The 224,237-nt window shown below is 63.5% G+C and carries 215 protein-coding genes, 3 tRNA genes, 3 rRNA genes, 2 pseudogenes and 1 riboswitch (2 of these 224 cut by a window edge); of the genes and pseudogenes, 121 read left to right on the forward strand and 102 right to left on the reverse strand.

What is annotated here, in order from left to right; translation table 11 throughout:
- A protein-coding gene (locus F0Q04_RS10880) for an IPTL-CTERM sorting domain-containing protein (protein ID WP_182345415.1) crosses the window boundary here: on the forward strand, positions 1-1,881 show its final stretch. The gene continues 2,064 nt to the left of window position 1, outside the view; only the last 1,881 of its 3,945 coding nucleotides appear in the window; its start codon lies beyond the left edge, outside the window; the stop codon is at positions 1,879-1,881.
- Between the two features lie 349 nt (positions 1,882-2,230).
- Entirely contained in the window at positions 2,231-3,937 is a 1,707-nt protein-coding gene (locus F0Q04_RS10885; RefSeq protein ID WP_182345416.1) for a hypothetical protein, read from the forward strand.
- 266 nt (positions 3,938-4,203) lie between these two features.
- On the opposite strand, the gene F0Q04_RS10890 is transcribed toward F0Q04_RS10885, so the two are convergent.
- Both F0Q04_RS10890 and F0Q04_RS10895 read right to left on the reverse strand, forming a co-directional pair.
- Complete coding sequence (locus F0Q04_RS10890; RefSeq protein WP_182345417.1) at positions 4,204-4,524, reverse strand: hypothetical protein; 321 nt, start codon at positions 4,522-4,524, stop codon at positions 4,204-4,206.
- A gap of 213 nt (positions 4,525-4,737) precedes the next feature.
- Positions 4,738-5,655 carry a LysR family transcriptional regulator gene (locus F0Q04_RS10895; RefSeq protein WP_182345418.1) on the reverse strand — a complete coding sequence of 306 codons (918 nt, stop codon included), beginning with the start codon at positions 5,653-5,655 and terminating at the stop codon, positions 4,738-4,740.
- Positions 5,656-5,747: 92 nt separating this feature from the next.
- Here F0Q04_RS10895 and F0Q04_RS10900 point away from each other — a divergent pair, with 92 nt between their 5' ends.
- From F0Q04_RS10900 to F0Q04_RS10920, 5 genes are all read left to right on the forward strand, one after another.
- Positions 5,748-6,719 (forward strand): Bug family tripartite tricarboxylate transporter substrate binding protein, encoded by a 972-nt coding sequence (locus tag F0Q04_RS10900; protein ID WP_165841141.1) that lies wholly within the window; start codon positions 5,748-5,750, stop codon positions 6,717-6,719.
- Positions 6,712-7,608 carry an amidohydrolase family protein gene (locus F0Q04_RS10905; protein WP_182345419.1) on the forward strand — a complete coding sequence of 299 codons (897 nt, stop codon included), beginning with the start codon at positions 6,712-6,714 and terminating at the stop codon, positions 7,606-7,608. The genes F0Q04_RS10900 and F0Q04_RS10905 overlap by 8 nt, the downstream gene beginning before the upstream one ends.
- A 17-nt stretch (positions 7,609-7,625) precedes the next feature.
- Positions 7,626-8,594 (forward strand): hydroxyacid dehydrogenase, encoded by a 969-nt coding sequence (locus tag F0Q04_RS10910; protein ID WP_182345420.1) that lies wholly within the window; start codon positions 7,626-7,628, stop codon positions 8,592-8,594.
- 54 nt (positions 8,595-8,648) lie between these two features.
- Positions 8,649-9,359: an RraA family protein gene (locus F0Q04_RS10915; RefSeq protein ID WP_182345421.1), complete on the forward strand. Its 711-nt coding sequence runs from the start codon at positions 8,649-8,651 to the stop codon at positions 9,357-9,359.
- A 114-nt stretch (positions 9,360-9,473) separates the two neighbouring features.
- On the forward strand, positions 9,474-10,751 hold the full coding sequence (locus F0Q04_RS10920) for a CitMHS family transporter (protein WP_182345422.1): 1,278 nt from the start codon (positions 9,474-9,476) through the stop codon (positions 10,749-10,751).
- A gap of 199 nt (positions 10,752-10,950) precedes the next feature.
- Here F0Q04_RS10920 and F0Q04_RS10925 read toward each other — a convergent pair whose 3' ends face one another.
- The gene (locus F0Q04_RS10925) at positions 10,951-11,418 is read right to left on the reverse strand and encodes a DUF1348 family protein (RefSeq protein WP_182345423.1); all 468 of its coding nucleotides are present in this window, start codon (positions 11,416-11,418) and stop codon (positions 10,951-10,953) included.
- An 87-nt stretch (positions 11,419-11,505) separates the two neighbouring features.
- On the opposite strand from F0Q04_RS10925, the gene F0Q04_RS10930 reads away from it, so the two are divergent.
- Positions 11,506-12,075: a TetR/AcrR family transcriptional regulator gene (locus F0Q04_RS10930; RefSeq protein WP_116925278.1), complete on the forward strand. Its 570-nt coding sequence runs from the start codon at positions 11,506-11,508 to the stop codon at positions 12,073-12,075.
- 105 nt (positions 12,076-12,180) lie between these two features.
- Here F0Q04_RS10930 and F0Q04_RS10935 read toward each other — a convergent pair whose 3' ends face one another.
- From F0Q04_RS10935 to F0Q04_RS10960, 6 genes are all read right to left on the reverse strand, one after another.
- Positions 12,181-14,001 carry a sensor histidine kinase gene (locus F0Q04_RS10935; RefSeq protein WP_232539602.1) on the reverse strand — a complete coding sequence of 607 codons (1,821 nt, stop codon included), beginning with the start codon at positions 13,999-14,001 and terminating at the stop codon, positions 12,181-12,183.
- A gap of 23 nt (positions 14,002-14,024) precedes the next feature.
- Entirely contained in the window at positions 14,025-14,717 is a 693-nt protein-coding gene (locus tag F0Q04_RS10940; protein ID WP_182345425.1) for a response regulator transcription factor, read from the reverse strand.
- A gap of 453 nt (positions 14,718-15,170) precedes the next feature.
- On the reverse strand, positions 15,171-15,917 hold the full coding sequence (locus F0Q04_RS10945) for a sulfite exporter TauE/SafE family protein (protein WP_182345426.1): 747 nt from the start codon (positions 15,915-15,917) through the stop codon (positions 15,171-15,173).
- 323 nt (positions 15,918-16,240) lie between these two features.
- Complete coding sequence (locus F0Q04_RS10950; RefSeq protein ID WP_182345427.1) at positions 16,241-18,688, reverse strand: TonB-dependent siderophore receptor; 2,448 nt, start codon at positions 18,686-18,688, stop codon at positions 16,241-16,243.
- Between the two features lie 185 nt (positions 18,689-18,873).
- The gene (locus F0Q04_RS10955) at positions 18,874-19,878 is read right to left on the reverse strand and encodes a FecR family protein (protein ID WP_182345428.1); all 1,005 of its coding nucleotides are present in this window, start codon (positions 19,876-19,878) and stop codon (positions 18,874-18,876) included.
- Entirely contained in the window at positions 19,875-20,441 is a 567-nt protein-coding gene (locus F0Q04_RS10960) for a sigma-70 family RNA polymerase sigma factor (protein WP_198424355.1), read from the reverse strand. Before F0Q04_RS10960 ends, F0Q04_RS10955 begins: the two co-directional genes overlap by 4 nt.
- Before the next feature lie 453 nt (positions 20,442-20,894).
- On the opposite strand from F0Q04_RS10960, the gene F0Q04_RS10965 reads away from it, so the two are divergent.
- Positions 20,895-21,404, forward strand: a complete 510-nt coding sequence (locus tag F0Q04_RS10965; protein ID WP_182345430.1) for a hypothetical protein — start codon at positions 20,895-20,897, stop codon at positions 21,402-21,404.
- A 204-nt stretch (positions 21,405-21,608) separates the two neighbouring features.
- On the opposite strand, the gene infA is transcribed toward F0Q04_RS10965, so the two are convergent.
- The 12 genes from infA to F0Q04_RS11025 all read right to left on the reverse strand — a co-directional run bounded on the left by infA (position 21,609) and on the right by F0Q04_RS11025 (position 29,423).
- Entirely contained in the window at positions 21,609-21,875 is a 267-nt protein-coding gene (gene infA, locus F0Q04_RS10970) for a translation initiation factor IF-1 (protein WP_116925178.1), read from the reverse strand.
- Positions 21,876-21,903: 28 nt separating this feature from the next.
- A complete protein-coding gene (locus F0Q04_RS10975; protein WP_116925179.1) occupies positions 21,904-22,128 on the reverse strand; it encodes a hypothetical protein in 225 nt (74 codons plus the stop codon).
- Between the two features lie 316 nt (positions 22,129-22,444).
- A complete protein-coding gene (locus F0Q04_RS10980; RefSeq protein ID WP_232539603.1) occupies positions 22,445-22,867 on the reverse strand; it encodes a hypothetical protein in 423 nt (140 codons plus the stop codon).
- Positions 22,848-23,021 carry a hypothetical protein gene (locus tag F0Q04_RS10985; RefSeq protein ID WP_182345431.1) on the reverse strand — a complete coding sequence of 58 codons (174 nt, stop codon included), beginning with the start codon at positions 23,019-23,021 and terminating at the stop codon, positions 22,848-22,850. Before F0Q04_RS10985 ends, F0Q04_RS10980 begins: the two co-directional genes overlap by 20 nt.
- Before the next feature lie 407 nt (positions 23,022-23,428).
- Positions 23,429-23,602 (reverse strand): hypothetical protein, encoded by a 174-nt coding sequence (locus F0Q04_RS10990; protein ID WP_158400602.1) that lies wholly within the window; start codon positions 23,600-23,602, stop codon positions 23,429-23,431.
- A gap of 229 nt (positions 23,603-23,831) precedes the next feature.
- Positions 23,832-24,488: a glycosyltransferase gene (locus F0Q04_RS10995; RefSeq protein ID WP_182345432.1), complete on the reverse strand. Its 657-nt coding sequence runs from the start codon at positions 24,486-24,488 to the stop codon at positions 23,832-23,834.
- 7 nt (positions 24,489-24,495) lie between these two features.
- Positions 24,496-25,074 (reverse strand): class I SAM-dependent methyltransferase, encoded by a 579-nt coding sequence (locus tag F0Q04_RS11000; RefSeq protein WP_182345433.1) that lies wholly within the window; start codon positions 25,072-25,074, stop codon positions 24,496-24,498.
- A complete protein-coding gene (locus F0Q04_RS11005; protein ID WP_232539606.1) occupies positions 25,071-25,817 on the reverse strand; it encodes a PIG-L deacetylase family protein in 747 nt (248 codons plus the stop codon). Before F0Q04_RS11005 ends, F0Q04_RS11000 begins: the two co-directional genes overlap by 4 nt.
- Positions 25,817-26,842 carry an acyl-CoA dehydrogenase gene (locus F0Q04_RS11010; protein ID WP_182345435.1) on the reverse strand — a complete coding sequence of 342 codons (1,026 nt, stop codon included), beginning with the start codon at positions 26,840-26,842 and terminating at the stop codon, positions 25,817-25,819. The genes F0Q04_RS11005 and F0Q04_RS11010 overlap by 1 nt, the downstream gene beginning before the upstream one ends.
- A 3-nt stretch (positions 26,843-26,845) precedes the next feature.
- Positions 26,846-28,390: an alpha,alpha-trehalose-phosphate synthase (UDP-forming) gene (locus tag F0Q04_RS11015; RefSeq protein ID WP_182345436.1), complete on the reverse strand. Its 1,545-nt coding sequence runs from the start codon at positions 28,388-28,390 to the stop codon at positions 26,846-26,848.
- The gene (gene otsB / locus F0Q04_RS11020; protein WP_182345437.1) at positions 28,387-29,166 is read right to left on the reverse strand and encodes a trehalose-phosphatase; all 780 of its coding nucleotides are present in this window, start codon (positions 29,164-29,166) and stop codon (positions 28,387-28,389) included. Before otsB ends, F0Q04_RS11015 begins: the two co-directional genes overlap by 4 nt.
- The gene (locus tag F0Q04_RS11025) at positions 29,166-29,423 is read right to left on the reverse strand and encodes a hypothetical protein (protein WP_116925186.1); all 258 of its coding nucleotides are present in this window, start codon (positions 29,421-29,423) and stop codon (positions 29,166-29,168) included. The genes otsB and F0Q04_RS11025 overlap by 1 nt, the downstream gene beginning before the upstream one ends.
- 252 nt (positions 29,424-29,675) lie before the next feature.
- Between F0Q04_RS11025 and F0Q04_RS11030 the strand changes: the two genes are divergently transcribed.
- From F0Q04_RS11030 to F0Q04_RS11045, 5 genes and pseudogenes are all read left to right on the forward strand, one after another.
- Entirely contained in the window at positions 29,676-30,680 is a 1,005-nt protein-coding gene (locus F0Q04_RS11030) for a Ku protein (protein WP_182345438.1), read from the forward strand.
- A 25-nt stretch (positions 30,681-30,705) separates the two neighbouring features.
- Positions 30,706-32,424: pseudogene (ligD, locus tag F0Q04_RS11035) on the forward strand (non-homologous end-joining DNA ligase); the annotation flags it as partial.
- 88 nt (positions 32,425-32,512) lie between these two features.
- Entirely contained in the window at positions 32,513-33,211 is a 699-nt protein-coding gene (locus tag F0Q04_RS24240) for a DNA primase small subunit domain-containing protein (protein ID WP_332839224.1), read from the forward strand.
- A gap of 191 nt (positions 33,212-33,402) precedes the next feature.
- Entirely contained in the window at positions 33,403-33,597 is a 195-nt protein-coding gene (locus F0Q04_RS11040) for a hypothetical protein (RefSeq protein ID WP_021028206.1), read from the forward strand.
- A gap of 132 nt (positions 33,598-33,729) precedes the next feature.
- On the forward strand, positions 33,730-33,900 hold the full coding sequence (locus tag F0Q04_RS11045) for a hypothetical protein (protein ID WP_182345439.1): 171 nt from the start codon (positions 33,730-33,732) through the stop codon (positions 33,898-33,900).
- 73 nt (positions 33,901-33,973) lie between these two features.
- Here the strand turns inward: F0Q04_RS11045 and F0Q04_RS11050 are convergent, their stop codons facing one another.
- Positions 33,974-34,126 (reverse strand): hypothetical protein, encoded by a 153-nt coding sequence (locus F0Q04_RS11050; RefSeq protein WP_165841144.1) that lies wholly within the window; start codon positions 34,124-34,126, stop codon positions 33,974-33,976.
- 150 nt (positions 34,127-34,276) lie between these two features.
- Positions 34,277-34,891: a TetR/AcrR family transcriptional regulator gene (locus tag F0Q04_RS11055; RefSeq protein WP_116925189.1), complete on the reverse strand. Its 615-nt coding sequence runs from the start codon at positions 34,889-34,891 to the stop codon at positions 34,277-34,279.
- Positions 34,892-35,024: 133 nt separating this feature from the next.
- Between F0Q04_RS11055 and F0Q04_RS11060 the strand changes: the two genes are divergently transcribed.
- Positions 35,025-36,266, forward strand: a complete 1,242-nt coding sequence (locus tag F0Q04_RS11060) for an MFS transporter (RefSeq protein WP_182345440.1) — start codon at positions 35,025-35,027, stop codon at positions 36,264-36,266.
- Between the two features lie 37 nt (positions 36,267-36,303).
- Positions 36,304-37,500: an MFS transporter gene (locus F0Q04_RS11065; protein WP_182345441.1), complete on the forward strand. Its 1,197-nt coding sequence runs from the start codon at positions 36,304-36,306 to the stop codon at positions 37,498-37,500.
- A gap of 37 nt (positions 37,501-37,537) precedes the next feature.
- Here F0Q04_RS11065 and F0Q04_RS11070 read toward each other — a convergent pair whose 3' ends face one another.
- Together F0Q04_RS11070 and F0Q04_RS11075 are read right to left on the reverse strand one after the other, a co-directional pair.
- Positions 37,538-39,088 carry an MFS transporter gene (locus F0Q04_RS11070; protein WP_269780266.1) on the reverse strand — a complete coding sequence of 517 codons (1,551 nt, stop codon included), beginning with the start codon at positions 39,086-39,088 and terminating at the stop codon, positions 37,538-37,540.
- 2 nt (positions 39,089-39,090) lie between these two features.
- Positions 39,091-39,627, reverse strand: a complete 537-nt coding sequence (locus tag F0Q04_RS11075; protein WP_182345442.1) for a GNAT family N-acetyltransferase — start codon at positions 39,625-39,627, stop codon at positions 39,091-39,093.
- An 83-nt stretch (positions 39,628-39,710) separates the two neighbouring features.
- Between F0Q04_RS11075 and F0Q04_RS11080 the strand changes: the two genes are divergently transcribed.
- Positions 39,711-40,598, forward strand: a complete 888-nt coding sequence (locus F0Q04_RS11080) for a LysR family transcriptional regulator (RefSeq protein ID WP_116925192.1) — start codon at positions 39,711-39,713, stop codon at positions 40,596-40,598.
- Here the strand turns inward: F0Q04_RS11080 and F0Q04_RS11085 are convergent.
- Positions 40,580-41,998 carry a short-chain fatty acyl-CoA regulator family protein gene (locus F0Q04_RS11085; RefSeq protein WP_182345443.1) on the reverse strand — a complete coding sequence of 473 codons (1,419 nt, stop codon included), beginning with the start codon at positions 41,996-41,998 and terminating at the stop codon, positions 40,580-40,582. The genes F0Q04_RS11080 and F0Q04_RS11085 overlap by 19 nt on opposite strands.
- A gap of 159 nt (positions 41,999-42,157) precedes the next feature.
- Between F0Q04_RS11085 and F0Q04_RS11090 the strand changes: the two genes are divergently transcribed.
- From F0Q04_RS11090 to F0Q04_RS11145, 12 genes are all read left to right on the forward strand, one after another.
- The gene (locus tag F0Q04_RS11090) at positions 42,158-42,556 is read left to right on the forward strand and encodes an acyl-CoA thioesterase (RefSeq protein WP_116925194.1); all 399 of its coding nucleotides are present in this window, start codon (positions 42,158-42,160) and stop codon (positions 42,554-42,556) included.
- A complete protein-coding gene (gene prpC, locus F0Q04_RS11095) occupies positions 42,553-43,731 on the forward strand; it encodes a bifunctional 2-methylcitrate synthase/citrate synthase (protein WP_182345444.1) in 1,179 nt (392 codons plus the stop codon). Before F0Q04_RS11090 ends, prpC begins: the two co-directional genes overlap by 4 nt.
- Before the next feature lie 85 nt (positions 43,732-43,816).
- Complete coding sequence (acnD, locus tag F0Q04_RS11100; RefSeq protein WP_116925196.1) at positions 43,817-46,456, forward strand: Fe/S-dependent 2-methylisocitrate dehydratase AcnD; 2,640 nt, start codon at positions 43,817-43,819, stop codon at positions 46,454-46,456.
- A 25-nt stretch (positions 46,457-46,481) separates the two neighbouring features.
- The gene (gene prpF / locus F0Q04_RS11105) at positions 46,482-47,681 is read left to right on the forward strand and encodes a 2-methylaconitate cis-trans isomerase PrpF (protein WP_116925197.1); all 1,200 of its coding nucleotides are present in this window, start codon (positions 46,482-46,484) and stop codon (positions 47,679-47,681) included.
- Between the two features lie 15 nt (positions 47,682-47,696).
- Entirely contained in the window at positions 47,697-48,557 is an 861-nt protein-coding gene (locus tag F0Q04_RS11110) for an isocitrate lyase/PEP mutase family protein (protein ID WP_182345445.1), read from the forward strand.
- 253 nt (positions 48,558-48,810) lie between these two features.
- Entirely contained in the window at positions 48,811-49,500 is a 690-nt protein-coding gene (locus tag F0Q04_RS11115) for a response regulator (RefSeq protein ID WP_116925199.1), read from the forward strand.
- 76 nt (positions 49,501-49,576) lie between these two features.
- On the forward strand, positions 49,577-50,428 hold the full coding sequence (locus F0Q04_RS11120) for a hypothetical protein (RefSeq protein ID WP_182345446.1): 852 nt from the start codon (positions 49,577-49,579) through the stop codon (positions 50,426-50,428).
- Positions 50,429-50,435: 7 nt separating this feature from the next.
- Positions 50,436-51,500, forward strand: coding sequence for a PAS domain-containing protein (locus F0Q04_RS11125; RefSeq protein ID WP_182345447.1), 1,065 nt, complete (start codon positions 50,436-50,438; stop codon positions 51,498-51,500).
- Positions 51,501-51,635: 135 nt separating this feature from the next.
- Positions 51,636-52,292 carry a GbsR/MarR family transcriptional regulator gene (locus F0Q04_RS11130; RefSeq protein WP_182345448.1) on the forward strand — a complete coding sequence of 219 codons (657 nt, stop codon included), beginning with the start codon at positions 51,636-51,638 and terminating at the stop codon, positions 52,290-52,292.
- Positions 52,293-52,303: 11 nt separating this feature from the next.
- Positions 52,304-53,746, forward strand: coding sequence for an efflux transporter outer membrane subunit (locus tag F0Q04_RS11135; RefSeq protein WP_182345449.1), 1,443 nt, complete (start codon positions 52,304-52,306; stop codon positions 53,744-53,746).
- Positions 53,747-53,768: 22 nt separating this feature from the next.
- A complete protein-coding gene (locus tag F0Q04_RS11140; protein ID WP_116925203.1) occupies positions 53,769-54,941 on the forward strand; it encodes an efflux RND transporter periplasmic adaptor subunit in 1,173 nt (390 codons plus the stop codon).
- The gene (locus F0Q04_RS11145) at positions 54,938-58,021 is read left to right on the forward strand and encodes an efflux RND transporter permease subunit (RefSeq protein WP_182345450.1); all 3,084 of its coding nucleotides are present in this window, start codon (positions 54,938-54,940) and stop codon (positions 58,019-58,021) included. The genes F0Q04_RS11140 and F0Q04_RS11145 overlap by 4 nt, the downstream gene beginning before the upstream one ends.
- 213 nt (positions 58,022-58,234) lie before the next feature.
- Here F0Q04_RS11145 and F0Q04_RS11150 read toward each other — a convergent pair whose 3' ends face one another.
- Both F0Q04_RS11150 and F0Q04_RS11155 read right to left on the reverse strand, forming a co-directional pair.
- Entirely contained in the window at positions 58,235-58,429 is a 195-nt protein-coding gene (locus F0Q04_RS11150; protein ID WP_133248088.1) for a hypothetical protein, read from the reverse strand.
- A gap of 176 nt (positions 58,430-58,605) precedes the next feature.
- Positions 58,606-58,866, reverse strand: coding sequence for a hypothetical protein (locus tag F0Q04_RS11155; protein WP_232539609.1), 261 nt, complete (start codon positions 58,864-58,866; stop codon positions 58,606-58,608).
- Between the two features lie 233 nt (positions 58,867-59,099).
- Between F0Q04_RS11155 and F0Q04_RS11160 the strand changes: the two genes are divergently transcribed.
- Positions 59,100-59,402 (forward strand): DUF883 family protein, encoded by a 303-nt coding sequence (locus F0Q04_RS11160; protein ID WP_116925207.1) that lies wholly within the window; start codon positions 59,100-59,102, stop codon positions 59,400-59,402.
- 120 nt (positions 59,403-59,522) lie between these two features.
- On the opposite strand, the gene F0Q04_RS11165 is transcribed toward F0Q04_RS11160, so the two are convergent.
- On the reverse strand, positions 59,523-60,032 hold the full coding sequence (locus tag F0Q04_RS11165; protein ID WP_133248089.1) for a hypothetical protein: 510 nt from the start codon (positions 60,030-60,032) through the stop codon (positions 59,523-59,525).
- Between the two features lie 193 nt (positions 60,033-60,225).
- Here F0Q04_RS11165 and F0Q04_RS11170 point away from each other — a divergent pair, with 193 nt between their 5' ends.
- From F0Q04_RS11170 to F0Q04_RS11205, 8 genes are all read left to right on the forward strand, one after another.
- Complete coding sequence (locus tag F0Q04_RS11170; protein WP_116925209.1) at positions 60,226-61,344, forward strand: 4-oxalomesaconate tautomerase; 1,119 nt, start codon at positions 60,226-60,228, stop codon at positions 61,342-61,344.
- Positions 61,345-61,413: 69 nt separating this feature from the next.
- Positions 61,414-62,442: an amidohydrolase family protein gene (locus tag F0Q04_RS11175; protein WP_182345451.1), complete on the forward strand. Its 1,029-nt coding sequence runs from the start codon at positions 61,414-61,416 to the stop codon at positions 62,440-62,442.
- 32 nt (positions 62,443-62,474) lie between these two features.
- Positions 62,475-63,158 carry a 4-carboxy-4-hydroxy-2-oxoadipate aldolase/oxaloacetate decarboxylase gene (gene ligK, locus F0Q04_RS11180; protein WP_182345452.1) on the forward strand — a complete coding sequence of 228 codons (684 nt, stop codon included), beginning with the start codon at positions 62,475-62,477 and terminating at the stop codon, positions 63,156-63,158.
- 12 nt (positions 63,159-63,170) lie between these two features.
- Positions 63,171-64,088, forward strand: coding sequence for an amidohydrolase family protein (locus F0Q04_RS11185; RefSeq protein WP_116925211.1), 918 nt, complete (start codon positions 63,171-63,173; stop codon positions 64,086-64,088).
- Positions 64,089-64,165: 77 nt separating this feature from the next.
- Positions 64,166-64,603, forward strand: coding sequence for a protocatechuate 4,5-dioxygenase subunit alpha (ligA, locus tag F0Q04_RS11190; RefSeq protein ID WP_182345635.1), 438 nt, complete (start codon positions 64,166-64,168; stop codon positions 64,601-64,603).
- A gap of 1 nt (position 64,604) precedes the next feature.
- On the forward strand, positions 64,605-65,474 hold the full coding sequence (locus F0Q04_RS11195) for a class III extradiol dioxygenase subunit beta (protein ID WP_116925213.1): 870 nt from the start codon (positions 64,605-64,607) through the stop codon (positions 65,472-65,474).
- A 77-nt stretch (positions 65,475-65,551) separates the two neighbouring features.
- Positions 65,552-66,508, forward strand: a complete 957-nt coding sequence (locus F0Q04_RS11200) for a Gfo/Idh/MocA family oxidoreductase (RefSeq protein ID WP_182345453.1) — start codon at positions 65,552-65,554, stop codon at positions 66,506-66,508.
- 70 nt (positions 66,509-66,578) lie between these two features.
- Positions 66,579-67,595, forward strand: coding sequence for an aldo/keto reductase (locus F0Q04_RS11205; protein WP_182345454.1), 1,017 nt, complete (start codon positions 66,579-66,581; stop codon positions 67,593-67,595).
- 104 nt (positions 67,596-67,699) lie between these two features.
- Here the strand turns inward: F0Q04_RS11205 and F0Q04_RS11210 are convergent, their stop codons facing one another.
- From F0Q04_RS11210 to F0Q04_RS11225, 4 genes are read right to left on the reverse strand one after another with little or no spacing between them, the layout of a single operon-like run.
- Positions 67,700-68,413 carry an SDR family NAD(P)-dependent oxidoreductase gene (locus F0Q04_RS11210; RefSeq protein WP_116925215.1) on the reverse strand — a complete coding sequence of 238 codons (714 nt, stop codon included), beginning with the start codon at positions 68,411-68,413 and terminating at the stop codon, positions 67,700-67,702.
- 12 nt (positions 68,414-68,425) lie between these two features.
- Positions 68,426-69,505, reverse strand: a complete 1,080-nt coding sequence (locus F0Q04_RS11215) for a 2,3-butanediol dehydrogenase (protein ID WP_182345637.1) — start codon at positions 69,503-69,505, stop codon at positions 68,426-68,428.
- A complete protein-coding gene (locus tag F0Q04_RS11220) occupies positions 69,505-70,755 on the reverse strand; it encodes an MFS transporter (protein WP_182345455.1) in 1,251 nt (416 codons plus the stop codon). Before F0Q04_RS11220 ends, F0Q04_RS11215 begins: the two co-directional genes overlap by 1 nt.
- A gap of 24 nt (positions 70,756-70,779) precedes the next feature.
- Positions 70,780-71,313, reverse strand: a complete 534-nt coding sequence (locus F0Q04_RS11225; RefSeq protein ID WP_116925217.1) for a 2,4'-dihydroxyacetophenone dioxygenase family protein — start codon at positions 71,311-71,313, stop codon at positions 70,780-70,782.
- Between the two features lie 431 nt (positions 71,314-71,744).
- Between F0Q04_RS11225 and F0Q04_RS11230 the strand changes: the two genes are divergently transcribed.
- From F0Q04_RS11230 to F0Q04_RS11420, 39 genes are all read left to right on the forward strand, one after another.
- Positions 71,745-72,695 (forward strand): LysR family transcriptional regulator, encoded by a 951-nt coding sequence (locus F0Q04_RS11230; protein WP_116925218.1) that lies wholly within the window; start codon positions 71,745-71,747, stop codon positions 72,693-72,695.
- 180 nt (positions 72,696-72,875) lie between these two features.
- Complete coding sequence (gene surE, locus F0Q04_RS11235; RefSeq protein WP_116925287.1) at positions 72,876-73,655, forward strand: 5'/3'-nucleotidase SurE; 780 nt, start codon at positions 72,876-72,878, stop codon at positions 73,653-73,655.
- 35 nt (positions 73,656-73,690) lie between these two features.
- Positions 73,691-74,452: a protein-L-isoaspartate(D-aspartate) O-methyltransferase gene (locus F0Q04_RS11240; protein ID WP_116925288.1), complete on the forward strand. Its 762-nt coding sequence runs from the start codon at positions 73,691-73,693 to the stop codon at positions 74,450-74,452.
- A gap of 11 nt (positions 74,453-74,463) precedes the next feature.
- On the forward strand, positions 74,464-75,309 hold the full coding sequence (locus tag F0Q04_RS11245; protein ID WP_182345456.1) for a peptidoglycan DD-metalloendopeptidase family protein: 846 nt from the start codon (positions 74,464-74,466) through the stop codon (positions 75,307-75,309).
- A complete protein-coding gene (locus tag F0Q04_RS11250; RefSeq protein ID WP_182345457.1) occupies positions 75,309-76,376 on the forward strand; it encodes an RluA family pseudouridine synthase in 1,068 nt (355 codons plus the stop codon). The genes F0Q04_RS11245 and F0Q04_RS11250 overlap by 1 nt, the downstream gene beginning before the upstream one ends.
- Positions 76,377-76,574: 198 nt before the next feature.
- Complete coding sequence (gene scpB / locus F0Q04_RS11255) at positions 76,575-77,480, forward strand: SMC-Scp complex subunit ScpB (RefSeq protein WP_116925221.1); 906 nt, start codon at positions 76,575-76,577, stop codon at positions 77,478-77,480.
- A complete protein-coding gene (locus tag F0Q04_RS11260; protein WP_420093980.1) occupies positions 77,473-78,918 on the forward strand; it encodes a pseudouridine synthase in 1,446 nt (481 codons plus the stop codon). Before scpB ends, F0Q04_RS11260 begins: the two co-directional genes overlap by 8 nt.
- 79 nt (positions 78,919-78,997) lie before the next feature.
- Positions 78,998-79,423, forward strand: a complete 426-nt coding sequence (ndk, locus tag F0Q04_RS11265) for a nucleoside-diphosphate kinase (protein ID WP_021027513.1) — start codon at positions 78,998-79,000, stop codon at positions 79,421-79,423.
- Between the two features lie 59 nt (positions 79,424-79,482).
- Complete coding sequence (rlmN, locus tag F0Q04_RS11270) at positions 79,483-80,604, forward strand: 23S rRNA (adenine(2503)-C(2))-methyltransferase RlmN (protein ID WP_182345459.1); 1,122 nt, start codon at positions 79,483-79,485, stop codon at positions 80,602-80,604.
- 88 nt (positions 80,605-80,692) lie between these two features.
- Positions 80,693-81,463, forward strand: coding sequence for a type IV pilus biogenesis/stability protein PilW (gene pilW / locus F0Q04_RS11275; protein ID WP_232539612.1), 771 nt, complete (start codon positions 80,693-80,695; stop codon positions 81,461-81,463).
- The gene (locus tag F0Q04_RS11280) at positions 81,460-82,377 is read left to right on the forward strand and encodes a RodZ domain-containing protein (protein ID WP_182345460.1); all 918 of its coding nucleotides are present in this window, start codon (positions 81,460-81,462) and stop codon (positions 82,375-82,377) included. Before pilW ends, F0Q04_RS11280 begins: the two co-directional genes overlap by 4 nt.
- Before the next feature lie 33 nt (positions 82,378-82,410).
- Positions 82,411-83,655, forward strand: a complete 1,245-nt coding sequence (ispG, locus tag F0Q04_RS11285) for a flavodoxin-dependent (E)-4-hydroxy-3-methylbut-2-enyl-diphosphate synthase (protein ID WP_116925289.1) — start codon at positions 82,411-82,413, stop codon at positions 83,653-83,655.
- A 61-nt stretch (positions 83,656-83,716) separates the two neighbouring features.
- Positions 83,717-85,021, forward strand: a complete 1,305-nt coding sequence (gene hisS / locus F0Q04_RS11290) for a histidine--tRNA ligase (protein WP_182345461.1) — start codon at positions 83,717-83,719, stop codon at positions 85,019-85,021.
- A 50-nt stretch (positions 85,022-85,071) separates the two neighbouring features.
- Positions 85,072-85,716, forward strand: a complete 645-nt coding sequence (locus F0Q04_RS11295; protein ID WP_182345462.1) for a YfgM family protein — start codon at positions 85,072-85,074, stop codon at positions 85,714-85,716.
- 22 nt (positions 85,717-85,738) lie between these two features.
- Positions 85,739-86,890, forward strand: a complete 1,152-nt coding sequence (gene bamB / locus F0Q04_RS11300) for an outer membrane protein assembly factor BamB (protein ID WP_182345463.1) — start codon at positions 85,739-85,741, stop codon at positions 86,888-86,890.
- A 21-nt stretch (positions 86,891-86,911) separates the two neighbouring features.
- Positions 86,912-88,252 (forward strand): ribosome biogenesis GTPase Der, encoded by a 1,341-nt coding sequence (gene der / locus F0Q04_RS11305; RefSeq protein WP_182345464.1) that lies wholly within the window; start codon positions 86,912-86,914, stop codon positions 88,250-88,252.
- A 129-nt stretch (positions 88,253-88,381) separates the two neighbouring features.
- Positions 88,382-88,633, forward strand: coding sequence for an RNA chaperone Hfq (gene hfq, locus F0Q04_RS11310; protein WP_116925229.1), 252 nt, complete (start codon positions 88,382-88,384; stop codon positions 88,631-88,633).
- A gap of 98 nt (positions 88,634-88,731) precedes the next feature.
- Positions 88,732-89,889: a GTPase HflX gene (hflX, locus tag F0Q04_RS11315; protein WP_021027522.1), complete on the forward strand. Its 1,158-nt coding sequence runs from the start codon at positions 88,732-88,734 to the stop codon at positions 89,887-89,889.
- Between the two features lie 58 nt (positions 89,890-89,947).
- Entirely contained in the window at positions 89,948-91,312 is a 1,365-nt protein-coding gene (hflK, locus tag F0Q04_RS11320; RefSeq protein ID WP_116925230.1) for an FtsH protease activity modulator HflK, read from the forward strand.
- A 9-nt stretch (positions 91,313-91,321) separates the two neighbouring features.
- Positions 91,322-92,206, forward strand: a complete 885-nt coding sequence (gene hflC, locus F0Q04_RS11325; RefSeq protein WP_021027524.1) for a protease modulator HflC — start codon at positions 91,322-91,324, stop codon at positions 92,204-92,206.
- A gap of 189 nt (positions 92,207-92,395) precedes the next feature.
- Positions 92,396-93,544, forward strand: a complete 1,149-nt coding sequence (locus F0Q04_RS11330; RefSeq protein WP_182345465.1) for an ATP phosphoribosyltransferase regulatory subunit — start codon at positions 92,396-92,398, stop codon at positions 93,542-93,544.
- Between the two features lie 29 nt (positions 93,545-93,573).
- On the forward strand, positions 93,574-94,947 hold the full coding sequence (locus F0Q04_RS11335; protein WP_021027526.1) for an adenylosuccinate synthase: 1,374 nt from the start codon (positions 93,574-93,576) through the stop codon (positions 94,945-94,947).
- 32 nt (positions 94,948-94,979) lie between these two features.
- The gene (locus F0Q04_RS11340) at positions 94,980-95,504 is read left to right on the forward strand and encodes a phosphoribosyltransferase (protein ID WP_021027527.1); all 525 of its coding nucleotides are present in this window, start codon (positions 94,980-94,982) and stop codon (positions 95,502-95,504) included.
- A gap of 430 nt (positions 95,505-95,934) precedes the next feature.
- Positions 95,935-97,463 (forward strand): 16S ribosomal RNA (locus F0Q04_RS11345).
- Between the two features lie 167 nt (positions 97,464-97,630).
- Positions 97,631-97,707 (forward strand) — tRNA-Ile (locus F0Q04_RS11350).
- Between the two features lie 159 nt (positions 97,708-97,866).
- Positions 97,867-97,942, forward strand: a tRNA-Ala gene (locus F0Q04_RS11355).
- A 388-nt stretch (positions 97,943-98,330) separates the two neighbouring features.
- Positions 98,331-101,209: ribosomal RNA gene (locus tag F0Q04_RS11360) — 23S ribosomal RNA — on the forward strand.
- A gap of 257 nt (positions 101,210-101,466) precedes the next feature.
- Positions 101,467-101,579, forward strand: a 5S ribosomal RNA gene (rrf, locus tag F0Q04_RS11365).
- Together the 16S, 23S and 5S rRNA genes with 2 tRNA genes alongside form the textbook arrangement of a ribosomal RNA operon.
- A gap of 97 nt (positions 101,580-101,676) precedes the next feature.
- Entirely contained in the window at positions 101,677-102,417 is a 741-nt protein-coding gene (locus F0Q04_RS11370; protein ID WP_182345466.1) for a 16S rRNA pseudouridine(516) synthase, read from the forward strand.
- 164 nt (positions 102,418-102,581) lie between these two features.
- Positions 102,582-103,517, forward strand: coding sequence for a beta-propeller fold lactonase family protein (locus F0Q04_RS11375; protein ID WP_182345639.1), 936 nt, complete (start codon positions 102,582-102,584; stop codon positions 103,515-103,517).
- Between the two features lie 49 nt (positions 103,518-103,566).
- On the forward strand, positions 103,567-104,403 hold the full coding sequence (locus F0Q04_RS11380) for a polysaccharide deacetylase family protein (RefSeq protein WP_182345467.1): 837 nt from the start codon (positions 103,567-103,569) through the stop codon (positions 104,401-104,403).
- A gap of 67 nt (positions 104,404-104,470) precedes the next feature.
- Positions 104,471-105,490: a sterol desaturase family protein gene (locus tag F0Q04_RS11385; RefSeq protein WP_116927830.1), complete on the forward strand. Its 1,020-nt coding sequence runs from the start codon at positions 104,471-104,473 to the stop codon at positions 105,488-105,490.
- A gap of 83 nt (positions 105,491-105,573) precedes the next feature.
- Complete coding sequence (locus tag F0Q04_RS11390; protein ID WP_182345468.1) at positions 105,574-106,482, forward strand: EI24 domain-containing protein; 909 nt, start codon at positions 105,574-105,576, stop codon at positions 106,480-106,482.
- A 388-nt stretch (positions 106,483-106,870) separates the two neighbouring features.
- Positions 106,871-108,286: a type I glutamate--ammonia ligase gene (gene glnA, locus F0Q04_RS11395; protein WP_116927832.1), complete on the forward strand. Its 1,416-nt coding sequence runs from the start codon at positions 106,871-106,873 to the stop codon at positions 108,284-108,286.
- Between the two features lie 267 nt (positions 108,287-108,553).
- Positions 108,554-109,081: a hypothetical protein gene (locus F0Q04_RS11400; protein ID WP_182345469.1), complete on the forward strand. Its 528-nt coding sequence runs from the start codon at positions 108,554-108,556 to the stop codon at positions 109,079-109,081.
- A 30-nt stretch (positions 109,082-109,111) separates the two neighbouring features.
- A complete protein-coding gene (glnL, locus tag F0Q04_RS11405) occupies positions 109,112-110,185 on the forward strand; it encodes a nitrogen regulation protein NR(II) (protein WP_116927834.1) in 1,074 nt (357 codons plus the stop codon).
- A 68-nt stretch (positions 110,186-110,253) separates the two neighbouring features.
- Positions 110,254-111,810 carry a nitrogen regulation protein NR(I) gene (gene ntrC, locus F0Q04_RS11410; RefSeq protein ID WP_182345470.1) on the forward strand — a complete coding sequence of 519 codons (1,557 nt, stop codon included), beginning with the start codon at positions 110,254-110,256 and terminating at the stop codon, positions 111,808-111,810.
- Positions 111,811-111,941: 131 nt separating this feature from the next.
- A complete protein-coding gene (locus F0Q04_RS11415; protein ID WP_133248236.1) occupies positions 111,942-112,868 on the forward strand; it encodes a hypothetical protein in 927 nt (308 codons plus the stop codon).
- 403 nt (positions 112,869-113,271) lie between these two features.
- The gene (locus tag F0Q04_RS11420) at positions 113,272-114,603 is read left to right on the forward strand and encodes a dicarboxylate/amino acid:cation symporter (protein ID WP_182345471.1); all 1,332 of its coding nucleotides are present in this window, start codon (positions 113,272-113,274) and stop codon (positions 114,601-114,603) included.
- Between the two features lie 86 nt (positions 114,604-114,689).
- Here the strand turns inward: F0Q04_RS11420 and xth are convergent, their stop codons facing one another.
- Together xth and F0Q04_RS11430 are read right to left on the reverse strand one after the other, a co-directional pair.
- Positions 114,690-115,466 carry an exodeoxyribonuclease III gene (gene xth, locus F0Q04_RS11425; protein ID WP_116927839.1) on the reverse strand — a complete coding sequence of 259 codons (777 nt, stop codon included), beginning with the start codon at positions 115,464-115,466 and terminating at the stop codon, positions 114,690-114,692.
- A gap of 58 nt (positions 115,467-115,524) precedes the next feature.
- A complete protein-coding gene (locus F0Q04_RS11430) occupies positions 115,525-116,649 on the reverse strand; it encodes an SLC13 family permease (RefSeq protein ID WP_182345472.1) in 1,125 nt (374 codons plus the stop codon).
- A gap of 139 nt (positions 116,650-116,788) precedes the next feature.
- On the opposite strand from F0Q04_RS11430, the gene F0Q04_RS11435 reads away from it, so the two are divergent.
- Complete coding sequence (locus F0Q04_RS11435) at positions 116,789-117,493, forward strand: nitroreductase (protein WP_182345473.1); 705 nt, start codon at positions 116,789-116,791, stop codon at positions 117,491-117,493.
- A gap of 14 nt (positions 117,494-117,507) precedes the next feature.
- Here F0Q04_RS11435 and F0Q04_RS11440 read toward each other — a convergent pair whose 3' ends face one another.
- From F0Q04_RS11440 to F0Q04_RS11465, 6 genes are read right to left on the reverse strand one after another with little or no spacing between them, the layout of a single operon-like run.
- Positions 117,508-118,701 carry an AAA family ATPase gene (locus F0Q04_RS11440; RefSeq protein ID WP_182345474.1) on the reverse strand — a complete coding sequence of 398 codons (1,194 nt, stop codon included), beginning with the start codon at positions 118,699-118,701 and terminating at the stop codon, positions 117,508-117,510.
- A 4-nt stretch (positions 118,702-118,705) separates the two neighbouring features.
- Positions 118,706-119,902 carry a beta-ketoacyl synthase N-terminal-like domain-containing protein gene (locus F0Q04_RS11445; protein WP_182345475.1) on the reverse strand — a complete coding sequence of 399 codons (1,197 nt, stop codon included), beginning with the start codon at positions 119,900-119,902 and terminating at the stop codon, positions 118,706-118,708.
- A gap of 15 nt (positions 119,903-119,917) precedes the next feature.
- Entirely contained in the window at positions 119,918-121,393 is a 1,476-nt protein-coding gene (locus F0Q04_RS11450) for an AMP-binding protein (protein ID WP_232539614.1), read from the reverse strand.
- A gap of 5 nt (positions 121,394-121,398) precedes the next feature.
- On the reverse strand, positions 121,399-121,995 hold the full coding sequence (locus F0Q04_RS11455) for a biotin transporter BioY (RefSeq protein WP_182345641.1): 597 nt from the start codon (positions 121,993-121,995) through the stop codon (positions 121,399-121,401).
- Positions 121,996-122,040: 45 nt separating this feature from the next.
- Complete coding sequence (locus F0Q04_RS11460) at positions 122,041-122,634, reverse strand: energy-coupling factor transporter transmembrane component T (protein ID WP_182345477.1); 594 nt, start codon at positions 122,632-122,634, stop codon at positions 122,041-122,043.
- The gene (locus F0Q04_RS11465; RefSeq protein WP_182345478.1) at positions 122,634-123,404 is read right to left on the reverse strand and encodes an energy-coupling factor ABC transporter ATP-binding protein; all 771 of its coding nucleotides are present in this window, start codon (positions 123,402-123,404) and stop codon (positions 122,634-122,636) included. The genes F0Q04_RS11460 and F0Q04_RS11465 overlap by 1 nt, the downstream gene beginning before the upstream one ends.
- Before the next feature lie 684 nt (positions 123,405-124,088).
- Here F0Q04_RS11465 and F0Q04_RS11470 point away from each other — a divergent pair.
- Together F0Q04_RS11470 and F0Q04_RS11475 are read left to right on the forward strand one after the other, a co-directional pair.
- Positions 124,089-124,256, forward strand: coding sequence for a hypothetical protein (locus tag F0Q04_RS11470; RefSeq protein ID WP_165841219.1), 168 nt, complete (start codon positions 124,089-124,091; stop codon positions 124,254-124,256).
- Between the two features lie 258 nt (positions 124,257-124,514).
- A complete protein-coding gene (locus F0Q04_RS11475) occupies positions 124,515-125,351 on the forward strand; it encodes a MetQ/NlpA family ABC transporter substrate-binding protein (RefSeq protein ID WP_182345479.1) in 837 nt (278 codons plus the stop codon).
- A gap of 28 nt (positions 125,352-125,379) precedes the next feature.
- Here the strand turns inward: F0Q04_RS11475 and F0Q04_RS11480 are convergent, their stop codons facing one another.
- From F0Q04_RS11480 to F0Q04_RS11530, 11 genes are all read right to left on the reverse strand, one after another.
- Complete coding sequence (locus tag F0Q04_RS11480) at positions 125,380-126,603, reverse strand: leucine-rich repeat-containing protein kinase family protein (protein WP_182345480.1); 1,224 nt, start codon at positions 126,601-126,603, stop codon at positions 125,380-125,382.
- Between the two features lie 109 nt (positions 126,604-126,712).
- The gene (locus F0Q04_RS11485) at positions 126,713-127,081 is read right to left on the reverse strand and encodes a copper-binding protein (RefSeq protein WP_116926977.1); all 369 of its coding nucleotides are present in this window, start codon (positions 127,079-127,081) and stop codon (positions 126,713-126,715) included.
- A 37-nt stretch (positions 127,082-127,118) separates the two neighbouring features.
- Complete coding sequence (locus F0Q04_RS11490; RefSeq protein WP_182345481.1) at positions 127,119-127,610, reverse strand: DUF411 domain-containing protein; 492 nt, start codon at positions 127,608-127,610, stop codon at positions 127,119-127,121.
- A 26-nt stretch (positions 127,611-127,636) separates the two neighbouring features.
- Positions 127,637-128,143, reverse strand: coding sequence for a cupredoxin domain-containing protein (locus F0Q04_RS11495; protein ID WP_116926975.1), 507 nt, complete (start codon positions 128,141-128,143; stop codon positions 127,637-127,639).
- Positions 128,144-128,159: 16 nt separating this feature from the next.
- A complete protein-coding gene (locus tag F0Q04_RS11500) occupies positions 128,160-129,545 on the reverse strand; it encodes a multicopper oxidase family protein (RefSeq protein WP_116926974.1) in 1,386 nt (461 codons plus the stop codon).
- 1 nt (position 129,546) lies between these two features.
- Positions 129,547-131,001 carry a TolC family protein gene (locus F0Q04_RS11505; RefSeq protein ID WP_182345482.1) on the reverse strand — a complete coding sequence of 485 codons (1,455 nt, stop codon included), beginning with the start codon at positions 130,999-131,001 and terminating at the stop codon, positions 129,547-129,549.
- Complete coding sequence (locus F0Q04_RS11510) at positions 130,998-131,363, reverse strand: hypothetical protein (RefSeq protein WP_182345483.1); 366 nt, start codon at positions 131,361-131,363, stop codon at positions 130,998-131,000. Before F0Q04_RS11510 ends, F0Q04_RS11505 begins: the two co-directional genes overlap by 4 nt.
- A gap of 75 nt (positions 131,364-131,438) precedes the next feature.
- Entirely contained in the window at positions 131,439-131,864 is a 426-nt protein-coding gene (locus F0Q04_RS11515; RefSeq protein ID WP_116926971.1) for a hypothetical protein, read from the reverse strand.
- Positions 131,865-131,943: 79 nt separating this feature from the next.
- The gene (locus F0Q04_RS11520; protein ID WP_182345484.1) at positions 131,944-132,666 is read right to left on the reverse strand and encodes an SDR family NAD(P)-dependent oxidoreductase; all 723 of its coding nucleotides are present in this window, start codon (positions 132,664-132,666) and stop codon (positions 131,944-131,946) included.
- A gap of 11 nt (positions 132,667-132,677) precedes the next feature.
- The gene (locus F0Q04_RS11525; protein ID WP_182345485.1) at positions 132,678-133,928 is read right to left on the reverse strand and encodes an aspartate aminotransferase family protein; all 1,251 of its coding nucleotides are present in this window, start codon (positions 133,926-133,928) and stop codon (positions 132,678-132,680) included.
- Between the two features lie 21 nt (positions 133,929-133,949).
- Positions 133,950-135,116, reverse strand: coding sequence for a phosphotransferase (locus F0Q04_RS11530; protein WP_182345486.1), 1,167 nt, complete (start codon positions 135,114-135,116; stop codon positions 133,950-133,952).
- A gap of 275 nt (positions 135,117-135,391) precedes the next feature.
- Here F0Q04_RS11530 and F0Q04_RS11535 point away from each other — a divergent pair, with 275 nt between their 5' ends.
- From F0Q04_RS11535 to F0Q04_RS11570, 8 genes are all read left to right on the forward strand, one after another.
- Positions 135,392-136,072, forward strand: coding sequence for a GntR family transcriptional regulator (locus tag F0Q04_RS11535; protein ID WP_182345487.1), 681 nt, complete (start codon positions 135,392-135,394; stop codon positions 136,070-136,072).
- Between the two features lie 431 nt (positions 136,073-136,503).
- On the forward strand, positions 136,504-138,792 hold the full coding sequence (locus F0Q04_RS11540; RefSeq protein ID WP_182345488.1) for an autotransporter outer membrane beta-barrel domain-containing protein: 2,289 nt from the start codon (positions 136,504-136,506) through the stop codon (positions 138,790-138,792).
- 46 nt (positions 138,793-138,838) lie between these two features.
- On the forward strand, positions 138,839-139,600 hold the full coding sequence (locus F0Q04_RS11545; protein WP_182345489.1) for a SapC family protein: 762 nt from the start codon (positions 138,839-138,841) through the stop codon (positions 139,598-139,600).
- A gap of 44 nt (positions 139,601-139,644) precedes the next feature.
- A complete protein-coding gene (locus F0Q04_RS11550) occupies positions 139,645-140,289 on the forward strand; it encodes a GNAT family protein (RefSeq protein WP_182345490.1) in 645 nt (214 codons plus the stop codon).
- The gene (locus F0Q04_RS11555; protein WP_182345491.1) at positions 140,282-142,015 is read left to right on the forward strand and encodes an AMP-binding protein; all 1,734 of its coding nucleotides are present in this window, start codon (positions 140,282-140,284) and stop codon (positions 142,013-142,015) included. Before F0Q04_RS11550 ends, F0Q04_RS11555 begins: the two co-directional genes overlap by 8 nt.
- Positions 142,016-142,054: 39 nt before the next feature.
- Complete coding sequence (locus tag F0Q04_RS11560; protein WP_182345492.1) at positions 142,055-142,312, forward strand: acyl carrier protein; 258 nt, start codon at positions 142,055-142,057, stop codon at positions 142,310-142,312.
- A 2-nt stretch (positions 142,313-142,314) separates the two neighbouring features.
- Positions 142,315-143,088, forward strand: coding sequence for an SDR family NAD(P)-dependent oxidoreductase (locus F0Q04_RS11565; RefSeq protein ID WP_232539615.1), 774 nt, complete (start codon positions 142,315-142,317; stop codon positions 143,086-143,088).
- Positions 143,089-143,105: 17 nt separating this feature from the next.
- Positions 143,106-144,389, forward strand: coding sequence for a cytochrome P450 (locus F0Q04_RS11570; RefSeq protein ID WP_182345493.1), 1,284 nt, complete (start codon positions 143,106-143,108; stop codon positions 144,387-144,389).
- Between the two features lie 25 nt (positions 144,390-144,414).
- Here the strand turns inward: F0Q04_RS11570 and F0Q04_RS11575 are convergent, their stop codons facing one another.
- Together F0Q04_RS11575 and F0Q04_RS11580 are read right to left on the reverse strand one after the other, a co-directional pair.
- Complete coding sequence (locus F0Q04_RS11575) at positions 144,415-145,779, reverse strand: HipA domain-containing protein (protein WP_182345494.1); 1,365 nt, start codon at positions 145,777-145,779, stop codon at positions 144,415-144,417.
- Between the two features lie 74 nt (positions 145,780-145,853).
- On the reverse strand, positions 145,854-146,705 hold the full coding sequence (locus F0Q04_RS11580) for a LysR family transcriptional regulator (protein WP_232539616.1): 852 nt from the start codon (positions 146,703-146,705) through the stop codon (positions 145,854-145,856).
- A 257-nt stretch (positions 146,706-146,962) separates the two neighbouring features.
- Between F0Q04_RS11580 and F0Q04_RS24245 the strand changes: the two are divergent.
- Both F0Q04_RS24245 and F0Q04_RS24250 read left to right on the forward strand, forming a co-directional pair.
- Positions 146,963-147,010, forward strand: a pseudogene (locus tag F0Q04_RS24245) (hypothetical protein); the annotation flags it as partial.
- Positions 147,011-147,461: 451 nt separating this feature from the next.
- Positions 147,462-147,770 (forward strand): DMT family transporter, encoded by a 309-nt coding sequence (locus F0Q04_RS24250; protein WP_332839225.1) that lies wholly within the window; start codon positions 147,462-147,464, stop codon positions 147,768-147,770.
- Between the two features lie 11 nt (positions 147,771-147,781).
- On the opposite strand, the gene F0Q04_RS11590 is transcribed toward F0Q04_RS24250, so the two are convergent.
- A complete protein-coding gene (locus F0Q04_RS11590) occupies positions 147,782-148,234 on the reverse strand; it encodes a hypothetical protein (RefSeq protein WP_133248192.1) in 453 nt (150 codons plus the stop codon).
- A 313-nt stretch (positions 148,235-148,547) separates the two neighbouring features.
- Here F0Q04_RS11590 and F0Q04_RS11595 point away from each other — a divergent pair, with 313 nt between their 5' ends.
- From F0Q04_RS11595 to F0Q04_RS11605, 3 genes are all read left to right on the forward strand, one after another.
- Positions 148,548-148,775 carry a hypothetical protein gene (locus F0Q04_RS11595; RefSeq protein WP_116926964.1) on the forward strand — a complete coding sequence of 76 codons (228 nt, stop codon included), beginning with the start codon at positions 148,548-148,550 and terminating at the stop codon, positions 148,773-148,775.
- 1,238 nt (positions 148,776-150,013) lie between these two features.
- The gene (locus F0Q04_RS11600) at positions 150,014-150,187 is read left to right on the forward strand and encodes a hypothetical protein (protein ID WP_165841217.1); all 174 of its coding nucleotides are present in this window, start codon (positions 150,014-150,016) and stop codon (positions 150,185-150,187) included.
- A gap of 67 nt (positions 150,188-150,254) precedes the next feature.
- Positions 150,255-150,455, forward strand: coding sequence for a hypothetical protein (locus F0Q04_RS11605; protein ID WP_133248190.1), 201 nt, complete (start codon positions 150,255-150,257; stop codon positions 150,453-150,455).
- A gap of 209 nt (positions 150,456-150,664) precedes the next feature.
- Here F0Q04_RS11605 and F0Q04_RS11610 read toward each other — a convergent pair whose 3' ends face one another.
- Positions 150,665-151,627, reverse strand: coding sequence for a DMT family transporter (locus F0Q04_RS11610; protein ID WP_232539617.1), 963 nt, complete (start codon positions 151,625-151,627; stop codon positions 150,665-150,667).
- 109 nt (positions 151,628-151,736) lie between these two features.
- Here F0Q04_RS11610 and F0Q04_RS11615 point away from each other — a divergent pair, with 109 nt between their 5' ends.
- Complete coding sequence (locus F0Q04_RS11615; RefSeq protein WP_182345495.1) at positions 151,737-152,684, forward strand: LysR family transcriptional regulator; 948 nt, start codon at positions 151,737-151,739, stop codon at positions 152,682-152,684.
- An 87-nt stretch (positions 152,685-152,771) separates the two neighbouring features.
- On the opposite strand, the gene F0Q04_RS11620 is transcribed toward F0Q04_RS11615, so the two are convergent.
- Entirely contained in the window at positions 152,772-153,704 is a 933-nt protein-coding gene (locus tag F0Q04_RS11620; RefSeq protein WP_116926961.1) for a LysR family transcriptional regulator, read from the reverse strand.
- Positions 153,705-153,848: 144 nt separating this feature from the next.
- Here F0Q04_RS11620 and F0Q04_RS11625 point away from each other — a divergent pair, with 144 nt between their 5' ends.
- On the forward strand, positions 153,849-155,054 hold the full coding sequence (locus tag F0Q04_RS11625; protein WP_182345496.1) for a serine hydrolase domain-containing protein: 1,206 nt from the start codon (positions 153,849-153,851) through the stop codon (positions 155,052-155,054).
- Between the two features lie 98 nt (positions 155,055-155,152).
- On the opposite strand, the gene F0Q04_RS24325 is transcribed toward F0Q04_RS11625, so the two are convergent.
- The 7 genes from F0Q04_RS24325 to F0Q04_RS11660 all read right to left on the reverse strand — a co-directional run bounded on the left by F0Q04_RS24325 (position 155,153) and on the right by F0Q04_RS11660 (position 160,725).
- Complete coding sequence (locus F0Q04_RS24325; protein WP_182345497.1) at positions 155,153-155,521, reverse strand: GNAT family N-acetyltransferase; 369 nt, start codon at positions 155,519-155,521, stop codon at positions 155,153-155,155.
- Between the two features lie 143 nt (positions 155,522-155,664).
- Positions 155,665-156,072 carry a GFA family protein gene (locus F0Q04_RS11635; RefSeq protein WP_182345498.1) on the reverse strand — a complete coding sequence of 136 codons (408 nt, stop codon included), beginning with the start codon at positions 156,070-156,072 and terminating at the stop codon, positions 155,665-155,667.
- Between the two features lie 106 nt (positions 156,073-156,178).
- Complete coding sequence (locus F0Q04_RS11640; protein WP_116926957.1) at positions 156,179-156,475, reverse strand: cupin domain-containing protein; 297 nt, start codon at positions 156,473-156,475, stop codon at positions 156,179-156,181.
- Positions 156,476-156,698: 223 nt separating this feature from the next.
- The gene (locus F0Q04_RS11645) at positions 156,699-158,111 is read right to left on the reverse strand and encodes an Nramp family divalent metal transporter (RefSeq protein ID WP_116926956.1); all 1,413 of its coding nucleotides are present in this window, start codon (positions 158,109-158,111) and stop codon (positions 156,699-156,701) included.
- 8 nt (positions 158,112-158,119) lie between these two features.
- Complete coding sequence (locus F0Q04_RS11650; RefSeq protein WP_116926955.1) at positions 158,120-158,335, reverse strand: hypothetical protein; 216 nt, start codon at positions 158,333-158,335, stop codon at positions 158,120-158,122.
- Between the two features lie 84 nt (positions 158,336-158,419).
- Positions 158,420-159,391 (reverse strand): ferritin-like domain-containing protein, encoded by a 972-nt coding sequence (locus F0Q04_RS11655; protein WP_116926954.1) that lies wholly within the window; start codon positions 159,389-159,391, stop codon positions 158,420-158,422.
- Between the two features lie 422 nt (positions 159,392-159,813).
- Positions 159,814-160,725 carry a LysR substrate-binding domain-containing protein gene (locus F0Q04_RS11660; protein ID WP_182345499.1) on the reverse strand — a complete coding sequence of 304 codons (912 nt, stop codon included), beginning with the start codon at positions 160,723-160,725 and terminating at the stop codon, positions 159,814-159,816.
- A gap of 111 nt (positions 160,726-160,836) precedes the next feature.
- Between F0Q04_RS11660 and F0Q04_RS11665 the strand changes: the two genes are divergently transcribed.
- Positions 160,837-162,180: an SGNH/GDSL hydrolase family protein gene (locus F0Q04_RS11665; protein WP_182345500.1), complete on the forward strand. Its 1,344-nt coding sequence runs from the start codon at positions 160,837-160,839 to the stop codon at positions 162,178-162,180.
- Between the two features lie 91 nt (positions 162,181-162,271).
- Here the strand turns inward: F0Q04_RS11665 and chrA are convergent, their stop codons facing one another.
- From chrA to F0Q04_RS11725, 12 genes are all read right to left on the reverse strand, one after another.
- Positions 162,272-163,630, reverse strand: a complete 1,359-nt coding sequence (gene chrA, locus F0Q04_RS11670) for a chromate efflux transporter (protein ID WP_182345501.1) — start codon at positions 163,628-163,630, stop codon at positions 162,272-162,274.
- A 91-nt stretch (positions 163,631-163,721) separates the two neighbouring features.
- The gene (locus F0Q04_RS11675) at positions 163,722-164,759 is read right to left on the reverse strand and encodes a histone deacetylase family protein (RefSeq protein WP_182345502.1); all 1,038 of its coding nucleotides are present in this window, start codon (positions 164,757-164,759) and stop codon (positions 163,722-163,724) included.
- Positions 164,756-165,589 carry a GntR family transcriptional regulator gene (locus F0Q04_RS11680; RefSeq protein ID WP_182345503.1) on the reverse strand — a complete coding sequence of 278 codons (834 nt, stop codon included), beginning with the start codon at positions 165,587-165,589 and terminating at the stop codon, positions 164,756-164,758. The genes F0Q04_RS11675 and F0Q04_RS11680 overlap by 4 nt, the downstream gene beginning before the upstream one ends.
- Positions 165,579-166,541 (reverse strand): DMT family transporter, encoded by a 963-nt coding sequence (locus tag F0Q04_RS11685; protein WP_182345504.1) that lies wholly within the window; start codon positions 166,539-166,541, stop codon positions 165,579-165,581. Before F0Q04_RS11685 ends, F0Q04_RS11680 begins: the two co-directional genes overlap by 11 nt.
- Complete coding sequence (locus F0Q04_RS11690) at positions 166,534-167,586, reverse strand: histone deacetylase family protein (protein ID WP_182345505.1); 1,053 nt, start codon at positions 167,584-167,586, stop codon at positions 166,534-166,536. Before F0Q04_RS11690 ends, F0Q04_RS11685 begins: the two co-directional genes overlap by 8 nt.
- A gap of 8 nt (positions 167,587-167,594) precedes the next feature.
- On the reverse strand, positions 167,595-168,977 hold the full coding sequence (locus tag F0Q04_RS11695) for an aspartate aminotransferase family protein (protein ID WP_182340644.1): 1,383 nt from the start codon (positions 168,975-168,977) through the stop codon (positions 167,595-167,597).
- Positions 168,978-169,031: 54 nt separating this feature from the next.
- Complete coding sequence (locus tag F0Q04_RS11700; RefSeq protein ID WP_332839207.1) at positions 169,032-170,081, reverse strand: glyoxylate/hydroxypyruvate reductase A; 1,050 nt, start codon at positions 170,079-170,081, stop codon at positions 169,032-169,034.
- Complete coding sequence (locus F0Q04_RS11705; RefSeq protein WP_182345649.1) at positions 170,078-171,742, reverse strand: ABC transporter ATP-binding protein; 1,665 nt, start codon at positions 171,740-171,742, stop codon at positions 170,078-170,080. The genes F0Q04_RS11700 and F0Q04_RS11705 overlap by 4 nt, the downstream gene beginning before the upstream one ends.
- Before the next feature lie 38 nt (positions 171,743-171,780).
- Positions 171,781-172,680: an ABC transporter permease gene (locus F0Q04_RS11710; RefSeq protein WP_116926946.1), complete on the reverse strand. Its 900-nt coding sequence runs from the start codon at positions 172,678-172,680 to the stop codon at positions 171,781-171,783.
- A 14-nt stretch (positions 172,681-172,694) separates the two neighbouring features.
- Entirely contained in the window at positions 172,695-173,669 is a 975-nt protein-coding gene (locus F0Q04_RS11715; protein ID WP_021025248.1) for an ABC transporter permease, read from the reverse strand.
- A gap of 122 nt (positions 173,670-173,791) precedes the next feature.
- Positions 173,792-175,354: an ABC transporter substrate-binding protein gene (locus F0Q04_RS11720; protein WP_409935192.1), complete on the reverse strand. Its 1,563-nt coding sequence runs from the start codon at positions 175,352-175,354 to the stop codon at positions 173,792-173,794.
- Between the two features lie 99 nt (positions 175,355-175,453).
- Positions 175,454-176,266, reverse strand: coding sequence for a class II aldolase/adducin family protein (locus F0Q04_RS11725; RefSeq protein WP_232539312.1), 813 nt, complete (start codon positions 176,264-176,266; stop codon positions 175,454-175,456).
- A gap of 375 nt (positions 176,267-176,641) precedes the next feature.
- A riboswitch (TPP riboswitch) is annotated at positions 176,642-176,733 on the forward strand.
- A gap of 64 nt (positions 176,734-176,797) precedes the next feature.
- On the opposite strand from F0Q04_RS11725, the gene F0Q04_RS11730 reads away from it, so the two are divergent.
- The 6 genes from F0Q04_RS11730 to F0Q04_RS11755 are packed head-to-tail and all read left to right on the forward strand — an operon-like array spanning position 176,798 to position 182,787.
- Positions 176,798-177,880 (forward strand): long-chain fatty acid--CoA ligase, encoded by a 1,083-nt coding sequence (locus F0Q04_RS11730; RefSeq protein ID WP_182340650.1) that lies wholly within the window; start codon positions 176,798-176,800, stop codon positions 177,878-177,880.
- Positions 177,880-179,382: an acyl-CoA reductase gene (locus tag F0Q04_RS11735; protein WP_420093984.1), complete on the forward strand. Its 1,503-nt coding sequence runs from the start codon at positions 177,880-177,882 to the stop codon at positions 179,380-179,382. Before F0Q04_RS11730 ends, F0Q04_RS11735 begins: the two co-directional genes overlap by 1 nt.
- An 11-nt stretch (positions 179,383-179,393) precedes the next feature.
- The gene (locus tag F0Q04_RS11740) at positions 179,394-180,140 is read left to right on the forward strand and encodes an ABC transporter ATP-binding protein (protein ID WP_182340653.1); all 747 of its coding nucleotides are present in this window, start codon (positions 179,394-179,396) and stop codon (positions 180,138-180,140) included.
- Positions 180,137-180,922 carry an ABC transporter permease gene (locus F0Q04_RS11745; RefSeq protein ID WP_182340656.1) on the forward strand — a complete coding sequence of 262 codons (786 nt, stop codon included), beginning with the start codon at positions 180,137-180,139 and terminating at the stop codon, positions 180,920-180,922. Before F0Q04_RS11740 ends, F0Q04_RS11745 begins: the two co-directional genes overlap by 4 nt.
- Before the next feature lie 40 nt (positions 180,923-180,962).
- Positions 180,963-182,000 (forward strand): ABC transporter substrate-binding protein, encoded by a 1,038-nt coding sequence (locus F0Q04_RS11750; protein ID WP_182340659.1) that lies wholly within the window; start codon positions 180,963-180,965, stop codon positions 181,998-182,000.
- A 1-nt stretch (position 182,001) separates the two neighbouring features.
- Complete coding sequence (locus tag F0Q04_RS11755; RefSeq protein WP_232539314.1) at positions 182,002-182,787, forward strand: SDR family oxidoreductase; 786 nt, start codon at positions 182,002-182,004, stop codon at positions 182,785-182,787.
- Positions 182,788-182,811: 24 nt separating this feature from the next.
- Here F0Q04_RS11755 and F0Q04_RS11760 read toward each other — a convergent pair whose 3' ends face one another.
- A complete protein-coding gene (locus tag F0Q04_RS11760) occupies positions 182,812-183,120 on the reverse strand; it encodes a hypothetical protein (RefSeq protein ID WP_182340665.1) in 309 nt (102 codons plus the stop codon).
- A gap of 95 nt (positions 183,121-183,215) precedes the next feature.
- Between F0Q04_RS11760 and F0Q04_RS11765 the strand changes: the two genes are divergently transcribed.
- The 3 genes from F0Q04_RS11765 to F0Q04_RS11775 all read left to right on the forward strand — a co-directional run bounded on the left by F0Q04_RS11765 (position 183,216) and on the right by F0Q04_RS11775 (position 185,477).
- Positions 183,216-183,476 (forward strand): hypothetical protein, encoded by a 261-nt coding sequence (locus F0Q04_RS11765; RefSeq protein WP_182340668.1) that lies wholly within the window; start codon positions 183,216-183,218, stop codon positions 183,474-183,476.
- A 52-nt stretch (positions 183,477-183,528) separates the two neighbouring features.
- On the forward strand, positions 183,529-183,840 hold the full coding sequence (locus tag F0Q04_RS11770; protein ID WP_182340671.1) for a hypothetical protein: 312 nt from the start codon (positions 183,529-183,531) through the stop codon (positions 183,838-183,840).
- A 179-nt stretch (positions 183,841-184,019) separates the two neighbouring features.
- Complete coding sequence (locus tag F0Q04_RS11775) at positions 184,020-185,477, forward strand: cryptochrome/photolyase family protein (RefSeq protein ID WP_182340674.1); 1,458 nt, start codon at positions 184,020-184,022, stop codon at positions 185,475-185,477.
- A 59-nt stretch (positions 185,478-185,536) separates the two neighbouring features.
- On the opposite strand, the gene F0Q04_RS11780 is transcribed toward F0Q04_RS11775, so the two are convergent.
- Positions 185,537-186,061, reverse strand: a complete 525-nt coding sequence (locus tag F0Q04_RS11780) for a GNAT family N-acetyltransferase (RefSeq protein ID WP_182340677.1) — start codon at positions 186,059-186,061, stop codon at positions 185,537-185,539.
- Positions 186,062-186,240: 179 nt separating this feature from the next.
- Positions 186,241-187,245, reverse strand: coding sequence for a Bug family tripartite tricarboxylate transporter substrate binding protein (locus F0Q04_RS11785; RefSeq protein WP_182340680.1), 1,005 nt, complete (start codon positions 187,243-187,245; stop codon positions 186,241-186,243).
- Here F0Q04_RS11785 and F0Q04_RS11790 point away from each other — a divergent pair.
- The 6 genes from F0Q04_RS11790 to F0Q04_RS11815 all read left to right on the forward strand — a co-directional run bounded on the left by F0Q04_RS11790 (position 187,244) and on the right by F0Q04_RS11815 (position 192,863).
- A complete protein-coding gene (locus F0Q04_RS11790) occupies positions 187,244-187,528 on the forward strand; it encodes a hypothetical protein (protein WP_182340683.1) in 285 nt (94 codons plus the stop codon). The genes F0Q04_RS11785 and F0Q04_RS11790 overlap by 2 nt on opposite strands.
- Positions 187,529-187,630: 102 nt before the next feature.
- A complete protein-coding gene (locus tag F0Q04_RS11795; RefSeq protein ID WP_182340686.1) occupies positions 187,631-188,974 on the forward strand; it encodes a four-carbon acid sugar kinase family protein in 1,344 nt (447 codons plus the stop codon).
- Complete coding sequence (gene pdxA, locus F0Q04_RS11800) at positions 188,971-189,969, forward strand: 4-hydroxythreonine-4-phosphate dehydrogenase PdxA (RefSeq protein WP_182340688.1); 999 nt, start codon at positions 188,971-188,973, stop codon at positions 189,967-189,969. Before F0Q04_RS11795 ends, pdxA begins: the two co-directional genes overlap by 4 nt.
- A gap of 20 nt (positions 189,970-189,989) precedes the next feature.
- The gene (locus tag F0Q04_RS11805; RefSeq protein WP_182340691.1) at positions 189,990-191,126 is read left to right on the forward strand and encodes an iron-containing alcohol dehydrogenase; all 1,137 of its coding nucleotides are present in this window, start codon (positions 189,990-189,992) and stop codon (positions 191,124-191,126) included.
- Between the two features lie 9 nt (positions 191,127-191,135).
- Positions 191,136-192,032, forward strand: a complete 897-nt coding sequence (locus F0Q04_RS11810) for a dihydrodipicolinate synthase family protein (protein WP_182340694.1) — start codon at positions 191,136-191,138, stop codon at positions 192,030-192,032.
- A 66-nt stretch (positions 192,033-192,098) separates the two neighbouring features.
- Positions 192,099-192,863 carry a DeoR/GlpR family DNA-binding transcription regulator gene (locus F0Q04_RS11815; protein ID WP_182340697.1) on the forward strand — a complete coding sequence of 255 codons (765 nt, stop codon included), beginning with the start codon at positions 192,099-192,101 and terminating at the stop codon, positions 192,861-192,863.
- 30 nt (positions 192,864-192,893) lie between these two features.
- On the opposite strand, the gene F0Q04_RS11820 is transcribed toward F0Q04_RS11815, so the two are convergent.
- From F0Q04_RS11820 to F0Q04_RS11830, 3 genes are read right to left on the reverse strand one after another with little or no spacing between them, the layout of a single operon-like run.
- Positions 192,894-193,871 (reverse strand): zinc-binding dehydrogenase, encoded by a 978-nt coding sequence (locus F0Q04_RS11820; RefSeq protein WP_182340700.1) that lies wholly within the window; start codon positions 193,869-193,871, stop codon positions 192,894-192,896.
- 11 nt (positions 193,872-193,882) lie between these two features.
- Positions 193,883-194,563, reverse strand: coding sequence for a type 1 glutamine amidotransferase domain-containing protein (locus F0Q04_RS11825; RefSeq protein ID WP_182340703.1), 681 nt, complete (start codon positions 194,561-194,563; stop codon positions 193,883-193,885).
- Positions 194,560-195,213, reverse strand: a complete 654-nt coding sequence (locus tag F0Q04_RS11830) for a TetR/AcrR family transcriptional regulator (RefSeq protein ID WP_182340706.1) — start codon at positions 195,211-195,213, stop codon at positions 194,560-194,562. The genes F0Q04_RS11825 and F0Q04_RS11830 overlap by 4 nt, the downstream gene beginning before the upstream one ends.
- Positions 195,214-195,579: 366 nt before the next feature.
- On the opposite strand from F0Q04_RS11830, the gene F0Q04_RS11835 reads away from it, so the two are divergent.
- From F0Q04_RS11835 to F0Q04_RS11860, 6 genes are all read left to right on the forward strand, one after another.
- The gene (locus F0Q04_RS11835; protein WP_182340709.1) at positions 195,580-195,834 is read left to right on the forward strand and encodes a hypothetical protein; all 255 of its coding nucleotides are present in this window, start codon (positions 195,580-195,582) and stop codon (positions 195,832-195,834) included.
- 162 nt (positions 195,835-195,996) lie between these two features.
- Positions 195,997-196,539 carry a Chromate resistance protein ChrB gene (locus tag F0Q04_RS11840; protein WP_116926924.1) on the forward strand — a complete coding sequence of 181 codons (543 nt, stop codon included), beginning with the start codon at positions 195,997-195,999 and terminating at the stop codon, positions 196,537-196,539.
- Complete coding sequence (locus F0Q04_RS11845; protein WP_182340711.1) at positions 196,523-197,746, forward strand: MFS transporter; 1,224 nt, start codon at positions 196,523-196,525, stop codon at positions 197,744-197,746. Before F0Q04_RS11840 ends, F0Q04_RS11845 begins: the two co-directional genes overlap by 17 nt.
- Positions 197,747-197,976: 230 nt before the next feature.
- Positions 197,977-198,303 carry a DUF3649 domain-containing protein gene (locus F0Q04_RS11850; RefSeq protein WP_232539315.1) on the forward strand — a complete coding sequence of 109 codons (327 nt, stop codon included), beginning with the start codon at positions 197,977-197,979 and terminating at the stop codon, positions 198,301-198,303.
- Positions 198,300-200,033 (forward strand): PepSY-associated TM helix domain-containing protein, encoded by a 1,734-nt coding sequence (locus F0Q04_RS11855; protein WP_182340714.1) that lies wholly within the window; start codon positions 198,300-198,302, stop codon positions 200,031-200,033. The genes F0Q04_RS11850 and F0Q04_RS11855 overlap by 4 nt, the downstream gene beginning before the upstream one ends.
- Positions 200,030-200,362 carry a DUF3325 family protein gene (locus F0Q04_RS11860; RefSeq protein ID WP_182340717.1) on the forward strand — a complete coding sequence of 111 codons (333 nt, stop codon included), beginning with the start codon at positions 200,030-200,032 and terminating at the stop codon, positions 200,360-200,362. Before F0Q04_RS11855 ends, F0Q04_RS11860 begins: the two co-directional genes overlap by 4 nt.
- A gap of 62 nt (positions 200,363-200,424) precedes the next feature.
- Here F0Q04_RS11860 and F0Q04_RS11865 read toward each other — a convergent pair whose 3' ends face one another.
- On the reverse strand, positions 200,425-200,913 hold the full coding sequence (locus F0Q04_RS11865; RefSeq protein ID WP_116926920.1) for a hypothetical protein: 489 nt from the start codon (positions 200,911-200,913) through the stop codon (positions 200,425-200,427).
- Between the two features lie 298 nt (positions 200,914-201,211).
- Here F0Q04_RS11865 and F0Q04_RS11870 point away from each other — a divergent pair, with 298 nt between their 5' ends.
- Positions 201,212-202,075, forward strand: a complete 864-nt coding sequence (locus F0Q04_RS11870) for a transglutaminase-like domain-containing protein (RefSeq protein ID WP_116926990.1) — start codon at positions 201,212-201,214, stop codon at positions 202,073-202,075.
- Between the two features lie 786 nt (positions 202,076-202,861).
- On the opposite strand, the gene F0Q04_RS11875 is transcribed toward F0Q04_RS11870, so the two are convergent.
- Positions 202,862-203,869 carry a Bug family tripartite tricarboxylate transporter substrate binding protein gene (locus F0Q04_RS11875; protein ID WP_182340720.1) on the reverse strand — a complete coding sequence of 336 codons (1,008 nt, stop codon included), beginning with the start codon at positions 203,867-203,869 and terminating at the stop codon, positions 202,862-202,864.
- A gap of 20 nt (positions 203,870-203,889) precedes the next feature.
- Positions 203,890-205,071 (reverse strand): M20 aminoacylase family protein, encoded by a 1,182-nt coding sequence (locus F0Q04_RS11880; RefSeq protein ID WP_116926918.1) that lies wholly within the window; start codon positions 205,069-205,071, stop codon positions 203,890-203,892.
- Positions 205,072-205,199: 128 nt separating this feature from the next.
- Between F0Q04_RS11880 and F0Q04_RS11885 the strand changes: the two genes are divergently transcribed.
- On the forward strand, positions 205,200-206,108 hold the full coding sequence (locus F0Q04_RS11885) for a LysR family transcriptional regulator (RefSeq protein ID WP_182345655.1): 909 nt from the start codon (positions 205,200-205,202) through the stop codon (positions 206,106-206,108).
- A 48-nt stretch (positions 206,109-206,156) separates the two neighbouring features.
- Here F0Q04_RS11885 and F0Q04_RS11890 read toward each other — a convergent pair whose 3' ends face one another.
- The 7 genes from F0Q04_RS11890 to F0Q04_RS11920 all read right to left on the reverse strand — a co-directional run bounded on the left by F0Q04_RS11890 (position 206,157) and on the right by F0Q04_RS11920 (position 213,212).
- Entirely contained in the window at positions 206,157-206,783 is a 627-nt protein-coding gene (locus F0Q04_RS11890) for a LysE family translocator (RefSeq protein WP_182340723.1), read from the reverse strand.
- 163 nt (positions 206,784-206,946) lie between these two features.
- A complete protein-coding gene (locus F0Q04_RS11895) occupies positions 206,947-207,324 on the reverse strand; it encodes a DUF4440 domain-containing protein (RefSeq protein WP_182340727.1) in 378 nt (125 codons plus the stop codon).
- 119 nt (positions 207,325-207,443) lie between these two features.
- Positions 207,444-209,225 (reverse strand): cytochrome c biogenesis protein DipZ, encoded by a 1,782-nt coding sequence (locus F0Q04_RS11900; protein ID WP_182340730.1) that lies wholly within the window; start codon positions 209,223-209,225, stop codon positions 207,444-207,446.
- Positions 209,226-209,254: 29 nt separating this feature from the next.
- Positions 209,255-210,277 (reverse strand): alpha/beta fold hydrolase, encoded by a 1,023-nt coding sequence (locus F0Q04_RS11905; protein ID WP_182340733.1) that lies wholly within the window; start codon positions 210,275-210,277, stop codon positions 209,255-209,257.
- 379 nt (positions 210,278-210,656) lie between these two features.
- A complete protein-coding gene (locus F0Q04_RS11910; protein WP_182340736.1) occupies positions 210,657-211,406 on the reverse strand; it encodes a response regulator in 750 nt (249 codons plus the stop codon).
- 39 nt (positions 211,407-211,445) lie between these two features.
- Positions 211,446-212,759, reverse strand: a complete 1,314-nt coding sequence (locus F0Q04_RS11915; protein WP_182340739.1) for an ATP-binding protein — start codon at positions 212,757-212,759, stop codon at positions 211,446-211,448.
- 33 nt (positions 212,760-212,792) lie between these two features.
- On the reverse strand, positions 212,793-213,212 hold the full coding sequence (locus F0Q04_RS11920) for an Ohr family peroxiredoxin (RefSeq protein WP_182340743.1): 420 nt from the start codon (positions 213,210-213,212) through the stop codon (positions 212,793-212,795).
- A 978-nt stretch (positions 213,213-214,190) separates the two neighbouring features.
- Here F0Q04_RS11920 and F0Q04_RS11925 point away from each other — a divergent pair.
- On the forward strand, positions 214,191-214,607 hold the full coding sequence (locus F0Q04_RS11925) for a hypothetical protein (RefSeq protein ID WP_182340746.1): 417 nt from the start codon (positions 214,191-214,193) through the stop codon (positions 214,605-214,607).
- A gap of 218 nt (positions 214,608-214,825) precedes the next feature.
- On the opposite strand, the gene F0Q04_RS11930 is transcribed toward F0Q04_RS11925, so the two are convergent.
- Both F0Q04_RS11930 and F0Q04_RS11935 read right to left on the reverse strand, forming a co-directional pair.
- A complete protein-coding gene (locus F0Q04_RS11930) occupies positions 214,826-216,697 on the reverse strand; it encodes a DUF2075 domain-containing protein (protein ID WP_182340749.1) in 1,872 nt (623 codons plus the stop codon).
- A complete protein-coding gene (locus F0Q04_RS11935) occupies positions 216,694-217,068 on the reverse strand; it encodes a nucleotide pyrophosphohydrolase (RefSeq protein ID WP_182340752.1) in 375 nt (124 codons plus the stop codon). The genes F0Q04_RS11930 and F0Q04_RS11935 overlap by 4 nt, the downstream gene beginning before the upstream one ends.
- A gap of 664 nt (positions 217,069-217,732) precedes the next feature.
- Here F0Q04_RS11935 and F0Q04_RS24180 point away from each other — a divergent pair.
- On the forward strand, positions 217,733-217,855 hold the full coding sequence (locus F0Q04_RS24180; RefSeq protein WP_269780242.1) for a hypothetical protein: 123 nt from the start codon (positions 217,733-217,735) through the stop codon (positions 217,853-217,855).
- A 255-nt stretch (positions 217,856-218,110) separates the two neighbouring features.
- On the opposite strand, the gene F0Q04_RS11940 is transcribed toward F0Q04_RS24180, so the two are convergent.
- The 8 genes from F0Q04_RS11940 to pepN form a co-directional block, all read right to left on the reverse strand.
- Positions 218,111-218,551 carry a hypothetical protein gene (locus tag F0Q04_RS11940; protein ID WP_182340755.1) on the reverse strand — a complete coding sequence of 147 codons (441 nt, stop codon included), beginning with the start codon at positions 218,549-218,551 and terminating at the stop codon, positions 218,111-218,113.
- A 332-nt stretch (positions 218,552-218,883) separates the two neighbouring features.
- Positions 218,884-219,558 (reverse strand): reverse transcriptase domain-containing protein, encoded by a 675-nt coding sequence (locus F0Q04_RS24185; protein ID WP_332839208.1) that lies wholly within the window; start codon positions 219,556-219,558, stop codon positions 218,884-218,886.
- 23 nt (positions 219,559-219,581) lie between these two features.
- Complete coding sequence (locus F0Q04_RS24190) at positions 219,582-220,088, reverse strand: reverse transcriptase domain-containing protein (protein WP_182340762.1); 507 nt, start codon at positions 220,086-220,088, stop codon at positions 219,582-219,584.
- 46 nt (positions 220,089-220,134) lie between these two features.
- Positions 220,135-220,551, reverse strand: a complete 417-nt coding sequence (locus F0Q04_RS11955) for a hypothetical protein (protein WP_182340765.1) — start codon at positions 220,549-220,551, stop codon at positions 220,135-220,137.
- A 979-nt stretch (positions 220,552-221,530) separates the two neighbouring features.
- Positions 221,531-221,606, reverse strand: a tRNA-Thr gene (locus tag F0Q04_RS11960).
- Between the two features lie 53 nt (positions 221,607-221,659).
- Positions 221,660-222,667, reverse strand: a complete 1,008-nt coding sequence (locus F0Q04_RS11965) for a class 1 fructose-bisphosphatase (RefSeq protein WP_021026772.1) — start codon at positions 222,665-222,667, stop codon at positions 221,660-221,662.
- Positions 222,668-222,705: 38 nt separating this feature from the next.
- Positions 222,706-223,791: a tetratricopeptide repeat protein gene (locus tag F0Q04_RS11970; RefSeq protein WP_182340768.1), complete on the reverse strand. Its 1,086-nt coding sequence runs from the start codon at positions 223,789-223,791 to the stop codon at positions 222,706-222,708.
- Positions 223,791-224,237: the end of an aminopeptidase N gene (pepN, locus tag F0Q04_RS11975; protein WP_182340771.1), read on the reverse strand. It continues 2,292 nt past the right edge of the window; the window shows 447 of its 2,739 coding nt (coding positions 2,293-2,739); its start codon lies beyond the right edge, outside the window; it ends in the stop codon at positions 223,791-223,793. The genes F0Q04_RS11970 and pepN overlap by 1 nt, the downstream gene beginning before the upstream one ends.

Genomic DNA, 224,237 nt, shown 5'->3' on the forward strand with positions numbered 1-224,237 from the left:
GCCAATATGCTGGGCGGCGCGCCCGTCATCGAGTTTGATGCCAGCGTGTTCAACCCCGCTGCGCCGCAGACCATCAGCTTGGCCCATGGCCAGATCAGCCTGGCTAAAAGCGTGGCCATCGAGGGCCCGGGCGCCGATGTGCTGACGGTCAGCGGCAATGGTGCCAGCCGTGTGCTGCAGATCGAGGCTGCCGCGCAGCCGGTGCGCCTGGCGGGCCTGCGCTTGGCGCAAGGCCGCTCCAACGGCGGCAGCGCGGTGCTCAACCATTCCACCGGCATGGTGCAGCTGCAAAACCTGGTGCTGGCGCAGAATGTGGCCGCAGCCGGGGGCTATAGCGGCGGCAATGACACGCTGGCCCAGGCGGGATCGGGTGGGGCGGTGTACTCGCATGGAACGGGTGCGTTGGAGATTGAAGGTTCCAGCTTCGACAGCAACAGTGCTGCGCAGCTGGGTGGCGGCCTGTTGGTGGCATCGGGCCACACCGCAAGCTTGCGCGGCAGCACCTGGGTGTCCAACCAAGGCGACTTGGGTGGCAGTGCGCTTGCCAACCTGGGCAGTGTGGCGCAAATCGAGAACAGCACCTTCAGCGCCAATGCCAGCCCGGATGCGGCCGGCCAAGGCGGCACCCTGTTCAGCCAGGGCCAGAGCCGTTTGGTGCTGGTGAACAGCACGCTGGCAGGCAATAGCAGCGGCGTTGCCGGTGGTATCAGTGGCGCAGCCGACGGTGGCAACACCCCCAGCCTGACGCTGGTGAACAGCATTGTGGCCGGCAACAGCGGCGGCGCTGGGCCAGCGGCTGATATCCGCAGCACAGGGCTGACCTTCGTTGATGGCGGTGGCAATGTCTTTACCCGGGACACATCTACGACCATCGACCCTGGGCTGGCACCGCTGGGCCACTACGGCGGCAACACGCAAACCCTGCTGGCGCTGCCCGGTTCGCGCAGCATTTGTGCGGGCGTGGCCAGCGCGGCTGGGGTGACCGTGCCGCCGCTGGACCAGCGCGGCGCCGCACGCCCCTATGCAGCCGACGGCCTGGTGTCCGCATCCTGCGTGGACGCCGGTGCCGTGCAAAGCCATTACGCGATGCAGTTCAGCGTGCAGCCATCAGCGGTGGCGCTGAACACGCCCATGCTGCCAGCGCCACAAGTCACATTGGAAGAAAACGGCCAGGCCTTTAACAGTACCAGCTACCCAGCCCTTGGCGCACTCGCCTCGCTGGGCAGCGTGCAGCTGGCCCAAGGCCCAGGCACGGGCCGCCTGGCCAAGCGGGTGTTGGCCACCACGCCGGTATCGGTAGACCTGGCAACTGCCACCGGCATTGCCGTGTTTGACGATCTGGAGTTTGCCCAAGCCGGTAGCCAGAGCCTCGTCGCCAGCCTGGCGCTCAACCCCAGCCTGGCCGAGCTGGCCCTGCTGCAAACCAGCAGCGCCAGCTTCGCCGTCGGCCAGTCCGCCGCGCAGGTCAGCCTGGAGGCCAGCCCGCAGCAAGTGCAGCAGGGCCAGGCGGTGACCTTGACCGCGACGGTGATCGGCAGCGCCCCTGGCGGCACCGTCACCTTCAGCGATGGCCCCACCGTGCTCTGCGGCGGCCCCGTGGCCCTTGCCACCGTGGGCGATACCGCCACTGCCCGCTGCACCACCACCGCGTTGGCGCAGGGTGAGCGCGCTATCACCGTGACCTACAGCGGCGATGCGAACAATGCGGGGGCCGTCGTGTTGACCCCGTCGCAGGTGGTGGTGACCGCGCCCCCAGGCAACGGCGGCGCCAATCCCATTGCGGTTCCTGCGCTGTCGGGTTGGGCGCTGGCCTTGCTGGCGGCGCTAGTGGGCGGGATGGGCCTGGTGGGGCGCCGTGTGGTGGCGCGCAAGCAGGACTGAAGGCCTTGGCTGTGATCAGCTTGCATGGCAGAGCATTGGAGTCATATTTTTTGATCAAACAGAGGCGAGAGGGCTGAGGGGCAGGCTAACGGTCCCTCGTTGCGCGGCTGGTCTGGCAGTTTTTTGCCAGATCCGCCGCAGCTGGTTTGGGAACTAATATTTTTTGCACCCACGACATGGGCTCGTTTGTTGACGCCTGAGAGTGACACCGCTCTTCACAGCGTGCTTGTGTACAGAGGTATTCCGCAGCGAGCATTGGCTGCGGGTTGCGGATAAATAAAGGATGGCGGTAGATAGCCAGCGATTAACGACGCATCCCCTATACTTGCTGCGCACCATAGGAGATAAAGTGAAAAGCACCCAATGCATAAAAGTGATTCGTTCGGCTATGTTGGTTTCTTTGGCTGCTTTATCAGGAGCCGCGAGTTGGGCAGCGCGCGATTTCACGCCACAAGCTGGCACCTGGGTCATCAATCAAGAAGTGGACGGCAAGCCTGGACGTGGCCTGGCGATTGATGTACAGGGAAATACGTTTTTTATGCAGGTATTTGGCTATGAGAAGAATGGGGATGCCACCTTCTACACTGCCACCGGTCATATGGATGGCACGGCTGTCACCGCCCCGCTGATGCGCTATCAAGGTGGCCGTAGCTTTGGCAGCGAGGCACGGGATGCGAAAGAGGACGCCAATCTGGGTAATGTGACGGTGAGCTTTACCAGCGGCTTGAAAGGAACGGTGCAGTTTCCTGGCGAGCCTGCAGTCGAGATAAGGCGATTCCTGGTCGACAGCGCGATGGAAGGCGTGACGAATCCCGTCATGCAAAACGGCACGCGTCTCATGACCATGCTGGTGTTGAATGCACAGCGAGAAGTGGCCTTTCAATGGATGGCGGAACTTTCGCGGTCTCGCGACAACAGAACCGAGCTCACCATGCATAAGCACGGGTACAACCCCAGAGGGTATGGCGGAACTATTTTTCAAAAGCTGGTCTGTGAACCAGATGGATTGAGAAGCCGCTTTACATGCCTTCCCTCAGGCTCTGAACCTGTTCTGGGATTTGATGGGAAACCCGCAGAAGGCCCCAACATCGCCAGATTGAACTTTGAATTGGCTGGCTATGATTTGTCAGGCTTCGTGGATTTGGCAGGTGCTGGCGAAAGCCAGCCGGTCACTACGCTGCAGCTGACGGGCTTCGACCAGTTCTCCAGCATCAAGGGCTCCACTCGGGTAGTCGATGGCAAATTGATAACACCCTATACACAGCAAAACTATTATCCAGACGGAAATGAATTTGGGCCAGGCGCTTGTTCCTTGCAGTGCTCGGCTCGTGAAAATTTCAATACCTTGATGCCTATCAATGGAACCTGGGTGGTAGAGGACGAATTAACTGGAAAGCCAGGCAGGGGTTTAGCCCTGGATATTCAAGGCAGCACTGCGATCTTGCAGATTTTCAACTACCGTCCCGACGGACAGCCCAGCTTTCATATGGGCAGTGCCGATTATGTGAGCAAAGGGGTCGATACCTTGGCTACGGTAGCGACCATCCCGATGGATGAGTATGCAAATGGTCGCAGCATCGGGGGCGTACAGCAGCCTGCACAATGGCGTAGCCATGCAGGCGATGCGCTTTTGGAATTTGCATACCAAAAGTTCAACGCCCAGCCTCAAGAAGAATGGCAGTACTGGACTTCGGGCCTTGTACAACTGCCCGGCGAGCAGCCTGTTCGCATCAGGCGCCTGCAGTTGGAACGGGCAGAAACCTGGCCCGAAGAATTCTTGGGGCAATGGTTCCTGCCAGCGCTCCAGACAAGCTTCACCCTCAGCAAGATAGAAGGCAATGCAGCCGTTTCGGAAGACGGGCTAGCCAGTTGCCGCCCACCCGTGACGGGAAGCGCCGATAACCAAGTCAGTTGCATAGTTCGGCTTGGTGATGGTGCTTCCTGGAACCGGGACTCTCCCAAGCCATTGATGAACCGAGGTGGCGCCATGATCCGCTTACGTGACCGCCACGGCAACGGCGTGGGCTTGGGGCAGTTGGACTGGGCGAAAGATTAACGCTGCAGTCTGTGCAGAGCCATCCAGGCCATAGCTCTGCCGAACCTCGCGATGGTCCCGCGTCGGTGTCTGTCTACGAGGTTTGGTTGTGAAGAAGTCCCTGGTAGTCAAGCCGGCTGTAGTCGACCATTGCCAGAAAAAATCTTCAAATGTGGGGAAGGTATCGATCAGTCCGCCAGCGAACCAGAAAACCTGGCCTGGTTCGCCTGCATGGGGCCGTGTCATGAGTATGATATCGATGTCGTCGGAGGAAACCGCCACTGCCATCAATTCTGACCGGTCGCATCCGCACAAGTCGGGCAGCCGCTCCAGCAAATCGCTAAGTTCCTTCGCACGATCAGCGCGTGGCCCCGCCAAGAGATCGTCGATACCGAATAGGTCAATCTGGTAATGAAACGCTCGGCATGCAGCAAAAAGCTTCTGTACCCCGAGTCCAGGCTTTCGCCAAGGCACATTTCAAGTGCATCCAATGCTTGCTCGCTGGCGGCGACTTCGGGAAGGATGTGCTGCCATAAGCCGAGGGCATCCACCTCTGCGACCTTTTGCTTCACCAGTGCGGCGATGACAAGCGCTCTTTTCCAGTCCATTTTCTATCTTTTCTGGGGAAATGATGGGGGGCTATAGGGGGGAAAATTCTGCCTGTAAGGGATGAATAGGCGTTGTTGGCTGATAGATTGCATGCGCCAGCCCTCAGCGTCAATGCCGCATTCGAGTTTTTGGACTACGGATGCATGTTGGTGTCTGCGCCCGAGGCCGGGTGGCGTTCTTGCACAAGTGCGGGGTGCGCTCTGCTGTGGCTTTCAATCCCCAGCTCCCACAAACAAACTCCTTCCCCGCTCCCGCAGCAGATTCAGCAAGCGGCGGGCCGCAGGCGATAGGTAGCCGGAGCGGCGGTAGGTCACGCCAAGCTTGCGGAGCAGCTGCAATTCCTTGAGCGGTACTTCGCGCAGCGCCTGGTGGCCACGCGCTTCTGCCAGGGTGTGGCGAGACAGAAAGCTCAGCAGCTCGTTGTGGGCAATCAGGCGGGGCAGCAGGGGGATGGAGTTGGCGTTGATCTGCACCTGCGGGGTAGAGAGGCCCCGGGCGCGGAAGGCGGCATCCAGCCATTGCCGGCTGGGGATACTCTCGAGCGGAAGCACCCATTTCCAGCGTAGCAGCGACTCGACAGTGATCTGCGGCAGCGAAAACACGGGGTGCCGGCGGCTGGTGGCGACCACGACGACGTCGTCGACGATGGCATGCGATACCAGCTCCTCATCGTCGTCCGGCATCAGGCCGATCAGCAGATCGAGCGAGCCTTCCTTCAAGCGCTCTCGGAGCATTAGGCTGGGCCCGGTGGTGATGTCGATCGTGGTCTCGGGCGCCTCGGCCAGCAGCAGGTTGCAGATTTCGGGCAGGACATAGTCGGCGGCGATGGGGCCGCTGCCAATGCGCACATGGCCGGCTTGCCCCCGCGAGAAGTCGTTGACCTCGCGCAGCACTTCCTCGGTCGTGCCCCGCAGCAGCCGGGCCCGGGCCAGCAGCACCTCGCCCACGGCGGTGAGCTGGATGCCCCGGCCCTTGCGCTCAAACAGCTCGCACGCAAAAGCTTCCTCCAGCCGCTGGATGGCCTTGCTCAGGGCCGGCTGCGTGCGGCCCAGCTTGTCGGCAGCCAGGCCGACATGGCCGGCATCTGCCACCGCTTCGAAGTATTTGAGGTCCCGGAAATTGATGTCCATCGATAACATTTAGGAATTATTTTATGAAAATTATCCAATGGACGGAATGATTTGTCGACTGGAGAATGCCATCCCATAACAGGAGACAAGACATGCGCAATATGACGAAAAAGGCTGCAGTGGCAGCGCTGGCCTTCGCCTGCTCGGCGGCCTTTGCAAGCGCCTGGCCAACCCGCGCCATCACCCTGGTGGTGCCCTTTGCCCCGGGCGGCAACATCGATTTCACGGCACGGGCCATTTCGGACCTGATTGGCAAGTCGCTGGGCCAGCCGGTCATCGTCGAGAACCGGCCCGGCGCTGGCGGCGTGATCGGCGCGGCCTATGTGGCCCGCGCCAAGCCCGATGGCTATACCTTGCTGCTGGGCAACTCCGGCCCCAACGCGGTGGCCAATGCGGTCAGCAAAAAGGTGCCTTACGACGGCGTCAAGAGCTTCACGGTCATTGGTGGCATCACCACCAATCCGGCGGTGCTGACGATCTCCACCCATATCCCCGCCAGCAACTTTGCGCAGTTCAATGCCTATGCCAGGGGCCGCGCGGGCGGCGCCAGCGTGGGTACCGCTGGCAACGGCTCCTTCACCCATCTGGCGATCGAGCTGGTGCGGGCCGCCACGGCCACGCCCATTACCGTCATTCCCTACAAAGGCACAGGCCCTGCGGCGGCCGACCTGATGGGCCATACCCTGGATGCGATGGTGGACCAGATCACCACGGCCGCGCCGCTGATCCGGGATGGCCGAGTCAAGGCCATCGCCCAGCTGGGCCCTGTGCGCTCGCCGTTGATGCCCGATGTGCCCACCTTGGCGGAGCAGGGGTTCCCGGCGGTGGATGCCACGCTCTACACCGGCTTGTTTGCGCCTGCCGGTCTGCCTCCTGCCATCCTCGACAAACTCTCCAGCGCGCTGACCGCTGCCCTGAAGGACCCCAAGGTTCAGCAGCGCTACCGGGAGATGGGTGCCGAGCCCACGGCGCTGACGCGTGTGGAGTTTGAAGCCTATGTGGCAGCGGAAGCCAAGCGTTGGGCCAATGCGGCCCAGACCAGCAAGGTGTCGATCGATGACTGATGCGGTAGCCACCGGCAAGCATGCGTCGCCTGCGCTGCCTTCGCCGCTGCCGGTTCTGTCAGGCCAGCAATGGGCGGGCGCCTGCGACTGCCATATTCATATCAACGATCCCCGCTACCCCTATGCGGCTGGGGCCGACCTCCATCCGCCCGCAGCCACTGTGGCCGATTACCGGCAGCTGCAGGCGCGGCTGGGCACCCGCAGGGTGGTGGTAGTGCAGCCCTCCAGCTACGGAACGGACAACCGCTGCACCTTGGATGCGGTGGCCGAGCTGGGCTTGGACGTTGCCCGCGCCGTCGTCGTGGTGGATGCCAGCACGAGCGCGGACGATGTGGCCGCGATGCACCAGCGCGGCGCCCGTGGCGTGCGCTTCAACCTGCTGCGGCCGTCGCCTGTGGCTGCTGGCCAGATGCATGCGGTGGCCCGGCTGATTGCACCCTGGGGCTGGCATCTGCAGCTACATGCCAGTGCTGATCAGATTGCTGCGCTGGCGCCCGCGATACGTGATTTGCCAGTGCCGGTGGTGTTTGACCACCTCGCCCGTTTGCCGGGCCATGGCGGCAGCACGCATCCCGCATTTGACGTGGTGGCCCAGCTGCTGCAGCAGCAGCGCGCCTGGCTCAAGCTGTCCGGCGCAGAGCTGGATGGCGCGGCCGAGGCGCCGGGCTACGCCTCCGCTGCCCGTGTCGCCCAGCGCTTTATTGCGCTGTCTCCTGACCGCCTGGTCTGGGGCAGCAACTGGCCGCACCCCGCTATCCACAAGACCGGAGATGCGGCCCCCGATGACGCAGCGCTGCTGCGTTGGCTGTCTGCCTGTGTACCCGATAGCGCTGTGCAACGGCAGATCCTGCTGGACAACGCCTGCAACTTGTACGGCTTCAGCGTTTGATTTTTTGACTCTCACCTATGACTTTCTGCATCTTTGTTACCGCACCCCGTCTGGCCCCAAGCGGGGTTGACCTGCTGGCCCAGGCCAATGCCCGTGTCATCTATCTGCAGGATGGCAACAGCGCCGAGGAGGTGGAGCACATCATGGCGACCGAACCGGTCGATGCCGTCATCTCGCGCACCGTCGCGCTGTCGGCCAAGGCCATTGCCTCCTGCCCCACGCTCAAGGTCATCTCCAAGCATGGCGTGGGCGTCAGCAATATCGATGTCGAGGCGGCCACGGCGCGCGGCATTCCTGTGTATGTGACGCCAGGCGCCAATGCCCAGTCCGTGGCCGAGATGACCTTGGGCCTGATGTTTGCCGCAGCCCGCCGTATTGCCTGGATGGACAGCGAACTGCATGCCGGCCGCTGGTCGCGCGTGCAGGATGGCATCGAGCTGCAGGGCCGCACCTTGGCGTTGGTCGGGTTCGGGCAGATCGGGCAGCGGGTGGCAGCGGCTGCGCTGGCCATCGGCATGCAGGTGGTTGCGTTTGACCCGGCTCTGGCGCAGAGCTCCAACCCCGCCGTTCGTCTGCTGGGCTCTTTCGAGGAGCTGCTGGGCCATGCCGATGTGCTGAGCCTGCATGTACCCCTGAACAAGCACACCCGCGGCATGCTGGGTGCCGAACAGATCGCCAAACTGCCACGCGGCGCGATCGTGGTGAACACCGCGCGCGGCGAGGTGATCGACGAGGCTGCGCTGATCGATGCCTTGAAGACCGGGCAGCTCTATGCCGCCGGCCTGGACACCATGCACGAGGAGCCACTGCCTGCCGGCCACCCGCTGACCCGCCTGCCCAATGTGGTGCTGACCCCGCATGTGGGCGGCTCCACGCCCGCCGCCTTGGCCGGCATGGCCTCGGGCGCCGCGCGCAATGTGCTGGGCTGGCTGCAGGGGCAGCCGGCCGATGCGGCCGCCTGCGTGAACGGGCAAGTACTGGCTTGATGCCCGCCCAACGACCTTCGATACCTTTTCCCTCTTTATCCGAGAAAGCGCCGCATGAGTTCTGACACCACTACTACCGCATCGCTCCAATGGCCTGCGGGCTACCGCATCAACCCCCGTGTGGACGGGCCAGCCGCTGACGTTGTAGCCGCGTTTCGCGAGATTCCGGTGGCCGCGATTGGCGATGCGATGAGCCGCAATATCGGCACCATCGGCCTGCGCCAGTACCATGCGCGGCTGGACACCGTCCTGTGCGGCCCTGCGGTGACGGTGCGCGTGCGCCCGGGCGACAACCTGATGATCCACAAGGCGCTGATGATGGTGCAGCCCGGCGATGTGCTGGTGATCGATGGCGGCGGCGATGTGGCCCAAGCCCTGGTCGGCGGCCTGATCCGTACCACCTGCGTAGCTAAAAAACTGGGCGGCCTGGTCATCGACGGCGCTGTGCGGGACCTCTGCGAATGGGCCGAGGAGGGCATGCCGCTGTTTGCCAAGGGCCATACGCACCGGGGCCCGAGCAAGGACGGCCCGGGCGAGATCAACATCCCCATATCCTGCGCCGGCATGGCCGTGCTGCCGGGTGACCTGATCGTTGGGGATGCCGATGGCGTGATCGCGATCCCGGCCGCCGAGGCAGCGCGGGTGCTGGAGCTGGGCCGTGCGCACCTGGTCAAGGAAGCCAAGATCCGCGCCGACAATGAGGCCGGTCGTTCGGACCCCGAGCGCTTTGACGCCACCTTGCGCGCCAAGGGTCTGCCGGTCTGATCGCCAGCCGCCTCAGCGGCCATACCAAGAAGGTCAGCAGGACCCCTCGCTGACCCCTTTACCAAGACACATCTCCCTTCGGGCCAGCGCCCGTGGGGGTGGAGGAACACGTCCATGCTCGTCGCATTGAGCTTTGCCATGTTTGCCTGTTTCATCTACCTGCTGATCAGCGGGCGGATGTCGGCCGTGGCCACCCTGATTCTGGTCCCGACCATTTTTGCGCTGATTGGAGGCTTTGGACCAGAGATGGGCGCCATGGTCATCAAGGGCGTTCGCACCATTGCACCGACCGGCGTTTTGCTGATCTTCGCGATGGCCTATTTCATGCTGATGACCGACACCGGTCTGTTCGATCCGATCATCCGCCGCATCGTCGGCGCGGTCGGCGGTGATCCCGTCAAGATCCTTATCGGCACCGTGGCGCTGGGCTACCTGGTCGCGCTCGATGGCGATGGCGCCACGGTCTACATGATTGTGCTGTCGGCCTTCTTGCCGATCTACAAACGCCTGGGCCTGTCCTTGCCGCTGGTGGCGGTGCTGCTGCTGCAGTGCACTGGCATTGGCAACCTGCTGCCCTGGGGCGGCCCAACGGCTCGGGCCGCCGCTTCGATGAAGGTCGAGATGTCGGAGGTGTTCACGCCGCTGTTCGCGCCACTGCTGGCCTGCGTGGTCTGGGCCTTCTTTATGGCCTGGCTGTTTGGCAAGCGTGAGCGCAGCCGCCTGGGCATCGTCCAGCTCGACACGGCGCAGATGCTCGAGCAGCACCCGCCTGCTGGCTGGAAGCTGTACTTCAACTGGGCGCTGACCATTGGCCTGATGGTTGGCCTGGTGATGGAAGTGCTGCCTCTGGCCTATTTATTCATGCTGGCCACCGCTATTGCCTTTGTCGTGAACTTCCCCAAGCACCAGGACCAGCAAAAGCGCATGGCCGAACATGCGCCCGCCATCCTGTCCGTAGCGATGATGCTGTTTGCTGCCAGCGTCTTTATCGGCATCCTGAACGAAACCGGCATGGCCTCGGCACTGGCCAAGACCATCGTCGCGATGGTTCCCGAGGCGCTGGGCCCTTATATGGCCGTGGTCACCGCCTTGGTCAGCATCCCGATGACCTGGGTCGTCTCCAACGATGTGTTCTATTTCGGCATGCTGCCCATCCTGGCGGAGGCCGCCGCCCATTACGGCGTGACGGGCGCCGAGATGGCCCGCGCTTCGCTCATCGGCCAGCCCGTGCACATTCTGAGCCCGCTGGTCGCCTCCACCTATTTGCTGGTCAGCATGCTGGATCTCAACTACGGCGCCGTGCAAAAGCAAGCGATCAAGTGGGCCGTGGGGTCAAGCATGGTGATGCTGCTGGCATCGCTGGCGCTGGGTGTGGTGCCTTTAGTGAAGTAAGCGCCTGATGCCCATCACCGCAGCGGCGGTGATGGGCGCCCCAGCGGTGGATCACGGTCGCTGCTTTCAACCCAGTCGCACCAGATTTTTGAGCAGGACCAAGCGGGAGATGCCCAGGTGCCGAGCTGCCTCAGACTGGTCCGCGGGGGAGCGGGAAAATTTGCCATTGAGATGGTAGAACCGCTCGCTAGCCTGTTTATTAAAGCCCCAACTCTGACAGTCCAGGATGGTCATCCGGCCGGCGGCCAAGGGGCCAGTGGAACTTGCGCTCGGACTCTTTGATCGGCATGTCGTTGATGCAGGCGTAGCGGCGTCGCATCAGGCCGTCGGCTTCGAACTCCCAGTTCTCGTTACCGTACGAGCGGAACCAATGGCCTGCGTCGTCATGCCACTCATACGCATACCGAACCGCGATCCGGTTGCCTTCATGCAACCACAGCTCTTTGATGAGCCGGTAGTCCAGCTCCTTGTTCCACTTTCTCTCCAGGAAGGCCTGGGCCTCCGCTCTGCTGTGCGCGAATTCGGCGCGGTTGCGCCACTGTGTATCCAGCGTATAAGCCATAGCCACTGTAGCGGCATCTCGGGTGTTCCAGCCGTCTTCAGCCATACGCACCTTTTGGATGGCGGCTTCGCGGGTTAAGGGGGGCAGGGGTGGGCGCATTTCCATGGGTTACCTCTTTCAAAACGTATGTAGGACGATCTGTCTACATGTGTCATGCTAGCGCATGTGGAACGATCTGTCTACAATGCCCACATGCCTTCTGCAAAATCCTCCTCAGACACCCTCGCTCCTAGGGAGCGCATTCTTGTGGCCGCGCACGCGCTTTTCTACCAGGATGGCATCCGAGCCACCGGCGTAGACAAAATCATTGACCAGGCCAGCGTCAGCAAAGTCACGTTCTACCGCCAATACCCGAGCAAAGACGAGTTGATCCGGGCCTATCTTGACTATCGACATGGCATCTGGATGTCCTGGTTCGAGATGAGTTTGACGCAAGCCCTCCATGCAGGAGCGGCTGCCACGCTAGCACTCAGCACCACGTTGCGGACTTGGTTCAGCCGTGCTGATTTTCGGGGCTGTGCATTTCTCAACGCAGCGGCTGAGTTAGGCTCTTCTAACCCGGAAATTTTGAAAGTGGTGCGCCAACACAAGCAGGAAATGGCAGCGGTGCTCGACAGCCTGTTGGCCAGCGATGGCAGGCCTGTGGGCCATGCGCTGTCGTTGGTGATTGATGGCGCGATCGTCCATGCCCAAATGGGCCAAGTTTTGGATGACGTAATGGACGCCTTCAACGTAACGGCTGCGGCGATGCTTCAGCGCTAAGCTGCGAGCACGCAGCTCGCGCATGCAGCTCGTGCAATCTTGCAGGAGGAATGGGGATGGTTGCCTCGAATGAAGCGTACTCTCAACAAAGGTGCTTGGCGGACATCAGGCCTCAGGTGTTTCAGCACCCTCTGCGTCCGTGGGCAGCGGTACCCGCAGCAGCACCGTTGTGAGCCCGCCTTGCGACCCTACCGACAACTGCGCCCCCAGCCGCTGGGCCCGGGCTTGCATGCTGCGCAGGCCGGTGCCGTGCGTGGGGGTGTTGGCTGCTTTGGGCGCAGGCAGGCCCACGCCGTTGTCTTGCACCTGCAGCAGCAGTTGCTCGGCCTCGCGGGCCAGCACCACATCCACGCGCTTGGCGTGGCTGTGCTTGAAGGCATTGGTCAAGGCTTCTTGCAAAATGCGCAGGACATCCAGGCTGGCGCTGGTGGGCAGGTGCAGCTGGTCGATATGGCTCAGCTGCCAGTGCACCTCCATGTCATGCACTTCGAACAGCTGGCTCATGCGGTAGCGCATGGGGGCGAGCAGCTCTGCGAGCGACAGCTCGCCATAGTGCTGGGCGGAGGCCAGGTCGATGATCAGCCGCAGGTCATCGCGCATGCCGCGCAGCATGCCCAGCACCTGGTCGGGTGGCAGCGAGCCGCGTGTGCGCTCCAAGGTGGTGATACTGCCGATCAGCATGCCGCCCAGGCCGTCGTGCAGGTCATGCGCAATGTTGACCCGCTCGCCCAGGCGGGCCTGCAGCAGCTCCAGCTCATGGCGGCCAGCCAGCGATTCGGTCAGCTCGGCGCGGGCTTCGGCCACATGGTGCTGCATCTCGTCGTTGAAGCTCTCGATGCGCCGCGTGTTCTGCACAAAGGTCCAGGCCAGGGTCAGCGCAATGCCTACGGTGGCCAGTGGCTCGGTGTAGGTGGCCAGGTAGAAGTTGTCGTCCACGATGCGGGTGAAGACCAGCAGGTCATGCGCCATCGCCAGGGCGCTGGCCAGTGCCGTGAGCGACAGCAGGCGCTGCGCCTGGTTGCCGTTGCGCCAGGCCAGGCCGACAAACACGCCAGCGGTGGTGAACAGCAGGGCCGACGAGGCCCAGGCCATCACATTGCGCATGTCTCTGAGCTGCGCATCAGGCACCAGCAAGGTAATGGCCGCCAGCGCGGCAATGATAAGCCACATGGCGGCCTCGCGCCTGGGCCAGCGGCGGCCCATGAAGCGCAGCACAAACATGGCATTGCAGCCGTGGTAGAGCACATAGGCAACCGACACCACGGCTGCATAGGTATTGATATGGTTGAACGGCCAGGGCGTGGTGCTGACAAAGTTGACGGTAAAGCCCACCCAGGCGGCCTGGCGTGCGGCGTACCAGCCGTAGGCGGCCTCTTGGCGGCGCATCAGCCACAGCACCAGGAAGAAGCAGCCCAGGGTCGCCCCCACGCCCAGGTGCAGCCAGTTGAGGTTGTGCCGCACCAGGTAGCTGTGCTGCTGTGCCATGCGCAGCGGCTCGGGTGCACCAATCTCAACCGGGCCTAGCGCAGGCTGGTAGGCGTAGTAGCCGCTCACGCGGATCAGCAGCTCGTTGCTGCCGCTGTGCAGCAGCGGCGCGGGCAGCACCAGGTAGCGCGGCGTGTTCCAGGCGCGTGTCATCGGCTCGGTCAGATACGGGTCGCGCTGCAGCTCCACGCCGTTGACCGAGATGACACCGGCTTGCATCAGGTAGTGGATGTAGAGGCCCTGGGTCTGCGGCTCGCCGCTGATGTCCCAGCGCAGCCGGTACCAGACAACGCCGCTATAGCCGGGCCACTGCTGGTTCCAGTCGTTGGGCACCTTCACCGGCACCCAGCCGTTGTCGGGTGGCTGCTGGGCATCCCAGTCCGAGCGCGCCGCCTCGGCCGTGCCAGGCCAGGGCTGGCCTTGCGCCTGCGCGGGCGGCACCTGGCACAGGGCCGCCAGGCAGATCAGCGCAACAAGCCATGCTCGCGTGCACGCCGCAAGGCCTGCGTGCGCGAGCTCACGGCCAATTTGTCGTAGATATGCCGGATATGGGTGTCGATGGTCCATCGGGATAGGTGCAGGCATTCGGCGATTTCGCGGTTGCTCATGCCGGCGGCGACATGGTCGAGGATCTCGCGCTCGCGCTCGGTGAGCGCTTCGCGCAGCGCCGGGTCCGGCGGCTGCGACGGGGTGGGAGGGCGCCTGGCCGGGCGCCCCACCAGGTCCAGAATACGCCGGGCGATGAAGGGGTCGATGGGCGCGCCGCCCTTGAGCACATTGCGCACCGACAGCGCAATCTCCAGGTCGTCGCGCTCCTTGAGCACATAGCCATTGGCGCCGGCGCGCAGCGCGCCCAGAATCATCTCCTCGGTGCTCCAGGCCGACACCACCAGAATCGGCAGCACCGGGTTGCGCGCGCGCAGCCAGTCAATCAGGTCAATGCCATTGCCATCGGGCAGGCCCAGATCGATCAGCGCCATCACTATGGGCTGCAGGCCGCCCTCGGGCGCGGTCACCAATTGCTGGCACTCGGCCAGCGAGCCGGCCTCGCACAGCTGATCGGCTGCGACGCCTACCGAGCCCAGCACGGCGCCCAGCCGGGCGAGCATGTCGGGGTCGTCATCAACCAGCAGTACGGGAAGTTGCGCAATAGCCATCGCTACATTTTGACGCAAAGACGGAGATCTTCCATCACGCATTTACGGTAAATGCGGCTGTTATGGCCCCTGGAGCGCTAATGGCCGGACAAGGCGTTGAGCGTGGATGGCACCTGCTGGGCACTGCGCTAGGTGAGCCGCCACAGTACGGCAGAGGCCAGCAGCATAAAGCCAGCCACGGAGCGGTGCCCAGGCACCACCACCTTGCCGCACAGCGGCGTGGCGGCCAAGAGATGCTGCGCTGGAACGCGCCCGCTGCGCGCCCAGCAGCGGACTGATGAGCGCCAGCTGCGCGACGCCTGCGCACAGCACCAGCGTGTCGCTGGTGACCGCGCCGATCCGCGCCATGGCCACAGGTTGCGGACGGTAGCAAGGCATTTTTGCCATCCAGGTGATCGGCTGCTGTGGTGGGGCGGGCGTGGGGGATCGGTGTTTTGCGTGGTCTGCGCGTCTTTAAATAAAGGGCCGAGAGGCAAGCTCGAGTCCCAAGACAAGCAGCAACAGCAGAAAGCACAGCCGAAAGCGCTGGGGGCTGATGCGCGCCCGGAGCGAAGCGCCAAGCCCCATGCCCAGCAATGCAGGGATGACGCTGAGCGACGACAGACCCAGCTGGTTCAGGCGTAACGCGTCGTTGGCCAGCAAACCTGCGGCAAGGGCCAGGGTCGAGATGCTGAAGGACAGCCCCAGCGCCTGCACCAGCTCATCCTTGTGCAAGCCAAGAGCGCCAAGGTAGGGAACGGCCGGCATGACAAAGACGCCGGTGGCGCCCGTGACCATGCCGGTAACCAGCCCCACCAATGGTGAAAGCCATGTCTCCAGCGCACGCTGGATGGTGAGCGCGGGCGCCAACAAGGCATAGACCGCATACGCGATCAAGGCCGATCCCAGGGCGAAGCCGGACCAGCGAGGGTCAACTTGCACCAGGAGCGCGGACCCGCCCACCGTCCCAATCACCATGGCCGCCAGCATGGGCCACAGGCGCTGCACCAGCGCTGCCACCGCGCTGCCAGAGAACAGTTGCCAAATATTGGTGACTAAGGACGGCACCACCAACAGGGATGCCGCCATGGCCGGCGGCATCACCATGCCCAGCAGCCCCATCGCCACCGTCGGCAGCCCCATCCCGGTCACCCCCTTCACCAAGCCGGCAAAAAGAAAGGTGGCTGTCAGCAAGCCATAAAAGAACATTGAATCATGCATGGGAAACCTCCAGATGGCCCCCATTGAACGGGTTTGGCGGTCCAAGCACAATTCGGAATTTATGGCTGATGCTTCGGTTACTCCTAAGGATCTATGGAGAGGGACTTGAAAATGGCCGGAACAGTTGGAAATGCCGTATATGCCTATGGCTGCTGTCTGGCAGGCGGTAGCCGGGCTGGCGTTGGCCGTTGGGCCCCCGCGGCCCGCTGGACGTGGCAGCGTCCAGTTTGTTTTACTGTGCAGACCATGCCGACCCGGCCGCTCCAGGTGTGCAGCCAGGCCATGCGTTGGCGAAACTCGCCTGCCATCTGCGCAGGCGGGTTTTAGAACGAGCCGCGCAAGGTCAACATCGCGTTGCGCGGCTCGCCATAGTGGCTGCTGTTGACCAGGCTGCCGATGGACGAGTAGTAGCGCTTGTTGAAGATGTTGTTGAGGTTCAGGCTCAGTTGCCAATGTGGGTCGATCTGGTAGCGCACATAGCTGCTCCAGACGGCGCGGCCCGGGGCATGGAGGTTGATCGCACCGATCTTGCGGTAAGAGGCCGTTTGGGTGTTGACGCCGCCACCGATGGTGAGGGCGTTCCAGTCGCCGGGCAGGCGGTAGGTGGTCCACAGGCGCAGCAGGTGCTTGGGCGTGTAGCTGTTGAAGTCCAGGCCTTCGTTGTTGATATCGCGCTTGTAGGTGTTGCGGTTGAAGGTATAGCCGGCAAACAGGTTCCAGCCCCGGCTCAGCTCGCCGCTGATCTCGGCATCAAAGCCCTGGCTGCGCACGCGCCCGTCGTCGGTGTAGCAGTAGTAGCCATCGCGGCAGTCCGGGCCGGAGGCGACGTCTTCGGTGGCGCGGTTCTTCTGGTCGACGCGGTAGAGCGCAAACGATGTGTTGGCGCGGCCGCCCAGGATTTCACCCTTGAGGCCGAGCTCATAGGTTGCACCCTGGATGGGTTTCAAGTTCTGGCCCGCCGCGTTGAGCGACCACTGCGGGTTGAAGATATCGGCATAGCTGGCGTAGGCCGACCATTGCGGGTTGAGGCCATAGATCAGCCCGGCAAAGGGCATGAAGCGGGTGTTGTCCTGGTGCGTGGATGAGGCGACGACGGTGCCGGTCGTCGTCGTGATCGTGTCGAAATCGGTCTTGTAGCTGCCCAGGCGCCCACCCAACACCAGCTTGAGCGGATCGCTCAGCTGCAGGCGCAGCGCGCCATAGGCGCCGGCCTGGCGCGTCTTGCCCAAGGTGCGCTCGGTGTTGGCATAGCGAATGGCCTCGTCGCTGGGCTCGGTGCGGAACGGGTCCGGGTCAAACACATTGATCGGCACCGCCGGGCTCATCGAGCTGTAGTCGCTGGTGACCTTGCCCTGGCTGTAGCTCGTGCCCAGAACCAGCTGGTGCTCGCGCCCCAAGGCGCTGAAGTCGCCCACCAGGCTCGCATCCAGGCCCGAGGCGCTCTGGTCGGCTTGCGTCAGGTTGCTGACGGTGGCGCCCAGGCCGGTGGCGGCGGCCACGGCGCGCTGGGAAGAGGCGTACTTCATGTCCAGCGCTTCCTTGACGTGCAGGGCCGAGACCTTGGCGCGCCAGCGGCTGTTGAAGGTATGGGAGAGGTCGGCGTACAGCGTCTGGGTATGGTTGTTCTGGCGGTTCCAGATGGCGCCCAGGTAGGTGGAGCGGGGCAGCGCGATGTCGCGGCCATCGCTGTAGTGCGGCAGGCCCGAGATAAAGGGCCGGCCCTTGAAGGACTCGTAGCTTGCGCCCACGCTGACCTGGGTCTGGGGCGAGATGTCGTACTCCAGGGTGCCGTACAGGGTGCCATTGCGCTGGTTGGCATAGTCGATGAAGGAGTGCTGGTCGTCCACATCGATGACGGCGCGGCCGCGCAGGCTGCCTTCGGCGTTCAACGCGCCGCTGCCATCGATTTGCGCGCCATAGCGGTCCCAGGAGCCGGCCTTGGCGGTGACGGTGACGCCGCCTTCCTTGAGCGGGCGCTTGCGCGCCAGGTTGACGGCGCCGCTCGGGTCGCCGCCGCCTTGCAGCAGGCCGGCCGAGCCGCGCAGCACTTCGGCCCGGTCATAGATGGCCGTGCCGCCCTGGTAGTTGCTGGCGCGGCCATAGAGGCGCTGCACATTGACCCCGTCATACTGGATGGTGGCGATGCTGAAGCCGCGCGAGTAGATGTACTTGCCGCCTTGCGGGCTTTGCAGCAAGGTGATGCCAGTGGTGCTGCCCAGCGCATCGTAGACCGAGGTCGCGTTTTGCTCATCCATCAGCTGGCGGGTGACCACGCTGATCGACTGGGGGATGTCCTTGAGCGCCTGCTCACCCTTGCCGATGGTGACGGCACGCGGCGTGTAGGCGCCGGTCTGCTCGGTGGTCGCACTGCGGATGGCCGGCGCGGTCACGCGGATCTCGTTGAGCGTCAGGCCAGCGGCGGCGGCATCGCTGCTGACGGTCGTGGCGCCGGCTCCGGCTCCCGTATGGGGCGCGGCGCGCAATGCCCAGGTGCCGCCGTCGATCTTGACCAGCTCCAGCCCGCTGCCGGCCAGCGCGGCGCGCGCTGCGTCCTCCGGGGCATAGCTGCCGCGCAGGGCCGGCGCCGTGCGGCCGTGCACCAGGCTGGCATCCATGCTGATTTGCTGGCCGCTTTGCGAGGCAATGCGGGCCAGCGTGCTGCCCAGCGGCTGGGCAGGCAGGTCATAGCTTTGGACGGCGGCCGGGTGGCTGGTTTGGGCCTGGGCAGGCAAGCTGCAGGCGATGGCGGCGGCCAGTGCGAGTGCGCCCATATGCGCAGTGGGCAGGGCGGGCGAGCGGCAAAGTGGCATAGATTCCTTGGAGATGCAGAGGGAAAAATAGAGGCTTCCAAGGTATGTAGAGCGAGCACAAAAAAGTGTTCATTTATTTTTGAGGGGCGAGGCCGATGCGCTGCAGCCCCATCCCGAACAGACCTGTCCGGACAGGGCTGTGCGCCTCAGGCCGCCTCGATCACGACCAGCCAGCCGCGCTGGTAGACGCGCACCGTGATGGGCAGGGTCGCCGCCAGCGCATCCAAGGCGCGGTCGCTGTCATCGAGCGCATAGTTGCCATAGACCCGCAGCGCCGCAGCCTGGGCGCTGATGCGGACAAAACCCCGGCGGTAGGCCCGCAGCGCCTGCACCACCTCGCCCAGCGGCTGGTGGTGCACTTCGAGCATGCCGCGCTGCCAGGCAGCCGCTGCCTGCGGGCTGGTGTCGTCGCCAGCGATCGACAGCGTATCAAAGCGCGCGCTTCGGCCTTCTTCCAGCACCTGGCTGGCACCGGCTGCAGTCGTCAGGCGCGTGGCGTGCTCGAGCATGCTGACGCGGGTAGCGGCCTCATCCAGCCGTACGGCAAAGCGGGTACCCAGCGCCTGGATGCGGCCGTGCGGGCTCAGCACCTCCAACGGCGCCAGGCCGTTGCTGGCGGGCTGGGCCTGCAACAGCAGCGCGCCCTGGCGCAGCTTGACCCGGCGGCGGTCCGCGCCAAAGTCCAGGTCCACGGCCGAGCGCGCATCCAACAGCAGCTCGCTGCCATCGGGCAGGGTGAACGCATGGCGCTCGCCGGTGCCGGTGCGCAGGTCGGCGGTGATCTGGCGCAGCGGCATCTGGCGGTTGGCCAGCAGCAGCGCCCCGGTGGACACGCCGGCAACGGCCAACGCACCGCTGAGCAAACGCCGCCGGCTGCTGCCCCGGCGCTGGGCATGCGCGAGGGCCTGGCCCATCACATCTCCGATCGGGGTGGCGGCTTGGGGCGCGGCCACGGCGCGGGCAGCGCCAAACTGCGCATGCAGGCTGCCGCTCAGCCGCTGCCAGACCACCTGGTGCTGGGGGTGGGCGGCGAGCCAGGCACGGTGGCGGGCCTGGTCGGCCTCGGTCATCTCGCCCGAGTGGAACTGCACGAGCCATTCCACGGCCGCTTCGCTGACCGGGTCGAGCGCGGATTCGGGGCCTGCCGTCATCCAGCGCTCAGGCGGGTCGCCATCGCAGGTGCTGCATTGCGCACTGGTGCGGTAATGCCGGCATCCTGCCTGGCCAGGGCCAGCGCAATGCGGCGAAAGCCCTCTGCCATATGGCGGCGCACGGTGCTGTGCGAGATGCCCAGGCGCGTTGCGATGGCCTCATAGCCCAGACCATCGAGCTGGCTGAGCACAAAGGCCTGCTGGGCCGGCAGCGGCAGGCCGTCGAGCGCATGGGCCACATGGGCCAGCGTCTCTTGCAGCACCGCCAGCTCTTCGGGCGAGGGCATCAGCGGCTCGGGCTGGGCGCCCAGCGCTTCGAGGTAGCTGCGCTCCAAGTCGCGGCGGCGCCAGTGGTTGATCAGCAGCCGCTTGGCAATGGTCGTCAAAAACGCCCGGGGCTCACGGATGGCCTCGGGCGGCGTGGCACTGGTGAGCACGCAGACAAAGGTGTCGGCCGCCATGTCCTGCGCATCGGCGGCATTGCCGAGCCGGTGCTGCAGGCGCTGCTGCAGCCATTGGTGGTGGCCGGTGTAGAGAAGCTGGATGTCGAGAATGGCAGACATGGGAGGCGGTGCCAAACAGGCGGCAAGCGGATGCATTTGAGAATTATTCGCATTTTAAGTCGGTTTCCTGGGCCTGTCGGCAATACCCTCGTGCCGTGGGATGGATGCCGATGGGCATGCGGCGCAAGGCGTCGTTTGCGGTCAGCTGCGAGCTCGTGGCAACGACGACGACGCAGCGAATCGCCCGAGCCCGCATGCAGGCAAATCAGAGGCGTTGGCCGAGGGCCCTTCGCTCTGGCGTTGGGGTTTGTGTTGTGCCGCGGGCCAGATGCGGGCCGCGCTGCTTCGCCGAGCACGGTTCGCATGGCTATCGATGGCAGTCGGCGCCATGGATGAGGTGCCTAGCCAATTGGTAAACGCGGGAAGCGCCTACTTGAAGGACATCTACTTGCTCTCGCTCCATCGCCCTGGCGATGGGGTAGCCTGACTCACAGCTTCAGGTAAAGGAACAAGATGAGCTATGGGCAAATACTGTTGTTTTTCTTCATGTGTTGGCTGTCGTACTTTGCGTACTGGCTTTTGTCGAGGGGGCCGCCGAATGCGCCTGGGCGTCTCAGCCGCCCTGTTGAGGGCTCGGTCCGATTGGAAGACCTGATATCAAAAAAGCACTGGGCCAGAGGGGAGACGGTCAAAATTGCCGACGATGGCAGCTATACGGCAAACATCTCACGAGTCGCAGGCAATACCTTTGGTGAAAACGCCAACCGGGAGTGCATCGCGTTTCTTGTTCCAGAAGACGGCAAGGCGAGTTCCGACAAGGCCGTGTCAGTGGTGGTGGATGGGCTGCGCATCGGTCAGCTGTCCGCGAGAGACCTGATGCCCTTTAAAGTCATGTTGCATGGCGCGGGATTGCATGCCCAAGTCACATCCTGCGATGCATATATCGGCGGTGGCGGAACGGCGGCGGACGGGAAAAAGCGGCACTACGCGATTTGCCTGGATGTGGATTGGTTCGAAGCCTAGCGCCTTGAAGGCGGGCCACCGGGGTTCGCGGGCCTGTCACCGAGCCTGATGACTGAAGCGCGCCATGGCGCTGGCTTGCTCGGTGGTGCATGTCATGGCTCACAGCGGCGAGATTGCAGCCCGGGGCCTGCAGTGGACGAAAAAAACCGCCCGGAGGCGGTTATAGATCGGCAGAGCCAAGCTCCTTAAAGGTTGCTTGTCTGTCTATCGCTTGCGGAACTGCTTGGAGCCGGTGGCGGCTCCTGTGCGAGGCGCAAGATGCCGGAACGTAATTCGACCCTTCGACAGATCGTAAGGGGACATTTCGATAGTCACATTGTCCCCTGCAATGATCTTGATACGGTGCTTTCTCATCTTGCCACCGGTATATGCAATGAGGGAGTGTCCATTGTCCAGGTTCACGCGATACCTGGCATCTGGAAGAATTTCTTCGATCTTCCCCTGCATTTCGATAAGGTCTTCTTTGCTCAACGGATGTCCTTGGTGATGGCCTGCGGCCTTATTTCATGAGGGCAAGCTGCATGCCCTCTTGCTTGGCGTGATCGACCGCCTCCTGCGCTGTCTCGAACAGCTTGGAGAAGGTGTACACGGTGTCTTGCGCTACTGAGCCCTGGCCGGACTTCAATGAGACTGCGGATTGGAACTTTCCGTCTGGCTGCTCGCACACGCCTGGCGAGATGAAGTAACGGGAAATTTTGTTAGTGTCTTTAAAAAAATGAAACATGGGTGCGCGCTCCACACGTTGACACGGTGGAGCATGAAGCGCCAGAAATAAATGCGAAAGAGGGAAAAGCCGACCCTAGGAATTTATTGTGGCTTGGAGGGCTTGCCTAGGATGGTGTGCACAGCGCCTTGAGCACTTTGCACTTTGACGAATCAAGGGGCAAGCATGCCCTGATCGGATATTTCAGGATAGCACAAAGCTGACTTCCGTGCGCGAGAAGTCCAATTGCAGGAAGAATCCAGGTCAGGGCCCAGGGTGGGCACCGGCTCCCAAAAAGGCAACCCATCCTGTGGCAGCGACGGTACACCCCAGAGCGCTACGGCGCAGCGATGGCTGCGGGTAATGCGAAATCAGGATGGTCGTACAGCCGTTGGCAAGCCCGCTTGATCTGGTAGGCGGCCATTTCGCTGCGCGTGTCTTGCGCTTTTCGGGCTGAACACTGGGCCCCGGAGCGGAAGTCTGTGCCGCCATTTCTTGACCCTTGTCCTACCGCCTCCATCCCTGCGGGGTAGCTTGCCAAGCAGCCTTGCGATACCGCCTTGGCAGCAGCGTCGCTTCCCACTTGTTCCGCATGGTCGAGGATGCAGGTTGCGTAGTTGCCCGCCCGTATCGGTAGGGGCCACAGCAGGGCCAGTGCTGCCAACGGTGACGACAGCGCAATCCACCAAGAAAAAAACCGCGCAACGGCGGTCAGGTCTTTGGACTGCAGCGTCCCCCGGTTATAGAAATTTGAAGGCATGCACCGCCGCGATCTGCTGGTCCTGGCCGGGGCGATCTTTGTCTGCAGGGAGTTTCTTGTCTTGCTCCTGCGGCGCTGGCACCCCCGCGCTGTGCAGCATCAGTTTGGACGTATCCCAAAACGACGCAGGGGGATAGGCTGAGAATTTGAACATGTAGACCTCCGGTCTATTGCGGCAGATCAAGATGGATTGCCTCGACCCACAGTACTCCTTTTAATGACCTTAAACCGGCCCACACAATGTCTTACGTTGGCACTTTGGGTAGGCACCGCCTGCGCCGCTTGCCGCGCCGTTGGCACATGCCAGAGACGCCATCGCTGGGCACAGAGCATGCTGGGATGTCGCATTGCCATGCGGGTACCGGGCGCTTTTGCGACCAAAGGAGCCGGAAGCCAGACGCAATTCCAGGCAAACAGCCCGCCAGTGGGCGGGCTGTGGTGCCGGTAGCCAGGCCTGGGTGATACCGCAGGCAGGTGCAAGAAAGCCGATGCTCGCTAAAAGCCGTTCATGCAAGCTTGAACCGGATGGAGGAGATGCACGAACTCGGCGTGAAACAGAGACTAGGTGGCGAGCTGCTTGGCGTTTTGCAATGCAGCGAGGCGGCGGTACTTTTCGAAGGTCTTGCTGATATCAGTGGACACCGCTGGAACATAGCGGTTTTGCTTCTCACCACGCTGCGCGACTAAGGGTCGGGTTGGCATGGTCAGCATCGGAAATGATGGCTGGTGTTGCATGACGAACTCCTTTCTTCGATAGCTCCATGATCGCCGCGAAGGGCTGCTTCGCGGTGTAGGCGCTGTCTGAGGAATGTCAACAGATTTGAGCTGACTGGCTGTAGTGTTTTTGCCCGTGGCCTGCTGCCGCAGCGATGGCGTTGGGCAGATTGCTGCAGCGCCTGGCGGCACATCAGGCCTTGAGGGCAGTTTTGGTGCTGCGTGCAGGGCTGCCTTAGCGCAGCCCGTGCTAGGTCGCCAGCCGAATGGCCCCCGCAAAGCCATGCTCGACGCGCGAAAAAGGCCGGCCGCTGGTGAGCACCCGCGGCAAGGCGCTCCAGGCGATCTGGGCGCCCAGGGCGGCAAGGCGGTCCACCAACGCCTGGTCTTCGCCGCACTCCATCGCGTCAAACCCGCCCGCCTGTTGGTAGCAATGGGCAGACAGGCCCAGGTTGGCGCCATGCACATGGCGGTGGCCGTCGCGGTCCTGGTAGCTCGATTCAAAGCGCAGACGCGCGGCCTGTGCATCCAGGCCGTGCGCCTGCCAGCTGTCGACCCCCACCGTGCCGCAGACCACATCGGCCCCCAGCGACAGCTGCACCGCCAGCCAATCGGGTGCCACGCGGGTATCGGCATCGGTAAATGCCAGCCAGCGCGCCTGGTGCTGCAGCAGATGGCGCGCACCTGCGGCCCGCGCGCGGCCCACATTGCGGGCACTGACGTGCAGGGTCACAAAAGGCCATTGCTGTGCGATGGCAGCGCTGCCATCGCTGCAGCTGTCGAGCACGACGACAACCTTGACGTCTTCGCCCTCCAGATCGGGGTGCAGGCTGGCGCGGGCGACGCTCTCGAGGCAGGCCGCGATAAGTTCCTCTTCGTCATGGGCGGGTATGCAGATACCAATCATCGGGTGCTCACAGTCTTTCCCAAACCTCTAGCAAGAAATCAGTCTCGCGGTGCTCCACCACAGTCTTGAGCGCTGCGCTGGCCCCCACCTGCGCATGGATGGTATCGGCGGCTTGCAGCAGGTCGGGCGCCTGGTGGCGCCAGTGGCACATCAGCCAATGACCACCCGGCGCGAGGCACGACAAGCAGCGCTCGATGAACAACGCCAGATCGGCATCACACAGGTAGTAGGCGAGCTCGGAAACCACCAAGAGATCAAAGCCGCCGGGTGGAACCTGGGGCCACTGCTGCGGCAGTTGCAGCTTTTGCAGGTGCAGCTGGTGCCGGTCCTCGCGCTGGATGCGGGCGTTGCACAGCAGCACCGCCGATTCGGCACAGTCGGCGGCGATCAGTTGGTCACAGCGCTCGAGCAGCGCCATCGTGGTTTCGCCATTGCCGCAGCCGGGCTCAAACGCGTAGCGGTAGTGCTCGCGCGGCAGCGATGCCAGCAGCAGCTGGCGTTTGCGCCGCTCGTACCAGGCGGTCTTGACGGCCCAGGGGTCCGGGGAGCGTTGGTAGAGCTGTTCAAAGTGTTGGCGCTGGTTCATCGCAAGATCACCTCGAAGTTGCGCAAGAGGCGCGCCGTGGCCCAACGGGGCAGGATTGGGGGTCTGCCCGTGGACGGGTCAGGCAGCAACTGGCTGCGAAAGCAGGACAGCGCCAGGCATTTGCGGTCCAGCTGCTCGGCGCTCAGCGGCATGCGCACGGCCTGCTGCCAAGGCACGCGCTGGTCTCCGGGGCTGGCCCAATGCCAGGTCCAGATTGGCACCTCAAACAAGCGGCTGCCCACATCGGCTGTGGCTGCTGCGCAGGCCTCGCCGGTGGCCTCGTGGTCCGGGTGGCCGTCATAGCGCCACGGGCAGAAGACGGCGTCCGTTGCGCGCAGCAGTTGCTGCAGGCGCGACTCGAGCTGGGGCTGGTGGTCCTGTACCTGCCCATCAGGGATGCGCAGGTGGATGATCTGGCTGCCCGGGCAGAGCAGGGCCAGCGCCTGGGCGCTTTCGCGCTCGCGGGCTTGGGCCAGTTGGTCCGGCGTCCACAGGCGCGAGCCCGGGTGGCTGGCTTCGCCCGAGGTGACGGCGATCACCGTGCAGGGCAGCGCGTTGGCCTCGCAGTACTGCATGATGGCGGCAGTGGCAAGAATCTCATCGTCGGGATGGGGTGAGACAATCACCACCCGCTGGCAGCCTTGCAGCAGCGCATCGGCAGGCGTGGTGTCCAAGGGGGCCTGGGCCAGCCAGGACTGCCATTGCAATTCGGGGGTGCCTTCTCCCTCGATATGGCGGGACATCAGAGCTTCCATGGTGCGTTGTTCTCCTGTTGTGTGATGGCCTGCCCGAGAGCGGCGAGATCGCGCTCCGCATGGCTTTGGCGGATAAAAATTGGCAGATCGGCCAGCAGCAAGGCGAGCGACCTGTCTTTGCAAAAAGGGCCCGGGCCCAGCGCGCGCGGCACATGCTGCAGCACTTGCTGGGCTGTGGCCTCGGCGGCCAGGCGGGTGCGGTTCACTTCCCGGGTCCAGGGCTGGTCAGGCTGGGCATCAATATGGGCTGCCGTGGCGCGCAGCAGCGCGGCTGTGGCCGAGAGCGCCACATCCACCGCGCCCAGGTGGGCCAAGGCATGGGGCTCTGCATGGCTGCGGCAGGTGCGCAGCAACTGGCCCGCGATGCGGGCGCTGGCGCCATACCAGCACGCTGCAATGCCGGCGCCCCCATGCTGAAAGCCCGGGCGGCTGAGGTAGGCACCGGGCTGGCCCACCAGGGTGCCAGTGGCGTTGCGCAGCTGCACATCCACACTCGCGCTGTCGGCCATGCCCACGGCCTGCCAGCCATCGCTGCTGACCTGCACTGCGGGCTGGAGCAGGTTGACGGCGACCAGACAGCGCTCGGTATCGGAGAGCCAGGCGGTCACCAGCGCATGGTCCACGGATTGCGCGCCCGAGCACCAGGCCTTGGTGCCGGTCAGCAGCACCTTGCTGCCGGGGGCCAGGCCATCGCTGGCGCTGAGCGCTACGGCCTGCACCCGGTTGCCCGGCGGCTCCGCGCCCCAGACGGCCCAGGTCCGCGCCGCTGCCGGCGCCTGCGCGCCCAGTTCAGCCAGAGTGGCCAGCGCATCGGTATGGCCCTCAAACAACTTGACCAGGCTCAGGTTGCTGGCTGCCACAGCCGCCAGCGCCCGCCAGCGCGCCAGGGTCTGGCCCTGTCCGGGCAGAGGCAACCGGTCAAGGCGCTGCGCCACCAAGGTGCGCAGCATCTCTGCGGGCTCCTGCGGCTCGGAGGCGGTCAGAAAATCTTCAAGTTCGGTAGAGGCATTCATCGTTCAACGGCCCATGCGTATTGCTGCAGCGTCCGGGCGTGGTGCGGGGGCGCTGCCGCTCACCACACGCAGATAGGGAAAGCTGCCATCCCGCGTGGGGCGGGTCATCGGCAGCTCGCCATCCGCGGCGGCAACGAGGCGGTGTGCTGGCACAGACAAGCGCGGTTTACGCGGCATCGCAGGCTGGCACTGGTCCAGCGCCTGCAAAAAGCGCTGGCACCACCAGTGCACATCCTCGGCCTCGATGCGGGCCAGCAGCTTTTGGTGCCGCTCGATGCGCTCGGCCAGCGGCATCTGGAGGGCCTGGTCCAGGCTGTTGGCAGTGCTGTGGGCGTCATAGGGATTGACCAGCAGGGCTTCTTGCAGCTGCTCGGCCGCACCGGCAAAGCGCGACAGCACCAGCACCCCGGGGTCAGCCGGGTCCTGGGCAGCAATGAATTCCTTGGCGACCAGGTTCATGCCGTCGCGCAGCGGCGTGACCAGGCCCACCGCTGCCGAGCGGCACAGGCCCGCCAGCTGGGCACGCGTGAGCACCTGGTGCATGTAGCGCACGGGCATCCAATCGAGCTCACCAAAATCGCCATTGATGGCGCCGCACAGCGATTCGAACTGGCGGCGGATCGCTGCATAGGCCAGCAGGTGCTCGCGGGTGGGCGAGCCGATCTGCACCAGGGTGGCGCTGCGCCGGTGGGCCGGGTGACGCTCGAGCAGATCGCGAAAGGCGTGGATGCGCTCGGGCAGGCCCTTGGAGTAATCGAGCCGGTCAATACCCACCACAAGGCGGCGCTGGCGGTATTCCTGCTCCAGTGTCGCCTGCACCTGCTGGGCGGGGGGGGTGTCCGTCAGCGCTGCAAAGGCGCGGGCATCGATGCCGATCGGAAATACCTCGCAGCGCGTTTGCTGGCCGTGGGCGCGGTAGTGGTGGCGGTGGCTGATGCGGCCATCTGCCTGTGCCAGCACATAGCTCTCAAAATGCTGCAGGTCCTGCCGGCTTTGCAGGCCCACCAGATCAAATGCCATCAAGGCCTGCATCAATGCCTTGTGCTGGGGCACGGCCCCGAGGGCGACCAGCGGCGGGAATGGGATGTGCAGAAAGAAGCCGATGCGCTGCTGGCAGCCCAGCGCGCGCAATTCAGACGCCAGCGCCATCAGGTGGTAATCATGCACCCAGATCACGTCATCGGGCTGCAGCAACGGCAGCAGCTGCTGCGCAAACTGTCGGTTGACACGCTGGTAGCCTTCGTAAAAGCTGGGGTCGAATGCAGCCAGATCCAGGCGATTGTGGAACACCGGCCAGAGCACGTTGTTGCAAAAGCCACTGTAGTAGCTGTCATGGTCGCAGCGCTCCAGCGTGGTCGTGGCGACGGTCACGGCGCCCCATGGGCGGATGGAGGGTTGCGCTGGGGACTGCTCCGTGACCGCGCCGCCCCAGCCAAACCACAGACCGCCGTGGCGCTGCAGCGCCTCTTCCAGCGCGATGGCCAGGCCACCGGGCGCCGCATCCTGCGGATCGGCCACGCGGTTGGAGACAATGACCAGACGGCTCATGGTTGCACCTCCGCCGGCCGGCGCAGCGCGCTCAGCATGCGTTGCTGCGTGCACGCGGCTTGAAGCCAGTGGTAGACGGCCTCCACGCCATCGAGGCGGTGGCTGGCGCAGCTTACGTCCGCGCCCACCTTGATGGCGACGCCGCGCTCGGCCAGCACAGCGGCAAAGCCGCTTTCATCGCTGATGTCATCACCCAGGAAAAATGGCGTGCGGCCGGCAAACGGCGGCTCCTGCATAAAGGCCTGGATGGCGCGGCCCTTGCTCGCGCCCACCGGCAGCATCTCCAGCACCTGCTTGCCGCGCAGCAGCGTCCACTGCGGCCTGTGGGCCAGCATCGCTTGCAGGCTGCGCAGGCACAGGTCCTCCAGCGATGGATCGCGGCGGTAGTGCAGGGCAACACCGCTTTGTTTGGGCTCGACATACAGCGCTGGGTGCGCCTGGGCCAATTGCTCGCAGGCGTCGATCACTGCAGAAATATCACCTGGCGCGTCGTCGCATTGGTGGCCTGCGGCATCGCGGCGCTGCGCGCCATGCGCGCCGGCACAGGGCAATTGCAAGGGCTGCAGGAAGGCGTCAATGACTGCAATCTCCCGCCCGGAGATGATGGCCAGCGCGCCGCCCAGCAGTGCCTGCAGATCGCGCAACAACGGCACCAGCCCGGCAGGCACGGCAATGCTGTCTGGCGTTGGGGCAATGGGCACCAGGCTGCCATCGAAGTCGAGGAACAGCGCCGCATTGGCGGGCAGATGCGGCGGCACTGGCAAGAGGCTGGCCATCAGGGATCCAGCGGTTCTGGGCTGATGACGCGCTCGGATTCGGGATCCTGCGGAATGTCGGGCTCGGTGCTGGGTGAGAACGGAGGGTGGGGCGGGTCCTCGCCCGGCTCGGGTGCCAAAGGCTCCTGCTCGGGATAGGGCTTGCCCACGGGATCCATGGTTTCGTCTTCGGGGTAACTGGGTTGGGTTGCGGGCCGGGTGTCGGTGCGGCTGTCGGTACCGGTTTCCGGCTGGGTGTCTGGCTTGGTGCTGCTCATGTCGTGCTCCTCGGTCGTATGCCTACTAGGTTCGCTGCTGCCGCGCCCCAGGTCTGTAGGATTTGTGCGCCCGCGCATGGAGTCATCCAAGCGAGTTGGCAGCTGAGGCTGGTGCAGGATCGGGGTGGTGCGGTCTTTTTGTCAGACCGCGCTGGCATGCAGATGGTCGGAAGTTCCCTGTTCGCGTTGCCATTTGCTCTCAGCGGTCCGGCCGTGACGCGCGCACACTGGCCGCATACCTAGGAGGCCGGCATGAAAGCGCAGCAAGGCAACGCCCCGACATCGACACGAACCATCTGGAAAGGCGCGATCAGCTTTGGGCTGGTGCATGTGCCCATAGGGCTGTACACGGCCACGCGCGATTCGGGCATTGATTTTGACTGGCTGGACAAACGCTCGATGGAGCCAGTGGGCTACAAGCGCATCAACAAGCGCACTGGCAAGGAGATCGCCAGCAGCGATATCGTCAAAGGCGTGGAGTACGAAGACGGGCACTATGTGATCCTGAGCCAGGAGGAGATCAGCGCGGCCTTTCCCAAAACCACGCAGACCATCGAGATCGAGGTCTTTGTCGATGCCGATGACATTCCGCTGATCTACCTGGAGCGGCCCTACTACACGGCGCCGCTCAAGCGCGGCGAAAAGGTGTATGCACTGCTGCGCGAGGCGCTGCGCAAGACCAACAATGTCGGCGTGGCCAAGGTCGTCATCCAGACCAAGCAGCACCTGGCCGTGCTGGTGCCGTGCGGGCGGGCGCTGGTGCTGAACCTTCTGCGCTGGGGCGGTGATATCCGCTCGTTCGAGCAGCTCAACCTGCCGCCCCAATCGCCCAAGGCCGCAGGCATCAGCAGCGCCGAGATGGACATGGCCGTTGCGTTGATCGAAGACAAGGCCCAGGCCTGGAATGCCGATGATTTTCGCAATTCCTTCTCCGAACAGATCCAGAAGCTCATCGTTGCCAAGGTCAAATCGGGCGAGGTCGAAGAGGTGGTGCAGGCGCCCAAGGATTCGCCGGTATCGGGCGGCGCCGAGATCCTGGATTTGACCGCATTGCTCAAGCGCAGCCTGGCTGGCGGCGCCAAGACTGCCGAGGCCAAGCGCGCTGCACGCAAAACCAAGGCCGCGCCGGCCAAGACCAAGGCCAGTGCCCCAGCCAAAGTGGCAGCCGCAGCGGCTAAACCCAAGGCCAAGTCCACGCCAGCCACCAAATCCGCCAGCGCCCGCAAGCCCACGCCTGCCAAGCGGCGTGCGGCTTAGTGGCCTGGCGCCCTGGAGGCTCTGCATGCCCAGTTCATTGGACAAATACCAAGCCAAGCGCAACTTTGCCAAGACCCCTGAGCCGGCCGACGGCGGCGAATCGGTCGCGGGCCAGCTGCAGTTTGTCATCCAGAAACACTGGGCCAGCCATTTGCACTACGACCTGCGGCTCGAGCTCGATGGCGTGATGAAAAGCTGGGCGGTGCCCAAAGGGCCCAGCCTGGACCCCAGCCACAAGCGCATGGCCGTGCAGGTGGAAGACCACCCGATTTCCTACAACCGCTTTGAGGGCCAGATCCCCGCCGGCCACTATGGCGCGGGCAAGGTGATCGTCTGGGACAAAGGCCTGTGGCTGCCGCTGGCTGACCCGCACGAGGGCTACCGCAAGGGCAAACTCCATTTTGAGTTGCAGGGCCACAAGCTGGGCGGGCGCTGGACCCTGGTGCGCATGAAGGGCAAGGAGGGCGAGCGCCAACCGCCTTGGCTTTGGATCAAGGAAGCGGACGACTTTGCCCGCCCGGCTGGCGAGTTGGACATTGTCAGCGCCCGGCCCGACAGCGTGGCCAGTGTGCAGCGGGCGGCGGTCGCCCAACTCGCTGCAGCGCCAGCGGCCCAGCGCGGCACCACCCGCAAAGCGAAAACCCGAGCCACTGCCTTGCCCACCACGATGGCGCCGCAGCTGGCCGTGCTCGCTGATGCGCCGCCCCCGAACCCCCAGGACTGGGCCTGGGAGCTCAAGCTCGATGGCTACCGCATGGCAGCGCGCAAACAGGGCCGCAAGCTGGCGCTGTGGACCCGCAATGGCAAGGACTGGACGGCCAAGATGCCGGCGTTGGCAGCGGCCCTGCAGCATCTGCAGCTCAACGACGCCTGGCTGGATGGCGAGGTGGTAGCGCTCAATGACAAAGGGCTGCCCGATTTTCAGCGGCTGCAAAACGCGTTTGATGGGGAGGGTACGGCCGACCTTGTCTATTACCTGTTTGACCTGATGTTTGCCAATGGTCAGGATTTGCGTGCCCAGCCCTGGCAGGCGCGGCGCCAGGCGCTGCGGGCGGCGCTGGATGCCAGCCCGGGCTTGGGCAACAGCGTGCGAATCAGTGAGGCTTTTGCCGGCGACCCGGCACAACTGTTGGCCTCGGCCTGCGCGCTGGGCATGGAGGGCATTGTCGGCAAGCGCAAGGATGCCGCCTACCGCGAGGGCCGCACGGCGGACTGGATCAAGCTCAAATGCGGCCAGCGCCAGGAGTTTGTCATCGGCGGCTACACGCGCCCCCAAGGCACGCGAACCGGTCTGGGCTCATTGCTGCTGGGGATGCACGACAGCGGCGGCCAACTGGTCTATGCCGGCAATGTGGGCACGGGTTTTACCGAGGCCAGCCTGCGCGCGCTGACGGCGCAACTGCAAAAAATCAAGACTAGGACATGCCCTTTTGTGGACCCCAAGCGCATTGACTATGCGGCCATCTGGGTTCGTCCCGAGCTGGTCGCAGAAATCGCCTTTGCCGGCTGGACCGGCCAGGGCCGGGTGCGCCATGCGGTCTTCCATGGCTTGCGCGGGGACAAGCCCGCCAACCAGATCACTCGGGAGAGAACCACCACCATGCCTGTTTGCAAGATAACCCCCAGCGCTACCGGCGGCATTGAGGTCAGCCATGGAGAGCGCATCATGGACGCCAGCACGGGCGTGACCAAGCTGGACGTGGTGCGCTACTACGAGCAGGTGGCGCCGCTGATGATGGAGCACCTGCAAGACCGGCCTACCTCGCTGGTGCGCACCCCCGATGGGGTGGGGGGGCGAGCATTTCTTTCAGAAGCACCTGCAGGCCCGTGCCATGGCCGGCATCGTGCAGTTGCCCCCGTCGCTCGATCCGGAACACCCGCCGCTGCTGGCCATTGCCCAATCGGAGGGCCTGGTCCAGGCGGCGCAGTTCAATGTGCTGGAGTTCCACACCTGGAACGCCAGGCGCGACAAGATTCTGCGGCCCGACCGCATGACCTTTGACCTGGACCCGGGAGAGGGCGTGGCCTGGCCGGCGGTGCAGGAGGCGGCAGAGCTGGTGCGGGTGCTGCTGCAGGAGCTTGGCTTGGAGCCCTTTCTCAAAACCAGCGGCGGCAAGGGCCTGCACTTGGTGGTACCGATCCAGCGCCGCCATGACTGGGATACCGTCAAGGGCTTTTCCAAGGCGATCGTGCAGCACCTCGCAGCCACCGTGCCCCAGCGCTTTGTGGCCAAGAGCGGCCCGCAAAACCGCAAGGGCAAGATCTTTGTCGACTACCTGCGTAATGGCTGGGGCGCCACGACGGTCAGTGCCTGGTCGCTGCGGGCGCGGCCGGGTATGGGTGTGTCGGTACCCATCGGCTGGTCGGAGCTGGAGCAGGTCAGCAGCGGCGCACACTGGGGCATTGAGTCCATTGAAGCGCGCTTTCGCAAGGGCAATGCACCCTGGGATGGCTATGCTCAAGCGGCGGTGTCAATTACCGCAGCAATGAAGCGGCTCGCTGACGCAGGCTCATCATCGGGCGATGGATAGGCTTGAAAGCCTCTATATCAACCCAGTGCATATCAGCTGGGTTAGTCTTACGGAAAGCAAATAACAAGTCTGCGCCACGCCTGGGGGTGGCTGTAGGACGTTTTCTGCTTATTTCGTAATTTTAAGATCGCTGGCTGGCGTTTTGGAGTAGTTTTGTTACAGTTTAACCACCAAAGCATTGGAGGCTAGGAATGTCTACGCAGACCGGAAATGACAAGGAGAAAGACGCCTATTTGGATGCGTTGAAAGCCCAGGGCGCCGAATTGCTGGCAGACCACCCGGCAGAAGGCACCATTGAGCACGCGCGCCTGTCGCTGATCGACGCCAAGATCGAGCAGTTGACGCGACCCATCACCGCAGACAGCTGGAAAACGCCGGAATACTGAATACGCCCGGGGGTGTACCAAACGTTGGTTCTTGTAAAAGAACTTTGCAAAACGCGTGGATGGCGCTATCGTCGTGGAACCTGGATCGTCAGCCGAATCTACGGTTTGGGTATCAGGTGGAAAGGAGGTCTTATGCGAGAAGCGGAAGACCTGCTTGTGGTGACGCAAGCGCAATACGAGCGTCTGGAACTGGAAGTGATTGGTTTACGGGATCTGGAGCCCTTCATGGGCTCTCCGCAATATGATCGCCTGCAGGATGTGGAATTGGCACTGAAACATTACCATACGCAATTTCGCCCCTAAGCGATACGACACAAAACCCGCAGTGGCGGGTTTTTTCCTGGGCGGGTCTTGCGGCCCGCCTGCTTCACCGCTTTTACTGCTGCTGGGACTGCGCTTGCTGCTGCTGGTTCTGGCCCCGGCCTTGCTGCTGCTGCTGGGCAGGGCGCTGCTGGTTTTGTTGGTCCTGCTGCTTTTGGGCAGGTTGTTGGCCATTGGGACTTTGGTTGGGTTGCTGCTGGTTGGTCATCTCTGTCTCCGATTAAAGGGCGCAGCGGGATATTTGCTGCCCTTTCAGATTAAAGGCGCAGCCTTGCTGAATCTGTAGTCACTGTGCTTGCATGGGCGTAATATGCCGTGGAGGCATGTCGTCACCGCCCATCTCACAGACACGCCAGAGCTAGCCACGCAGCGGCTGCACCAGCAAGCCCCGCAGCAGTAAATCCAGGCCCACGGCGGCTTGCTCCAGGCGCGCTGCGCCATCGGCCCCATCGGCACCTTCAGCCCCATCGGCAATCCAGAACGCCGCCTCGGCCAGGCTGCCATAGATCAGTGCTGCGAGCGCCCGCGCATCGGCTGGGGCCACCACGCCTTGCGCGATCAGCGTGCTGATCAAGCCCTGCATGGCGGTGAGGCAATGGCGTTGTGCATCGGGGGACGCGCCGCCTAGCACGGCCCGGGCATCGCGCAGCACGATGCGCTGTATCTCTGGCTCCAAGGCCATTTCCAGGTAGGCGCGGCAGCGCTGGCGAAAGCCTTGCCAGGGGTCCTCGGCGCTGTCCGAGATCGCCTGCAGCCGGGCATCCATCTCGTCATCGATCTGCGCCACCACGGCGGCGAGCAGGCCTTTCTTGTCACCAAAGTGGTGGTAGAGCGCGCCCCGGGTCAGGCCGGCCCGGGCGGTCAAATCGTCCATCGACGTATCGGCATAGCCATGCTCGGCCAGCACTTGGCGGGCGGTGGCCAGCAGGCTGGCACGGGTGGCTTCCATCTCGGCGCGGGTGCGTCGAACCATGCGCAATCTCCTTACATACAGTGCGTATGATTATTTACAAACATGGCGTATGTATATAAGATTTTATTCATACGCCTTGTATGTATTGTCGCTAGCCCGGCCCGTGTTGGCAAGCCGGGCGCAGAAAGAAGCCATGCTCCAGACCTACCGAACAATTTTTGCCGCGCCCGGCAGCACGGGCTTTTGCCTGGCTGGGCTGCTTGCCCGCCTGGCGCTGCCGATGATGGGCATCGGCATCATCACCATGCTGGCCCAGTTGCGCGGCAGCTATGCGCTCGCTGGCGCAGTCTCTGCCGCCTTTGTGCTCAGTTATGCGCTGCTGTCGCCGCAGACATCGCGCCTGGTGGACCGCCATGGCCAGCGCCGCGTGCTGCCGCTGGCCACCGGCATCAGTGTGGCCGGCCTGGTGCTGCTGCTGGCGGCCACCCGGTGGCCGCTGCCCGATTGGACCTTGTTTGCCGGCGCGGTGCTGGCCGGGGCCATGCCCAGCATGCCGGCGATGCTGCGTGCCCGCTGGACGGCGCTGTACCGGGGATCGCCGCAGTTGCAGACCGCTTATGCGCTGGAGGCCGTGCTCGATGAGCTGAGCTTTATTGCCGGGCCACCGTTGTCGGTGGGGCTGTGCGTGGCGGCCTTTGCGCAGGCAGGCCCGCTGGCTGCCGGTGGTCTGCTGGTGCTGGGCGTATTCGCTTTGCTCGCCCAGGGCGCGACCGAGCCAGCGCTTCAGCCGCTTTGCATGCAGGGCAGAGCAGCGGTCTCGGTGATTTGGCTGCCCCATGTGGGCCTACTGGCGCTCTTGATGGCGGCGATGGGGGTCATCGTGGGCACGGTCGATATCGTGAGCGTGGCCTTGGCGCGCACGCTTGGCCAGCCAGCCTGGGCCAGCGGCGTGCTGGCCGCTTATGCGCTGGGCTCTTGCGTGGCAGGCCTGCTGTTTGGTGCGCTCCAACTGCGCATGCCTTTGCCGCAGCAGCTGGCGCTGGGCGGGCTCGCCACGGCGCTGACGACCTTGCCACTGCTGCTGGTAGGCAGCATCCCGGCGCTCGCTGGTGCCGTGCTGCTGGCCGGTCTGTGTTTTGCGCCCACGATGATCGTGGCGATGGCGCTGGTCGAGCGCCTGGTGCCCGCGCAGCGCCTGACCGAGGGCATGACCTGGCTGCTGGCCGGCCTGAATGTGGGCGTAGCGCTGGGCGCAGCGGCATCGGGCCAACTGGTCGATGGCTTGGGTGCTCGCTCGGCCTTTGCGGTGGCCTGGGTGGCTGGGGCGCTTGTGCTGCTGCTGGCGCTATGGGCTGCGCGGCAACTGCGTGTGCCGATGTCTGCTGCGGCAGATGGCACCACCACCAACAACAACACCGCCTCCCCAGCCGCTTGATAGCGCGCTGCCTTTTGCCATGACTGGAACCCATGACATGTCCCTGTCTTTATCAGCGCCTGCTCCACATCATGCCCGCAACCCTTGGCCGGCCGTGATCGCCGCCGGCCTGGCAACCTTTTCTGTCGTTACCACCGAGATGCTGCCCGTGGGCCTCTTGACAGCGATTGCGCCTTCGCTGGGCATGACCACTGGCCAAGCTGGGCTGATGGTGTCGCTGCCTGCCTTGCTGGCAGCGGTGTTTGCACCGCTGGTGGTGGTGATAGCCGGCCGCATGGACCGGCGCCGCATGCTGGCAGCGCTGCTGGCGCTGTTAGCGCTGGCCAATACCGCATCGGCCCTCGCGCCGAGCTGGGGCTGGATGCTGGCCGCCCGCGTGTTGCTGGGTCTGTGCATTGGCGGGATCTGGGCGGTGGCGGGGGGATTGGCGGCGCGCCTAGTGCCAGCGGCTGCCGTCGGGCTCGCCACCTCCATCATCTTTGGCGGGGTGGCCGACGCATCGGTGTTGGGCGTGCCAATGGGCGCGCTGATCGGGGAAGGGGCAGGCTGGCGCTGGGCTTTTGGTGTGATGGCCTTGTTCAGTGTGCTGGTGCTGGCCCTGCAGCTATGGGTGATGCCGGCCTTGCCGGTCCGCAGCGCGGTGGGGCTGCGCCAGTTTCTGGCACTGCGCAGCAACCGCGCGCTGCAAGCGGGTCTGGTGTTGACCTTGCTGCTGGTCGCAGGGCACTTTATGGCCTTTACCTTTGTGCGACCGCTGCTGCTGGCGGTCTCGAGCTTTGATGCGCAGTGGATTGCAGCCTTGCTGCTGGCCTATGGGCTAGCCGGCATTGCGGGCAATTTCATCGCAGGCCTGGCGGCGGCGCACAAAACAACGCTGACGGTGGCCACCATTGCACTGGGGCTGCTGCTGGTGCCGTTGCTTTGGCTGGTGTTTGGCGGCTCTCCCACGGGTGGACTTGCGCTGCTGCTAGTCTGGGGCCTGGCCTATGGTGGGGTGTCCGTCGCCTTGATGACCTGGATGATGAAGGCGGCCCCCCAGGCGATGGAGGTCGTGGCAGCGCTGTATGTCGGGGTTTTCAACACCGGCATTGCGCTGGGTGCTTGGGGAGGTGGGGCGTTGGTCGATGCATGGGGTTTGTCTGCCGTGCTGTGGCCGGCCGCCGCCTTGGCGTCGGCGGCCTTGATGTTGGCGACCGGGCACGCACTGCGGCAGCTGCGCATGGGGACGCGCTAAAGGAGATGGCGCCCCGCCGCTGAGCAGTGACTCACGATCAGTGCCCTTTGCTGGCCACCGCGCCGCTGCGATGTCCCAGGGTGGCCTGTTGCTGACCTCGGCTGCGCAGCAGGGCCACCGCCAACGCAGCGGATAGCACCAGCACCACGGCCGTGGCCATCACCGCGATAAAGCCCTGGTCAAACGCGGCATGGGCTAGGCCCAGCAGCTGCGTGGCAGCCTGCGGCGGCAGTTTTTCTGCAGCCAACAAAGCCGCATCGATGCCGTCACTGGCCCCGCCAGCGGCGCCTTGCAGGCTGTCTGGCAGCACCAGGCTGCTGGTGTAGCGCCAGGACAGCACGCTGCCCAGCAAGGCCACGCCCAGCACGCCACCAAACTCGTAGGACACCTCTTCGACCGAGGCGGCCATGCCGGCATGCTCGGGCGGCGCGCTGTTCATCACCGCGTTCGATGCGGCGGTGATGGTGGCGCCCACGCCCAGGCCCAGGACGGCCAGCACCGCGATTTTCTGCAGGCCATGGGCATCGCTGTTGAGGCTCATGGCCAGCGCGCACAGCGCCACGGCGGTCACGAGGAGGCCGCCCACAATCAGCTGGTGGGTGCCCAGGCGCGACAGTGCCCAGCCGGCAATGGGGCCGGCGACAAAGGCGGCCACGGGGATTGGCAAAATGGCCAGCCCCGCTTGCAGGGGGCTGAGGCCCAGCACCAGCTGCAGGCGCTGGCTGAACACCAGCTCCACCCCGACCAGGGCCACGGCAGCCACCACGGCAGCCACCACACCGCCCGAGAACGTCGGAATGCGGAACAGACGCAGCTCGATCAGCGGTTGGGGCCGGCTGAGCTGGCGGCGGATAAAGACCCACAGCACGGCAGCACTGAGTAGCCCCATCAGCATGGCAAACACCAGCGATGGCGCGGGCTTGGCCAGCTCCTTGATGCCCAGCACCAGGCTCACCATGGCGACCATGGCCTGCAGCGAGCTGCTGTAGTCCCAGCCAGCCAGGCTGGCCTTGGTGCTCAGGCGGTCTGCAGGAATCAGCCAGGCGGTCAGCACCAGGGCCAGCGCCACGATGGGCACATTGACCAGAAACACCGAGCCCCACCAGAAGTACTCCAGCAGCACACCGCCCACCACCGGGCCAAGCGCTGCGCCCCCCGAGGCGACCGAGGCCCAGATGCCGATGGCGACCGAGCGCTCACGCTGGTCGGGAAAGCTCATGCGGATGATGGCCAGGGTGGCGGGCATCATGATGGCCGCACCCAGGCCCAGCACGGCGCGCGCGGCAATCAGCAGCCCGGCATTGGGCGCGTAGGCGGCTGCCAGCGAGGCGGCGCCAAAGATCACCAGGCCGAGCATGAACATGCGGCGGTAGCCCAGGCGGTCGCCTAAAGCGCCCGTGCTCAGCAGCAGGCCCGCGACCACCAGCGCGTAGGCGTTGACGATCCACAGCTTCATTGAGGTGGAGGCGGCCAGGTCATGGGTGAGGGTGGGCAGGGCGGTGTAGAGCACCGTCATGTCGACGACGATCAGCAGCAGCGCCATCGACACAATGGCCAGCACCAGCCATCTTTTGGAATGCAATGCCATGGTCAAACTCCCAACTCTTTCATCATGGTGACGGACACGGGCTGGCAGCCCAGGCGCTCAAACAGCCGGTGCGCCCCTTGGTTGCCGATGCCGCTTTCCAGAAACAGGCGCTGTACGCCTTCTGCCTGGAGCTGGGCGCAGACCCAGCCAAACAAGGCCTCGCCCAGGCCCTGGCCACGCATAGCAGGGCTGACCACCAGATCGTCCAGGGTGGCAAAGGGGGTGGGCGCAAGCTGGGCCTCGTCGAGCGCGACAAAGGCGACGCCGACCAGCGTATCGCCCTGGTGGGCGGTGGCGATGCGCTGCATCGCGTTGGCTTCGGGCGCGGCCAACGTGGCCTCAATCTGCAGCGCCATGTTGTCGGCCAGCTGGGGGCTCCATTGGCCCGGTGCGATGGCGCGCGGGGACTGCAGCTCGCCATGGGAGATGTAATAGGGACTGAGCTGGCCCATGAACAGCGCCAGGATCGCTGGCGACTGCGCGGGGTCATGGCACCAGGCCATCGTCAGGGCTGGTGCGGGGGTGTTGATCGATTGCATGGGCCCGATATTGCGCCATAAAAATCGATTGATAAAGTTGGAATCCATCAATAAATCAGATGGATGAGCTACAGTACCGGGCTATGGAATGGACCGTTGAACAACTGCGGCAGTTTGTCGCCACCGCCGACAGCGGCTCTTTCTCTGCCGCTGCACGTAGCTTGGGCAAGGCGCAGTCGGCCGTCAGCACCGCCGTGGGCATGCTGGAAGTGGACCTGGGCGTGGTGCTGTTTGACCGCTCGCACCGCAATGCCCAGCTCACCGATGCCGGCCGGGTGCTGCTGCTCGAAGCGCGTGAGCTGCTGCGCCAGGCCCAGCAGCTGGACCAGCGCGCGCAGGCGCTCAGCGGCGGGGCCGATGCCGAGCTGTCGCTGGCGATTGACGAGGCGCTGCCCTATACGGCGGTGGCAAGCCTGCTGCGCGAGATGGCGCAGCAGTACCCGGGCCTGGAGCTGCTGCTGCTCAATGGCACCGCCAGCGAGGTGGCCGACTATGTGGGCGAGGGCAGGGCGGGCATGGCCCTGCATATCGATCGGGGCCCGGTGCTGCAGCATTTTGAGCAGCGCCACCTGGGCACCGTGCCCCAGGGGGTGTTTGTGGCGACCGACCACCCGCTCGCCGATGGCCGGGTGGTGGGCCTGCAGCAACTGGCCCAGCACCGCCAGCTGCTGATGCATACCGAGGATGTGCACGAGCGCGCCTACAGCCCGCGCGTGTGGCGCTCAGATAGCTTCTACAACATCGCCGACATGGTGGCCGACAAGCTGGGCTGGGCGGTGCTGCCTGTCAATATCGCGCACTACGAAGGCAACCGCCAGGCGCTGCGCGAGGTGCCTTGCCCGGCGCTGGCGCTGCCCCCGCTGTCGGTGCGCATGCTCTGGCGCCAGGGCGCGCAGCGCAGCCCGACGGCGCAGTATGTCGAGCGGCGTTTTGGCCAGCTGCTGGCGGAGATTCAGACGCCCGAGCCGTAGGGGGTGAGGCGGCTGGCGTTCTCATCGACGGCCAGGCTTTTGCCCAGATAGGGAAAGGCGCGCTGCGGGCAGTGGTCGCGCTCGCAGACCTTGCAGCCCATGCCGATCGGCGTGGCCAGCTCCGGGTCCTGCAGGTCCATTCCCTTGGCATAGACGAGGCGCGCTGCATGGCGCAGGTCGCAGCCCAGGCCGATGGAAAATGTCTTGCGCGGCGCGCCATAGCCGCGCTGCCCGCCCGAGACCGAGCGCGCAATCCACAGGTAGCGCCGGCCATCGGGCATGCCCGCGACCTGGGCGAGCACCTGGCCGGGCTGGCCAAAGGCCTCGTAGACATTCCACAGCGGGCAGGTGCCGCCGGTGCGGCTGAAATGGAAATGCGTGGCCGACTGGCGCTTGGAGATATTGCCGGCCCGGTCCACCCGTACAAAGAAAAACGGCACGCCCGGGCTGCCTGGCCGCTGCAGGGTGCTCAGCCGGTGGCAGACGGTCTCAAAGCCCACGGCAAAGCGCTGGCCGAGCAGGTCAATGTCATAGCCCAGCGCCTCGGCGGCTTGTAGAAAGGGCCCGTAGGGCAGCAGCAGGGCGCCGGCAAAATAGTTGGCCAGGCCCAGCCGCGCCAGCCGGCGGGCAGCGGGGTCGCTGATGAGTGTTGGCACCTGGCTGAGGCTGTCGAGTGTGTCGCCGATCTCGAGCAGCGCCAGCTGGGTGGCAAGCTGGAACGCCTGCTGCGCGGTGCCCAGCGCAGAGGACAGCTGCAGCAGGCGCGAGGCGGGGTCGAACTGGCGTTTGCTCGCGCCTGCGCTGTCCACCAACTCCACCCGCACCTGGTGCGCCAGCGCCAGGCGCTCACGCAGCCAGTCGGCCAGCGGCCTGCCCGGGCGCTCTGCCTGGGCCTGGGCAGCCAGGCTTTCAGCGGCGCGGTCCACCGCATCAAAGTAGTTCTGGTGCGAGAAGAAGAAATCGCGCACCACCTCAAACGGCATGGCGGCGGGCTGGCTGCTGCCGGCGCGGTCATCGCCCAGCTGCAGCGACAGCGCTTCGAGCCGCTCCTTGGTCTCCAGATGGCGGCGGTACAGCGCCACCACCGCTGCGCCCAGCGCCGGCATTTGCGTGGCCACCTCTTGCAGCTCTGGCAGCGCAATGGCCTCGGGCGCATCGGCGAGGGCTTCGCGCAGCCCCGCCACCAGGCGCGCCTCTTCGTCTTCGGAGAACTGCTGGATATCCACGCCCAGGCTGCGGTGCAGTTTGAGCAGCACCGACACCGTCAGCGGCCGCTGGTTTTGTTCGATCTGGTTGAGGTAGCTGGGCGAGAGCCCCAGCGCATGGGCCAGCGCAATCTGGGACAGATTGCGTTCGGCGCGCAGCTTGCGCAGCTTGACGCCCATAAAGGTTTTTTTCATCGCAGAGTCTTTCGCGTCAACAGGGGCGCTCGCATCGAAGAGGCGGTGGAGTACCCAGATTCTACATTTCGCAAAATTCGCAAAATACCAGTTTTCATTCGCAGAAATTCGCCATTTCAGTGCTGTTCATCCCTTTGTATTTTGCGTAAATTGCGAAGCATGACAACACCTACCGGATTCGCCGAGTTGCAAGAGCTGGTACTGCCGGCGCTGGCCAACCACCACGGCACGCTGTTTGCGGGCCAGGGTTTGCAGCTGATGGCCAAGGCCGCGTTTTTGGCGGCGCGGAGCCTGGCGCAACGCGAAGTCGTGATGGCCGCCGTCAGCCGGGTGGACTTTGTGGCACCGGCACCGGTGGGCCATGCCCTGACCTTGCGCGCCTGGGTCAGCCGCGTAGGCCGCAGCTCGATGACCGTCTGCGTGACCGGCTCGGCCGGGCTGCCGGGGACGCCGCCCGAGCTGGTGCTCCAAGGTTTGTTTGACATGGTGGCCGTCGATGCCAAAGGCCGGCCCATCCCCCTCGATTGCGCATATTTGAACCAGGAACCCCTGCTATGACCACCACGACCGCCGAGGCCACCGCGCCCACCACGCCTTCGACCTTCAAGCCCAAGAAATCGGTTGCGCTCTCGGGCGTGACGGCGGGCAACACCGCCTTGTGCACCGTAGGGCGCAGCGGCAATGACCTGCACTACCGGGGCTATGACATTTTGGACATGGCCCAGGTCTGCGAGTTTGAAGAGATCGCCCACCTGCTGGTGCATGGCAAGCTGCCCAACCGCGCCGAGCTGCGCGCCTACAAGGACAAGCTCAAGACGCTGCGCGGCCTGCCCGCGAGCGTCAAGCAGGCGCTGGAGCAGCTGCCCGCCGCCAGCCACCCGATGGATGTGATGCGCACGGGGGTATCGGTGCTGGGCTGCACCCTGCCCGAGAAGGACGACCACAACCTGCCCGGCGCGCGCGATATTGCCGACCGCCTGATGGCATCGCTCGGCTCCATGCTGCTGTACTGGTACCACTTCAGCACCTCGGGCAAATGCATCGATGTGGAGACGGATGACGACTCCATCGGCGCGCATTTTCTGCACCTGCTGCATGGCAAAAAGCCCAGTGCGCTGTGGGAGCGGGCCATGCATACGTCGCTGAACCTGTATGCCGAGCATGAGTTCAATGCCTCGACCTTTACCGCCCGCGTCGTGGCCGGTACCGGTAGTGACATGTATTCGTCGATCACCGGCGCGATTGGCGCGCTGCGCGGCCCCAAGCATGGCGGCGCCAACGAGGTGGCCTTCGAGATCCAGAAGCGCTACGACAGCGCCGATGCCGCCGAGGCCGATATCCGCCGCCGGGTGGAGAACAAGGAGGTGGTGATTGGCTTTGGCCACCCGGTCTACACCGTCAGCGACCCGCGCAATGTCGTCATCAAGGGCGTTGCCAGGGAGCTGTCGCTGGAGGCCGGCTCCACGAAAATGTACGACATTGCCGAGCGCCTGGAGGCCGTGATGTGGGAGGCCAAGAAGATGTTCCCCAACCTCGACTGGTTCAGCGCCGTGAGCTACCACATGATGGGTGTGCCCACTGCGATGTTCACGCCGCTCTTTGTGATTGCGCGCACCAGCGGCTGGGCTGCGCATGTGATCGAGCAGCGCGTGGACAACAAGATCATCCGGCCCAGCGCGCACTACACGGGGCCGGAAGACCAGGTGTTCCAGCCCATCGACCAGCGCAACTGAGCTGTCGGCCGACACGACCTTCTACAGATCTATATAGAAAAGTGACACCCTGCGGGCGGCCCAGCCCGCCGGTCCGCACTGCCCCATGAACAGCAATTACCGACAAGCACTGGCCGGCACCGGCCTGGATTATTTTGATGCGCAGGCGGCAGTCGATGCGCTGGCGCCCGGCGCCTGGGCGCAGCTGCCGTATACGGCGCGCGTCCATGCCGAAAACCTGGTGCGCCGCGCCGACCCGGCGCAGCTGTCAGACTACCTGCGCCAGCTGATCGAGCGCAGGCGCGATATCGACTTTCCCTGGTTTCCCGTGCGCGTGGTCTGCCATGACATCCTGGGCCAGACGGCCTTGGTGGACCTGGCCGGCCTGCGCGATGCGATTGCCCAGGCGGGCGGCGATCCGGCCGCCGTCAACCCGGTGGTGCCGGTGCAGCTAATCGTCGACCATTCGCTGGCCGTCGAATGCGGCGGATTTGACCCGCAGGCCTTTGAGAAAAACCGCGCGATCGAGGACCGCCGCAATGAGGACCGCTTCCATTTCATCGAATGGAGCAAGCGGGCCTTTGCCAATGTGGATGTGATCCCCGCGGGCAACGGCATCATGCACCAGATCAACTTGGAGAAGATGTCGCCGGTGGTGTATGTGCAGGACGGTGTCGCCTTTCCCGATACCTGCGTGGGCACCGACAGCCATACGCCCCATGTCGATGCGCTGGGTGTGATTGCGGTGGGGGTGGGCGGGCTGGAGGCGGAGAATGTGATGCTGGGCCGGGCCTCTTGGATGCGCCTGCCCGATATTGTCGGCGTGGCATTGAGCGGCCAGCCCCAGCCGGGCATTACCGCGACTGACATCGTGCTGGCGCTGACCGAGTTCCTGCGCCAGCAAAAAGTGGTGGGCGCGTATCTGGAGTTTTATGGCGAGGGCGCGCGCAGCCTCTCGGTTGGTGACCGCGCCACCATTGCCAATATGTGCCCGGAGTATGGCGCCACTGCCGCGCTGTTTGCGGTGGATGCGCAGACGCTGGCCTACCTGCGGCTGACGGGCCGGGATGAAGCGCAGGTGCAGCTGGTCGAGACCTATGCCAGGACCGCCGGATTTTGGGCGGACAGCCTGCACGAGGTGCAGTACGAGCGGGTGCTGCAGTTTGACCTGTCGACGGTGGTGCGCAATATGGCGGGTCCGTCCAACCCGCACCGGCGTCTGCCGACCTCGCAGCTGACCGCGCGCGGCATTGCCGGCGCCGAGCCCCTGGCGCTGGCGCGCGCCCAAGAAGCCCAGGGCCTGCTGCCCGATGGTGCCATCATCATCGCCGCCATCACCAGCTGCACCAACACCAGCAATCCGCGAAATGTGATCGCTGCGGCGCTGCTGGCGCGCAATGCGCGGCGCCTGGGCCTGGTGCGCAAGCCCTGGGTCAAGACCTCGCTCGCGCCCGGATCCAAGGCGGTGCAGCTGTACCTGCAAGAGGCGGGTCTGCTGGAGGACCTGGAGGCGCTGGGCTTTGGCATCGTCGCCTTTGCCTGCACCACCTGCAATGGCATGAGCGGCGCGCTCGATACGCAGATCCAGCAGCAGATCATTGAACGCGACCTCTACACCACCGCAGTGCTGTCGGGCAACCGCAATTTTGACGGACGCATCCACCCCTATGCCAAGCAGGCGTTTCTGGCCTCGCCACCGCTGGTGGTGGCCTATGCGATGGCGGGCACCATCCGCTTTGACATCGAAAAGGACGTGCTGGCCGTCGTGAACGGGCAGGAGATCCGGCTGCAGGACCTGTGGCCGAGCGACGCGGAGATCGATGCCGTGGTGGCGCAAGCGGTCAAGCCTGCGCAGTACCGCGCGGTGTACGAGCCCATGTTTGCAGTCCAGGCAGACAACGGCGAGCGGGCGGCTCCGCAGTACGCTTGGCGCCCCCAGTCCACCTATATCCGCCGCCCGCCGTATTGGGACACCGAAGGTGTGGGCGCGCTGGCAGCGCATCCGCGCACGCTCAAGGGGCTGCGGCCGCTGGCACTGCTGCCCGACAACATCACTACCGACCACCTCTCGCCATCCAACGCCATTCTGCCCAGCTCGGCCGCTGGCGAGTACCTGGCCAAGATGGGCCTGCCCGAGGAGGACTTCAACTCCTACGCCACGCACCGGGGCGACCACCTGACCGCCATGCGCGCGACCTTTGCCAACCCCCAGCTGGTCAACGAGATGGCCGTGGTGGGTGGCCAGGTGCAAAAAGGCTCGCTGGCCCGCATCGAGCCCGAGGGGCAGGTGGTGCGCATGTGGGAGGCGATGGAGACCTATCTGCAGCGCCGCCAGCCGCTGATCATCATTGCCGGTGCCGACTATGGCCAGGGCTCCAGCCGCGACTGGGCCGCCAAGGGCGTGCGCCTGGCGGGGGTGGAGGCAGTGGTGGCCGAGGGTTTTGAGCGCATCCACCGCACCAACCTGATCGGTATGGGTGTGCTGCCTCTGGAGTTCCAGCCGGGCACGACACGCAAGACGCTGCAATTGGATGGTACGGAGACCTATGATGTGGAAGGTGAACGCACAGCGCGCGCTACGCTGAGCCTGGTGATCTGGCGCCGCAGCGGCCTGGTGGACCGCGTGCCGCTGACCTGCCGCCTCGATACCGGCGAGGAGCTGTCTGTCTACGAGGCAGGCGGCGTGCTGCAGCGCTTTGCGCAGGATTTTCTGGCATCGCGCGCGGTGCAACCGGCCTCGGTGTGAATGCCTAGTTTTTTTCTGAACGACCATGACGAACCTGACCGCCCATCCTCCCCAGATCAAGATCCCCGCCATTTATATGCGGGGCGGCACCAGCAAGGGGGTGTTCTTCCATGTGCCGGATTTGCCGCTGCCCGCGCAGCAGTCTGGCGCGGCGCGCGATGCGATCTTGCTGCGCACCCTGGGCAGCCCCGACCCCTATGGCAAGCAGATCGATGGCCTGGGCAATGCGTCCTCCAGCACCAGCAAGGCGGTGCTGCTGGCCAGGAGCACTCGCGCTGACCATGATGTGGACTACCTGTTTGGCCAGGTGGCCATCGACAAGCCCTTGGTGGACTGGAGTGGCAACTGCGGCAACCTCTCGGCCGCCGTCGGCCCCTGCGCGATCGCGATGGGCCTGATCGATCCGGCCCGCATCCCGCACAACGGGCTGTGCACGGTGCGTATATGGCAGGCCAATATCGGCAAGACCATCATGGCCCAGGTGCCCATCCGCAACGGACAGGTGCAGGAGAGCGGCGACTTTGCGCTCGATGGCGTGAGCTTTCCCGCTGCCGAGGTGCAGCTGGCCTTCATGGACCCGGCTGATGAGGGCGAGGATGGTGGCGCCATGTTCCCCACCGGCCAGCTGGTGGACCAGCTCGATGTGCCAGGGGTAGGCCGCTTTGCCGCGACCTTGATCAATGCCGGCATCCCGACGATCTTTCTCAATGCGCAAGACCTGGGCTACACCGGCTGCGAGCTGCAGGGCGATATCAATGGCGATGCGCAGGCCTTGGCGCGCCTGGAAGCGATTCGTGCCTGCGGCGCGCTGAAGATGGGCCTGATCCAGGACCTGGCCGAGGCCGCGAGCCGCCAGCACACGCCCAAGATTGCCTTTGTGGCGCCGCCGGCCAGCTACACGGCATCGAGCGGCAAGGCGGTGGAGGCGCAGGACGTGGACTTGCTGGTGCGCGCGCTGTCGATGGGCCAGCTGCACCACGCGATGATGGGCACGGCAGCGGTGGCCATTGGCACGGCTGCAGCCGTGCCGGGTACCCTGGTCAACCTGGCCGCCGGTGGCGGCGAGCGCAGCGCGGTGCGCTTTGGCCACCCCTCGGGAACCCTGCGGGTGGGAGCGGAGGCGCGCCTGCAGGATGGCCAGTGGGTGGTGACCAAGGCGCTGATGAGCCGCAGCGCACGCATTCTGATGGAAGGCGCCGTGCGGGTGCCGGGCGATTGTTTTTGAACGGGGGACGGTGGGATGGATACCAAGCAACTGCTGAAAGACATGGTGGCGGCGCGCCGGGGCGTGCTGGTGCCGGGCGCCTTCAATGCGCTGTCGGCCAAGGTGATCGAGGACCTGGGCTTTGAGGCGATTTACGTGACCGGCGCGGGCGTGACCAATATGTGGTTGGGCCTGCCGGACCAGGGCTTTATGGGCCTCGCTGAGATCGCCGACCACACGGCGCGCATCCGCGATACGGTCAGTGTGCCCTTGCTGGTCGATGCCGATACCGGTTTTGGCAATGCGCTCAATGTCTACCACACGGTGCGCACCCTGGAGCGTGCCGGTGCCGACTGCATCCAGCTCGAAGACCAGGTGGCGCCCAAGCGCTGCGGGCATTTCAACGGCAAGGAGGTGGTCTCCACCGAAGAGGCGGTGAGCAAGATCAAGGCCGCCGTCGATGCCCGGCGCGACCCGAACCTGCTGATCATGGCGCGCACCGATGCGGCGGCCACCCATGGCTTTGAGGCGGCGGTGGAGCGGGCCCAGCGCTTTGCCGAAGCCGGGGCCGATATTTTGTTTGTCGAGGCGGTCACCAGCGCTGAAGAGATCCGCGCGCTGCCCAAGCGGCTCGCCACCCCGCAGCTGATGAACATGGTGATTGGCGGCAAGACCCCCATTTTTGATGCCGAGCAACTGGGCGCGCTGGGCTACGGCATCGTGCTCTATGCCAATGCGGCGCTGCAGGGGGCAGTGGCCGGCATGCAAAAGACCTTGACCGTGCTGCGCGATGAGAAGTCGGTGCAGGAGGCGAGCGGCCTGGTGGCCACCTTTGCCGAGCGCCAGCGCCTGGTGGGCAAGCCCGCCTGGGATGCGCTGGAGAAGCGGTTTACTTAGAGTCGCTAACACGACCCAGCAAACCGAAGGTTTGCGATTGAGACTAGGCGTCGAGCCGCAGGCAGTACAGTAGTACGACAAGGTTCGGCAACGACGTATCAAGGGTTGTGTTAGCGACTCTTAAGGGCGATCATTGGCCGCTGCCACGCGGTGTTCAGCAAACCGTCACGGCGCTGAAATTCACCAGTTTCAGTGAGGGGCAAGGGCCTGGGCTTGCGGAATAATTGCAGCACTTGGAATATGAACGGATCCCATGCCCACCCAGATGCTCACCGCCGATCTCGCACTGCCCGCACCCGTACTGGTGGTGGAGGACAACCCGCTGGTGCGCAACCGGCTGCAGGGCTTGCTGCAGCAGCTGGGCTACAGCAGCGATGCGCTGGTGATGGCCGGGTCGCTCGCCCAGGCGCGCGCTTACCTGGCGGGCGAGGCCCACACCGTATCACTGGTGCTGGTGGACCTGGGCCTGCCCGATGGCAGTGGTATCGAGCTGATCGAGGAGCTCCATGCCCAGGCGCCCAACTTGCCGATGCTGGTGGTGTCTGCCTGGAGCACGCAGGAAATGATCTGGGCGGCCTTGCGCGCGGGCGCCGTGGGCTATGTGCTCAAGGAGCGCGACGACATGGAAATGGCCATGGCCTTGCGCAGCGTGCTGCGCGGCGGCGCGCCCATCGACCCCTTTATTGCCCGGCGCATTATTGAGGAGCTGCCGCTGCAAGCCCCGCCAGCCGTGCAGGCGGCGGACGACCCGGGCTTGAGTGCGCGCGAACACACTATCCTGCACCTCGTGGTCGAGGGCCTGAGCAACCGCGAGATTGCCGAGCGCCTGTTTCTGTCGCGCTACACGGTCGAGTCGCATATCAAGAATGTCTACCGCAAGCTGTCGGTGTCCTCGCGCACCCAGGCAGCGCAGGAAGCGCGCCGGCGCCGCCTGGTGGATTGAGCCGGACGCGCGCAGCGCTGGTCCCTTTTCTCGCTTTCCCCCAACCGCCCGCCCATCCCATCTGGAGTGATTGACCGTGCCCCACACTTTTTTTGATGCGCCTTTGCTGATTCGAGACGGTATCGGCACATGGGTCGATACGCAGGAGAAGCCCTATGTCTGCAATATCGATGGCATGCCCACATTCAAGGACAAGCTCCCTGCAGCGGTGAAGGAGCTGCAGCCTGTGGCCGGCACTCCGGTGGCCGGCAGCCCGGTGGCGGGCAGCCCCGCGGCCGGTTCCCCCGAGCCCTCTTGGGGTCGCGGCTACCAGGTCAGTGGCACGCATCGCTTGCCGCCGACAACATTTGGTGAGGAGACTAAGTTGGAGTTCGTCGCCACCGAGGTGGTGTACGAGCCGCTGTGGGCCACGCGCGAGGCCGCTGCTGCGTTTGGCATCACCTTGATCGAGCCGGGCCAGGGCCTGCGCATGCAAAGCCCGATCCGCCATCTGGAGAACACCCCGTTCGAGTACGGCATGTTTGCCGGCCAGCAGTGTCCGTACCTGGACGATGCGCAGCGCAACCAGCTGCAGCCCACGGTCTGCACCGACCTGGAGCACCATGATTTCCCGCATGTGTTCTCCTCGGTAGACCCCCAGCTGCCGCTGGTGATTTCGGTAGGGCGCTATTGGCCCCACCGGGATAGAATCTTTCTCGCCGATCTTTGGGTGCCCCGGGGCATGGCCTTGTACATGCCGCCCAGGCCCAAAATCCCGGATGCGGCCTATATCGATCTGCACGGCAACCGCAATTCAGCCCTGGCCTGTTGGCGGGGAGGCACACAAAGAAGTGTGCAGACCCTGACCTTGCTGCCCAAAGACAGCGGGTACTTCTACTGGTTCTGGAATGCGTTGCCGACGGTTCACCCCTTGTTGACGCAACCCTGACACCCCTATGCTCGATACGCAGCCTCGTCTACGCACCCTGGAGCCCGATACCGACAACGGCCTCTACCAAACGTTGCTGGAGTCCACGTTGGCGATTCCGTTCCGCATCGATTGGGCGAGCAAAAAGTACACCTATGTGGGCCCACAGATCGAGGCGCTGCTGGGCTGGCCCCAGGACAGCTGGCAGACGGTGAACGATTGGGCCGAGCGTATCCACCCGGACGAGCGCGACACGACGGTCAACCGCTGCGTGGGGCTGTGCCTGGCCGGCGTGGACCACGAGGCTGAGTACCGCGCGCTGACCAGTGAAGGCAGCTTTGTCTGGGTGCGCGAGGTGGTGCATGTGCTGTGCGATGCACAGGGCGAGACCACCGGGCTGATCGGCTTTACCTTCGACATCACCGAGCAGAAGAAGGCCGAGCAGGTCAAGGCCGAGCTCGATGCACAAAAGCTGTCGAACGCGCGCCTGCAAGAGCGCCTGGCCCTGACCCATGACCTTCATGACGGGCTCGGTGGTTCGCTGGTGCACATGATTGCTGCCGTGGAGCAGGGCGGCGGTGGCAGCCTGACGCGGCCCCAGGTGCTGTCCATGCTCAAGCACATTCGTGATGACCTGCGCCAGACTATTGACAGCAACTCCTCGGCCCAGGTGCGCGTGCCCGCGTCGCCGCAGGAGTGGCTGGCCCCGTTGCGCCACCGCTTTGCCAACCTGTTCGATGCGCTCGACATCCGCTGCGACTGGCAGTTTGCGCCCGCCTGGCGCACACCGCCCGATGCGCTGCAGTACCTGGCGATGACGCGCCTGGTCGAGGAGGGCCTCACCAATGTCATCAAGCACAGCCAGGCGCGCCAGGTGCGCCTGTCCTTTCTGCAGCCTGAGGCCGATGGGCTGGTGCTGGAGATCGAAGACGATGGCGTGGGCTTTGATGCCGCAGCCGTGGAGGCTTCGGGCCTGGGCATCGGCATGCGCTCGATGGCCGTGCGTATCGGCCGCGTGGGCGGCGTGCTCGAGATCGATTCCGAGCCGGGGCGCACCCTGCTGACGGCGCGGCTGGCCTTGCGCCAGTCCTGACCACCAGTAGCACAGCACCGCAGGGCCGACCACCACGGCCCTTTTTCTTTTTTAGGCGAGCGTTACTTCTAATAACTAGGGTCAACCCGAATTCGTTTATATTGTTCAGCGGTGACTGAACAATATGGATAAAGGATGGTGGCTGTGACCCAGCAGGACAAGGCGAAGGCGGCCTCGGCGGCCAAGAAGGCGCATGAAGCGCTGGAAGCGCGCGAGCTGTTTATCGAGCGCAATGCGATCCAGGCGGAAACCAGTGGCCTGCCCCGGATTGCAGGGCGCCTGATCGGCATCTTTTTGCTCGATGGCGGGCCCATCAGCTTTGCCGAGCTGGCCGAGCGCATGCAGGCCAGCCGCGCCAGCGTGAGCACCAATACCCGTTTGCTCGAACGCCTGGGGATCATCGAGCGGGTGGCGATGCGCGGCGAGCGCCAGGACTTTTTCAGCCTGCGCGCCAACCCCTTCTTGATCGTGCTGGAGCAGAGCATTGCCGATTGCCAGCGCTTTACGACCTATGTGGATGAGCTGCTGGCGGCCAGCCCGCTGTCCGCTGATGCCACCGCGCGCCTCAAGCAGGCGCAGGATTTTCATGCGGTGACGGCCCAGACCTTGCAGGAGCTGCTGGCCAAGCTGGCCGAGCGGCAAAAGCAGGCGGCGGCGCCACCGGTGCCTGCCCGGCGATCGGCACGTGCCGAGAGGGCGGCAGCCGCTGCTGCAACCACGCCCAAAATGCCTAAAGCACCTAAAGTGCGCCAAGCTCGCGCGCCGTCATCCAGCCGCAAAGCACCAGACTGAGTACCCGAGCCATGAAATACGTTCTATGGGCGGCCGCGCCGCTGTGCCTGGCGGCTTTGTCGGGGTGCTCGTCGGTGCCGGATGCGCCCGCGCCAGCGCCGGTGGTGGCGTCGCAGTTTTCGGTGGCCTCTTCGTTGCCGGACCTGCAGCCAGCGCAGGCGGCGCCCCAGCTCGATACCTGGTGGACCCTGTTCGAGCAGCCCCAGCTCAACCGCCTGGTGGACCAGGCCTTGGCGGCCAGCACCGAGGCGCGGATGGCGCTGGCGCGGGTGCGCGAGGCCAGGGCGGTGCGCGAGGCGGCGCTGACCCAGTACCAGCCCCAGGGCGGCCTGCGCGCCAGCGGCGAGCGCAGAAGCGTGCAGCGGCTGGGCGGTGCATCGGCGGGTGGGGTTGGCCTGGGCCGGCAAAGTAGCGCCGGGCTGGACCTGCAAGTCTCCTGGGAGCTCGATGTGCTGGGCCGGGGTGATGCGCTGGCGCGGCAGGCCGATGGCGACTTTGGCGCGGCGCTCTATGGCGCCTATGGCGAGCGCGCGGCCTTGGTGGCCGAAGTGGCGCGCAGCCTGTTTGAGGCCCAGCGCCTGACCGCTGCGCTGGCCGATGCCCAGGCGACGATCACCATCCAGACCCGCCTGCAGCAGGTGCTGGCGCGCAAGCTCGAGCGCGGCCTGGTGGCGCTGGCCGATGTGGCGCGGGTCGATGCCAGCTTGCTGGCAGCCCAGGCCAATGCGCTGGTGCTGCAGTCGCAGCTCGATGCCGCACGGCGCGCCTTGCTGGTGCTGGTGGGGCAGGGCGACCAGCCCTTGTCGGCCCTGGTGCTCGATGACAGCCAAACCCAGGCGCCGGCGCTGCCGCGTGCCTTGCCTGCGGATTTGCTGGCGCGGCGCCCCGATGTGCTGCAGGCCCAGGCGCAGATGGATGCGGCCGCGGGCGGCCTGGAGCTGTCGCGCCTGGCGCTGCTGCCCAGCATCACCTTGACGCCCGGGCTGGGGCTGAACTGGCAAAAGCAGGGCGCGTCGCTCAGCACCGGGCTGTGGTCGCTGGCAGGCAATGTGGCCATGCCGGTACTGGACCGCCCGCGCTTGTTGGCCAACGCCCGCGCTCAGGGCGCCCGCGCCGAGCAGGCGGTGATCGCCTATGAGCAGGTGGTGCAGCGCGCGTTTTCCGAGACGGACCAGGCGCTGCTCCGCATGGCGCCCGATACACAGCGGCTGAAAGTGCTGGCGCAGGCCGAGGCGCGGGCGCAGACGGCCTATGAGGCGGCGCGCAAGGGCTATGAGGCCGGCTTTTTTGACCTGGTGGTGGTGCTCGATGCCGAGCAGGTCTACCGCGACTCGCGCGGTGGCCTGACCCAGGCGCGCGCTGAAGCCTTGGCGCATGCGGTGCAGGTGTTCCAGGCGCTGGGCGGCGGTTGGCCCCGGGATGCGCTGGGCACCGATACACAGAAGACGAATTGAGAGGGATGCAATGCTGCAATCAATGACAAGCGGATGGCGCGTGGGCTTGGGGCTAGGCCTGGGGTCGCTGGCCCTGCTGGGCCTGGTGGCCTGCTCCGAAGGCAGTGCGGACAAGACTGCGAAGCCGGTGGCCGAGGTGGTGCGAACGGTGAGCGTGGCGCAGGTGGAGCTGCGTCCCATGGGTGGGGTGCAGCAGGCATCGGGCCTGCTGGTGGCGCGCGAAGAAATTGCGATTGGCCCGGAGCTGAGCGGCTACCGGGTGGCCGCGCTGCTGGCCGATGAGGGCGACCAGGTACGTGCCGGCCAGCCGCTGGCGCGGCTCGATGACGGCTTGCTGCAGGCCAAGATTGCCCAGGCCCAGGCCAGCCTGGTGCAGGCCAAGGCGCAGGCCAGGCAGGCCCGGGCCGAATCGGCACGGGTCGAAGGCCTGGACGGCCAGGGCGTGCTGTCGGACGAGCAGATCCAGCAGCGCCGCACGGCAGCGGCCAGCGCCCAGGCCAATGCCGATGTGGCAGCGGCCAACCTGGCGGGGCTGCGCGTAGAGGCCGAGCGCATGGTGCTGCGCGCGCCGGTGGCCGGTGTGGTGCTGCAGCGCAATGTGCGCCGGGGCGATGTGGCCAGCCCTGGGGGCGAGGCGATGTTCCGCCTGGCGCGGGACGGCATGGTGGAGCTGGCTGCCGAGGTGCCCGAGGACCAGGTGGACCGTATCCAGCCGGGCAACCAGGTGGCGGTGACCCTGGCTTCGGGTGTTGAGCTGGAGGGCCAGGTGCGGCTTTTGTCGCGCCGGGTGGACGACAAGACCAAGCTGGCCCAGGTGCGCGTGGCGCTGCCGGTGCGGGCCGATCTGCGCCCCGGCGGCTTTGCGCAGGCGCGTTTTGCGCAGGCGGCCGCACCGGTGGCGGCAGTGCCAGAAAAAGCCATCCACTTTGAAGCCGGTGGCCCGCAGCTGGCCACGATCGATGCCGACAGCCGTATCCGCAAGCTGCCGGTGAGCCTGGGCGCCCGTGCCCAGGGCTGGGTGGCCTTGCGCGATGGCCCGCCGCTGGGCACGCGCCTGGCCTTGGGCGGCGGCGCCTTTGTGCTGGAGGGGGACCGGGTGCAGATCAATGGCGCTGCCCAGCCGGCCGCCGTGCCTGCCACGCCGGAGGCGGCACCTGCACCTGCACCTGCTGCTGCGGCTGGAGGCCAGCGATGAAGCTGCGTATCTCCGCCTGGTCCATCCAGAACCCGATCCCCGTGGTGGTGCTGTTCATCGCCATCCTGGTGGCCGGGCTGATGGCCTACCGTGTCATGCCGATCAAGCTCTACCCGGATGTGTCCTTTCCCATCGTGCAGGTGGCAGTGGCCTTGCCCAGCGCGGCGGCCACCGAGGTGGAAACCCAGGTCACCCGCGTGGTGGAAGACGGGGTGGCCAATGTCGCCCGCGTCAAGCATGTGATCTCGACCGTCACCCAGGGCATGTCGCTGACCTTGGTGGAGTTCGAGATTGGGCTGGAGCCGCAGCGGGCCGTCGACGAGGTGCGGGCGGCCATTGACCGTGTGCGCGCCAACCTGCCAGCCAGCATCGAGCCGCCGATTGTCGAGCGCCTCGATTTTGATGCCATGCCCTTGCTGACCTATGCGGTTTCCGCCCCGGGCATGGACGATGTGGAACTGAACTGGTTCATTGAGGATGTGGTGGCGCGCAAGCTGGTGGCGCTGCCCGGCGTGGGCCAGGTGACCCAGGTGGGGGGTGTGGCGCGCGACATCACCGTGACCTTGGACCCCGCCAAGCTGCAGGCGCTGGGACTGACGGCTGTGGCGGTGAACGATGCGCTGCGCGCGCACAACCTCGATGCATCGGGCGGCCGCACGCAGATTGGTGCGCAGGAGCAGCAGGTGCGTATCCTCGCGGCCGCCCCTTCGGTGCAGGAGCTCGAGCAACTGGTGATTGCCACCCGTGACGGCCGCCATCTGCGCCTGGGCGATGTGGCCACCGTGGCCAGTGGCGCCAGCGACCGGCGCGGCTTTGCGGCCTTGAATGGCGAGGCGGTGGTCGGTTTTCAGGTGATGAAGACCAAGGCCGCGTCCGACGTGGATGTGGAGACGGCGGTGGCCAAGGCGGTGGCGGCGCTGGCCAAGGAGCAGCCCGGGGTCTCGTACCAGCTGGTGTCATCGGGCGCCAAGAACACCCGCGAGAGCTTTGATGCCACGGTGGCGACCTTGCTCGAAGGCATGCTGCTGGCGGCGGTCGTCGTGTTCATGTTCTTGCGCGACTGGCGCGCGACGCTCATTGCGGCGGTGGCCATGCCGATCTCGCTGATCCCCACGTTTGCGGTGATCCATTGGCTCGGCTATTCGCTCAATATGCTGTCCCTGCTGGCCTTGACCTTGGTGATCGGCGTGCTGGTCGATGACGCCATTGTCGAGGTGGAGAACATCCAAAAAAGGGTGCAGGCCGGCGCCTCGCCCTGGCGCGCCTCGATGGAAGGGGCCGACGCGATTGGCCTGGCGGTGGTGGCCACCACCTTGGCCATTGCCGTGGTGTTTTTGCCGGTCGCCTTTATGGGTGGCTATGCCGGGCCGTACTTCCGCGAGTTCGGGGTGACGGTGGCCGTGTCGGTGATGTTTTCGCTCTTGGTGGCGCGCCTGCTGTCACCGCTGATGTGCGCCTATTTGCTTAAGCCCTCCGCGCAGCCGCATCCCCAAAAGCCCTTTACTGGCCGCTACCGCCGGTTGCTGGAGTGGGCGCTGGCGCACCGCTGGTGGTCGCTGGCGGCCGGGGTGCTGATTTTTGTCGGCTCGCTGGTGCTCGCCTCGCTGCTGCCCACCGGCTTTGCGCCCAAGGGCGATGGCGGCACGGTGCAGATCAACCTGCAAGGCGCGCCCGGCGCGACCACCGAAGACATGCGCGCCTCGGCCGCCAGCCTGACCCGTTTGCTGCGCCAGCAAGGGGATGTGCAGGATGTGTTTGTCAGCGTGGGCAGCAGCCAGCGCGATGGCGACCCGCGCAAGGGCAGCGTGATTGTGCAGCTCAAATCACCGCGCTCGATGACGACCAAGGCCTTCCAGGACCATCTGCGGCCTCTGCTGCTGCAGGTGCCCGATGTGCGGCTGAGCTATAGCGAGAGCGAAGGCGGCGGCACGCAGAACCTGCAGGTAATCCTGGGTGGCCACCATGGCGAGCTGCTGCGGCGCACGGCCGCAGACGCCGAGCGCGAGCTGCGCGGCCTGCCCATGCTGGCCAATGTGCACCAGGTGGCGCCCAACCCGGGCCCCGAGCTGGTGATACGGCTCAAGCCCGATGCGGCCGCGCGCCTGGGCGTGACCCCCGATGTGGTGGCCGAGGTGGCGCGCATGGCCAGCCTGGGTGACCTGGATGCGACCGCCTCCAAGTTCAACACCGGGCGCCAGCGGCTGGCGGTGCGCGTGCGGCTGCCCCAGGGTACCTTGCGTGATCTGGACAGTATTGGCGCGCTGCGCGTGCCCACGGGGCAGGGTGGCACGGTGCCCTTGTCGGCGGTGGCGGACATGCATTTCCAGGTGGGCGAATCCCACATCGATCGCTTTGACCGCGAGCGCCGCATCACCTTGGAGGCGGAGGTCCATGGCGTGTCGCTGGGCCAGGCCAATGCGGCCGTGGATGCGCTGCCGTTCCTGAAGAACCTGCCCGAGGGCGTATCGCGCCCGCTCTATGGCGATGCCGAGGGCATGCAGGAGCTGTTTGCCAGCTTTGGCCTGGCCATCATGGCGGGGGTGGGGCTGATCTTTGGCGTGCTGATCTTGCTGTTCCGCAGCTTTGTCAAACCGGTGGTGATTCTGGCGGCACTGCCGCTGTCGCTGGCCGGCGCCTTTTTGGCCTTGCTGGCAACAGGCGGAGAGCTGAACCTGCCGGTGCTGATTGGCTTGCTGATGCTGATGGGCCTGGCGGCGAAGAACTCGATCTTGCTGGTCGAGCATGCGGTGGAGGCCGAGCGCATGGGCAAGAGCCAGACCGAGGCCCTGCTGGAAGCCGCCCATGAGCGCACCCGGCCGATCATCATGACCACGATTGCGATGGCCATGGGCATGCTGCCTACCGCTTTGGGCGTGAGCAGCGGCTCGGAGTTCCGCCAGCCGCTCGCCGTTGCCGTCATCGGCGGGCTGGTGTCGTCCACCGCCTTGTCGCTGGTGCTGGTGCCGGTGGTCTATGCGGTGATGGATGATCTGGAGAACTGGCTGCGGCCCAAACTGGCGCGCTGGGTGACCTTGCCCAGTGCTCAGGATCAGCGGGAGACGCTACAGGCCCACCAATGAGAGCCGCAAACAAAACCCTTGATACGTCGTTGCCTAGCCGGCCGCCTCAAGCCTTGCCGTACGTTTGTACTGTCTGCGGTTTGACACCTCGTCTCAACCGCAAACCTCCGGTTTGCTGGGTCGTGTTAGCGGCTCCAAGTTCGCTGCCGTGCGGCCCCCGGCGCAGCGGTTGCGCCGGGCAACAAAAAACCCGCTGGATCAGCGGGCTGCGGTTCACAAACCTGTTTCCTTCCAGTTCGGGACGGTAATGGGGCTGGTGAGTTGGTCAATCTTGGCGTCAATCAGCATCATCTTGGCGTGCTCGGGCGTACCTTCCTGTGGGTTCTGCATCAAAAGACTGGCACCTTCGGCTTTGAGCTGTTCCAGGTAATCGCCTGTGGCAGCATCCTCCTGCTTTCGTTGCGACACGGCAAACCTTCCTGTCGGTGCCACATGGACGGGCTCCAACGTGGACAGCTTAGTACGAAAGCAAGATTTATCCTATAGATGCATTTGTATATTTGATCATGTTACAAAATAAATCATTTGCCCCCAAATAGGGTTTTCGAATGCTGTACCGCTGATGTCTGCGGCGATGAAATGCCTCAAGTGGCCGATGGTTTGCTTGCTTTGGGCCGGCCGTCGGGGGCACGCGCATCGGTATCGATCAGACCGCGCTTGAGATCTGTATGGGCTTGCTCCATCTCGGGCGAGGGCTCTGGGCTGGTCTCCCCCACGGACTGGTCTTTTTCATGGGGCATCTTGGCCTGCGAGCCGGTGTCATGGGGCTGCTGCTTGCGGGTGGTGTTGATCTTGGTCTCGTCGCTCGCGGGCGGGTTGGTTTTCTCGGGGGCTTGGTCTGGCATACATCCTCCAGGGTTCATGGGGCTCAGCGCCCATGGTGGACTGCAAGGCAAGGCTTGTGTGTAGGAAAAGCGGGGGCAGCGCTTGTGCGCCAAAGCATGGTTTTGTTCTGCCACCGCTGATAGCAGAACCCTTGCACGCCGATGCGGGCGGCTTTCCTACATGGCGCTAGTTTGTCTTTGGATAAGGTATGAGCTAGAGCACATTTTGGGCTTGGTACAAGAAAGGAAAGAACATGTTTTTCAAGAAGCGACAAGTCAGCCTCTCCGATGTGAAGGGGGATGTCGACCAGTTGGTGGGCGATGTGCGTGCACTGCTGTCGGTCAAGGAGCTCGATGCGATCCCCGAGATCAAGCGCATTCGCGAGCGCATGGACGAGGGCATGGGCATGGCCCGCGATTCCGCAGCCCGCGCCATTGCGCAAACCAAGCACACCGCCGCATGCACTGACAAATATGCGCATGACGAGCCCTGGCACATTGCAGGCGCAGCATTGGCCATTGGTGTGGTGCTGGGCTACGCAGCCTGCCGTCGCTGATCGCCAAATTTTGGGGCTGGCGGCGCCGGCCCTTTGTGCATGCGAGAAAACCTGCGCTGACCGCATCGGGTCAGCGCAGGTTTTTTTGCGCCATGTCCACCGGCGCCGCGCCATGCGGCATCAACGCGGCGGGTTTGCGAGGGGCAAGTCGCTGCGGGCAGGCGCCAGCGGAGTCAAGGGACGGTCAGTGGACATGGCAGGGGGCGCCTCCACGCGTTTGACCTGGGCATCTTGCTGGGCTTTGCGATAGGCCGCCTCGGCGTCTTTTTTGCAGATGCCGACGGCATCACCGCGCATCTCATTGCAGCGCTCGTTGGCAACGCGGTAGTCTGCTTCGGCTCTGGCCACACGCACTTGGTAACTGTGGCCGGCGTCGCCCAGCACTTTGGCATCGCGCTCGGCCTGGGCCACGCGCTGGCTGCCTTTGGCATCCTCTATGCAGATGTGCTTGTCGTTGCCCTGCAGCGACTGGCAATGGGCGATGGCCGTGCTGTACTGGGCCGCAATGCGGTCGGTTTCAGCGCGGAGCTCCTCATCGCTCATCGCAGAGGCCGTGGCAGCGATACACAGGCTCGCCAGCGCGGCGGCCGCTTTCCTAGAAACTTTGGAGGTAGCTCTCTTAATCAGCATGCCCCATGCTAGGACAGAGGCGGGTGAAGGCCTGACAGCAGCCGATGCCATCTGCCGTAGGACGAGGCGCGCCTGTGCGTTGCCTGTGCGGCGCAGATATGCCAGCAGGGTATAGCTGCTAGGCCGCTGTGCCCGTGGCTCTTTGTGGTGTCTGTCCCCAGAATGGATACCAACAGAACACGGGGAGCATTCCATGCCAACAGCGATTCCTTGCCTGCTGATGCGGGGCGGCACGTCCAAAGGGCCATTCTTCAATGCCGCCCATTTGCCCCAGGATACGGCCACGCGGGACCGGGTGCTGTTGGCCGCAATGGGCTCACCCGACGGCCGGCAGATCGACGGCATTGGCGGCGGGCATGCGCTGACCAGCAAGATCGGCATTGTCAGCCGCTCGGCGCAAGCGGGGGTGGATCTGGAGTTTCTGTTCGCCCAGGTGCAGCCGGACATGGGCACGGTCGATACCCGCCCCAACTGCGGCAATATGCTGGCCGCGGCGGTGCCCTTTGCGCTGGCCTCGGGCATGGTGCAGGCCCAAGGTGAGCGTGCCAGCTTTCGCGTGTTGGCCCGCAACACCGGCATGCTGGCCGATATCACGCTGCCGCTATCTGGCGGCCAGCTGGCAGATGGCGGAGACGCCCGCATCGATGGCGTGCCGGGCAGCGCTGCGCCGATCGAGATCTGTTTTCAGGAAACAGCGGGGTCGGTCTGCAAGAGCCTGCTGCCCACCGGCAAGGCGCGCGAGCGCATGGACGTGGCAGGAGAGGGCTTTGCGCCATTCAGCGTGGAGGTGACCTGCATCGACAACGGCATGCCGTTGGTGATGGTCAAAGCAAAGGATATGGGTGCCAGCGGCTATGAGACCGTTGCCCAGCTCGATGCCCACCACCATCTTCGGCGCCGGCTGGAGGCGCTGCGCCTGCAGGCCGCGAAGGCCATGGGTCTGGGTGACGTCTCTGCCAAAAACTACCCCAAGATGACCCTGGTGGCGCCGCCCCGGCATGGCGGTGCGATCAGCACGCGCAGCTTTATCCCCCATGTGTGCCACGAAAGCATTGGCGTGCTGGCCGCGGTCACGGTGGGCACGGCCGTTGAGCTGCCAGGCTCCGTCTGTGACGGATGGGCCCGGCGGGCCAGCGGTGCCGATGCCGATACGGTCGCCATCGAGCATCCCTCCGGCGTGTTGAGCGTCAAGCTCAAGCAGGGCGTGGCGCAGGCCGATGCGCCGCCCCAGGTGGCCTTGCTGCGCACAGCGCGGGTGCTGATGCGCGGCGAGGTGATGGTGCCCAGCGCCATCTGGGCAGGGCCCGTGTAACGCAGGGCCATACAAAGCCACGTTTGGCTGCAAGCGCTACCAAAGAGAACAAACAGGGAGGAGCACCGCATGATTATTGATGTACATGGGCATTACACAACCGCACCTGCTGGCTTGGGCCAGTGGCGCGACCTGCAGATGGCTGGCCTCAAGGACCCACGCCTGACGCCTCGGGCCGCAGATTTGCGCATCAGCGATGACGAGATTCGCGAGACCATCGAGTGCAACCAACTCCAGCTGATGCGCCAGCGGGGGCTGGACCTGACCGTCTTCAGCCCGCGCGCCAGCTTCATGGCCCACCATATCGGCGATTTCGAGACATCGAGCGCCTGGGCCGAGGTCTGCAATGAGCTGTGCTTTCGCGTGAGCGAGCTGTTCCCCGACCACTTTGTGCCGGCCGCGATGCTGCCCCAGTCCCCGGGTGTCGATCCCCGCACCTGCATCACCGAGCTGGTGCGCTGTGTCGAGCAATACGGCAATGTGGCGATCAACCTCAACCCTGATCCCTCCGGTGGGCACTGGACTGCGCCGCCGCTGTCTGACCGCTCCTGGTACCCGATTTACGAAAAGATGGTGGAGTACGACATCCCCGCGATGGTGCATGTCTCCACCAGTTGCAATGCCTGCTTTCACACCACTGGCGCGCACTACCTCAATGCCGACACAACGGCCTTTATGCAGTGCCTCGACAGTGCGCTGTTCCAGGACTTTCCCACGCTGCGCCTGCTGATCCCCCACGGAGGAGGGGCCGCGCCTTACCACTGGGGGCGGTTTCGGGGGCTGGCGCAGGCGCTGGGCAAGCCCTTGCTCGAGGAGCACCTGCTCAACAACCTGTATTTTGACACCTGTGTCTACCACCAGGCCGGCATTGACTTGCTCACCCGGGTGCTGCCAGCCAAAAACATTCTGTTTGCCAGCGAAATGGTGGGGGCGGTGCGCGGCATCGATCCGCAAACCGGCCACCACTACGACGACACCCGGCGCTATATCGAGGCAACGCCTCATCTCAACGACGAAGAGCGACATCAGGTCTACGAGGGCAATGCGCGCCGCGTGTTTCCGCGCCTGGATGCCGTGCTTCGCCACCGGGGGCTGTGAAGCGCCCGCCACCCACCAACAAGGACATTTCCATGTATGAACTCGGTGTTGTTTACCGCCATATCCAGCGTGCTGACCGTGCCGCAGCCGATGGCCTGGCCCCTCTGGGTTCGGCCACGGTGCATGAGGCCATGGGCCGTGTCGGCCTGCTCCAGCCAGCGCTGCGTCCCATCGCCGCGGGCCAGTGTGTCTCCGGCACAGCGGTGACGGTGCTGCTCCAGCCTGGCGACAACTGGATGTTGCATGTGGTGGCAGAGCAGATCCAGCCTGGCGACATCGTCGTGGCGGCCGTGACCTCACCATGCAGCGATGGCTATTTTGGCGACCTGCTGGCCACCAGCTTTCAGGCGCGTGGCGCACGGGCGCTGGTCATCGATGCGGGCGTGCGCGATACCAAGGCCTTGCAGGAGATGGGGTTCCCCGTCTGGAGCCGGACGGTGTCCTCCAAGGGCACGATCAAGGCAACGCTGGGCTCGGTCAACATCCCGGTCGTCTGCGCCGGCATGTGGGTCACCCCGGGCGATGTGATCGTGGCCGATGACGATGGTGTGGTCTGCGTGCCTGCCGCCATCGCGCCTGCCACCTGGGAGACCGCGCTGGACCGAGAGCGTTTTGAGACGGCCAAACGTGCCCAGCTGGCCGCTGGCGTGTTGGGGCTGGATCTCTACCAGATGCGTGTGCCGCTGGCCAAATCCGGCCTGCGCTATATCGACTAAAGGGGTTGCATCGTGTCCTTGTCTGTCAAAACCCCCGGCTGGCTGGATTGGCATCCCTGGCCGGCAAAGCCTGTGCTGCAGTTACCCGAGGGCGCCGTAGATGCGCACTGCCATGTGTTTGGGCCGGCTGCGGAGTTCCCCTTTGCCGCTGAGCGCAAATACACCCCCTGTGATGCCAGCAAGCAGCAGCTGTTTGCATTGCGTGACCACCTGGGCTTCTCGCGCAATGTGATTGTGCAAGCTACCTGCCACGGTGCGGACAACCGGGCCATGGTCGATGCCTGCAAGACATCCGGCGGCAAAGCGCGGGGGGTCGCCACCGTGCGGCGCAGCATCACCGACCAGGAGCTGCAAGAGCTGCACCTGGCCGGCGTGCGGGGCGTGCGCTTTAACTTTGTCAAGCGGCTGGTGGATGTGACCCCGCAGGATGAACTCCAGGAGATTGCCGAGCGCATCGCCGCTTGGGGCTGGCATGTGGTGGTTTATTTTGAAGCGCAGGACCTGCCTGAGCTGTGGCCATTCTTGCGCCGCTTGCCCACCCCCGTCGTGGTAGACCACATGGGGCGCCCCGATGTCGGCCAAGCCGCCGATGGGCCGGAGTTCGGCATGTTTTTGCAGCTGATGCACGAGAGCGACAACCTCTGGTGCAAGGTCAGCTGCCCGGAGCGCTTGTCGCTGACGGGCCCGCAGGCGCTGCATGGCGAGCGCCGCGCCTACCAGGATGTGGTGCCTTTTGCGCGCCGGGTGGTCGAGGCCTTTCCCAGCCGTGTGCTCTGGGGCACCGATTGGCCCCATCCCAATCTGAAGGGCCACATGCCCGATGACGGCTTGCTGGTGGATTTCATCGCCCAGATCGCCCCCACGCCTGCGCTGCGCCACCAGTTGCTGGTGGACAACCCCATGCGTCTGTATTGGCCAGAGGAGGCATGAGCCCACAGGATGTTTCCACGCGGATCCGCCCATCGGGCTGCGGGCCAGGACCCCATGACCAACTTGGAAAGAAAAATATGGCTTTAGAAAAACCCTATCTTGATGTGCCGGGCACCGTGATATTTGATGCTGACCAGTCACGCAAGGGCTATTGGCTCAACCAGTTTTGCATGTCGTTGATGCAAGCGGACAACCGGGCGCGTTTCAAGGCCGATGAGCGGGCCTATCTGGACGGCTGGGATATGACCGAGGAGCAGAAGCAGGCCGTGATGGCCCGCGACCTGAATTGGTGCATACGCACAGGCGGAAATATCTATTTTCTGGCCAAGATCGGGGCCACCGATGGCAAGAGCTTTCAGCAGATGGCCGGCTCGATGACGGGCATGAGCGAGGAGGCTTACCGCGCAATGATGATCGCCGGTGGTCGCTCGGTGGAGGGGTGCCGCTTCATGCATGAGGCGGCAGGCACGCCGGCGCAGCCGACAGGCGGCATCGCCATCCATGAGGGAGTCTGATATGGCACGCATCAGCGCATCGGTGTTCACCTCACATGTGCCCGCCATTGGCGTGGCCATCGACCAGGGCCTCACCCAGCAAGCCTACTGGCAGCCGCTCTTCCAAGGCTATGAATATTCGCGCCAGTGGATGCGCGAGAACCCGCCCGACGTCATATTTCTGGTCTACAACGACCATGCAACAGCCTTCAGCCTGGACCTGATTCCCACCTTTGCCATCGGCACGGGTGCGGCCTACTCGCCAGCCGATGAAGGCTGGGGGCCGCGACCGGTGCCGAACGTGATCGGCCATCCTGAGCTGGCCTCGCATATCGCGCAGTCGGTGATACAGCAGGATTTTGACCTGACCATCGTCAACAAGATGGATGTAGACCATGGGCTCACCGTGCCGCTGTCCCTGATGTGCGGAGAGCAGCCCGCCGATGGCGGTGCCTGGCCTTGCCCGGTCATTCCGTTTGCCGTCAATGTGGTGCAGTACCCCGTCCCCTCGGGCCAGCGCTGCTTCAGCCTGGGCAATGCGATCCGCAAGGCGGTGGAGAGCTTTGACGCGGACCTCAATGTGCAGATCTGGGGCACCGGTGGCATGAGCCACCAGCTGCAAGGCACGCGTGCGGGTCTGATCAACCAGGAGTGGGACAACTGCTTCCTGGACCAGCTGATCCACCGCCCCGCCAGTTTGGCCAAGGTGCCCCATATCGACTATGTGCGAGAGGCGGGCTCCGAGGGGATTGAGCTGGTCATGTGGCTGATTGCCCGTGGCGCGATGGCCGATGTGGCCGATCCTGCTAAGCGGCCCACGGTCAAGCACCGCTTCTACCATGTGCCGGCCTCCAACACCGCCGTGGGTCACCTGATTCTAGAAAACGCTTGAGAGACGCTGATGTTTCTGATTTTTGGTACGCATCGCCCAGTTGCTGATTTGGGCACCCAGACACCCTGGAGGACACCATGACACGTCGACCCATCAACGTAGCGCTTGCAGGAGCGGGCGCCTTTGGCCTCAAACACCTGGAAGGCATTGCGCATATCCCCGGGGTGCAGGTTGTGTCCCTGGTCGATCCCGATTTGTCCAAGGCGCGGCAGGTGGCCGAGCAATATGCCATTGCGCATGTGGCCACCAGCTTGCAGGACAGCCTGGCGCGGCCGCGGGTGGATGCGGTGATTCTGTGCACGCCCACGCAGTTGCATGCCAGCCAGGCGCGCCAGTGCTTGCTGGCAGGCAAGCATGTGCAGGTGGAGATTCCGCTCGCCGACCGGCTGGAAGACGCGCTGGCGGTGGCCGAGCTGCAAAAATCCAGTGGCCTGGTGGCGATGTGTGGCCATACCCGCCGCTTCAATCCCAGCCACCAATGGATCCAGCAAAAGGTGCAGGCGGGCAGCTTCCGGCTCCAGCAAATGGATGTGCAGACCCACTTTTTCCGCCGCAGCAATACGAACGCCTTGGGTCAGCCGCGCAGCTGGACCGACCATCTGCTCTGGCACCATGCGGCGCACACGGTCGATTTGTTCGCCCACCAGGCGGGCAGTCCCATCGTGCAATCCCATGCCGTGCAAGGGCCGCTGCACCCCGAGCTGGGCATTGCGATGGACATGGGCATCGTGCTCAAGGCGGCCAATGGCGCCCTGTGCACCCTGAGCCTGTCTTTCAACAACGATGGCCCATTGGGTACTTTCTTTCGCTATATCGGCGACACGGGCACCTATGTGGCGCGTTATGACGAGTTGCTCGATGGCCAGGGTCAGGCCATCGATGTCTCGCAGGTGGACGTGTCGATGAATGGCATCGAGCTGCAGGACCGCGAGTTTTTCGCCGCCATCCGCGAGGGCCGCCAGCCCCGCGCCAGCATCGCCCAGGTGTTGCCCTGCTACCAGGTTTTGCATGCTTTGGAGCAGCAGCTGCAGTAATATCGGCCCGACCAGTCGTGAACCGCCTGCACACCTTATCGCAGGCGGTTTTGGTTTTTCAGGAGAGATGATGAGCGATCGCCTTATTGGCCCCTTCCAGGTCGGCCCTGTCGCCCTGGGTTGCATGAACCTGAGCCATGCCTATGGCCACCCGGCCACGCAGGCGCAGGCCCAGGCGCTGCTGCATGCAGCGCTCGATGCCGGGGTCACCTTGTTTGATACAGCAGCGCTCTACGGCTTTGGCGCCAATGAAGCGCTGGTCGGGCCGGTGCTCAAGCCGCACCGCCACCGCATTACGCTGGCGAGCAAGTGCGGTATGGCGGGCGTGCGTGGCGATGATGGCGTGATGCGCCGTGTGATTGATGGCCATCCCAAGACCTTGCGCCGCCATTGCGAAGACAGCTTGCAGCGTCTGGGCACCGATGTCATTGACCTGTACTACCTGCACCGCTGGGACCGGCGGGTGCCGATCGAAGAATCGGTGGGCGCGATGTCGCGCCTGGTGGAAGAGGGCAAGGTCCGGGCGCTAGGCCTGTCCGAGGTCGGGGCGGAGACGCTGCGGCGCGCCCATGGCACCCACCCGATTGCGGCCTTGCAAAGCGAGTATTCGCTGTGGTCACGCAATGCCGAGTTGGGAAGCTTGCAGGCTTGCCGCGAGCTGGGCATTGCCTATGTAGCCTTCAGCCCGATGGGCCGGGCTTTTCTGTCAGGCAAATTGCCTGCCGGCACCCAATGGGTGCCGGGCGATATCCGTGCGGGCATGCCCCGTTTCCAGCCCGAGGCCTATGCCAAGAACCTGCGGCTGCTGGCGCCCATGCAGGCGATTGCCGAGCGCGCGGACTGCAGCCTGGCCGAACTGGCCATTGCCTGGGTGCTGCACCAGGGCGAGCATGTGGTTGCGCTGCCAGGTACCACCGATATAGACCATTTGCATGAAAATCTGCGTGGCGGCAGTGTGCGGCTGGATGCCGGCTTGCTGGCCGAGCTCGACGCCTTGTTTGCCCCGGAGGCCATCGAAGGCGAGCGTTATGCACCAGCCTCGCAGCGCGAGGTGGATACCGAAAAGTTTGCGTTCGAGCAGTGCTGATGCCAGGCTGACAGGGCGCTTGGGGCGCTGTGCAGAACGGGGAGCGGATCTACCCGACTCCCCGTTCCGCTGTCCTGTGCTACCTGCCATCCCACGCGCTGGGACTAGACCGTCAGGTAGCCGCCATCGACGGGAATGACGGCGCCGTTGACAAAGGATGCGGCGGGTGAGCACAGAAAACCGATCACCGCCGCCACCTCGGACGCATGGCCCCAGCGCTGCATGGGGGTGCGAGACAGAATGCCTGCCGAGGCCTTGGGGTCGGCCATCAGGCCTTCGCTCAAGGGGGTGGCAATCCAGCCGGGAGCGACCGCATTGACACGCACGCCCTCATGCGCCCAGGTTTGGGCCAGCGAGCGCGTCAACTGCACGATGCCGCCCTTGCTGGCACTGTAGGCGGGGCGGTCCTTGCTGCCAAAGTAGCTGTACATCGATGCCACATTGACGATGCAGCCCTGGCGTTGCAGCAGATGTGGCGCAGCGGCCATCGAGGCCTGCATCACGGCCGTCAAATTGGTGTGGATGACTTGCAAGAAGGCCTCTGGCTGGTATTCCTGTGCATGGCGGCTGATGCCCGCCGCGTTGACCAGCGCATCGAGCCGGGGCAGCTCGGCGATCGTCTGGCTCAGCTTGGCGCTGTCACAGACATCGAGCTCCAGGCACTGGATGCGGGGATGGCGCGGCGCATGCAGGCCCTGCGCGTCCAGCCCCAGGGCCAGCACGGAGGCGCCGGCGTGGGCAAAGTGCAGCGCGGTGCTCGCGCCAATGCCGGAGGTGCCGCCGGTAATGAGAATGACGTTTTCTTCGATGGTGGACATCCTGGGTGTTTCCTAATGCTGGTTGTTGCAGCCCGCGCTCGGGCTCACGAGAATCTTGATCTGGGACCGGTCCTGCACCAGTGCTGCAAAGCCGTTACTGACCGCCTGTTCGAGCGGGACTGTTCGGGTGATGATGGCGCTGGGGTCGAAGGCGCCGGCCGCGATGCGCCCGATCAATTCCGGGTACACATCGCGGTAGCCGACGCTGGCCACCAGGCTCAGCTCACGGTTGACGGCGTCAAAGGCGTCGAGCCGCGCCTCGGACATGAGCCCCACCATCACCATGTTTCCGCCTTTGCGCAGTGCGCGCAATGCGCCTTCGAACGTGGCTTGCAGGCCGGCGGCTTCAAAGCTGGTGTCTACGCCCAGGCCGGCAGTGGCCGAGGCGATGGTGTGCCGCAACTCGCGCGGCGTGAGGCCCTTGGCATCGACGAGGTGGCTGGCGCCTGCCTGCTTTGCCATGTGCAGGCGCTGGGGCGATACATCCACCGCAATGATGGTGCCCGCTCCTTGCAGTTTGGCGAGCGTGACCAGCAGCAGCCCGATGGGGCCCAGCCCGAAGATGGCGCAACTGGCGCCTTCAGCCAACTGGCTGCGGTGCAGCGCATGCAGCGCGACGGCAGCGGGCTCCAGCACAGCGGCCTGTTCCAGCGTCACCACATCGGGCAGGCGATGGAGCATGTAGCTGGGCACTACGGCAAACTCGGCCATGCCGCCGTCACCCATCAGCCCGGCAAAACCCATGTCGGCGCAGAGGTTGTAGGCGCCGCTGCCGCAGTAAGCGCAGTGGCTGCAGCGGTACTCGGGCTCCACCGCCACCCGGTCACCCACCTGTAGGCCGGTGACCTCGCTGCCCAGCTCGACCACCGTGCCACAGAACTCGTGGCCCAGCGTCAAAGGCGCGCTGCGCCCCGAGACCGCGTGGGCGGTGCCGACCGGGATGGCATGGGGGCCTGATTCGTATTCGTGCAAATCACTGCCGCAGATGCCGCAGTACTGCACCGCAATCCGTACTTGCTGGGAGCCGGGGCGGGGGATGGGGATCTGCTCCAGGCGCAGATCCTGGGCGCCATGCCAGCGCAACGCGCGCATCATGGCGCAGCTCCTGCAACTCCCGCAGCGGCACGGCGCTGCAGCACCAGCGGGGCGGTTTCCTTCAGACCCAGCGCGAGCAGCCCTGCCACCAGTGCCCCAGCAGCCGCTATCCACATCGTCACCGGCAGGCCGTAATGGTCGGCCGCTAGGCCCGCAGCAGTGGGGGCCACAAAGCCGCCCACCAACTCGCCCGCGCCCATGATGAGGCCCAGCGCGCCGGTCAATACCTGGGGCGGCACGGTTTCAGCCGGGACCGTTGCCATGAAGAGGGTAAAACACCCCAGGCCGTTATAGGTGAAGAACACCACCGCACCCAAGGCGACGGCCGAATCCCCATAGATCAGCGCGATAGGGCACATCGCCGCAATCGGTGCAAAGATGGCCAGCGCTGTTTTGCGTCCGATCCGGTCGGAGATGGCGGGTACCGCAAAGCCCCAGAACACCCAGGCGGCGCCCAGGCAGGTCATCACCAAGCCCATGTCGCCCGGCGAAAACGCGCGGTATTTGACGAGAAAGGTGGGCGCAAACGAGATGATGATGATGAACCAGGTGAGGAAAAAGCAGCTGATAAGCATGCACAGCAGCACATTGCGCTCACGCAGCAGGGCCCAGCGGTTGATCGGCGCTGGCTTGGCGTCTGCGGCAGGAGCGCCACCCGGGTGTTCATGCACCCAGCGCCAGATGCACAGGGCGATCAGCATGCCGGGGATGACGGTGACATAAAAGGCCACGCGCCAGCCAAAATGTGTGGCCAGGCCAATGACCACCGGTGGCCCGATCATTGCGCCAATCAGACCGGCCGACGAGCCCTGCAGCAAGCCCATGTTGAGGCCGCGCCGCGAAGGCGTGGAGCTTTGGATCATCAGGGACTGCGCGATGGGCAGCACCGGCCCTTCTGCCAGGCCCATCAGCGCGCGGAACACCAGCAGGCTGATGAAACCCCCAACGAGCCCGGACAAGGCCGAGCAGATGGAAAAGCCCAGCACGGACACCACCAGCAAGGCCTTGCGCTTGGCGCGCGAATCGGACCAGGCGCCCGCAATCGCCCCGGAGAGGGCCCAGGTCAGTGCCAGGGCCGAGGAGATCATGCCCAGCTGGGTCTGGCTTAGATCGAGCTCATCTTGCATGAAGGGGAACAGAAAGGACAGCGCCAGGCGGTCAAAAAAGACAAAGCCGAAGGTCAGAAAGAGGATCAGCAGCAGCCGGTTCTCATAGGTCCACAAGGCGCGGATGGAGGATGGTTTCATGGCGTTCTCCAGGCTCTGCAGCCGTTAGCGGAAGAGCTTTTCCACGGCCTCGGCGCCCAGGCCCACCTTTTCGTAGTGGGCCTTGCACATGGCGATGTAGGAGTGCACATCAAAGTAGCCATCGGGCTTGCCCTGTTCGTCCAGCCAGATCAGCGGCCCCTTGACGATGAAGAAGGCCCGCATGGGTTCGGGATGGTCGAAGGCGACCAGCGTGTGGCCTTCGCCGGGGGTCTCGTAGACAAAGTCGCCCTTGGTCGCCGTCCAGTCATGCTCCAGGTAGCCCCATTTGCCCGAGATGGTGTAGGCAAAGACTTCATGGGGGTGGTAGTGGCGGTTGACCAGGCCCGCTTTCTTGGCCATCAGGATGTCGCACCACTTGTTTTGTGATGGCGAAATCCACAGGGGGCGGGAGAACACGGTGTCCGTGAACGGCACATACAGGCGCTCGTCTTCCGGCACGGCATTGGGCGTGTAGACCTCCGGGAGCGCATCGGGCATGAAGGGGTTGGCGATGGGGCTGAGGTGTTGCCAGAACTCGGTGTTGGCTTTGTCGACCATGGTGGATCTCCTTGGGATTGAGGGAAGGGTTGAAGTCGGTGCATTGCATCGCGAACAGGGGCAGGGACCGGGAAGAAGCCTGGTGCATCCGGTGGCCGTGTCAGCGCGGCTGCTGGCGGTACCGCGCGCCGGTGAAGCGGGCGCAACCGTCAGTTGTGAGGGCTGCATGAGGGCGGCTGTGTGCCTGTCAATGCAAGCAGGGCGTGTGGCTGGGAGCGGTGGGAGGGCGCCCGGTGGACGCAGGGTCTGCGCTGGCATGGATCCGGTTGTGCTGCATCCTGAGGTCTCCTGGCTTTCTGTGTTGTATGACGAAACCCATTCTGTGGAAGATGACCCCAGAGTCCTAGGTGGCAGCGAAGCTAGCAGCTATAGCAAAATGGCATACTAATAGCTAAAAATTATTAGAATTTAAAAAATTGAAGGGGATTCCTATGAATTTGCAGCAAATCGAAACCTTTGTGGCGGTAGCGGAAACCGGCAGCTTCAGCAAGGCGGCCATGTTGTCGGACACGGCGCAGCCGGCGCTGAGCCGGCAGGTGCGGGCGCTGGAGGTCGAATTGCGTGAGACCTTGCTGATCCGCACCGGGCGCGGTGTGACATTGACGGAGGCCGGAAGGCGCTTGCTGGAGCACAGCCATGCCATCCTGCAGCACGTGGCCCAGGCCAAGGAGGACCTGGGTTGTGAGCGCGATGAGCCGGTGGGCCGCATCGTGGTGGGGCTGCCGCCCAGCCTGGCCAGGCGGCTGACGCTGCCGCTGATCCATGCTTTCGGCAGCAAAATGCCCAAGGCCCGCGTGGCGATCGTCGAGGGCTTTTCCGTTCAGATGGCCGAGTGGCTGGCCTCGGGCCGCATGGACCTGGGTCTGGTCTATTCGCCCGAACCGCATCCGCATATCGAGATCAGCCCGGTCTTGCAGGAGCGCCTGTGTCTGGTAGGACCTGCCTGCGCGCTGGGCGGCCGCACCAGCCTCGCGTTCCAGGATCTGTCGGATTTTCCGCTGATCATGCCGCAGTACGGCCAGATCTTTCGCAAGCTGATGGAAGCCCAGGCCAGGCTGTCGCAGGTCAAGCTCAATGTGGTCTGGGAGGTATCGAGCGTGCCGGCCATCTTGGATTTGGTGCGCGGCGGTTACGGCTATGCGGCCTTGACGCGCAGTGCGCTCGACGGGCATGTGGTGGGTGAGCGTCTGGTGGTCGCGCCCATCGAGTCGCCTGCGGTGATGATCAACCTGTGCCTGGCGCAGTCAGCCAAACGCAAAGCCACGCCTTTGCTGCGCTGCACCGCAGCCGTCTTGCAGGCGTTGACCACCGAGGTCTGCGCACAGGCCCCGTCCATGGCGCCAAGCGAGGGCTCCGGCAGCGACAGCGGCATGTCATCGTAATTTTGTGTAGCAATGGGCTGGTCGCGTGGGGGCGGGGCGGCAGCGCTCCTTACAATGCCTGAGCCCTGTGCATAGGCCGCATTTCCGTGGGCCGGGGCGGCCTGCCGGTCGCTTTGCTGCCACACTCCGCTCGGGTTCTGTGTTGGCACCTCTACAATGCAGTGCAACTGGTTCAATGACATGAAGATACTGCTTTGTAACGATGATGGTTATCAGGCGCCCGGCATCGTGGCGTTGCATGACGCATTGCAGGCGGTAGCCGATGTCGAGGTGGTGGCACCAGAACACAACAACAGTGCCAAATCGAATGCGCTGACCTTGCATTCCCCGCTGTACGTGCAGCGCGCTGCCAATGGCTTTCGCTATGTCAATGGCACACCGGCTGACTGCGTGCATATCGCGCTGACGGGTCTATTGGGTTATCGGCCCGATTTGGTTATCTCCGGCATCAATAACGGCGCCAATATGGGCGATGACACCATCTATTCCGGTACCGTCGGCGCGGCGATGGAGGGCTATCTGTTCGGTATCCCAGCGATGGCCTTCTCGCAGATCGACAAGGGCTGGGGCGAGCTGGAATCGGCCGCCAAAAAGGCCTGTGAGTTGGTGCAGCAGTTCGAAGCGGCCAAGCTGGTGACCCTCAAGCCCTGGCTGCTCAATATCAATATTCCCAACCTGCCGTTTGACGAGATCAAGCCGCTCAAGCTGTGCCGTCTGGGGCGCAGGCATTCGGCCGAGAAGGTGATCACCCAGACCAGTCCCCGGGGCGAGACCATGTACTGGATCGGCAATGCCGGCCTGGCGCTCGATGACGCCGAGGGCACCGACTTCCATGCGGCGGCGTCCGGCCATATGGCGATCACCCCGCTCAAGGTGGATTTGACCGACCATGACAGCCTCGCTTACTGGGCGCAGACGGCGGCGAGCCTGCGCAGCAAGGACCTGGAGGTGCCAGGGTGACCTTGCGCAAGCCCGGCTTTCCTGCCCGCGGTGCCATGCCTGTGAGCACCAAACCACAGGCCAGCAGCGTGCATCGGCAATGGGCCCGGCTGCCTGCGGAGCTGTCGCCCGTGCCCATGGCGGTGCGCGAGTCGCTGGGCCCTGAGAGCGTAGATTTCACCTCGGCGCGCTGGCGCATGGTCCAGCGCCTGGCTGCCTCGGGCGTGGAGCACACCCGGGTGCTCAAAGTGATGAATTCCGTGCTGCGCCACCAATTTGTTGACAGTGCACTGGCGGTTCAGGCCTATGAGGACACCAGTTTGCCTATAGGATTGGGGCAGACCATCTCCAAACCCAGCGTGGTGGCGCGGATGTGCGAGCTGCTGCTGCAATCGCCTGCGGGGAAAATGGGCCTGGGCCGTATATTGGAGATTGGCACGGGCTGCGGCTACCAGGCCGCGGTTCTGAGCCTGATGGCCAAAGAGGTGTATACCATTGAGCGGCTGCGTGCGTTGCATGAAAAGGCGCGGGTCAACCTGCGTCCCTTGCGGCTGGCCAATGTGCACCTGATCCTGGGCGATGGCATGCTGGGCTTTGAAAAGGGCGCGCCTTACGCCGGGATCATCGCTGCAGCCGGCGGGGATTCGGTTCCTCAGGCATGGTGTGACCAGCTGGCAGAAGGCGGCCGGCTCGTGGCACCGGTGATGGGGCCGGGCCAACAACAGGTTTTGCTCGTGGTGGACCGCAGTGCTGATGGATTTCAGCGCACGGTTCTGGAGCATGTTCATTTCGTACCCCTAAAATCGGGGCTTGGTTAAGAAGGATAGGTATGTTGGATTCACGTGGTGTTTTGACCTGGGGTGCCAGTGTGGTAGCGGCCATGGTGCTGGCGGGTTGTGGTAGCACATCGCTCAACCAGGCGCCCGTGGAAGATCGGGGTTCATCGGCAGGTCGCACGCCTTCGTCGACCGCCTCTGCGCCCGCACGCATTGATCCGGCCACCTTGCCTGGCGCAGAAAACGCCGGCAAGCCCGGCTACTACACCGTCAAGCCCGGTGAGACCTTGATGCGCATTGCGGCTGACAACGGCCAGAACTGGCGCGACATTGCCCGCTGGAGCAATCTGGACAATCCCAACGTCATTGAAGTCGGCCAGGTGCTGCGTGTGGTGCCACCGGTGACGGCCGCTGCCAGTGCTGCCCCGGCAGCGACTGCGCCGGCTGTGACCGGTGCGAACACGCCAGCGGCGACGCCCGCACCCGCCCCAGCGCCTGCTGCCGCAGCTTCTGCACCGGCTGCCTCTGATGGCAATCTGGGCTTTATCTGGCCGGCGTCGGGTGCTGTCATTCAAGGCTTTGACGATGCGCGTAACAAGGGTGTGGATATTGGTGGCAAAGCCGGCGATCCGGTCGTAGCAGCCGCCGACGGCCGGGTGATCTACTCGGGTGCAGGCCTGCGCGGCTACGGCAACCTGATTCTGGTCAAGCACAACAACACCTACCTGACCGCTTACGCCCACAACCAGACCTTGCTGGTCAAGGACGACCAGGTGGTCAAGAAGGGTCAGAAGATTGCCGAGATGGGCAGCTCCGACGCCGACCGCGTCAAGCTACACTTTGAGGTGCGCCGCCAGGGCAAGCCGGTCGATCCATCGCGCTACCTGCCTTCCCGCTGATGCCGGGCACTTCTTCGAAGCCGACATCGCCGCCCGCCGACGATGTCGGCTTTTCCCATTTGGACGATGCCCCTTTGTCCTCGCCTGAAGGCGATGAGGAGTCGGCGGAGGTCGAGTCGCAGGCCTGGGAAACCCGCACGGTCGTGGCCGGGGTGGCTGAGCATGGCATGCGCCTGGACAAGGCGCTGGCGCAGTGGGTGCCGGAGTTCTCGCGCAGCTACCTGCAGGCCTTGCTGCTGCAAGGCGCGGTGCTGGTCAATGGCAAGTCCGGCCTCAAGCCCAGCGCCAAGGTCAAGGCCGGTGACCAGGCGGTGGTCGAGCTGCGTCCTACGCAGCAAAGCCAGGCCTTTTTGCCGCAGGATATTGCGCTCGATGTGGTCTACCAGGACGAGCACCTGCTCATCATCAACAAGCCCGCCGGCATGGTGGTGCACCCCGCGCCAGGCAATTGGAGCGGCACCTTGCTCAATGCGTTGCTGGCCTATGACGCCAAGGCGGCCCAGCTGCCGCGCGCGGGCATTGTGCACCGGCTGGACAAGGACACCAGCGGCCTGATGGTCGTGGCGCGTGAGCGCCAGACCATGGATGCGCTGGTCAAGCTGATTGCCGCGCGCGATGTGCGCCGCAATTACCTGGCGCTGGGCCACAAGCCCTGGCAGGGCGCAGCGCAGACCTCGGTCAGCCTGCCCATTGGCCGTGATCCGCGCAACCGGCTGCGCATGGCGGCGGTCGATCTGGCCCAGCACCCGGGTAAACCGGCGCGCACCGATATCCGCCTGCTGGTCAATGGCGAGCAGGGCTGCGCAGTGTTCTGCAGCCTGCATACCGGGCGCACGCACCAGATCCGCGTGCACATGGCCTCGCTCCAGCACCCGCTGCTGGCCGACACGCTCTACGGCGGCACACCGGCTGCCGGCATGGAGCGCCAGGCCTTGCATGCGCTGCGGCTGGCTTTTGTGCATCCGGTCACGGGACAGAGCATGTCCTGGTTCGCGCTGCCGCCTGCCGATATCACCTCGGCGATGGAAAATTGGGATCTTCGGTATAATTTAGCCCAATTGGCCTAAGCGCCACCCATGCAGTTCTGGTTTTTGACCAGCGCAAACATCTGGTTTGCGCACTGCAACGGTGGCGCCCAGTGCCGACGGCTATGGGCGTTTATGCCTGCGCCGTGATCTTGGCCATGCAAACGCGGCCCTCTTGATACGCATTCCTTTGTCTCAACACGCAGCCCGCGCGCTGGCGTGCCAACAGGGATTTATCGCATGCATACTTTGGAAGCAAAACGGGTGCTGGAGACTGCGCTGATCTGCGCGCCCCAGCCCATCACCGTGCGTGAGCTGCGGGGATTGTTTGCCGATGATTTGGGAACGGATACGCTCAAGGTGCTGCTGCAGGAGCTGCAGCTCGATTGGTCCCATCGCGGTGTGGAGTTGGTGCAGGTGGCATCGGGCTGGCGCTTTCAGAGCCGGCCGGAGATGCGCGAGTACCTGGACCGTTTGCACCCCGAGAAGCCGCCCAAGTACTCGCGTGCAACCTTGGAGACCTTGGCCATCATTGCCTACCGGCAGCCGGTCACCCGTGGCGATATCGAAGATATCCGGGGGGTGACCGTCAACAGCTTGATCATCAAGCAGTTGGAGGACCGGGGCTGGGTGGAGGTGATTGGCTACCGGGAGACCATCGGGCGGCCTGCGCTGCTGGCGACCACCCGGCAGTTTTTGGACGACCTGGGTCTGCAGTCGCTGGACCAGTTGCCCGAGTTGGACAGCAGCAACCAGCCGCAGACGATGTTTGACAGCCTGCCGCTGGAGGCTGCGCCGGACGAAGCTGTGCCGCAGGATGCCGGGCTGCCGGACGCCGAGGCTTTTGAGTTGGTGGGCGAGTCGATGCCGATGGTAGCGCCCGCGGACGAGGTGGATGCTTTGGAAGAGTTGCAGGACGCGCAGGATTTACAAGACGCGCAGGATGTGCAGACCTCACCCTTAGGTGAGGCTGCCGGTGATGAAGATACTGCCGCCCATCAGGCGGCTGAGGCCCAGGCGGCAAGTGGCGAGGCAGATGCCCCCGCCGCAGCGGCCGCAGAAATAGATGCGGATCCTTTGGACCGTGATGACGATGCACATAATTCCGCACCAGGCGGGGTAGAAAAGCAAAAAAATGATGAGTGATACCAGCGATATGAATGCGCCCCAGGACGGAGATAAGGCCTTGCAAGAAGGCGCTGCCCCGTCCGGCAAGCGCCGCGCCCCGCGCAAGCGTGCCGTGCCTGCGCAAGCTGCAGCGGCTGACGAATTCCAGGCGGCGCGCGCTGACGCCGGCGAGGCTGATGGCGACGCTGCTGCCCAGCCCGCCGGTGAGCCGCGTGCGCGCCGTGATGGCGAGCCGCGCGTGAGCCGTTACCCGGCCCGTGCCCGCCGTTTCCGCGAGCGTGATGCGCAGGGCGCCCAAGGCGATGCGCCGCCCGCCCGGGGCCGTGGTCCTGCGGGCCGCCCGCAGCGCGATGCCGAGTCGGAAGGCTATGCCTTCGAAGATGTGGTGGCCGGCGCGCTGGAAGCGGCGGAAGACTCGGATACCCCCGCACCGGTCAAGCGCGTGCTCCAGCCCCATGTGGAAGCGCCCAAGCTGCACAAGCTGCTGGCCCAGGCGGGCATGGGTTCGCGCCTGGAGATGGAGCGCCTGATTCTGGAAGGCCGCATCTCCGTCAACAACGAGCCGGCCCACGTCGGTCAGCGCATTTTGCACAGCGACAAGATCCGTGTGAATGGCAAGCTGATCACCTTCCGCATCGAGCAGCCGCCAGCGCGCGTGCTCGCCTACCACAAGCCGGTGGGTGAGGTGGTGACGCATGACGACCCGCAAAACCGCCCCACGGTGTTCCGCAAGCTGCCGCGCGTCTCGCACGGCAAGTGGCAGTCCATTGGCCGTCTCGATCTGAACACCGAAGGCCTGCTGCTGTTCACCAATTCCGGTGAACTGGCCAACAACCTGATGCACCCGCGCTTTGGCCTCGAGCGTGAGTACGCGGTGCGCGTGCTGGGCGCCCTGACCAATGAAGAAAAGGCCTTGCTGCTCGCTGGCGTGAACCTGGAAGACGGCGTGGCGAGCTTTGGCTCCATCGACGACGGCGGAGGCGAAGGCGCCAACTGCTGGTACCGCGTCACCATCTCCGAAGGCCGTAACCGTGAAGTGCGCCGCATGTTCGAGTCGGTGGGTCACGCGGTCAGCCGCCTGATCCGTATCCGCTACGGCGCGATGGTGCTGCCGCGCGGCCTGCGCCGGGGCTCCTGGGTCGAGCTCGACCAGCGTGACATCCAGGCGCTGACCGTGGCGGCCGGTGGCGTGGTGGAGCGCAAACCCCGCGAGCAAAATGCCGCGGGCCGGGGCGGGCGCAGCGACAACCGTCCCCAGCACAACGGCCCGCGCCCATCGGTGGGCCCTGCCAAGAACACCCGGGGCGGCGGCTTGCGCAAGGCGCCCGAGAAGCGCAGTACCCAACCCGATCCGATGAAGACCTCGCTGGGCTACATCGGTCATGACAGCCTGACGCGTCAGCGCCAGGGCCAGCGCAAGAGCGGTGGCGGATTCAAGCGCGGTGGAAGGTCGTAGTCACGCCACTGACTTCCCGGACACCGTACAATCAAAGGTTTGCTTTTAGAGCAAAAAATCCATCAACAGGAAATTTATTATGGCAATCGAACGTACCCTCTCGATCATCAAGCCCGATGCAGTGGCTAAGAATGTTATCGGTCAAATCTACGCCCGCTTTGAAGCTGCTGGCCTGAAGATCGTGGCCGCCAAGCTGGTGCAACTGTCGCGTCAAGACGCTGAGCAGTTCTACGCTGTGCACGCTGCCCGTCCTTTCTTCAAGGATCTGGTGGACTTCATGATCTCCGGCCCTGTGATGATCCAGGCTCTGGAAGGCGAAAACGCCATCCTGAAGAACCGTGAGCTGATGGGCGCTACCGATCCCAAGAAGGCTGACAAGGGCACGATCCGCGCTGACTTCGCTGACAGCATCGACGCCAACGCCGTGCACGGCTCTGACGCCGCTGAGACCGCCGCTGTGGAAGTGGCGTTCTTCTTCCCCGGCATGAACGTCTATTCCCGTTAATTGACATGTACGCGGCCGCAAGGCCGCGTGGCATAGGTAAGTGGCCCGAGCGTATATCCATGACCACCAATTTGCTTGATTTTGATTTGGCTGGTTTGACCGCCTTTTGCGAAGGGCTGGGAGAGAAGCGCTTCCGGGCCACGCAGCTTTTTCGCTGGATCCACCAGCGCGGTGCAGCCGATTTCGACCAGATGACCGATCTGGCCAAGTCCCTGCGCGAAAAACTCAAGGGCACGGCCCATGTCACGGCGCTGCCCGTGATCACCGAGCATGTGTCCGCCGACGGAACGGTCAAGTGGCTGTTCGACGTGGGTGATGGCAATGCTGTCGAATCCGTATTCATTCCCGAAGATGACCGTGGCACCTTGTGCGTCTCTTCGCAGGCCGGTTGCGCGGTGGGATGCCGCTTTTGCTCGACAGGGCACCAGGGCTTCAGCCGCAACCTGACCACCGGCGAAATCATGGCGCAGCTGTGGTTTGCCGAACATGCGCTGCGCAAGCGCCTGGGGCGCGATGAGCGCATCATCTCCAACGTGGTGATGATGGGCATGGGCGAGCCCCTGCAAAATTACACGGCCCTGGTGCCCGCGCTGCGCACCATGCTCGATGACCATGGCTATGGTCTGTCGCGCCGCCGCGTCACCGTCTCCACCTCGGGCGTCGTGCCGATGATGGACCGCCTGGCGCAGGATTGCGCGGTGGCGCTGGCCGTGTCGCTGCACGCTCCCAACGATCCGCTGCGCAATGGTCTGGTGCCGCTGAACAAGAAATACCCGCTTGGCGAGCTGATGCAGTCCTGCCGCCGCTACCTGGAGTTTGCGCCGCGTGACTTCATCACCTTTGAGTACTGCATGCTCGACGGCGTCAACGACCAACCCGAGCATGCCCAGCAATTGATAGCACTGGTGCGAGAGTATGCGGGCAACGGCGGGGCATGGTGCAAATTCAATTTGATTCCATTCAACCCTTTTCCAGCCTCGGGTCTGTTACGATCACCTGCCAGTCGGGTGACGGAATTTGCCAAGATGCTCTCGGATGCGGGCGTTGTGACCACCGTGCGCAAGACCCGGGGTGACGACATCGATGCGGCCTGCGGCCAGCTCGCTGGCGATGTGAAGGACCGCACCAAAGCGGCAGAACGCATGGCCAAGAACCGGGTCATACCGCTGGCGCAAGTCTAGAAATAGTCCAAACAGTTTGAGGAGGGTGTGCATGCAAGAGGCTGTGACAAAAGGGCAACCGAGGGTACATCGCCTCACGGCTGCCGCCTTGCTGGGTTTGGCCCTGGTAGGCGGTTTGTCGGGCTGTGGTACCAGCAGCAGTACGGCCCGTGAGGATGCCGCCTATGTCACCCAATCCGATGAGACCGAAATCCATCGGCGCGCGCGCATCCGCCTTGAGCTGGCCGCCAACTATTTCCAGTCTGGCAAGACCACGATCGCGCTCGACGAGATCAAGCAAGTGCTGGCGCTCGACCCCAACAGCGGTGATGCCTACAACATGCGTGGCCTCATCTACATGCAGCTGGGCGAGCCCGATATTGCCGGCGAGAGCTTTACCAAGGCCCAGTCGCTCAAGCCCACCGATGGCGACATCATGCACAACCACGGCTGGTTGCTCTGCCAGGAGAAAAAATACGAGGCGGCTGACCGCTATTTCAACCAGGCCCTGGCGCAGCGCCAGTATTTTCAGCAAGCCAAGACCTTGATGGCGCAGGGCCTGTGCCATGAAGCGGCCGGCAAGCCTGCCGAGGCCGAGGCCAGCTTGCTCAAGGCCTATGACTACGACGCGGGCAACCCCATCGTCAGCTTCAACCTCGCCAAGCTGCTGAACCAGCGCGGCGATGCACGCCGCGCGCAGTTCTATATCCGGCGCCTGAACAACGGCGAGCTGGCCAATGCCGGCTCCCTGTTCCTCGGTATCCAAATTGAAAAAGCCCTGGGCGATGGAGCGAGCGCGCGTGCGCTCGCTGCCCAATTGCAAAAGCGTTTCCCCGACTCCAAAGAGGCGGCACGTATTGCTGGTGGAGGCGTGCTGTGATCGAGTCTGATATCCAACAAGCAACGAACGCCAGCGATGCGTCCCCAGGCGGCGTGATGAGCGCTGGCGAGATGCTGCGCCAGGCGCGCGAGGAGCTGGGCTACCACCTGCCGGCCGTGGCCGCGCACCTGAAGGTGTCGGTGCACAAGCTCGAAGCGCTGGAAGCGGGCAATTGGAGCGCCTTCCCGGACGTGGTCTTTGTGCGCGCACTGGCCTCCGCCGTGTGCCGTGTCCTCAAGATCGATCCGGCGCCCGTGCTGGCACAGTTGCCCAAGCCGCCTGGCAAGGACCTGAGCTCTGGCGTGGAAAGCGTCAAGACCCGCGTGGCCGTGGGCCCGGCGCAGAGCAAGAAAAACGATTTTCCCAGCAGCAAGCCTTTTCCCTGGATGGGCGTGGTCGTGCTGCTGATCGTAGCGACCGTTGGCGTGCTGTTTTATCCGCAGCTGGCAGATTACTGGAAGAGCCAAGCCGCCGCGTCTGCGCCGGCGCCGGCACGCTCGAACAATGTCGCCGGTGTGGCTGACCAGCCCGAGCCGGTGGCACTGGGTGGCAGCTCGACCGACCCCGTGCCCGAGGCACCGGCCAATGGCGCAACTGACGCCGGTGGCAGCGCTGCGCTGGCTGGCCAGTCCAGCCCGGCCGCTGCGGCCCCTGCGGCTGCTGCTCCTACAGAGGGCGCGCCGTTGTTGCATTTCAAGGCCAGCCAGGACAGCTGGGTGCAGGTCAAGGAAGCCAGCGGCAAGGTGGTGTTTGAAAAGACCATCCGCGCTGGCACGAGTGAAGATATCGCGGCCACGCCGCCGCTCAAGCTCATCGTGGGCAATGCGGTGGGGGTGGAGATGCAGCTGCGCGGGTCGGGTTTTGATCTGAAAAAAGTGACCAAGGGCAGCACCGCCCGTTTTGAGGTGAATTAAGTGCAAGAAGAGAACATCCTGTTGCCTGTGCCCATGGTGGCACCGGCCGCGCGCAAAAGCCGCCAGGCCCGTGTGGTCTGGGGTGACCGTGTGGTGACGGTCGGGGGCGATGCGCCGGTGCGCATACAGTCGATGACGAATACCGATACCGTGGATGTGATCGAGACGGCCATCCAGGTCAAGGAGCTGGCGCAGGCGGGCTCGGAGATGGTGCGCATCACCGTCAACACACCCGAGGCCGCAGCAGCGGTGCCCTATGTGCGCGAGCAGCTCGACCGCATGGGCGAGAACGTGCCGCTGGTGGGCGACTTCCACTACAACGGCCACCGCCTGCTGACCGAGTTCCCTGACTGCGCCAAGGCACTGTCCAAGTACCGCATCAACCCGGGCAACGTGGGCAAGGGCGACAAGAAGGACAAGCAGTTTGGCCAGATGATCGAGGCGGCCATGCAGTATGACAAGGCCGTGCGCATTGGCGTGAACTGGGGCAGCCTGGACCAGGAGTTGCTCGCCGAGCTGATGGACGAGAACAGCCGCCGCGCGGTTCCCTGGGATGGGCGCCAGGTGATGTACGAGGCGCTGATCACCTCGGCCATATCCTCTGCGCAGCGTGCCCAGGAGATGGGCCTGAATGGCGACCAGATCATTCTGTCCTGCAAGGTCAGTGGCGTGCAGGATCTGGTGGCGGTCTACCGCGGCCTGTCTGCGCGCTGCGACTATGCACTGCACCTGGGGCTGACCGAGGCGGGCATGGGCACCAAGGGCACGGTGGCCTCGGCCGCTGCGCTGTCGATCCTGCTGCAGGACGGCATTGGCGACACCATCCGCGTGTCGCTGACCCCGCAGCCGGGTGAAGCGCGCACGCAAGAGGTGGTGGTGGCCAGCGAGATTCTGCAAGCCATGGGCATGCGCAGCTTTGTGCCTAGTGTCACCGCCTGCCCGGGGTGTGGCCGCACCACCAGCACCACCTTCCAGGAGCTGGCGCGCGACATCGACCAGCACCTGCGCTCGCAAATGCCGGTCTGGCGTGTGAAGTACCCCGGTGTCGAGAAGATGAAGGTGGCCGTGATGGGCTGCATCGTCAATGGCCCCGGCGAGAGCAAGCATGCCGATATCGGCATCAGCCTGCCGGGCAATGGCGAGTCGCCTGCTGCCCCCGTCTTTATCGATGGCGAAAAGGCCCTGACCCTGCGCGGTGACCGCATTGCGCAGGAGTTCCACGAGATCGTGCAGGCCTACGTGGAGCGCCGCTACGGTGCCGCCAAGGTAGATAATTGAGAGTTGCACTTGCTGGCCTGGCAAGTGTTTGCAAGCAGACTGAACAGAGAGATTGAAGCCCATGGGCATGAATGAAAAGCTGGCCGCCATCAAAGGCATGAACGATATCCTGCCGCCCGATTCGGCCATGTGGGAATGGTTTGAAGGCAAGGTGCGCGATGTGATGGGGCGTTTTGCCTACCGCAATATCCGCACGCCGCTGGCCGAGCATACGGCGCTGTTTGTGCGTGGCCTGGGTGAGGTGACCGATATCGTCGAGAAGGAAATGTATTCCTTCGAAGACCGGGCCGACAAGCACGGCCAGGCCGAGCATCTGACCTTGCGCCCCGAAGGCACGGCTGGTGTGGTGCGTGCCGTGGTCGAGAACAACCTGCTCTATGACGGCGGCAAGCGCCTGTTCTACATCGGCGCGATGTTCCGCCGCGAAAAGCCCCAGCGCGGCCGCTACCGCCAGTTCCACCAGGTGGGTGTCGAAGCCATGGGCTTTGGCGGCGCTGAGCTCGATGCCGAGGTGATCCTGCTGGCCGCGCAGCTGTGGAAGGACCTGGGCATTGAAGGCGTGCGCCTGGAGCTCAACAGCCTGGGCCAGCCAGAGGAGCGCCGCGCGCACCGCGAGGCGCTGGTGGCCTATTTCGAGCAGCACACCGAAGTGATGGACGACGAGGGCAAGCGCCGCATGTACAGCAACCCGCTGCGCGTGCTTGACACCAAGAACCCGGCCATGCAGGCGATGGTCAATGCCGCGCCCCAGCTGCTTGATTTTCTGGGTGAGGACTCCAAGGCCCACCTCAAGGCCGTGCAGGACATCCTGGACGCCAACGGCGTGGCCTGGTCGGTCAACCCGCGCCTGGTGCGCGGCATGGACTACTACAACCTGACGGTGTTCGAGTTCATCACCGACAAGCTCGGCTCGCAAGGCACGATCTGCGGCGGCGGCCGCTATGACTACCTGATCGAGCAGATTGGCGGCAAGCCCGCGCCGGCCGTGGGCTGGGGTATGGGCATCGAGCGCGTGCTCGAGCTGATCAAGGAGCTGAATATCCAGTGGGATCGCCCGTCTATTGACGCCTACGCTATCCTGCCGGACGCAGCCCTGCTGCCGCAGGCCATGCGCGTGATCCAGACCCTGCGACAAGCCGGTGTGCGGGTGCAGATGCATGGCTCAGCGGTGGCAGGGAGCCTGGGCAGCATGAAGTCGCAGTTCAAGAAGGCCGATGCCAGCGGCGCCGCTTGCGCGCTGATTTTTGGCAGCGACGAGATGCAGCGCGGCATGGTGACCGTCAAGCAGCTGCGCGATGGCGAGGGCGCCCAAGCTGAACGCGCTATCGACGCCGTGGCCGGTTGGGCAGCGCAACTGCGCGCATAAGCGCAGTCGCAGCGGCAAGCTTTTTTTTGATTCAACTCCATTAGAACAATATGGCAACGCATTTAGATCTGGAAGAACAGGAACAGATAGACCAGCTCAAGCACTTCTGGAACAAGTGGGGCACCTTGATCACCACGGTACTGGTGATTGTGCTGGGTGGCTTTGCCGCCTGGAATGGCTACCAGTACTGGCAAAACCGCCAGGCATCGCAAGCGAGCGCACTGTCGTCGGCGATCGAATCGGCCGTCAACTCGGGTGACAAGACCCGTATCGACCAGGCCTTTGGCGATCTGCGCAGCAACTACGGCAGCACTGTGCAGGCGGCGCATGCCGGTCTGCTGGTGGCCAAGGCGGCGGGTGACAAGGGCCAGATGGACGATGCCAAGGCAGCGCTCACCTGGGTGGCAGACAATGCATCGGACGAAGGCCTCAAGGCCACCGCCCGCGTGCGTTTGGCAGCGGTGCTGCTCAACAGCCAGGCCTATGACGAGGCGCTCAAGGTGCTGGGCACCAAGATGCCGACCGAGTTCGATGCCGTGGTGGCAGACCACAAGGGCGATGTCTACCTGGCCAAGGGCGACAAGGCGCAAGCCATCGAGTCCTACAAGGCGGCCTTGCAAAAGACCGAACCGGGCGTGGAATACCGCAACGTGATCTCCGTCAAGCTCAATGCGCTGGGCGAAGATCTGAAGTGATGGATGGCAGAAGGCAGTGCGCATGAAACAACAACAGGCATATGCTGCAGCAGCTGCTGCAGCCAAGGTTTTGACGGTATCGGCAGTGGCGCTGGCCATTGCGGGCTGCTCTTTGTTCTCGTCGGACAAGCGCAAGCCCACTGAGCTGGAGCCCAATGTCGCACTGCTGTCCGTGCAGCAGGTCTGGACGCAGCGCATGGGCAAGAGCAATCCCACCTTGGTGATGAATGTCAGCGGCAAGGTGGTGACCCTGGCTTCGGCCGACGGCCAGGTGGCTGCGATCAATGCCGACACGGGTGCCGATCTCTGGCGCGTCAACGTGGGCCAGAAGCTCTCGGCGGGCGTGGGCAGTGATGGCAAATGGGCCGCTGTGGTGACCGAAGACGGCAACCTGGTGGCGCTGACCCAGGGCAAGGAAATGTGGCGCAAGCGCCTGCCAGCGCGTGTCTATACCGCGCCGCTGGTGGCGGGCGAGCGCATCTTCGTGCAAAGCGCGGACCGTTCGGTGCAGGCCTTTGATGCGGCCTCAGGCCAGGCACTTTGGAGCCAGGCCAAGACCAGCGAAGCGCTGGTGCTGCGCCAAAGCGGTGTGCTGACCGCCTATCAGGACACCCTGGTCGCTGGCGTCTCGGGCCGCTTTGTCGGTATCGACCCCAACACTGGCGCACTGCGCTGGGAAGTGCCGATTGCCAGCCCCCGTGGCACCAATGACGTTGAGCGTCTGGTGGAGCTGGTGGGTGGCGTCTCGCGCCAAGGCTCGGTGCTGTGCACGCGTGCCTACCAGATGGCCGTGGGCTGTATTGATGCCGCTACCGCGCAGCTGAGCTGGACCGTGCGTGCCGACGGTATCAATGGCATCTCGGGTGATGCCGAGGTGGTGGCCGGTGCCGATGGCAATGGCGTGATCACAGCCTGGGCGCATGAGGGCGGCAGCGTGGTGTGGACGAGCAATCGCCTGCGCTACCGCAAGCTGAGCCAGCCGCTGGTGCTGGGCCGCTCTGTGATTTTTGGTGATAGTTCGGGCACGGTGCATATGCTGTCCAAGAAAGACGGCTCGCCGCTCAACCGCTTCTCTACCAACAGCTCCGGTATCTCCGTGGCGCCGGTAGTGGCGGGCAACACCATGGTGGTGCAGACGAATGACGGCGCGGTGTATGGCTTTCGGCCCGAGTAAGAAAAGAAAAAGTAGTCAGGAATGAAGCCAGTTATTGCTTTGGTGGGGCGCCCCAATGTGGGCAAATCCACCTTGTTCAACCGCATGACAAAGTCGCGCGACGCCATCGTTGCCGACTTTGCCGGGTTGACGCGTGATCGCCATTACGGCCAAGGCCGTCAGGGCAAGCACGAATACATCGTGATCGATACCGGTGGTTTCGAGCCCGATGCGACCAGTGGCATTTTCAAGGAAATGGCCAAGCAGACCCGCCAGGCCGTGGCCGAGGCGGATGTGGTGCTGTTCGTGGTCGATGTGCGCCTGGGCCTGTCGGCCCAGGACCATGAGATTGCCGGCTACCTGCGCCGCCTGGGCAAGCCTGCCATGCTGGTGGGCAACAAGGCCGAAGGCATGAAGGACGGCGGCCAGTTGGCCGAGTTCTATGAGCTCGGTCTGGGTGAGGTGTTCCCGGTCTCGGCCGCGCACGGCCAGGGCATCCGCACCATGATCGACATGGCGCTGGAGAAATTGCCTTGGCTCAACCAGGACGAGGATGCAGAGCCCGAAGAAGATGAGAGCGTCATCAAGCTGGCCGTGGCAGGGCGCCCGAATGTGGGCAAGTCCACCTTGATCAATACCTGGCTGGGTGAAGAGCGCCTGGTGGCCTTTGACATGGCCGGTACCACGCGCGATGCGATTGCGGTGCCGTTCGAGAAGAATGGCCAGAAGTTCCAGCTGATCGACACCGCTGGTTTGCGCCGCAAGGGCCGCGTGTTCGAGGCGATCGAGAAGTTCTCGGTGGTCAAGACCTTGCAGGCCATTGAAGGCGCCAACGTGGTGCTGCTGCTGCTCGATGCCACGCAAGGCGTGACCGACCAGGACGCCCACATCGCCGGCTACATTCTGGAGAGCGGTCGCGCCGTGGTGCTGGCCGTCAACAAGTGGGATGCGCTCGATGACTATGGCCGCCAGATGCTGGAGCGCTCGATCGAGCTGCGCCTGTCCTTCCTGAAGTTTGCACCGCTGCACTTCATCTCGGCCAAGAAGCGCCAGGGCCTGGGCCCGCTGTGGACCTCGATGACCCAGGCGCACAAGTCGGCCCTGTGCAAGATGCCGACGCCCGTGCTCACGCGCGTGCTGCTGGAGTCGGTGCAGTACCAGACTCCCAAGAAGATCGGGCCTTACCGCCCCAAGCTGCGCTATGCGCACCAAGGTGGCATGAACCCGCCGGTGATCGTGATCCACGGCAATTCGCTCGAACACATCACCGATGCGTACAAGCGATTCCTGGAAGGGCGTTTCCGCAAGGAATTTAATTTGATCGGCACCCCCTTGCGGATTGAATTCAAGACCTCACATAACCCTTACGCTGACAAAGATTGATAGCGTACAAGTGAGATGAGGTCTGATCCACAGACCCATCACATGGAAAAAACCATTTATCGTTCAGTTAGGATGCCACTGTGGTAAGGTGGCGTTTTACAACAACACTGTCCGAACACGGAGAATATCGTGAGCAACAAAGGCCAACTTCTGCAAGATCCCTTCCTCAACGCTCTGCGCCGCGAGCATGTGCCAGTGTCCATCTATTTGGTCAACGGCATCAAGCTCCAAGGCCAGATCGAATCTTTTGACCAGTACGTTGTGCTGCTGCGCAACACCGTCACCCAGATGGTGTACAAGCATGCGATCTCGACCATTGTCCCCGGTCGTGCCGTGAACTTCTCGGCACCTGACTCGCAAGACAACGAAGCTTCAGCCTAACGCTTTTGATAGCACAACACTCGCGCAACCCGCGGGTGAGCAGCTCTACATCATTGAGTAATCAACAAAATTCCAACGACAAAAAATCCACCCCGGTCATGCTGGTCGGGGTGGATTTTGGTTTTCCGCACTTCGATTCCGAGCTCGAAGAGCTGGGACTGCTGGCCCAAACGGCTGGCCTGAACCCGGTCGCGCGCCTGGTGTGCAAGCGCAAGGTGCCCGACGCGGCGCTGTTTGTGGGCAGCGGCAAGGCCGATGAGATCCGCCTGGTGGCGCAGACCCATGGTGCCACCGAGATCCTGTTTGACCAGGCGCTCAGCCCGGCCCAGCAGCGCAATCTGGAGCGCCATTTGCAGATGCCGGTCAATGACCGGACCTTGCTGATCCTCGAGATCTTCGCGCAGCGCGCACGCAGCCATGAAGGCAAGCTCCAGGTCGAACTGGCCAAGCTGCAGTACCTCAGCACGCGCCTGGTGCGCCGCTGGTCGCACTTGGAGCGCCAGCGCGGCGGTATCGGCACGCGTGGCGGCCCGGGTGAGACGCAGATCGAGCTGGACAAGCGCATGATCAACGATGCGATCAAGCGCACCAAGGACCGGCTGCTCAAGGTCAAGAAGCAGCGCGCCACGCAGCGCCGCCAGCGCCAGCGCAACGACACTTTCAATGTCTCGTTGGTGGGTTACACCAATGCCGGCAAATCGACCTTCTTCAACGCCGTGGTCAAGGCTCGCGCCTACGCAGCGGACCAGCTGTTTGCGACCTTGGACACGACGACGCGGCAGATGTATTTGGAGTCGGCACAGCGCTCCATCTCCATCTCCGACACGGTCGGGTTTATTCGCGACCTGCCCCACGGGCTGGTCAATGCTTTTGAGGCAACACTCCAAGAAGCAGTCGATGCAGATCTGCTGCTGCATGTGGTCGATGCCTCCAACCCTGCCCACCCGGAACAAATACAACAAGTCCAAAAGGTTCTTCGGGAAATTGGGGCAGAAAACGTGCCGCAGGTTCTGGTATTCAATAAACTGGATGCCATTGAGCCAGACCGGCGGCCACCAGCGCTTGCAGACAGCTATGAGCTCGATGGGGTGCAGGTTCCACGATTCTTTGTCAGCGCAGCCAAGGGGCAGGGGCTGGAGGCCGTGCGCGAGCACCTGGCCCAGGCCCTGGTCGCTCGCCAGGCAGCGCTCGATGCGGGCGATGCTTGGGAGATAGCCCCAGACGCTGATGACGAATTGCTGGGAAATGCCTCCTAGGGCTGCCACAATGGCTGCTTGCATGCGCTTGTAACGCTGATTCATAGAGACATCGCTAATGAAACTTCATTCACGTTTTCCGCGCCTGGCCTTGCTGCCGCAGGGCCTGCGCGGAATGTTTAACCTGAACGATCCTCGCTGGGGGCGGGGTGACGATGGCAAGGACGACAGCAGCAATGCAGGTCAAGAGCCATCTCGCCCGCCTTACAACCCGCCCGAGCAGAACAACCGGCCCAACCCGCAGCGCCCTGGCACCAACGGTGCCCCGGATCTGGACGAGCTGTGGCAGGACCTGAACAAAAAGCTCGGTGGTTTGTTCGGTGGCGGCAAAGGCGGTGGCACGGGCCGCGGCAGTGCAGGGCAGCCGCCCGAGTTCAAGGGCGCAGGCGTTGGCCTGGGCCTGATCGTCGGCGTTGCCGCACTGATCTGGCTGGGTACCGGCTTTTTCATCGTGCAAGAAGGCCAGCAAGCGGTCATCACGCAGTTCGGCAAGTACCACAAGACCGTCAATGCCGGTATCAACTGGCGCCTGCCGTATCCGATCCAGCGCCATGAGCTGGTCTATGTCTCGCAGATCCGCTCTGCCGATGTGGGCCGCGACAGCATCATCAAGACCACTGGTCTGCGCGAATCGGCGATGCTGACCGAAGACGAGAACATCGTCGAGATCAAGTTCGCCGTGCAGTACCGCCTGAGCGATGCGCGTGCCTGGCTGTTCGAGAGCAAGGCGCCAGCTGACACCGTCATCCAGGTGGCCGAAACCGCCGTGCGTGAGGTGGTGGGCAAGATGAAGATGGATGCGGCACTGGCCGAAGAGCGCGACCAGATTGCGCCCCGCGTGCGTGAGCTGATGCAGGTCATCCTGGATCGCTACAAGATCGGTGTCGAGGTCGTGGGCGTCAATCTGCAGCAAGGCGGCGTGCGCCCGCCAGAGCAGGTGCAGGCGGCATTTGACGACGTGCTCAAGGCCGGGCAGGAGCGTGAGCGCACCAAGAACCAGGCTGAGGCCTATGCCAACGATGTGGTGCCACGCGCCACCGGTACGGCGTCGCGCCTGATGGAAGAAGCTGCCGCTTACAAGGCCCGGATCGTGGCGCAGGCCCAGGGTGATGCCCAGCGCTTCTCGTCAATCTATACCGAGTACCAAAAGGCGCCGGTGGTCACGCGTGACCGTCTGTACCTGGAAACCATGCAACAGGTCTACAGCAATGTGACCAAGGTCGTGGTCGATTCCAAGCAAGGCTCCAACCTGCTGTACCTGCCGCTGGACAAGATCATGCAGCAGACCCAGGGCGGGGCTGCGGCAGGCGATGCTGCTGCCAGCTCGAACGCGTCCACGACCACCGCACCTGCGCCCGCACCGTCGGTGCCCGATGCCCGTGCCCGTGATACCAGCCGTACCCGTGACCGCGAGTCGCGCTAGGAGTGATTTGTGAATCGAATGGGATTTTTAGCTTCAACCGTCCTGGTGGTGCTGGCCTTGCTCAGCTCCACCGTGTTTGTCGTCGATCAGCGGCAGTTCGGCATCAAGTATGCGCTCGGCCAGATCAAGGAAGTCATCACGGAGCCGGGCTTGAACTTCAAGCTGCCGCCACCGCTGCAGAACGTGACCTACCTGGACAAGCGCCTGCTGACCTTGGACAGCACCGATACCGAATCGATGCTGACTGCCGAGAAGCAGCGCGTGGTGATCGACTGGTATGTGCGCTGGCGCATCACCGACCCTTCGGCCTATATCCGCAACGTGGGTACGACCGAAGGCCAGGGCGCGATCCAGCTCAACCGTGTGGTGCGCAATGCCTTCCAGGAAGAGGTCAACCGCCGTACCGTGCAGGACATGATCTCTGGCAAGCGCGAGCAGACCATGGCCGACGTCAAGCGCGAAGTGCTCGAAGCGGTCAAGGGCAGCAAGCCCTGGGGTATCGACATTGTGGACGTGCGCATCACGCGCGTTGATTATGTGGAGGCCATTACCGAATCGGTCTACAGCCGTATGGAAGCCGAGCGCAAGCGCGTGGCCAATGAGCTGCGCTCGACCGGTGGTGCCGTGGGTGAAAAGATCCGCGCCGATGCCGATCGCCAGCGTGAAGTGACGGTGGCCAATGCCTACCGTGACGCCCAGGCGCTCAAGGGTGAGGGTGACGCCGAAGCGGCCAAGGTCTATGCTGATGCCTTTGGCAAAGACCCGCAGTTCGCGCAGTTCTACCGCAGCCTGGAGGCCTACAAATCCAGCTTCAACAAGAAGTCGGACGTGATCGTGGTCGATCCATCGTCCTCGGATTTCTTCAAGGGCTATCGCTCGTCCGGCACCAAGTAAGCCTGGGTCAGCGCTCCCTGCCAGCCACTTTGCATTCGCAAAGTGGCTTTTTTCATTGGGGTTTCTTATAGCATCGCTAGGCGCTGGGCTCTGTAATGGCCGCAAAGGCGCAGTGCCGAGAGCAGGAAATGCGGATCGCCCGCTGTCATCCCTGTAGAATCACGTTTTTAACAGCCCTCCCAATTCCCCATGTCTGCTTGGATCCTTCCGGATCACATTGCCGATGTGCTGCCTTCTGAAGCGCGACACATCGAAGAGCTTCGGCGTGGCCTGCTCGACACGGCTTGTGCTTACGGCTACGAACTGGTGATGCCCCCACTGCTGGAGCATCTGGACTCGCTGCTCTCCGGCTCCGGTGAAGCGCTGGACCTGCTGACCTTCAAGCTGGTGGACCAGCTCTCCGGTCGCACCCTGGGCATCCGCCCTGACACCACCCAACAAGTCGCTCGCATCGATGCCCATTTGCTCAACCGCAAGGGTGTGACGCGTCTGTGCTACTGCGGGCCGGTGCTGCATGCCAAGCCCGATCGCCCCCATGCGACCCGCGAGCCCTTGCAGTTTGGCGCTGAAATCTACGGCCATGCCGGGGTAGAGGCGGATGTGGAGGTGATCGCGCTGGCGACCGCGTCGCTGCGCGTAGCCCAGCTGCATGATTTCTCGGTGGACCTGGCCGATGTGCGCATTGTTCAGCGCCTGCTGGCGGGCTTGCTGGTGGATCTGCCGACCCTGCGCCGCGTGCATGCGGCGCTGGCGGTCAAGGATGCCTCCGAGCTCGCGTCGCTGACCCGCGATTTTCCGCCGGCCCAGCGCGATGGACTGCGTGCCTTGCTCAACCTGTATGGCGATGTGGAGGTACTGGCCGAGGCGGAAAAGGCCCTGGCAGCCATCCCGGGTGTTGCACCGATTCTGGCGGACCTGCGCCAACTGGCCAGCCGCATCGACAGCCCGGCTGTGACGTTTGACCTGGCCGATCTGCGCGGCTACTCCTACTACAGCGGCATGCGCTTTGCGATCTATGCGCAAGGCGTGACCGATGCGCTGGTGCGTGGCGGCCGCTATGACGAGGTGGGTGCTGCCTTTGGCCGCAGCCGTCCTGCCGTTGGTTTCAGTCTGGATATCAAGCAGCTGGTGCCGGTGGTTGAGCCGCGGCCCCTCAAGGCTGCCATTCGCGCGCCCTGGGTGGACCGCCACGATATGCGCGAGGTCATCGCCCGCCTGCGCCAGACCGGTGAGACCGTGGTCTGCGCCTTGCCCGGGCATGACGATGAAGTCGACGAATTCAATTGTGACCGCGAACTGGCCGAAGTCGATGGCCAGTGGATCGTGCGCAGCATTTAACCGTATTTTGTTCTTGGATGGGAAAAGACATGGCTATCTCCAAAGGTCGCAACGTTGTTGTGGTTGGCACTCAATGGGGTGACGAAGGCAAGGGTAAGTTGGTCGATTGGCTGACGGAGAGCGCACAAGGTGTGGTGCGCTTCCAGGGTGGCCACAATGCCGGCCACACCTTGGTCATCAACGGCGTGAAGACGGCACTGCATCTGATCCCCAGCGGCATCATGCGTCCCGGCGTCAAGTGCTACATCGGCAATGGTGTGGTGCTGTCCGTGGGCAAGCTGTTCGAAGAAATCGAAGGCCTGGAGAAGGCTGGCGTTCAGGTGCGTGATCGCCTGCGCGTATCCGAAGCCTGCCCGCTGATCCTGCCTTTTCATCAGGCGCTGGACCTGGCCCGTGAAGCCGCCCGTGAACAGGGTGGCGTGCAAAAGATCGGCACCACCGGCAAGGGCATCGGCCCGGCCTATGAAGACAAGATTGCCCGCCGTGCACTGCGCGTGCAAGACCTCAAGCACCCCGAGCGTTTTGCCACCAAGCTGCGCGAGCTGCTGAGCCTGCACAACCACATCCTGGTGAGCGTGCTCGGTTCGCAGAAGTTCGACTTCGGCCCGCAACTCGCTCCGTACATGAAGAATGGCGAGATCCAGTTCGACGCTGTCTACAACGAAGCCATGCAACACGCCGAGCTGATCAAGCCGATGATTGCCGATGTCTCGTCCGAGCTGAACCAGGTGCATGCCGAAGGCGGCAACCTGCTGTTTGAAGGCGCGCAAGGCTCGCTGCTGGATGTGGACCACGGTACCTACCCCTATGTGACCTCGTCCAACTGCGTGGCTGGCAATGCGGCCGCTGGTGCGGGCGTGGGCCCAGGCCTGCTGCACTATGTGCTGGGTATCACCAAGGCATACTGCACCCGCGTTGGTGGTGGTCCCTTCCCGACTGAGCTGGAATGGCAAAAGGAAGGCACCCCCGGTTGGGTGATGAGCACCGTGGGCGCAGAGAAGGGTGTCACTACCGGCCGCTATCGCCGCTGCGGCTGGTTTGATGCGGCCTTGCTCAAGCGCTCGGCCCAGATCAACGGCCTGTCCGGCCTGTGCATCACCAAGCTGGATGTGCTCGACGGCATCGAAGAGCTGCAGCTGTGCGTGGGCTATGAGCTCGATGGCGAGCGCATCGACCTGCTGCCCCTGGGTGCAGACGACATCGAGCGCTGCAAGCCCATCTACGAAGCCATTCCCGGCTGGACCGACACCACCGTGGGTGTGACCGAATACGACAAGCTGCCCGTCAATGCGCGCCGATACCTGGACCGTATTGCCGAAGTCACCGGTGTGCCCATTGCCGTTGTCTCGACCAGCCCGGATCGCGACCATACGATCCTGATGCACAACCCTTACCAGGCCTAAGCCCTGGTTGCTACTTTTGATTGAGGAAACCCATGCTTACTGAAGACGGCAAGCACTTGTATGTCAGCTACGACGAGTACCATGGCCTGATTGAAAAACTGGCCATCAAGATTCACCAATCGGGCTGGGAGTTCGACACCATCTTGTGTCTGGCTCGCGGCGGTATGCGTCCTGGCGACATCCTGAGCCGTATTTTTGACAAGCCCCTGGCCATCATGTCGACCAGTTCGTACCGCGCCGAGGCCGGTACGCAGCAGGGTCACCTGGATATCGCGCGCTTCATCACCACCCCCAAGGGTGAGATCGCTGGCCGCGTGCTGCTGGTCGATGACCTCGCGGACTCGGGTCACACGCTCAATGCCGTGATCAACATGCTCAAGAACAACTACGCGCCCATCACGGAGCTGCGCAGTGCGGTGATCTGGACCAAGGGTGTTTCCACCTTCACGCCCGATTACTCGGTGGAGTTCCTGGCGACCAACCCCTGGATCCACCAGCCGTTCGAAGGCTACGACAGCTTGCGTCCAGAAAAGCTGCTGGAGAAGTGGAAGGTCTGACCGGCCGCTGCAGTTGAAAAAAATTGCAATTTCATGAAAAGCTGTCGGTAAACGCCTATACAATAGCGTCTATCGACAGCACGATGCCTTGCAAAGCTGCCAGACTCGAAAGAGGGCGGTTCGCAAGGTTTGTTTTTTTGAGATGCTGACAAGGGGTTTGGCGGAAGCGCTAAAAACTTTGTCAGACAGTTCAAAAAGCTGTGCTACAATACAAGGCTTCGCTGATCGCGGCGAAGGGGATCTGAGGGTTGAGGCTCTTGGGTCAGGTCTTTAAAAATTAACAGCCGATAAGCGTGGGCGTTTGGTGGCGATTGCCATATGTTCTTCGGAGCAAAACAAGCGCTCACTTTAAACAGTAATGATGAAGATCTTAGGATCTTTTTTATTCCGTCAAGTGAGTGAGTAGTCGAGAGACTTTAAATTCAAGATCGAACTATAGAGTTTGATCCTGGCTCAGATTGAACGCTGGCGGCATGCTTTACACATGCAAGTCGAACGGTAACAGGTCTTCGGATGCTGACGAGTGGCGAACGGGTGAGTAACACATCGGAACGTGCCTAGTAGTGGGGGATAACTACTCGAAAGAGTAGCTAATACCGCATGAGATCTAAGGATGAAAGCAGGGGACCTTCGGGCCTTGCGCTACTAGAGCGGCTGATGGCAGATTAGGTAGTTGGTGGGATAAAAGCTTACCAAGCCGACGATCTGTAGCTGGTCTGAGAGGACGACCAGCCACACTGGGACTGAGACACGGCCCAGACTCCTACGGGAGGCAGCAGTGGGGAATTTTGGACAATGGGCGAAAGCCTGATCCAGCAATGCCGCGTGTAGGATGAAGGCCCTCGGGTTGTAAACTACTTTTGTACGGAACGAAAAGCTCTCTTCTAATAAAGGAGAGTGATGACGGTACCGTAAGAATAAGCACCGGCTAACTACGTGCCAGCAGCCGCGGTAATACGTAGGGTGCGAGCGTTAATCGGAATTACTGGGCGTAAAGCGTGCGCAGGCGGTTATGTAAGACAGAGGTGAAATCCCCGGGCTCAACCTGGGAACGGCCTTTGTGACTGCATAGCTAGAGTACGGTAGAGGGGGATGGAATTCCGCGTGTAGCAGTGAAATGCGTAGATATGCGGAGGAACACCGATGGCGAAGGCAATCCCCTGGACCTGTACTGACGCTCATGCACGAAAGCGTGGGGAGCAAACAGGATTAGATACCCTGGTAGTCCACGCCCTAAACGATGTCAACTGGTTGTTGGGAATTAACTTTCTCAGTAACGAAGCTAACGCGTGAAGTTGACCGCCTGGGGAGTACGGCCGCAAGGTTGAAACTCAAAGGAATTGACGGGGACCCGCACAAGCGGTGGATGATGTGGTTTAATTCGATGCAACGCGAAAAACCTTACCCACCTTTGACATGTACGGAAGTGACCAGAGATGGACATGTGCTCGAAAGAGAACCGTAACACAGGTGCTGCATGGCTGTCGTCAGCTCGTGTCGTGAGATGTTGGGTTAAGTCCCGCAACGAGCGCAACCCTTGCCATTAGTTGCTACGAAAGGGCACTCTAATGGGACTGCCGGTGACAAACCGGAGGAAGGTGGGGATGACGTCAAGTCCTCATGGCCCTTATAGGTGGGGCTACACACGTCATACAATGGCTGGTACAAAGGGTTGCCAACCCGCGAGGGGGAGCTAATCCCATAAAGCCAGTCGTAGTCCGGATCGCAGTCTGCAACTCGACTGCGTGAAGTCGGAATCGCTAGTAATCGTGGATCAGAATGTCACGGTGAATACGTTCCCGGGTCTTGTACACACCGCCCGTCACACCATGGGAGCGGGTCTCGCCAGAAGTAGGTAGCCTAACCGCAAGGAGGGCGCTTACCACGGCGGGGTTCGTGACTGGGGTGAAGTCGTAACAAGGTAGCCGTATCGGAAGGTGCGGCTGGATCACCTCCTTTCTGGAAAACAGCTTCGCTGTTTCGGTGGATGCTAACTTTGTGCAAACAAAGTTAAGTGCCATCGGCACGGCAGGAGCCAAAAAAGCAATCAAGATTGAACGCCCACACTTATCGGTTGTTGGAACACAAGCCAGGTGGCTAGCTCACAAGAGCTCGCTGCGTGGAATGGGTCTGTAGCTCAGCTGGTTAGAGCACTGTGTTGATAACGCAGGGGTCGTTGGTTCGAGCCCAACTAGACCCACCATTAGATTCCAACGGATTTAGAGGTTGAGCTTATGCCGCTTTGGTTAATCGGAGTAGATTCTGATTGACTAGAGCCAAGCAGTGCGAGGCGTCTGATGCGAAGCACACTGATGTGTGTGAGCAGCGGGCAACGAAGCAATGCGCCGGCTATAGGCAATCAGGGGGATTAGCTCAGCTGGGAGAGCACCTGCTTTGCAAGCAGGGGGTCGTCGGTTCGATCCCGTCATCCTCCACCAATACTTTTACTGATAACTTATCACTCAACACCAAAGCGGTTTCGCAAGAGACTGTTTTGTTGTTGATTCCGGATTCCCGGATCAACACGGCTGTTCTTTAAAAATTCATAGAGTCGAAAATCAGCGTTGCTGGTGGAAACTGCACATTCGTAAAGGTTTAGTGCAGACCGTGCCACCAGCAACAATTTGATTGCGTCAAAACGAATGAAACTTTGCGAGAGCAATTTTTATTCAGTAATGACGAATATTCTTCAAGAATGTGGACTTGGGCGACCAGGTCTACAGCAAAGATATTCACATTACGGCATAACGCGCGAGGTGAGAGACCTCGCAAAGCAGTTGCTTGGGTTCTTGGCTTGAGATCTAGAGATAGATGTCAAAGTTATAGGGTCAAGTGACTAAGAGCATGTGGTGGATGCCTTGGCGATGATAGGCGACGAAAGACGTGATAGCCTGCGATAAGCTTCGGGGAGTTGGCAAATAAACTTTGATCCGGAGATTTCTGAATGGGGGAACCCACCTAGCAATAGGTATCGGCAACTGAATACATAGGTTGTCGAAGCGAACCTGGAGAACTGAAACATCTAAGTACCCAGAGGAAAAGACATCAACCGAGATTCCGATAGTAGTGGCGAGCGAATTCGGAAGAGCCTTGCAGTGATAGTCAGTGTGTTAACAAAACGGAATGGAAAGTCCGGCCATAGTGGGTGATAGCCCCGTATGTGAAAACGCATTGGTGGTACTAGGCTGCAGACAAGTAGGGCGGGGCACGAGAAACCCTGTCTGAATATGGGGGGACCATCCTCCAAGGCTAAATACTCATCATCGACCGATAGTGAACAAGTACCGTGAGGGAAAGGCGAAAAGAACCCCGGGAGGGGAGTGAAATAGATCCTGAAACCGCATGCTTACAAAAAGTCGGAGCCCTTAGGGGTGACGGCGTACCTTTTGTATAATGGGTCAGCGACTTACATTCAGTGGCAAGCTTAACCGAATAGGGAAGGCGTAGAGAAATCGAGTCCGAATAGGGCGACAAGTCGCTGGGTGTAGACCCGAAACCAAGTGATCTATCCATGGCCAGGATGAAGGTGCCGTAACAGGTACTGGAGGTCCGAACCCACTAGTGTTGCAAAACTAGGGGATGAGCTGTGGATAGGGGTGAAAGGCTAAACAAACTTGGAAATAGCTGGTTCTCTCCGAAAACTATTTAGGTAGTGCCTCAAGTATTACCTGCGGGGGTAGAGCACTGTTTAGGCTAGGGGGTCATGGCGACTTACCAAACCTATGCAAACTCCGAATACCGCAGAGTACAGCTTGGGAGACAGAGCACCGGGTGCTAACGTCCGGACTCAAGAGGGAAACAACCCAGACCGCCAGCTAAGGTCCCTAAAACGGGCTAAGTGGGAAACGAAGTGGGAAGGCTAAAACAGTCAGGATGTTGGCTTAGAAGCAGCCATCATTTAAAGAAAGCGTAATAGCTCACTGATCGAGTCGTCCTGCGCGGAAGATGTAACGGGGCTAAGCCAGTTACCGAAGCTGCGGATGCACAGTTTTACTGTGCGTGGTAGGAGAGCGTTCTGTAAGCCTGTGAAGGTGTCTGGTAACGGATGCTGGAGGTATCAGAAGTGCGAATGCTGACATGAGTAGCGTTAAAGCGGGTGAAAAGCCCGCTCGCCGTAAGCGCAAGGTTTTCTACGCAACGTTCATCGGCGTAGAGTAAGTCGGCCCCTAAGGTGAGGCAGAGATGCGTAACTGATGGGAAACGGGTCAATATTCCCGTACCGATGTGTAGTGCGATGTGGGGACGAAGAAGGTTAGCTCAGCCAACTGTTGGATATGTTGGTTCAAGCCTGTAGTCGTGCTCGGTAGGCAAATCCGCCGGGCTAAGATGAGGGGTGATAACGGGTCTGCTTGCAGACGAAGTGAGTGATACCCAGCTTCCAGGAAAAGCCACTAAGCTTCAGCTACACACGACCGTACCGCAAACCGACACTGGTGCGCGAGATGAGTATTCTAAGGCGCTTGAGAGAACTCAGGAGAAGGAACTCGGCAAATTGACACCGTAACTTCGGGAGAAGGTGTGCCCTCAGTAAGTGAAGTTGTACAAACGGAGCTAAACGGGGTTGCAAAGAATAGGTGGCTGCGACTGTTTAATAAAAACACAGCACTCTGCAAACACGAAAGTGGACGTATAGGGTGTGACGCCTGCCCGGTGCTGGAAGATTAAATGATGGGGTGCAAGCTCTTGATTGAAGTCCCAGTAAACGGCGGCCGTAACTATAACGGTCCTAAGGTAGCGAAATTCCTTGTCGGGTAAGTTCCGACCTGCACGAATGGCGTAACGATGGCCACACTGTCTCCTCCTGAGACTCAGCGAAGTTGAAATGTTTGTGATGATGCAATCTCCCCGCGGAAAGACGGAAAGACCCCATGAACCTTTACTGTAGCTTTGTATTGGACTTTGAACAGATCTGTGTAGGATAGGTGGGAGGCTTTGAAGTGAGGATGCTAGTTCTCATGGAGCCAACGTTGAAATACCACCCTGGTGTGTTTGAGGTTCTAACCTTGGTCCATTATCTGGATCGGGGACAGTGCATGGTAGGCAGTTTGACTGGGGCGGTCTCCTCCCAAAGCGTAACGGAGGAGTTCGAAGGTACGCTAGTTACGGTCGGACATCGTGACGATAGTGCAATGGCATAAGCGTGCTTAACTGCGAGACTGACAAGTCGAGCAGATGCGAAAGCAGGACATAGTGATCCGGTGGTTCTGTATGGAAGGGCCATCGCTCAACGGATAAAAGGTACTCTGGGGATAACAGGCTGATACCGCCCAAGAGTTCATATCGACGGCGGTGTTTGGCACCTCGATGTCGGCTCATCTCATCCTGGGGCTGTAGTCGGTCCCAAGGGTATGGCTGTTCGCCATTTAAAGAGGTACGTGAGCTGGGTTTAAAACGTCGTGAGACAGTTTGGTCCCTATCTTCCGTGGGCGCTGCAGATTTGAGGAAGCCTGCTCCTAGTACGAGAGGACCGGAGTGGACACACCTCTGGTGTATCGGTTGTCACGCCAGTGGCATTGCCGAGTAGCTATGTGTGGAAGAGATAACCGCTGAAAGCATCTAAGCGGGAAACTCGTTCCAAGATGAGATCTGCCGGGGGCTTGACCCCCCTGAAGAGTCGTTCTAGACCAGGACGTTGATAGGTTGGGTGTGGAAGCGCAGCAATGCGTTAAGCTAACCAATACTAATTGCTCGTGCGGCTTGACCCTATAACTTTGATTGGCCCCGCCCTTAGATGGGGCCCAATGCAAAGAACACTGCAACTGCAGTTATGCCAAAGACTTGAGATCAGACAATGATGAACACCACAGCGTGTTACAATCACTGGCTCAGGTCGGCGCAATCAAATAAAACGCTGATAGCACCAAGCTCCAAAGCTTGATGCCGACTCTATGAATTCGCTTCAAAAGCAGCAATGCCCTGATCGACCGATCAGCGCAAAGCCGCCAAGGAGCAAAAAGTTATGCCTGATGACCATAGCAAGTTGGTACCACTCCTTCCCATCCCGAACAGGACAGTGAAACGACTTCGCGCCGATGATAGTGCGGATTCCCGTGTGAAAGTAGGTCATCGTCAGGCTTTTATACTGATCAACCCCTCTGCTCTACCCGAGTAGAGGGGTTTTTCTTTTTATCTCGCTGCAGCAGCGGTCTGTGGCTGGCGTGAAGGGGTTGGGATGCAGTTGCAGGATATGTTGTATTCGCAGGGTTTTGGTGTGCGCCGCGTGTGCTCGGGCCTGGTGCAACAAGGCTGGGTGCAGTTGTGGGATGCACAGGCGAACGAATGGGTTGCGGAGACGGACTCGACCGCCGACGTAGATCCTGAAGGCCTGCGCTTCAAGGTTCAGGGCGTGGAGTGGGAATACCATGCGCTGGGCTATGTGCTGCTAAACAAGCCAGCAGGCACTGAGTGCTCGCAAAAGCCATCGGCCCATCCCAGCATCTACAGCCTGCTTCCATTGCCGCTGCGCACACGCCCCAACAAGAACGCCATCCAGGGGTTGCAGGCCGTGGGCCGCTTGGACCAGGACACGACTGGCATGCTGCTGCTGAGCGACGACGGTCAGTTCATCCACCGTATGAGCTCGCCCAAGAAGCATGTGCCCAAGCGCTACCAGGTGACGGCCAAGCATGCGGTGACGGAGCAGCAGATCGAGCGTCTGTTGGCCGGTGTGGTTCTGGATGACGATCCCAAGCCTGTCAAGGCGGCTGCCTGCGTGAAAACCGGCGACAACACCTTGGATTTGACGCTGACCGAAGGCAAATACCACCAGGTCAAGCGCATGCTGGCGGCTGTGGGCAACCGCGTGGAAGGTCTGCACCGTGCCCAGATAGGTGGTTTGGTGCTGACCGACGAGCTCAAGCCAGGCGAGTGGCGCTGGCTCACCGCGGACGAGATGGCACTGCTCAAGCCCTGAAGGTATTTGGCCATGTGTGGCTTTGGCGCAAGTTGCACAACTATTTACATCGCCAATCGCCTCTTGGTGGTGCTGCAATTTATGGCGGGCAGCTACACTCGCTGCGTTACTAGTAGGAATAGCTCGTGAAGCCTTTCGTTTTTGCCCGTTCTCTGGTCGCGGTGATGGCCTTTGCGGCCACTGCGGCGCATGCAGCCAACCCCATTTTGGTGCTCAATTCGCTGGACGCCAGCATCAGCGTGATTGACCCCACCACCTGGAAAGAGGTCAAGCGCATTCCTACGGGCAAGGAGCCCCACCACCTGTATCTGACGCCGGACAGCAAGTCGGTGATCGTGGCCAATGCAACCGGCGACTCGCTGACCTTTGTCGATCCCAAGACGGCCGAGGTGCAGCGCGTGATCCAGGGCATCTCCGATCCCTACCATCTGCGTTTTTCGCCCGACATGAAGTGGTTTGTGACCGCAGCCAACCGCCTCAACCACATTGACATCTACCGCTGGGATGGGCAAGAGCCCAAGCTGGTCAAGCGCATTGCCACCGGCAAGACGCCCAGCCACCTGTGGATCGACAGCAAGAGCCGGACGATCTACTCGACCATGCAGGACAGCGACGAGCTGGTGGCCATCGACATCGCCACCCAGACCCTGAAATGGCGCACCAAGACAGGGCAGATGCCTGCCGATCTGTATGGCAGCCCGGACGACAAATTCGTTTTTGTCGCGCTGACCGGCAGCGACGGCGTGCAGGTGTTTGATGTGAGCGGCGCAGAGCCCCAGTTGGTCAAGACCATCAAGACTGATAAGGGCGCGCACGCGTTCCGCGCAACGGGCGATGGCCGCCATCTTTTTGTCAGCAACCGGGTGGCCAATACCATCAGCAAGCTCGACATGGTCAGTCAGACCGTCGTGGACCGCTACCCCGGCCCCAGCGGCCCTGACTGCATGGATGTGAGCCCGGATGGCCGCTATATCTACCTCAGTTCGCGCTGGGCGGGCAAGATGAGTGTGATCGATACGGTCGAGCGCAAGGTGGTCAACCAGGTGAAGGTGGGCAAGTCGCCGCATGGCATCTGGGTGCTGGACCACGCACCGCGCTAGTGCATGGCCCGTGCATAGTTGATTCAGTAGCAGAGGGGATCTCCACGCCATGCGCAGCACATTTTTCTGGCTTTTGGCCGCAAGTTGGGGCAGCGCTGCTGCCTTTGCCCAGCCTGCTGCTCCAGCGCCTGCCGCTGCAGCCACTGCGGCAGGCAGCTGCAGCAAGCCTGTGTATCTGACCTTGGACACCGGCCACATGGGCGTGGCCAACCAGATTGCCGACGTCTTGCGCAAGACGCAGGTGAAGGTCACCTTCTTTGCCGCCAATGAACGCACCAAGGAGGGTGACGGCAGCCTGGGCGACAACTGGGCGCCTTGGTGGCGTGCGCGCGCCGCAGAAGGCCATGCCTTTGCCTCGCACACCTGGGACCACACCTACTGGCGTGGCGATATCAAAGGGCCTGCAGGCGCTGCACCCCGCTTCAAGGTGCAGCCCTCGCAAGGGCCGCAGGCGGGGCAGCGTTTTGAGTGGAGCGCTGCGCAGTATTGCGCGCAGATCCAGCAATCCGAAGACCGCCTGGCCCAGATCACTGGTGTCAAGCCTTTGCCGCTGTTCCGGGCTCCCGGTGGCAAGACCTCGCCCAGCCTGATTGCGGCGGCCAGGCGCTGCGGCTATGCCCATGTGGGCTGGTCGCCAGCGGGCTTTCTCGGCGATGAACTGCCCAGCGACAAGTACCCCAACCAGCAGTTGCTGGACAAGGCGCTGCGCGACATCCGCCCCGGCGATATCTTGCTGGCCCACCTGGGCATCTGGGACCGCAAGGACCCCTGGGCGCCTGCCGTGCTGCAGCCCTTGATTGAAGGCCTGCAGGCCAAGGGATTTTGCTTTGCCACCCTGCGCGAACATCCCCAGTACCAAGAATGGATTCGTCAGCATGGTGGCTGAGAGCGCTTGCCGTAGCGCACACTGGCCGCTGCAAGGCTTGTGGTCTGGTTTGAATTGATGGTTTGCCATGGAATTTCTCAGCACGCTTTTTGACAACGCACAGCAGTGGCTCTTTGAGCAGTTGCTGCAGCCTCTGCTGTTCAACCTGGGCCTGGCCAGCTATCTGGAAGATGGCTACACGGCAGCGGGCTGGTTCCTCGTGGGTTGCCTGCAGATTCTCATCATGGTGCTGGTGATTGCGCCCTTGCAGCGCTGGCGGCCGGTCGAGGCTGTGACCGACCGGCATGCGATCCGGGTGGACATGCTCTACACCTTTATCCATCGCCTGGGCCTGTTTCGCCTGGCCTTGTTCTTTACCATCGATCCGCTGTGGGACATGGTGGTGGGCGCGCTGCGCGTGCGCGGCTTTGAGACCTGGCACCTCGATGCGCTCTGGCCTGGTGTGACCGACCTGGGTTGGGTGAGCCTGCTGATCTACCTGGTGGTGTTCGACTTTGTGGCCTACTGGATCCACCGCGGCCAGCACCAGTTTGTCTGGTGGTGGCGGCTGCATGCCTTGCACCATTCGCAGCAGCAGATGACGATGTGGAGCGACAACCGCAACCACCTGCTCGATGACCTGGTGCATGACAGCATTCTGGTGTTCGTGGCCGTGTTGATCGGTGTCGCGCCCAGCCAGTTCGTGGCGATTGTCGCGATCACCCAGCTGAGCGAAAGCCTGCAGCACGCGAACCTGCGCCTGTGGTTTGGCCGCCTGGGCGAGCGCCTGTGGATCAGCCCGCGCTTTCACCGCCGCCACCATGCGATTGGCATCGGCCATGAATCGCCCGCTGCCAGCGCAGCGCCCAACACGGCGGTAAAGGCCGGCGAGGCTGCGCCACGCACCCGCTTGGGGGGCTGCAATTTCGGTGTGCTGCTGCCATGGTGGGATATGCTTTTTGGCACCGCCAACTTTGAGCTACGCTATGACCCTACCGGTATCCGTGACCAGGTGCAGCCCAACCGGCAAGGGCAGTTGCGCGATTACGGACGCGGCTTTTGGAGCCAGCAATGGCGCGGGCTGCTGCGCCTTTTGGGCCGCGCCTGAGTGCTGCGCAACCGGCTGATGCCGAACCACTGAGCGGCTGGTTGGCCTGACCACCCCGCTCAGATACACAAGGAGTTCACCCCATGCCCCTCGCGTCTGCGGGCTCCCGCCTGATGTTTGATGCCTTCTGGCGTGCCGCTGCCTATTGTTTCCGTCCCCGGGTCATGCTGCTGTCCGTGCTGCCACTGGTGGTGATGCTGGTGGCCTTGGGTGGCTGGAGCTATTTCTACTGGTCAGGCGCCGTGGCGACGATGCAGCACTGGGTGGAGACAATAGGCTGGCTGCGCACAGTGTTCAGCTGGTTTGGCAGCACTGGTACGGAAGGCTTTGCAGCCGGCATTGCGCCCTTTGTGGTGCTGATCTTGATCACGCCCATAGCGGCGGTGGTCGCGCTGCTGGTGATTGCGCTTTTGATGACACCAGCCCTGGTCAACATGGTGACCGAGCAGCGCTTTGCCCAGCTGGAAAAGAAAAAAGGCATGGGCCTGGTCACCAGCGTGCTCTGGGCTTTGAGCACCTCGGCGGTGGCCATTGTGGCCTTTGTCGTTACCATGCCGCTGTGGCTGATCCCGCCTTTGGTGCTGATCGTGCCGCCTGTCATCTGGGGCTGGCTGACCTACCGCGTGATGAGTGTCGATGCACTGGCAGAGCATGCCAGCAAGGCTGAGCGCGACACGCTGCTGCAGCGTTACCGCTGGCCGCTCTTGCTGATGGGCATCATCTCGGGCTACATCGGCATTGCGCCCAGCGTCGTCTGGGCCTCGGGCATGGTGTTCACCATTGGCTTTGTGGTGCTCGTACCCATTGCGGTGTGGATCTATGCGATCACGTTTGCTTTTTCCTCGCTGTGGTTCATCCACTTTTGCCTGGCCGCGCTGCAACAGCTGCGGATCGAGAATGGTGAGCCTGGCGCGCAGCTGCCCGGGACGGAGCCGGTGGTGGCCGATCCTGCCGACGGTGCGCTGCTGCCCGATTCGGCGGCGCCCAGATAAGCGGCGAAGACGCGCTGCGGGGTGCGATGCCGATGGCTTGGTACCGTGGCTATGTTGTCAACGCACCAATAAAGTGCACAAATAACCAATTTGGTGAGCGTCAGTGATGCTGGCAAAATTGATATAGATTTGCACCATTTTGGTGCTGATGCGGCATCGGCTGCCATGGCCTGCACAGATCTGGACCGTAGGCTGCAAAATCCTCAGCGCCTCCCGGGGCCCCAGGCCAAAAGCGCGTTACAGTCTGGCTTTGGGCAAAGTCCGGGTGCGTTCGCGTTCTGGCAGGCCCGCATCTTCTGGTTGGCATGGGCATGTCATAAAACTGGCACGTAAACTGCTTTAGTCTTGGCACAGCCCTTTTTATTCACGATTTTCTTTGGAGCATTAGATGGCCAAGAGCGTTGCAGATGTGATGAGCATGTTGGACGAGAACGAGGTCAAGTTCGTTGATCTGCGTTTCACCGACACCCGTGGCAAGGAACAGCACGTCACGGTGCCTATCTCGCACTTTGACGAAGACAAGTTCACTTCGGGCCACGCGTTTGATGGCTCCTCCATCGCTGGCTGGAAGGGTATCGAAGCATCCGATATGCTGCTGATGCCCGATCCCAACACCGCCAACATCGATCCGTTCTTTGACGAAACCACGATGTTCCTGCAGTGCGACGTGATCGAGCCCGGTGACGGCAAGGCCTATGACCGCGATCCACGCTCGGTTGCCAAGCGCGCAGAAGCCTACCTGAAGGCATCGGGCCTGGGCGATACCGCCTACTTCGGTCCAGAGCCAGAATTCTTCATCTTCGATGGCGTGCGTTGGAGCACCGAGCCCAACAACCCGTTCTTCGACATCGAAGAGTACGAAGCACCCTGGAACAGCGGCGCCAAGTTCGATAACGGCAACCGTGGCCACCGTCCACGCGTCAAGGGCGGCTACTTCCCTGTGCCTCCTGTTGACAGCACCCAGGACATGCGCGCTGAAATGTCGCTGCTGCTCGAATCGCTGGGCATCCCGGTTGAAGTGTTCCACCACGAAGTGGCGGGCGCTGGCCAGAATGAACTGGGCACTCGTTTCTCGACCCTGGTCGAGCGTGCCGACTGGACCCAGGTGCAAAAGTACGTGATCTGGAACGTGGCAGACACCTACGGCAAGACGGCGACCTTCATGCCCAAGCCTTACTCGGGCGACAACGGCTCGGGCATGCACGTGCACCAGTCCGTGTGGAAAGACGGCAAGAACCTGTTCGCCGGTGACGGCTATGCCGGTCTGTCCGATTTCGCGCTGTACTACATCGGCGGCATCATCAAGCACGCTCGCGCGCTGAACGCCATCACCAACCCTGGCACCAACAGCTACAAGCGCCTGGTTCCTGGTTTCGAGGCGCCCGTGAAGCTGGCTTACTCGGCCAAGAACCGCTCGGCATCGATCCGTATTCCTTACGTGAGCAACCCCAAGGGCCGCCGCGTGGAAGCACGTTTCCCCGATCCCCTGATGAACCCCTACCTGGGCTTTGCAGCGCTGTTGATGGCCGGTCTGGACGGCGTGGAAAACAAGATCCATCCGGGTGAAGCCGCCACCAAGGATCTGTACCATCTGCCACCCGAGGAAGACAAGCTGGTGCCTACCGTGTGCCACAGCCTGGACCAGGCTCTGGAGGCACTGGATGCCGACCGCGCGTTCCTGACCAAGGGCGGTGTGTTCAGCGACAGCATGCTGGACGCCTACATCGAGCTGAAGATGGGCGAAGTGACCCGCTTCCGCCAAGCCGTGCACCCCGTCGAATACGACATGTACTACTCGCTGTAAGCCCCTGCTGGCCAGGTCCTCGTGACCTGGCCCTTTGGGCAAAACGGCCTGCCGACCTGCAAAGGTGGCAGGCCGTTTTTTTATGGATGTTCTCGGGGCAGGGGGCATGGCCGGACAGCGGCGAATCTGTAACAGCAGGAACTGTTCGGCATGATCGGCCTCCTTTGTAGCTACACTGCGGGTTGCAGAGAGGGGCCATCGTGCAAAGCCGCTAACGGGCTGTCACGGACATACGGGCAAAGTGGAGTGAACGGGCGAAACGGGGTTATGCATACAAAGTTGTTGTTTTTGATGGTGGCAGTGGCATGTGCGCAAGGCGCGGTGGCGCAGGATCGCATTTATCGCTGTGGCAATGAATACACCAACGATGTGGCCAAGGCGCGGCAAAAGGGCTGCGCCGTGGTCGAAGGCGCCAATGTCACCATCGTGCAAGGCACGCGCCCGCACACACCCGCTGCCAGCCCGGCACCCGCACCCAATGCCCCCGCAGCTGCCCCGCGCCCCGCGCGTGCGCCCGCCGCTGCGTCACCCGCGCCACGCTCCACCACGGCCGAAGGCCGCGCCCGCGATTCCGACGCGCGCCTCATCCTGGAGACCGAGCTGAAAAAAGCCCAGGACAAAAAGCTCGCTTTGGCGCGTGAGTACAACAACGGCGAGCCCGAGAAAAACGCGCTGGAGATGCGCAACCCCGCCTTCTACACCAAGCGCGTGGCCGATCTGAAGCAAGAAATCACGCGCAACGACAGCGATATCGCTGGCATCCAGCGTGAGCTCCAACGCCTGCCGGCCCCATAATCAAAGCTTCAACCTTTTGGGGCATATCCCATGTCTGACCTCCGTGCCATGGATCGCGAATGGCAGGCGCTGGAACACATCGCCACCTTGGTCGCCGTGATACGGCTCGATGGCGCCGCTGTGCGGGTCAATGCAGCGCTGGAGAATGCGCTGGGCGTCTCGCGCAAAAGCATTCTGGGCCACTACTTTGGTGGATTTTTCCAGGACGATGAACTGATCCACAAGGCCCTGGTCGATGCGCGGGCGCAGCGCTTTTCGTCGCTGCGCTTTGAGGCGCAATTGCGGCGCAGCCTGCAAGACGCCTTTCCCGTGCATGCCAACCTCTCCTGGTGGGAAGAGGAGGAGAGCATTCTGGTGGAGCTGTGGCCGCTGGAGCAACAGGTGCGGCAGGACCGCGAGGAGCGTGTGCGCGAGCAGGCGCTTGCCAACAAGGAGCTGATCCGCAACCTCGCCCACGAGATCAAGAACCCGCTGGGTGGCATACGGGGCGCGGCCCAGCTGCTGGAGCTGGAGCTGCCCGATGCTCAGCTCAAGGAATACACCGACGTCATCATTCACGAGGCCGACCGCTTGCAGGCGCTGGTCGACCGCTTGCTCGCGCCGCACCGCCACCCGCACACGGTGGGGGATGTGAATATCCACGAGGTCTGCGAGCGCGTCTGCCAGCTGGTGCTGCTCGAGTACCCGCAGGGCCTGCGCATCGAGCGCGATTACGACACCTCGCTGCCCGAGATCCGCGGCGATCGCGAGCAGCTCATTCAAGCCTTGCTGAACATTGTGCAAAATGCTGCGCAGGTGCTGGTGCCGCAAATGGCCCAGGACCAGGCGCGCATTACTTTGCGCACCCGCATTGCCCGGCAGCTGACCTTGGGCCGCAAGCGGCACAAGTTGGCACTGGAATTGCATGTCATCGACAACGGTCCTGGCATCGAGCCGGACATCAAGGAGCGGATCTTCTACCCCTTGGTGACCGGACGTGATGGTGGCACGGGCCTGGGTTTGCCGCTGGCGCAGACCTTCGTGCAGCGACATGAAGGCCTGATTGAATGCGAGAGCGAGCCCGGGCGCACGGATTTCCGCATCATGCTGCCGTTGACAGACTAGGGGGCAGTTGGCTTCCCTTGCTGCAGGACCACGGTATGTAGAACTGTAAGGGTAGGGTGATAGCGACAATGAAACCAATCTGGATAGTGGATGATGACCCGTCGATCCGATTTGTACTGGAGAAGGCACTCGCCCGCGAGCAGCTGCCCACGCGCAGCTTTGTGCATCCCAAGGAAGTACTCGAAGCCTTTGACAATGTGAGCGACCAGGCACTGGCGCCGTCAGTGCTGGTCAGCGACATCCGCATGCCGGGTGGCAATGGCCTGCAGTTGCTCGAACAGGTGCATGAGGACCATCCGCAGCTGCCGGTCATCATCATGACCGCCTACTCGGACCTGGACAGCGCCGTCTCGGCCTTCCAGCGCGGGGCCTTTGAATACCTGCCCAAACCGTTTGACCTGCCCAAGGCCGTGGAGCTGATCAAGCGCGCCGTGCAGCAAAGCGAAAGCCAGGCGCCTGAGCTGTCCCAGTCGGGCGGCAATGGCGAGATGCTGGGCCAGGCCCCGGCGATGCAGGATGTGTTCCGCGCCATCGGCCGCCTGTCGCAAAGCAATGTCACGGTGATGGTGACGGGCGAGTCTGGCTCGGGCAAGGAGCTGGTCGCGCGCGCGCTGCACAAGCATTCGCCGGTGGCGGGTGGCCCGTTTGTGGCCATCAACACCGCCGCCATTCCCAAGGACTTGCTCGAGAGCGAGCTGTTTGGCCATGAACGCGGTGCCTTCACCGGCGCGCAGACCCAGCGCCGGGGCCGCTTTGAGCAGGCTGAGGGCGGCACCTTGTTTCTGGACGAAATCGGCGACATGCCGTTTGACCTGCAGACCCGGCTGCTGCGTGTGCTGTCTGACGGGCATTTCTACCGCGTCGGCGGCCATGTGCCGGTCAAGTCGCATGTGCGCGTGATAGCGGCCACCCACCAGAACCTGGAAGACCGGGTGCACAAGGGCGTGTTCCGCGAGGATTTGTTCCACCGCCTCAATGTGATCCGCCTGCGCCTGCCACCGCTGCGCGAGCGCAAGGAAGACATTCCGATGCTGGCGCGCCACTTTCTGGCAGCCAGCGCCAAGCAATTGGGGGTGGAGCCCAAGCAGCTGTCGGAAGCGGCACTGGCCCAACTGGCCCAGTTTGCGTTCCCGGGCAATGTGCGGCAGCTGGAGAACATCTGCCACTGGATCACCGTCATGGCGCCCGCGCAATGGGTGTCCGTGCAGGATCTGCCGCCCGAGGTGCTGCAGGCCACGCCGGCTGCGCCACTGGCCTCCGCCAGTCTGGCCAGCGCAGCGCAACCGGTGCAGGCCGCGCCGCAAGACCACAGCTACCGGCCCGCTGCCGCTGAGGTGCCTGCCAGCCAGCCCGTCGTGTCCATGCCCGTCCATGGCTTGGCCAGCGGTGCAGCCCAGGGCGGTGATTGGGAGGGCGACCTGGCCCGCGAGGCCGATGTGCTGCTGCAATCGGGCAGCACCGAGGTCTGGGATGTGCTCAGCCGGCGCTTTGAATCGCAGCTGATCAAGAGTGCACTGGCCGCCACCCATGGCCGGCGCATGGAAGCGGCCCAACGCCTGGGCATTGGCCGCAACACCATCACCCGCAAGATCCAGGAGCTGGGGCTGTCGGCCAGCGATGATTGATGCGTAAGCGCATTTGAAGGGTAGACCAACCGCCGCCTCCAAGGCGGCGGTTTCGCTGACAGAGGCCAGCCATTGATGCGGTTTGAACCGTGCCACAATGGGCCATTACTGTCTGCCCGGTGGTGCAATCCATGCAAAAGATGACTTCGGTGTTTTCGGCCCAGGCGTACCGCAACTCGCCCGAACGCATTGGCCGCCAGCGCTCGGCGCTGCTCAATACCTTGCGGCTGGCAGCGTCGACCGCCAATGGCATGGCCCAGTTGGCGGGCGATGCATTGCACGGCGCGATGGCCGGCGGTCTGCCGCCCAAGGCCAAGGCCCTGTGGGGCAACCCTGCGCGTGAAGACAGCTACTGGCGCAGCCACTACCAAAGCATGGATTTTTATGTGGCGGGTCAGCCCTTTGAGGCCTACCGCCCGGCGCTCGCGCTGGGCTGGTATGCGGCGCAGCGCAATCCCTCGGGCTTTGATGCGCTGGCCACCCAGCTGGAGGTGCAGTGGCAGCATGTGCGCGGCAGCAATCCCATGGATTGGACCGAAGCGAGGACCATTGCGCGCGCCGCCTATGACCACGCGATCAGCGGCCTGCAAGGCGAACAGCTGTCTGCCGTCCAGGTTCAGCATGCGGTGCGCGTGCTCCAGCAAGGCCTGGCCGATTGCGAGGAATGCCTGGTCGCGGGCAGCGAGCAAGCCCGGGCGATTGCGCTGCGCAGCCATTTGTATGCACTGGCCGAGCAGTTTCGCGCCATGGACTGGCAGCTGCAGGATGTGCAGCTGCAACTGGCTGAACCCAGTCCGCTGGTCGAGCGGCCCGGGCTCAGTGCTGCTGGCCGCATGCATCGCGGCTGGACCGAGTTCAAGCAGCGCGCCAACCTCCACAGCGACCGCGACCTGATTGCCGAGTGCAATCTCTGCCTGGTGCTGGTGGCCGAGCGCTACCAGCGCGTGCTGGAATCGGCCCTGCCGCTGGATGTGCGGCCCCTGCTGCAAGGCCAGGCGCAGCAACTGCGCCGCTATACCGATGAGCTGCAGCATATGCAGGACGCCCGCGCGCGCTAGCGCGCGTTCTGGAATAAGCTGTTACAAGACGTCTATGCGAAAGCGGGCAGACTGCCTGTGAAGCCGCCCGCACTGCGCCGTAAGTTGCCTGGCAGCTTTGTAATATTTCCCGTGAATTGGGAAAAAATTACCATGTAGGTGCCCACTTTCTCAAGGCGTACGCGTTTACCCGTAAAAACTTGCGGCTACAATCGGGCCCGCAGAACCTGCAATCCTGCCGTCCAAGGCAGCCTCATCGCTCTTCCCTTTTGCGGCCGAACCGCCGCTTGCTCCCGGCAGCAAAGCCTGCCCGGGCTGGAAAAAGCGCACACAGCCCAGCATGAACGCCTTGCTGATGTGCCGCATACGAGGCCCAGATCGCCCTGGACAGCACCATAAATCACAGACATCAAAGGTATTGGTTATGGCTCTCACGGGCAAAAAGGGCTCTTCATCGGCGCTGTGGATTTTGGCGGCGATGCTGGCCGGTATTGCACTGGGCTACGCAGTCAACGCAGGCGCTGCGGATGCAGCCGCTGCCAAGGATATTGCTGGCTATATCGCTATCGTCTCGGATGTGTTTCTGCGCCTGATCAAGATGCTGATCGGGCCGCTGGTGTTCTCGACCCTGGTGGTGGGCATTGCGCACATGGGCGATGCTGCTTCGGTGGGGCGGGTGTTCTTCAAGGCGATGATGTGGTTCCTGACCGCATCGCTCGTGTCGCTGCTCTTGGGCATGGTGCTGGCCAACGTGCTGCAGCCAGGCGCCAACCTCGGTCTGCCGCTGCCCGATGTGAGCGCGGCCACCAACCTGGCCACCGGCAAGTTCACCTTGCGCGAGTTCATCAACCACACGGTGCCCAAGTCGTTTGCCGAAGCGATGGCGAACAACGAGATCCTGCAGATCGTCGTGTTCTCGATGTTCTTTGGTGTGGCCATGGCCGCGCTGGGCGACAAGGCCAAGACGCTTCTGGCCGCCATTGATGAGCTATCACACGTGATGCTCAAGATCACCGGCTATGTGATGAAGCTCGCGCCGCTGGCGGTGCTCTCGGCCATGGCCTCGACCGTGGCGATCAATGGCCTGGGCATTCTGCTCAAGTTCGCCGTGTTCATGGGCGAGTTCTACTTGGGCCTGTTCATCCTGTGGTCGCTGCTGGTGCTGGCCGGTATGGCATTCCTGGGCAAGCGCGTGTTCAAGCTGCTGACCCTCATCAAGGAGGCCTTTATGGTGTCCTTTGCCACGGCCAGCTCGGAAGCGGCCTACCCCAAGATCCTCGACGCGCTGGACCGCTTTGGCGTCAAGCGCAAGATCTCGAGCTTTGTGATGCCGATGGGTTACTCCTTCAACCTCGATGGCTCGATGATGTACTGCACCTTTGCGACCTTGTTCATCGCACAGGCTTATGGCATCGAGCTGTCCTTGGCCACGCAGATCACCATGCTGCTGGTGCTGATGCTCACCTCCAAGGGCATTGCCGGCGTGCCGCGCGCTTCACTGGTGGTGATTGCCGCCACCTTGAGCCACTTCAATATCCCTGAAGCAGGTCTGCTGCTGATCCTGGGGATCGACACCTTCCTGGACATGGGCCGCTCTGCCACCAATGCGGTGGGCAACTCGCTGGCCTCTGCCGTGGTCGCCAAGTGGGAGGGCGAGCTGCTGTCCGAAGAAGACGCCGAGGCCCTGAGCCGCAAGCTCGATGCCGAGGCCGCGCTGGCCATGCACCCGCTGCCGGAGACCGATCCCAAGGCTTGATGGGGGTGCTGTGCCCGGCGCAGCGCAGACAACAAAAAACGGGCTGCAGCCCGTTTTTGCATGGTGCGGCTGCGCTTTTGCGTCGCTCAGCCCAGGGTCACCACCACCGGCGCATGGTCGCTGGGCTGCTTGTTCTTGCGCGGTGCGCGGTCAATCGTGCAGGCGCTCACCGCACCCTTGAGTGCGTCGCTCACCAGGATATGGTCAATGCGCAGGCCCCGGTTTTTCTGGAAGCCCAGCATGCGATAGTCCCACCAGCTGTAGCTTTTTTCGGGCTGCTCAAACAGGCGGTAGGCATCGGTCAGGCCCAAGGCAAGCAGGCCCTGGAAGGCATCGCGCTCCTCCTTGGTGTGGTGGATGGTGTCGCGCAGGCCATCGGGGTCGTAGCTGTCGCGGTCTTCCGGCGCCACATTGAAGTCGCCCACCAGCACCAGGCGCGGGTGCAAGGCCATCTCGGCCTTCACATAGGCTTCCAGCCCGCTGAGCCAGCGCAGCTTGTAGGCAAACTTGTCCGAGCCGGGCTCCTGGCCGTTGACGAAGTAGCAGTTGATCACCCGGATATCGCCAGCCGGGCTGGCCACCGTGCCGGCGATGATGCGCGACTGCTCATCGGCAAACTGCGGGTTGGCGCGCACCACATCCTTGAGCTCGCCCCGGCTGAGCAGGGCCACGCCGTTGTAGGTCTTCTGGCCAAAGGCCACTGCCTGGTAGCCGGCCTCCGCCAAAGCCTCATGCGGAAACTTGTCATCGGTCAGCTTGAGCTCCTGCAGGCCCAGCACATCGACCGGGTTGGCCGCCAGCCATTCCAGCACCTGTGGCAGGCGGACGGAGAGGGAGTTGACGTTCCAAGTCGCTATTTTCATCGCAGAGCTGCCACATAAAATCAATGGTTTGTATTGTATACACAGCCTGGGCGCCGTATTAGCCCAAACGCAGCAACGCCGCCGAGGCCGCGCACACCAGCAAGAACGGAATGCTGATGCGATGAAACTCCCACAGGCCGTTGGGCAGGCGCGCCAGGCGCAGCGCGATCAGGTTGGCGAGCGAGCCCAGCACGCAGCCAAAGCCGCCCACGCTGACCCCGGCGGCCAGGGCGGGCAGGTCGCGCACGGTGCCGTCGAGCAAGATGGTGGCGGGCACATTGCTGATGACTTGCGAGGCCACAATGGCGGCCAGGTAGGCGCGCCAGCCCTCGGCAATCGGCCACTGCAGCAGCAGCGCCTGCATCGCAGGCAGCTCCGCCACCTGGCGCAGCACCACAAACATCAGCGCAATGGTGGCCAGCAAGGCCCAGTCCACACCGCGCAGTACCTTGGGCGCTGCCAGCGCAAACACGCCAAATACCAGGCCCAGGCCGGCCAAGGTCCAGTGGCGCTCCAGCGCGATGACAAAGGCCACAAACAGCAGCACCGCGATGCTCAGCAGACGCGGCTGTACGGCAACGGGTGCAGTAGCCGGCTTGAGCGTGATGGCGGTGCGCGGCATCAGCCACCACACTGCCACCAGGAGCCAGGCCAGCATGATGGCGACGGTCGGGCCCATCATCGCCATAAAGCCCAGAAAGCTCTCGCCAGAGCGGTGCCAGAGGTAGAGGTTTTGCGGGTTGCCGATGGGGGTCAAGGCAGAGCCGGCATTCACCGCCAAGGCCTGCAGCACCACGAGGCGCGCCAACGGCAAATGGGCCTGCGCTGCCAGCACGGCCGTCAGCGGCACCAGCAGAAACAGGCTGACATCGTTGGTCACCAGGGCCGACAGCAGCGCTGCTGTTGCCGTCAGCAGCAGTGCCAGGCCGCGCAAGGTCGATACCCGAGTCAGCAGCCGCTGCGCCGTGGCCTGCAGCATGCCACTGCGCTCGACCGCCTGGGTGATCGCCAGCAGGCCCGCCAGCGCGCCGATGGTCTGCCAATCGACCAGCGCCATGGTCGCCTGCGGGCTGCGCGGCTGCCAGACGGCGAATCCAAGGGCCAGCGCCAACAGGATCCAGAGCAGCATATTGCCACTGGGGGCCGCTTGTGTTTGGTCAGAAGAGGGAGAAGAGGTCGACATGGCGAAGGGCGAGGCAGAACGGACAGAAGTGCATGGATTGTGCTGCAAGTCGGCACTTCCCGCGCAGCGCTTCCCGCGTGGCGCAAGCGGGCTGGATGGCACAGCAAAGCGCCCATTCACTACAATGGCGGCCACTGCCATGAACAAGCCCCTGTCTGCCTCTCTTATCACCACCGACTCGCCAGCTGCCAGCAGCGCGCTACTGCGCCGCTCGGTGCGTGGATTTACCCCGCAGCCGGTGGCCGATGCACTGCTGCACGATTGCCTGCAGGAGGCGCGGCGTGCGCCCAGTGGCGCCAATTTGCAGCCCGGCTACTTCTGGCAGGTGTGCGGCGCGCGGCGCGAGCAGCTCTCTGGCCGCCTGCGGCAGGCCTATGCGGCGGGCGAGCAAGAGGCCGAGGACTATGGCTATTTCCCCAACCCCCTGCCGCTGTCGCTGCGCAAGCGCCAGGTGGCAGCGGCCCAGGCTTTGTATGGCGCCTTGGGCGTGGAGCGGGGCGATGCAGCGGGGCGGGGCGCGCAGTTTGGGCGCAACTTTCGCTTTTTTGATGCGCCCGTGGCCCTCATCATCACCATCGACAGCGGCTTTGGGCCGGGCGGCTATATGGACCTGGGCATGGCCATCTACGGCCTGATGCTGGCGGCGCAGTCACGCGGTTTGGCCACCTGTGCCATTGGCGCCATGGCCTCGTACCCGGGTCTGATCCGCGATGCGCTGGCGCTGCCCGCCACGCAAACCGTGGTCTGCGGCATGGCCTTGGGCTACGAAGATACCGGAGCAGCGGTGAACCAGACCTTGACGGCCCGCGCCGAGATCGACGCGTACTTCAAGCGCCTGGACTGAGGCGCCTTCACCAGCTAGCGCTCATGCCATTGCCAGCGCGGCAGCTCGCTCGCCGGGATATTGGCAATATGGGTCTCGCCCAGATTCTTTTCCAAATGGATGGCCTGGTAGTCCAGCTCGGCTGCGGCGTCTTCCAGCGCAGCCAGCAGCCGGTTGGCATGGGTGACGACGATCACCTGCGTCTGGCGCGCAGCCACCGCCACCAGGCGGCCCAAGGCAGGCAGCAGGTCGGGATGCAGGCTGGTTTCGGGCTCATTGAGCACCAGCATCTGCGGCGGGCGCGGTGTCAGCAGCGCGGCAATCCATAGCAAGTAGCGCAGGGTGCCGTCGGACAGCTCATTGGTGTGCAACGGGCGCAGCAGGCCGGGCTGGTGCATCAGCAGCGCTAGGCGGCTGCCATCCTGGTGTACGGAGATGGTGGCGCCGGCAAACGCATCGTCGACCGCTGCCATCAGCGCCTCGTGGTCGCCAATGGCGTGGATGGTTTCCCAGGCCGCTGCCAGATCGGCGCCATCGTTGCTGAGCACCGGCGTATAAGTGCCCAGCTGCGGCTGGCGCGCGGGGGCATCCACATCACTGCGGAAATGGTCGTAAAAGCGCCAGGAGCGCAGCTGCTCGCGCACCGTCAGCATCTCGGGCGCGGCAACGGGGTCGACAAACTCGGTCAGCATGCTGGCCCAGCGCGGGATAGGGCGCTCGACGGGCTGCCAGCCTTGCGCCGAGCGTCCGCTGCCGCGTAGGCGCAGTTGGGCAGCCTGGCGCTCCACCAGGGTGGCGCTGGGGCGCCAGTGGGGGCCGGCCCACAGCGCTTCGTGCTTGATTTCCGGATCATGCGCAAAGGCCTGCAGCGCGACCGAAGGTGTGGGCATACCGATATCGATTGCGTAGCCAAAGCCCTCATCGTCGGACGCAAAACCCAGCTGCAGCTGCACCGGTTTGCGCCGCACCGTGCCTTGCACCGGCACGTCGCCACGGCGCATGCGCTCCGTGATTTCTTCGGGCCCCGCCCAGAGGGTAGATGCCAGCCCACCCTCGCGCACCAAGGAGCGCACCACGCCACCATGGGCGATATCGGCCAGCAGCCGCAGGGCCTTGTAGACACTGCTTTTGCCGCTGCCATTGGGTCCGGTGATGACGGTGAGCTGCCCCAGCGGCACCAGCAGCTGGCGCAAGGAGCGGTAGTTGGCAATGGCTAGGGTGCTGAGCATGCAGTCAATATAGCAGCGCCGTTTGACGCACCAGCGCCGCGCTGCCCAGGCCGCCGGCACCGGCCACAGCCGCCAGGCCCAGTGCGCCGGGCGTTGCAGGCGATACCTGCTGCAGATCCGCCAGCACGCGGACCAAGGCCACTGCCGCCGATGCACCAATCGGGTGGCCGCGTGCGATGCCGCCGCCATGGCGGTTGAGCAGGCTGGCATCCGCACCCTGGTCTTGCAGCAGCGCCTGCCATTGCAGGCCCTGCACCGCAAAGGCGTCGTGCAATTCGATGGCGGCCAGCTGCGACCAGCCCACATCCTCTCGCTGCAGCAAGGCCTGGGCAGCCTCAAAGGCCAGCACCAAGGGCATCGCAGGCGAGCCGCCCAGCGACTGGTGGCCCAGCCATTGCGCGGCAGGGTGCAGGCCCCAGCGCCGGCAGGCAGCTTCGCTGACCAGCAGCACCAGCGCGGCGGCATCGGCCTTGGGTGAGATGGCGACGGTGCTGACGGCATGGTCGCGGCGCGCCTCGTCGGCCAGGTCGGCATCGGTCTGCGCGACCACCGGCATGCGGTCCAGCTGGCGCTGGCGCAAGGCGCGCGGAAAGGCATCGTGCACGACACCGGCCACGGGGATGATCTCGCGCGCCAGCACAGCGGCGCTTGCCAGCGCGCGTGCATGGCTGGCGGCCGCATAGCTGACTTGCGCGGCGCGGCTGTGGCCGGCGCTGGCGGCATAGCGGGCGGCGGCCAGTAGCAGATCCGGGTCCTCATGCGGCGGCGGGGCGAAGGGCGGGCGCTCATAGGGCTGGGCACTGTCACCCGCATGCAAGGGGCGGGTCGCGCGGATGGGGGCGCGGCTCCAGGCCTCGGCGCCACCGGCCACCACCACCTCGGCCTGGCCGCTGGCAACCAGGCTGGCGCCCAGCGCGATAGCGTCGAGCCCCGCGCAGCACTGCGTGTCGACCGTGTAGGCGGCGCAGTGCAGCGGCAGCTGGCCCGCTAGCGCAAGCATGCGTGCCGGATTGCCGCCGGCGCCCAGAGCATTGCCCAGCACCACGGCATCGACGGCATCGGCGGGCAGCCCTGCGCGTTGCAGCAAGGCCTGCAGCACGGGCGCAGCCAACTCATGCGGCTGCAGCTGCTTGAAGGCGCCGCCCACCGGCACCACGGCACTGCGGGCCTGGCTGGCGATAAAGACGGAGGAAGTGGGCATGGTGGTGTTGCGCGATCAGGCGGGGTTGTCGGCGCTGGTTAGCGCATCTGCCAGCCATTGTGCAAGCCTGGGGTGGTCCGTCTTGCCGCTGGCCGTTTGCGGCCAGGGCGTGGCGCTGAACCAGCGGCGTGGGCATTTGTGCGCTTCGAGCTGGCTGCGGCACCAGTCGGCCAGCTCACGGGCCAGCGCGGCATCGGCCAGCGGCTGCAGTGGCGGCTGCGCAGGCGAGGGGCTGGCATCGTCACGCAATTGCAGCGCGACCCAAACCTGCTTGCCGCGCAGCGCATCATCGACGCCATGCACCGATGCAGCGGCCACGCGCGGGTGCTCGCAGAGCACCGCTTCCACCTCTTCGGGGAACAGGTTTTTGCCCTGGGTGACGATCATGCGCTTCTCGCGTCCCACCAGGGTCAGCAGGCCTTGCGCATCGAGGCTGCCCATATCGCGCACGCTGAGCCAATCCCCATCGCGCAGGGCAGCCGTCGCATCGGCCTGCGCGCCCACATAGTCGATAAACAGCATGGGGCTCTTGAGCCAGATGGTGCCCACGTTGCCGCTGGGCAGTGGCTGCAGGTCGGCATCGCGGATCTGCAGCTGCACATTGCTGAAGGCCCGCCCCACCACCTGCGGCGAGGCCTCGGCATCGGCATCCATCCAGGCGATAAAGCTCGATTCCGAGGCGCCATAGAACTCGACAATCCGCGCACGGGGGAACAGCGCCTGCAGCGCCGGCGTGTGCTGGCGCATCCAGCGTGCGCCGCTGATCATCAGCAGCTGGAGCGACTCTACCGGCGCGATCGCACGGCGCTCGGCCAGTTGCAGGATCACCAGCAGCTGGCTCGGCACGGCCACCAGGCAAGGCGTGGCCCGCTGGCGCAGGGTTGCCAGGCACTGGCTGGCAGAAAAGCGCGGCTGCAGCTGCATGCCGCCGCCCGTCCAGATGCCCTGCAGCGCGCCAAACAAAAACAGCGAATGCGACAGGCTGCCAGGGGCCATCACGCAGCCGTTGGCGGCCTGGCCAAAGCTATCGACGCACACGCGAAAGCTCTCGCTCCAGGACTGGTGGTGGCGCCGAAAGCCCTTGGGCAGCCCGGTGCTGCCCGAGGTAAAGCCAATGTAGAAGGGTTGCAGCGCAGCATCGGCGTAGTGGTCGCGGGGCGTGGCGGCCAGCGCATCAATCCATTGCTGCGCCTGCGCTTGCTGCGCGGGCGACCAGGCCCTGTCGCCCAGCGCGGCGCAGCGGCCGCTGGCATTGGTGGCCAAAAAATCGGTGATCAGCGCTGCTGGGGGCTGGCTGGCATCCAGCAGGCGTGTGTGCGGTGCATTCCGGGCCTCCAGGGCCTGGGCCCGCTGCGCTACGGCGGCATGCAGATCGGCAAAGCCAATGCGTTGCACGCCGTCATCAATGGCAACAGCATCGGGCCGCTGCTGCGCCCAGTGGGCCAGCGGGCCATGCACCAGGCGCTGCCAGGGCGGCAGGGGCGTTGCCAAACCGCTCACAGGCGGCGCCCGCCAAAGCGCCAGTCGGGCAGGCCGCGTGCCACCGTGTGCACAATCAGCGCCACCAGCACGCACTTGACCAGGTCACCGGGCACAAACACCAGGGTGCCAACGGCGGCCTGCACCAAGCTCAGCTTGGCCAGCAGCATCAGGCCCAGCACCCCAAAGACATGGACGACCACAATACCGCCCAGCACTGATGCGACAAAGGCGCACGCGGCCAGGCGCATGGGCGATGAGGGGCCCTTGCCAGCCAAGTTGCGCATCACCAGCCCGGCAACAGCTGCCGCCAAAGGGTACGAGAGGAGATAGCCTGCGGAGGGCAAGAAAAATACGCCCATGCCGCCCCGGCCGCCGGACAGCAACGGCAGGCCCAGCGCGACTGCCGCGAGAAACAGCAAAAGGGCCTGGAAGCCCATCGCGGCTCCCAGCATGCAGCCGGCCAGCATCACGCCCATCGTCTGCGCGGTAATCGGCACCCCCAACGGCAGATCGATTTTGGGGATCAGGCCGAAAGCGGCCATCAGCGCCGCAAACAGGGCCACCAGGGCTATGCGCTGGGCGCGGGTTTCGGAGCGGTGCTCGGCGGTCATAGGCATGTCTGTGTCTTTCTAAGAGTGGATGAGGGCGCAGCGCAGCTAGAGCTTGAGGCGAATGGCCAGCGCATCGGCCACCTTGCGGGCGGTGATGAGCATATGGATGGTCAGGGGTGCCAGCAAGCGCCAGCCGCCCGGGCGGCCGGTGCGCACCCGGTAGGCATCGGCCAGGCGCTGCCATTGCACAAAGAACTGTTCGGAAAAGCGCAGCATCAGCCCCAGCTGCAGCGCCAGGCGCTCGACTGGCAGGCCCAGGCGGGCGAGCGGCGACAGCAGCCATTCGGCCACGCCCAGCAGATCGCCAAAACGGGTGGTTGCCGTCAGCATCGCGCCCAGCATCGTCGTGCTGACCAGGCGCAGGCCGCTGGTCAGGCCCAGCCAGGGCTGGCCGGTGGCTGCATGCAGGCCGCCCACCAGCGCCGACGCAATCACGGCCACCACCACCAGCCGGCGCGTGGGGCGCGAGGCCGCGCCCAGGCTGGCGTACAACAAGGCAATCGCAGCAAACGCCAGCGCCTGTATACGCAGATCGCTGAGCGCCAGCAAGGCCATGCTGCTCAGGGCCAGCAGCAAGAGCTTGAGCCCGGCAGGCAGCCGGTGCATCCAGCTGGGGATTTCGCTGTAGAGCGTGCCCATCACGGCGCCCCTGGCGTGTTGGGGGCGGCGGCTGCCGCATCCCGCTGATGGGAAACACGCGCTTGCACATCGGCCTCATAGGCCGCGCAGACGGCAGCACCGGGGCCGTCGCCGCGCAGCTGGCCCTGGTCCAGCCACAGCACGCGCTCGAAGTGGCGCACATGGTCCAGCACATGGGTGGAGATGATGACCTGGGCCGGAGCGGCATCGAGCTCACGCGCCAGGCGTGCCTGGCCGGGCAGATCCAGGCTGGCAAAAGGTTCGTCGAGCAGCATCACCTGCGGGGCGGCCATCAGCATTGCCAAAAAGCAGACCTGCTGGCGCTGCCCTTGGCTCAGGCCACTGACGGCGCGCGGCGCCCAGTCGGCCAGGCCCCGTGCGGCCAAAAACTCCCGCGCCTGCACGATGGCCGCCTTGCGAGCCACGCCACGGTATTGCAGGCTCAGGCCCAGCTCTTCTTCCACGGTGGGGAAGATGATCTGGTCATCGGGATTCTGGAACATCAGGCCCACCACGCCGGGCAATTGCTCGCGCTGGCGCTGCACATCGCAGCCTGCGACCTGCACGCTGCCCTGGTGGGCATGTTCCAGCCCGCACAGCAGCCGAAACAGGCTGGTCTTGCCCGCGCCGTTGTCGCCGATCAGCCCAATGCGCTGCTGCGTCAGATGCAGGCTCAGACCCTGAAACACCGTCCGCGCACCTCGGTTAAGGTGCACATCGCTCAGGCGGATGTCTGCAGTGGAGAGGGGCTGGGCCAAAGGGAGGGTCATGTCAGCTGCTGGAGGTACCGACGCATGCGGTGCCGCCTGGTTTCAAAAAATACAAGTTGCATGTCGCGACCATGGCTCCAGCGGAGTGGCAGGTTTGGTACCCCGCATCCGGTGGCGGTGATGGCTGGGCGACAAGCGGGCTGGCCAACCGCTCATGGCTGGCAAAGCCCATACAGACGCGGCTTGCGGCCAGCTTGCAGGGCTGGGCCGTATTGTCGCACCAAGCGCCGGCCAGGGGCAGGGCTGGACCAGGGCGCTAGCCAGCGATGGGCCTCTTGTTTTTGGGCACTGCTTTGCGGGAAGTTGCCAGACGTTGAAGTAAAGATGTCTACAAGTTCGCTTAACACCGCGGCAACATGCAGGCTCTCGCGGCCACCGGGCCTGCCGATGAGTGCTGAACTGATATCAAAAAGAATAGCAATAAATGTGGTGGATAAAGGGCTTGTGGACGATCGCCTTCTAGTATGCAGATCGATTCCCAAAAAGTGCCAAGCTGGCTGTGGGGTTATCCGGCCGATTCCTGGGCTATTTGTTCAACAAACAACCGTACAAGCACAGACGTTTTCTGACAGACAGGGGGAAATCCCCATGGTGCAATAGAGTCATTGCACAGTACCCATCCCGCGTCGGGGTGGCAGAGGCCTCTGTTCAGCAGTTCCCGTCTCGGTGGAAAGGAGGTTCACCATGTTTCACCACCACAGCCATTGGTTAGATGCAGCCTCTTTTATTGCCTTGGTGCTGGCCGTGCTGCTGGCCTTCACATTAACGATCTGGCCAGGCACCAGCGCAGCTGCAGCAGACTCGCTGGCACATATGATGCAAGGCGTGATCCAGGTCTGGAACCGCCCCTGAGTCTTTCAGCTTCCCGGTCGATGCCAGATGGCACCGGCCGTTTTATGACGAGCCGCCTGTTCTCGCGACAGGCGGCTTTTTGCTGCATGCGCCCGAGACACTAGCTCTATATATGTGTTTGTAATGAGCTGATTTCGATAATTTCTGAGTGAGAGGCAGTTGGCAGGTTCATACTCGCTGCTTTGCTGCACTGCTGAGAAAAACTTAGAAACGTTTTGTCGGGTCAGCAGCTGTTTTTCAGATTGCTCGGAGTTTTTGATGTCTGCTCGCTTTTCCTTCGCCGCTGGGCGCCGTGCCGTGGTGGCTGGCGCTGCCCTGGCCTTGATTGCTGCTGTGTCCCTGCCTGCCATGGCCCAGGATGCGGCCAAGAAGAGCCTCAAGATTGGCGCCACTGCCGGCTCCAACTACGACCTGCTGCAAAAAGGCATCCTGCCGCAGCTGGAGAAAAAGGGCTACCAGATCAAGCTGATCGAGTTCAACGACTATGTGCAGCCCAACCTGGCGCTGTCCGATGGCTCGCTGGACGCGAACTTCTTCCAGCACCGCGCCTACTTTGACCAGTTCACCACCGACCGCAAGCTGGCGTTGACGGCCATCTTGCAAGGCCCGGTGGCGCCGATGGGCGTGTACAGCAAAAAGCACAAGACTCTGGCCGATATCCAAAGCGGTGCCAAGGTGGCCTTGCCCAATGACCCGAGCAACCTGGCGCGCGCCCTGCTGGTGCTGCAGCAAGCTGGCCTCGTCAAGGTGAAAGAGGGTGTGAACCCGGCCCGCATCTCCGAGCTGGACCTGGCGGCCAACCCGCACAAGCTCAAATTTGTGGCGCTCGAAGCAGCCCAGCTGCCGCGCGTGCTCGAAGACGCCGATTACGTGGTCGTCAACGGCAACTTTGCCGTCTCCTCGGGCTTGAAGCTGAGCGAAGCCGTGGCACTGGAGAACACGCCCGACCAGTACCTGAACGTGGTCGCCGTCAAGACCGGCAACGAGAAAAGCGCTTGGGCCCAGGACCTGGCTGCCGCCTACCGCTCGCCCGAGTTCAAGGCCGTGGTGGACAGCCAGTTCCCCGGCTACGCCAAGCCTGCTTTCCTGAAGTAAGGCGTTGCGCCGGGCAGGCCCGGCGCATTTACCGCGTGCGCGCCTGCACCTCGGCTTCCAGATGCTGCAGCGCGCGCAGCTCCATCTGCTGCAGCTGCAGGCGCTGCGCCGCTGGCAACTCGCCCAGCATTGATGCGGCGCCCAAATCGCTCAGCACCGCGTCGCCAGTGTCCGGGTTCCACAAGATATTGTGGGCATACAGATCCCCATGCAACATGCCCCGGCCATGCAGATGTGCGACGGCGCTGCGCACCTGCGCGAGCAGGCGCTGCGCGGCAGGGCGTGGAAAGCGGGCGCAGTCGGCATAGACATCGCGCGTGCAGCTCGCCAGGCTGGGCGGGCCGGCCAAGGGCTGCAGGCCGGGGGGCAGCAGCGGCAGGACCATCGCCAACATGGATGGGTCGATTTCAGCCGCTGCATCCGGCTGCAGCACCGCCAGCGGTGTCAGCAAATGCGGGTGCTCGCCAGCTGCCAGGCCTGCGGCCATTTCCGACTGGGGCGTGCCATCGCTCGTCTGGCCCGCCTTGAACACTTTCAGCGCCACATCGGCAGCACCATCCACAGGGCTGGCGCGGTAGATATGGCCGCTGGCCCCTTGCCCCAGCAGTTCATGCCGCTGCAGATCCTGGCTGCGCCAGGCGCGTAGGGCCTGCGCTTGCAGCGCCTGCTGCTCGCTGTGCTGGGTCATCGGGTTGCCGGCCATCGCCAGCCAGGCCAGCGCCGGCATGGCCAGCACCTCGGGCGGCAGGGTGGTAAAGCGGTTGCCGGCCAGGCGCAGCAGCTCCAGCCGGGGGCTGCGGGCGAGGCCGCGCGGCAAAGCCTGCAACTGGTTGCAGGCCAGCATCAGCTTTTGCAGGCGCGGGCGCTCGCCCAGGGTCTCAGGCAGCTCGGTAATCTGGTTGTCGGTCAGGATCAGCCAGCGCAGCTGCGCGGGCAGGCTATCGGCCGCCACGGTGCGGATCTGGCAGGCCTTGAAGCCCACCATCTCCAGCCGGGGCATGCGGCCCAGCACGCGGGGCAGCTCGGTGAACGGGTTGTTCGATGCGAACAGCACCCGCAACTGGCCAAAGCGTCTCAGGTCATCGGGCAGGCTGGCGAGCTGGTTGCCCGAGAGGTCGAGCACTTCGAGGGTGTCTGCGAGCGCAAAAAGTTCGCGTGGAAACTCGCGCAGGCCCGCCGACAGCTTGATTTGGCGGGCGCCGCGCAGCGCGCCGCTGTGCAGCTGCGCTTGGAAGGCTTGGAGGCTTTGCATGGCTGCACAGTGTAGGTGCTGGCAGCGCAGGCCCGCCCCAGATCTGGCTGGATCTGGGGTGCCATAGGGTCAGCTAGGGCCAGACGGGGCCGGATAGCGCCAGCAGCGGTTACTCGGCCCGCTCAATGCGGGTGATGGTCAGGCTGCCGCCTTCGTCCTGCACATGAAAGCGTACCTTGTCGCCCGGGTTGAATTGCGCCACCTGCGTGCTGTCCTTGAGGCCAAACACCATGGTCATGGCCGGCATGTCCAGGTTCTTGATGTCCTCATGGCGAATGGTCAGCTTGCTCGCGCGCTTGTCCACGCGGGTGATCTCGCCGGCAGTCATCACCGCCTCGGCCGTGGCGGCCGCTGCTGGCGCGGTGGCCGGTGCTGCGCTGCCATGGCTGGCGTGGTCGGCATGGTTCTGGGCCAGCGCTGGGGTCAGCAGGCTGCAAGCCAGGGTGAAGGCGGCGAGGGTAGAAGTGGTGGTGTTCATTCAGTGCTCCAAATGTCTATAAAAAATAGTGGTGTGCTCAGTCGCGGTAGCTGCTGAAAACGCGGGTTGTCACCTCGCTGCCTGCTCCGGTTTTGCTGACAAGCAGCACATCAAACGGGTCCTTGCGGCCGCCGTAGGCGGGTCCGTCCATGCCGGGGCTGCCCACTGGCATGCCGACCACGACAATGCCCAGGGCCTTGGGCTTGTGCTGCAGCAGCTTGCGCACATCGGCGGGCGGCACATGGCCTTCCACCAGATAGCCGCCCACCACGGCGGTGTGGCAGGAGCCCAGGCGCAGCGGTAGCCCCAGCCTGGCGCGCACTGCCTGGTTGCCGCTGTCGTGCACGGTGGCGCTAAAACCGGCCTTTTCCATCCGCGCAATCCAGTCCTTGCAGCAGCCGCAGTTCGGGTCTTTCCAGACTTCCATGGGCGTGGCTGCCAGCGCCGGCTGGGCGGCGATGGCTGTCGCCAGGCCGGCGGCCATCATCTGCAGGGTCTGGCGGCGTTGGTAGGTGTGGGGCTTGGGCATCGCTGGTCTTGGGCTGTGGCGCGTCATCATTCGGTGACCGTGAAGGTGCCGGCCATCCCGGCCTGGTAGTGGCCGGGGATCAGGCAGGCAAAGTCAAAACTGCCGGCGCGGTTGAAGTGCCAGACCAGGTCCTCGCTTTTTTGCGGAGCGACATGCGCCATGTAGGGCTCGGCATGCTCCATGCCGGGGTACTTGAGCATCATCTGCGCGTGTTGCGCAAGCGAGGCCTTGGTGCCCAGCACCACCTCGTGCATGACCTGGCCCTGGTTGACGACACGCAGGCGCAGGGTTTCGCCCTTTTTCACCGTGAAGTGCGCGGGCGAGAAGCGCATGTCATCGCCCATGTTCAGCGCGATGCTGCGTGTGGCCTGCCGGGGATCGCCGGCGATGCCCCAGTCCTTTTGTTCCTTGGTGGCCGCCAGGGTGGCATGGGCGGTTGCTGGGGTGGCTGCATGGCTTTCGCTGCCATGGGCAAAGGCGCTGCTGGCGCTGGCCAGCAGCGCACAGGCCAGTATTTTTGGGATGGTGTTCATGGGATGACTCCGGGGTTCAATGGTTGGCATGGCCGCTGCCTGCGGCGGGCTTGTGCACGCTGGGCGCGCCGGGCGCCGTGCCGGGCAGGCTCTGGCGCGGCGCTTGCGCATCCAGCGGCGCCCCCGGCCACTCGTAGGCCACGGTGCCCTGGGGCTGGGCATACCAGCCGGGGTCGCGGTAGTCCTGCGCGGCCAGGCCCCGGCGCACCTTGAAGCTGGTGAACATGCCACCCATCTCGATATTGCCGAAGGGGCCCTTGCCGGTCATCATCGGGAAGGTGTTGTCGGGCAGCGGCATTTGCATCGCGCCCATGTCGCCCATGCCGCGCTCGCCCATCAGCATGTAGTCGGGCACGATCTTCTGGATCTGGCCGACCAGGCCTTTGTGGTCCACGCCAATCATCGTTGGCACATCGTGGCCCATGGCGCCCATGGTGTGGTGGCTTTTGTGGCAGTGAAAGGCCCAGTCGCCCGGTTCGTCGGCGATCAGCTCGATCTGGCGCATCTGGCCCACGGCCACATCGGTGGTCACCTCGGGCCAGCGCGCGCTGCGCGGCACCGGGCCGCCGTCGGTGCCGGTCACCTCAAACTCATGGCCATGGATATGGATGGGGTGGTTGGTCATCGTGAGGTTGCCCACGCGGATGCGCACCCGCTCGCCCAGGCCTGCGACCAGCGGCGTGATCGCAGGGAAGGCCCGGCTGTTGAAGGTCCAGATGTTGAAGTCCGTCATCTCGGCCACCTTGGGCGTCATCGCGCCGGGCTCCACCGCATAGGCGCTGAGCAGAAAGGCGTAGTCACGCGCCACCTCGGCAATCTGCGGGTGGCGGCCCTTGGGGTGGGTGATCCACAGGCCCATCATGCCCATCGCCATCTGCACCATCTCGTCCGAATGCGGGTGGTACATGAAGGTGCCAGGCCGGCGCGCCTCGAACTCGTAGACAAAGGTCTTGCCCGGTGGGATGTGGGGCTGGTTGAGTCCGCCCACGCCATCCATGCCATTGGGCAGGCGCTGGCCATGCCAGTGCACCGTTGTGGCTTCGGGCAGGCGGTTGGTGACAAAGATGCGCACCCGGTCGCCTTCGACCACTTCGATGGTGGGACCGGGCGACTGGCCGTTGTAACCCCACATATTGACAAAAAAGCCCGGTGCCACCTCGCGCACTACGGCCTCGGCCACCAGGTGGAACTCCTTGACGCCAGCGTTCATGCGCCAGGGCAGGGTCCAGCCATTGAGGGTGACCACCGGCTGGTAGGGCCGGCCGTTGGGCGGCGCCAGTGGTGGGGCAGTATCGGCGCTGGTCTGGATGACGGGCTCGGGCAGGGCGGCCATGGCCACTGGGCTGACGGCGGCAGCGGCCAAGGCCGAGGCGGCGCCGGAGAAAAATTGACGGCGTTGCATATCAGTGGCCCTGTGGTTGGGTTGCGGGGGCGGCAGGCACGGCGCTGTTGCTGGCTGCGCGCGCGCTGGCGGCTGCGGGTTGCGGCGATGTGCCGCTCAGCGCCAGTTGCAGATCGGTCTCGGCGAGCCAGAAGTCGCGCTGCGCCTCGGTCGCCGTGAGCACCGCCTGGGTGGTGCTGCGGGCCTGGGCCAGCAGCTGCCAGATGCTGAGCAACATGCCGTTGTAGCGGTAGATAGTCTCTTGCTGCACCAGTTGCGCGAGTGGCAGCACTTCGGTCTGCTGCTGGTGGGCCAGGTCCCAGGCGGTGCGGTAAGCGCGCCAGCTGCTGCGGGCCTCGCTGCGCGCCCGGACGGCGCTCTCGCGCAGCTGCGCCGCATTGGCTTGCACCTGGTGGCGCGCCATGGCGCTGGCGGCCGACCCCCAGTCGAACAGCGGCAAGGGCAGATCCAGCTCCCAGCCCCGGGTGCGATCCTGGTGGCCGCTATCGCGCTCGGTGCTGGTGTTGCGGCTGTAGCTGGCGCCGATGTCGCCAAACACGGCTCCCAAGGCGGCCCAGCCTTGGCGATCGGTGCTCACTTCCAGGTTGCGGCGCAGTGCGCCCAGGTCCAGGCGTTCGCGCAGCGCGGTGGCCTCGGCATCGTCGCCGCTGCGCAAATCGCTGGCGCTTTTGGGCAGCGGCGGCAGGGCCTGGGGCAGCACAAAATCGAGCTGCGGGCCCCACAGGCCCATGCGCTGGGCCAATTGCGCGCGCGCCTGTTGCGCTACCAACTCGGCCCGCACCAGCTGCGCGGCCGCTTGCTGCTGCTGGGCCAGCTCACGCGCTTGGTCGAGTTTGCTGAAATTGCCCACGGCCGCCATGCGCCGGGCCAGCTCGCCGCCCAGTGCAGCAGCATCATGCATGCGGGTGTGGGCGGCCAGCGCTTGCTCGGCGGCCACGGCATTCAACCAGGCGCGGCGCGTGTCTGCGGCCATCAGCAAGGTTTGCTGCGCCGCCTCCAACGTGGCCTGCTCCAACTGCCAGCCTTGCCAGCGGCTGCGCCAGGGCAGGGTGAGCAGATCGACCAGGCCAAAGCCCAGCTTGCGCTCGATCTCGCGCTCACGGCCGTTGCGAAACCAGCCCAAGGTCAGGCTCGGGTTGGGCAGGGTGATGGCCTGCACCCGCTGGGCATCGGCAATGCCCAACTGCGCCAGCTGGAGCTGTAGGCCCGGGTTGTTCAACAGTGCAATGCGCACGGCCGTATCGGCATCCAGCGGCTGCTGCAGCCAGGCATCAATGTGCGTCTGTGCCGACTGCTGGCTCTGTGCATCGGCTGCGGGCAGCTGGGCCTGGGCGGGCAGACGGCCCTCCATTTGTTTTGCCACATCGCTGCGAAGGCCATCGGGCGAGACGCTGGCGCAGCCGGCCAGCAGCAATGCAGTGGCGAGGGACGAGAGGCGAAGGCTCAGGCGCTTCATCGCTGGCCCCCCTGCGCGCGGGGCTGGCCGTGCGCGCTGTGGTCGCCATGCGCTTCATGGCGGCGGGCATCCACCCGGCTGGCCGGCATGGCCTGGGCGCCGCCGGGGCCCGCCTGGGCCTTTTCCCAGGCGATGACGTCGGCATGGCCACGGCCAAAAGCAGCCACCGCTGCATTGGCCTGGCGCCAATCGCCGGGCTCGTCGACAATGCGGCCGCTCTTGGCCAGGGGCCGGTGCTGGAGCGCCGATGTGGGCGCGTGGGGGTCGGTGGCGAGCGGGGCCGCCGTTTGGGCAGATAGCCAGCTGGTAACAGCCAGGCCGCCGGCGCCGGCAAGCCAGCGCAAGACATGCGCAGTGCGCATAGGACTCTCCTGAAAGCGTGGTCAAAAGACGCCTGCACGGCAGCTGCCATGCGGACGCACCTCGGGTGTCAGCGATCAGGAAATGGGTGGTTTGGAGGCTTGGGCGAGCAGGGCGCTGGCAAACAGCGCGCTGCCGCTGGCGCGGGCCAGCGAAGGGGCGGCGAGGGCTGCAAAACCCGCGCCGTTGAACAGATCCACAGCGGAGTGGCAGATGCCGCAGGCCGAGCAGCTGGCGCCATGCTGGGCCGGGTCGTGCTGGCTGTGGTCGCTTGGGTTGCTTGGGTCGCTGTGGTGGGCGACTGGGCTGCCGCTGCCGCCGTGGCTGCTGGCCGCCATCACATGGTCTGTGGCCATGTCGGCATGGTCCGCCATGCTGCTGGCGTGGTGTGCGGCCATGGCGGCAGGCATCACCGGTGCCACCATGCCCATCGCCATGGCGTCGCCCATGAGGCCGCGCAGGGCCAGCATCAGCATCAGCAACAGGGACAGACAGGCACGCATGGAGGGTTGAGACAGGGCAGGGGCAGAAAGTTCCGCAGCGGCTGAGTGTAGCGCAGCTGGACGGCCCGCTGAGGCAAAGCTAGTACTGCGACTCCACCTGCCAGTTCACCGCGATCTCGGCCACGCTGGCGCTGGCAGGCAGCTCCAGCACGGTGCGCACCAGGGTGGCGATATCGGCCGGTTGGCTGATCTGGGCGCGCAGCGCAGGCTGCACGCCATCGGCCATGTCGGTGTCGACAAAACCCGGGCAGATGGCGGTGCAGCGGATGCGGTCGGCCCCGCCGCAGTGACGTATGCCATGGGCCAGCGCGAGGGCCGCATGCTTGCTGATGGCGTAGAGCGAGCCCTCGGGCGCCCGCACCCGCTTGCCGGCCAGCGACGCCATGACCACCACCTTGCCATTGGGTGACTGCTGCAAATAAGGCCAGACTTGGCGCGTCAGCCGCATCGGTGACTTCACATTGATGGCCATCAGCCGGTCAAACTCGCCATCGCTGGCGGTCAAGACACTGTCGGTGCTGAGCACGCCGGCATTGTGGACGATGGCATCGATGCGCCCAAAATGTGCGGCGGCCTCGGCGATCCAGCGGGTTTCGCTGCCCGCGTCGAGCGCATCAAAGTGGCTGCGCTGCAGCTGTGCAGCGCCATGGCGTGCCAGTTGCGGTACCGCTTGGCGCGTGCCTATGCTGACGCGCCAGCCATGGGCCAGCAGCTCTTGCGCAATGGCCAGGCCCAGGCCGCGCCCGGCGCCGCTGACCAGGGCCACGGGCTGCGATGAGGCAGATGTGCTTGCACTGGGCATGGGCCGCACCCTCAGGCCCGGGCCCGCAAGGCCTCATCGAGCGCGCCGGCCAGCAGATCGGCGTGTTCGGTCTCAAAGGGCAGCGGCGGGCGGATCTTGAGCGTATCGCCCAGCGGGCCACTGGTGCTGATCAGCACGCCGGCCTGGCGCAGGTGGTTGACAACGGCGCTGGCCAGGCTGCCGCTCTCCAACTGCACGCCCCAGTACAGGCCTTCGCCCCGGATCTGGGTGATGGCACTGTGCTGCGCCGCCAGCGACTGCAGCGCCTGCTGCAGATGGCAGCCGACGCGGCGCACATGGGCGGGGGCATCGATGCGCTCCAACTCATCGAGCACCGCCATGGCTACTGCGGCTGATACCGTGTTGCCGCCAAAGGTGTTGAAGTAGCGGCAGCGCTTGCCAAATACCTCCATCAGCGGCGTCTTGAGCACCAGGGCCGCAATCGGGTGGCCATTGCCCATCGGTTTGCCCATGGTGACCATATCGGGCACCACCGATTCGCGGCCAAAGGCCCACCAGCGGCCGGTGCGGCAAAAACCGCCTTGTACCTCGTCGGCAATGAACAGGCCCCCGCGCCTGCGCACCGCCTGGGCTGCGGCTTGCAAAATTGGCGCGGCATCCATATGCACGCCGTCGCTGGCAAATACGGTATCGAGCAGCAGGGCGCTGACCGGCGTGCCACGCGCCTCCAGCGCGGAGGCGGCCTCATCGACCCGCTGGTCAAAGGCGGCTGCGGCGGCCTGGGCATCCACGCCCTGGAAGGCGGGCGGATCAATGACTTCGACATGGTCTGCTGGCGGGCACAGCGAGGGCGAGCATTGGGCCAACGCCATGGTCACACCATGGTAGGCATGGCGGGTGATGATCAGGCCCCGGCGGCCGGTAAATTCTTGCGCCACGCGCAAGGCCAGGTCATTGGCCTCGCTGCCGGTGCAGGTGAACACGCTGGTGTCCAGCTCTACGGGAAAAAGCGCGCGCAGCCGCTCGGCCAGCTGCACCACGTTGTCATGCAGGTAGCGGGTGTGCGTGTTGAGCAACTGGCTTTGCGCGATGAGCGCCGCGTTCACCGCCGCGTTGGCATGCCCCACCACCGGCACGTTGTTGTAGGCATCGAGGTAGCGGCGGCCATCGGCATCGAACAGCCAGACGCCTTCGCCGCGCACCGGGTGCAGGGGCTCATCGTAGAACAGGCGGTAAGAGGGGCCCAGCGCACTTTGGCGGCGCGCAAGCAGGCGCTGGTCGTCGGCAGAGAGGGTTGGCATCAGGTGGTGCTCCGGGTGAGGTCAGGCGGCGGTGGGATGGGTGTCGGCACGGTGGTCGGCCTGCGCGCCATGGGTTTGCAGCCAGTCGCCAATCATGCGGCGGAACAAGGCCGTGGCCGTGGCCTGGCTGCGCAGGATATAGACGCGGTTGTCGGGGTAGAGGCGGGCGCGCCAGGCGGTAATCACCATGCGCTGCGTGAGCCGTGCGAGGATCAGATCAGGCAGCAAGGCATGCTCGGCAGCCGTCAGCGGCAGCAGGCTTTCGTAGCCCGCCAGCATCGCGGCCAGCGCGGCATCGGGCGCGTCGGTCAGCGGCATTTGGTAAGAGACGGAAATGGCCAGGTCGGCCACGCGCGGGGCCAGCAGCATGTCGCCAAAATCCAGCACGCCGGCAATGCCCAGGCCGTTGTCGCTCGCCAGCAGGTTGCTGGGCGAGAGGTCGTTGTGGATGGTCTGCGTGGGCAGCTGCGGACCCAGCTGTACCAGCCGCTGTTCAAACACGGCCCAGAATGCTGCAATCTGCGCGCGCAGTTGCGCATCGTCCACCACTTCCAGCCAGGGTCGCAGCATTGGTGCGCGGCGTGCATCCCATAAAAAGGGGCGCTCGGTGGCCGGGTGGGCAAAGTCTGCCAAGGCACCATGCAACTGGGCAATCGCCAGGCCCCAGGCCTGCCAGGCGGCGCCACTGCGCTGCAGATCACTGCCCGCCTTGCCATCGAGAAAGCTGTAGCAGCGCACCCGCAAATGCTCGCCCGCCGGGCTGCGCCAGTCCAGCCAATCGGGGCTGGTAACTGATCTGGTGAGGGGGCTGGTGTAGACGCGGGCGCTGGCTTGGGTAGCGGTGGGCAGTCGCAGCGGATGGTGCAGTGGCACCGGCACGGCGCAGCGGCCTGCCAGGTGCTTGAGCACCGCTATCTGCATCTCTGTTTCTGCCAAGGATTCGGCCGCGCTGATGAACTTGAGGGTCACGGCGCTGCCGTCGGCTGTGCGAACCAGAAAGTTGCGGTCCCGCTCTCCGGACAGGGGTTGCGCATTGCCTTGGATGCCATAGGCCTCCCAGGCCAGTGCCTGCGCTTGTTCTGTGGTGACCTGGGGCACGGCCGTCAAAAAGGCCTGGCTGGCTTGGGCCAAGGCATCCGGTTCATCTGCTGGGGTAAGGGCTGTAGGAGCGGAAGGGGAGCGGTTCATGGGATGCGGCGGCCGGTGGTGCAAGGGTGCGCTGCTTGGTCAGAACTGGCGCAAAGGGCGATCAGTCTGGTCAAAGCAGCGCACACCTCTATTTGATGTTTGATGCATCATAAATTGAATAAGAGGATTTAAACAGCAACCGTGATCAATGACATCGGGGTAAACCTGCATGCGCCAATGAAGGCTTATGATGCATCTTGCTGCATAAACGGTGGGTGGTCAGCACCGCCTTGGCAGACCGAAATCACAACAAGCATCGCGAGGAGCAATGGCAGATGGCAGACCGATTCGAGAGCGTCAACACCGAGAGCAAGGGCGATCAGATCTATGCCCAGCTGGCGCAGGCGCTGGTCAAAGGGCACTTGCTACCGGGTGAGCGTCTCAAGATCCGCGAGCTGGCCGCGCAGATGGGCACCAGCGTGACGCCTGTGCGCGATGCCATCCTGCGCCTGGTGCAGCACGGCGTGCTGGTGATGCTCAGCCCCCGCGATATACGCGTGCGGCGCCTGACCTTGGACGAGTACCTGGAGATCCGCAACATCCGTGTGGAGCTCGAAGGCATGGCCGCCAGCCAGGCCGCCGTGCGCGCCACGCCTGACGAAGTGCAGCGCCTGGCCGAGCAGGTGCAGCACAACGAGGACGCGGTGCGGCGCGGTGATATTGCCCAGGCGATTGCGCTGAACCAGGATTTTCACTTTGCGCTGTGCCAGCTGGCCCGCATGCCGCTGCTGTCCGATATCTTGTACGGCCTGTGGCTGAAGATGGGCCCGCTGATCGCCCAGAGCTACAGCGAAGGCGGCCGCAGCATGATCGACCACCACTACCCCGTTGTCGAAGCCCTGCGCCGCAACGACGCGCATGCCGCGCGCGTGGCGATCCAGACCGATTTGCTATCGGGGGGGCAGTCGATTTATGAGCGGTTTGGGCGGGTGGTCGAGGAGCACGGGGCGGGTTGAAGGCCCTGGCGGGCTGCATGTGGCGGCGGACCTCCGGCCCGTTGCAGCGACATCCAGGTCTCAAGATCTGCCCTCGGCTTGAGCCGTGCTGCAGCCGGACATCCATGGCTTTAAATGTATCTTTGTCGATACAGATGACAATTGTTTGCCAGGCATTTGTAGGCCAAAGGTCGAATGATGCTCGCTGCAAATGATGGAATATGTGTATCTTGAAACGGTGTTTTGCTAACGTGCTGGCCTCCACTTTCTGTGGTTTTCTGTGTTTTTCAGTCCTGATATACCCGCATCGGATAGCCATGCAAAGGCGTTGACTTGGAGGCATCTTGTGCCGTAGGCTGAATAGATATCCATTCGATGGATGCTGCATGGTGCCAGAGCCATGTTTGTATCTAATTTGAATGGTCGGGTACGTGAATGAAGAGGGGCATCTAATGCAAACACCACGCATGGGCAAACACAAGCCAACACTGATAAGCAAATCGTTGATGCTTGTCTTTTCGATGACATGTGCTGCGCAGGTGCAGGCGGCTTCCAATGTCTGGTTGGGGTCTGGTCAGATCACGGACGATGCAGCTTGGTCCTTCGGTGTCGCAAATGGCAGTGGTGCGAATGTCATCAATGTCGCGTCTCCTGCAGCACCATGGAATGTGACCAACGCCAATAGCAGCTTTAGTACATCGCATGGGCTGTATGTCGGACATGGACAGTCTGGTGCGTTGGACATCACTGCCAACGCCGATGCTTCCTTTATTTACTTTGGGGTGGGCACCGACCCCGATCCTGACATGCCAGCTCTTTCGCTGGTTGATCCGCTTTTCCGCGTGGGTGATGCGGGGGGTACAGGCACGCTAACGATCGATGTTAGTACCTCTCCATCCTCATCGGGTAGCGCTCGGATACAGACCAGTTCGACGGGGCTAGGTGTTGGTCTTGGGGCTGGCAGCTCTGGCTTGGTGAATGTGCTGGGTGCGGGCAAAACCGCGCAGCAGTTGGGCTACAACTCCCCTAATGCGGTGGTATTTGGATACCCGCAGGAAAACACGTTGATCGGCCAGATGGGTGGCCAAGGTCAGGTCAGTATTGATGGGGCTGGTTTGGTGTTTCAGACAGGGGAGGTGAATTACCCCAGTTCGACGGAGCCTCTGCGCTATTTTGCCGTGGGCGACGGCGCAGCGAGCAATGGCTCGGTAGACATTCTGGGCAATGGCAAACTCGCATCTGGCAATCCGGTCTACAGTGATACATCTCAAAAAGGTGCCTTGCTACCGTTCAGTTTTATTGGCAAAGATGCGGGTGTAGGCACAGTTACCGTCCAGGCGACCGCCAGCGGCTTTGCCAACCAAGCAGACTTCTATAGCGGATTGGCCGTAGGCGCTAATGGTGGCGATGGTGTATTGGACATATTGGCAGGCGGAAAATCGCTGGTCAGCAATGGCTCAACGTATGGTTCCTCCGGTTACTGTCAAGCCTCCGATCCTGCTCAATACCCTAATGCACCTGCGCCACTGTTGATCAGTGCAGACGGTTCGGCCGCCGGCTTGGTTCGGGCAACCGGTAGCGGTACACAGTTGCTGGTGGCGGGCAAATCTCATAGCGACTACAACTCGTCGACTGCTCACCTGATCCAGGAGCATTCAATTGGCAAGGTTCAAATAGGCAGTGGGGGCACCTTGGTCGCGGCGGTGGACGCAACCGTGAAAATCGGCGTCAGTCGGCTCTATGCCGAATCGCCACCTGCCGGCAGCCAGTACTACACCGAGACCTTCCAGGGCGGGCTAGGTCCCGTCAATGTTGCAGGATCCGGCAGTGTGGTCTATGGCTCTGAGACTGCAACGGCGGTCGCTCCGGGCAAGATTGAGGCGTCGCAGATTAATCTGCAAGCGTCGACAGCCCAATTGAAGTTCAACCATACCGGCAGTTTAAATTTCAACCTTCCACTGAGCGGCAATGGCCAGTTGGTGCAGCAGGCGGGAACGACCGTGATATCGCCCACCTTGGCAGGTCTGCCAGCGCTCGACCCGGCCGTCTGGGCATTTGATACCCAGGCACCTTGCGTGCCCGCAGTCGCTGCCAGCTACCCGGCAGACCAGTCCAGTTTTGCGGGCGGGTTGGATGTGCGTGGAGGGATTTTGCAGCTTCCCGCGACGAACGTACTGCCTGCCTTGACGAGCACCAAGATCACAGGGGGTACCCTGGCGCAAGGCAGCACGAACCAAAACCTGGGGGCGGTAACGCAGACCGGCGGGGTGCTGCAGCTGACCGGGGGCAGTGCGCCTGGCGCCACCGATACGGCCAATGCCAGTACCTGGGCCGGAGGCGGCGGTACGGTGCAACTCGATACGGTATTGGCTGGCGATGGCAGTGCCAGCGACAAGCTGCACATTGCCGGTGCCATCAGCGGCACGACCTTGCTGCAAATCAGCAATCTGGGTGGTGCAGGTGCGCAGACCACGGGCGACGGCATTTTGGTGGTGCAGGCCGACAGCGCCAACCCTGCCAACAGTTTTGCGCTGGCCGCGCCGGTGATCGTGGGTGGTTTCCAGTACCAGCTCAAGCAAGTGGGCAATAACTGGTACCTGGCATCCATCCCTTATGTGGGGCCTCCCATCGCGCCGGCGGCGGTGCCTGCGATGTCCTGGCTGGGATTGCTGGGCTTGGGGGGGCTGCTTGCCGCCTTCTCATCGCACCTGCTGCGTCGGCGTGCGTCGGACCAGGGGTAACCTCCACCGTGCCTGCTTAGCATTGGCCTATAGCCCTGATTGACTGATGACCCCCGCCGTTGCACAGCCCGCTGTGCCGATGTTCTACCGCGGATTGACCGCGCTCGATCCAGCCCTTCACCTGGGCTGGGGCTTGCGCGGTCAAGCCCATTTCTCTGCCGCTGCTGCGGCCAATGCCGTGCCTTTAGGGGTGGGGGAGTTCTGGCATGCCAGCGCCCATTACCCCATCGTGTTCGGGCCAGCCGGTGCCAGTGGGATCCCCATCGCCATCACGGCACTGGTGGAGGGGCGCAACCTGTTTGTCGATGCTGCAGGGCAGTGGCTGGCCGGTAGCTATGTGCCGGCCTGGCTGCGCCGCTATCCGTTCTGGATGCAGCCCGACCCGGACGGCCAAAACGCCAGTTTCTGGTTCGACCCGCATGCGCAGCAGGTGGTGCCATTGCACGAATATGCCGACGCCCGGCCTCTTTTTGATTACCAGGGCAATCCCAACCAGACTCTGGCTCAGATCGTGCAGTTTTGCCAGCAATGCCAAAACGATGCCAACCACAGCTATGCCTTCATGCAGGCGCTGGAGCACCACCGCTTGCTGGTGGAACGCCAGGCGACGGTGGAGCTGCAACCCGGCAAGCCCTATACCTTGGGTGGATTTCGGATGGTCGATATGGATGCCTACCACCGCCTGCCCGATGCGGTGCTGGCCTCTTGGGTGCGCAAGGGATGGGCATCGCTTGTGGCCTTGCACCATATCTCCGTTCAGCAGAACTGGGAGCGGCTGCTTGCCTTGCACCGCAGCCAGAATGGATAAGATAAGGCGGTGGCTTGTTTGAACGGCGTATGTGAGGTGGTGGCATGAGTACAGGTGGTTTTCGGATTCCGCTGCATGGCGTGCAGCCCGCTGCTGCGCAAGCGTCTCCCGCCGCACGGGTGCATATCGAGACCCCGCATCTGGTGACCCGCAGCCTGCTGGCCTCCGATGTGACGCCCGAGTTTGCCCAGTGGTTCAACGATGCCCAGATGCTCCAGGGCCTCAATCTCGCGCCGCTGAACTTTTCGGTCGATGGCCTGCGCGCCTTTGTCGCGAGCTTTGACAATATCCAACATTTTCTGATCGGCATCTTCAGCAAGCCGCAAGGCCAGCTGCTGGGCTTTTACAACTTCAGCGTCGCGCCCCAGCACCGTGTGGCGACCCTGACCTTGGGCGCCGACCCCCATATCAAGATCGGACGTGAGGTTTTCTGGGAATCCTGGTTTCCGTTGTGCGATGAGATGTTTGACCACCGCGGTATCGACAAGATCACCTCTCGCGTGCTGACCACCAACCGCAAGCTGCTGTTTGCGCTGATCGACACCGAGCATTTCGTCTACGAAGCCACCTTGAAGCAGGAGATTGCCGGCAAGGATGGCAAACGCCTGGATGTGATGGTGCTGTCCTGCTTCAAGGACCTGAGCCTGCGGCCCAAAAAAGCGAGCCCGGCTCCTGCCCACCATGCCTGAGCGGCAAATTGGCGGTTTTGCGCATCTGCTGCAGGCGCTGGCATATGCGGCAGCCTTTCCTGGTCAGCAGCTGTGCTGGTTCGATGGCCAGGGCCGGCTGCAGCACACACGCAGCTATGCGCAGGTATTTCAGCAAACCCGTGCCTATGCCGCCCAACTGCTGCAGCGCTTGGAGCGCTTCGCAGCGCCCCCGGATGGCATGGGGCCGAGGCTGGGCATTGTGGCCACTACCGGACCCGATTTTTTGCCGCTCCTGTGTGCCAGCCAGTGGGCGGGTGGCGTGCCATGTCCGCTGCCCGCCCCCAGTCCGCTGCAGGACGTGACGCGCTATGCCCAGACACTGGGCAACATGTGCCAGGCGGCAGGCATTGGCCTGCTGATGGGGCCCAAGCAGTTGCTGGCACAGCTGCAGTCGGACGGCCAGCTGGATGTGCCCATACTGGCCTTTGAGGACCTAGCGGCAGCGGCTGTCGATGCGGATCCCGCTGCACTGCCGATACCCCCGGCGCCTGGGCCTGAGGCGATTGCCTATGTGCAGTTCAGCTCGGGCTCTACCGGCCAGCCCAAGGGGGTGGCCATCTCCCACGCGGCGCTCATGCACAACATCGATGCGATCCTTCAGGCCGGCATGGCGCTCACGGCGGAGGACCGCGCTTTTTCCTGGTTGCCGTTCTACCACGATATGGGGCTGGTGGGCTTTGTGCTGGCCCCGCTGTGCGGGCAGGTCAGCGTGGACTATCTGGCGCCATCGGCTTTTGCACGCAGGCCACATTTGTGGCCGGGCTTGATGGCTGCGCGGGGCAGCACCATTACCTATGCGCCCAACTTTGCGTGGCAGATGGCGGCGCAGTCCGAAGCGCTGCTGGAGCCAGGTGCCCGGCTGCATGCGCTGCGCATTGCAGGGGTGGGGGGCGACTATGTGCATGATTCAGCACTGCAGGCCTTTGCGCAGGCGTTTGCGCCACAGGGCTTTGCGCGCGATGCGTTCAAGCCCAGCTACGGCTTGGCAGAAGCGACCTTGGCCGTGACGATGAGCGATGCGCCTTTTGAGCGCTTGCGCGGCTATTTCCATATCGACGACAGGCAGGTGGTGCATGCACTGCCAGCGGCTGACGCGCGCGCCAAGCCCATGGTCAACTGCGGGCGGCCATTGCCAGGCTGGACCCTGCAGGTGCGCGATGCTGCAGGGCAGCCCTTGCCCGCAGGGATGGAGGGCGATATCTGGCTCCAAGGGCCGGCGCAGCTGTCGGGGGTTTTCAGCGCGGGCGAGCTGCGCGCCGTTGCTGCCGACCAAGCCATCGAGACGGGTGACCGTGGGTTTGTCTCGGCCGATGGCGCGCTCTTTGTAAGCGGGCGCAGCAAAGACCTGATGGTCATCCATGGCCGCAATGTATGGCCCCTGGATGTGGAGGCGGCGGCGAGCGAGAATGCGGAGATTGCGCCAGACCAGATGCTGATGCTGCAATGCCGTGAACTGACCGGCGGACTGCCTGCGCTGGTGCTGCTCGTGCACGAGAAGGCGCTGCGCCAGTCGTGCCAGCCCGATGCTTTGAAGTTCGCCGCTGCAGCGGCTACGGCTGCGGCCGGTGCGGCAGTGCGTGCCTGCATGGTTCCCAACGGATCGATTGGTCATACCTCGTCAGGCAAGAAGGCTCGGGCAGCCACCCAGCGACGTTTTGAGCAAGGGCTGATTCCGATACTCGCGGACTCCGACGCACCCGATTGATTCGATTTTCCCAACTGCACCCCAAAAGGCTCCGCCACCATGTCCCATCCCCAGCTTGCTGCCATTCAACGCATCATCGCCGAGAGTCTGCTGATTCCTGCGCAAAGCATCCATCTGGAAGACCCGATTGCGAGCCTGCGCAATATCGACAGCCTGTCGTTCGAGATGATCATCGTGGCAATGGAGACGGAGTCAGGCCAGGCCATCGACCCCGTCAGCCTCATGCCCGCCAAGACGGTGGGGGACCTGGCCGATTTGCTGGAGCAATTGAAGGCAGCGCAACGCGAAGGAGCCTAGCTGTGGCCTCTTGCGATGTGCTGACCATCATCACCGGCGCCACCCGTGGGCTGGGCCAGGCCATGGCCGAGCAACTGCTGGCGCAGCCGCAGGCCGGCGTTTTGCACATCGCCCGCCACGCCAGCGAGCCCTTGGCACAAGCGGCCGCCGCGCAGGGCGCAAGCCTGTGGCAATGGCAGGCCGATCTGGCCGATGCCCAGCCGGTAGCAGCGCAGCTGGCGCAGTGGTTGGGCGAGCAGCAAGGGCCTTGGGGTGAAATCCGATTGATCAACAACGCGGCAGTACAGGCCGAGCAGATTGCGCCAGTGGCCATGACGGCCGCATCGTCGCTGCGCCAGGTGCTGCGCGTGGACCTTGAAGCGCCCATGCTGCTGACGGCAGCGTTTTTGCAGGCCACCGAGGCCAGCGCTGCCCAGGGGCTTGTTCGCAAGGTGCTGAATATATCGTCGGGCCTGGCGCGGCTGGCGGTGGCCTCGATGGCGCCCTACAGCGCGGCCAAGGCGGGGCTGGACCAGTTCACGCGCTGCCTGGCGCAAGAAGAGGCGGCCAAGGCTCACGGGGCCCGGGTCTGCGCCCTGCATCCTGGGGTGATCGACACGGGCATGCAACTGCAGATGCGCGAGACGGCTGCGCAGCGCTTTCCCGCCGCCGACCAGTTCAGGCAGCTGCAGCTGGCCGGCCGGCTGCGCAGTGCAGAGCAGGCCGCGCAAACGGTGCTGCAGGTGCTCGATGGTCCGCATTTTGGCAAGCAGGCCATTGTTGAACTGCCGGTGTAAACGAGGCCACCACGGTGATGAGCGCTACCGATATTTCCTCCCAGTTCTGCCATGATCTGTACGCGCTGGCGCGTGAGCGGCCTCGGCAAAATACCGTGCGCCCGCAGCACGATGGCCGCCGCATGCTGGTCATCCAGAACCTGGATGACGCGGACCGGGTGATGCGGCGCAATGCCGACAACTACCTGAAGAACTTTCGCTGGTTTACCCAAGTCGCAGGCAACTCCCGGCTCACCGATGATGGCGAGCCCTGGCGGTTTCGCCAGGAACTCTCGCAGCCCTTTCTGGGTAAATACGATGCCAGCCGTGCCTTTGCCCTCAGCACCCTGCATGGCCAGCACATCGCCCGCCACCTGGCCTTGGCGCCGCAGTCACAAGTGCTCGACGAGGCGCTCATCCACCAGGGCATGCTGTCCATCTTCACGCAAATGTTCCTGGACGTGGAGCTGTCGAGCCTGCCCATGGCCCATGGCAGTGCATCGCGCCTGATCGAGCTGGCTTCGGCCTATGCCTTTGTGGCACCCGGGCAAGAGGGCCTGGGGGGCGACAAGGCGCATATTCGCGAGATTCTGCAGCTGCGCAAGACCATCTTCGCGGCCTTGCAGACCCTGCGCGGGGACAGCGTGCCGCGCAGCCCGATGCTGGCGGCCATGCTCCAGGCAGAGACGGCCCCCGGCTTTGATTTCTCATTTGAAAAAGAGCTGACCATGCTGTTTGGCGCAGGTACCGACACCGCGTCCTACTCCATCGGCTGGGCCTTGCACCTGCTGGCCACGCACCCTGAGGTGCAAGAGCGGCTGCACCTGGGTTTGCGCCAGGTGTACGCCCAGCATGGCCATGACCGGCAGGCGCTGCAAAGCGCCATCGCGCAGCATGCCGATCTGCGCAGTTTTGTGGCCGAACTCTTGCGGCTGTATCCGCCGCTGCCATTCATCACCCGCCTAGCCCAGGAGGGTGACCAGCTCTCCGACCTGCAGGTTGAGCCCGGGGATGTGGTGGTGGTCTCGCTGGTGGGCGTCAACCACAAGGCGCTGGAGCGGCCCGACCCCTGGAAGCTGGACCTGGATGCGGCCTTGCAGGAGGGGTTTGGCATGGGGACCGGCAGCATCTCCAGCTTTGTCTGGGGCAAGCGGGTCTGCGGCGGGCGCAGCTTTGCGCTGGTTGAGCTTGCCGCCGTGCTCAGCGTGCTGATTGTCGAGCTCCAGGTTCAGGTGTCCCGGCAGGAGCCCATCGTCTATGAGTGGGTAGGGCAGATGCGCCGCAAAGGCGGGCATTTGCTGACATTGACCGGCAGGGCTTGAGCCGCTAGGGTGTTAGAACAGGTTCTTAGCCCGGCAACAGCGGCGCTGCAAACGCCCGCGCGACCTCGCGGTTGCGCAGCGCCAGCGCCCGCATGGCCGCAGAGGTCGGTGCTGCCAGCTGGGCATCGCTGGCCGCTTCCCAGAAGGCATCGGCCGCACGTGCGGCCAGGCTCCACACCTTGGGGATGGCGCCAATGGTGCTGACCTTGGGCTCGATCGGTACCAGCTCGGGGTCCAGCCCGCCGCCGATGGAGGCGTAGCGCATCGGCAGGATGTCGTAGGCCGGGGCAATGCCCAGGTACTCGCCATCGTCGCCAATCAGCAGCGAAATGTTCTCGAAATGCCGGTCGGTATTGCCAATGAGCTCGCTGAACGCGGCCATCACGGCCACATGCTCGGCATGCTGCGGGCTGAAGTAGTCTGCGTTCACGCAGCGTGCGGCGAACTCGGGCCAGGTATCGCGCGCACCAAAGAACTCGTCATCGACGGCGCCGGCCGAGAGCATGCCCAGGCGCCCTTGCTTGCCAACGCGGTCAAAGCGCTGCACTTCCAAAAACACAAACTCGCCGCGCGCCAGCAGCTGGGTCTTGGCGGTGGGCACACCCACGTTGGCGAGTGATGCCAGCGCCAGGTGCTCAAGCGGCAGAAGCTCTGCCATGCGGCTGCCGCTGCGCGCGAACTTGACGATCACCGATCCCGTGTCTTCGGCCACCCAAAGAAACTTGGGCTGTTCGCCACCGGCGCTTGAGCCATAGGATTCGTTCTTGAGCTGCTGCGCCAGCGCGACATACACGTCGAGCTTGTCTTGCACTTGTGGACGGGGCTGGCGCAGCAAATCCATTTCCCGCTGCAAAGGGATATCGCCAAAGATCAGGTTGCCCGGCAGATTCATGCCTTGGGTGAACAGAAACGCAATGCGGTGGTCGTCGCTCCAGTCGCGCAAGCTGGCGGGGAAGGGCTGGTGCAGGGCTGCCGTTTGCGCGAGCTGCCGGCCCAGAAACCCCGATGGCGCAGCGAACAGCATATAGGGGGGCAGGCCTTCGTAGAGGCGAATGGCGCTCGCATCCCCGCGCTCGAGCGTGCCGCCACCCACGAGAAATTCAAGATCCGCATAGGGAACGATGTGGCCGCTGGAGAGAAAGCGGTATACGCGCTGGCGCGGCTTGAGCCCCAGTGGCAGCTTGCGCAGCAACGCGTACTGCGGTGTGCGCTGGCCCGGCTCACGGAACATGGTGACGCGGGTCGATAGTTCGCGAATAGCTCGGGACAGCGTTGGCTGGCTGATGCCCAGCGCCTCTACCAGCTGCTGGCCAGAGCGCGGGCCGCTGGCCAGTGCGCGCTCGATAGCCTGGTGCAGATCGTTGGAAGGCTGGGGTGAAGGGCTCGGCATGGCAGGAGGTCTGAATAATTCAAGAATTCTATATGAATTATGAATTCATTGCTCGCCACGGCACTTGCCTGGGACTACCCCGGCGCTTGCGCCTGCCTCAGCGTATGCACCAGCAGGCGGTACAAGCTGTCTACCGCCTTGGAGCGCCGTGATTCCTTGCTGCGGTAGACGGCGACCTCCATCGGTGCCAAGGGGCCCAGCCCATGCTTGCTGCCCAGCACCTGCAGATGGGGCGGCGCGCTGCACTGGGTCAGTGCCGCAACGGCCAGGCCACTCTCCACCGCGGCAATCTGCCCGGCCAGGCTGGAGCTGTTGTAGACCACGCGGTGCTGGCGCCCTTGCAGGGCCAGCGAATGCAGGGCACCGCGCCTGGCCAGGCTGGCTTCTTCGTACACCGCGATGGGCAGCGGGTCCCGCCGCCACAGTGCAAAGTGCTCGGAGCCAACCCAGACCATGGGCTCATGAAAGAGCAGGGTACCCCTACGGGCGTGGTCGCGCGACACCAAGGCCAGATCCAGATCGCCGGCCGCCACACGGGGAATCAGCGCGGTCGATTGCTCGCAGCTGAGCACGATCTCCACGCCGCTGTGGCGGGGGGCAAAGCGCCTGAGCACGGGCGTGAGGTACCTGGCTGCATAGTCATCGGGCACCCCCAGGCGCACGCTGCCTTTGAGCGCCTCTCCCTGCAGCGCAAACTGTGCCTCGCTGTGCAGATCCAGAATGCGCCGCGCATAGCCCAGCAGCCTCTGGCCTTCTGCGGTGAGTTGCTGGCTGCGGCTGTCGCGTTCGAGCAGGCAGTGGCCGACAGCGGCCTCCAGTTTTTTGAGCTGCATGCTGACCGCAGACTGGGAGCGGTGCACCTCGCCGGCTGCCCCCGAGAGGGATCCGGTATCGACCACGGCGACAAAGCACTTGAGCCAATCCATCTGTAGGTCTTGCGAGCTTGCTGGCATGGGGTTTCGATAAACGAATAGCTGATGCATGAATTATGCGCTTTTCGATAAGTAGTCTGCGCAGCACACTGGCGGCCATGAGCCCACATCCCCACCCTGCGCGCATGACCGCTGCAAACATGGACCGATCCGCACCCACTGTATCTGTTACGCAGGGCAAGGCCCTGGGCGGCGTGCTGCCCTTTGTGCTGGGCAGTGCGATCTTGGGCAGCATCGGCATCTTTGTACACATGGCCCAGGCCGGGGCTCTGACGGCGACCTGGTTCCGCTGTGCCTTCGGGCTTCTGGGGCTGACGGCCTGGCTGCTGTGGCGCCGGCAGCTGCATGTTCTGCGGCTGGCACCCAGCACGGCGGCCTGGGTGCTGCTGGCCAGCGCCTTGATGGTGCTGGGCTGGGTGCTGTTCTTCGCGGCGATGGAGCGCATCTCCGCCGGGGTAGCGGTGGTGCTGTTCCATATGCAGCCGATGTGGGTGTTGGTGCTTGGCGCGCTGTGCCTGGGCGAGCGGCCGGGCAGGCACAGGGTGGCCGCAGTCGCGCTGGCTATGCTCGGGCTGGTGCTGGCCACCGGCGTTTTGCAGCAGGCCGCATCGCAGCAGGGCGCCCAGCCGCAGTACTGGTGGGGCGTGGGCATGTGCTTGCTGGGCGCATTGTTGACTGCTGAGGTCACCGTCATCGCGCGGCGCCTGCGTGCCATGCCGGCCGGTGTGCTGGCCTGGTGGCAATGCGCTGTTGGCAGCGCCGTGCTGTGCGCCCGCCACGCAAGGCTGGCCGGCCTGGGGTGCCGCTTGGGGCTGGTTGGCTGCCCTGGGGCTGGTGCATACCGCCGCCGCCTATGCCTTGATCTACATCGGCATGGCCCGGCTACCGACGGGGCGCATTGCAGTGCTGCAGTTTGTCTACCCGGCGATCGCGATCGTGGTGGACTGGCAGTATTTTGGCCACAGGTTGGGGGCGCTGCAGATAGCTGGTGTGGTGGTGATGGGGCTGGCCATTGGGTATGCCGAGCGCCGGGCCTCTGGCAAAACAAGCCCATCTTGAGGCGTGGATCACTAGTGGCGTTTGTTCTTCCAGGCCAGGAGGGCGAGGCCCAGCCAGGTCAAGACCAAAGGGATAGAAGCCCAGACCAGGGGATGCGACTTGCTGAAAATCGCATACAACGCTGCACCCAGCAGCGCGCTCAGCAACACATGGAGTTGCGGCCGGTTGCGTGCCAATTTGGCCACGACATAGCCCGAGAGCACGGGCGTGAACAACAGGAACAGCGCGAGGAGAAAAAGCGGGGCGAATCCATAGAGGGCGGTATCGGGCAACAACGCGGCCAGTAGCGCAAATGTGATGTTTTGCAGCAGCAGCGTGACTGCGCCATAACTCACGGCGAATGCAATCAGAATCGCTTTCAGGTCAATATTGAAGAGCATCTCGCTACCGTAGTGGTGTTTTAGGTGGGCCTTGCCTTTGTTCCATGCCATCGAGGGCTGAGACTTGAAGCGCATCGACAGCATTCTGGCGTCTCCTCGGGCTTGTCTGGAGCGCTGAGTTGCTTGCCCACTACGGTGTGCGATAAATTTCTTGTCAAGAGCGTGGCGAGCGCCACATCGAGGATGCAAGGCAGCCGAAGCCTGTCCCCTTGTGAGGAGGGGCAGCCGCCGCTCTGCCCACTGCCTCCTGTCCTGACCTTACTGGCGTTTGCGGCGGCCCAGACCTGCCAAGCCGGGCGATGGCCAGCGTCCCGCTCAGTGCCAGAACACTCCACTGGCCAAGGGTGGGTACCGCAGTAGGGCTGGCTACCGGAGGCGAGACAAAGCTCAGCTTGACTTGACCGGCACCACCATCAAAGCCGATGCCCACCCGGCTGCCGCCGCCGCCACCGCCTGGCGCGCCGCCGGCCGCTTCTTCATTCCCGCCCTTGCCACCATCTGCCACGGCGATGCCGCCGACCAAGCCGACACCGGGCAGACCATTGGCCGCCGAGCCTGCAGAGCCGCCGCCGCCCCCGCCTTCCACCGTGGGTGTGGGCGCGCCAGCCGCGCCTGCGCCGCCTGAGAAACCGGTCAATCCAGAACCACTGCAAGCTGCTCCGCCTGCGCCACCGGTTGAGCCTGTAGCGCCATCGCCCCCTGCGGCGGTGATGGAGCCGCCCGTCCAGCTCACCGTCGATGCGGTACCCGCTGTGCCATCGAGGCCGCCACCAGTGCCACCCGTTCCAGTGCTGATCGTCAGCTCTGTGCAGCGGCCAAACTGAAGCTGCCCTTGCAGTAGGCGCTACCGCCCCCGCCGCCGCCGCCATCGATGCCGATATCGCCGCCTCCCGATCCACCCCCGCCGCCCCAGACTTCGATTACGACCGAGCTTGACCAGCCGGTACGCTGCAATTGGCCGTATTGACGCCGCTGACGCAATCAGCCGACCAAGCGGGCGTTGCCACAAGCCCTCCCACCAGCAGACAAGTGGCGTAGGCCATATTTTTGGATAGCAAGCTCACACACTTTCTCAAAAAATAAATGCGGAAACGCCACTTATATTGCAAAGCAAAGAGAATAAAAGCATAAAAATGCATATTTTTTGCATTGCTGCTGTAACCAGCATCTCAGTTTGGATAATTCCACTCAAATGGCTATCCTGAATTTAATCAAATGAAGCGCATCGGGGATAAAACGGTTTCCAGCGCGTAAGTGATTTTTTATGATGAATCTCCTGTGTCGTGGTAGATGCGGTTGATGTGGTATTTGATGCGGGTCAATAATTGCCAATAATGCAGCGATGGCTATAAAGTCAGCGGGGTGGCATTGCAGCGGGTGCAGCTGTATTTTTCTCAAGGATGGCGAGCGGATTGCACAAGCCCGCGTTCAGACCATGGCCAGGTGCATCGAATGCCTGGTTATGTGAGAGCTGGGCGCAGATGCGAGTCCATGGACGATTTCGTGAGATCACATAGCAGCGTTTTATGCAGTTAGCGCTCTTGGGTCCAACGCCAAACTGGGCATTTTCAACGGTGATTACCGCCTTCCAGTCAGCCGTCTTTTGTCGGGCATGGAGCGGCGAGAAATCCAAGTGAGACAAGCCGAAAAGAAATCTCCTCCGTCCAGACCATGGCGGGCTCGGACTGTTGGGCTGCCTGCGTCCGGCAGAGATTTTGGGGTTGCGCGGTTTAAGGTCATTAAAAGGAGTACCGTGGGGTGAGGCAATCCTTCCTGATGTACCCTCACGAGACCGGGGGGCCGCATGTTCCCATGCTCAGCCCGCCTGCCAGCATCGGCGCTTGCCTTTTTACAGGAGTAGGGATGGAGACGTTTTACGACATCTATCTGGGCCGACTGGGCGCCAGAAACACGCGGCGGGTGGCCAAGAATCAGACCACGGCACAGGTTGATATCTGGAAATCCAAAGGCTATCGCCTGCAGGCCGAGCGGCGTGTGGCAGAGCGCTTGCACGAAATCTATTTCATCTCAGCATGAAGACAGGGGCGATGAGATGCCCGCGAGGCGTACTCTCTACCCCCGCACTGAACAGGATCAACGGGTCATGAAACTCAACCTAAAGGCCAAGCCCTCCAAGATGACGGATATCCAGAAATCACGGCTGGAGACGGAGCGCATTTCCTACTCGGAAGATGCGCCTCCTGCCCGCCAGACCTGGAAGGAGCGGGCGGCCTATGACGGCGACGAGCTGTCCTACCGGGGCCAGGTCAAAAAGACCTTGATTACCCTCAAAAGCCATGGATGAATCGGCTGCGCTGCCGATGGGGCTGGTGGAGTGAACGGCCAACTATATGGACCCGGCGGTACCCACCAGTCTCTGCAAAACTCTTGCTCCGTAAGCTGGCAGCGGATGGGGATGGGGCCAAAGGCGTCGTTTGAGAGCGAGCCTGAATTATTGCCAGCGAAGACAGTGCGGCGGATCGGACGAATCTGGATTCAACCCCAAGCAGGCATCTATGTGGATCGTTCTCCGCCCCGCAGATCCTGCCAGCGAAAGCCCAGCACCGCCGCCACAATCAAGCCCATGCCCCACCATTGGAGCGTGCTGGGGTGGGCACCAAACCAAAGCAAGTCCACGGCCAGGGCCACTGCCGGGTAGATAAAGCTCAGGATCGCAATGGCGGCTGGGCCCAGGCGCTGAAAGGCGCCATACATCAGTCCGTACATCAGCGCGGTGTGCAGCAGGCCCAAGACCAGCACGCAGACAAGCGTCTTGACCGATGGCAGGTGGGCGCTGGGCCCCACCATCTGCACCAGCTGCGGTGCAGACCACACCGCCAGCGCAGCGCCCCCCACCAGCATCTGCACCATCGCAATTTGCGCCGGTGCAATGCCCTGGACGCGCCGCGTGCTGACCACTGTCACGGTGTAGAGGGCGGCGGCCAGCAGCGCCAGCACAATGCCCCAGACCGGCGCGCTCGCCTGCGCGGCGATGGTGGCAGCGGCCTCGCTGCCCAGCCCACTGCTCAGCACCACGCCCGCCAGTGCCAGCAGCATCCACAGCAGCTTGCGCCTGCCCATGGCCTCGCCCCCTAAGGCGGCGGCCAGCACCAGCATAAAAGGCTGCACATGGTAGACCACCGTGGCAATGGCGATGCCCACATAGGCATAGGCGTGGAACAGCATCACCCAGTTGGCCACCAAAGCCAGGCCGCCGATCAGCATCGCCGTCCAGGCCCGCCGGTCCGGTCGCACCCAGGCCCGCTGCCACCATAGCCACAGGCCCAGGCCCAGTGCACCGAGCAAACAGCGCAGCAGCACCACGCGCTCCACCGGCAAACCGCTCTCGATGACGGCCAGGCCAATCGTCCCCGACAAGACCATCGCGGCGACCATGCGCCAGGTGCCGCCGCTGCTGTGGCTGTTGGTGGGGTTCGCTGCCGCTTGGGGCATGGCTGCTGCGCTGGAGGCGTTCATGGCGGTATCTCGCTGGATTCAATGGCTCCGATGGTCATGCAAACGCAATCATTAAACAATATGGCTTTGATTCAATTTATTATTGTCTTCAAATCAACACTGAGATGCCATGACCCCCGATACCCTCCCGCTTGCCGATATGCAGGTCTTTGTCCAGGTTGTCGCCCAGCACAGCTTTGCGGGCGCGGCGCGGCAGTTGCACCTCACCACCGGCGCTGTCAGCCGCAGCGTCGGCCGGCTGGAATCGGCACTGGGCGTCAAGCTGCTGCACCGCACGACGCGGTCCCTGTCGCTGACCGAGGTGGGGGCGGCCGTGCATGCCGATTGCCTGCTGATGCTGCACAGCGCCGAGCAGGCGGTATCGCGTGCGACGGCCCACCGCCAGCAGCCGCAGGGCATCTTGCGCATCAACGCCCCCTTGGTGTTTGGCGATTGGTGGCTGGCACCGCTGCTGCCCGGCTTTTGCGCGCGCTTTCCCGAGGTGCAGGTGCAACTGAGCATGAGCGACACCATGGCCGACCTGACCGCCGAAGGGCTGGATCTGGCGATCCGCATCACTGCAGCCGATGCGCTACCGCCCGCCATGGTGGCCCGGCCGCTGCAGCGCGTGGGCTATGTCCTGGTGGCGCATCCCGCTTATCTGCAATCCCGGCAGGCGATCAACCAACCACAGGATCTGCTCGCCCACCCCTGCATGAGCCTGGGCTACGGCCCCTTCCAAAACCTGGTGGAGCTGGTGCCAGCCGATGCGCCCAATACTGTTGCCACCAAGCTGCGGCTGAACACCCCCATCACCATTGCCAGCAGCCAGGGCTTGCTCAATGCGCTGCAGCATGGCGCTGCCTCTGGCATCGCGCTGATGGCCGACTTTGTCGCGCGCAGCCATCTTGCCAACGGCAGCCTGGTGCAGGTGCTGCCCGGCTGGCAGCTGGCGGGCAGCTACGCCCCGCGCATGGCCTACGCCTTGCATGCCCCCGGGCCGCACATACCGCCCAAACTGCGTGCGATGCTGGACTATTTGCAGAGCAGGGCTGCGTCCGCCTACGTATCCGTATAAGCACAGTGCATCAGCATCGGCATGGGCATGGGCATGGGCATGGGCAGGCGAGGGCGATCGGGGAAAGGTCGCGCAGCGCATCAGCGATCAAGCGCGCCGTTTGCCTGCCCCGCCGGGCTGCGTTTTCGTGTCCGCAGCCGCAAACATCCGCTCGCAAAGATAGTCCACCAGCGCCCTGACCTTGGGCGATGCATGCCGGCCCGCAGGCCACAGAATGTGGAACACCCCCGTGCGCTCGGCCAGCCCGGGCATGACCTGCACCAGCCTGCCATCGGCCAGCGCGTCGCCGATGGCAAAGTCCGGAAGGCAGGCGATGCCGCGCCCCTGCAACGCAAAGCAGGCGCGGGTTTCGATATTGTTGCAGACCATGGACACCGGCAGGTTGACGGGCTCGCCATCGTCCGCGGCGGGAAGCGGCCAGGCCTCCAGCTTGCCGCTGTACGGCCAGCGGAAATGCATGCAGCGGTGAGAGGCCAGGTCTTGCACCTTCTGGGGGGTGCCGTGGGCGGCCAGGTAGCCTGGCGACGCCACCAGCAGCATCTTGAAATGGCCAAGCTTGCGGGCCACCAGGCGCGAATCGGCAGGCTCGCCCGTGCGCACCACGGCATCAAAGCCTTCTTCCACCACATCCACCAAGCGGTCAGAAAAATCCAGGTCCAGCTGGATATCGGGGTAGTCGCGCATGAAATCGGCCAACACCGGCAGCACCAAGGTGCTCACCAAGGGCAGGCTCACGCGCAGCCGCCCCCGGGGCGCCGATGAGGCCTGCGACAGCTCCGTTTGCGCCGCCTCGATCTCCGCCAGGATGCGCCTGCTGCGCTCGAGCAGCAGCAGGCCTTCGGCCGTTGGCGTAATGCTGCGCGTGCTGCGGTGGAAAAGGCGCACGCCCAGCTTGTCTTCCAGCCGCGCCACACTCTTGCCCACGGCCGAGGCAGAAATACCCAGCAGCCGGCCCGCTGCCGTAAAGCTGCGCGTCTCTGCCACCTGCACAAACACCGTAAATGCGTTGAGGCTATCCATGTGTTCTCACCTGCGTTTCTGGCCCGTATAGCCTGGGTTCATTGCGGACATAAATGTCATGAAAGTATGGAACTCTATCCTGGTTTTTCTGAGATCGCAGGCTGCCTAAGCTAATGGCTGTGTTCCAACCAAGGTAGCGATGCTATGGATTTTTCAGTTTCTGGCGCACCCGGCAGTGGTGTGCCGCAGGTAGTTGTTGGCTTGGCTGGGCCGTGGGCGCCGGTTGCCGAGGTGTTGCATAGGGCCCTGGCCGAGCAGCGCCTAGTGGGCGCCGTGGTGCTGGTCTACCAGCATGGTCAGGCGCTGTGCCGCATCGCAGCAGGCTGGGCAGACCGGGAGGCGCGCACCGCGATGGCCGAGAACACCGTGTTTCGCTGGGCCTCCGTCAGCAAGCCCGTCCTCAGTGCCGCCGTGATGCGGTTGGTAGCAGATGGGCGCCTGGGCTTGGACGAGCCCATCACCACCTGGCTGCCGGCCTTCCGTCCCCGCTTGCCCGATGGGCGCGAGACGTGCATCAGCCTGCGCCAGCTGCTGAGCCACACCGCTGGCCTGGGCTACCGCTTTTTTGAGGCAGACGACCAAGGGCCCTATGCCCAAGCTGGTGTGTCCGATGGCATGGATGCCAGCGGCATCGATCTGCAGGAGAACCTGCGCCGCATCGCCAGCGTGCCGCTGCTCTACGAGCCCGGCACCGGCTGGGGCTACTCCTTGGCGGTGGATGTGCTGGGCGCCCTGGTCGAAGCGGTGTGCAACACCCGCTTGCCGCTGGCAGTGGAAGCACTGGTCACGCAGCCCTTGGGCATGGCCGATGCCGGCTTTGTCTGCCGCGATGCCGCGCGCCTGGCAACGCCCTATGTCAACGGCGGCCCCGTGCCACACCGCTTGCAGGAAGGCGAGGTGGTTGCCCCCTTCGACGGTACGGTGGGCATCCGCTACAGCCCATCCCGCGCTTTGGATGCGGGCGCCTTTCCCTCCGGGGGCGCCGGCATGGTTGGCACAGCGGATGATGTGCTGTGCCTACTGGAAGCATTGCGCACTGGCCAAGATGGCTGGCTGCCGGAGCACCTGATCGCCGAGATGGCACGCGACCAAACCCAGGGGCGAGATCTGGCGGCCGGCCCGGGATTGGGGTTTGGTTTGGGTTTCTCGGTGCTGCGCGATCCTGAGCTGGCGCAGTCGCCGGAATCGCTTGGCACCTGGCGCTGGGGTGGCGCTTACGGCCATGCTTGGTGGGTGGACCGGCCCCTAGGGCTGACGGTGGTGGGGCTGACGAATACCTTGTACGAGGGGATGTCGGGGCGGTTTGTGACGGAATTGCGGGATGCGGTGTATCGGGGCATCGCGCGGTGACTGCCAAGTACTTCGCTCGGGACGAGATGCGGAACCATTTGTCAGGGATGTACCAGCTTTGGGCCAAGGTCCATCAAAGAAATGTCAGACGCAGACAGCTACACCGGGACTGCGTTAAGAGATGCGTTGACGGTGAAGGTGGAATGGTTTGACCGCAACTGGGCATGCTGCCGAAGTGCACGAGCGATACCCTGGCCTTGGGCGTCCGCCGTCACAAAAAGATGGAAGACATGCGACCCATCGCGTAGCGCCACAACGCCACATATTCCCGCAGCGTCCTCGGCGACGTAGTGCTTGAATGGAGAGGACCCGATCCGCTCAGCGTAGGCGGAAGAAGTGAGTCCGGCCTTAAAAGGCCGGGTCTCCCCAGAAGCCGGATCAGAGAGGAAGTGGTGCGCCAAGCCGGTGACAAGGTGGCTGGCCGAATCTGCATCGGATGCTGTTGCTTGACGAATGGCGAAATGCATGGATGCGTAGGGCTCTCAACGGACGCGGACTCTCGCAGGGACTGACGTTCAGTGGACCCATGTGCTGGCTGTCTGCCGCATATGCCGCTGATCCGGTCGGCACACATGCTCCTCGTCGCCACTCTGCCACAAAAACCATTGCATCAGGGTTGACCGTCGTGCGTTTCGCTCACCCCTGCAAGCGCCACCCAGGCTCTCCGTCGCTTTGTCCATATCTCTCGCTGTGGGGGTCCTAGCGCATCGCATTGTTGAAGGACGCCGGTACGCAGAGAGTAGGCCTGCGGATTTTCCACGGCGCAGGCATACAGCGGGCTGCCACAGTTTTCACAGAATGCAAGATTGCGCTTGTTTCCGCTGGCCGTTGTCTTGACGAAGGTGCGCGGCATGCCCTTGGTCAGTCTGAAGCTGGCCGCAGGGGCGGAGATATTGGCTCTGAAGGCAGAGCCTGAGTGCGTTTGGCAATCGAGGCAATGGCAGATGGTCATGCTGCCTGGCTGCACTTCTGCCTCAAATTCAATGGCGCCGCATAGGCACCGGCCTTCTACTTTCATGCTGATCCTTTTTGGGGAAGCGCCGCCAGAGCGGCGTCGATAGGTCGGTTGGGGATGGGGATGACCCAGCTTTTGCAGCGCTGCTCATTACCTCAGGTCCCGTAGTTCAGAGGTCCACAATCACCAGGCTGCCCTGGCTGCCGGCTAAAACCGCATGAGGAATGCCTGCCTCGGCAATGTACATCTGACCGGCTTCCACGCACAGGGCCTGGCCTGCTACCTCCAGCATCATCTGGCCGCTCACGACCAGCAATGCCTCGTCGTAGTCATGCACTTCCTCGCCATAAGGCATCTGGTCCATCCGCACGAGTTTGATGTTGGTCGATCCCACGGTGCCAAGCACGGTGGAGTTCCACGCAGCAGGCAGACCATTGGCGATGGCATCGAGGTCAAATAAGGACATGCTTTTCTACTTCACAGTTTGGATCGCACTGCGGTGCGCACCTCAGCACAATTGCAAGCGCGACGGGCGATCCACAGGCATGAACTGTAGCTGAATGCCTGCATCGTGCCGTACTAGCTATCATGTCGTTAGCAGCCTATATGGGGCTGACAGCAGCCGCCGATGCAGGCTGCGCTGTCTCCTGCCTTCCCCCTCACAGCCTGGGCACCAGGCTCGATACGGTTCATATCGCCGTCGCGAAAAACAGCCTTTGCAGCATCCACAGGTTCAGCGACACCACGACGGCGGCGCAACTCCACAACAGGATGGCCATAGGCCTGCCAAAAGTCAGCGCTCCCAGTGCGTGACGGCGGGTGGTGAACATTAACAGCGGCACAATGGCAAAGGGCAGCTGCATGCTGAGGACCACCTGGCTGAACACCAGCAACGCCGTGGCGCCTTCGCTGCCATACCAGGCAGTGGCGATGACGGCGGGCACGATGGCGATAAGCCGGGTCAGCAGCGCCCGCATCGAGGGCGACAGGCGAATCTGCAAAAAGCCTTCCATCACGATCTGGCCCGCCAGGGTGCCCGTCACTGAAGAGCTCAGGCCCGAGGCGAGCAGGGCGGTGCCAAACACTGCGCTGGCAATGCCGACGCCCAAGACAGGCGACAGCAAATGGTAGGCGTCTGACAGCTCGGTCACGGGTGGTGTGCCCGGGCGATTAAAAGCGCCTGCCGCCACGACCAGGATGGCGGCGTTGACAAACAGCGCCAAACCCAATGCGACGGTCGAGTCGATGGTGGCAAAGCGGATCGCCTGGCGTGTGCCTTCCAGCGTCTTGCTGTGTTCACGCGTCTGCACGATGGCCGAGTGCAGGTACAGGTTGTGCGGCATCACAGTTGCGCCGACGATGCCGACGGCCAGGTAGAGCATCTCCGGATTGGTGACGATCTCGGAGCGCGGAATGAACCCGGACAGCACGGTGGCCAGCGGTGGATGCAGCCACACCAGCTGGGCACCGAAGCAAATGCCGATCAAGGCCACCAGCCCGATGACGACCGATTCCAGCGCGCGAAACCCCCGGCTTTGCAGCGCAAGAATCAGCATCACATCGACCACGGTGATGCACACGCCCGCGATCAGTGGCAGGCCAAACAACAGGTTCAGGCCGATGGCCATGCCCAACACCTCTGCCAGGTTGCAGGCCACGATGGCGATCTCGCAAAAGAACCACAGCATGAGGTTGATGCGTGGCGCAAATTGTTCGCGGCAGGCCTGCGCCAGGTCGCGGCCGCTGGCCAGGCCCAGGCGCACAGCAGCCGCCTGGAACAGCATCGCCATCAAATTGGAGGCAAAGATGACCGCGAGCAAGGAGTAGCCGAACTGCGAACCGCCCGCAATCGAGGTGGCCCAGTTGCCAGGGTCCATATACCCGACCGCCACCAAATAACCGGGCCCGGCAAATGCCAGCATGCGCCGTGCATTGGCCGAACGGCCAGTGCCGCGCGGCACCGCAATGCTGCGGTGAACCTGCGGCAGGCTGGGATCGCCTAGCTTCCCATTGTCTGGGTCAATGGCGCCACAGCGCTCTGGCTTTGGCTCGGGCGCTGGATTGCGCAAGGGGTTTTGTGTGGTGAAGGTGGGCGGCGGCATGGACGCTCTTATCTGGCCGTTGGTGCCTGGTGCGGCGCGGTGGAGGGGGGTGTTGCCGCCGTGTCCCCATTGCTGAGAATTGCCAGCAGATCACCGGTGACGATGGCGGCACCGGCCAATACGATCAAGCTCCCCACACAACGGCGCGCCAACATGCCGGGTTTGAGGCGCCGCGTCTTGCTGGGGGCGCCTGCTTCAAAGGATTGAGGAAAAAAGGACTTCATCGCAACTCCTTCGCAGAGATACCACGGTCTCGGGCCCGCCTGGTAGAAATCCTGCCCCAGAGCGGGGCAGGATGTTGCTACGAGTTAAGCAAAGGCTGAGCTCATCACTAACGCACCATTCACACCGGCTGGGAAGAAGCCGCCCTTGGTGGCAGAGTCCTTGGTCAGGTAGACGATGTTCAGCACATCACCTGGCGAGCGGCTGTAGGCAATGCCGTCAGCATCCAGGGGCACGATATTGGAGGTGCTGTCATCCCCCGTAATGCCCTGGTCCACATCGGAGGAGCCATCGAGGCTATCGCGCGCATCGGAGATGGCGCCGGCTGCCGAGCGCAGCGCGGGGGTGGCGAGGCCCTTGGCATAGAGCACCGTGCGCACCAGACCTGCATGGTAGGCCTCGGCAGACAGAATGCCGGCAGCAGCTTCCAGGTAGGTCTTGTTGGTGATCAGCGGCGATGCGCCCTTGTAGGCCGTTACGCCCACGTCCTCGAAGATAAAGGCGCCCAGCAAAAAGTTCTCGTCACTGGCATAGGGATCGAAAGCCACGCCCGCACCCACCAGACCGGCAGCGCGCGCTGCCACCGAGAAGGCCCCATTCGGGTCCGTGCCGCCAATGTCGATCTGCGGCTGCGCCACTGCGGCCGAGCCCAGGGCCTTGCGCAAAAAGGCCACGTGGGCCACCTCGTCCTGGGCGATCTCCTTGGCGTACTGCGCTACCAGCGGATCCTTGAACGCCACCGCCCGCCCGCCGGTGATGCCCCCCTGCGTGCCGGTGCCCGACTGCATATTGGCGGGCAGCCCCGTGCCAAACACTGCGTAGTGGTAGAACTGCGATTCCAGATATTCCAGGTTCAGCGCAAAGTTCAGGATCTCCACATCGGTCGGGCCGTTGTTCTGGGCATTGGCATCACTGCCGCCACCCCCGCAAGCCGTCAAAATGGCCCCACCCGCCATACCTGCTGCCACGCCTCCCGTCTTTCTGAAGAATTGACGCCGGTCTTCCAATTTCCTGGCCCGCTGTTGCAATACACCTATCAACACTGATTCGTCAGACATGTGATTTCCTTTCGAGTTGCGCTTAACGCGCCTACCTACACAGGAATGCGCCGTCGTTAGACAGCACACGGTGCAGCAAGAAGCAGCTCAGCACAAAAGCCTGGTCAGTGGAGACTGATGACGTCGGCTCTTGCTACTTGCGCTGTACGCAGCAGTAGGCGAGGTGGATTCACAAATTTTGGGTCTTTACAATTCGGCGCTTCTTTCTAATTCGCCGAGACGAATTGAGGATCACCATTTGCGGACTGCTGGGTTCAGATGGATGAGGCACAAACATCGGCTGCGCTTGCCGGTGCTGGTACTGACGAATGCTTGCCTGAACGACAATAGCGCACTGTTGCAGCTCTGGACGGGCTACACCGCGAGCCGATCGTTGACCGCTGTTAGGAATTTCCTAACTCCTTTTTGGCCCCGGGTCTGCCTCAATGCTTGTCGAGATCAACCGTCTGGACCAGAAAGTCAAGAAAAGCGCGCACGCGCAGCGGCAGATAGCCGCCTTGTCCGACATAGACGGCGTGTACCTCTTCGATATCGCCCGGATTGCAGTGTTCGAGAACCGGCAGCAGGCGTCCAGCGGCCAAGTCCTCGCGTACCTGGAAGGCGGCCAGGCGCGCCAAACCCAGCCCCGCCAGCGCCAACTGGCGCAAGGCTTCGCCGTCACTGGCCTGCGCATTGCCATTGATTGGAAGGACGGCATCTTCACCGGCATGCCGCAGCGGCCAGCCGGGTTGCGCCCGTGCATAGTTTGCTCCCAGGCGGTTGTGGTGCTCCAGTTCCTGCGGCGTGGTTGGCATGTCATGGCGGGCCAGATAGCTGGGCGCTCCCACAATCAGCATGCGTGTGCCGCCCAACTTCCGCGCCACCAGGTTGGAATCCTTCATCGGCCCGGCACGCACGGCTACATCGGTACGCTGCTCCAGGATGTCGATCACCTCATCGGTCAATACGATATCCAGCGTCACGTCGGGATGGGACGCCAGAAATGCAGGCGCAAGCGGCAGCAGAAAATGGTGGCCGAAGGGTACGTTGGCATTGACGCGCAGCCGACCGCGCGGCGCAGTGTGCGTACTGGCGCAGTGCTCTGCTTCTTCCAGATCGGCCAGGATACGTACCCCGCGCTCGTAGAAGACGCAGCCTTCGGGCGTGAGTTGGAGCTGCCTGGTAGACCGGTTCACCAGTCTAGTGCCCAGACGCTGTTCCAGGCGAGCTACCAACTTGCTGACCGCAGACGGCGTCATGCCAACGGCGCGCGCAGCGGCGGAGAAGCCCCCTGATTCAATCACGCGCACGAACACCTCCAGTTCGCCGGACCGATTGACTTCCAGACGCGCCATGCGGTCCTCCTTGTTGAGATCAATTCACAAATGATGTTCTTGCGGCCAGTCTATTCCAATCTGATCTTTGAATTCATCATCTGTTCTTCCAAGGACTTTGAATTCACTGATATGAAAAGACTGACTGTGCCGCTTGCAAGCGCTGGAGCCGCTGCGATGCTGGCGTTGACCCTCACGCCAGGCGCCGTGCCTATCACGCCTGCGCGGGCCGCGGATGCTGCTACCGGCAACGGCTGGGTGGCCACCTGGCAGGCCAGCCCCCAGCCCGTGTGGGGCACGGATTTTCTGTTTCCGACCCACCTTCCGGCCGCGTTGCATGCGCAAACCGTGCGCCAGGTGGCACGCATCAGCCTGGGGGGCGAGCGCTTGCGCATCGTGCTGTCCAACGCCTACGGCAAGCAGCCGCTCTTTGTGGGCAAGGCGACGGTGGCCCGTTTTCGGGAAGCCAGCGCAGCTGGCGCGGTCACCGATGGCAGCCTGCGGGCCGTCAGTTTTGGCGGCCAGGAGGGCGTGACGATCCCGCCAGGGGCATCCTGGGTCAGTGATCCGGTGGCACTCCCGGTGCCCGCGCTGTCTCAGGTGGCGGTGAGCCTGTACCTGCCCCAGGCCACGCCGATCAGCACGTTCCACTGGGATGGCCGCCAGACGGGCTGGATCGTGTCTGGCGATCAAACTCAGGCGACCAGCCTACAGATCGCCGATCCCGACAGGCAAAGCACCACGGCCCGACCGTTGCTGACGGGGATCGCGGTGGAGACCGGGCCCGCCGCGCGCGCTGTGGCAGTGATTGGTGATTCCATCACCGATGGCGCAGCAGCCACCTTGAACAAGGACAGCCGCTGGCCGGACTTTCTGGCTGCCCGGCTGGCGCCGCATGGCGTGGCTGTGGTCAATGCGGGTATCTCAGGGGCCAGGTTGTTGTCTGATGGCATGGGCGCCAATGCGCTGGCGCGGTTGGAGCGTGATGTACTGGCGCAACTGGGGGTGCGAAGCGTCATTGTGCTGCTGGGTATCAACGACATAGCCTGGCCCGGTACCGCATTTGCAAAGCATGCAGAGCCGCCCACCCTGGCTTCCCTGACGGCGGGCTACCGCCAATTGATTGCGCAAGCGCACAGCCGGGGCATTCGCGTTCTAGGCGCCACACTGACGCCATTCGAGGGCGCATTGCCCGGCACGCCGCTCGCCGATTACTACCAACCCGGCAAGGACGCGCTGCGCGCACAGGTGAACGACTGGATCCGCCACAGCGGAGCCTTTGATGCCGTCATCGATTTTGATGCGGCGCTGCGCGATCCAGCGAAGCCGGCACGCATCGCCTCGCGATTCGACTCGGGAGACCATTTGCACCCCGGCGATGCAGGCCATAGAGCCATGGCGGAGGCCGTTGCGCTCGATGCCCTCCTACCGGGCCTGGAGTCAAAGGCCGCTGGTGCGTTGCCACAGGCGCGCTAGCCATCGCTATGCGTTGTCGTCCGTTGCTCAGGCCCCGCTGCTGCGCCTGGCGATGGCCATGCCGACCCAGGCCTGCATGCGGTGGGGACAGTCAGAGCAACAGCCGCACCAATAAACCGGCAAAGCCCGCAGCCACAATCACATACACCACATTGACCCGGTAGCGAAGCAAGGCAATGGCCGCTGCCAGCCCTATGGCAATGGATGCCCCATCCAGGTTTCCTGCGAAGCCCTGGGGCCACATCACATGGTAGGCAAAGAAGACAGCCAGATTCACGATGACACCGACAACGGCTGCGGTGATGCCTACCAATGGCGCGGTGAACTTCAGGTTGCCGTGGGTGGACTCGATGAACGGGCCGCCCAGCAATATGAAAAGGAACGAGGGCAGAAAGGTGAAGAACGTGACCACCACGGCCGACACCACGCCCGCCAGCAGCAGCGAATCCGCGCCGAAGACGGCCTTGGTCCAACCCCCGACAAAAGCCACGAAGGACACCACCATGATGAGCGGGCCAGGGGTGGTCTCACCCAAGGCCAACCCGTCCATCATTTGGGGCGCGGTCAACCAGTGGAAGTTATCCACGGCTCCTTGGTAGACGTAAGGCAGCACCGCATAGGCGCCTCCAAAGGTCATCAGCGCTGCCTTGGTGAAGAACCAGCCCATTTGCACCAACACGGAATCCCGCCCAAACAGTGCCGCAAACAGGGCCATGGCGCCAGCCCACAGTGCCAGGCACACCAGCGCCACGGACCAGAATCTCCGCCAGGAAAATCGGGCATGCGGCGGCGTGGGGGTGTTGTCGTCTATCAGTGCATGTCCTCCATGCCGAACTGCGGCGCCTGGGCCATGGCTGGCGCCACCAAAGGCCTCCGGCTGGACCTTGCCGCCAAGGTAGCCGACGGCAGCTGCCACCACCACAATGAGCGGAAACGGAACATTCAGCGCGAAGATGGCCATGAACGCAGCGGCCGCAATGCCCCAATGCCAGCGGTTCTTGAGTGAACGGGACCCCACGCGGTAGGCGGCCTGGGCCACCAGCGCCGTCACTGCCGGCTTTATGCCATAGAAGAAACCTGCAATGACGGGCATGTCACCATGGGCCATATACAGCCACGCCAGCGCAATGATGAGAAAGAGTGACGGCAGAACAAAAAGAATGCCGGCCAGGACACCACCCCAGGTCCGGTGCAGCAACCAACCCAGATAGGTGGCCAGCTGCTGCGCTTCCGGTCCGGGCAGCAGCATGCAATAGTTGAGGGCGTGCAGAAAGCGCTTTTCGGAGATCCACCGGAGGCGGTCAACCAACTCCTCATGCATGAGGGCGATTTGACCGGCAGGGCCACCAAAGCTGATGAACCCCAGCTTCAGCCAGAAGCGTAAAGCTTCAGACAGCGACAGAGACGTAGGTGCAACGGGGTCCGTTGATCTGGGCAAACCGGTGTCCATAAAAACTCCATAGAGAATACCCAGCACTTGGACGGGACACCGTCTACCCTTGCGGGCCGGGAGGCTGCTATCCCGGTTGGCAAATTCTAGCCTACCTGTCGCCTGCTCCCGTTTCGAACCCCCGCAACGCACTCTCCAGATTCAAGCCCAGGTCCTCACTCAGATACCCGCCTTCCTGCACGATCACCGTCGGCAGCCCCAGCTGCGCGATTTTTTCAGTGATGCGGGCGAAGCCGGGGGTGTCGATCGCCAGGGCCTGGTAGGGGTCGTGTTCGTGGGCGTCCAGGCCCAGGGCCAGCACCAGGGCGCCGGGGGCGTAGTGGCGGATGGTGGTGAGGGCGGTTTCCAGTGCGCGCAGGTACTGGTCGGTGGTGGTGCCCTTGGGCTGGGGCAGGTTCAGGTTGTAGCCCAGGCCTTCGCCGTCGCCGCGCTCATGCGCATGGCCGGTAAAGAACGGGGTGCAGAAATGCGGATCGGCATGGATCGATACGGTCAGCACATCGTTGCGGCGCCAGAAGATGCCCTGGGTGCCGTTGCCGTGGTGCACGTCGATGTCGAGCACGGCGACGCGGGCATGTTTGCTGCGCAGGTGCTGGGCGGCGATGGCGGCGTTGTTCAGGTAGCAAAAGCCGTTGGCGCGGTCCACATAGGCGTGGTGGCCGGGTGGGCGGCACAGCGCGTAGGCGGCCTGTTCGCCCTGCAGCACCAGCTCGGCGGCATGCGTCGCGCAGTGGGCGGAGTTGATCGCCGCGTGCCAGGTGTGCTCGCCAATGCTGCAGGCGCAGTCACCCATGTGGTAGCCGGCCTGGCCGACCAGGTGGTCGGGGTAGGTAAAGGGCTGGCCGGGGAAGGGGAAGACATTGGGCAGCACTTCGAGCGAGGCATCGGGCAGCGCCTGCCAGCGTTGCCAGGCGGTTTGCAGAAAGTGCAGGTACTCGGGGGTGTGGACGGCGGCGCGCGGGCTGGGTCCAAAGTCTTCGGCCAGCATCGGCTGGTGGCCGGCCTTTTGCGCCGAGCGCAGCAGGATCTCGGCGCGTTCGGGTTGCTCGTTGCTGCGCTTGAGTTGCCCGCGCACCATGAATTGCTGCGGGTCGTGGCTGCGGTGCTCGTGGCTGTAGATGAATTTCATGGTCTAGGCGGTTTTCGTCGGGAGGAAGAAACGGGGGAGGCGGTGGCGCCGGGCTTGGCCTTGGCTGGGGTGGCCGGTGTTGGCGCAGCGCCGGCACCAGCGTCCGGCGCCTGGTCGCCGTGCAGCACCTGGGCATGGGCCTTGTCCTGGGCGTCCACCAGGTGCACGCGCAGCGCTTTTTCTGCGGCATCGGCATCGCGGCGCAAGATGGCATCGACCACCGGGAAATGCGACTGCGCGATGAATACCGGGTCGCGGTACTGGCGCTCGATAAAGCCCTGGCAGATGCGGATCTCGGCCTGCATGTTGGCAAAGATGCGCTGCAGGTACTCGTTGCCCGACAGCCGCGAGATGGCGGTGTGCATGCCCAGGTCCATCGTGACGCGCTCGATATTGCTCAGGGTCGGTGCGCGCTCGAGCATGTCATCGGCATAGGCCTTGAGCGCTGCGAGCTGCGCATCGGTCGCCACCTCGCAGGCCAGGCGCGCGGCCATCACTTCGAGGCCCAGGCGCACCTGGAACAGGTCCTGGATCTCTTTGGGGCTGAAGGTGCGCACGGTAAAGCCCTTGCGCGGGGTCGAGACGATGACGCCCTGGCTTTCCAGCCGGCGCGCTGCTTCGCGCAGCGGGGCGCGGCTCACGCCCATCTGGCGCGACAGCTCGGCCTCCACGATGCGCGATCCCGGTGGCAGCCGGCCTTCAAAAATGGCCTGCAGCAGCTGGCGCTCGACCAGCTCCACCAGATCGGGCACCCGGATCGACGAAAAGCCAGGGTTGTCTGTCTCCTCGCCCTGCAGGGCGATGGTTTTAGTAAGGGTCTCAGATGTCATGTCGGGATGCCTGGTGAGCGGGGTACTTTTGCCGCCGGGGCCATGCAAGGTACACACCGGCAGCGCTGATCATCAGCATGCCATAAAGGGCCAGGCTGTCTGGCGGCCGTTGGAACCAGAACGTGCTGATCAACACCGCCAGCAACAGTTGTACATAATTCATCGGCGCCAGGGTCGAGGCCGAGGCGCGCTGGAAGGCCTGGAGCAGCAGCAGCTGCGCGCCACCGCTGACAAAGCCACCGGCCAGCAGCAAGGCCAGCTGCGGCGCATCGGGCCATTCGGTGATCGGGTGGAAGAGGGCGGGCAGGTTGGTGATGACCAGGCAAAACAGCGCCATATAGGCAAACTGCACGGCCGTGGGCACCAGGCCCGAGAGCTTGCGGGTGAGCACCTGGAACAGTGCATAGCAGACGGCCGAGATGGCCATCAGCACGGTGCCGGCTAGCGGCAGCGCATTGCCCGGACGCACGATCAGCAGCATGCCGGCAAAGCCCAGCAGCACCGCCACCCATTGCACGCGGCCGACGCGCTCGCCCAGCAGCCAGGGCGAGAGCGCCACCATGATGAGGGGCGCAGTGAAGTAGATGGCGGTGGCCTCGGCCAGCGGCATCGTGGCCAGCGCCGTCATAAAGCAGGTGGCCACAATGGCCAGCATCAGGCTGCGCAGCAGCAGCAGCAATTTGCCGCTGCGCAGGCGCCCCCAGCGCAGCGCCGACCAGTCGCCATGCCGGTGCATGACCCACAGCGCCAGCACGCCGATGGCCGTGTAGCGCGAGAGGTTCATCACCGTGGCCGGATAGCGGGCCAGCATGTGCTTGGCAAAGGCGTCGTAGCAGGCAAAGCACAGCAGCGCTGCCAAAAACAGGCCCAGCCCCTGGCGCAGCCGGCGCGTGGCATCGGCCTCGCGCAGTGCTGCTGCCCGGTTGCTGGGCTGCACGGCCTGCTCAGCCATGGAGGCCCTCCAAGAAAGCCTGCAGGCCCGGGCCAATCGCTTCGACCAGGTAGCCGCCTTCTTGCACCACCACCAAGGGCAGCTCCAGCGCACGCAGCTTTTGGCCTACGGCGCGGTAGGCCTCAAAGTCGACCTTGAGCACACTGATCGGATCGTCCTTGAAGGTGTCAAAGCCCAGGGCCAGCACGACGGCTTTCGGGGCAAAGCTGCGCACGGCGTCCAAGCCGGTGTCCACCGCAGCCAAAAACTCCGCGTTGCCTCTGCCATGGGCGAGGGGCAGGTTCAGGTTGTAGCCCTCGCCCGCGCCGGCGCCGCGCTCATCGGCATAGCCGGTGTAGAACGGAAAGTAGCTGCTGGTCTCCGCATGGGTAGAGACCGTCAGCACATCGTCCCGGGCGTAGAAGAGGCTCTGCGTGCCATCGCCATGGTGGGCATCGACATCGAGCACAGCCACCCGGCCAAAATGTGCGGCCAGGCGCGCAGCAGCGCAGGCGTTGTTGTTGACATAGCAAAAGCCGCTGGCCCGGTCCCAGTGCGCATGGTGGCCCGAAGGTCGGCACAGCGCATAGGCCATGCGCTCGCCGGCAATCACCGCATCGGCCGCAGCCACGGCGCTGTGGGCCGAGCGCAAGATGGACTGCCAGCTGTCCGGCCCGAGCGGGCAGGACAGGTCACCCAGGTAGTAGCCGGTTTGCGGTATCAGCGCGGGCGATGGGCAGGGCGGGCGGCGCTGGCCGGCGGGCACGCCCGCGTAGGGCGAGAGGTTGGCCATCACCTCGGGGCCGGCATTGGCGCCGCTCGCCAGCATCGCTTGCCAGCGCGGCCAGGCGGTTTGCAGGTAGTCCAGGTAATGGGGGGCGTGTACGGCCTCCAGCGGCGCGCGGCCCAGGTCGGGCGGCGCGCTGACGGCCAGACCCGCCTGCTGCAAGGCGTCGGCCAGGGTCTCGGCGCGGCTGGGCAGATCGGGCGCGGGCACCAGCTTGCCCAGGCGCATGAACTGGCTGGGGTGGTGCAGCGCTTGATCGGGGCTGTAAAAGGCTTGCATGGCGGCGCTCATGGCAGGGTGGCCTGCAGCTTGTCCAGCGCGCGGTCCAGGCGGGCAAACATCTCGGCCATCTCGGCCTCGATGATGATCAGCGGCGGGCACAGTGCCACGGCGTCGCCCATGGCGCGCACGATCAGGCCTTCTTCCTGCGCGTACTGGGCCAGGCGGTAGCCCAGCTTCAGGGCGGGGTCAAAGGGTTGGCGCGTGGCCTTGTCGGCGACCAGCTCGATGGCGCCAATCATGCCCACGCCCCGGGCCTCGCCGACATAGGCGCGCTCCAGGTAACCGCGCAAGCGGCCTTGGAAGAGGGGGCTCAGCCGGTTGACATGGGCCAGGATCTGCTCGTCCTCGTAGACCTTGAGCGTCTCCAGCGCCACGGCCGCCGCCACCGGGTGGCCAGAATACGTATAGCCATGGCCAAAGGTGCCGATCTTGCCGCTGTTGGCGGCCATGGCCTCGTAGACGGTGGGCGATACCATGACGGCCGAGATAGGCACATAGCCCGAAGACAGCGCCTTGGCGCAGGTGAGGATGTCGGGCTGGATGCCAAAAGTGTGCGAGCCGAACATCTGGCCGGTGCGGCCAAAGCCGCAGATGACCTCGTCGGCCACCATCAGCACCTCGTACTTGCGCAGCACGGCCTGGATTTTTTCAAAATAGGTCTCGGGCGGCACGATGACGCCGCCAGCGCCCATCACCGGCTCGGCAATGAAGGCGGCCACAGTGTCCGGGCCCTCCTGCAGAATGCGCTGCTCCAGCGCATCGGCCAGGCGGGTGGCAAAGTCGGCCTCGCTCTCGCCGGGGTTGGCATAGCGGTAGTGGTGCGGGCATTCCACATGGCCGATGCGCGCAATCGGCAGGTCAAAATCCTGGTGGTTGGCGGGCAGGCCGGTCAGGCTGGCGGCCGCCACCGTCACGCCGTGGTAGCCGCGCTGGCGCGACAGGATCTTTTTCTTGGCGGGTTTGCCAATGGCGTTGTGGTAGTACCAGATGATCTTGATGGCCGTGTCATTGGCTTCCGAGCCCGAGTTGGCAAAGAAGACCTTGGCCATCGGTGCCGGGGCCAGCTGGATCAGCCGGTCCGCCAGCTGGGCAATCGCTGGGTTGGAGCGGTGGTTGAAGGTGTGGTAGTAGGGCAGCGTCTTGAGCGCATCGATGCCGGCCTGCACCAGGCGCGGGTGGCTAAAGCCCAGCGAGCTGCACCACAGCGCGGACATGCCCTCGATGTACTTGCGGCCTTGTTCGTCGATCACATGGATGCCATCGCCCCGCGTGATCATCAGCGGGCCCACGTCCTCATGGGCGGCCAGGTTGGTGTAGGGGTGCAGGTGGGCGCCAATGTCCTGGGCGTCCAGCGCGCTGCGTTTGGGGGTGTTGTCTGCTGCGTTCATGTCCAAATCTCCTGGGGGCTGGTGGTGCTTGCTGTTGCTAGGTATGGCGGGGTGTCAGTAGCCGCGCCCCAGGTCCACGGCCACCTCGGCGGCCTGGCCTGCGCGGATGCGGCTGAAGTTGTGGGCGGTCTGCTGGGCGATCACGCGTGGATCGGTGCGGGTGGCGATATGTGGGGTCACCAGAATGCGCTCGTCCTGCCAGAACGGGTGGTCGGCTGGCAGCGGCTCGGCGCTGAAGGTGTCCAGCGTGGCCGCGCCAATCTGGCCCTCGGCCAGCGCGGTCAGCAAATCGGCCTCGACCAGGTGCGCCCCTCGGCCCACATTGATCAGGTGCGCGCCGCGCGGCAGCTGGCGCATTAAGGCCAGATTGAGAAAGCCCTGGGTTTCGCCCGTCAGCGGCAGCAGGCAGACGAGGGTGTCGCAGCCGCTCAAAAACTCTGCCTTCTGCGCCTGGCCGTGGAAGGTCTGCAAACCCTCCAGACCGGCGGGCAGATCCTGCTTGGCCGATCGGCTCCAGCCGCGCACCTGGTAGCCCATGGCCAGCAGCGCGCGGGCACAGCCCTGGCCCAGGGTGCCCAAGCCTGCAATCCCAACGCGGTGGCGGCTGGGCGCAACGATGGGCTCCTCGCGCCACTGGCGCTGCGCCGCATGGGCCACATAGCGGTCCATATGGCGCTGGCGGTGGATGACGGCCCAGCTGACAAAGGCCGTCATGCCATAACCCATGGTGCTGTCCACAATGCGGCACACGGGGGTGCTGGTGGGCAGGGCCTGGGTGTCGATATGGTCAATGCCGGCGGCAATCGATTGCACCAGCTGCAGGCCAGCGGCCTGGGTCAGCTGCGCGAGTTGGGCGGCGGGCGGGTGCCAGCACACTGCCACCTCGATATCGCCGTGCTGGCCGGCATCGAGCAGCGCCTGCAGCTCGGCGCCCAGCAGCAGCCGGCTGCCGGGGAACTGGGCCTGGTAGGCGGGCAGCAAAAAGTCCATCGCAATGCTCTTGCTCAAAAAGGCAATGCTGCGGGGCATGTCACTGGCGTGGCTGGCAGTGCGGCCCGGCACAGCGGCCTGGGCATCGGTGGTGGGCATGGTGGTCATGCTCATGCGCGGCTCCGCGTTTCTGCGTTGCCCGCGTCCACCTCGTCGCGGCGGTGCTCCAGCGAGGGAATGGCGTCGATCAAGGTCTGGGTATAGGGGTGCTGGGGGTTGCCCAGCACCTGGGCGGTCGGGCCGTATTCCACAATGCGGCCCCGCTGCATGACGGCCAGGTGGTCGCACATCTGGCCGGCCACGCGCAGGTCATGGGTGATGAAGACCATGCTGAGCTGAAAGCGCTCGCGCACCTCGGCAAACAGCTTGAGCACCTGAGCTTGCACGGACACATCGAGCGCGGAGACCGGCTCGTCCGCCACCAGCAACGAAGGCTCCATCGCCAGCGCGCGGGCAATGCCAATGCGTTGGCGCTGGCCGCCAGAGAACTCATGCGGGTAGCGCTCGGCTGCCTCGGGGCCCAGGCCGACCAGCTCCAGCAGCTCCATCGTGCGGCGCAGGGCCTCGGCCTTGGGGACACCCTGGGCAATGGGGCCGCTGGCAATGGCCGCGCCAATCTTGTGGCGCGGGTTGAGCGATGCATAGGGGTCCTGGAAGACCATCTGGATCTTGCCCTTGGCCTGGCGGCGCAGCGCGGCGCCCGAGCTCAGGCGCTGGCCGTTGAAGAGGATCTCGCCGCTGTCAAACGGTGCCAGGCCCACGATGCAGCGGCCCAGCGACGACTTGCCCGAGCCCGACTCTCCGACCACGCCCAGGGTCTGGGCGCGGCCCAGCTCAAAGCTGATGCGCTCGGCGGCCACCACCTCGCGCGCGGGCCGCAAAAAGCCGCCGCCAGTGCGGTAGACCTTGCACAGGTCCTTGACCTGCAGCACCGGCTGCGCCGTGCTGGCCTGGGTCTCGCGCACATTGCCATGCGGAATGGCGGCCAGCAGCTTCTTGGTATAGGCGTGCTGGGGGTTGCGCAGCACCTGGCCGGCTGGGCCGGCTTCGACCACCACACCGGTCTGCATCACCACCACATGGTCGGCAATCTCGGCCACCACGCCAAAGTCATGGGTGATAAAGAGCATGGCCATGCCACGCTTTTTTTGCAGCGCACGCATCAGCTGCAGGATCTGGGCCTGCGTGGTCACATCCAGCGCGGTGGTGGGCTCGTCGGCGATCAACAGGCTGGGCTCGAGCAGCATCGCGATGGCGATCATCACGCGCTGGCGCTGGCCGCCCGAGAGACGAAACGGATAGGCGTCGATCAGGCGCTCGGGCTCGGGCAGGCCCACATCGGTGAGCGCGGCGATGATGCGGCGGCGCTTGTCGGCAGCGGGCAGCTGCAGGTGGGCATCCAGCGCCTCGGCCATCTGGTCGCCAATGCGCATCACCGGGTTCAGCGCCGTCATCGGCTCCTGGAAGACCATGGCCATGCGGCTGCCACGCAGCTCGCGCAGCTGGTCTTCGCTCAGGCTCAGCAGGTCTTTGCCGTCAAACAAAATCTCGCCAGCCACGGGTTCGACCTTGGGGCGGGGCAGCAGGCCCATGATGGCGTTGGCGATCATCGACTTGCCCGAGCCCGATTCACCGACCACGCACAGGGTCTGGCCGGGCAGGATCTGCAGGTTGGCCTGGGTGACGGCCAAGGCGCGGTCGGCGCCCAGCGGTAGGCGGATGTCCAGGCCGCGTACGGTCAGCACCGGCTCTGGGGTGGCGGACTCGGCAGGCATTTGTGCAAGCATATGCAGGGCTTCGTGTGAGTAGGCGTTCATCGTGTCTTCCCGTCCTGGCGCGCATTGAGTCCGTCGTTCAGCCCTTCGCCCACCAGGTTGAAGGCCAGCACGGTGAGCAGGATGGCGACGCCGGGGAACACGGCCATCCACCAGGCTTGGCGCAGCACGGTGCGGGCCGAGCCGATCATGTAACCCCAGCTCATCAGATTGGGGTCACCCAGGCCCATAAAGCTCAGGCTCGATTCGAGCAGGATGGCGGTGGCCACCATCAGGGACGCCATCACCACGATGGACGAGGCGGCATTGGGCAGGATCTGCGCCAGGATGATGCGGGGCGTGCTTTGGCCAGCCAGCTGGGCGGCGGCGACAAAGTCGCGCTGGCGCAGGGTCAGGAATTCGCCGCGCACCAGGCGCGCCACCGGCGGCCAGGACACGAGCGCAATGGCCACAATGATGGAGTTGACCGAGGGCTCAAAAATCGCCACCAGTACCAGGGCCAGTGCAAAGCTGGGTACAGACTGGAACATTTCGGTAAAGCGCATCAGGCTGGCATCGACCCAGCCGCCAAAGTAGCCCGATACCGCGCCAATGCCCACGCCAATCAGCAGCGACACCAGGGTCGAGATCACGGCGATCAGCAGCGAAATGCGCGCGCCCAGCACCAGGCCCGAGAGAATGTCGCGGCCCATGGTGTCGGTGCCCATCGCAAAGCCTGCGCGCTCCATCGGCGGCAAAAAGGGTTGCTCGACCATGTCCCAGGGGTTGTGCGCGGCCAGCAGCGGGCCAAAGCAGACCAAGAGCGCCACGACCAGCAAGATGGCCAGGCCCAAAAGGGCGCCCCGGTTGCGGCAAAAGCGGCTCCAGAAGGTCGAGCGGTGCTTGTTCTTGGCGGGAGGCGTAGCGGCCACCAGGGCCGGCTCGGAAATAGCAGTCATCGCAAGGCTCCGTTTCAGCCCAGCTCGATCCGGGGATCGACCAGGGTGTAGACAAAATCAGTGATCAGGTTGAACAGCACCGCCACGGCGGCTGCAACCAGGAAGCAGCCCAGCAGCAGGTTGTAGTCGCGCTGCAGCAGGGCATCGAACATCAGGCGGCCAATGCCGGGCCAGGCAAACACCGTCTCGGTCAGCACCGCGCCGCCAATGAGGCCGCCGGCCTGGATGCCCGCCAAGGTAACGATGGGCAGCAAGGCATTGCGCAGAATGTGCTGGCGCTGGATGCGGCCCATGCGCACGCCCTTGGCGCGGGCGGTTTTGACAAAGTCCATCTGCGCGACTTCGAGCATCGAGGCCCGGGTCATGCGGGCATAGACCGCCATATAAAAGAGCGCCAGCGTGAGGGACGGCAGCACCAGATGCTGGGCAATGTCCCAGGCGCGGGCAAAGCCGGTGGCGTCGCTCCCGACGGTGAAGTAGCCAAAACCGGGCAGCCAGCTCAGCTGCACCGAGAACACCAGCACCGCCATCATGGCCAGCCAATACAGCGGCGTGGCATAGAACACCAGCGCCACAAAGGTGATGGCGCTGTCCACCCATTTGCCGACATGGCGGCTGGCCGTGGCGCCCAAGGCCACGCCAAAGATCAGCGACATCACAAACGCGCTGCCGGTGAGCAGCAAGGTAGCGGGCAGGCGCTCGGCAATCAGATCCAGCACCGGGCGCTGCTGCCGGTAGGAAAAGCCCAGGTCCAGCTGCGTGATGTGGCCCAGGTAGTTGGCCAGCTGGGTGGTGACGGGCTTGTCCAGACCGAACTGCTCGCGCAGCTGAGCGACAAACTGCGGGTCCGAGGCACCGGCTTCACCGGCAATGACGGCAACCGGGTCGCCGGGCGCTGCCCGGATCAGCATGAAGTTGACGGTGGCTATGCACATGAGCACCAGCAGACCCTGGAGCACCCGGACGGACATGTAGCGGAGGCGGTTCATAGCGGGGAGACCTTGGAGCGAGACAAAAGCGCTGCCATCCCGCACGCGCCAGCGGGGGCTGGCAGCGTGCAGAGTTCAGCAAGAAGAGAGGCGCTGCGGCCTAGGCCGCAACCGGCGGGGCCTTAAGCTATGGACGCACGGCTCAGGCTGTCATTCAAGCCCACGCCGGAGCTGATCGGGTTCTTGATCTTGGTGCGGTAGAGCGTGGGGAAGTTGATCTCATGCAACCAGGCCACCGGCACCTCTTCGGTCAGGATCTTCTGCACCTCGGCATAGGCCTTGGCGCGGTCGGCATCGGTCAGGGCCTTGGCGCCGGCGTCAAACAGTGCATCCACCTTGGGGTTGACATAGCCTTCGATGTTGTTGAACGGCGAGCCCTTGGCAATCGTGTGGCTGGTGTAGGTACGCGCCACGCCCAGCGCAGGATCGGGGTATTGGTAGACATAGATGATGGCCATGTCAAAGTCCCACTCGGCGGTGCGCTGGTTCCAGCCGGCCACATCGGTGCCGGTGGTCTCCACCTTGATGCCGGCCTGGATCAGGTTCTGGCGGATCATCTCGGCCAGGCGCTGCCAGGATTCGCCATAAGGCAGCGGCAGCAGCTTGACGGTCTCGCCCTTGTAGCCGGCTTCCTTGAGTAAGGCCTTGGCCTTGTTCAGATCGCGCGGGTACTTGGTGACATCATCGGAGGCGAACTTCACATGCTGGTTGAAGGGGCCGGCAGCCGTCTTGGCAAAACCCTGCCAGGCGACCTTGACCATGGCCTCGCGGTCCATCGCATACATCACGGCCTGGCGGAACTTGGGGTTGTCAAAGGGCGCCTTGCGGTTGTTGAGCACCAGCCAGGAATGGGGCGAGTAGAACTCCCAGCCCTTGGTGGTGACCGCTGCTCCAGGCAGCTTGGCCAGGCGGGCCACATCAAAGAACTCGACCGCGCCGCCGGGCACCACATCGACCTTGCCGGACTCAAACGCTGCTGCGCGCGAGGCCGCATCCGGGATGATGTGGAAGTACAGGTTCTCCACCATGGGCTCGCCCTTGGTGTGGTAGAGCTCATTGGCCACCAGCTGGATGTAGGAGCCCCGCACCCATTCCTTGTACTTGAAGGGGCCCGTGCCAATCGGCTTGGCATTGGCGGGGTTGGTGGCGTAGTCGGTGTTTTCGTAGATGTGCTTGGGGATCATCGGCATCGAGCCGGTATCGAACAGGCTGATGAAGGGCCCAAACGGGTACTTGAGCTTGAACTCCACCGTGTTGGCATCGATGGCGCGCACGCTCTCCAGCGGCTCGAGCGAGGCGCGAAGGCGGGCATGGGTCTTGCGCAGAAACTTGTCGACCGAGAACACCACATCATCGGCAGAGAAGGGCTTGCCGTCGTGCCACTTGACGCCGGACTTGAGCTTGAAGGTGTAGGTCAGGCCGTCGTCGGAGCGGCTCCAGGCCGTGGCCAGCAGGCCATGGGGTTCGAGCTTGTCGTCGTAGCGCAGCAGGCCTTCGTAGATATAGCCGGAGACCAGCTGGGTGGGGCCGTTTTGCACAATGCCCAGCATCAGGCCCGAGGGCTCGGGCTGCACCATCACATTGATCGTTCCCTTGGTTTGCTGCGCCAACGCTGCCATGGGCACGCCCGCGATGCTGAGGCCGGCACCGGCCAGGCTGTAGGAGATAAGTTCACGCCGATTGATCATGGTTGCTTCCTGTCTTGGTATCAAGGGGTGCCTGGCCCGGCTGGGCTTGCGGCGGTGGAGCCGCAAAGGCGGCGGCATGCAAGGGTCGAGAGGTCCTCAGTCGCGGTAGTGGCTGCGGCCCGGGGGCTGCAAAAAGCCCAGCAGGCCCTGCCATTCGCGCTCATGCGGGTCGGCGCGCTTGGGCTGGCCGGGCATCACATCGGTGTCGCCGCTCTCGTACTGGCGGGCGGTCAGCTCGCAGACCTCGGGCGGCACGGGGTTGATGGCCTGGCCGCTGGACTGGATGGCCAGCTGCACGCGGCAGGCGCGGTCCAGGTTGAGCATCAGGATGAAGGCCTCGGCCACGCTGTGGCCCAAGGTGAGCAGACCGTGGTTGCGCAGCACCATGGCCTTGGCCGTGCTGCCCAGGTCGGCGACCAGGCGCTCGCGCTCATGCAGATCCAGCGCGATGCCTTCGAACGTGTGGTAGGCCACGCGGTTGTAGAACTGCAGCGCCCACTGGTTGCTCGGCTGCAGGCCGCATTGCAGTGAGGACACCGCCACGCCCGCTTCGGTATGCGAGTGCACGACGCAGGCGGCGTCATGGCGGGCCGCATGCACAGCGCTGTGGATCACAAAGCCGGCCGGGTTCACCTCGTAGGGCGTGTCCTCGACGATACGGCCCTCGGCATCGATCTTGACCAGCGAGCTGGCCGTGATGTCCTTGAACAGGGTGCCAAAGGGGTTGATGAGGAACTGGTCAGTGCGGCCTGGCACCCGCGCCGAGATGTGCGTGTAGATGCTGTCGTCCATCCCGAAATGGGCCATCAGGCGGTAGGCGGCGGCCAGGTCTTCGCGAACGCGCTGTTCGCTGTCGGTATGCGGTTTGTCGTAGCCGGATTGGACGTCGGCATCAGCCATTGCAAGCATTGTTGTCCTCATTAAATTTATGTCGTCTAGCGACAGTCGTCTGTCGACAGGACGTAAGTTAACAGACTGAATCGCGGATGGAAAGGGTTGCGGACTAGGTGATTTCCAGCAGGCGCGCTTTGACCTGGCGCAGAAAATTTGCAAAGCACCACAATGGGTTAGGTGGTGATGTCCTTGCCTGGATATGGTGCAGGAATGCGCAAAAAATGCCTTGGCTTGGTGCGTGTGCGACTGCGCCCTCGGCGCCTTGCACCATCGCGGTGGCCCTGGTGTTTTCCCTGGTTTGGGCTTGGCCCCGGTGGCTGGATTGGCCGTGGTGCAGGCCTTGGCTTGACAGTGTGGATGGCGGTGACCCAGCAGCCCTGGGGTAAGATGGCGCCTGCTCCGGGGTGCACGCCAGTGCTGAGATCTACACCCGAGAACTTGAACCGGGTCATTCCGGCGGAAGAAGAGCCAAGTCCCTGCCAGGGGCGCCTTGCGCGCATGGGGGGAGCCTTCGGAGCATGACCTCACCGCTCTCGAAGGAATTCCATGGACAAGGCCGATACGCTGGTCGCAGACCTGCTTGCATTCATCGCAATGGATGGCTGCACCGATGACCAGTTTGACCAGCTCGCGCTGCGTCTTTTTGCCTACCAATACGCATCCAATACGCCGTTCCGCAGCTTTTGCCAGCGCCGTGGCGCAAGCCCCCGCACGGTCAAGACCTGGAGCGATATCCCGGCTGTGCCCATCGACGCCTTCAAGGCACTGGAGCTGCGCAGCGAGCCGCCGTCGTCCACCGAGCGTGTCTTCATGACCAGTGGCACCACGGGCCGCGCGGCACGGGGCAGGCATTTTCATCCTGCCCTGCAGGTGTATGACCTGTCGATGCAGCAGCATTTCGCCACCCGCTTTATGCAGGGCACAGCGCGCATGCCAATGGGCATCCTGTTCCCTGATGAGGCGGCCATGCCCAACTCGTCGCTGGCGCATTACCTGGCACTGGCCAAGTCGAGCTTTGGCACACCGGAGAGCCGCTATTTTCTCGGGCCGGAGGGCCTGGATATGGCCGGGCTCTGCGCCGCGCTGGAAGCGGCTGAGCGCAGCGGCCAGCCCTATGCACTGCTGGGCGCCAGCTTCAGCCTCGTGCATGTGATGGATGCGCTGCGTGCCCAGGGCCGCCGCTATCATCTTCCAGCGGGCAGCCGCATCCTGGATACCGGCGGCTACAAGGGCCAGTCGCGTGAGCTGCCGTTGGCCGACTTCTATGCCGGCCTTTCCGAACTGTTGGGCGTGCCGCCCGAGCTGTGCATCAACATGTATGGCATGACCGAGCTGAGCACCCAGTTCTACGACAACGGCAATGCCACGTTGCCCTCGGTCAAGTCCGGCCCGCACTGGATTCGCTCGCGCCTGGTCGAGCCCGTCAGCGGCCGCAGCGTAGCGCCTGGCGAGCGCGGCATTCTGGTGCACTGCGACCTGGCCAACTACAACGCGGTCAGCACCATCCTGACCGAAGACGTGGGCCTGTGGGCCGATGGCGGCTTTTTGCTGCTGGGCCGGGCCGAAGGGGCCGCCGCCAAAGGCTGCTCGCTGGCCGTCGATGAGTTTGTGCAAGCGGCGCGCGCATGATGCAGCCGCAAGCCGCTGAGCGCATGGCCGGGCGCATGCGGGCCGGCTACCTGCCAGGCCTGGAGGAAAGTCAGGTACGCTGGCAGGTGCTGGTGTTTGAGCGCGCGGGCCAGCGCCTGGAGGTCGAGGTGCCGGTGCTGACCGGCGCGCAGATGCAGGCCCTCACCGAGCGGTTGCGCGCCGCCGCGCAGCGCCAGCTGCAGCCGATGCCGCTGGCCGAGATTGTGGCGGCGATTGACCGCGCCATCGCCCGCCTGCTGGACCCGGCCGACCCCTATCGCCGCCAGATCGATGCCTGCCTCCCGCTGGTGTGCGGCTATGACGCGGCGATGGTTCGCCTGGGGCTCAACGGCCTGTTCAAGACCTTTCGCGCGCCCCAGCTGTGGCGCTTTGTGGGCGAGGATTTTGCCAACCCCCTTGTGCTGGACGGCTTTGTGCCCGCCGCCAAGGGCGGAGCGGTGCGTGCCTACGGCCCCGGCCTGCTGCTGCACAGCTGGGCCGGCAATGTGCCGGCGCTGTCGCTGTGGAGCCTGGTTTGCGGCCTGCTCGTCAAAGCGCCTAGCTTCGGCAAGCTGGCCAGTGCCGAGCCGCTGTTTGCCGGCTGGTTTGCGCGTTTGCTGGTCGAAGTCCATCCGCCCTTGGCCGACTGCCTGGCCGTGGTCTGGTGGCCCGGCGGCGCCCAGACGGGCGACAGCGCCGAAGGTGCGCAGGTGCTTTACGCCGAGGCCGATACCGTGATGGCCTATGGCAGCAACCAGACCCTGGCCGCGCTGCGCCAGCAGTTGCCGGTGACCACGCGTTTTTTGCCCCATGGCCACAAGCTGGGTTTTGGCATGGTGGGTAGGGCGGCACTGGATGCCGTCAAAGCGCCGGCCCATGCGCGGCTGGCAGCCTGGGATGTCATGCGCTATGACCAGCAAGGCTGCTACTCGCCCCATGTGTTTTATGTAGAGCGGGGCGCCACGGTCTCACCCCGCGCCTTTGCCGATTACCTGGCCGCCGAGCTCGCCAACCTGCAGCAGCGCTTTGCGCGCCGCCCGCTGGATCTGGAAGAGGGCGCCGGCATGGCGCGCTGGCAGCAGTCGCTGGAGTGGCGTGCGCCCGCCGATGATGGCGCCGCCCCGCAGCTGATTGGCCCGGCCGATGCGCCCTGGAGCGTGGCCTATAGCGACAGCCTGGAGCCGCTGGCGCCCACGGCGCTCTACCGCAGCATTGTCGTCGTGGGGGTGGACAGCCTGGAGCAGGTGGTGCCGTTGATAGCAGCCCAGCGTGACTACCTGCAGAGCGCAGGCCTGGCCGTGGGCCCCGAGGATTTGTACCGCCTCGCCGGCCTGCTGGGGGCCGCCGGCGTCACCCGCATCAGCGCGCTGGGCGCCATGGGCATGCCCGAAGCCGGTTGGCACCATGACGGGCGCTTTAGCCTGCTCGACCTGATGCGGATGACCGAGATCGATGCCGCTGCCGAGGCCGCCGCCCAGCCGCTGGCGCGCTACGCAGACTGAAGGGCGGCGCGATGGCATGGATTGATATCGAGGACCTTAGCTTTGCCTACCCGGGCCAGCCGCCTGTCGTGGATGGCGTGCGCTGGCAGATGGCGCAAGGCGCCTTCCACTGCCTGCTGGGCCGCAGCGGCTGCGGCAAGACCAGCTTGCTGCAGCTGGTCGCCGGCCTGCTGCAGCCCCAGGCCGGGCGCATTGTGCGGGCTGGTGGTAGCCTGGCCGCACCCGGCCCGCAGCTGGGCGTGATGTTCCAGTCGCCCACCTTGCTGGACTGGCTGACGGTGCTGGACAATGTGCTGCTGCCGCTGTCGCTGCAGCGCAAGCCTACGGCGCAGGACCGTGACGCCGCCGAGCAGCTGCTGGCCCAACTGGGCCTGGCGTCGCTGACCCGGCAGCATCCCCGTCAGCTATCCGGCGGGCAGCAAAGCCGGGTGGCGCTGGCGCGGGCCTTGATTCGTGAGCCCGCCTTGCTGCTGCTCGACGAGCCCTTTGCCGCGCTGGACGCCATCACCCGCGCGGAGCTGCAAGACGAGCTGCTGCGCAGCTGCCGCGCGCGCGGCACCACCGTGCTCTTTGTCACCCATGACATCAACGAAGCCGTGTACCTGGGGGACCGGGTGGCGCTGATGCATGGCGGGCGCCTGGTGGCCGATATCGCCATTGACCTGCCGACGCCCCGCACCCAGGCCATGCGCCATGGCGCGGCCTTTAACGCCTATGCGGCCCAGGTGCGTGCCGCGATGGATGGGGCCAGCGCATGAACCCTCTCTTGATAGCCCGGCTCTGGGCCACTGCGTTGCTGGTGCTGCTGCTGGCCGTGTGGGAGGGCGCTGGGCGCCTGGGCGGCATCTCGGCCCTGGTGCTGCCCGTGCCGTCGGCGGTGCTGCAGGCCTTGTGGACGGGGCTCGCGTCCGGCTACTTTTGGCCGCATGTGGCGGCCACCGTGCAGGCGGTGCTGCTGGGCCTGGCTGCCGGTGCCTGTTTTGGCTTGCTGGCGGGTATGGCCTTGGCCGAGTCGGTGTTGCTGGAGCGCGTGCTCAAGCCCTATGTGGTCGTCAGCCAGGTGGTGCCCAAGCTGGCGCTGGCGCCGCTGTTTGTGCTGTGGTTTGGTTTTGGCATGCTGCCGACGGTGCTGATCACGGCGCTGGTCTGCTTTTTTCCGCTGATGGAAAACACCTTGACGGGCCTGCGCCAGGTCGATGCACAGCGCCTGCAGCTGTTTCGCATGCTGGGGGCCAGCCGTCTGCAGACCTTATTGCGGCTCAAGCTGCCCATGGGGTTGCCCGCGATTCTCGCGGGCCTGCGCGTGGCCGTGGTGCTGGCGCTGGTGGGTGCGGTAGTGGCAGAGTTCATGGGTGCCAGCCAAGGGCTGGGCGCGGTGGTGATTGCCGCCCAGGGAATGATGGACACCAGCTTGATGTTTGCCGCGCTCTTGCTGATTGCGGCGCTGGGCTTGCTGATGTACCAGGCTTGCCTGCTGCTGGAGCGCTGGTTGCTGCGTAGCCATGCAGTCGCTGGCGCCCCGGCAGGCCCGCGCCGTTGATTTTTAGATTTTTGCTCGATTGCTTCTGGATGGACCGCTTATGTCTGCACCTTTTCTGACGTCTTCCCTCTCGCGCCGCCGCTGGCTGGGCGCCTCTGCCGGCCTGTTGGGCCTGGGCCTGGCGGGTACGGGCATCACAGCGGGCGCTGCCGCGCCGGTCAGCGGCAAGATTCGCCTGGCCGGCTGGAGCAAGCCGATCAGCGAGATCACCAATATCCTGGCCGAGCCGGACAAGGGCTTTTTCAAAGCCCAGGGGGTGGACCTGACCTACCTGCCCGGTGCCGGCGGTGGCGACGCGATCCGCAATATCCTGAGCGGGCAGGGCGATGTGGCCTTTACCGATCCGGGCTCATTTTTTATGGCGCTGGACAAGGGCGAGAAGCTGGTCGCCATCTACGACATCTACCCGCAAAACGTTTTCAATGTCGTCTCGCTGCGCTCGAGCGGCATCCGCAGCCCGGCGGATCTGAAGGGTAAGACCATTGGCGTCTACAGCCTGGCCAGCGGCACGCGCCAGAACCTGATGGTGATGCTGCACCAGGCGGGGCTCAAGGAATCGGACGTGCGCATTGTCGTCACCGGCCTTTTGAACTTTGCACCGCTGATGCAAGGCCAGGTCGATGCGACTGCCGCCACTGACACCGGCCTGGCCGTGGGCCTGCGCAAGGGCATGGGCGAGGTGCATGTGATGCCTGTGCGCGACTACCTCAATATGTCCAGCGACATGTTTGTGGTGCGCCGGCAGACGCTGGAGCAGCAGCCGGCATTGCTGCAGGCCTTTTTGCGCGGCTACCGCGACAGCGCGGCCTGGATGATCGCCAACCCCGAAGAGGCCGCCACTCTGGCCACCAAGCGCGCGATCGATGGCACCCAGCGCGATATCAACCTCGATGTGATTGCGCTGCGCAATGCCTCGGCCCAGCCCACCCTGCGGCCGCAGGGCAAGGTCGCGCCGCTGGGCAGTTTTGACCTGGCTGCGCTGCAAAAGGGGGCTGACGCCTACCATGCGCTGGGCATGGTGCAGCAGCCCATTCAGGTGGCCGATGTGGTCGACAGCCGTTGGCTGCCAGGGGCCTGAGATGCTGGAGAGCAGTGCTTTGAATCTGCGCGGCAAGGTGGTGCTGGTCACCGGCGCCAGCCGTGGCATTGGCGCGGCCATCGCCCAGGCCTTTGCGCGCGAAGGCGCCACCGTGGCGGTGAACTACCTGGCCAATGAGGCCGCCGCCGCCCAGACCGTGGCCGCCTGCCAGGCCGCTGGCGGCAACGCCTGGGCCGTGCAGGCCGATGTGGGCAATCCGGCCGCGGTGGACGCGATGGCCCAGGCCATTGCGCAAGAGGCCGGGCCCATCGACGTCGTCGTGAACAACGCCTTGCGCCCCTATGCCTTTGACCCCGAGCGCCGGCAGCCGCTCGATGCACTGGCCTGGAGCGACTACCAGGCGCAGTTCGATGCCGCCGTGGGCGGCGCCTTCCATGTCTGCCGCGCGGTGCTGCCGCAGATGCGCCAGCGCGCCCGGGGCAGCATTGTCAATATCAGCAGCAACTTGGTGGAACACCCTGTCGTCGCCTACCACGACTACAGCACGGCCAAGGCCTCGCTGGTGGGCTTTAGCCGCAACCTCGCCAGCGAGCTGGGGCCCTTTGGCATACGCGTCAACTGCGTCGCCCCGGGCCTCGTCTACCCCACCCAGGGCAGCGCGCAAACCCGCGAGTCCTTCCGCGAATCGCTGATGGCTGCCACCCCGCTGCGCCGCCTGGCCAGCCCCGAGGATGTGGCCGGGCCGGTGCTGTTTCTGGCATCGGACCTGAGCCGGTTTATGACGGGGCAGGTGTTGTTGGTGGATGGGGGCTTGGTGATGCGCTGATGGGGCGATCAGGCGGCGCAAACCTCAGTCGTTCTCCCGTGGCAGTACATGCCTGAGCTCCAACTGGTCGCAGCTGTGGGGATGGAGTGCACCGTCCTGCTGCAGCTCCCCCACCTCAAAACCGTCTTCGACATCTTCGAAATACAGCAGGCCGTGGGGGAGGTGGGCGACGACCAATACCTGCTCTAGCTGGCCCAGGCGATGGATGGGGACCGGGTAAAAAGGCTGCCGACATCCAGTGAAAAGCGCCTGTTGCGCTGCGCTGCAGTTGGAGAGTTGCTTTTCAACAATCGCTTCCAACGCATCGACGGTGACGGGTTCCCAGGTACTCATATTGGTGCTTGGAGCTGATTACGGACGCACAGTATGCTATGGCACCCAGGGGCCCTCGGGTCCTCGCAAAGACTGATCAGCAGAAACGGACAACCATGGTCTTCCTGGCAATCACCCCCGAAGGCCTTCAGCAGGCCTTGATCGCAGCAGAAAAAACGGGCCAGCCGGTGTGGTGCGGCTCGAATGCGATTTCCCAAGAGGCGTTTAGCGCTATGGCAGGGAGCGGCCTTTCGCGCTTTGACTACGCCTTGGACCCGAAAGACACAGATACTTTGGCCGGCGCGCTCGACACCATAGCGCAACACCACCCGGCTAGCATCGTCTGGTTGGAAACAGCCCCCGCTGCGGACGACTGAGCCGGGCAGCGCGGTTGCTGGCCAGCGGCCCAGCTGCCGCACCACGACATCCATGAAAAACATCCAGGTCATCGATGGCGCGCTGAACTGCGTCTACGACATCTTTGCTGCGACGGAGCAGGAGTTCGCGCTGATCTTCCCCAGCGGCCAGGACATCGCCTTCATCGACGACGTCTATGCAGCTGCACCCGATGCGGCGGCCTTGGACAAAGCCTTTGATAGCCTATGGACCCGGCGGCTTGCCAAGGCGCAGGTGATGGGCATCCATGGCCAGCTGTTTTATGGACTTGACGAGAAAAAACCCTTCTATCCCAGCCGGCGCGACGAAGAAGCCCAGAACCCGGACGGATCGCGGCTTCGCTAAGACCAGGCAAAGCATCGCGCGAGCCCAAGAAGGAAGCGACATCCAGCCTGTTGGCTGACATGCAGCGGCGCGCTGCCACGGCACAATAGCGCCCTTGGGATGGCGGGGCCAGCTTGGGACTACGTGCTGCCGCCTTGCCATCTGCTGCATCAAAAATCAGAACAGGAAACCCATCAACCATGGCCAGCCGCGCCCTGGTATGGATGCGTCGCGATTTGCGTTGCGACGACCATGCCGCTCTCTACCATGCCTTGCGCCGCTTTGAGCAGGTGTATTGCGTCTTCGTTTTTGACACCGACATCCTGGATTTGCTGCCCACGCGCGAGGACAGGCGGGTGGACTTTATCCATGCCAGTGTGTTGGCGCTGGACGATGACTTGCGCCAGTTGGCGGCAGGCAGCGGCGCGCCGGGTGCGGGTCTGCTGGTACGCCATGGGTCGGCTGTGCAAGAGGTGGTGCAGCTGGCGCAGGCCTTGGGCGTGCAAGAGGTGCTGACCAACCGCGACTACGAACCCGAGGCCATTGCCCGCGATGCGCGCGTGGCCGGCGATTTGCAAGCCGCCGGCATCGCCCTTAGCGATTACAAGGACCAGGTGCTGCTGGACCGCGATGAGGTGCTGACCCAGCAAGGCCATCCCTACAGCGTGTTCACGCCCTACAAGCGCGCCTGGCTGCAAAAGCTCGATGCCTTCCAGTGCAAGGCCTACCCGGTGGCGCGCTATGCCGGGCATCTGGCGGCATTGCCCAAGGGCGAGGCGATTCCGTCGCTGGCCGATCTGGGTTTTCAGCCCAGCAATCTGGCGTCGCTCAAGATTCCCACCGGCAGCCGGGGCGCGCAGCTGCTGCTGCAGGATTTTTTGCCGCGCATGGCGGCCTACCAGGACGCGCGGGATTTTCCGGCGGTCAAGGGCGTCTCCTACCTGTCGGTGCATCTGCGCTTTGGCACCGTGTCGATCCGCCAGCTGGCCGCCCTGGCCGTGGCGCAGGCGCGCACGGGCTGCGAGGGCGCGCAAACCTGGCTGTCGGAGCTGGCCTGGCGCGACTTTTACGCGATGATTCTCTGGCACCACCCGCAGGTGGTGACCCAGTCGTCCCGCCCCATCTACGACAAGGTGCAGTGGGACGACGCCCCTGAGCTGTGGCAGGCCTGGTGCGAGGCACGCACCGGGTACCCGTTGGTGGACGCCGCCATGCGCCAGCTGCTGCAGACCGGTTATATGCACAACCGCCTGCGCATGGTGGTGGCCAGCTTTTTGACCAAGGACCTGGGCATTGACTGGCGCGCGGGCGAGCGCTTTTTTGCCCAGCACCTCAATGACTATGACCTGTCATCGAACAATGGCGGCTGGCAGTGGGCGGCGTCGACGGGCTGCGACGCCCAGCCCTGGTTCCGCATCTTCAACCCCATCACCCAGTCCGAGCGTTTTGACCCGGATGGCAAGTTCATCCGCCGCTATCTGCCAGAACTCGCCAAGGTGCCTGACCGGTATATCCACTTTCCCGCTGCGATGAAGCCGCTGGAGCAACAAGCCTGCGGTCTGCAGCTGGGGCGCGACTACCCGCAGCCGGTGGTGGACCACGGCCGGGCGCGTGAGCGGACCTTGATGCGGTTTCACTTTATGAAGAATCCGGATTGACCGGATGAGACGCTCGGCGGTGAGGCAGGGCAGGGCTCGCCGCAAGCGCCATAGCTTGATCAGTGCCGCTGCGTGAACATGCCGATGGGCAGCCGCATTGCGATGCGCCTGCCTGGGGGCAATCCATGCAGGGCTTCGGCGTCCAGGGTTTCCTGGAGGCGTTGCCCGGGTTGCAGCAGCTGCTGAAAACCCAGCCTGGCATAAGCAGGGGCACACCATGCCACATCGGAAAACGTCGTCAAGGTCAGCGCGCTCAGCCCCTGTGCCAGGGCGTGCTGGTACGCACTGGCCATGAGCAGGCGGCCGATGCCCCTGCGCTGCCAGTCCGTGTGGACGGATAACTCCCAGATGTGAAGCTCGGTGTCGACAATCTCCGTGCTGATGAAACCGGTCAGCACTCCTTCATCCGTCTCGGCCACCCATACCGATTGTTGGAGGATGCGGCTTTCATGCGCAGCCTGCGCTATCAGCGGGCCGTCTGCCAGCCAGGCCAGGCCGGCGGCATCGCTATACAGCTGGGCGGCAGACTTTTCAATGGCTGGTAAATCTGCGGCGTCGGTGAGACGGGCAGGGCGAATCAACATGCGGGGGCTCCAGATCCATACCGTGTTCGCTGGGGATGGGGTCGAACGGTCTGGCATTCTAGTTCTGGCCAGAGGCATCGGGGGCTCTGAACGCCGCGCTGCTGGGCAGCAAATATCCAGCTGGCTGGCACTGACGGAGCCGATCTGGTCGATCGGCTCCACACACGCCCCCTCAAAAATCAATCAATCTTCAAGCCAATCGCGCTGATCACCGAACCATAGCGGTCCAGCTCGGCCTTGGTGAACTTGGCCAGCTCGTCCTGGGTGCTGGCCTTGCTGCGCACGCCCAGCTTGGTCAGGCGATCCTTGGCGTCGGCATCGGCCAGGGCTTCGTTGAGTGCCTGGTGGAGTTTGGCCAGCACCTCGGGGCTGGTTTTGGCGGGGGCGTAGAGGGCGTACCAGGCGTTCACGACAAAGTTGGGGTAGCCGCTTTCGGCGAAGGTGGGCACATTGGGCAGCTCGGGCAGGCGCTCGGTGCTGGCAACGGCCAGGGGCCGCACCTTGCCCGAGGTGATCAGTGGCGTGGCGCTGGTCAAGGTGTCAAAGATCATGTCGATGCGGCCGCCCATCAGGTCCATGGTGTGGGCATTGCCGCCCTTGTAGGGCACATGGGTCATGTCCACGCTGGCGGCCCGCTTGAACAGCTCGGCACTCAAATGCAGCGGCGAGCCATTGCCGGCCGAGCCGTAGGTGAGGGTGGCCGGCGTTTTTTTCGCCTGTTCCACGACTTGCTTGACATCATTGAACGGCGAGTTGGTGGCGACTTCCAGCACGATGGGGGCTTCGCCGATCATGCCGACCGGGGCGAAATCCTTGATCGCGTCATAGCCGGGCTGGCGGTACAGGTGCGGGCTGATCGCGTGGCTGGAGAGGGAGCCCAGCACCAGCGTGTAGCCGTCACCGGGCGCCTTGGCCGCCAGCGCGGTGCCGATGGTGGTGCCCGCGCCGCCACGGTTGTCAACGATCACGGACTGCTTGAGGATCTCCCCCATCTTCTGGCCCACGATACGGCCCACCGCATCGTTGGCGCCGCCTGCCGGGTAGGGCACGATCAAGGTGATGGGCTTGGCGGGATAGGCGGCGTCTGCCGCTTGGCTGGCCAGCGGGGCGAGGCCCAGCAGCAGGCTGCTGGCAAGGAGGAAGCGGCGGCGCGTGGTGGCAGAAGCAGGGTTGGAAGCGAACATGGTGGGACACCTCAAGGGCTGGTGGTTCAAATATGACTTCAGGGCTGAAGACGCAATGGTTCTTGGTGGTTATTTGATCAAAACAATCAAAATTGATAATTTTTTGAACGCTTCGATCAGAACTCTTTTTGCCAAAGTCTCCAATCAGGACTTTCCCCGAGTTGGTGCATGCACCATGGTGCGGAATCGCTGCACATTGGCGGTGCGTATGGGGCCAGATGTAATGGGGTTCGACCTAAACTCACTGCTTCCACGATCAAATCGATCATTTCTGGTGCGTTGAATCAAGGGTTAACCCTTGTTTTATCCCGCTTTGATTGAATTATGATTGAATCAATCAATTTTAAGGCTTGGTGTGATGACTGAGTCGACCGAAAGCACCTGCATGAGCCCGCGTTCCCTCCCGCGTTACCTCGTTCTCGCCGATGACCTCTCCGGTGCAGCCGACTGCGCTGCGGGGTTTGCGAGCGCTGGTCTCTCCACCAGCGTGCTGCTGGATGCGCAAGCCAGCGCTGGTGCCCAGAGCGATGTGGATGTGCTGACGGTAGACACCAACAGCCGGCGCGATACGGCGGCTGAGGCTGCTGCCAAGCTGCAGGCAGTGCTGGCCGCGCCAGCATCCCAGGGCCGCCGGGTGCTCAAGAAAATCGACTCCACCTTGCGGGGTGGTTGGGCGCAGGAGGTGGCGGTGCTGCAAAGCGCGCTCCATGCCATTGCGCTGGTGGCCCCTGCCTTCCCGCAGATGGGCCGCACGATGCAGGGCGGCGTGGTGTATGTGCACGGCGTGCGCCTGGCCGATACCGCTACCTGGCAGCTGGAGCATGCAGACCGCGAGGACCGCGCGGCGCAGCAGCTGCATGCCGCCGGCCTGCGCTGCGACAACCTGCCCGCCAGCGTGCTCGATGCAGGCCCAGAAGCGACCGCACAAGCAATTGCCCATGCACGTGAGCAGGGCGTGCAGGCGCTGGTATTGGATGTGCTCCATGACCAGCATCTGCAGACCTTGGCCCAGGCTAGCCTCCAGGTAGAGCAGGCTTTTTGCGTGTGCTCTGCCGGCCTGTCGCATGCGCTGGCGCAGCAGGTACCGGCTTTGCCGGCATCGGTCGGTTCCTTGGATGTACCGCATGCCGCCGGGCGTTTGCCCAGCGTGGTTACCGTCGTTGGCAGCATGTCGGCGATTGCGCAGCAGCAGCTCACGTATTTGGCCGAGCAGCCAGGCACGCGGCTGCATGTGGTGCATCCTGGCTGGTTGCGCAGCGACGCGCAGACGACCCAAGGCCAGAAACTGGTGCAGACCCTGGTGCAGACCATCAGCGACGAAGTGGCCCAGGGCCTGGATGTCGTGGTCAGCCTGGGAGCAGATGCGCAGACCGACCCGGCCGAAGGCCCGATGCTGGCACGGCAGCTGGCCCGCTTGCTGCACGCGCCCATGGCCGCCGCCGCAGGTCTCGTCATCACCGGCGGTGAAACGGCCCGGGCGGTACTGGAAGAACTGCAACTGCGCCGCCTGCGCGTGCATTCCGAGAGCGAGCCCGGCGTGGTGCTGTGCATCACCGAGAACCAGGACATCGAACAAGACACCCCGCGCCAGTGGATTGCCACCAAGGCCGGCGCCTTTGGCCATCCCGCATCGCTGCAGCGCGCAAGCCGCGCCATCCATTCATTGCTGGCTGCCAGCACCCATGGCGGCCACACCGACCCACTCCCTACAGAAAGCAAGCAAAGATGAGCCATTCCCTGCCCGTCATCGGAATCACCATGGGAGACGCTGCCGGCGTGGGCCCTGAAATCATTGTCAAGAGCTTTGCGAACGACAGCCTGTACAGCCTGGCCAAAGCCGTGGTCATTGGCGACGCCAGGCGGCTGCAGAAGGCCAATGCGCTGATGGGCACCCAGGTGCGTGTGCGGGCGATCGAGGACATTGCCGATGCAGCCTTTGAGCGGGGCGTCATCGACTGCATTGATCTGCAGCTGATCCCGGATGACCTGGCCTTTGGCAAGCTCTCGCCCATTGCGGGTGATGCCGCCTTCCGCTTTATCGAGCGCGCGGTGGAGCTGGCCAAGGCCCAAAAGATCGACGCTATCTGCACCGCGCCGCTGAACAAGGAAGCACTGCATGCCGGCGGCCACAAGTTTCCCGGCCACACGGAGATGCTGGCGCACCTCACCGGCGTGGAAGAGGTCTCGATGATGCTGGTTGCGCCCAATCTGCGCGTGATCCATGTGACCACACATATCGGCTTGCTCGATGCCATCCGCAAGATCGAGCCGGGCCTGGTCGAGCGCACCATCCAGCGCGGCTACGACACCTTGCGCAAGGCGAGCATCGCCAACCCACGGATTGCAGTGTGTGGCATCAACCCGCATGCCGGTGAGAACGGCCTGTTTGGCTATGGTGAGGAAGAAGAAAAGATCATCCCCGCCGTGCAGAAGCTGCGCGACAAGGGTATGGACATTGAAGGCCCACTGCCGGCCGACACGCTGTTCTTCCGCGCCGGGCGCGGTGATTTCGACCTGGTGGTTGCCATGTACCACGACCAGGGCCATGGCCCCGTCAAGGTGCTGGGCCTGGAGGCGGGCGTGAACATCACCGTGGGGCTGGATGTGATCCGCACCTCGGTGGACCACGGCACGGCGTTTGACATTGCCGGCAAGGGCATTGCCGATGAGCGCAGCCTGCTCGAAGCTCTGCGCCAGGGCGCAGAACTCGCAACGCGCAGCTAAAAAATCCAGGAGACAAACACATGCATATCCACAGCACCGTCCTCAGTGGCCACAAGGTCCTCGACGACATCGCCTACCTGGTAAGCGGCAAGCACAAGCTGCTGTTTGTCAGCGACCAGAACATCTCCGGCATCGCAGGCGTGCAGGCGCTGTTGGCCCAATTGCGGCGCGCGGCCGCCGAGGTGCAGGTGATTGACGATGTGCCGCCCGAGCCATCGGATGCGGATGTGGAGCGGATTCTGCAAGAGCGCGATCTGCGCGGGGTGGACTTTGTCGTCGGCGTGGGCGGCGGCAGTGTGCTGGATGTGGCCAAGCTGCTGTCGGCACTGGCGCACCCGGAGTCGCCCAGCTTGGCCGAGCTGCTGGCGGGCACCAAGGTCACGCAGCGGGTCAAGGCGCTGATTGTGCCGACGACGGCGGGCACAGGCTCGGAAGCCACGCCCAATGCGATCCTGGCGATCCCTGCGCGCGAGACCAAGCAGGGCATCATCTCCCCGGTGCTGCTGCCCGACTATGTGGCCCTGGCGCCGGAGCTGACGGTGACCATGCCGCACAAAATTGCGGCTTCGACCGGGGTCGATGCGCTTTGCCACCTGATCGAGTGTTTTACCGCCAGCATTGCCAACCCGGTCGCCGACAACTACGCGATGATCGGCATGAAAAAGCTGTTCGAGAACATCGAGCTCTCGGTAGCCGAACCCGACAACCTCGAAGCCAAGCTCAATATGCTCTGGGCCTCGTACTACGGCGGCGCCTGCATTGCCCATGCGGGCACGCACCTGGTCCATGCCATGTCCTACCCGCTGGGCGGCAAGTACCACATCCCGCATGGCGTTGCCAATGCGATCTTGCTCGCGCCTTGCTTTGAATGGCTGCGCCCGCTGTGCGTTGCCAAGCTGGCACGCGCTTACGAGCTGGTGCCCGGTGCCAATATGGCGCTGGACGACGAAGGCAAATCGCATGCGCTGGTGGCCTACTTTGCCGATCTGGTCCAGCGCCTGCGCCTGCCGGCCAGCCTGCAAGAGCTGGGCATTGGCCGCAATCACCTGCCCGATCTGGTGAAGGCCGCGCTCGATGTGCAGCGCCTCATCAAGAATGTGCCCGGGGCCGTCACGGGCGCCGATATCGAAAAGGTCTACCTGAAGCTGTTTAACTGAGACAACACCATGGCAAACAAGCAAAAACTCCAAGGCATTCTGACGGCCATCATCACCCCCATGGACGCGGAGGACCGCTTTGCCGAGGCGCCGTTCCGCGAGCAGATCGACCGCCAGATCAAGGCGGGTAACGGCATTTTCTGCGGCGGCACGAATGGCGAATTCTTTGCGCTGACCGAGGGGGAGAAGCGCCGCGTCGCCGAGGTGGCGATGGAGCAAGTCGCTGGGCGCGCCAGCGTGGTCGGCCATGTGGGCGAGGTATCGACGGCCGAATGCATCCGCGCAGGCCGCGAGATTGCCCGCCTGGGTGTGGATGCGGTCGCCGCCATCACGCCCTGGTTTGTGCCGCTGTCGCAGGATGAGCTGCATGGGCATTTCAGCGCGATTGCCGATGCGCTGGAGGTGCCCGTTTACCTCTACAACATCCCCGCGCGCACCGGCAACACCATTGCGCCAGAGACCGCCAAGCGCCTGGCCGCGCACCCCAATATCTCCGGCATCAAGGACAGCGCCGGCAGCCATGAAAGCCTGAGCGGTTTTCTGAAAGTCGCCAAGGAAGTGCCGGATTTTGTCGTGTTCAACGGGCCTGACAGCCTGATCCACCAAGGCTTTGTCGAAGGCTGCGCCGGCGCTGTATCGGGCCTGGCCAATGCGGCGCCGCGCGAGGTCAATGCGATCTGGACGCGCTTTGCCGCGGGTGACATTGCCGGCTCGCGCCAGCAGCAAGAGAGGGTCACTAGCCTGCGCGAGGCGCTCTACAAGGTCTGCTTTGCGCCAGCCGCCGTCAAGCGCGCGGTGCAACTGCTGGGCTACCACGTGGGCAACAGCAAGTACCCCGTGCGCATCAGCGCCGAGCAGGAGGCGCAGATGCGCGAAATCCTGCAGGCCCATGGCATATCGGGTTGAGGCGTTGCGGACTCGGTTAAGCTCTTATCCGTTATCGCTATTGCGCTGTAGCCAGCCACGCATCCCATGAAGGTCGCCAACCGACGAGAGTCCATTTTGCATGCCGTGCATTCGGGCATGACCGATGTCGCCGCGCTGTGCGCGAGGTTTGCCATCTCCGAGGCCACCGTGCGCCGTGACCTGCAGGCGCTGCAGCAGGACGGCCGCCTGCTGCGCGTCTACGGTGGCGCCGTGGCGGCGCCCATCCGCCATGAGCCCGAAGAATCGCTGGAGTTGCGCAAGGTGCATGACGGCGAGGCCAAGGCCACGATCGCGCGCAAGGCCATCAGCCTGATCGAGCCGGGCGACACGATCTTTATCGATGGCGGCACCACCACCGATGCGCTCGCGCGCCTACTGCCCAAGGACGATTCGCTGCGCATCATCACCAACAACCTGCTGGCGCTGAACACGCTGAGCAGCCGTGATATCCCCGTCACCTTGATCGGCGGCGACTTGCGCCGGGGCAGCATGAGCGTCTACGGGTCGCTCGCCGACATGGCGCTCGAGCGCCTCACATTCGACAAGGTGTTTTGCAGCGCCGATGGCATCGATGCCGAGTTTGGCGTTTGCGAAGGCTCGATCGAGCAGGCCTGGTTCAAGGAAAAGCTGTTCCGCCGCACGCGCGAGGTCTATCTGCTGGCCACTGCTGAAAAGCTGGGCCGCAAGTCGCAGATGAACTGGTCGCCCATTCACCGCCAGTGGACCTTGATCACCGATGCCGCGCCCGAAAGCCATGCCGTGCAGGCTTTTGGCAACCACCCCTTTGTGACGGTGGTGCCGGTCGCCTGATTGGCGTGGCTCCCCTAGCTGCGGACCCACTCAAGGCCTGAGCAGCACCTTGCCTTTGCGGCCTGGTTGCAGGCTGGCAGCTGCCGCTTGGGCGGCATCGCCCAGGTCGTAGATGGCCTCGGTCGGCAGCTTCAGTTCACCACCCACAATGCGTTGGATCAGCTCAGCGATCAGGCGGCGTTTGTCCTGGGCGGACAGGGCCTCGCTCACCTTGCTGCCCCAAAAGCCTTTGACGGTGGCCTGTTTGAAGATCATCGCGCCCGAATCAATCTGCATTGGCTCGCCGGCCATGGTGCCAAACGACACCAGCGTGCCGCCTTCGCCGAGCAAAGCCAATAGCGCTGCGCTGGATGCGCCGCCAATCGAATCGACAGCGGCGTAAGCACCTTGGGGGCCGAGCAGCGCGCTGGCGCTGTGCTTCCAGTCCGCTTGCGCGGTTGACAGGACATTGGCAATGCCCAAGTCACTGAGCTCCTGCACACCTGCATCGCGGCGCACCAGGTTGAGCACCTGCACGCCGCGTGCGCTGGCCAGCATGGCCAGGGTCTTGCCGACGGCGCCATTGGCCGTGTTCTGCGCAATCCATTGACCGGGTTGCACGTTCAAAAACTCCAGCAGCATCAAGGCGCTGAGCGGCATGGCGATGAGCTGGGCGGCTACCTCATCGGGAATGGCCTCGGGCACGGGCACCAGCAGGCGCGCGGGCGCCAGAAAGTGCTCGGCCCAGGTTCCGTGGACGCCGGCTACCGCGACGCGCTGCCCCAGCGTGACGCCTTCGACACCCGCGCCGAGCGCATCGACCACGCCCACGGCCTCGCTGCCGCCAATGGCGGGCAGCTCGGGCTTGTAGCCGTAGCGGCCACGGATGGTCCAAAGATCATGGTTGTGGATGGGGGCGAGCAAGGTCTTGATGCGAACCTCGCCGGCGGCGGGTTGGGGCATGGGCTGCTCGCCCAGGGTCAGGACTTCGGCGGGCTCGCCAAAGGTGGAGTGAATCGCACTGCGCATGGGGGCTGTCCTTATTGGGCCAGCATCGACAGCAGGGCCTGGGCCACGGCTTCGCTGCTGGCGGGGTTCTGGCCGGTGACCAGGCGCCCGTCGACCTCGACATGCACCTGCCAATCCGGGCCCTTGTGGTAGTCGGCGCCCTGACGGATGAATTCATCTTCAATCAAAAAGGGCACCACGGCAGTGAGGCCCACTGCGTTTTCTTCGCTGTTCGTAAACCCCGTCACGCGGCGGCCTGCCACCAGGGGCTGGCCATCGGCGGCCTTAACTTTGATGAGGGCGCCCGGCGCATGGCAGACCAGACCCAGCGGCTTGCCTGCGCGCTCAAAGGCCTCCAGCAGTGCAATCGATTTGGCGTCATTGGCGAGATCCCACAGCGGGCCATGGCCACCGGGGTAGAAGACGGCATCAAAGTCATCGGCTTGGATCTGGGCCAGTGGCGTGGTCGCTGCCAACGCGGCCTGTGCCTGCGGGTCCTTACGGAAGCGCTCGGTGGCGGCAGTCTGGGCATCGGGCTCGTCGCTCTTGGGGTCCAGTGGCGGCTGGCCGCCCAGCGGGGATGCGAGTGTGATTTCGGCGCCTGCGTCCTGGAATGCGTAGTAGGGCGCGGCAAATTCTTCCAGCCAGAAACCGGTCTTGCGGCCTGTGTCGCCAAGACGGTCGTGCGAGGTCAGTACCAATAGAACTTTCATGGGGACTCCTTGGGGGATGAAGGGAGGGGTTGGGGAGAGGAGAGGGTGGATGCGTTGCAGGTCAGCAAATGCACGGTGGCGGCCCGCGCTTGCACCAGAGACGATCGGTCCTGGCTCAGCTTGGCCAGCAGCGCCGCGCCCAGCCACATCTGGTAGAGCACACGCGCGACCACCAGCGACGGCGGGCCCGCAGGCAGCGAGCCATCGCTGCGCGCCTCGTCAATGACGGCAGCGATCCTGGCCAGCAGCCGCTGCACGCCGCCATCGAGCACCTGGCGCATTTCTTCGGACAGGTCAGCAACCTCGGCCGCGAGCTTGACCACCAGGCATTCTTCGGCCCAGCCGCAGTGCGCATCACCGGGCGCTGCGATCCATGCGTCCCAGTAGCGCATCAGGCGTTCATAGCCCGTGCCATCGGCTGCCAGCAGGCCCTCGACCTTGCGGCCATAGCCTTCGACATACTGCAGCAGCAACGCGCAGCCAAAGGCCTCTTTCGACGGGAAGTAGTGGTAGAACGAGCCCTTGGGCACGCCGCAGGTCTTGAGGATTTCCTGCAGGCCCACCGCTGCAAAACCTTTGCGCAGCACGAGCTGGTGCCCGGTATCGAGGATGTGCTGGCGGGTGGCTTGCGCTTTCTGGGTCAAGGTCATGGGCTCGATGGTAGTAAAAAATAGACCGGTCGTCTAGTTAATCGAAAAATACCCCATACTCGGTGTGGCTTGACCGTTGCAGAGGTGGGAGCGGTTGCCGACAAGGCACTCCACACGCGACCCCCCAGGCGTCTGTCTCGGAGAAGCATCTTCATCTTCCCAGATGGTGGTCCATGCTGTCGCACCGGTGGCGCGCCTGCTGTCAGCCATTGCCGCAAGTGACTGTCATTGGGGGCTGTATATGAAACAAGCAGGTACTGCTATGCTATGTTTGTGACAGCTGCAGGATGACAACATCTGACCGGTCGGAGGCTGGTGTGTTGCAAACCTGATTTTTCATGGCGATGCGCCCGCAGAGGAGGCCGTATGAGATCCCGTGCAAAGTCTTTGTCGGAGCTGCAAATCACCGTGGTTACCCCGGACCAGATCAAGCTGTTCAAGATGGCTTATCTCGCAGGGGTCACCGATGCGGCCGCCATTTTTGATGCCGACAGTGCGCTGGTCGCCAGCGACGAGGTGGCCAAGCGTATCACGCGGGCCTTGGACGAGGCCGTGGCCTCTTTCGAAGACGATTGCCTCTCGGTCGGGCCTTGCGATCTGGCGCCAGAGTCCGATACCTAGTGCCGCGCACAGCCCCCCAGCCAGCCCCGCTCGCGGGGCTTTTTGACGCCTGCATGCCGCGCAGGACTTTGCGCAGGGGTCATAGAAAATTCATCTGACACAGCTGTTAGGAGTTGTTCGTCAATCTTAAAATGAAACGGTCGTCACAAATTAGGATGATCGATGGATTCCATCACATGGTTGCTGCTGACCTATAAAGTCCCGGCCGAGCCCACAGCCAAACGCATGGCGCTGTGGCGGCGCCTCAAGGCCCTGGGGGCCGTGTACCTGCAAAACGGTGTGTGCCTGCTGCCCAAGACCGATGACCATGTGCGCCGGCTCAAGGTGCTGGAGAACGACATTGCCGCGATGGACGGGGACTGCGTGCTGCTGGAGACCATTGCGCTCGACCGGCGGCAGGAGGACAAGGTCATCACCCGCTTCAAGGCCGACCGCGACGACCAGTACCGCGAACTGTTGGGCCGCTGCCAGGATTTCGAGGCCGAGATCGCCAAGGAGATCGCGATCGAGAAGTTCACTTATGCCGAGCTGGATGAAGAAGAGACCGACCTGAAAAAACTGCAGGCCTGGTACGAGAAGATCCGCAAGCTGGACTTTTACGACGCGCCGCTGGCAGTGACGGCGGCCGAGCGCCTGCAGCACTGCGAATCCTTGCTGGAGGCCTATGCCCAACGGGTGTATGACGCGCATGACGAAAACCGTTGAAACCCCCGAGCCCGCAGGCGACAGCGCGTTGCAGCGCGGCGCACGCGCAGTGCCGCGCAGCGTCTGGGCGCTGGGCTTTGTCTCGATGCTGATGGATATCTCGTCCGAGATGGTGCATGCGCTCTTGCCGATCTACATGGTGGCGGTGCTGGGCACCTCGGTACTGGCGGTGGGCCTGATCGAGGGCATCGCCGAGGCCACGGCCTCCATCGTCAAGGTGTTTTCCGGCGCGATCAGCGACCGCTTTGGCAAGCGCAAGCTGCTGGCCGTGCTGGGCTATGGCCTGGGCGCACTGACCAAGCCGGTGTTTCCGCTGGCAGGCGGCCTGGAATGGCTGGTGGGCGCGCGCTTTGTGGACCGGGTGGGCAAAGGCATTCGCGGCGCGCCCCGTGATGCGCTGGTGGCCGATGTGACGCCACCGCATTTGCGCGGCACCGCCTACGGTCTGCGCCAGACCCTGGACACCATCGGCGCCTTTACCGGCCCCTTGCTGGCCATCGGCCTGATGTGGTGGACGGCGGACAACTACCAACTGGTGTTCTGGCTGGCGGTGCTGCCCGCGTTTGCGGCGGTGGCGGTGCTGGTGTTTTTTGTGAAAGAGCCCGCAACGCCGGTCGCCCAACGGCCGCGCCAGCTGCCCTTGCGCAGGCGCGAGCTGCAGCGTTTGCCCCGGGCTTACTGGGTGGTGGTGGGCCTGGGCCTGGTATTCACGTTGGCGCGGTTCAGCGAGGCGTTTTTGATCTTGCGCGCGCAGTCGGCCGGCCTGCCGCCCATGTGGGCGCCTGCGGTGCTGGTGGTCATGGGGCTGGCGTACGCGCTGTCGGCCTATCCGGCCGGGGCGCTGTCGGACCGCCGCCCCCGGCAGGATGTGCTGCTCGCCGGCTTGTTCTTGCTGGTGGCCGCCGATCTGGTGCTGGCCTTGGTACCCGGTGTGCTGGGCCTGGGGCTGGGCGTGGCGCTGTGGGGCCTGCATATGGGTTTTAGCCAGGGCCTGTTCAACGCGATGATTGCCGACAGCGCGCCGGCCGAGCTGCGCGGCACGGCCTTTGGCATTTTCCATTTGCTCACCGGTGTGGCCTTGCTGCTGGCCAGCGTGATGGCCGGGCTGCTCTGGGATGCCATTGGCTACCAGGCCACCTTTGTCTGCGGCGCGGCCTTTGCGCTGCTGGCGGCGCTGGGGCTGCTGCTGCAGCGCGGGCGGGGTTGAGCAGCCGGTCAAATTCAGCGCTGGTGGTTTGAGACGGCCCTTCGGGGCCGTTTTTGACGTGAATGCCTGCGGGTGGTGCTCAGCCGCAGCTTTATCGATGTCCAAACATTTATCAAGACTCATTCTCATTTAAAATACCGCGCGGCACTGCCAGGCCTGCGGTATCACAGGCATGCTCAGGCGCCCCGGGCCATGCCGCTGTGGCGGGCCCTGTTCACAGGATGGTCAAGATGCAAACAGCCCCCACCCCCCCACCTGCAGCCGGCCTGCTGGGCTACCGCACGCGTGTCGCGTCGCGGGCCATCGCCGCCATTGGCGGCGGTTATGCCTTGGCAGCGGCTTCTGCCGCAGCGGGGGCCGTGGGCTTTCAAACGCTGGGCATGGCCCGGGTGGATGCGACGATGGCGGCCACGATGCTGGCCTTTGTGGTCTACGCGATCGCGGCGATGTGGGCCTTTGCCTGTGCAACGGCCGTGCGCGCCTGGCTGGGCATTGCGCTGCCAGCGGCGGCCCTTGCGCTGATCGCCTGGGTGCTGGCGCCGGGAGCAGCGGCATGAGGGTCGACGGCAAACCCGAGGGCCTGCGGCAGTCGATGGCCTGGTTGCATACCTGGAGCGGGCTGCTGCTGGGCTGGCTGCTGTATGCGGTGTTCTTTACCGGCACCTTGAGCTTTTTTCGCAATGAGATCACCGACTGGATGCGGCCCGAGCTGCACCAGTCCGTGCCCGATGCGGACACCGCCCAGCGCGGGCTGGATGCCATGCAGGCGATTGCGCCCAAGGCCACGACCTGGACCTTGTCGCTGCCCAATGAACGCCAGACGGCGATCGAGGCCTCCTGGCGCGAGCCCGGTGCTGCGGCTGGCCGGGCAGGGACCCAGCGCGCCACCTTGGATGCCGGCACCGGCGAGCAGCTGCAGCCGCGCGAGACGCGGGGCGGCAGCTTCTTGTACCGCTTCCATTTCGAGCTCTATGCGATGCCGCGCATCTGGGGTCGCTGGATTGTGGGCTTTGCGACGATGCTGATGCTGGTGGCCATCATCAGCGGCGTCATCACGCACAAGAAGATCTTCAGCGACTTCTTCACCTTCCGCCCACGCAAGGGCCAGCGATCCTGGCTCGATGCGCACAATGCCACGGCCGTGCTGGCGCTGCCTTTTCACCTGGTGATCACGTTCAGCGGCCTGGTGCTGCTGATGAACATGCTGATGCCCTGGGGCGTGCAGACCGCCTACAGCGGCGACAGCAGTGCCTATTTCTCCGAGCTGCGGGGCAACCGCCAGGCACAGCCGGGCGCGGGCAATGCCAATAGCGGTAATGGCCCGCGTGAGGGCGGTCGTGCCAGCCGCGAGGCCAATGCCGATGCCGATACGCCCGTCGCAACCGTCGCAATGGCACCCGTGGGCCCGATGGTGGAGGCAGCGTTGCAGCAGTGGCCGGTGCATGGCGTGGGCAGCATCACCGTCAATGCTCCCGGCACTGCCCGCGCGACCGTGGAGCTGCGCGAGGGTGGGGGCTCCAGCCTGGTCAACCGGGGCGCGGCATCGACCTTGCTGTTTGATGGCGTGAGCGGCGAGCCGCGCCAGGCGCCAGAGGCCGCTGCCATCTCGTGGCCGCGTGCGACCAGCAATGTCGTATCGAGCCTGCACCTGGGCCGCTTTGCCGAGCCGCTGGTGCGCTGGCTGCTGTTCTTGAGCGGCGTGGTTGGCACCACGATGGCAGCCACCGGCATGGTGCTCTGGGTGGTCAAGCGCCTGCCCGAGCGGCGCAAGCTCGGCCGCACGCCCCATGGCCACCGCTTGGTGGAGGTGCTCAATGTGGGCGCGATCGCCGGTCTGTCGGTCGCCACGGCCTCGTTCTTCTGGTTCAACCGCTTATTGCCTGCCGATCTGGTTGGCCGCAGCGATTGGGAGATTCGCGGCTTCTTTACGGTGTGGGCGCTATGCCTGCTGCACCCCCTGCTGCGCCCGCACCGCCAGGCCTGGCGCGAGCAGATGCTGCTGGCCGCCGTGCTGCTGGCCTTGTTGCCGCTGCTCAATGGCCTCAGTGGCGGTGCATGGCTGCCCCAAAGCATTGCGCATGCGCAGTGGAGCATTGCCGGCTTTGACTTGATGATGCTGGCGCTGGCCGCCTTGCATGGCTGGGTCGTGTGGTGGCTGGCGCGCAGTGGGCAGACTGCGACCCCTGCAGCGCGCCAACCGGCAGCCGCTGCCAAGCCAGCCGCCACGGATACCGGTTTGCTGGCGCCGCATGCCGCCGTGGCCAGCGCGATGGAGCAGCAACGATGATCGCCATCGCAAGTCTGCTGTGGGCCTTTGCCGGTTTTGCGGCGCTGGCGGCCGCCATGGACCGCCATGAGGAACCACTGGGTACCGCCGCGCTCGCCCCCACGCAGCGGCATGGCTGGCAGGCGGGCGGCAGCGCCTTGCTATTGCTATCGCTGATGGCCTGCTTGCAGCGCTGGAACGCCTCGGTCGGCATCGCCGCTTGGCTGGGCCTGCTGACCTTGGCCGCGATGGCCTGGGGCCTGGTGCTGACCTATGCGCCCGAGCGCGCCAGTCGCTTGGCCTTGGCTGCCGCAGCCTGGGGGCTGCTGGCAGCGGCCATCGCCTACTGAACGCACAACGCCGCGCCAGGCAATGGCCTGGCGCGGCGTTGTTGTCTCAAGGGCAGTCTGTTTTAGCCCTGGTTGGTCTGCTTGTAGGCGCGGTTGGCGCGTTCCCACGCAGCCTTTACAGCAGGCTCAGCCTCTGGCCAGCCCAGGCGGCTTTGGGCACGCTCTTGCTGCCAGCGGCGCTCCCAGTCGCTGCGCGCATCGTCCCAATCGACCAGGCCATCACGCACCGACTGGTAGCCGGCGCGGTAGGCTGGCGCATAGTCGTCATAGGTATAGCCTTCGGCAAAGTAGGGCTCGCGCTGGTAGGCGTCGGCCCAGTAGGCATCCTCGGCAGTAGGGTTGACGGCCTCGGCAGCGCCCTTGCCGGCCAGGCCGCCAATCACGGCGCCCACGACACCGCCCACGGCGGTGCCGACAGGCCCTGCGACCGAGCCTGCGGCCGCGCCGGTCAACGCGCCACCGGCGGCACCAATGCCAGTGCCAATGGGGTGGGCTCCGGGCTCATCGGTGATGGGATCGGGGTTGAGTTTGGGATCTTGAGGATGGGTCATGCTGCGCTCCTGGGTTTGGTGGAGGACTTGGGTCCTGGTGCTTCCATGGTGCGGCGCTGACCGCGACCGGGCCGTAGGACAAGCGCAGCAGCGCTGGTACGACGGGCCTGCGCGGGGCTGTCACCACCGCCTTGCAGCCAGGTAGCGGCGGACCACAAGGCAGCAGGGCGTTTGCCTGACAGACGGCGTCTGCATCTGGCTGCACACTGGTTGCAGCGCAGCCGTTTGCCACTTGGATGCGGGCTGGATCTGCCCCCAGCCAGGAATCTTCCTCAACGATGGCCCAGAAGCCCACGCCATGATCCGATTGCAGTATTCTTTGGAGCTTGCCTATACGGTGCTGACCCCCAGCGCCGACTTTTTCTTCAACTTCCACCCCGCCTTCACCCCGCAGCAGTCGGTGGTGCAAGAGCACTTGAGCGTCAACCAGGCCGGTGCCACCTGGCAGCTGCAGCAAGATGCCGACGGTCAGCGCAGCCTGCGGCTGCAGGCGCAAAGCGGCCCGCTCCAGCTCAACTACCAGGCCACCGTCGAGATGCGCCACTACAGCGACGACCCCGAGAGCATTGCCGAGGTGCCGCTCTACCAATTGCCGCTAGAAGCGCTGCGCTATATCTACCCCAGCCGCTACTGCCAGTCCGACCGGCTCGCCGCCTATGCCTACGATCTGTTCGGCCAACAGGCGCCGGGTTATGCGCGTGCCCAGGCCGTGTGCAACTGGGTGCAGCAGCATGTGAAGTTCCGCTCCAACAGCAGCAGCGGTACCACCTCGGCCGTCGATACCTTGGTCGAGTGCGTCGGCGTTTGCCGCGATTTTGCGCACCTGATGATTGCCATGTGCCGCGCCATCAACCTGCCTGCCCGCTTTGTGACAGGCACCGATTACGGCGCCGACCCGGCCTTGGGTCCGCCCGATTTCCATGCCTATGTCGAGGTCTACCTGGGCGGGCGCTGGTACATGTTTGACCCTTCAGGTACTGCCATTCCGATGGGCATGATGCGGCTGGCTACCGGCCGTGATGCCGCCGATGCGGCGTTCGCGACCATCTTTGGCGGCGTCACCAGTGATGCGCCGCGCATCGAGGTGGTCGCTGAGCACGATGGCGGGCAGTGGCAGCTGCCGGTGCACACCAGGCAGGGCCTGTCAACGGCGCTGGTCTGAGCTGGAGCGCCACCCGCGCAACTGCCTTGATACGGCGCAAAGACCTGCCAGTGCGCCTGGCAACCGTGTGGCCCAAAAAAAATGCCGCCCCAATGGGGCGGCAGTGCATTCAAGAAGAAAGCCGATCCTGTCAAACAGGGTGTCCATGCAAATCAAGAGAGGGAGGGAGGGTACGCATGAACTCGGCGAAAGCGATGGTCAAATTCTAGGACGGCTATTGGCGCCCAATAGGGGAATGCCTGGAGCAATCGTCAGCAATTGACAAAAAAAGAGCCCGCATGACTGCGGGCTCCAAGGTCGTTTTCCTTTTCTTCTACTTCTACCTCCCTCCAGAGGAATCGAGATCATATGTCAAAACTATGACTGTTGAATAATCATAAATTCAACAAATGTCAGCTTTTCGAAAGCTTAGCGGATTCCAAGCAGACATCCACCCGGGTCATGCTAAATGCTATCAAGTGGTCGAATCAATAAATAGTTCAATGCTTGCCTGCGAGCTCGCAGGGTTTCCCACAACATCCGCGTCAAATCAAGGGATTGGACGCCCCGCTGGTTTGTGCCAATCGTTACTGAATGCATTGCCTGTTAGCACGCAGTTGGCGCAACAGATTGTTGGTGGTGCAATATTATGTACTAATTTCGACCGCGAAAAGCGGCATGCTGCCCAGCGGGTGACAGCATGCCGCAGCCCTTGTGCGCCACAGTGCGGACTAGATGGCGCCATGGGGGAGGGGTTCATAAGAAGCAGGCCAGCCTGCGATGCAAGGGCTGGCGTGAAAGGCAGACTCAGGCCACGGGCTTGCGGCCCACCGTGCGGATCAGCTCACCCACGCGCAGCAGGTACTGGTCAAAGGCCTGGTTGGCAGCAGCCTGGCTGCCGGTGGGCTGGGCAACGGTGCGGCCTTCGGCCTCCAGGCGGGCGCGGATCTCGGGGTTTTGCAGCGCCGCGCCAATGGCATTGCGCAGCAGGCTGACCCGCTCTGCCGGGCAGCCTTGCTTGACAAAGTAGCCGCCGCTGATGGTGTAGGCAAAGTCAGGCAGCTGCTGGCTTTGGCCGATGAGCGGGATATGGGCCAGCGGCGTGGGCAGTTCCTTGGAAAAGCTGGTGACGACCTTGAGCCGGCCCTGGGCCTGCATCGCATCAAAGCTGGTCTGGTAAGGCAGGATCGCCAGGTCCACCTCGCCACCGGCCACGCCTTGCAAGGCGGGGGCGCCGCCCTTGTAAGGCACATGCAGCAAGGGCGCCCCCACGCGCGTGGCCAAGGCCTCACCCATCAGGTGGTAGATGGAATCAATGCCCACGGTGGCATAGGTGAGCGGTTTGGCGCTGCTTTGCTTGGCCAGCGCAATCACCTTGTCCAGGGAGTCGGCCTGCAGCCCATTGCGGGCCAGCAGCACGATATGCGCTTCGCTGATCGGCGCCACCAGGCTGAAATCCTTAGGGGTATAGCGGGCCGAGGGGTTGAGCATCGGGGCCAGAAACACTTCGTTGATCGAGCCATGGAAGAACGTATAGGCGTCGGCCTGCGCGCTCAGGACCTTGTTGGCGCCAATGAGGCCGGTGCCGCCGCCGTAGTTCTCGACCACCACCTGCTGCTTGAGCGTCTTGCCAATGGATTCGCCAAAGATGCGGGCGGCGGTATCGCTGGCGCCGCCAGCCGGGTAAGGGACGACCAGCGACAGAGGCTTGCTGGGGTAGCCATCGGCGGCCCAGGCCGGTTGGGTGGCCAGCCACGGGGCGCCTGCCAGCACGCTGGCGTATTGAAGGAACTGGCGGCGATCGGTTGCGGTCATGGTGCTCTCGCTAGGTGGGTTTATTGCAGATAGCTGTGTGCCAGGCTGGCCCAGAAGGCCGCGCCGATGGGCAGGGCCTTGTCATTGAAGTCATACAGCGGGTTGTGCACCATGCAACCGCCGTCCTGCCCCAGGCCATTGCCCAGCCGCACATAGGCGCCGGGGCGGTGCTCCAGCATGTAGGCAAAGTCCTCGCTGCCCATGACCGGGCCGCGCGTGACCACGTTGTCGGCGCCCAGCAGTTTTGCGGCCACTTCGCGGGCACGCTCGGTCTGCGCGGCATGGTTGACCAGCACCGGGTACTTGCGCTCGTAGAGCAGATCGGCCTGGAGCTGGTAGCTCTGCGCCTGGGCGCTGACAAAGTCGCGCAGCCGGGTTTCGATCTGGTTGCGCACCTCGGGGTTGAGCGCGCGGATGCCGATCTTGATCGTCGCGCTCTCGGGCACGATGTTGTAGGTGGCGCCCGCCTGGATGGAGCCCACGGTGATGACGGCCGATTTGAGGGCATCGACCTCGCGGCTGACCAGCGACTGCAGGCCCAGCACGATGCTGGCAGCGGCCTGCATCACATCGATGCCATGGTGGGGCATGGCGCCGTGCGCCGAGCGCCCGGTCAGGGTGACGGTGGCACGGTCAAACGAGGCCATCGCCGGGCCGGTGATCATGCCGATCTGGCCCACCGGCAGGCCCGGCGTGTTGTGCAGCGCATAGATTTCATCGCAGGGGAACTGCTCGAACAGGCCGTCATCGACCATGCGCAGCGCGCCGCCTTCGTTCTCTTCTGCTGGCTGAAAAATCAGGTTCAGGGTGCCGCTGTAGTCCACCGATTCGGCCAGGTAGCGCGCCGCGCACAGCAGGATGGCCGTGTGGCCGTCGTGGCCGCAGGCATGCATCTTGCCGCTCAGGGTGCTGGCATAGGGCAGGCCGGTTTTTTCCTGGATCGGCAGCGCATCCATGTCGGCACGAATGCCGATGCTGCGGCTGCCCTGGCCTTTTTTGAGGCGGCCCACGACGCCGGTGCTGCCCAGGCCCCGGTGTACTTCATAGCCCCAGGACTGCAGGCGCTCGGCCACCAGGTCACTGGTGCGCAGCTCTTCAAACGCCAGCTCGGGGAAAGCATGGATCTGGTGGCGGATGCCGACAAACTCAGGCGCAAGGGCCTGTACGGCAGATAGCATGGAGGGTTTGATAGGTGCGTTCATGGTGGGGCCGTCACAAAAAAGTCAAACCATTATCGAAACTGCCATCCGTCGCGTCCATGACAACGCCGGCAATCAAACGTTGCAAGAATCGCAACAATTGGCGGAGGCAAGCGATGTTGAACCTGGGGATGGACGATGTGCTGGACCGCAAGCGGGCGCTGTGCCTGCTGCAGATCATGGAAACTGGCTCGGTGCGCGGCGCCGCTGAGGTGCTGGCCGTGGACCCGTCCATGGTCAGCCGCACGGTGGCCCGGCTGGAGCAGGACACGGGATTGGTGCTGCTGGAGCGGCGCGGCCGGGGCGTGGTGGTGACCGATGCCGGGCGCATGCTGGCGCTGTTTGCCCGCCGCCAGCAGGACCTGCACGACACCTTTGTCGCCGAGGTCAACAGCCTCAAGAACGCCCAATCCGGCCACCTGGACCTGGTGCTGGGCGAGGGCACCCTGGACATGGTGATGGGCCCGGTGCTGCAGGATTTTGTGCGGGCCCATGGCGAGGTGCGCTACCACATCAAGGTGGCCGGCACCGAAGAGGCCGTGCAGTGCATTCTGGAGGACCGCGCGCATATCGGCATCGTGTTCCAGCCGCCGGCCGATGCGCGCCTGCGTTCCCACCATGCCCGGCTGGCCCCCGTGCGGGTGCATGTACGCAAGGGCCACCCGCTGGCCAGCCACCAGGGCCCGTTGAGCCTGGCCGATCTGGCGCCTTACCCGGGCGCGGCGCTGGAAGAATCCTTTGGCGTGCGCAAGCACATCCAGGCCGCCGAGCTGGAGGAGAACATCCGCCTGCAGCCGATGCTGACCACCAACTCCTTCAAGGTGCTGTGGGATTTTGCGGTGATGGGCCTGGGCTACATCATGACGCCGCGCTCCATTCCGCTCCAAGGGGTGGCGCTGGAGACTTTGGTGTCGCTGCCGCTGGCCAGCCCGGTGCTCAACCACAGCCAGCTGCATGTGGTCACCCGCAGCGGCCGGCCGCTGTCGCCGGTGGCGTCGCAATTGCTGCGCCATATGCTGGCGGCGTTTTCGGCGGCTTGATGTGTCCCCGCAGGGAGCGCCTACCAACCGTCATACACACCGACCGTTTTAACCTGGCCGCCGCGCCAAGAGCTCCCAGACCCCGGCGGCTGATAGCAGGCCACCCCCTGCCATGTTGAACCAGCGCAGCGACCTGGGTGAAGACAGCAGCTTTCTGGCAGACGATGCAAAGGCGGCATAGAGCGTGGCGTTGAGGGTGGCCATCACGACAAAGGTGATGGCCAGAATCCAGAGCTGGCGCGCAAGCGGTGCCTCGGCGCTGATGAACTGCGGCAAAAATGCCACGAAGAACACAATGCCTTTGGGGTTGAGCGCCGTGACCAGGTAGGTGTTGGCAAACAGCTTCCAGCGCGAGCTGGAGACAGGCGCGGCAGCCAGCTCGGACGGCGAGATGCCAGCGCGCAAGAGCTTGATGCCCAGGTAGAGCAGGTAGAGCCCGCCTGCCCATTTGACGACGGTGAACCACCAGGCCGACGCCGCCAAGAGCGCCCCCAGCCCCAGCAGCGACACCACCAGCGCCGTCGAATCGCCCAGCGCCACTGCTGCGACGAGCGGTACATTGGCGCGGCGCCCCTGGGCCATCGAATAGCTGATGACCGTGAGAATCGTCGGTCCCGGAATGATGAGCAGCAGGGCAGATGCTGCGACAAAGGCAAACCACAGTTCGATCGGCATGGAGGCTCCTGGTGGCAGAGGGGCAAAGGGGGATGGGGCGGGAGTCACGCGCAGGGTACTGGCGACTATGTTGGTGAGCGGGCACTGGCGCTGTGCCATGGTACGGCGAATTGCCCCCGAGCGCTGTCTGTCGTGCGTCCCTGCCTGCGCAACCGGCCATCCACTACCAAATATCCTGGGCCGGCGTGCCCTGGTGGTAGCGCAGCTGCCAATGGCCATCTGTCAGCAACCAGATCGACGAGCGCAGCGTGTGCTTGCTGCGCAGGCCCTGCGCGTCGCGCTGCGTGCTGCGGTAAGTGAGCAGCGCCACACCGGGGGCCAGCTCGGTCGCGGCATAGCCGTCCGCCTCGATCTCGGCAGTGTCTGCTTCGTTGCGCAGCGCCTCCAGCACCTGCTCTCGGGTATAGCGCTGGCCGGAGCGGCCTGTCTCTTCAAAGGCCGGGTGCAACAGTTGCGACACGCGCCTGGGCTGGTTGCGGATCTCCGGGCGGAGGAGTTGGGCCTCCTGTTGTGAAAGCTGCTGTGTCAGGGTGGGGTCCATGGGCGCGTGCCTGTGGGTGTTGCCGGTGTGGATTGCCCGCGAGGGGGCAGCAGGCATCCTAACAGGCGCGCCATGCCTACCCACATGCACCAGCACGAGCACTGGCACGAGGACCAGCACTAGCCAAACGTAAACGCATACCCCTGCGCACCCGCATCCAGAAACTCGATCTCCAGCGTGCGCTGCTTCACCGCGCCTTGCTGACGCACCAGCTGGTAGAGCCGTGTGGCATCGACCTGGCCGTAGCCCTGGGCATCGACATCGCTGCCGTGGTGGCTGCCCGGGGGCTGGCCATCGATGGTGATCCGGAACCGCAAGGGGCCGGCACCGGCAGCGCCCAGCACCAGGTTGGCATCGCGGGCCTCAAACCGCAGCGCCAGGCGTCCGCCCGCCTCATTGGCTTGCACCAACTCGGGCATCAAGGTCCAGTTGCCCTGCAAGGTCCAGGTGTTGAGGCGCAGCGACGCTGACTGGTAGTTGGCGGCCTTGTCGGGGGCGGGGCGGCCTGCCAGGCGCAGGCTGCCGCCTTTGTCGTAGCCCAGGTAGAGCTCGGGGCTGCGCAGGCTGGCGGTGTCGGCGGGCAGGCCCAGGCCCTGGGTGTCGGGGGTGACGCTGGCATTGACTTTGGCGTTGTTGGCAGGCGCCGTTGCAGCCGATGGCGCTTGGGCTTCGCGCAGCAGCTCGTTGAGCGCACGCTCGGTGGCCGCATAGCCGCCTTCGCCAAACTGGTGGTGGCGCACCCGCCCTTGGGCATCCACCAGGTAGAGCGCGGGCCAGTACTGGTTGTTAAAGGCGCGCCAGATGCGGAACCCGTTGTCCTGCACGACGGGGTAGCTGATGTTGAGCTGCTGCAAGGCCTTTTCGACATGGCGGCGGTCCTTCTCGAACGCGAACTCGGGCGCATGCACCCCCACCACGACCAGGCCGCGATCGGCATACTTTTGCGCCCAGGCCTTGACATACGGCAGGGTGCGCAGGCAGTTGACGCAGGAGTAGGTCCAGAAATTGACCAGCACCACCTTGCCGCGCAGCGTGGGGATGGACTGCGGCTCGGCGTTCAGCCATTGCGTGCCACCCTGCAGGCTGGGGCGGGTCGATTCCACTGGCAGCGGGCTGGTGTAAGGGGCGCTGCCGCCGACCGGCGCTGGGGAATTGCCGACCCGCTCGGCCGCCTGGGCCGAAGGCATGGCCGCTTGCAGCAGGCTGCTTTCCAGCCCATTGCTGCCCAAGCCGTTCAATGCCCCTGATTGTGCGAGCACGCGGCTGTCCAGCCCGGTGGCCACGGCCAACACGGCGGCCAGCATCGCGGCGCCAGCGGCACGCCGGCCGCGCTCGCCTGGCAGCCATTGGGCCCGCAGGCGAGCCAGGGTTCCGGCGCTGATGCGCAGGGCCGCCCACAATGCCAGGCCGGCACCGGCCGCATAGCTCAGCAGCAGCGCGCTGGTGGCAGTGTCCGGCCCCGCCAGTGCGGCACCCGACAGCAGCAGGCCCAGCACCGGGCCGGCGCAGGGCGACCAGATCAGACCCGTGGCCACGCCCAGCAGTGCCGAATGCAGCCAGCGGCGCTGGATCTGTTGGGCAGCCAGCTTTTCTCCGATCTGCACCAGCGGCCGGCTCCACCAGGCAGCCAGGCCAGGCAACATCAGCGACGCTGCAAAAACGCCCAATGCGAGCAGCGCCAGGCCCCGGCCAAATTGGCTCAGCTGCACCGCCCAACTACCGGCTGCGGCGGCCAGCGATGCGGTAGCGGCAAAGGCCAGCGCCATGCCGATCAAGAGCGGCAGGCTGCCGTGGCGGCTGGGCTGGCCCTGGCGTGCAAACACAAAGGGCAGAACGGGCAGGATGCAGGGGCTCAGCACGCTGAGCACCCCCGCGGCAAAGGCAGCAAGGTACAAGGCCATGGCAGCTCCATTGGTGGCTGGTTGGGGGGTTACAGGCGGGTGACGTCGATCACGGCCTGGGCGAAGGCCGCCGGCGCCTCCTGGGGCAGGTTGTGGCCAATGCCGCCCTCCAGGTTGCGGTGCTGGTAGGGGCCGCTGAACTTGGCCGCATAGGTAGCCGGCGCGGGGTGTGGCGCACCGTTGGCATCGCCCTCCATCGTGATGCTGGGCACGGTGATGCGGGGCGCGCTGGCCAGCCGGGCCTCCAGCGCATCAAAGCGCGATTCGCCCTTTGCCAGTGCAATGCGCCAGCGGTAGTTGTGCACCACGATGGCGACATGGTCCGGGTTGTCAAAGGCCTGGGCGCTGCGCTGGTAGGTGGCATCGTCAAACTGCCATTGCGGCGAGGCTTGCTGCCAGATAAAGCGGTTGAAGGCGGCGGGGTTGGCGGCATAGCCGTCGCGGCCCCGGTCGGTGGCGAGGTAAGACTGGTACCACCAGGCATATTCGGCAGCGGGTGCCTGGGGCTTGGCATTGGCCTGCGGGTTGCCGATCAGGTAGCCGCTCACCGATACCAGACCACGCACCCGCTCGGGCCAGATCGCCGCCATGATGCATGCTGTGCGCGCGCCCCAGTCAAAGGCGCCGAGCACGGCCTGGCCAATGCCCAGCGCATCCATCAGCGCAATGATGTCCTGGGCAACTGCGCCTTGCTGGCCATTGCGTGCGGTGCTGGCGGACAGAAAACGCGTGCCGCCATAGCCGCGCAAGTAGGGCACGATGACGCGGTAGCCCGCAGCCGCCAGGCGCGGCGCCACATCGACAAAGGCATGGATGTCATAAGGCCAGCCGTGCAGCAGGATGGCGACGGGGCCGTTGGCGGGGCCCGCTTCGGCGTATTCCACCCGCAGGTCGCCGGCATCGATCTGCTTGAGCGGGCCAAAGCTGGTGGCACTTGCCGGGCTGGCGGCGCGTGCGCTGCTGGCCAGCAAGCTGCCCATCGGCGCCAGGGCCAGGCCCAGGGCGGCATGGCCCAAGAAGCTGCGGCGGGAGGAGGTGGTGATCGGGTTCATGGAGGGCCTTTGCTTGGTGAAGATGGTTGGATAGCTGGGCGCCGAAACTTGTGTGTCTTGGCTGTCAGCTAGTAGACCGCCGCCATGTATGTGGCATGTGTCATGCGCACCCCCCAAATGCATGGCCGTGTAGCAAGCGGCGCGGGCAGATACACAGCTATACAAAGCCGTGATGGCCGACCCCGGAAACGCCACCACCACCTCAAAGGTGGCGGTGTTGGGGGTGGTGGGGGGTGCTCGGGCGTTTTAAGCGCGGGGCCCGCGCTTGCGCAGCGGGGTGCTGCTGCTGGTCAAGGGGCAGGGCCGGCCTGCGGGCGAGGCGATCTCAGCAGCCGCACATCCCAGCAAGAACATCCATGTGTACAGCCATTTGCGAACCCTAAACATCCTGGGCCTCCACCTGAGCGGCAAACACATAGCCCTCGCTGCGGACGGTCTTGATATAGCGCGGCTCGCGGGCGTCGTCGTTCAGGCACTTGCGCAGGCGGCTGATCATCAGGTCGATGGAGCGCTCAAACAGCTCGGCCTCGCGCCCCTGGGTGATGGACAGGATCTGGTCGCGGCTGAGCACCTTTTGCGGGTGGTCCACCAGCACGCGCAGCAGCCGGTATTCGGCGCCGCTCAGCGACACCATCACGCCATCCTGGTCCAGCAGCACGCGCTCCACCGTATCGAGCCGCCATTCGCCAAAGGCCAGAAACCGCGCCTCCTCGCTGCTGCGCATATTGGGTGGCAGCATACGGGTGCGCCGCAGCACCGATTTGATGCGCGCGAGCAGCTCGCGCGCGGCAAAGGGCTTGGGCATGTAGTCATCGGCGCCCATCTCCAGGCCCAGCACCCGGTCGGTCTCATCGCCGCGTGCCGTCAGCATGATGATCGGCGTGGTCTTGAATTTGCCGGCGCGCAGGTCGCGGCACAGGGTGAGCCCGTCTTCGCCGGGCAGCATCAGGTCCAGGATGATGAGGTCAAACGGCCCTGCCGTCTCCAGCAGCTGCCGCATATGCCGGCCGGTGGGCGCAGTGGTCACGCGCAGGCCATTCTTTTGCAGGTAGGCGCTGACCAGGTCGCGGATATCCCGGTCGTCATCCACCAAAAGAATGTGGTCGCTGGCAGGAGAGGTGCTTGTCATGGCAGAAGGTGGCGGTGGTGTCAGTGGATGTCGGTGGTATCAGCGGGTAGCCGGCAGCTGCAGGCTGGCGCGCAGGCCGCCTTCGGGGCGGTTGTGCAGGCGCAGCGTGCCGCCCAGCGACAGGCTCAGCTGATGGGCAATGGCCAGGCCCAAGCCCGAGCCGCCGGTGTCGCGGTTGCGCGAGGCCTCGACCCGGTAAAAAGGCTGCAGCACAGCAGTGAGCTGCTCCTCGGGGATGCCGGGCCCGGCGTCAAAGACGTCGATGCACAGATGGCCCGCTTGCAGGCGCAGATGCACATCGGCGCGCTGGCCGTACTTCAGCGCGTTGTCGATCAGGTTGCCCAGAATGCGGCGCAGCGCATGGGGTCGGGTGTGGATGGGCTGGCCCGCAGCGCCATCGAGCGTGACAGGGCTGCCGGTGTCGGCATAGTCATTGACGATGCTGCGCAGCAGCGCATCGAGGTCCAGGCGCCGCACCTTCTCGTCGGAGCCTTGCAGGGTCTTGGCGTAGTTGACGCCTTCCTGCACCAGGCTGCGCATGGCCTCCAGGTCCTGGCGAAACTTGTCGGCATCGGGCATGTCGTCCATCAGGTCCACCCGCAGGCGCATGCGGGTGATGGGGGTCTGCAGGTCGTGCGAGATGGCCGCGAGGATCTGCATGCGCTCGTTCAGGTAGCCGGCAATGCGCTGCTGCATGGCGTTAAAGGCACGCGCTGCGCGCACCACCTCGGCGGGGCCGGCCTCAGCCACCACAGTGGGCTGCAGGTCGGGGCCCAGCTGGTCGGCCGCCGCTGCCAGCCTCTCCAAAGGCCGGGTGACCAGGCGCACCGCCAGCCAGGCCAGGCCCGCCAGCACCAGCAGCTGGCCCCCGAGCAGCCAGGTAACCCAGCCCGACACGGGCATCGGCACGCGGCGCGCCACGATGTAGAGCGGCGAGCCATCGCTCAGCCGCAGCTGCATGCGCACGGCATCGGACCGGTCGCCCAACTGCCCCATCGCCAGCACCGGAAAGGGCTGCAAGGCATCGGCCACCACCTGCGCAAAGCGGGCCAGCGCCGGGTCGGTGGGCGCGGCGTTGCTGACCGCACCTTCCAGAGAAAAGCTGTAATTGGGGCGCTCCAGCTTGGGGAACCAGTCCTGGCGCTCGCCCGCCGGCAGCCGGTCGATCAGCGCGACCGAGCTGGCGATATCGCGCTCGACCCCGCTGATCATCAGCCGCATCAGCGCCTGCTCACGCTCATGGCGAATGGCCATATAGGTGAGCAGCTGGGCCACCCCCATGCCCAGCACCACCAGCAAGGCGATGCGCGCCAGCAGGGTGGAAGGGACAAGCCGTTGAAGAATGCTGCGCATGGAGGTCAAACCGGGTGGGGAGCCAAGGGGCGATCAGGCCACGGAAAGATCAACCTGGATATTGCCGCGTGTCGCCTTGGAATATGGGCAGAGTTGGTGCGCCGCCCGCACCACCGCCAGGGCTTGGTCATGCGCCACGCCGGGTACCTTGACGTTCAGGCGCGCGGCCAGCGCAAAGCCCTCGGCGTTTTGCACCAGGTCCACCTCGGCTTCGACCGCCAGGTCAGCCGGCAGCTTGACGCCCAGCGGCTGCGCCGCCCGGGCCATCGCGCCCATAAAGCAGGCCGACCAGCCCGCCGCAAACAGCTGCTCGGGGTTGGTGCCCGTGCCCGCCGTACCAAACTGGGTCAGGCGAATATCCAGATGCCCGTCATCGCTGCGCGATGCGCCGGAGCGGCCGCCGGTGGTCGTCGTGCGGCCGGTGTAGAGAACCTTGTCTTGTGCTGCGCTCATGGTCAAATCCTTGTGGAGCTGTTGTTTTGTCAAACTGACGGAGCGATTGTTCAAGCCAGCGGCGCTTTGGCAAAGGGGTTGTCTGACCGAATGTAGCGCTGCGAGAGGCAGTGTACAAAACTATACAAAAGTGTTGGGTGGTGAGAATTGCAGGCTGCCAGGCTGGGTGCCCGACGAAAGAAAATCGCGGCGAAATAAAGCGGGGTGGCCTTGTTGATGGAGGGAGAAGTTCTTTCCGAGTCCCCTGAGAACAGCGCCCGCGCTACTACCTGCAAACCCTTTACGTCGCCCCTTAGTGCACGTAATGCATGCCCTGCTGCATGCCACGGGCTGGTTGGCCCGGAAGTCCATGGACCGCATCGCTTGAGCGGGCAATGGCGCGCAGGCTATGCGCCAGCGCTTGGGCTATTGCTGCATTGAAATAGAGCACCTCCATGTCATCGACCGTGACGGCTTCCCGACCTAGCCGGGCCGCGACCGCTTCACTGAGGAGGGCCGAGAGGCTCGGGCAGAAGAGGGGTTCAAAAATGCGCCACACCTAAACACTCCCATTCCTGCCGTGCTACAGTTAGGCCGCTGCGCCAGTCAAGCGCAGCCGGGATTGGCGTCCCGATTCCCGCTGCGACGCAAGCCGCAGTCTCTTCCGCAGAGTACCTGCGGCTTGTTTGTTCGTGCTCGTTTTATGGCGGCTCGGGCAGGGAGCCGCGAGGCTCGCCGGTATGCGCAAGCGGGGCCGGTACGCCAACCTGTTCGAGCTGCCGCCCCCATTGGCGTGGGAAGCGGTGGTTGTAGCAAACCATCCTGCTTGGAGTCCACCATGGCTCAGTCATCCCCTGCGCACATCTCTGCGCCCACTTCCTGCCTGGGCGAAAGCGCCTTTATCCAACTCCATCCCGACGCGCACAACGCGCTGAACATGGCCGTACAGGCACTACTGCCTCCACTGCGCAACCTGTCCCGGAGTCAGGAGGCGTCATCATGAACAGCAAGCCCCAAGCTGCCCCTCCAGCAGCAAAAGCCGGCTCATCCGTGGATTCCAGCTCGGACACCTCCCGCCCGGATAAAGCTCTTGCCGATGCCATCCAGGCCCTCGCTGGCCATGGCGATCAGCCTTTAGACATTCATGACATTTGCAGGCTCCGCAGGGCTGGCGGCTTTACGGACGACCTGGCGCTGACGGAGTGCGAAGCCCAAGCGATCAACACGCGCTTGTATGGCTTGAGCGCTATATCGACTCTGCTGATCGGTGCAGATGATGGCGGGTCGTTCAAGCTGAGCAAGTGGCTGCAAGGCGGTCTGCACAGTGCTTTGTATGCGCTGACGGAGGATGCGCAGGCGGTGCTGTATCGGGCTAATGAGAAGGCTGCCGAAGCGCGGAAGGATGGCGTAGCATGAATTGCAGCACTACCCCCGCTTAAAAGCAAGCAGCGCGCCAACAGGCGGCATTAGTGGATGCCGGCACTTGTGGCGTTGGGTGAGGGGGGCTGCAAGTCGCGTGCGCCCCATTCACTATTCATCAATTTGCAGGGGGTAAGAGCTCGGTTGGCGCATACCCATGGGAGCGACCGACTCCTTTGAACTGCTAGAGCTGAAGTCTCAATGCGGTCTGGAGGCTAAGCGAATTGTTTTTGCTTGCCACGGGACCTGAGATAGGCGGCCAGCTTTGCATCAGTCGCATAGACATAGCACCCTTTCATTCCACGTGTCATTAGCGTGCGGTACGTATTCTTGATGATCATGTCCGCCTGCCGTGCAGCTTCAGCAGGCTGCTCCTTGGACATCTTCACGAAGCCTTTCATGGTTTTATCGTGCCGATCGCGCGCTCTGGGTAGAGTGGTAAGTTTCTCTCCGTCCATCACCAGATCAGGACCAATGATCACGCCGATGTAGTCCACTTCCAGGCCTTGGCAGGTGTGGATACAGCCCACTTGCTGCACTGAATGGGGTGCCATGATCCAAAGACTGCCGTCTTGGTCAAGATTCCATTGACGCTGGTAATCGCCGATCACCACATCCATCTGCTTGGAGTCCTTCTTGCTGTTCCATGGCCAGCAATATCCGGCGACCACGCGTGCTCGGTTGCCGCTGTTCTTTGCCTCAATCGCTGCGTGCATTTCCTCGGGGTCATCGAAAACTTGAAAGTCAAACGGAATATCCTCAAGGCTGCCGTTCGCAGTCGCTCTGATTTGCAACACATCGTCCACCCAGGCAAGGTAACCATCTGAACCTGCACAGCGAAACTGCGAGGCAAGAGCGTACTCCTCAACCTCTGCTCCGCGAGCGGCCGCAAACTTACGGATGGCTGCCTTGGTTCCTACATCTTTGAGCGTTACGCGCTGGTCTTCGTCAATAAAGAAAATGCTGCACTTGGCTGCATTGATAAGCTCCTGGACTTGGTGTGTACCCAGGTTCCCATAGAAACCACTTTTCTCGGTCAGGCGGTGCGCCTCGTCAACTACCAGCACGTCAAAGGCATCCGTGCTTGTTTCAGTGAACGAGCCCGAGCCACCAAACAGATTGACCAGATGCGCGTTCTCTCGGGTCTGGATGAGCTTTTCGCTGTACACGGCACGCGGTGCCGCATTCTTGGAGATGTATTTAACAGTCAGCCCTTCTCGCAAGGCGGCCAGCAGGTTTACTGCAACGACCGATTTGCCGGTTCCCGGACCGCCTTCAATGATCACGACACGAGGTTTTTCGGAAGAGCTCGCCTGACGGCATGCAGCCTTTGCAGCTTCAAAAATCTCCTTCTGATCATCGATCAACGCGAATTCTTCGTTGCCTTTGAGAAGCTTCCCGACGACGTCAGCAAGCGCTTTGGAAGGGCGAAGACGGCCTTGTTCTAGATCGAACAGCACCTGACGACCTCGTCCATGGCGAAGATGCTGTTTTATGAATTCTCTGAGTCGCTTGCGATCATCATCACCTTTCAGGAACAGTGGCGCACGTTCAATATATGGTTGATAGTGAGCCGCGTCGATGATTCCATCCGCAGCGTAGTTGTGCAGGTAGGCACAAGGGCGTACTTGCAAACCGCCATCGTAGACAGCTTCGTTGAAGCCTTCCAAAAATGCGGTGTAGGACCATGCCTGGTAGCTGGGATGCACACGCATTTGGTCTGAGCGACCGCCATGACGTAGCAAGACAATGGCATCGCGGTCCGTAGCGTTAACAGAGGACCACTGCTTTAGCTCCACAACAATCAGACGTCGCGAACCATCATCAGCATGCCCAGCAAGAATGACGTCGATGCGTTTGGCAGATTGCGGAAGGATGAATTCCACTGCCACCCCAACATCGTCGGCAATTTCCGGGTCACTCAGGACACGTGCCACGTAGCCCAGGGATTCTCGCCAGGATCGGATCTCTGCCTGCGCCACTTTTCGGTCTGTGGCAGCGCGGTACTTTTCGTAAATGACGTCCTCGATGTCACGATCGTTGTAGTCAACCAAGAATTCCTTCTTGTCAGCTTGATAGACGATCATGGCTTTGGCAACTGGTCGTACTTGGTACTCACTCCTTTAGAGAGTTCGATCGGGTACTTGGCAGCGTTGGAAGCGAGTTTGCTGCTCACTGCGGCATTCAGGTCAACCCCAAGCACGTCGGCAAGTCGCACAAGGTAAAGCGCGACGTCCGCGAGCTCATCGCGCACTGCTTGGGATGTTTTTGGTGAGGTCGCAGCACTGAGCGAATCCGCTTCCGACATCCACTGAAATATTTCGGTGAGTTCGCCAACTTCTCCGGAGAGCGCCATGACCAGATTTTTGGGCGAGTGAAATTTATGCCAATCTCGCTCTTCAGCAAATTGCCTCAATGCTTGAGCGGCGCCATCAACGTTAACAAGAGTTTTTTCCACGGGTCATACCTTTGGTCTCAGCTTGTGGTTCAAACTGATCTCGGGATTCGGGCATCCGAAACGATGCTGCCTGCAGCACTAAAGTGCTTCTTCTGCGTGAGAGGGCAACATGTTCGTTTTGAACAGATGATAAGGTTATTTATCTGTGTTCTGATGTTTTTGAAGGGCTTTTGCACAGCCCTTCTTCCCTTTGTGCGCTGGTGGATGAAGCGCGTCGGTTCATGCAATGGGGACTGGCACTGTCAGCAGTTTTTTTCACAGCCTTTGCAACCGCCTGCTGCCGAATGCCTGGAAACGCGGGACATCTCCTATGACGTCCAAGCGCAGACCTTCTGCATCGCCAACGAGTGGAATGGCACTGGCGCCAACTCATCTATCGGCCCCACTGGCCTACACCAACTGGCCACCCATCTACTGGCGCTATCCCACCAGCTTGGATGCATCCAGCCCGGATACCGCGCATGTTGATGCCTTCCAGTCCATCGTGGACCAAGACGACCGACCTTTAGACATTCACGACATTTGCAGGCAACGTAGGGCCTGCGGCTTTACGGATGACCTGGCGCTAACGGATTGGGAAGCCCAAGCGATCAATACGCGCTTGTATGGCCTGAGTGCCATATCGGCTCTGCTGATGGGGGCAGATGACGGCAGGTCGTAAAAGTTGAGCAAGTGGCTGCAAGGCGATCTGCATAGCGCTTTGTATGCGCTGATCGAGTATGCGCAGGCGGTGCTGCATCGGGCAAATGAGAAGGCTGCCGAGGGGCAGAAGGGTCGTGCAGCGTGAGATTACAACAATTTCCCTGCTTATGAGGACCCTGAGCGCTAATACGCTGCATTGTCGACCTCACTTGAGATGGACGCCATCGCGCATAAACATCTCTCTCTCCGCTGTGTCTGCTATTGACCGGCCGAGGCGATGGATGCCGATGTAGTGCGCCTAGGTTTAACGAGCAGACACTAACGAGTGGGCAGATAACGCGTTTGATCCGATGTTTAACCGCTAAGTTGAGCTTCGAAATCTTGGGCGACCCTGCGGCTGTTACGAATAAACATGCGTAAGGAATTTACTGACGAGACGATTTGCTAAGTCTCTGGGAAAGCCCATTTTTTCATCACACTGTGTCAAAGCTTGTTCCGGTGTAAATAGCTCTGTATGTGAAAAAACCTTTTCCAATGGACTTGGGTGCATTGCAAAAATAGGGGCATTGTATTCGGGAAACTGATGTGCAGTAGGGTCGAGAACACAGCCATTTGCTTCAACCCAAAAATGCATTCCGTAACCAGACGCTTGTGTCCCTTTAACAACTAAAACATCTAATTGATGATCCAGTTTTTGAAGGATGGCCGCAAGCATTGCACTGGTTGACTCACAGCTGTTTACAGGGTAAGTGCTAATGAAGGGAATGCCCCGGACACCCTTTAAGCTTTCAAAAAATGGAATTGCACACAGAAATATTTCATTCAGTTGTTGGTTGGTCATGGGAATTCTCACTGATGGTTCTTGGAAGAGTTGCTCTTGCAAGACTTGTCCAAAAGCGTTTGGCGCCATGCACTAAATAGTCTCTGCGAAGCATGTTGCTGACCCTCTTAATCCGCACCTCAAGCGCCTTCATATGTAGCTCAGGAGTAAACCTCCTGCGGCTTTATTGATGGGCATAGCTGCAGATATTGCACCAACGGTCCAATCAAGCTAGCCGTGCTTTCGTCGCGACATTGATACTTCCGATTTATATTCAATGTGATACCTGCGCTACGCCTAGGTGCATGTCAACTCGCTTTTTCTATTGGCTCAATAAATTGCTCGATGCTGATTTATCTAAGACCTAGCAGCCATTGCGCGTCTATACTGAGAGTAGCGGCAGAAATGCCAACATTATTCAGAACTTTTTTAATAACCCCATTTGTCCAGTGGCTCATCTGATTTTCTAATTCTTGAATATTATCGCAGTAATCGTAACAGGCGCTATAAGCATTCTTTTTTGAATCTAATACGGCTTGTAATTTTCCGAGCGTAAGGTTCTTTGATTTCAACTCTGAAATGCCGCATAGATTATAGAAGCTTCCTTTGATGTCTAGAAATTGCTTCTTCCCAACCAGAAGAGAGTAATTTCCTTTCCCATCTGGAGAAAGCTCGACGCCTAAAAATGAAACCGAATCATCTGGGCCTGCAATTACACTCTTGCTGCTTTCTTCTATATCTGGAATGCTAAGCTCTAACTTAGCTAGCCGCTCCTTGCATTCTTGGTGAATGGCAATGGCTTGATCTTTGCTCTGACAGAAAAATATTAAATCATCTGCATAGCGAATGGCTTTTATATGAGATTTTATGCAGTATTTGTCAAAGTCGGATAGCATTAAATTAGCAAAAAATGGCGAGAGAGGCATCCCTTGCCTAACACCTTCTCCAAATTTAATGCCTGCTTGCTTTATTTGAATCGATTCCGATCTAGGGCCCAGCTTGATTTCGCAATGCATGGCCTGCTGCAAGAGGTTGTGAATTGAGCGCTGCCTTATTTTTTTTGCACCTCTTCTTCTAGGAGCGGACGCTTCACCCGGTCAAAGAATTTTTGGATATCAGTCTTGAAAACCCAGGGGGAGGATTCTCTAAGCTCTTTTGCTTTTTTTACAGCGGAAACTACCCCTTTTTGCTCATCTGTTCTTGGTATAAAACCATAACTAATCTCATTGAATAGCCAGGCTTGCGATTTGGCAATTCTATCCAAGATTGCTCTTTGAACAATGCGATCGGCGATAGTCGGGACGCAGATAATTCGTCTCTTATTTTTTATCGGATCGTGAAGAATAATTGGTTTTAGCTGAGAGAATTGAAAAGAATCGCTTTTCAATCTCTTGGAAAGAGACAAAAGCTTGGAGTCAATATTTTCTGCGAATGAATTTATTGATACTCCGTCTACGCCTTGAACTTGTCCAGAGGGGCGACCAAGTCGGCCTTTGGAAATATGGCTAAAAGCTTGCCGCAGGCCATCTACGTGGGAAATTTCGGATAAGTAAGTCAATTCTCTGATCGCAATCGGCTAAAAAATGCCCCTGAGATTGCCAGATTTAAGACAGGCCACCGAGCACCACTTCTGCGCGTACACGCAGTTGCACTGTGCTTTGTCCGGTGTATGTGCTCGCCGCTTCGCAGCGTTGAGAACATTGTCGCCGAGGTTCGTCGTTCTGCAACCGCCACGTGAACACACTAGCGCTCACGCATGCGGCGAAAATGCAAATCAAACTCATTCGTACCTTCATCGCAACACTCCAAGTGTATTGAATATGCAGGATGCGGGCGCGAAATTTCGCCACGGCACCCATCTGCGGCGTTTCGCGCGCCTCTGACGGGTCAGTTCCGTCCACCGCATCCACGCCTCGGCCTGTTGCATAACGACCTCTATCAGCCCGCGTAGCTTCAGGGGCCACGAGCTGCACCTCGATCAGACCACCGAGCACCACTTCTGCGCGTACACGCAGTTGCACTGTGCTTTGTCCGGTGTATGTGCTCGCCGCTTCGCAGCGTTGAGAACATTCGCGCCGAGGTTCGTCGTTCTGCAACCGCCACGTGAACACACTAGCGGGAGAACTGGGTGTAAGTATCGCATATTTTTAAGAGAGGAATTACACGTCCAGGATGGGCACTGGTTGGTTCGCAATCGCGGAATTGACCACGTGCTGCATACTATTGCCGCGCCGCACATGCGGGACGGATGATCGCGTTTAGACGTCGTTGGCAGTAGAGCCAACACCAAGATTGAGCTTGTCATCCTGGAGGCTCGCTCGTAATCCAAAAGCCGTAGTTATTTTGTCGGTACGATTGATTTCATAGACTATGCCTCGCGCCATTAGTGCCTCGCCCAGGGCCACATCCAGCTACAGTTCTTGCAGCTTCGCTATCTTCCGACAGAGGCTAGAAAACAGTATTACTGGTTCGCCTTGGTCAATCAATGTGGCTGCTGTGCCGTTTGGCATTGATTGCCTTGAGACTTGAAGGCTGCGACTCGACAGTAATTGACCTTCGTACAGCGGTACTAGCACCCGCACAAGATAAGCCAGATCTCATCGTAGATACAGGAGATTTAGTGCACGAGGCCGTGCTGTCCTCTCAAGATTTCGATTGCTTACAAAAGTGCGCGCCATCTTTGCACTTTACACGCATAGCTGGCTTTTCAGAAAGCCACTCAAATGGACTGGCGTTTCACGTTGCTGGTTGTACGGTGTAAGTGCAACGTGTGCTTGTACTGGCTAGGCTCTGTGCAATGCGTTAAACCTTGGGTAGCAGAATTTCCTGAGAAACGTTGATAGTTGGACGCTTAACAATGGGAGACTAACGTTGGGGAAGTTGCCGAGGCGGGTATAAAGATGGAATGAAGCTTCCCATATGCTCTCTGACAAGCATTGAATTCAATAGAAAAACCGCCCTAGTCTGTGAAGACTAGGGCGGTTTCTTATTTCGGAATTTTGGTGCCGGAGAGATGAATCGAACACCCGACCTTCTCATTACGAATGAGCTGCTCTACCGACTGAGCTACACCGGCGTTAGAGAGAAATTATAGCGTGAAATTTTTGCTCTCAGACCAAATTGCAGAATTTATGCTTCGGTGTGGTAGCGGGTGATGCGCTCGACCTCGTTCTTCGAGCCCAGGACCACGCTGACGCGCTCGTGCAGCTTGGTGGGCTTGATGTCGAGGATGCGTTCGCGGCCGTTGGTGGCGGCGCCGCCGGCTTGTTCTACCAGCCAGCTCATGGGGTTGGCTTCGTACATCAGACGCAGCTTGCCGGGCTTGTTGGGTTCGCGCTTGTCCCAGGGGTACATGAAGACGCCGCCACGGGTGAGGATGCGGTGTACGTCGGCCACCATCGAGGCGATCCAGCGCATGTTGAAGTCCTTGTTGCGGGGGCCTTCCACACCGGCCAGGCATTCGTCCACATAGCGCTTGACGGGGGCATCCCAGTGGCGCATGTTGCTCATGTTGATGGCGAATTCCTTGGTGTCTTCGGGGATGCGCACGTTCTCCTGGGTCAGCACAAAGCTGCCTTGCTCGCGGTCCAGGGTGAACATGGCCACGCCGTCGCCAAAGGTCAGCACCAGGGTGGTTTGTGGGCCGTAGACGCAGTAGCCGGCGGCCACTTGCTGGGCGCCTGCCTGCAGAAAGTCGTCTTCGGTCACGCCAGGGTGGCCTTCAGGCTTTTTCAGCACGCTGAAGATGGTGCCGATGGACACGTTCACATCGATGTTGGACGAGCCGTCGAGCGGGTCGAACATCAGCAGGTATTCGCCTTGCGGGTAGCGGTTGGGCACCAGGTAGATGCTGTCCATCTCTTCGGAGGCCATGGCGGCCAGGTGGCCACCCCATTCATTGGCTTCGATCAGCACTTCGTTGGCGATGATGTCCAGCTTCTTCTGCACTTCGCCTTGCACGTTCTCGCTGCCGGCGGTGCCCAGCACATCGCCCAGTGCGCCTTTGTTGACGCTGTGGCTGATGCGCTTGCAGGCGCGGGCCACCACTTCGATCAGCAGGCGCAGCTGGGCGGGGATGAGGCCGTCTACGCGTTGCTGCTCGACAAGGTAGCGGCTGAGGGTGATGTTTTTCTTCATGGGTGGAACTCCTTCAAACTGGGTCAATCTGGGTGGGCTCAGCGCTTGGGCTGGCGCGGTGGCTGTTGGGGCGGCTGCTGCGGCGGGGGCGCCGCTTCGCGGCCATTCAGCTCGTCGCGCAGCTGCTCGGCGCGGGCCAGGTGGTCGCTGTGCCCTTGGGCGCGGGCATATTGCGCATAGGCGCTGAGCCACTGCTGCGCCTGCTGCGGCTGGTTTTGCTCATGGGCCAGCACCATCAGCTGGAAATAGCTGTCGTACACGGTGGCATGGTCGCCTGCGCTGATCGCAATCTGCAGGCGCTCTTGCAGGTAGTTGCGGGCGGCGTCCATCTGGCCGAGCATGTAGCTGTTCTGCGCCAGGTTGGCCAGCAGGCCGCGCAGGCGCGGCGTCTCGCCCAGCGCTAGCAGGCGCTCGCGCGCCACAGGCAGCAGCTGCTGGTTGGCCTGCAGGGCCTGGCGGTACTGGCCTTGCTCGTGCAGCACATAGCCCAGGTCTTCGTACACGCCCAGTATCTGCAGCTGGGTAGGGTAGTCGGCCGCCTGCGGGATGGGGGTGCTGTTGTCCCAGCGCATCTGCGCGGGCAGTCTGGCAATCTCTTGCAGCGGGTAGCGCGTGATAAGCGTTTGCGCCTGTTTAAGCGCTGCCTCATAACGCCCGCCTTCGGCCAGCCAGCGGATGCTGGCAATGCTCAGCTCCAGATGCTGGTAGGCCCATTGCGGATCGCTGGGCTTGGGCATGGCCACCAAGGCCTTTTGTGCCACCTGGCCCGCTTCGGCAGGCATGGCGCGGCGGCTGAAGACGGTGGCCTGCGTGTAGTAGAGGCGGAAAAAATCCAGCGCCGGCGCCTTGGTGCGCTTGAGTATCGGCTCAAGCGCCTGCAAATCGGCGCTCATCGCGCTGCCGCTGAAACGGCCGCCTTCGCTGAACACGGCGGCATAGAGCGGCGCAAAGCGCTTTTCAAAATTGTTGCTGGGCGTGACCGCCAGGCCTTCGGGCGCGGCGGTGGCCACCGCCCCGGCGTTGCGGCCGGTTTGGGCGCTGGCCAGCAAGGGCATGGCGGCAGCCAAGCTGGCCAGGGCGGCAATGCCCTGGGCCAGCAGCTGTTGGCGCATGCCTTGGCGCATCAGTCCGCCATCGCGCGTGTGATCACCTCGCGCACGTCGTTGCTGAGCTTGGGCTTGGCGGCGACCTTGGCAATCGCGTCGCCCGCTGCGCTGCGGTAGGGCTCGGGCAGCTTCTTCCAGCGGTCCAGCGCGCGGGCCAGGCGGGCAGCGACTTGCGGGTTGAAGGCATCGAGCGCCACCACCTGTTCGGCCCAGAAGGCGTAGCCAGCACCATCGGCGCGGTGGAAGCCACCGGGGTTGCCGTTGCAGTAGCTGAAGATCACGCTGCGTGCGCGGTTGGGGTTCTTGATGTTGAAGTCGGGCTGCTTCATCAGCGCGCGCACGGCGGGCAGGGCGCTGCCGTTGATATCGGGTGCGCTCGCTTGCAGCGCAAACCACTTGTCCAGCACCAGCTCGTCGTTCTTGAACATTTGGTGGAAGCTCTGGATCGCCGCGTCGGCCAGCGG

This window comes from Comamonas koreensis (assembly GCF_014076495.1).
Taxonomy (GTDB): domain Bacteria; phylum Pseudomonadota; class Gammaproteobacteria; order Burkholderiales; family Burkholderiaceae_C; genus Comamonas; species Comamonas squillarum.

Excerpts from the sequence above, each read along its gene's own strand:
- F0Q04_RS10890 (WP_182345417.1), bottom strand. The coding sequence starts at position 4,524 with ATGGACTGGAAAAGAGCGCTTGTCATCGCCGCACTGGTGAAGCAAAAG.
- F0Q04_RS10895 (WP_182345418.1), bottom strand. The coding sequence starts at position 5,655 with ATGGACATCAATTTCCGGGACCTCAAATACTTCGAAGCGGTGGCAGAT.
- F0Q04_RS10900 (WP_165841141.1), top strand. The coding sequence starts at position 5,748 with ATGCGCAATATGACGAAAAAGGCTGCAGTGGCAGCGCTGGCCTTCGCC.
- F0Q04_RS10905 (WP_182345419.1), top strand. The coding sequence starts at position 6,712 with ATGACTGATGCGGTAGCCACCGGCAAGCATGCGTCGCCTGCGCTGCCT.
- F0Q04_RS10910 (WP_182345420.1), top strand. The coding sequence starts at position 7,626 with ATGACTTTCTGCATCTTTGTTACCGCACCCCGTCTGGCCCCAAGCGGG.
- F0Q04_RS10915 (WP_182345421.1), top strand. The coding sequence starts at position 8,649 with ATGAGTTCTGACACCACTACTACCGCATCGCTCCAATGGCCTGCGGGC.
- F0Q04_RS10920 (WP_182345422.1), top strand. The coding sequence starts at position 9,474 with ATGCTCGTCGCATTGAGCTTTGCCATGTTTGCCTGTTTCATCTACCTG.
- F0Q04_RS10925 (WP_182345423.1), bottom strand. The coding sequence starts at position 11,418 with ATGGAAATGCGCCCACCCCTGCCCCCCTTAACCCGCGAAGCCGCCATC.
- F0Q04_RS10930 (WP_116925278.1), top strand. The coding sequence starts at position 11,506 with ATGCCTTCTGCAAAATCCTCCTCAGACACCCTCGCTCCTAGGGAGCGC.
- F0Q04_RS10940 (WP_182345425.1), bottom strand. The coding sequence starts at position 14,717 with ATGGCTATTGCGCAACTTCCCGTACTGCTGGTTGATGACGACCCCGAC.
- F0Q04_RS10945 (WP_182345426.1), bottom strand. The coding sequence starts at position 15,917 with ATGCATGATTCAATGTTCTTTTATGGCTTGCTGACAGCCACCTTTCTT.
- F0Q04_RS10950 (WP_182345427.1), bottom strand. The coding sequence starts at position 18,688 with ATGGGCGCACTCGCACTGGCCGCCGCCATCGCCTGCAGCTTGCCTGCC.
- F0Q04_RS10955 (WP_182345428.1), bottom strand. The coding sequence starts at position 19,878 with ATGACGGCAGGCCCCGAATCCGCGCTCGACCCGGTCAGCGAAGCGGCC.
- F0Q04_RS10960 (WP_198424355.1), bottom strand. The coding sequence starts at position 20,441 with ATGTCTGCCATTCTCGACATCCAGCTTCTCTACACCGGCCACCACCAA.
- F0Q04_RS10965 (WP_182345430.1), top strand. The coding sequence starts at position 20,895 with ATGAGCTATGGGCAAATACTGTTGTTTTTCTTCATGTGTTGGCTGTCG.
- F0Q04_RS10975 (WP_116925179.1), bottom strand. The coding sequence starts at position 22,128 with ATGTTTCATTTTTTTAAAGACACTAACAAAATTTCCCGTTACTTCATC.
- F0Q04_RS10980 (WP_232539603.1), bottom strand. The coding sequence starts at position 22,867 with ATGCCTTCAAATTTCTATAACCGGGGGACGCTGCAGTCCAAAGACCTG.
- F0Q04_RS10985 (WP_182345431.1), bottom strand. The coding sequence starts at position 23,021 with ATGTTCAAATTCTCAGCCTATCCCCCTGCGTCGTTTTGGGATACGTCC.
- F0Q04_RS10990 (WP_158400602.1), bottom strand. The coding sequence starts at position 23,602 with ATGCAACACCAGCCATCATTTCCGATGCTGACCATGCCAACCCGACCC.
- F0Q04_RS10995 (WP_182345432.1), bottom strand. The coding sequence starts at position 24,488 with ATGATTGGTATCTGCATACCCGCCCATGACGAAGAGGAACTTATCGCG.
- F0Q04_RS11000 (WP_182345433.1), bottom strand. The coding sequence starts at position 25,074 with ATGAACCAGCGCCAACACTTTGAACAGCTCTACCAACGCTCCCCGGAC.
- F0Q04_RS11005 (WP_232539606.1), bottom strand. The coding sequence starts at position 25,817 with ATGTCCCGCCATATCGAGGGAGAAGGCACCCCCGAATTGCAATGGCAG.
- F0Q04_RS11010 (WP_182345435.1), bottom strand. The coding sequence starts at position 26,842 with ATGAATGCCTCTACCGAACTTGAAGATTTTCTGACCGCCTCCGAGCCG.
- F0Q04_RS11015 (WP_182345436.1), bottom strand. The coding sequence starts at position 28,390 with ATGAGCCGTCTGGTCATTGTCTCCAACCGCGTGGCCGATCCGCAGGAT.
- otsB (WP_182345437.1), bottom strand. The coding sequence starts at position 29,166 with ATGGCCAGCCTCTTGCCAGTGCCGCCGCATCTGCCCGCCAATGCGGCG.
- F0Q04_RS11025 (WP_116925186.1), bottom strand. The coding sequence starts at position 29,423 with ATGAGCAGCACCAAGCCAGACACCCAGCCGGAAACCGGTACCGACAGC.
- F0Q04_RS11030 (WP_182345438.1), top strand. The coding sequence starts at position 29,676 with ATGAAAGCGCAGCAAGGCAACGCCCCGACATCGACACGAACCATCTGG.
- F0Q04_RS24240 (WP_332839224.1), top strand. The coding sequence starts at position 32,513 with ATGGCCGGCATCGTGCAGTTGCCCCCGTCGCTCGATCCGGAACACCCG.
- F0Q04_RS11040 (WP_021028206.1), top strand. The coding sequence starts at position 33,403 with ATGTCTACGCAGACCGGAAATGACAAGGAGAAAGACGCCTATTTGGAT.
- F0Q04_RS11045 (WP_182345439.1), top strand. The coding sequence starts at position 33,730 with ATGCGAGAAGCGGAAGACCTGCTTGTGGTGACGCAAGCGCAATACGAG.
- F0Q04_RS11050 (WP_165841144.1), bottom strand. The coding sequence starts at position 34,126 with ATGACCAACCAGCAGCAACCCAACCAAAGTCCCAATGGCCAACAACCT.
- F0Q04_RS11055 (WP_116925189.1), bottom strand. The coding sequence starts at position 34,891 with ATGGTTCGACGCACCCGCGCCGAGATGGAAGCCACCCGTGCCAGCCTG.
- F0Q04_RS11060 (WP_182345440.1), top strand. The coding sequence starts at position 35,025 with ATGCTCCAGACCTACCGAACAATTTTTGCCGCGCCCGGCAGCACGGGC.
- F0Q04_RS11065 (WP_182345441.1), top strand. The coding sequence starts at position 36,304 with ATGTCCCTGTCTTTATCAGCGCCTGCTCCACATCATGCCCGCAACCCT.
- F0Q04_RS11070 (WP_269780266.1), bottom strand. The coding sequence starts at position 39,088 with ATGGCATTGCATTCCAAAAGATGGCTGGTGCTGGCCATTGTGTCGATG.
- F0Q04_RS11075 (WP_182345442.1), bottom strand. The coding sequence starts at position 39,627 with ATGCAATCGATCAACACCCCCGCACCAGCCCTGACGATGGCCTGGTGC.
- F0Q04_RS11080 (WP_116925192.1), top strand. The coding sequence starts at position 39,711 with ATGGAATGGACCGTTGAACAACTGCGGCAGTTTGTCGCCACCGCCGAC.
- F0Q04_RS11085 (WP_182345443.1), bottom strand. The coding sequence starts at position 41,998 with ATGAAAAAAACCTTTATGGGCGTCAAGCTGCGCAAGCTGCGCGCCGAA.
- F0Q04_RS11090 (WP_116925194.1), top strand. The coding sequence starts at position 42,158 with ATGACAACACCTACCGGATTCGCCGAGTTGCAAGAGCTGGTACTGCCG.
- prpC (WP_182345444.1), top strand. The coding sequence starts at position 42,553 with ATGACCACCACGACCGCCGAGGCCACCGCGCCCACCACGCCTTCGACC.
- acnD (WP_116925196.1), top strand. The coding sequence starts at position 43,817 with ATGAACAGCAATTACCGACAAGCACTGGCCGGCACCGGCCTGGATTAT.
- prpF (WP_116925197.1), top strand. The coding sequence starts at position 46,482 with ATGACGAACCTGACCGCCCATCCTCCCCAGATCAAGATCCCCGCCATT.
- F0Q04_RS11110 (WP_182345445.1), top strand. The coding sequence starts at position 47,697 with ATGGATACCAAGCAACTGCTGAAAGACATGGTGGCGGCGCGCCGGGGC.
- F0Q04_RS11115 (WP_116925199.1), top strand. The coding sequence starts at position 48,811 with ATGCCCACCCAGATGCTCACCGCCGATCTCGCACTGCCCGCACCCGTA.
- F0Q04_RS11125 (WP_182345447.1), top strand. The coding sequence starts at position 50,436 with ATGCTCGATACGCAGCCTCGTCTACGCACCCTGGAGCCCGATACCGAC.
- F0Q04_RS11130 (WP_182345448.1), top strand. The coding sequence starts at position 51,636 with ATGGTGGCTGTGACCCAGCAGGACAAGGCGAAGGCGGCCTCGGCGGCC.
- F0Q04_RS11135 (WP_182345449.1), top strand. The coding sequence starts at position 52,304 with ATGAAATACGTTCTATGGGCGGCCGCGCCGCTGTGCCTGGCGGCTTTG.
- F0Q04_RS11140 (WP_116925203.1), top strand. The coding sequence starts at position 53,769 with ATGACAAGCGGATGGCGCGTGGGCTTGGGGCTAGGCCTGGGGTCGCTG.
- F0Q04_RS11145 (WP_182345450.1), top strand. The coding sequence starts at position 54,938 with ATGAAGCTGCGTATCTCCGCCTGGTCCATCCAGAACCCGATCCCCGTG.
- F0Q04_RS11155 (WP_232539609.1), bottom strand. The coding sequence starts at position 58,866 with ATGCCAGACCAAGCCCCCGAGAAAACCAACCCGCCCGCGAGCGACGAG.
- F0Q04_RS11160 (WP_116925207.1), top strand. The coding sequence starts at position 59,100 with ATGTTTTTCAAGAAGCGACAAGTCAGCCTCTCCGATGTGAAGGGGGAT.
- F0Q04_RS11165 (WP_133248089.1), bottom strand. The coding sequence starts at position 60,032 with ATGCTGATTAAGAGAGCTACCTCCAAAGTTTCTAGGAAAGCGGCCGCC.
- F0Q04_RS11170 (WP_116925209.1), top strand. The coding sequence starts at position 60,226 with ATGCCAACAGCGATTCCTTGCCTGCTGATGCGGGGCGGCACGTCCAAA.
- F0Q04_RS11175 (WP_182345451.1), top strand. The coding sequence starts at position 61,414 with ATGATTATTGATGTACATGGGCATTACACAACCGCACCTGCTGGCTTG.
- ligK (WP_182345452.1), top strand. The coding sequence starts at position 62,475 with ATGTATGAACTCGGTGTTGTTTACCGCCATATCCAGCGTGCTGACCGT.
- ligA (WP_182345635.1), top strand. The coding sequence starts at position 64,166 with ATGGCTTTAGAAAAACCCTATCTTGATGTGCCGGGCACCGTGATATTT.
- F0Q04_RS11195 (WP_116925213.1), top strand. The coding sequence starts at position 64,605 with ATGGCACGCATCAGCGCATCGGTGTTCACCTCACATGTGCCCGCCATT.
- F0Q04_RS11200 (WP_182345453.1), top strand. The coding sequence starts at position 65,552 with ATGACACGTCGACCCATCAACGTAGCGCTTGCAGGAGCGGGCGCCTTT.
- F0Q04_RS11205 (WP_182345454.1), top strand. The coding sequence starts at position 66,579 with ATGAGCGATCGCCTTATTGGCCCCTTCCAGGTCGGCCCTGTCGCCCTG.
- F0Q04_RS11210 (WP_116925215.1), bottom strand. The coding sequence starts at position 68,413 with ATGTCCACCATCGAAGAAAACGTCATTCTCATTACCGGCGGCACCTCC.
- F0Q04_RS11215 (WP_182345637.1), bottom strand. The coding sequence starts at position 69,505 with ATGCGCGCGTTGCGCTGGCATGGCGCCCAGGATCTGCGCCTGGAGCAG.
- F0Q04_RS11220 (WP_182345455.1), bottom strand. The coding sequence starts at position 70,755 with ATGAAACCATCCTCCATCCGCGCCTTGTGGACCTATGAGAACCGGCTG.
- F0Q04_RS11225 (WP_116925217.1), bottom strand. The coding sequence starts at position 71,313 with ATGGTCGACAAAGCCAACACCGAGTTCTGGCAACACCTCAGCCCCATC.
- F0Q04_RS11230 (WP_116925218.1), top strand. The coding sequence starts at position 71,745 with ATGAATTTGCAGCAAATCGAAACCTTTGTGGCGGTAGCGGAAACCGGC.
- surE (WP_116925287.1), top strand. The coding sequence starts at position 72,876 with ATGAAGATACTGCTTTGTAACGATGATGGTTATCAGGCGCCCGGCATC.
- F0Q04_RS11240 (WP_116925288.1), top strand. The coding sequence starts at position 73,691 with ATGCCTGTGAGCACCAAACCACAGGCCAGCAGCGTGCATCGGCAATGG.
- F0Q04_RS11245 (WP_182345456.1), top strand. The coding sequence starts at position 74,464 with ATGTTGGATTCACGTGGTGTTTTGACCTGGGGTGCCAGTGTGGTAGCG.
- F0Q04_RS11250 (WP_182345457.1), top strand. The coding sequence starts at position 75,309 with ATGCCGGGCACTTCTTCGAAGCCGACATCGCCGCCCGCCGACGATGTC.
- scpB (WP_116925221.1), top strand. The coding sequence starts at position 76,575 with ATGCATACTTTGGAAGCAAAACGGGTGCTGGAGACTGCGCTGATCTGC.
- F0Q04_RS11260 (WP_420093980.1), top strand. The coding sequence starts at position 77,473 with ATGAGTGATACCAGCGATATGAATGCGCCCCAGGACGGAGATAAGGCC.
- ndk (WP_021027513.1), top strand. The coding sequence starts at position 78,998 with ATGGCAATCGAACGTACCCTCTCGATCATCAAGCCCGATGCAGTGGCT.
- rlmN (WP_182345459.1), top strand. The coding sequence starts at position 79,483 with ATGACCACCAATTTGCTTGATTTTGATTTGGCTGGTTTGACCGCCTTT.
- ispG (WP_116925289.1), top strand. The coding sequence starts at position 82,411 with ATGGTGGCACCGGCCGCGCGCAAAAGCCGCCAGGCCCGTGTGGTCTGG.
- hisS (WP_182345461.1), top strand. The coding sequence starts at position 83,717 with ATGGGCATGAATGAAAAGCTGGCCGCCATCAAAGGCATGAACGATATC.
- F0Q04_RS11295 (WP_182345462.1), top strand. The coding sequence starts at position 85,072 with ATGGCAACGCATTTAGATCTGGAAGAACAGGAACAGATAGACCAGCTC.
- bamB (WP_182345463.1), top strand. The coding sequence starts at position 85,739 with ATGAAACAACAACAGGCATATGCTGCAGCAGCTGCTGCAGCCAAGGTT.
- der (WP_182345464.1), top strand. The coding sequence starts at position 86,912 with ATGAAGCCAGTTATTGCTTTGGTGGGGCGCCCCAATGTGGGCAAATCC.
- hflX (WP_021027522.1), top strand. The coding sequence starts at position 88,732 with ATGCTGGTCGGGGTGGATTTTGGTTTTCCGCACTTCGATTCCGAGCTC.
- hflK (WP_116925230.1), top strand. The coding sequence starts at position 89,948 with ATGAAACTTCATTCACGTTTTCCGCGCCTGGCCTTGCTGCCGCAGGGC.
- F0Q04_RS11330 (WP_182345465.1), top strand. The coding sequence starts at position 92,396 with ATGTCTGCTTGGATCCTTCCGGATCACATTGCCGATGTGCTGCCTTCT.
- F0Q04_RS11335 (WP_021027526.1), top strand. The coding sequence starts at position 93,574 with ATGGCTATCTCCAAAGGTCGCAACGTTGTTGTGGTTGGCACTCAATGG.
- F0Q04_RS11340 (WP_021027527.1), top strand. The coding sequence starts at position 94,980 with ATGCTTACTGAAGACGGCAAGCACTTGTATGTCAGCTACGACGAGTAC.
- F0Q04_RS11370 (WP_182345466.1), top strand. The coding sequence starts at position 101,677 with ATGCAGTTGCAGGATATGTTGTATTCGCAGGGTTTTGGTGTGCGCCGC.
- F0Q04_RS11375 (WP_182345639.1), top strand. The coding sequence starts at position 102,582 with ATGGCCTTTGCGGCCACTGCGGCGCATGCAGCCAACCCCATTTTGGTG.
- F0Q04_RS11380 (WP_182345467.1), top strand. The coding sequence starts at position 103,567 with ATGCGCAGCACATTTTTCTGGCTTTTGGCCGCAAGTTGGGGCAGCGCT.
- F0Q04_RS11385 (WP_116927830.1), top strand. The coding sequence starts at position 104,471 with ATGGAATTTCTCAGCACGCTTTTTGACAACGCACAGCAGTGGCTCTTT.
- F0Q04_RS11390 (WP_182345468.1), top strand. The coding sequence starts at position 105,574 with ATGCCCCTCGCGTCTGCGGGCTCCCGCCTGATGTTTGATGCCTTCTGG.
- glnA (WP_116927832.1), top strand. The coding sequence starts at position 106,871 with ATGGCCAAGAGCGTTGCAGATGTGATGAGCATGTTGGACGAGAACGAG.
- F0Q04_RS11400 (WP_182345469.1), top strand. The coding sequence starts at position 108,554 with ATGCATACAAAGTTGTTGTTTTTGATGGTGGCAGTGGCATGTGCGCAA.
- glnL (WP_116927834.1), top strand. The coding sequence starts at position 109,112 with ATGTCTGACCTCCGTGCCATGGATCGCGAATGGCAGGCGCTGGAACAC.
- ntrC (WP_182345470.1), top strand. The coding sequence starts at position 110,254 with ATGAAACCAATCTGGATAGTGGATGATGACCCGTCGATCCGATTTGTA.
- F0Q04_RS11415 (WP_133248236.1), top strand. The coding sequence starts at position 111,942 with ATGCAAAAGATGACTTCGGTGTTTTCGGCCCAGGCGTACCGCAACTCG.
- F0Q04_RS11420 (WP_182345471.1), top strand. The coding sequence starts at position 113,272 with ATGGCTCTCACGGGCAAAAAGGGCTCTTCATCGGCGCTGTGGATTTTG.
- xth (WP_116927839.1), bottom strand. The coding sequence starts at position 115,466 with ATGAAAATAGCGACTTGGAACGTCAACTCCCTCTCCGTCCGCCTGCCA.
- F0Q04_RS11430 (WP_182345472.1), bottom strand. The coding sequence starts at position 116,649 with ATGTCGACCTCTTCTCCCTCTTCTGACCAAACACAAGCGGCCCCCAGT.
- F0Q04_RS11435 (WP_182345473.1), top strand. The coding sequence starts at position 116,789 with ATGAACAAGCCCCTGTCTGCCTCTCTTATCACCACCGACTCGCCAGCT.
- F0Q04_RS11440 (WP_182345474.1), bottom strand. The coding sequence starts at position 118,701 with ATGCTCAGCACCCTAGCCATTGCCAACTACCGCTCCTTGCGCCAGCTG.
- F0Q04_RS11445 (WP_182345475.1), bottom strand. The coding sequence starts at position 119,902 with ATGCCCACTTCCTCCGTCTTTATCGCCAGCCAGGCCCGCAGTGCCGTG.
- F0Q04_RS11455 (WP_182345641.1), bottom strand. The coding sequence starts at position 121,995 with ATGACCGCCGAGCACCGCTCCGAAACCCGCGCCCAGCGCATAGCCCTG.
- F0Q04_RS11460 (WP_182345477.1), bottom strand. The coding sequence starts at position 122,634 with ATGGGCACGCTCTACAGCGAAATCCCCAGCTGGATGCACCGGCTGCCT.
- F0Q04_RS11465 (WP_182345478.1), bottom strand. The coding sequence starts at position 123,404 with ATGACCCTCCCTTTGGCCCAGCCCCTCTCCACTGCAGACATCCGCCTG.
- F0Q04_RS11470 (WP_165841219.1), top strand. The coding sequence starts at position 124,089 with ATGTTTCACCACCACAGCCATTGGTTAGATGCAGCCTCTTTTATTGCC.
- F0Q04_RS11475 (WP_182345479.1), top strand. The coding sequence starts at position 124,515 with ATGTCTGCTCGCTTTTCCTTCGCCGCTGGGCGCCGTGCCGTGGTGGCT.
- F0Q04_RS11480 (WP_182345480.1), bottom strand. The coding sequence starts at position 126,603 with ATGCAAAGCCTCCAAGCCTTCCAAGCGCAGCTGCACAGCGGCGCGCTG.
- F0Q04_RS11485 (WP_116926977.1), bottom strand. The coding sequence starts at position 127,081 with ATGAACACCACCACTTCTACCCTCGCCGCCTTCACCCTGGCTTGCAGC.
- F0Q04_RS11490 (WP_182345481.1), bottom strand. The coding sequence starts at position 127,610 with ATGCCCAAGCCCCACACCTACCAACGCCGCCAGACCCTGCAGATGATG.
- F0Q04_RS11495 (WP_116926975.1), bottom strand. The coding sequence starts at position 128,143 with ATGAACACCATCCCAAAAATACTGGCCTGTGCGCTGCTGGCCAGCGCC.
- F0Q04_RS11500 (WP_116926974.1), bottom strand. The coding sequence starts at position 129,545 with ATGCAACGCCGTCAATTTTTCTCCGGCGCCGCCTCGGCCTTGGCCGCT.
- F0Q04_RS11505 (WP_182345482.1), bottom strand. The coding sequence starts at position 131,001 with ATGAAGCGCCTGAGCCTTCGCCTCTCGTCCCTCGCCACTGCATTGCTG.
- F0Q04_RS11510 (WP_182345483.1), bottom strand. The coding sequence starts at position 131,363 with ATGCGCACTGCGCATGTCTTGCGCTGGCTTGCCGGCGCCGGCGGCCTG.
- F0Q04_RS11515 (WP_116926971.1), bottom strand. The coding sequence starts at position 131,864 with ATGCGTGCCTGTCTGTCCCTGTTGCTGATGCTGATGCTGGCCCTGCGC.
- F0Q04_RS11520 (WP_182345484.1), bottom strand. The coding sequence starts at position 132,666 with ATGCCCAGTGCAAGCACATCTGCCTCATCGCAGCCCGTGGCCCTGGTC.
- F0Q04_RS11525 (WP_182345485.1), bottom strand. The coding sequence starts at position 133,928 with ATGCCAACCCTCTCTGCCGACGACCAGCGCCTGCTTGCGCGCCGCCAA.
- F0Q04_RS11530 (WP_182345486.1), bottom strand. The coding sequence starts at position 135,116 with ATGAACCGCTCCCCTTCCGCTCCTACAGCCCTTACCCCAGCAGATGAA.
- F0Q04_RS11535 (WP_182345487.1), top strand. The coding sequence starts at position 135,392 with ATGGCAGACCGATTCGAGAGCGTCAACACCGAGAGCAAGGGCGATCAG.
- F0Q04_RS11540 (WP_182345488.1), top strand. The coding sequence starts at position 136,504 with ATGCAAACACCACGCATGGGCAAACACAAGCCAACACTGATAAGCAAA.
- F0Q04_RS11545 (WP_182345489.1), top strand. The coding sequence starts at position 138,839 with ATGACCCCCGCCGTTGCACAGCCCGCTGTGCCGATGTTCTACCGCGGA.
- F0Q04_RS11550 (WP_182345490.1), top strand. The coding sequence starts at position 139,645 with ATGAGTACAGGTGGTTTTCGGATTCCGCTGCATGGCGTGCAGCCCGCT.
- F0Q04_RS11555 (WP_182345491.1), top strand. The coding sequence starts at position 140,282 with ATGCCTGAGCGGCAAATTGGCGGTTTTGCGCATCTGCTGCAGGCGCTG.
- F0Q04_RS11560 (WP_182345492.1), top strand. The coding sequence starts at position 142,055 with ATGTCCCATCCCCAGCTTGCTGCCATTCAACGCATCATCGCCGAGAGT.
- F0Q04_RS11570 (WP_182345493.1), top strand. The coding sequence starts at position 143,106 with ATGAGCGCTACCGATATTTCCTCCCAGTTCTGCCATGATCTGTACGCG.
- F0Q04_RS11575 (WP_182345494.1), bottom strand. The coding sequence starts at position 145,779 with ATGCCGAGCCCTTCACCCCAGCCTTCCAACGATCTGCACCAGGCTATC.
- F0Q04_RS11580 (WP_232539616.1), bottom strand. The coding sequence starts at position 146,705 with ATGGATTGGCTCAAGTGCTTTGTCGCCGTGGTCGATACCGGATCCCTC.
- F0Q04_RS11590 (WP_133248192.1), bottom strand. The coding sequence starts at position 148,234 with ATGCTGTCGATGCGCTTCAAGTCTCAGCCCTCGATGGCATGGAACAAA.
- F0Q04_RS11600 (WP_165841217.1), top strand. The coding sequence starts at position 150,014 with ATGGAGACGTTTTACGACATCTATCTGGGCCGACTGGGCGCCAGAAAC.
- F0Q04_RS11605 (WP_133248190.1), top strand. The coding sequence starts at position 150,255 with ATGAAACTCAACCTAAAGGCCAAGCCCTCCAAGATGACGGATATCCAG.
- F0Q04_RS11610 (WP_232539617.1), bottom strand. The coding sequence starts at position 151,627 with ATGAACGCCTCCAGCGCAGCAGCCATGCCCCAAGCGGCAGCGAACCCC.
- F0Q04_RS11615 (WP_182345495.1), top strand. The coding sequence starts at position 151,737 with ATGACCCCCGATACCCTCCCGCTTGCCGATATGCAGGTCTTTGTCCAG.
- F0Q04_RS11620 (WP_116926961.1), bottom strand. The coding sequence starts at position 153,704 with ATGGATAGCCTCAACGCATTTACGGTGTTTGTGCAGGTGGCAGAGACG.
- F0Q04_RS11625 (WP_182345496.1), top strand. The coding sequence starts at position 153,849 with ATGGATTTTTCAGTTTCTGGCGCACCCGGCAGTGGTGTGCCGCAGGTA.
- F0Q04_RS24325 (WP_182345497.1), bottom strand. The coding sequence starts at position 155,521 with ATGCATTTCGCCATTCGTCAAGCAACAGCATCCGATGCAGATTCGGCC.
- F0Q04_RS11635 (WP_182345498.1), bottom strand. The coding sequence starts at position 156,072 with ATGAAAGTAGAAGGCCGGTGCCTATGCGGCGCCATTGAATTTGAGGCA.
- F0Q04_RS11640 (WP_116926957.1), bottom strand. The coding sequence starts at position 156,475 with ATGTCCTTATTTGACCTCGATGCCATCGCCAATGGTCTGCCTGCTGCG.
- F0Q04_RS11645 (WP_116926956.1), bottom strand. The coding sequence starts at position 158,111 with ATGCCGCCGCCCACCTTCACCACACAAAACCCCTTGCGCAATCCAGCG.
- F0Q04_RS11650 (WP_116926955.1), bottom strand. The coding sequence starts at position 158,335 with ATGAAGTCCTTTTTTCCTCAATCCTTTGAAGCAGGCGCCCCCAGCAAG.
- F0Q04_RS11655 (WP_116926954.1), bottom strand. The coding sequence starts at position 159,391 with ATGTCTGACGAATCAGTGTTGATAGGTGTATTGCAACAGCGGGCCAGG.
- F0Q04_RS11660 (WP_182345499.1), bottom strand. The coding sequence starts at position 160,725 with ATGGCGCGTCTGGAAGTCAATCGGTCCGGCGAACTGGAGGTGTTCGTG.
- F0Q04_RS11665 (WP_182345500.1), top strand. The coding sequence starts at position 160,837 with ATGAAAAGACTGACTGTGCCGCTTGCAAGCGCTGGAGCCGCTGCGATG.
- chrA (WP_182345501.1), bottom strand. The coding sequence starts at position 163,630 with ATGGACACCGGTTTGCCCAGATCAACGGACCCCGTTGCACCTACGTCT.
- F0Q04_RS11675 (WP_182345502.1), bottom strand. The coding sequence starts at position 164,759 with ATGAAATTCATCTACAGCCACGAGCACCGCAGCCACGACCCGCAGCAA.
- F0Q04_RS11680 (WP_182345503.1), bottom strand. The coding sequence starts at position 165,589 with ATGACATCTGAGACCCTTACTAAAACCATCGCCCTGCAGGGCGAGGAG.
- F0Q04_RS11685 (WP_182345504.1), bottom strand. The coding sequence starts at position 166,541 with ATGGCTGAGCAGGCCGTGCAGCCCAGCAACCGGGCAGCAGCACTGCGC.
- F0Q04_RS11690 (WP_182345505.1), bottom strand. The coding sequence starts at position 167,586 with ATGCAAGCCTTTTACAGCCCCGATCAAGCGCTGCACCACCCCAGCCAG.
- F0Q04_RS11695 (WP_182340644.1), bottom strand. The coding sequence starts at position 168,977 with ATGAACGCAGCAGACAACACCCCCAAACGCAGCGCGCTGGACGCCCAG.
- F0Q04_RS11700 (WP_332839207.1), bottom strand. The coding sequence starts at position 170,081 with ATGAGCATGACCACCATGCCCACCACCGATGCCCAGGCCGCTGTGCCG.
- F0Q04_RS11705 (WP_182345649.1), bottom strand. The coding sequence starts at position 171,742 with ATGCCTGCCGAGTCCGCCACCCCAGAGCCGGTGCTGACCGTACGCGGC.
- F0Q04_RS11710 (WP_116926946.1), bottom strand. The coding sequence starts at position 172,680 with ATGACTGCTATTTCCGAGCCGGCCCTGGTGGCCGCTACGCCTCCCGCC.
- F0Q04_RS11715 (WP_021025248.1), bottom strand. The coding sequence starts at position 173,669 with ATGAACCGCCTCCGCTACATGTCCGTCCGGGTGCTCCAGGGTCTGCTG.
- F0Q04_RS11725 (WP_232539312.1), bottom strand. The coding sequence starts at position 176,266 with ATGCTTGCAATGGCTGATGCCGACGTCCAATCCGGCTACGACAAACCG.
- F0Q04_RS11730 (WP_182340650.1), top strand. The coding sequence starts at position 176,798 with ATGGACAAGGCCGATACGCTGGTCGCAGACCTGCTTGCATTCATCGCA.
- F0Q04_RS11735 (WP_420093984.1), top strand. The coding sequence starts at position 177,880 with ATGCAGCCGCAAGCCGCTGAGCGCATGGCCGGGCGCATGCGGGCCGGC.
- F0Q04_RS11740 (WP_182340653.1), top strand. The coding sequence starts at position 179,394 with ATGGCATGGATTGATATCGAGGACCTTAGCTTTGCCTACCCGGGCCAG.
- F0Q04_RS11745 (WP_182340656.1), top strand. The coding sequence starts at position 180,137 with ATGAACCCTCTCTTGATAGCCCGGCTCTGGGCCACTGCGTTGCTGGTG.
- F0Q04_RS11750 (WP_182340659.1), top strand. The coding sequence starts at position 180,963 with ATGTCTGCACCTTTTCTGACGTCTTCCCTCTCGCGCCGCCGCTGGCTG.
- F0Q04_RS11755 (WP_232539314.1), top strand. The coding sequence starts at position 182,002 with ATGCTGGAGAGCAGTGCTTTGAATCTGCGCGGCAAGGTGGTGCTGGTC.
- F0Q04_RS11760 (WP_182340665.1), bottom strand. The coding sequence starts at position 183,120 with ATGAGTACCTGGGAACCCGTCACCGTCGATGCGTTGGAAGCGATTGTT.
- F0Q04_RS11765 (WP_182340668.1), top strand. The coding sequence starts at position 183,216 with ATGGTCTTCCTGGCAATCACCCCCGAAGGCCTTCAGCAGGCCTTGATC.
- F0Q04_RS11770 (WP_182340671.1), top strand. The coding sequence starts at position 183,529 with ATGAAAAACATCCAGGTCATCGATGGCGCGCTGAACTGCGTCTACGAC.
- F0Q04_RS11775 (WP_182340674.1), top strand. The coding sequence starts at position 184,020 with ATGGCCAGCCGCGCCCTGGTATGGATGCGTCGCGATTTGCGTTGCGAC.
- F0Q04_RS11780 (WP_182340677.1), bottom strand. The coding sequence starts at position 186,061 with ATGTTGATTCGCCCTGCCCGTCTCACCGACGCCGCAGATTTACCAGCC.
- F0Q04_RS11790 (WP_182340683.1), top strand. The coding sequence starts at position 187,244 with ATGGTGGGACACCTCAAGGGCTGGTGGTTCAAATATGACTTCAGGGCT.
- F0Q04_RS11785 (WP_182340680.1), bottom strand. The coding sequence starts at position 187,245 with ATGTTCGCTTCCAACCCTGCTTCTGCCACCACGCGCCGCCGCTTCCTC.
- F0Q04_RS11795 (WP_182340686.1), top strand. The coding sequence starts at position 187,631 with ATGAGCCCGCGTTCCCTCCCGCGTTACCTCGTTCTCGCCGATGACCTC.
- pdxA (WP_182340688.1), top strand. The coding sequence starts at position 188,971 with ATGAGCCATTCCCTGCCCGTCATCGGAATCACCATGGGAGACGCTGCC.
- F0Q04_RS11805 (WP_182340691.1), top strand. The coding sequence starts at position 189,990 with ATGCATATCCACAGCACCGTCCTCAGTGGCCACAAGGTCCTCGACGAC.
- F0Q04_RS11810 (WP_182340694.1), top strand. The coding sequence starts at position 191,136 with ATGGCAAACAAGCAAAAACTCCAAGGCATTCTGACGGCCATCATCACC.
- F0Q04_RS11815 (WP_182340697.1), top strand. The coding sequence starts at position 192,099 with ATGAAGGTCGCCAACCGACGAGAGTCCATTTTGCATGCCGTGCATTCG.
- F0Q04_RS11820 (WP_182340700.1), bottom strand. The coding sequence starts at position 193,871 with ATGCGCAGTGCGATTCACTCCACCTTTGGCGAGCCCGCCGAAGTCCTG.
- F0Q04_RS11825 (WP_182340703.1), bottom strand. The coding sequence starts at position 194,563 with ATGAAAGTTCTATTGGTACTGACCTCGCACGACCGTCTTGGCGACACA.
- F0Q04_RS11830 (WP_182340706.1), bottom strand. The coding sequence starts at position 195,213 with ATGACCTTGACCCAGAAAGCGCAAGCCACCCGCCAGCACATCCTCGAT.
- F0Q04_RS11835 (WP_182340709.1), top strand. The coding sequence starts at position 195,580 with ATGAGATCCCGTGCAAAGTCTTTGTCGGAGCTGCAAATCACCGTGGTT.
- F0Q04_RS11840 (WP_116926924.1), top strand. The coding sequence starts at position 195,997 with ATGGATTCCATCACATGGTTGCTGCTGACCTATAAAGTCCCGGCCGAG.
- F0Q04_RS11845 (WP_182340711.1), top strand. The coding sequence starts at position 196,523 with ATGACGAAAACCGTTGAAACCCCCGAGCCCGCAGGCGACAGCGCGTTG.
- F0Q04_RS11850 (WP_232539315.1), top strand. The coding sequence starts at position 197,977 with ATGCAAACAGCCCCCACCCCCCCACCTGCAGCCGGCCTGCTGGGCTAC.
- F0Q04_RS11855 (WP_182340714.1), top strand. The coding sequence starts at position 198,300 with ATGAGGGTCGACGGCAAACCCGAGGGCCTGCGGCAGTCGATGGCCTGG.
- F0Q04_RS11860 (WP_182340717.1), top strand. The coding sequence starts at position 200,030 with ATGATCGCCATCGCAAGTCTGCTGTGGGCCTTTGCCGGTTTTGCGGCG.
- F0Q04_RS11865 (WP_116926920.1), bottom strand. The coding sequence starts at position 200,913 with ATGACCCATCCTCAAGATCCCAAACTCAACCCCGATCCCATCACCGAT.
- F0Q04_RS11870 (WP_116926990.1), top strand. The coding sequence starts at position 201,212 with ATGATCCGATTGCAGTATTCTTTGGAGCTTGCCTATACGGTGCTGACC.
- F0Q04_RS11875 (WP_182340720.1), bottom strand. The coding sequence starts at position 203,869 with ATGACCGCAACCGATCGCCGCCAGTTCCTTCAATACGCCAGCGTGCTG.
- F0Q04_RS11880 (WP_116926918.1), bottom strand. The coding sequence starts at position 205,071 with ATGAACGCACCTATCAAACCCTCCATGCTATCTGCCGTACAGGCCCTT.
- F0Q04_RS11885 (WP_182345655.1), top strand. The coding sequence starts at position 205,200 with ATGGACGATGTGCTGGACCGCAAGCGGGCGCTGTGCCTGCTGCAGATC.
- F0Q04_RS11890 (WP_182340723.1), bottom strand. The coding sequence starts at position 206,783 with ATGCCGATCGAACTGTGGTTTGCCTTTGTCGCAGCATCTGCCCTGCTG.
- F0Q04_RS11895 (WP_182340727.1), bottom strand. The coding sequence starts at position 207,324 with ATGGACCCCACCCTGACACAGCAGCTTTCACAACAGGAGGCCCAACTC.
- F0Q04_RS11900 (WP_182340730.1), bottom strand. The coding sequence starts at position 209,225 with ATGGCCTTGTACCTTGCTGCCTTTGCCGCGGGGGTGCTCAGCGTGCTG.
- F0Q04_RS11905 (WP_182340733.1), bottom strand. The coding sequence starts at position 210,277 with ATGAACCCGATCACCACCTCCTCCCGCCGCAGCTTCTTGGGCCATGCC.
- F0Q04_RS11910 (WP_182340736.1), bottom strand. The coding sequence starts at position 211,406 with ATGACAAGCACCTCTCCTGCCAGCGACCACATTCTTTTGGTGGATGAC.
- F0Q04_RS11915 (WP_182340739.1), bottom strand. The coding sequence starts at position 212,759 with ATGCGCAGCATTCTTCAACGGCTTGTCCCTTCCACCCTGCTGGCGCGC.
- F0Q04_RS11920 (WP_182340743.1), bottom strand. The coding sequence starts at position 213,212 with ATGAGCGCAGCACAAGACAAGGTTCTCTACACCGGCCGCACGACGACC.
- F0Q04_RS11925 (WP_182340746.1), top strand. The coding sequence starts at position 214,191 with ATGAACAGCAAGCCCCAAGCTGCCCCTCCAGCAGCAAAAGCCGGCTCA.
- F0Q04_RS11930 (WP_182340749.1), bottom strand. The coding sequence starts at position 216,697 with ATGATCGTCTATCAAGCTGACAAGAAGGAATTCTTGGTTGACTACAAC.
- F0Q04_RS11940 (WP_182340755.1), bottom strand. The coding sequence starts at position 218,551 with ATGACCAACCAACAACTGAATGAAATATTTCTGTGTGCAATTCCATTT.
- F0Q04_RS11965 (WP_021026772.1), bottom strand. The coding sequence starts at position 222,667 with ATGAAGAAAAACATCACCCTCAGCCGCTACCTTGTCGAGCAGCAACGC.
- F0Q04_RS11970 (WP_182340768.1), bottom strand. The coding sequence starts at position 223,791 with ATGCGCCAAGGCATGCGCCAACAGCTGCTGGCCCAGGGCATTGCCGCC.